This window comes from Pseudomonas sp. XWY-1 (assembly GCF_002953115.1).
GTDB classification, from domain to species: Bacteria; Pseudomonadota; Gammaproteobacteria; order Pseudomonadales; family Pseudomonadaceae; genus Aquipseudomonas; species Aquipseudomonas alloputida.
Genome location: NZ_CP026332.1, coordinates 5637425 through 5863355, shown reverse-complemented (window position 1 = coordinate 5863355; position 225931 = coordinate 5637425). Strand labels below are relative to the sequence as shown.

At 60.1% G+C, this 225931-nt stretch carries 206 protein-coding genes, 1 other RNA gene and 7 pseudogenes (1 of these 214 only partly in view); 112 read left to right on the top strand and 102 right to left on the bottom strand.

Annotation, left to right across the window (positions count from 1 at the left end):
• Both PRJ_RS27415 and PRJ_RS27410 read left to right on the top strand, forming a co-directional pair.
• On the top strand, window positions 1-324 hold the 3' portion of the coding sequence (locus PRJ_RS27415) for a DUF1826 domain-containing protein (protein WP_104962835.1). Its footprint begins 303 nt before the window's first position; only the last 324 of its 627 coding nucleotides appear in the window; its start codon lies off the left edge, out of view; the stop codon is at window positions 322-324.
• Window positions 325-364: 40 nt separating this feature from the next.
• A complete protein-coding gene (locus tag PRJ_RS27410; RefSeq protein WP_047603739.1) occupies window positions 365-1336 on the top strand; it encodes a GTP-binding protein in 972 nt (323 codons plus the stop codon).
• On the opposite strand, the gene PRJ_RS27405 is transcribed toward PRJ_RS27410, so the two are convergent.
• Window positions 1337-1729, bottom strand: coding sequence for a DUF3301 domain-containing protein (locus PRJ_RS27405; RefSeq protein ID WP_003253259.1), 393 nt, complete (start codon window positions 1727-1729; stop codon window positions 1337-1339).
• 120 nt (window positions 1730-1849) lie between these two features.
• On the opposite strand from PRJ_RS27405, the gene pdxY reads away from it, so the two are divergent.
• Entirely contained in the window at window positions 1850-2722 is an 873-nt protein-coding gene (pdxY, locus tag PRJ_RS27400; RefSeq protein WP_004575195.1) for a pyridoxal kinase PdxY, read from the top strand.
• Here pdxY and PRJ_RS27395 read toward each other — a convergent pair.
• Window positions 2719-3204: an acyl-CoA thioesterase gene (locus PRJ_RS27395; protein WP_003253263.1), complete on the bottom strand. Its 486-nt coding sequence runs from the start codon at window positions 3202-3204 to the stop codon at window positions 2719-2721. The genes pdxY and PRJ_RS27395 overlap by 4 nt on opposite strands.
• A 339-nt stretch (window positions 3205-3543) precedes the next feature.
• Here PRJ_RS27395 and PRJ_RS27390 point away from each other — a divergent pair, with 339 nt between their 5' ends.
• Entirely contained in the window at window positions 3544-5304 is a 1761-nt protein-coding gene (locus PRJ_RS27390; RefSeq protein ID WP_104962834.1) for a cation:proton antiporter, read from the top strand.
• A gap of 155 nt (window positions 5305-5459) precedes the next feature.
• On the opposite strand, the gene PRJ_RS27385 is transcribed toward PRJ_RS27390, so the two are convergent.
• From PRJ_RS27385 to zwf, 4 genes are all read right to left on the bottom strand, one after another.
• A complete protein-coding gene (locus PRJ_RS27385; protein WP_010955839.1) occupies window positions 5460-5867 on the bottom strand; it encodes an SMI1/KNR4 family protein in 408 nt (135 codons plus the stop codon).
• 113 nt (window positions 5868-5980) lie between these two features.
• Complete coding sequence (locus tag PRJ_RS27380) at window positions 5981-6835, bottom strand: Tim44 domain-containing protein (protein WP_003253268.1); 855 nt, start codon at window positions 6833-6835, stop codon at window positions 5981-5983.
• Window positions 6836-6967: 132 nt separating this feature from the next.
• Entirely contained in the window at window positions 6968-9154 is a 2187-nt protein-coding gene (gene uvrD, locus PRJ_RS27375) for a DNA helicase II (protein WP_010955837.1), read from the bottom strand.
• 214 nt (window positions 9155-9368) lie between these two features.
• Window positions 9369-10811: a glucose-6-phosphate dehydrogenase gene (zwf, locus tag PRJ_RS27370; RefSeq protein ID WP_104962833.1), complete on the bottom strand. Its 1443-nt coding sequence runs from the start codon at window positions 10809-10811 to the stop codon at window positions 9369-9371.
• A gap of 103 nt (window positions 10812-10914) precedes the next feature.
• Between zwf and hexR the strand changes: the two genes are divergently transcribed.
• Window positions 10915-11781 carry a transcriptional regulator HexR gene (gene hexR, locus PRJ_RS27365; protein ID WP_003253273.1) on the top strand — a complete coding sequence of 289 codons (867 nt, stop codon included), beginning with the start codon at window positions 10915-10917 and terminating at the stop codon, window positions 11779-11781.
• A 212-nt stretch (window positions 11782-11993) separates the two neighbouring features.
• A complete protein-coding gene (locus PRJ_RS27360; RefSeq protein ID WP_061405728.1) occupies window positions 11994-12212 on the top strand; it encodes a PA3496 family putative envelope integrity protein in 219 nt (72 codons plus the stop codon).
• Here PRJ_RS27360 and PRJ_RS27355 read toward each other — a convergent pair.
• Complete coding sequence (locus PRJ_RS27355) at window positions 12154-13116, bottom strand: LysR family transcriptional regulator (protein ID WP_104886893.1); 963 nt, start codon at window positions 13114-13116, stop codon at window positions 12154-12156. The genes PRJ_RS27360 and PRJ_RS27355 overlap by 59 nt on opposite strands.
• 189 nt (window positions 13117-13305) lie before the next feature.
• On the opposite strand from PRJ_RS27355, the gene PRJ_RS27350 reads away from it, so the two are divergent.
• Complete coding sequence (locus PRJ_RS27350) at window positions 13306-14721, top strand: acetyl-CoA carboxylase biotin carboxylase subunit (RefSeq protein ID WP_003253279.1); 1416 nt, start codon at window positions 13306-13308, stop codon at window positions 14719-14721.
• 11 nt (window positions 14722-14732) lie between these two features.
• On the top strand, window positions 14733-16541 hold the full coding sequence (gene oadA, locus PRJ_RS27345; protein ID WP_020191103.1) for a sodium-extruding oxaloacetate decarboxylase subunit alpha: 1809 nt from the start codon (window positions 14733-14735) through the stop codon (window positions 16539-16541).
• A gap of 121 nt (window positions 16542-16662) precedes the next feature.
• Here the strand turns inward: oadA and PRJ_RS27340 are convergent, their stop codons facing one another.
• Genes PRJ_RS27340 through PRJ_RS27330 form a run of 3 tightly spaced genes read right to left on the bottom strand, consistent with a single transcriptional unit; the run spans window position 16663 to window position 18429 of the window.
• Entirely contained in the window at window positions 16663-17334 is a 672-nt protein-coding gene (locus PRJ_RS27340) for a GNAT family N-acetyltransferase (RefSeq protein WP_064491873.1), read from the bottom strand.
• Window positions 17335-17341: 7 nt separating this feature from the next.
• On the bottom strand, window positions 17342-17788 hold the full coding sequence (locus tag PRJ_RS27335) for a GNAT family N-acetyltransferase (protein ID WP_003253286.1): 447 nt from the start codon (window positions 17786-17788) through the stop codon (window positions 17342-17344).
• A gap of 11 nt (window positions 17789-17799) precedes the next feature.
• Window positions 17800-18429 carry an FMN-binding negative transcriptional regulator gene (locus tag PRJ_RS27330; RefSeq protein ID WP_010955832.1) on the bottom strand — a complete coding sequence of 210 codons (630 nt, stop codon included), beginning with the start codon at window positions 18427-18429 and terminating at the stop codon, window positions 17800-17802.
• A gap of 89 nt (window positions 18430-18518) precedes the next feature.
• Between PRJ_RS27330 and PRJ_RS27325 the strand changes: the two genes are divergently transcribed.
• Window positions 18519-20048 (top strand): PLP-dependent aminotransferase family protein, encoded by a 1530-nt coding sequence (locus PRJ_RS27325; RefSeq protein WP_104962832.1) that lies wholly within the window; start codon window positions 18519-18521, stop codon window positions 20046-20048.
• 31 nt (window positions 20049-20079) lie between these two features.
• Here the strand turns inward: PRJ_RS27325 and PRJ_RS27320 are convergent, their stop codons facing one another.
• The 4 genes from PRJ_RS27320 to aspA all read right to left on the bottom strand — a co-directional run bounded on the left by PRJ_RS27320 (window position 20080) and on the right by aspA (window position 25168).
• Entirely contained in the window at window positions 20080-21183 is a 1104-nt protein-coding gene (locus tag PRJ_RS27320) for a polyamine ABC transporter substrate-binding protein (RefSeq protein ID WP_010955830.1), read from the bottom strand.
• Window positions 21183-22226, bottom strand: coding sequence for a histone deacetylase family protein (locus PRJ_RS27315; protein WP_104962831.1), 1044 nt, complete (start codon window positions 22224-22226; stop codon window positions 21183-21185). The genes PRJ_RS27320 and PRJ_RS27315 overlap by 1 nt, the downstream gene beginning before the upstream one ends.
• A gap of 295 nt (window positions 22227-22521) precedes the next feature.
• Entirely contained in the window at window positions 22522-23514 is a 993-nt protein-coding gene (locus tag PRJ_RS27310; RefSeq protein WP_003253295.1) for an AraC family transcriptional regulator, read from the bottom strand.
• A gap of 229 nt (window positions 23515-23743) precedes the next feature.
• On the bottom strand, window positions 23744-25168 hold the full coding sequence (aspA, locus tag PRJ_RS27305; protein WP_029380744.1) for an aspartate ammonia-lyase: 1425 nt from the start codon (window positions 25166-25168) through the stop codon (window positions 23744-23746).
• 181 nt (window positions 25169-25349) lie between these two features.
• Between aspA and PRJ_RS27300 the strand changes: the two genes are divergently transcribed.
• Window positions 25350-26267 carry a LysR substrate-binding domain-containing protein gene (locus PRJ_RS27300; RefSeq protein WP_010955826.1) on the top strand — a complete coding sequence of 306 codons (918 nt, stop codon included), beginning with the start codon at window positions 25350-25352 and terminating at the stop codon, window positions 26265-26267.
• Here the strand turns inward: PRJ_RS27300 and PRJ_RS27295 are convergent.
• A complete protein-coding gene (locus tag PRJ_RS27295; protein WP_104962830.1) occupies window positions 26259-26885 on the bottom strand; it encodes a zinc-dependent metalloprotease family protein in 627 nt (208 codons plus the stop codon). The two genes, PRJ_RS27300 and PRJ_RS27295, sit on opposite strands and share 9 nt — an antisense overlap.
• A gap of 269 nt (window positions 26886-27154) precedes the next feature.
• Here PRJ_RS27295 and purE point away from each other — a divergent pair, with 269 nt between their 5' ends.
• The 4 genes from purE to PRJ_RS27275 all read left to right on the top strand — a co-directional run bounded on the left by purE (window position 27155) and on the right by PRJ_RS27275 (window position 29675).
• Window positions 27155-27646: a 5-(carboxyamino)imidazole ribonucleotide mutase gene (gene purE / locus PRJ_RS27290; RefSeq protein ID WP_003253304.1), complete on the top strand. Its 492-nt coding sequence runs from the start codon at window positions 27155-27157 to the stop codon at window positions 27644-27646.
• Window positions 27647-27656: 10 nt separating this feature from the next.
• Entirely contained in the window at window positions 27657-28739 is a 1083-nt protein-coding gene (locus PRJ_RS27285; protein ID WP_104962829.1) for a 5-(carboxyamino)imidazole ribonucleotide synthase, read from the top strand.
• 108 nt (window positions 28740-28847) lie between these two features.
• Window positions 28848-29093 carry a GlsB/YeaQ/YmgE family stress response membrane protein gene (locus PRJ_RS27280; RefSeq protein ID WP_003253308.1) on the top strand — a complete coding sequence of 82 codons (246 nt, stop codon included), beginning with the start codon at window positions 28848-28850 and terminating at the stop codon, window positions 29091-29093.
• A 48-nt stretch (window positions 29094-29141) separates the two neighbouring features.
• Complete coding sequence (locus PRJ_RS27275; RefSeq protein WP_162497233.1) at window positions 29142-29675, top strand: DUF3299 domain-containing protein; 534 nt, start codon at window positions 29142-29144, stop codon at window positions 29673-29675.
• A gap of 123 nt (window positions 29676-29798) precedes the next feature.
• Here PRJ_RS27275 and PRJ_RS27265 read toward each other — a convergent pair whose 3' ends face one another.
• Window positions 29799-30695, bottom strand: coding sequence for a D-hexose-6-phosphate mutarotase (locus PRJ_RS27265; protein WP_010955822.1), 897 nt, complete (start codon window positions 30693-30695; stop codon window positions 29799-29801).
• A gap of 71 nt (window positions 30696-30766) precedes the next feature.
• The gene (locus PRJ_RS27260; protein ID WP_003253317.1) at window positions 30767-31165 is read right to left on the bottom strand and encodes an acyl-CoA thioesterase; all 399 of its coding nucleotides are present in this window, start codon (window positions 31163-31165) and stop codon (window positions 30767-30769) included.
• Window positions 31166-31526: 361 nt separating this feature from the next.
• On the opposite strand from PRJ_RS27260, the gene PRJ_RS27255 reads away from it, so the two are divergent.
• From PRJ_RS27255 to PRJ_RS27220, 8 genes are all read left to right on the top strand, one after another.
• Window positions 31527-32816, top strand: coding sequence for an MFS transporter (locus PRJ_RS27255; protein ID WP_104962828.1), 1290 nt, complete (start codon window positions 31527-31529; stop codon window positions 32814-32816).
• Window positions 32817-33052: 236 nt separating this feature from the next.
• The gene (locus PRJ_RS27250; protein ID WP_104962827.1) at window positions 33053-34051 is read left to right on the top strand and encodes a phosphate ABC transporter substrate-binding protein PstS; all 999 of its coding nucleotides are present in this window, start codon (window positions 33053-33055) and stop codon (window positions 34049-34051) included.
• A 138-nt stretch (window positions 34052-34189) separates the two neighbouring features.
• Window positions 34190-36478 (top strand): ABC transporter permease subunit, encoded by a 2289-nt coding sequence (locus PRJ_RS27245; RefSeq protein ID WP_104962826.1) that lies wholly within the window; start codon window positions 34190-34192, stop codon window positions 36476-36478.
• A gap of 71 nt (window positions 36479-36549) precedes the next feature.
• Entirely contained in the window at window positions 36550-38166 is a 1617-nt protein-coding gene (gene pstA / locus PRJ_RS27240) for a phosphate ABC transporter permease PstA (protein ID WP_172830966.1), read from the top strand.
• A gap of 72 nt (window positions 38167-38238) precedes the next feature.
• Window positions 38239-39072 (top strand): phosphate ABC transporter ATP-binding protein PstB, encoded by an 834-nt coding sequence (gene pstB / locus PRJ_RS27235; RefSeq protein WP_003253327.1) that lies wholly within the window; start codon window positions 38239-38241, stop codon window positions 39070-39072.
• A 101-nt stretch (window positions 39073-39173) separates the two neighbouring features.
• Window positions 39174-39944, top strand: a complete 771-nt coding sequence (gene phoU / locus PRJ_RS27230) for a phosphate signaling complex protein PhoU (RefSeq protein ID WP_003253329.1) — start codon at window positions 39174-39176, stop codon at window positions 39942-39944.
• Window positions 39945-40106: 162 nt separating this feature from the next.
• On the top strand, window positions 40107-40997 hold the full coding sequence (locus PRJ_RS27225) for a response regulator (RefSeq protein WP_020190120.1): 891 nt from the start codon (window positions 40107-40109) through the stop codon (window positions 40995-40997).
• A gap of 146 nt (window positions 40998-41143) precedes the next feature.
• Complete coding sequence (locus tag PRJ_RS27220) at window positions 41144-42040, top strand: peptidoglycan DD-metalloendopeptidase family protein (RefSeq protein WP_104962825.1); 897 nt, start codon at window positions 41144-41146, stop codon at window positions 42038-42040.
• A 12-nt stretch (window positions 42041-42052) separates the two neighbouring features.
• Here PRJ_RS27220 and PRJ_RS27215 read toward each other — a convergent pair whose 3' ends face one another.
• From PRJ_RS27215 to phoB, 3 genes are all read right to left on the bottom strand, one after another.
• Window positions 42053-43393 (bottom strand): hemolysin family protein, encoded by a 1341-nt coding sequence (locus PRJ_RS27215; protein ID WP_104886899.1) that lies wholly within the window; start codon window positions 43391-43393, stop codon window positions 42053-42055.
• Between the two features lie 173 nt (window positions 43394-43566).
• The gene (phoR, locus tag PRJ_RS27210; protein WP_020190122.1) at window positions 43567-44874 is read right to left on the bottom strand and encodes a phosphate regulon sensor histidine kinase PhoR; all 1308 of its coding nucleotides are present in this window, start codon (window positions 44872-44874) and stop codon (window positions 43567-43569) included.
• A 48-nt stretch (window positions 44875-44922) separates the two neighbouring features.
• Window positions 44923-45612 carry a phosphate regulon transcriptional regulator PhoB gene (gene phoB, locus PRJ_RS27205; protein WP_003253341.1) on the bottom strand — a complete coding sequence of 230 codons (690 nt, stop codon included), beginning with the start codon at window positions 45610-45612 and terminating at the stop codon, window positions 44923-44925.
• 174 nt (window positions 45613-45786) lie between these two features.
• Between phoB and PRJ_RS27200 the strand changes: the two genes are divergently transcribed.
• Window positions 45787-46158, top strand: a complete 372-nt coding sequence (locus PRJ_RS27200) for a hypothetical protein (RefSeq protein ID WP_020190123.1) — start codon at window positions 45787-45789, stop codon at window positions 46156-46158.
• 33 nt (window positions 46159-46191) lie between these two features.
• On the opposite strand, the gene ubiA is transcribed toward PRJ_RS27200, so the two are convergent.
• Together ubiA and PRJ_RS27190 are read right to left on the bottom strand one after the other, a co-directional pair.
• Window positions 46192-47082 (bottom strand): 4-hydroxybenzoate octaprenyltransferase, encoded by an 891-nt coding sequence (gene ubiA / locus PRJ_RS27195; protein WP_004575206.1) that lies wholly within the window; start codon window positions 47080-47082, stop codon window positions 46192-46194.
• Complete coding sequence (locus PRJ_RS27190) at window positions 47082-47639, bottom strand: chorismate lyase (RefSeq protein ID WP_020192143.1); 558 nt, start codon at window positions 47637-47639, stop codon at window positions 47082-47084. Before PRJ_RS27190 ends, ubiA begins: the two co-directional genes overlap by 1 nt.
• Before the next feature lie 225 nt (window positions 47640-47864).
• Here PRJ_RS27190 and PRJ_RS27185 point away from each other — a divergent pair, with 225 nt between their 5' ends.
• The 4 genes from PRJ_RS27185 to PRJ_RS27170 all read left to right on the top strand — a co-directional run bounded on the left by PRJ_RS27185 (window position 47865) and on the right by PRJ_RS27170 (window position 50207).
• The gene (locus tag PRJ_RS27185) at window positions 47865-48032 is read left to right on the top strand and encodes a rubredoxin (RefSeq protein ID WP_003253349.1); all 168 of its coding nucleotides are present in this window, start codon (window positions 47865-47867) and stop codon (window positions 48030-48032) included.
• 16 nt (window positions 48033-48048) lie between these two features.
• Complete coding sequence (locus PRJ_RS27180; protein ID WP_104962824.1) at window positions 48049-49197, top strand: NAD(P)/FAD-dependent oxidoreductase; 1149 nt, start codon at window positions 48049-48051, stop codon at window positions 49195-49197.
• Window positions 49198-49384: 187 nt separating this feature from the next.
• The gene (locus PRJ_RS27175) at window positions 49385-49684 is read left to right on the top strand and encodes an HU family DNA-binding protein (RefSeq protein WP_003253355.1); all 300 of its coding nucleotides are present in this window, start codon (window positions 49385-49387) and stop codon (window positions 49682-49684) included.
• Between the two features lie 148 nt (window positions 49685-49832).
• Window positions 49833-50207, top strand: a complete 375-nt coding sequence (locus PRJ_RS27170) for an SCP2 sterol-binding domain-containing protein (protein ID WP_010955807.1) — start codon at window positions 49833-49835, stop codon at window positions 50205-50207.
• 174 nt (window positions 50208-50381) lie between these two features.
• Here the strand turns inward: PRJ_RS27170 and PRJ_RS27160 are convergent, their stop codons facing one another.
• From PRJ_RS27160 to exbB, 6 genes are all read right to left on the bottom strand, one after another.
• A complete protein-coding gene (locus tag PRJ_RS27160) occupies window positions 50382-51785 on the bottom strand; it encodes an aminoacyl-tRNA deacylase and HDOD domain-containing protein (protein ID WP_010955806.1) in 1404 nt (467 codons plus the stop codon).
• A gap of 78 nt (window positions 51786-51863) precedes the next feature.
• A complete protein-coding gene (recG, locus tag PRJ_RS27155) occupies window positions 51864-53942 on the bottom strand; it encodes an ATP-dependent DNA helicase RecG (protein WP_064493087.1) in 2079 nt (692 codons plus the stop codon).
• Between the two features lie 3 nt (window positions 53943-53945).
• Window positions 53946-54872, bottom strand: coding sequence for a hydrogen peroxide-inducible genes activator (locus PRJ_RS27150; protein ID WP_003253362.1), 927 nt, complete (start codon window positions 54870-54872; stop codon window positions 53946-53948).
• Between the two features lie 94 nt (window positions 54873-54966).
• Window positions 54967-55698, bottom strand: a complete 732-nt coding sequence (locus PRJ_RS27145) for an energy transducer TonB (protein WP_010955804.1) — start codon at window positions 55696-55698, stop codon at window positions 54967-54969.
• Entirely contained in the window at window positions 55695-56123 is a 429-nt protein-coding gene (exbD, locus tag PRJ_RS27140; protein ID WP_003253367.1) for a TonB system transport protein ExbD, read from the bottom strand. The genes PRJ_RS27145 and exbD overlap by 4 nt, the downstream gene beginning before the upstream one ends.
• A 3-nt stretch (window positions 56124-56126) precedes the next feature.
• Window positions 56127-57089 (bottom strand): tonB-system energizer ExbB, encoded by a 963-nt coding sequence (gene exbB, locus PRJ_RS27135; protein WP_104962823.1) that lies wholly within the window; start codon window positions 57087-57089, stop codon window positions 56127-56129.
• A gap of 190 nt (window positions 57090-57279) precedes the next feature.
• On the opposite strand from exbB, the gene PRJ_RS27130 reads away from it, so the two are divergent.
• Window positions 57280-58137, top strand: a complete 858-nt coding sequence (locus tag PRJ_RS27130) for an SDR family oxidoreductase (protein ID WP_104962822.1) — start codon at window positions 57280-57282, stop codon at window positions 58135-58137.
• Window positions 58138-58306: 169 nt separating this feature from the next.
• On the opposite strand, the gene PRJ_RS27125 is transcribed toward PRJ_RS27130, so the two are convergent.
• The 5 genes from PRJ_RS27125 to PRJ_RS27105 form a co-directional block, all read right to left on the bottom strand.
• Window positions 58307-59038 carry a lipoprotein gene (locus tag PRJ_RS27125; protein ID WP_010955801.1) on the bottom strand — a complete coding sequence of 244 codons (732 nt, stop codon included), beginning with the start codon at window positions 59036-59038 and terminating at the stop codon, window positions 58307-58309.
• A gap of 56 nt (window positions 59039-59094) precedes the next feature.
• On the bottom strand, window positions 59095-59475 hold the full coding sequence (locus PRJ_RS27120) for a RidA family protein (protein WP_009684531.1): 381 nt from the start codon (window positions 59473-59475) through the stop codon (window positions 59095-59097).
• 23 nt (window positions 59476-59498) lie between these two features.
• Complete coding sequence (gene spoT / locus PRJ_RS27115; RefSeq protein ID WP_010955800.1) at window positions 59499-61607, bottom strand: bifunctional GTP diphosphokinase/guanosine-3',5'-bis pyrophosphate 3'-pyrophosphohydrolase; 2109 nt, start codon at window positions 61605-61607, stop codon at window positions 59499-59501.
• Between the two features lie 59 nt (window positions 61608-61666).
• Window positions 61667-61930, bottom strand: a complete 264-nt coding sequence (rpoZ, locus tag PRJ_RS27110) for a DNA-directed RNA polymerase subunit omega (protein ID WP_003253383.1) — start codon at window positions 61928-61930, stop codon at window positions 61667-61669.
• 240 nt (window positions 61931-62170) lie between these two features.
• Window positions 62171-63043: a LysR family transcriptional regulator gene (locus tag PRJ_RS27105; RefSeq protein WP_003253385.1), complete on the bottom strand. Its 873-nt coding sequence runs from the start codon at window positions 63041-63043 to the stop codon at window positions 62171-62173.
• Between the two features lie 205 nt (window positions 63044-63248).
• Here PRJ_RS27105 and PRJ_RS27100 point away from each other — a divergent pair, with 205 nt between their 5' ends.
• The 3 genes from PRJ_RS27100 (at window position 63249) to PRJ_RS27090 (ending at window position 67064) form a co-directional block, all read left to right on the top strand.
• Entirely contained in the window at window positions 63249-64631 is a 1383-nt protein-coding gene (locus tag PRJ_RS27100) for a glutamine synthetase family protein (RefSeq protein ID WP_104962821.1), read from the top strand.
• 4 nt (window positions 64632-64635) lie between these two features.
• Complete coding sequence (locus tag PRJ_RS27095) at window positions 64636-65403, top strand: gamma-glutamyl-gamma-aminobutyrate hydrolase family protein (protein ID WP_012054103.1); 768 nt, start codon at window positions 64636-64638, stop codon at window positions 65401-65403.
• Between the two features lie 119 nt (window positions 65404-65522).
• Entirely contained in the window at window positions 65523-67064 is a 1542-nt protein-coding gene (locus PRJ_RS27090; RefSeq protein ID WP_104962820.1) for an APC family permease, read from the top strand.
• A 131-nt stretch (window positions 67065-67195) separates the two neighbouring features.
• On the opposite strand, the gene gmk is transcribed toward PRJ_RS27090, so the two are convergent.
• Both gmk and PRJ_RS27080 read right to left on the bottom strand, forming a co-directional pair.
• The gene (gene gmk / locus PRJ_RS27085; RefSeq protein WP_010955795.1) at window positions 67196-67816 is read right to left on the bottom strand and encodes a guanylate kinase; all 621 of its coding nucleotides are present in this window, start codon (window positions 67814-67816) and stop codon (window positions 67196-67198) included.
• 13 nt (window positions 67817-67829) lie between these two features.
• Window positions 67830-68693: a YicC/YloC family endoribonuclease gene (locus tag PRJ_RS27080; RefSeq protein WP_010955794.1), complete on the bottom strand. Its 864-nt coding sequence runs from the start codon at window positions 68691-68693 to the stop codon at window positions 67830-67832.
• A gap of 227 nt (window positions 68694-68920) precedes the next feature.
• Here PRJ_RS27080 and rph point away from each other — a divergent pair, with 227 nt between their 5' ends.
• Both rph and PRJ_RS27070 read left to right on the top strand, forming a co-directional pair.
• Window positions 68921-69643, top strand: a complete 723-nt coding sequence (rph, locus tag PRJ_RS27075; RefSeq protein WP_003253397.1) for a ribonuclease PH — start codon at window positions 68921-68923, stop codon at window positions 69641-69643.
• A 23-nt stretch (window positions 69644-69666) separates the two neighbouring features.
• Entirely contained in the window at window positions 69667-70035 is a 369-nt protein-coding gene (locus PRJ_RS27070) for a DUF4870 domain-containing protein (RefSeq protein ID WP_003253399.1), read from the top strand.
• A gap of 33 nt (window positions 70036-70068) precedes the next feature.
• Here PRJ_RS27070 and PRJ_RS27065 read toward each other — a convergent pair whose 3' ends face one another.
• A complete protein-coding gene (locus PRJ_RS27065) occupies window positions 70069-70848 on the bottom strand; it encodes an exodeoxyribonuclease III (protein ID WP_003253401.1) in 780 nt (259 codons plus the stop codon).
• 80 nt (window positions 70849-70928) lie between these two features.
• Between PRJ_RS27065 and pyrE the strand changes: the two genes are divergently transcribed.
• Window positions 70929-71570, top strand: coding sequence for an orotate phosphoribosyltransferase (gene pyrE / locus PRJ_RS27060; protein ID WP_003253405.1), 642 nt, complete (start codon window positions 70929-70931; stop codon window positions 71568-71570).
• A 159-nt stretch (window positions 71571-71729) separates the two neighbouring features.
• Here the strand turns inward: pyrE and argB are convergent, their stop codons facing one another.
• The 4 genes and pseudogenes from argB to coaBC form a co-directional block, all read right to left on the bottom strand.
• The gene (gene argB, locus PRJ_RS27055) at window positions 71730-72635 is read right to left on the bottom strand and encodes an acetylglutamate kinase (protein ID WP_004575216.1); all 906 of its coding nucleotides are present in this window, start codon (window positions 72633-72635) and stop codon (window positions 71730-71732) included.
• A gap of 30 nt (window positions 72636-72665) precedes the next feature.
• Window positions 72666-74033: pseudogene (locus PRJ_RS27050) on the bottom strand (phosphomannomutase/phosphoglucomutase); the annotation flags it as partial.
• 144 nt (window positions 74034-74177) lie between these two features.
• Window positions 74178-74633, bottom strand: coding sequence for a dUTP diphosphatase (dut, locus tag PRJ_RS27045; RefSeq protein WP_021785242.1), 456 nt, complete (start codon window positions 74631-74633; stop codon window positions 74178-74180).
• A gap of 5 nt (window positions 74634-74638) precedes the next feature.
• Entirely contained in the window at window positions 74639-75850 is a 1212-nt protein-coding gene (gene coaBC / locus PRJ_RS27040; protein ID WP_003253409.1) for a bifunctional phosphopantothenoylcysteine decarboxylase/phosphopantothenate--cysteine ligase CoaBC, read from the bottom strand.
• Between the two features lie 125 nt (window positions 75851-75975).
• Here coaBC and radC point away from each other — a divergent pair.
• A pseudogene (gene radC / locus PRJ_RS27035) lies at window positions 75976-76670 on the top strand (DNA repair protein RadC).
• Between the two features lie 134 nt (window positions 76671-76804).
• Here radC and PRJ_RS27030 read toward each other — a convergent pair.
• A complete protein-coding gene (locus PRJ_RS27030) occupies window positions 76805-78394 on the bottom strand; it encodes an ABC transporter substrate-binding protein (RefSeq protein ID WP_104962818.1) in 1590 nt (529 codons plus the stop codon).
• A 361-nt stretch (window positions 78395-78755) separates the two neighbouring features.
• Here PRJ_RS27030 and rpmB point away from each other — a divergent pair, with 361 nt between their 5' ends.
• Window positions 78756-78992 (top strand): 50S ribosomal protein L28, encoded by a 237-nt coding sequence (rpmB, locus tag PRJ_RS27025; protein ID WP_003253504.1) that lies wholly within the window; start codon window positions 78756-78758, stop codon window positions 78990-78992.
• A gap of 11 nt (window positions 78993-79003) precedes the next feature.
• On the top strand, window positions 79004-79159 hold the full coding sequence (gene rpmG / locus PRJ_RS27020; RefSeq protein WP_003253507.1) for a 50S ribosomal protein L33: 156 nt from the start codon (window positions 79004-79006) through the stop codon (window positions 79157-79159).
• 67 nt (window positions 79160-79226) lie between these two features.
• On the opposite strand, the gene PRJ_RS27015 is transcribed toward rpmG, so the two are convergent.
• The gene (locus PRJ_RS27015; RefSeq protein ID WP_064493079.1) at window positions 79227-79430 is read right to left on the bottom strand and encodes a hypothetical protein; all 204 of its coding nucleotides are present in this window, start codon (window positions 79428-79430) and stop codon (window positions 79227-79229) included.
• A gap of 83 nt (window positions 79431-79513) precedes the next feature.
• Window positions 79514-79873 (bottom strand): cupin domain-containing protein, encoded by a 360-nt coding sequence (locus PRJ_RS27010; RefSeq protein WP_003258971.1) that lies wholly within the window; start codon window positions 79871-79873, stop codon window positions 79514-79516.
• Window positions 79874-80069: 196 nt separating this feature from the next.
• Here PRJ_RS27010 and PRJ_RS27005 point away from each other — a divergent pair, with 196 nt between their 5' ends.
• Window positions 80070-81563, top strand: coding sequence for an aldehyde dehydrogenase (locus tag PRJ_RS27005; RefSeq protein ID WP_010955785.1), 1494 nt, complete (start codon window positions 80070-80072; stop codon window positions 81561-81563).
• Window positions 81564-81673: 110 nt separating this feature from the next.
• On the top strand, window positions 81674-82813 hold the full coding sequence (locus PRJ_RS27000) for an MFS transporter (protein WP_003253511.1): 1140 nt from the start codon (window positions 81674-81676) through the stop codon (window positions 82811-82813).
• A gap of 34 nt (window positions 82814-82847) precedes the next feature.
• Here PRJ_RS27000 and PRJ_RS26995 read toward each other — a convergent pair whose 3' ends face one another.
• Window positions 82848-84401 carry a phospholipase D family protein gene (locus PRJ_RS26995; RefSeq protein WP_104886905.1) on the bottom strand — a complete coding sequence of 518 codons (1554 nt, stop codon included), beginning with the start codon at window positions 84399-84401 and terminating at the stop codon, window positions 82848-82850.
• Window positions 84402-84462: 61 nt separating this feature from the next.
• Window positions 84463-85893 carry a PLP-dependent aminotransferase family protein gene (locus PRJ_RS26990; RefSeq protein ID WP_162497232.1) on the bottom strand — a complete coding sequence of 477 codons (1431 nt, stop codon included), beginning with the start codon at window positions 85891-85893 and terminating at the stop codon, window positions 84463-84465.
• A gap of 178 nt (window positions 85894-86071) precedes the next feature.
• Between PRJ_RS26990 and PRJ_RS26985 the strand changes: the two genes are divergently transcribed.
• Window positions 86072-86302, top strand: coding sequence for a DUF1127 domain-containing protein (locus tag PRJ_RS26985; RefSeq protein ID WP_003253515.1), 231 nt, complete (start codon window positions 86072-86074; stop codon window positions 86300-86302).
• A 200-nt stretch (window positions 86303-86502) separates the two neighbouring features.
• On the opposite strand, the gene PRJ_RS26975 is transcribed toward PRJ_RS26985, so the two are convergent.
• Window positions 86503-87795 (bottom strand): FAD-binding oxidoreductase, encoded by a 1293-nt coding sequence (locus PRJ_RS26975; protein ID WP_104886907.1) that lies wholly within the window; start codon window positions 87793-87795, stop codon window positions 86503-86505.
• Window positions 87796-87938: 143 nt separating this feature from the next.
• Here PRJ_RS26975 and PRJ_RS26970 point away from each other — a divergent pair, with 143 nt between their 5' ends.
• Window positions 87939-88292 (top strand): YkgJ family cysteine cluster protein, encoded by a 354-nt coding sequence (locus PRJ_RS26970; protein WP_003253518.1) that lies wholly within the window; start codon window positions 87939-87941, stop codon window positions 88290-88292.
• Window positions 88293-88294: 2 nt separating this feature from the next.
• Here PRJ_RS26970 and PRJ_RS26965 read toward each other — a convergent pair whose 3' ends face one another.
• Window positions 88295-88783, bottom strand: a complete 489-nt coding sequence (locus PRJ_RS26965; protein WP_003253520.1) for an Lrp/AsnC ligand binding domain-containing protein — start codon at window positions 88781-88783, stop codon at window positions 88295-88297.
• 156 nt (window positions 88784-88939) lie between these two features.
• Here PRJ_RS26965 and dadA point away from each other — a divergent pair, with 156 nt between their 5' ends.
• The 6 genes from dadA to PRJ_RS26935 all read left to right on the top strand — a co-directional run bounded on the left by dadA (window position 88940) and on the right by PRJ_RS26935 (window position 95783).
• Window positions 88940-90244 carry a D-amino acid dehydrogenase gene (gene dadA, locus PRJ_RS26960; RefSeq protein ID WP_014592842.1) on the top strand — a complete coding sequence of 435 codons (1305 nt, stop codon included), beginning with the start codon at window positions 88940-88942 and terminating at the stop codon, window positions 90242-90244.
• 127 nt (window positions 90245-90371) lie between these two features.
• Window positions 90372-91445 (top strand): alanine racemase, encoded by a 1074-nt coding sequence (alr, locus tag PRJ_RS26955; RefSeq protein ID WP_104962817.1) that lies wholly within the window; start codon window positions 90372-90374, stop codon window positions 91443-91445.
• A gap of 107 nt (window positions 91446-91552) precedes the next feature.
• The gene (locus PRJ_RS26950; RefSeq protein WP_003253526.1) at window positions 91553-92101 is read left to right on the top strand and encodes a cupin domain-containing protein; all 549 of its coding nucleotides are present in this window, start codon (window positions 91553-91555) and stop codon (window positions 92099-92101) included.
• 154 nt (window positions 92102-92255) lie between these two features.
• The gene (locus PRJ_RS26945; protein ID WP_033723760.1) at window positions 92256-92660 is read left to right on the top strand and encodes a cytochrome c5 family protein; all 405 of its coding nucleotides are present in this window, start codon (window positions 92256-92258) and stop codon (window positions 92658-92660) included.
• Between the two features lie 264 nt (window positions 92661-92924).
• Window positions 92925-93773: an RHS repeat-associated core domain-containing protein gene (locus PRJ_RS26940; RefSeq protein WP_104962816.1), complete on the top strand. Its 849-nt coding sequence runs from the start codon at window positions 92925-92927 to the stop codon at window positions 93771-93773.
• A gap of 150 nt (window positions 93774-93923) precedes the next feature.
• Window positions 93924-95783: an acetyl-CoA hydrolase/transferase C-terminal domain-containing protein gene (locus PRJ_RS26935; RefSeq protein ID WP_104962815.1), complete on the top strand. Its 1860-nt coding sequence runs from the start codon at window positions 93924-93926 to the stop codon at window positions 95781-95783.
• Between the two features lie 110 nt (window positions 95784-95893).
• Here PRJ_RS26935 and PRJ_RS26930 read toward each other — a convergent pair whose 3' ends face one another.
• Complete coding sequence (locus PRJ_RS26930; protein ID WP_003253535.1) at window positions 95894-96466, bottom strand: xanthine phosphoribosyltransferase; 573 nt, start codon at window positions 96464-96466, stop codon at window positions 95894-95896.
• A gap of 111 nt (window positions 96467-96577) precedes the next feature.
• Complete coding sequence (gene rep / locus PRJ_RS26925) at window positions 96578-98587, bottom strand: DNA helicase Rep (RefSeq protein WP_003253537.1); 2010 nt, start codon at window positions 98585-98587, stop codon at window positions 96578-96580.
• A gap of 297 nt (window positions 98588-98884) precedes the next feature.
• On the opposite strand from rep, the gene PRJ_RS26920 reads away from it, so the two are divergent.
• Window positions 98885-100552: a bifunctional diguanylate cyclase/phosphodiesterase gene (locus tag PRJ_RS26920; RefSeq protein WP_014592838.1), complete on the top strand. Its 1668-nt coding sequence runs from the start codon at window positions 98885-98887 to the stop codon at window positions 100550-100552.
• Between the two features lie 183 nt (window positions 100553-100735).
• On the opposite strand, the gene PRJ_RS26910 is transcribed toward PRJ_RS26920, so the two are convergent.
• Complete coding sequence (locus PRJ_RS26910) at window positions 100736-102124, bottom strand: NorM family multidrug efflux MATE transporter (RefSeq protein ID WP_070096152.1); 1389 nt, start codon at window positions 102122-102124, stop codon at window positions 100736-100738.
• A gap of 157 nt (window positions 102125-102281) precedes the next feature.
• Here PRJ_RS26910 and PRJ_RS26905 point away from each other — a divergent pair, with 157 nt between their 5' ends.
• Window positions 102282-103208 (top strand): LysR substrate-binding domain-containing protein, encoded by a 927-nt coding sequence (locus tag PRJ_RS26905; protein ID WP_014592836.1) that lies wholly within the window; start codon window positions 102282-102284, stop codon window positions 103206-103208.
• A 98-nt stretch (window positions 103209-103306) separates the two neighbouring features.
• Here PRJ_RS26905 and PRJ_RS26900 read toward each other — a convergent pair whose 3' ends face one another.
• Together PRJ_RS26900 and PRJ_RS26895 are read right to left on the bottom strand one after the other, a co-directional pair.
• On the bottom strand, window positions 103307-104701 hold the full coding sequence (locus tag PRJ_RS26900) for a VOC family protein (protein WP_019436536.1): 1395 nt from the start codon (window positions 104699-104701) through the stop codon (window positions 103307-103309).
• A gap of 175 nt (window positions 104702-104876) precedes the next feature.
• Complete coding sequence (locus PRJ_RS26895; protein WP_104962813.1) at window positions 104877-105767, bottom strand: LysR family transcriptional regulator; 891 nt, start codon at window positions 105765-105767, stop codon at window positions 104877-104879.
• Window positions 105768-105902: 135 nt separating this feature from the next.
• On the opposite strand from PRJ_RS26895, the gene PRJ_RS26890 reads away from it, so the two are divergent.
• The gene (locus PRJ_RS26890) at window positions 105903-107393 is read left to right on the top strand and encodes an aldehyde dehydrogenase family protein (RefSeq protein WP_003253547.1); all 1491 of its coding nucleotides are present in this window, start codon (window positions 105903-105905) and stop codon (window positions 107391-107393) included.
• Between the two features lie 157 nt (window positions 107394-107550).
• The gene (locus PRJ_RS26885; protein ID WP_104962812.1) at window positions 107551-108837 is read left to right on the top strand and encodes an FAD-binding oxidoreductase; all 1287 of its coding nucleotides are present in this window, start codon (window positions 107551-107553) and stop codon (window positions 108835-108837) included.
• Window positions 108838-108945: 108 nt separating this feature from the next.
• On the opposite strand, the gene PRJ_RS26880 is transcribed toward PRJ_RS26885, so the two are convergent.
• The gene (locus PRJ_RS26880) at window positions 108946-110373 is read right to left on the bottom strand and encodes a mechanosensitive ion channel family protein (protein ID WP_104962811.1); all 1428 of its coding nucleotides are present in this window, start codon (window positions 110371-110373) and stop codon (window positions 108946-108948) included.
• A 312-nt stretch (window positions 110374-110685) separates the two neighbouring features.
• Between PRJ_RS26880 and ycaC (PRJ_RS26875) the strand changes: the two genes are divergently transcribed.
• The 4 genes from ycaC (PRJ_RS26875) (at window position 110686) to PRJ_RS26860 (ending at window position 114782) form a co-directional block, all read left to right on the top strand.
• Complete coding sequence (gene ycaC, locus PRJ_RS26875; RefSeq protein WP_003253552.1) at window positions 110686-111315, top strand: isochorismate family cysteine hydrolase YcaC; 630 nt, start codon at window positions 110686-110688, stop codon at window positions 111313-111315.
• Between the two features lie 117 nt (window positions 111316-111432).
• Window positions 111433-111741 carry a hypothetical protein gene (locus PRJ_RS26870; RefSeq protein WP_020193757.1) on the top strand — a complete coding sequence of 103 codons (309 nt, stop codon included), beginning with the start codon at window positions 111433-111435 and terminating at the stop codon, window positions 111739-111741.
• Window positions 111742-111781: 40 nt separating this feature from the next.
• Window positions 111782-112600: an alpha/beta fold hydrolase gene (locus PRJ_RS26865; RefSeq protein ID WP_104962810.1), complete on the top strand. Its 819-nt coding sequence runs from the start codon at window positions 111782-111784 to the stop codon at window positions 112598-112600.
• Between the two features lie 340 nt (window positions 112601-112940).
• Window positions 112941-114782, top strand: coding sequence for an amidohydrolase (locus tag PRJ_RS26860; RefSeq protein WP_162497241.1), 1842 nt, complete (start codon window positions 112941-112943; stop codon window positions 114780-114782).
• A gap of 178 nt (window positions 114783-114960) precedes the next feature.
• Here PRJ_RS26860 and PRJ_RS26855 read toward each other — a convergent pair whose 3' ends face one another.
• From PRJ_RS26855 to PRJ_RS26840, 3 genes are all read right to left on the bottom strand, one after another.
• Window positions 114961-116559 (bottom strand): MFS transporter, encoded by a 1599-nt coding sequence (locus PRJ_RS26855; RefSeq protein ID WP_104962808.1) that lies wholly within the window; start codon window positions 116557-116559, stop codon window positions 114961-114963.
• Window position 116560: 1 nt separating this feature from the next.
• Window positions 116561-117823, bottom strand: coding sequence for an OprD family porin (locus tag PRJ_RS26850; RefSeq protein WP_104962807.1), 1263 nt, complete (start codon window positions 117821-117823; stop codon window positions 116561-116563).
• 207 nt (window positions 117824-118030) lie between these two features.
• Window positions 118031-118942 carry a LysR substrate-binding domain-containing protein gene (locus PRJ_RS26840; RefSeq protein ID WP_010955764.1) on the bottom strand — a complete coding sequence of 304 codons (912 nt, stop codon included), beginning with the start codon at window positions 118940-118942 and terminating at the stop codon, window positions 118031-118033.
• A 228-nt stretch (window positions 118943-119170) separates the two neighbouring features.
• Between PRJ_RS26840 and ycaC (PRJ_RS26835) the strand changes: the two genes are divergently transcribed.
• Window positions 119171-119800 (top strand): isochorismate family cysteine hydrolase YcaC, encoded by a 630-nt coding sequence (ycaC, locus tag PRJ_RS26835; RefSeq protein WP_012274792.1) that lies wholly within the window; start codon window positions 119171-119173, stop codon window positions 119798-119800.
• A gap of 348 nt (window positions 119801-120148) precedes the next feature.
• Here the strand turns inward: ycaC (PRJ_RS26835) and PRJ_RS26830 are convergent, their stop codons facing one another.
• The 3 genes from PRJ_RS26830 to PRJ_RS26810 form a co-directional block, all read right to left on the bottom strand.
• Entirely contained in the window at window positions 120149-120442 is a 294-nt protein-coding gene (locus tag PRJ_RS26830; RefSeq protein WP_012054079.1) for a hypothetical protein, read from the bottom strand.
• 690 nt (window positions 120443-121132) lie between these two features.
• The gene (locus PRJ_RS26815) at window positions 121133-122920 is read right to left on the bottom strand and encodes a monovalent cation:proton antiporter-2 (CPA2) family protein (protein WP_104962806.1); all 1788 of its coding nucleotides are present in this window, start codon (window positions 122918-122920) and stop codon (window positions 121133-121135) included.
• A 198-nt stretch (window positions 122921-123118) separates the two neighbouring features.
• A complete protein-coding gene (locus PRJ_RS26810) occupies window positions 123119-124105 on the bottom strand; it encodes a GlxA family transcriptional regulator (protein WP_014592824.1) in 987 nt (328 codons plus the stop codon).
• A gap of 180 nt (window positions 124106-124285) precedes the next feature.
• Between PRJ_RS26810 and PRJ_RS26805 the strand changes: the two genes are divergently transcribed.
• On the top strand, window positions 124286-124648 hold the full coding sequence (locus PRJ_RS26805) for an AraC family transcriptional regulator (protein ID WP_020192890.1): 363 nt from the start codon (window positions 124286-124288) through the stop codon (window positions 124646-124648).
• 71 nt (window positions 124649-124719) lie between these two features.
• Window positions 124720-125346 carry an isochorismate family cysteine hydrolase YcaC gene (gene ycaC, locus PRJ_RS26800; RefSeq protein WP_003253573.1) on the top strand — a complete coding sequence of 209 codons (627 nt, stop codon included), beginning with the start codon at window positions 124720-124722 and terminating at the stop codon, window positions 125344-125346.
• Between the two features lie 93 nt (window positions 125347-125439).
• Here the strand turns inward: ycaC (PRJ_RS26800) and PRJ_RS26795 are convergent, their stop codons facing one another.
• Window positions 125440-130488 carry an ATP-binding sensor histidine kinase gene (locus tag PRJ_RS26795; protein ID WP_104962805.1) on the bottom strand — a complete coding sequence of 1683 codons (5049 nt, stop codon included), beginning with the start codon at window positions 130486-130488 and terminating at the stop codon, window positions 125440-125442.
• A gap of 239 nt (window positions 130489-130727) precedes the next feature.
• On the opposite strand from PRJ_RS26795, the gene PRJ_RS26790 reads away from it, so the two are divergent.
• Complete coding sequence (locus PRJ_RS26790; RefSeq protein WP_104962804.1) at window positions 130728-131720, top strand: response regulator; 993 nt, start codon at window positions 130728-130730, stop codon at window positions 131718-131720.
• The gene (locus PRJ_RS26785) at window positions 131717-132085 is read left to right on the top strand and encodes a response regulator transcription factor (RefSeq protein WP_010955756.1); all 369 of its coding nucleotides are present in this window, start codon (window positions 131717-131719) and stop codon (window positions 132083-132085) included. The genes PRJ_RS26790 and PRJ_RS26785 overlap by 4 nt, the downstream gene beginning before the upstream one ends.
• 69 nt (window positions 132086-132154) lie before the next feature.
• On the opposite strand, the pseudogene PRJ_RS26780 reads toward PRJ_RS26785, so the two are convergent.
• Window positions 132155-132697 (bottom strand): annotated as a pseudogene (locus PRJ_RS26780) (ATP-binding protein); the annotation flags it as partial.
• A gap of 397 nt (window positions 132698-133094) precedes the next feature.
• Here PRJ_RS26780 and PRJ_RS29915 point away from each other — a divergent pair.
• From PRJ_RS29915 to PRJ_RS29900, 6 genes are all read left to right on the top strand, one after another.
• Window positions 133095-133313, top strand: a complete 219-nt coding sequence (locus PRJ_RS29915) for a hypothetical protein (RefSeq protein ID WP_158682582.1) — start codon at window positions 133095-133097, stop codon at window positions 133311-133313.
• A complete protein-coding gene (locus tag PRJ_RS26775) occupies window positions 133310-133618 on the top strand; it encodes a hypothetical protein (protein ID WP_158682581.1) in 309 nt (102 codons plus the stop codon). The genes PRJ_RS29915 and PRJ_RS26775 overlap by 4 nt, the downstream gene beginning before the upstream one ends.
• A 765-nt stretch (window positions 133619-134383) precedes the next feature.
• Window positions 134384-135853 carry a replication endonuclease gene (locus PRJ_RS26770; protein ID WP_158682580.1) on the top strand — a complete coding sequence of 490 codons (1470 nt, stop codon included), beginning with the start codon at window positions 134384-134386 and terminating at the stop codon, window positions 135851-135853.
• Window positions 135854-135924: 71 nt separating this feature from the next.
• A complete protein-coding gene (locus tag PRJ_RS29910; protein ID WP_158682579.1) occupies window positions 135925-136143 on the top strand; it encodes a hypothetical protein in 219 nt (72 codons plus the stop codon).
• Window positions 136144-136254: 111 nt separating this feature from the next.
• The gene (locus tag PRJ_RS29905; protein WP_158682578.1) at window positions 136255-136464 is read left to right on the top strand and encodes a hypothetical protein; all 210 of its coding nucleotides are present in this window, start codon (window positions 136255-136257) and stop codon (window positions 136462-136464) included.
• 10 nt (window positions 136465-136474) lie between these two features.
• Window positions 136475-136975 carry a hypothetical protein gene (locus PRJ_RS29900; protein WP_158682577.1) on the top strand — a complete coding sequence of 167 codons (501 nt, stop codon included), beginning with the start codon at window positions 136475-136477 and terminating at the stop codon, window positions 136973-136975.
• Window positions 136976-136997: 22 nt separating this feature from the next.
• Here the strand turns inward: PRJ_RS29900 and PRJ_RS26765 are convergent, their stop codons facing one another.
• The 4 genes and pseudogenes from PRJ_RS26765 to PRJ_RS26750 form a co-directional block, all read right to left on the bottom strand.
• Complete coding sequence (locus PRJ_RS26765) at window positions 136998-138986, bottom strand: relaxase/mobilization nuclease domain-containing protein (RefSeq protein ID WP_104962800.1); 1989 nt, start codon at window positions 138984-138986, stop codon at window positions 136998-137000.
• A 1-nt stretch (window position 138987) separates the two neighbouring features.
• Entirely contained in the window at window positions 138988-139401 is a 414-nt protein-coding gene (gene mobC, locus PRJ_RS26760) for a plasmid mobilization relaxosome protein MobC (RefSeq protein ID WP_104962799.1), read from the bottom strand.
• Window positions 139402-139690: 289 nt separating this feature from the next.
• Window positions 139691-141445, bottom strand: a complete 1755-nt coding sequence (locus tag PRJ_RS26755; protein WP_104962798.1) for a recombinase family protein — start codon at window positions 141443-141445, stop codon at window positions 139691-139693.
• 44 nt (window positions 141446-141489) lie between these two features.
• Window positions 141490-141810, bottom strand: a pseudogene (locus tag PRJ_RS26750) (ATP-binding protein); the annotation flags it as partial.
• Between the two features lie 65 nt (window positions 141811-141875).
• Between PRJ_RS26750 and PRJ_RS26745 the strand changes: the two are divergent.
• The 4 genes from PRJ_RS26745 to PRJ_RS26730 all read left to right on the top strand — a co-directional run bounded on the left by PRJ_RS26745 (window position 141876) and on the right by PRJ_RS26730 (window position 146240).
• Window positions 141876-143654: a recombinase family protein gene (locus PRJ_RS26745; protein WP_104962797.1), complete on the top strand. Its 1779-nt coding sequence runs from the start codon at window positions 141876-141878 to the stop codon at window positions 143652-143654.
• Window positions 143655-144008: 354 nt separating this feature from the next.
• Window positions 144009-144305 (top strand): hypothetical protein, encoded by a 297-nt coding sequence (locus PRJ_RS26740; RefSeq protein ID WP_104962796.1) that lies wholly within the window; start codon window positions 144009-144011, stop codon window positions 144303-144305.
• Window positions 144306-144354: 49 nt separating this feature from the next.
• Complete coding sequence (gene mobC / locus PRJ_RS26735; RefSeq protein ID WP_104962795.1) at window positions 144355-144723, top strand: plasmid mobilization relaxosome protein MobC; 369 nt, start codon at window positions 144355-144357, stop codon at window positions 144721-144723.
• The gene (locus PRJ_RS26730) at window positions 144720-146240 is read left to right on the top strand and encodes a relaxase/mobilization nuclease domain-containing protein (RefSeq protein ID WP_256597891.1); all 1521 of its coding nucleotides are present in this window, start codon (window positions 144720-144722) and stop codon (window positions 146238-146240) included. Before mobC (PRJ_RS26735) ends, PRJ_RS26730 begins: the two co-directional genes overlap by 4 nt.
• 25 nt (window positions 146241-146265) lie before the next feature.
• Here PRJ_RS26730 and PRJ_RS29895 read toward each other — a convergent pair whose 3' ends face one another.
• The 5 genes from PRJ_RS29895 to PRJ_RS26710 all read right to left on the bottom strand — a co-directional run bounded on the left by PRJ_RS29895 (window position 146266) and on the right by PRJ_RS26710 (window position 149659).
• On the bottom strand, window positions 146266-146748 hold the full coding sequence (locus tag PRJ_RS29895; RefSeq protein ID WP_158682576.1) for a hypothetical protein: 483 nt from the start codon (window positions 146746-146748) through the stop codon (window positions 146266-146268).
• A 212-nt stretch (window positions 146749-146960) separates the two neighbouring features.
• Window positions 146961-147590, bottom strand: coding sequence for a hypothetical protein (locus tag PRJ_RS26725; RefSeq protein WP_104962794.1), 630 nt, complete (start codon window positions 147588-147590; stop codon window positions 146961-146963).
• Window positions 147591-147599: 9 nt separating this feature from the next.
• Window positions 147600-148265, bottom strand: a complete 666-nt coding sequence (locus tag PRJ_RS26720) for a hypothetical protein (RefSeq protein ID WP_104962793.1) — start codon at window positions 148263-148265, stop codon at window positions 147600-147602.
• 47 nt (window positions 148266-148312) lie between these two features.
• A complete protein-coding gene (locus PRJ_RS26715; protein ID WP_104962792.1) occupies window positions 148313-148687 on the bottom strand; it encodes a hypothetical protein in 375 nt (124 codons plus the stop codon).
• An 18-nt stretch (window positions 148688-148705) separates the two neighbouring features.
• Window positions 148706-149659 carry a RepB family plasmid replication initiator protein gene (locus PRJ_RS26710; RefSeq protein WP_158682575.1) on the bottom strand — a complete coding sequence of 318 codons (954 nt, stop codon included), beginning with the start codon at window positions 149657-149659 and terminating at the stop codon, window positions 148706-148708.
• Between the two features lie 714 nt (window positions 149660-150373).
• Between PRJ_RS26710 and PRJ_RS26705 the strand changes: the two genes are divergently transcribed.
• Window positions 150374-151120 (top strand): hypothetical protein, encoded by a 747-nt coding sequence (locus tag PRJ_RS26705; protein ID WP_104962790.1) that lies wholly within the window; start codon window positions 150374-150376, stop codon window positions 151118-151120.
• A gap of 305 nt (window positions 151121-151425) precedes the next feature.
• On the opposite strand, the gene PRJ_RS26700 is transcribed toward PRJ_RS26705, so the two are convergent.
• The 4 genes and pseudogenes from PRJ_RS26700 to PRJ_RS26685 form a co-directional block, all read right to left on the bottom strand.
• On the bottom strand, window positions 151426-152499 hold the full coding sequence (locus tag PRJ_RS26700) for a PIN domain-containing protein (RefSeq protein WP_104962789.1): 1074 nt from the start codon (window positions 152497-152499) through the stop codon (window positions 151426-151428).
• Between the two features lie 185 nt (window positions 152500-152684).
• A complete protein-coding gene (locus PRJ_RS26695; RefSeq protein WP_104962788.1) occupies window positions 152685-152972 on the bottom strand; it encodes a hypothetical protein in 288 nt (95 codons plus the stop codon).
• Window positions 152969-153340, bottom strand: coding sequence for a hypothetical protein (locus PRJ_RS26690; RefSeq protein ID WP_104962787.1), 372 nt, complete (start codon window positions 153338-153340; stop codon window positions 152969-152971). Before PRJ_RS26690 ends, PRJ_RS26695 begins: the two co-directional genes overlap by 4 nt.
• A gap of 131 nt (window positions 153341-153471) precedes the next feature.
• Window positions 153472-154119, bottom strand: a pseudogene (locus PRJ_RS26685) (magnesium chelatase domain-containing protein); the annotation flags it as partial.
• 262 nt (window positions 154120-154381) lie between these two features.
• Here PRJ_RS26685 and PRJ_RS26680 point away from each other — a divergent pair.
• On the top strand, window positions 154382-156451 hold the full coding sequence (locus PRJ_RS26680) for a DUF4034 domain-containing protein (protein WP_104962786.1): 2070 nt from the start codon (window positions 154382-154384) through the stop codon (window positions 156449-156451).
• Here PRJ_RS26680 and PRJ_RS26675 read toward each other — a convergent pair.
• Together PRJ_RS26675 and PRJ_RS26670 are read right to left on the bottom strand one after the other, a co-directional pair.
• Complete coding sequence (locus tag PRJ_RS26675) at window positions 156405-156758, bottom strand: gamma-glutamylcyclotransferase family protein (RefSeq protein WP_020190994.1); 354 nt, start codon at window positions 156756-156758, stop codon at window positions 156405-156407. The genes PRJ_RS26680 and PRJ_RS26675 overlap by 47 nt on opposite strands.
• Window positions 156759-157025, bottom strand: a complete 267-nt coding sequence (locus tag PRJ_RS26670; protein ID WP_014592818.1) for an accessory factor UbiK family protein — start codon at window positions 157023-157025, stop codon at window positions 156759-156761. It lies immediately after the preceding gene.
• Window positions 157026-157558: 533 nt separating this feature from the next.
• Between PRJ_RS26670 and glnK the strand changes: the two genes are divergently transcribed.
• The 4 genes from glnK to PRJ_RS29890 all read left to right on the top strand — a co-directional run bounded on the left by glnK (window position 157559) and on the right by PRJ_RS29890 (window position 161189).
• Window positions 157559-157897, top strand: a complete 339-nt coding sequence (gene glnK / locus PRJ_RS26665) for a P-II family nitrogen regulator (RefSeq protein ID WP_002555808.1) — start codon at window positions 157559-157561, stop codon at window positions 157895-157897.
• A 47-nt stretch (window positions 157898-157944) separates the two neighbouring features.
• Window positions 157945-159276, top strand: a complete 1332-nt coding sequence (locus PRJ_RS26660; RefSeq protein ID WP_010955751.1) for an ammonium transporter — start codon at window positions 157945-157947, stop codon at window positions 159274-159276.
• 429 nt (window positions 159277-159705) lie between these two features.
• A complete protein-coding gene (gene sutA, locus PRJ_RS26655) occupies window positions 159706-160035 on the top strand; it encodes a transcriptional regulator SutA (protein WP_003253643.1) in 330 nt (109 codons plus the stop codon).
• Window positions 160036-160184: 149 nt separating this feature from the next.
• Window positions 160185-161189 (top strand): hypothetical protein, encoded by a 1005-nt coding sequence (locus PRJ_RS29890; protein WP_158682574.1) that lies wholly within the window; start codon window positions 160185-160187, stop codon window positions 161187-161189.
• A gap of 284 nt (window positions 161190-161473) precedes the next feature.
• Here the strand turns inward: PRJ_RS29890 and PRJ_RS26635 are convergent, their stop codons facing one another.
• The 6 genes from PRJ_RS26635 to PRJ_RS26610 are packed head-to-tail and all read right to left on the bottom strand — an operon-like array spanning window position 161474 to window position 166099.
• A complete protein-coding gene (locus PRJ_RS26635) occupies window positions 161474-162169 on the bottom strand; it encodes an HAD family hydrolase (RefSeq protein WP_010955750.1) in 696 nt (231 codons plus the stop codon).
• Entirely contained in the window at window positions 162166-163065 is a 900-nt protein-coding gene (xerC, locus tag PRJ_RS26630) for a tyrosine recombinase XerC (RefSeq protein ID WP_064491273.1), read from the bottom strand. Before xerC ends, PRJ_RS26635 begins: the two co-directional genes overlap by 4 nt.
• Window positions 163065-163775: a DUF484 family protein gene (locus tag PRJ_RS26625; RefSeq protein ID WP_014592815.1), complete on the bottom strand. Its 711-nt coding sequence runs from the start codon at window positions 163773-163775 to the stop codon at window positions 163065-163067. Before PRJ_RS26625 ends, xerC begins: the two co-directional genes overlap by 1 nt.
• Before the next feature lie 13 nt (window positions 163776-163788).
• Complete coding sequence (dapF, locus tag PRJ_RS26620; RefSeq protein WP_014592814.1) at window positions 163789-164619, bottom strand: diaminopimelate epimerase; 831 nt, start codon at window positions 164617-164619, stop codon at window positions 163789-163791.
• Window positions 164620-164623: 4 nt separating this feature from the next.
• The gene (lysA, locus tag PRJ_RS26615; protein WP_104962783.1) at window positions 164624-165871 is read right to left on the bottom strand and encodes a diaminopimelate decarboxylase; all 1248 of its coding nucleotides are present in this window, start codon (window positions 165869-165871) and stop codon (window positions 164624-164626) included.
• Between the two features lie 9 nt (window positions 165872-165880).
• Window positions 165881-166099: a lipoprotein gene (locus PRJ_RS26610; protein ID WP_010955745.1), complete on the bottom strand. Its 219-nt coding sequence runs from the start codon at window positions 166097-166099 to the stop codon at window positions 165881-165883.
• A 239-nt stretch (window positions 166100-166338) separates the two neighbouring features.
• Here PRJ_RS26610 and cyaY point away from each other — a divergent pair, with 239 nt between their 5' ends.
• From cyaY to rnk, 3 genes are all read left to right on the top strand, one after another.
• Window positions 166339-166671, top strand: coding sequence for an iron donor protein CyaY (gene cyaY / locus PRJ_RS26605; protein WP_004575827.1), 333 nt, complete (start codon window positions 166339-166341; stop codon window positions 166669-166671).
• A gap of 1 nt (window position 166672) precedes the next feature.
• Complete coding sequence (locus PRJ_RS26600; RefSeq protein WP_104962782.1) at window positions 166673-166897, top strand: DUF1289 domain-containing protein; 225 nt, start codon at window positions 166673-166675, stop codon at window positions 166895-166897.
• A gap of 146 nt (window positions 166898-167043) precedes the next feature.
• Window positions 167044-167454, top strand: a complete 411-nt coding sequence (gene rnk, locus PRJ_RS26595; protein WP_003253652.1) for a nucleoside diphosphate kinase regulator — start codon at window positions 167044-167046, stop codon at window positions 167452-167454.
• Between the two features lie 68 nt (window positions 167455-167522).
• On the opposite strand, the gene PRJ_RS26590 is transcribed toward rnk, so the two are convergent.
• Window positions 167523-170378, bottom strand: coding sequence for a class I adenylate cyclase (locus PRJ_RS26590; RefSeq protein ID WP_104962781.1), 2856 nt, complete (start codon window positions 170376-170378; stop codon window positions 167523-167525).
• A 166-nt stretch (window positions 170379-170544) separates the two neighbouring features.
• Between PRJ_RS26590 and PRJ_RS26585 the strand changes: the two genes are divergently transcribed.
• On the top strand, window positions 170545-170997 hold the full coding sequence (locus PRJ_RS26585) for a YaiI/YqxD family protein (RefSeq protein ID WP_014592810.1): 453 nt from the start codon (window positions 170545-170547) through the stop codon (window positions 170995-170997).
• A 211-nt stretch (window positions 170998-171208) separates the two neighbouring features.
• On the opposite strand, the gene elbB is transcribed toward PRJ_RS26585, so the two are convergent.
• Window positions 171209-171868, bottom strand: a complete 660-nt coding sequence (gene elbB / locus PRJ_RS26580; RefSeq protein ID WP_104962780.1) for an isoprenoid biosynthesis glyoxalase ElbB — start codon at window positions 171866-171868, stop codon at window positions 171209-171211.
• A gap of 112 nt (window positions 171869-171980) precedes the next feature.
• Between elbB and PRJ_RS30475 the strand changes: the two are divergent.
• A pseudogene (locus tag PRJ_RS30475) lies at window positions 171981-172607 on the top strand (sterol desaturase family protein); the annotation flags it as partial.
• A 501-nt stretch (window positions 172608-173108) separates the two neighbouring features.
• Here PRJ_RS30475 and PRJ_RS26570 read toward each other — a convergent pair.
• Entirely contained in the window at window positions 173109-173753 is a 645-nt protein-coding gene (locus PRJ_RS26570; RefSeq protein ID WP_162497231.1) for a DedA family protein, read from the bottom strand.
• Between the two features lie 213 nt (window positions 173754-173966).
• On the opposite strand from PRJ_RS26570, the gene ppk1 reads away from it, so the two are divergent.
• Complete coding sequence (gene ppk1, locus PRJ_RS26565; protein ID WP_104962778.1) at window positions 173967-176210, top strand: polyphosphate kinase 1; 2244 nt, start codon at window positions 173967-173969, stop codon at window positions 176208-176210.
• On the opposite strand, the gene ppx is transcribed toward ppk1, so the two are convergent.
• On the bottom strand, window positions 176197-177699 hold the full coding sequence (ppx, locus tag PRJ_RS26560; RefSeq protein ID WP_104962777.1) for an exopolyphosphatase: 1503 nt from the start codon (window positions 177697-177699) through the stop codon (window positions 176197-176199). The two genes, ppk1 and ppx, sit on opposite strands and share 14 nt — an antisense overlap.
• Before the next feature lie 253 nt (window positions 177700-177952).
• Between ppx and trxA the strand changes: the two genes are divergently transcribed.
• The 5 genes from trxA to PRJ_RS26530 all read left to right on the top strand — a co-directional run bounded on the left by trxA (window position 177953) and on the right by PRJ_RS26530 (window position 183304).
• Entirely contained in the window at window positions 177953-178282 is a 330-nt protein-coding gene (trxA, locus tag PRJ_RS26555) for a thioredoxin TrxA (RefSeq protein ID WP_003253660.1), read from the top strand.
• A 227-nt stretch (window positions 178283-178509) separates the two neighbouring features.
• Window positions 178510-179769, top strand: a complete 1260-nt coding sequence (gene rho, locus PRJ_RS26550; RefSeq protein ID WP_003253661.1) for a transcription termination factor Rho — start codon at window positions 178510-178512, stop codon at window positions 179767-179769.
• Window positions 179770-179972: 203 nt separating this feature from the next.
• Window positions 179973-181439 carry a 4-hydroxy-3-polyprenylbenzoate decarboxylase gene (gene ubiD, locus PRJ_RS26540; protein WP_003253663.1) on the top strand — a complete coding sequence of 489 codons (1467 nt, stop codon included), beginning with the start codon at window positions 179973-179975 and terminating at the stop codon, window positions 181437-181439.
• Window positions 181439-182407, top strand: a complete 969-nt coding sequence (locus PRJ_RS26535; protein ID WP_010955736.1) for a CDP-6-deoxy-delta-3,4-glucoseen reductase — start codon at window positions 181439-181441, stop codon at window positions 182405-182407. Before ubiD ends, PRJ_RS26535 begins: the two co-directional genes overlap by 1 nt.
• Window positions 182408-182653: 246 nt before the next feature.
• Window positions 182654-183304, top strand: coding sequence for a gamma-glutamylcyclotransferase (locus tag PRJ_RS26530; RefSeq protein WP_020192777.1), 651 nt, complete (start codon window positions 182654-182656; stop codon window positions 183302-183304).
• Between the two features lie 210 nt (window positions 183305-183514).
• Here the strand turns inward: PRJ_RS26530 and PRJ_RS26520 are convergent, their stop codons facing one another.
• Entirely contained in the window at window positions 183515-184492 is a 978-nt protein-coding gene (locus PRJ_RS26520; RefSeq protein ID WP_104962776.1) for an NADPH:quinone oxidoreductase family protein, read from the bottom strand.
• A gap of 157 nt (window positions 184493-184649) precedes the next feature.
• Here PRJ_RS26520 and PRJ_RS26515 point away from each other — a divergent pair, with 157 nt between their 5' ends.
• Window positions 184650-185054, top strand: coding sequence for a flagellar basal body-associated protein FliL (locus PRJ_RS26515; RefSeq protein WP_003253671.1), 405 nt, complete (start codon window positions 184650-184652; stop codon window positions 185052-185054).
• 163 nt (window positions 185055-185217) lie between these two features.
• Window positions 185218-185652, top strand: coding sequence for a type II toxin-antitoxin system PemK/MazF family toxin (locus PRJ_RS26510; RefSeq protein WP_060489058.1), 435 nt, complete (start codon window positions 185218-185220; stop codon window positions 185650-185652).
• Between the two features lie 180 nt (window positions 185653-185832).
• On the opposite strand, the gene PRJ_RS26505 is transcribed toward PRJ_RS26510, so the two are convergent.
• The 4 genes from PRJ_RS26505 to PRJ_RS26490 all read right to left on the bottom strand — a co-directional run bounded on the left by PRJ_RS26505 (window position 185833) and on the right by PRJ_RS26490 (window position 191168).
• Window positions 185833-186945: an ABC transporter permease gene (locus tag PRJ_RS26505; RefSeq protein ID WP_104962775.1), complete on the bottom strand. Its 1113-nt coding sequence runs from the start codon at window positions 186943-186945 to the stop codon at window positions 185833-185835.
• Window position 186946: 1 nt separating this feature from the next.
• On the bottom strand, window positions 186947-189667 hold the full coding sequence (rbbA, locus tag PRJ_RS26500; RefSeq protein WP_104962774.1) for a ribosome-associated ATPase/putative transporter RbbA: 2721 nt from the start codon (window positions 189665-189667) through the stop codon (window positions 186947-186949).
• On the bottom strand, window positions 189664-190623 hold the full coding sequence (locus PRJ_RS26495) for an HlyD family secretion protein (protein ID WP_104962773.1): 960 nt from the start codon (window positions 190621-190623) through the stop codon (window positions 189664-189666). The genes rbbA and PRJ_RS26495 overlap by 4 nt, the downstream gene beginning before the upstream one ends.
• Before the next feature lie 95 nt (window positions 190624-190718).
• Window positions 190719-191168 (bottom strand): EVE domain-containing protein, encoded by a 450-nt coding sequence (locus tag PRJ_RS26490; RefSeq protein WP_104962772.1) that lies wholly within the window; start codon window positions 191166-191168, stop codon window positions 190719-190721.
• Window positions 191169-191346: 178 nt separating this feature from the next.
• Between PRJ_RS26490 and PRJ_RS30135 the strand changes: the two genes are divergently transcribed.
• Window positions 191347-191499: a hypothetical protein gene (locus PRJ_RS30135; protein WP_003253683.1), complete on the top strand. Its 153-nt coding sequence runs from the start codon at window positions 191347-191349 to the stop codon at window positions 191497-191499.
• A gap of 20 nt (window positions 191500-191519) precedes the next feature.
• Here PRJ_RS30135 and PRJ_RS26485 read toward each other — a convergent pair whose 3' ends face one another.
• From PRJ_RS26485 to PRJ_RS26470, 4 genes are all read right to left on the bottom strand, one after another.
• Entirely contained in the window at window positions 191520-192128 is a 609-nt protein-coding gene (locus tag PRJ_RS26485) for a 5-formyltetrahydrofolate cyclo-ligase (RefSeq protein WP_104962771.1), read from the bottom strand.
• Between the two features lie 125 nt (window positions 192129-192253).
• Window positions 192254-192433, bottom strand: a non-coding RNA gene (ssrS, locus tag PRJ_RS26480) — 6S RNA.
• Window positions 192434-192450: 17 nt separating this feature from the next.
• Entirely contained in the window at window positions 192451-192771 is a 321-nt protein-coding gene (locus PRJ_RS26475) for a cell division protein ZapA (RefSeq protein ID WP_003253687.1), read from the bottom strand.
• The gene (locus PRJ_RS26470; protein WP_029886233.1) at window positions 192768-192950 is read right to left on the bottom strand and encodes a TIGR02449 family protein; all 183 of its coding nucleotides are present in this window, start codon (window positions 192948-192950) and stop codon (window positions 192768-192770) included. The genes PRJ_RS26475 and PRJ_RS26470 overlap by 4 nt, the downstream gene beginning before the upstream one ends.
• A 181-nt stretch (window positions 192951-193131) precedes the next feature.
• Between PRJ_RS26470 and PRJ_RS26465 the strand changes: the two genes are divergently transcribed.
• The 10 genes from PRJ_RS26465 to gcvP all read left to right on the top strand — a co-directional run bounded on the left by PRJ_RS26465 (window position 193132) and on the right by gcvP (window position 205607).
• Window positions 193132-193686, top strand: a complete 555-nt coding sequence (locus PRJ_RS26465) for a YecA family protein (protein WP_010955725.1) — start codon at window positions 193132-193134, stop codon at window positions 193684-193686.
• A 21-nt stretch (window positions 193687-193707) separates the two neighbouring features.
• On the top strand, window positions 193708-195042 hold the full coding sequence (gene pepP, locus PRJ_RS26460) for a Xaa-Pro aminopeptidase (RefSeq protein ID WP_003253692.1): 1335 nt from the start codon (window positions 193708-193710) through the stop codon (window positions 195040-195042).
• Window positions 195039-196238, top strand: a complete 1200-nt coding sequence (gene ubiH, locus PRJ_RS26455; protein ID WP_104962770.1) for a 2-octaprenyl-6-methoxyphenyl hydroxylase — start codon at window positions 195039-195041, stop codon at window positions 196236-196238. The genes pepP and ubiH overlap by 4 nt, the downstream gene beginning before the upstream one ends.
• Window positions 196235-196717 (top strand): DUF4442 domain-containing protein, encoded by a 483-nt coding sequence (locus PRJ_RS26450; protein ID WP_010955722.1) that lies wholly within the window; start codon window positions 196235-196237, stop codon window positions 196715-196717. The genes ubiH and PRJ_RS26450 overlap by 4 nt, the downstream gene beginning before the upstream one ends.
• 9 nt (window positions 196718-196726) lie before the next feature.
• Window positions 196727-197944, top strand: coding sequence for a 2-octaprenyl-3-methyl-6-methoxy-1,4-benzoquinol hydroxylase (locus tag PRJ_RS26445; RefSeq protein WP_177429918.1), 1218 nt, complete (start codon window positions 196727-196729; stop codon window positions 197942-197944).
• Between the two features lie 169 nt (window positions 197945-198113).
• On the top strand, window positions 198114-199115 hold the full coding sequence (locus PRJ_RS26440; RefSeq protein WP_004575832.1) for an extracellular solute-binding protein: 1002 nt from the start codon (window positions 198114-198116) through the stop codon (window positions 199113-199115).
• 154 nt (window positions 199116-199269) lie between these two features.
• Window positions 199270-200892 carry an iron ABC transporter permease gene (locus tag PRJ_RS26430; RefSeq protein WP_104962768.1) on the top strand — a complete coding sequence of 541 codons (1623 nt, stop codon included), beginning with the start codon at window positions 199270-199272 and terminating at the stop codon, window positions 200890-200892.
• 127 nt (window positions 200893-201019) lie between these two features.
• Entirely contained in the window at window positions 201020-202102 is a 1083-nt protein-coding gene (gene gcvT, locus PRJ_RS26425) for a glycine cleavage system aminomethyltransferase GcvT (protein ID WP_003253703.1), read from the top strand.
• A gap of 51 nt (window positions 202103-202153) precedes the next feature.
• Window positions 202154-202537: a glycine cleavage system protein GcvH gene (gcvH, locus tag PRJ_RS26420; protein ID WP_020191591.1), complete on the top strand. Its 384-nt coding sequence runs from the start codon at window positions 202154-202156 to the stop codon at window positions 202535-202537.
• Between the two features lie 196 nt (window positions 202538-202733).
• Window positions 202734-205607 (top strand): aminomethyl-transferring glycine dehydrogenase, encoded by a 2874-nt coding sequence (gcvP, locus tag PRJ_RS26415; protein WP_104962767.1) that lies wholly within the window; start codon window positions 202734-202736, stop codon window positions 205605-205607.
• Between the two features lie 65 nt (window positions 205608-205672).
• Here gcvP and PRJ_RS26410 read toward each other — a convergent pair whose 3' ends face one another.
• The 3 genes from PRJ_RS26410 to PRJ_RS26400 form a co-directional block, all read right to left on the bottom strand.
• Window positions 205673-205987, bottom strand: a complete 315-nt coding sequence (locus PRJ_RS26410) for a DUF2388 domain-containing protein (RefSeq protein WP_003253711.1) — start codon at window positions 205985-205987, stop codon at window positions 205673-205675.
• Between the two features lie 88 nt (window positions 205988-206075).
• A complete protein-coding gene (locus PRJ_RS26405; protein ID WP_104962766.1) occupies window positions 206076-207749 on the bottom strand; it encodes a GspE/PulE family protein in 1674 nt (557 codons plus the stop codon).
• Between the two features lie 158 nt (window positions 207750-207907).
• Complete coding sequence (locus PRJ_RS26400) at window positions 207908-208213, bottom strand: hypothetical protein (RefSeq protein ID WP_010955715.1); 306 nt, start codon at window positions 208211-208213, stop codon at window positions 207908-207910.
• Between the two features lie 126 nt (window positions 208214-208339).
• Here PRJ_RS26400 and PRJ_RS26395 point away from each other — a divergent pair, with 126 nt between their 5' ends.
• Complete coding sequence (locus tag PRJ_RS26395; RefSeq protein WP_010955714.1) at window positions 208340-208810, top strand: Lrp/AsnC family transcriptional regulator; 471 nt, start codon at window positions 208340-208342, stop codon at window positions 208808-208810.
• A gap of 130 nt (window positions 208811-208940) precedes the next feature.
• Here the strand turns inward: PRJ_RS26395 and PRJ_RS26390 are convergent, their stop codons facing one another.
• On the bottom strand, window positions 208941-210308 hold the full coding sequence (locus PRJ_RS26390) for an inorganic triphosphatase (protein WP_003253720.1): 1368 nt from the start codon (window positions 210306-210308) through the stop codon (window positions 208941-208943).
• Between the two features lie 116 nt (window positions 210309-210424).
• Between PRJ_RS26390 and argE the strand changes: the two genes are divergently transcribed.
• Both argE and argA read left to right on the top strand, forming a co-directional pair.
• Complete coding sequence (argE, locus tag PRJ_RS26385) at window positions 210425-211567, top strand: acetylornithine deacetylase (RefSeq protein WP_020193884.1); 1143 nt, start codon at window positions 210425-210427, stop codon at window positions 211565-211567.
• 124 nt (window positions 211568-211691) lie between these two features.
• Entirely contained in the window at window positions 211692-212990 is a 1299-nt protein-coding gene (gene argA, locus PRJ_RS26380; RefSeq protein ID WP_003253723.1) for an amino-acid N-acetyltransferase, read from the top strand.
• Between the two features lie 152 nt (window positions 212991-213142).
• Here the strand turns inward: argA and PRJ_RS26375 are convergent, their stop codons facing one another.
• On the bottom strand, window positions 213143-214519 hold the full coding sequence (locus PRJ_RS26375) for a glutamine synthetase family protein (protein ID WP_010955711.1): 1377 nt from the start codon (window positions 214517-214519) through the stop codon (window positions 213143-213145).
• Window positions 214520-214791: 272 nt separating this feature from the next.
• Complete coding sequence (locus tag PRJ_RS26370) at window positions 214792-215052, bottom strand: hypothetical protein (RefSeq protein ID WP_020193883.1); 261 nt, start codon at window positions 215050-215052, stop codon at window positions 214792-214794.
• A 41-nt stretch (window positions 215053-215093) separates the two neighbouring features.
• Here PRJ_RS26370 and PRJ_RS26365 point away from each other — a divergent pair, with 41 nt between their 5' ends.
• The 7 genes from PRJ_RS26365 (at window position 215094) to PRJ_RS26335 (ending at window position 223401) form a co-directional block, all read left to right on the top strand.
• Window positions 215094-216452: a glutamine synthetase family protein gene (locus tag PRJ_RS26365; RefSeq protein ID WP_010955710.1), complete on the top strand. Its 1359-nt coding sequence runs from the start codon at window positions 215094-215096 to the stop codon at window positions 216450-216452.
• 48 nt (window positions 216453-216500) lie between these two features.
• Complete coding sequence (locus tag PRJ_RS26360) at window positions 216501-217862, top strand: aspartate aminotransferase family protein (RefSeq protein WP_010955709.1); 1362 nt, start codon at window positions 216501-216503, stop codon at window positions 217860-217862.
• Window positions 217863-218030: 168 nt separating this feature from the next.
• On the top strand, window positions 218031-219128 hold the full coding sequence (locus PRJ_RS26355; protein WP_104962765.1) for a polyamine ABC transporter substrate-binding protein: 1098 nt from the start codon (window positions 218031-218033) through the stop codon (window positions 219126-219128).
• A gap of 156 nt (window positions 219129-219284) precedes the next feature.
• The gene (locus tag PRJ_RS26350; RefSeq protein ID WP_104962764.1) at window positions 219285-220379 is read left to right on the top strand and encodes a polyamine ABC transporter substrate-binding protein; all 1095 of its coding nucleotides are present in this window, start codon (window positions 219285-219287) and stop codon (window positions 220377-220379) included.
• Between the two features lie 72 nt (window positions 220380-220451).
• Window positions 220452-221594 (top strand): polyamine ABC transporter ATP-binding protein, encoded by a 1143-nt coding sequence (gene potA / locus PRJ_RS26345; RefSeq protein WP_104962763.1) that lies wholly within the window; start codon window positions 220452-220454, stop codon window positions 221592-221594.
• Complete coding sequence (locus PRJ_RS26340) at window positions 221591-222511, top strand: ABC transporter permease subunit (protein WP_003253736.1); 921 nt, start codon at window positions 221591-221593, stop codon at window positions 222509-222511. Before potA ends, PRJ_RS26340 begins: the two co-directional genes overlap by 4 nt.
• On the top strand, window positions 222508-223401 hold the full coding sequence (locus PRJ_RS26335; RefSeq protein WP_104962762.1) for an ABC transporter permease subunit: 894 nt from the start codon (window positions 222508-222510) through the stop codon (window positions 223399-223401). The genes PRJ_RS26340 and PRJ_RS26335 overlap by 4 nt, the downstream gene beginning before the upstream one ends.
• Before the next feature lie 108 nt (window positions 223402-223509).
• Here PRJ_RS26335 and PRJ_RS26330 read toward each other — a convergent pair whose 3' ends face one another.
• A complete protein-coding gene (locus tag PRJ_RS26330) occupies window positions 223510-224412 on the bottom strand; it encodes an RHS repeat-associated core domain-containing protein (protein ID WP_104962761.1) in 903 nt (300 codons plus the stop codon).
• Window positions 224413-224662: 250 nt separating this feature from the next.
• Between PRJ_RS26330 and PRJ_RS26325 the strand changes: the two are divergent.
• Both PRJ_RS26325 and PRJ_RS26320 read left to right on the top strand, forming a co-directional pair.
• Window positions 224663-224767 (top strand): annotated as a pseudogene (locus tag PRJ_RS26325) (putrescine ABC transporter permease PotH); the annotation flags it as partial.
• Window positions 224764-225657 carry an ABC transporter permease subunit gene (locus tag PRJ_RS26320; protein ID WP_014592779.1) on the top strand — a complete coding sequence of 298 codons (894 nt, stop codon included), beginning with the start codon at window positions 224764-224766 and terminating at the stop codon, window positions 225655-225657. The pseudogene PRJ_RS26325 and the gene PRJ_RS26320, both read left to right, overlap by 4 nt.
• Window positions 225658-225931 lie beyond the last annotated feature (274 nt).

Below are 225931 nucleotides of genomic sequence, written 5' to 3'. Positions count from 1 at the left end.
CTGGTTGGCGCACGACGGGTCGGTGTGCGCTTGCGCGTGTTGAACGCTCCGATGTGCCCACGCTTCCATGTGGATAACGTACCGTTGCGCTTGCTCACCACTTACGTCGGCCCAGGTAGTGAGTGGTTGCAAGAGCAGGATAGCTGTCGTGGAGAGTTACACACAGCTCAGCCACCTGTGGATAACATCCAGCACCTTCAAGCCGCCGAGGTTGCGGTACTTAAAGGCGAACAATGGCAGGGTAACGAAGGGGCAGGCCTGGTGCATCGGTCCCCTTCTACGCAGCGGGGGCGTTTGCTGCTCAGCCTTGACTGGCTGGCCTGACGGCGCATAGTGAGGCATCACCGCCGCCTGAAGCCACCCCATGCTGCAGAACATTCCCACCCATGTAATTGCCGGCCCGCTTGGTGCTGGCAAGACCACGCTGATCCGTCACTTGCTGGCTCAGCGCCCAGCCAACGAGCGCTGGGCGGTATTGATCAACGAGTTCGGCCTTGTCGGCCTGGATGCAGCCTTACTCAGCCGTGACGAAGACGGCATCGCCATCGGCGAGGTCGCAGGCGGCTGCCTGTGCTGCGTCAACGGCATGCCGTTCCAGGTGGGCCTGGGACGACTGCTGCGCAAATCGCGGCCTGACCGGCTGTTTATCGAACCTTCCGGCCTGGGCCATCCCTTGCAGCTGCTGGCTCAGCTGCAACAAGCGCCTTGGGTTGGAGTGCTGACAATTCAGCCACTCATCATGGTTGTGGATGCCCAGGCCATGGCTCGAAACGAGCCTCTTCCAGAGGCTCAACAGCAGGCTTTCAACGCCTCTGAAAGCGTGATTTTCAATAAGTCAGAGGCTGTGGATGAAATACATAAGTTGTTGATAAGTAATAAATTTAAAGAAAAGAAGATCATGTGGACCGTGCAGGGGCAGTTGCCTTTGTCCGGCCTCCCGACGGTATCTCCACAGATTGTTGACAGCCCATTCTTGAAAAACAGGATTGTCGACAATCCTGGAATCGCTCCAGCAGCACTGTGGGCTGACCCGAGTCAACCGATTTGCCTTGCCCAGCAGGGGGAGGGTGGTTGGAGTATTGGCTGGCGGTGGCACCCTGGCCAACAGTTTTATCCACAGCGGCTAAAGGCTTTCTTGTGTGCTTGGCCATGGCGACGGGCCAAGGGAGTTATCCACAGCATGGAGGGCTGGTGGTCATTCAATGGGCTGAATGGGGATATGCCCGCTTGGCAGCCCAGCGACTGGCGGAAGGACACGCGTATCGAGCTGATTTTCGATCAGCCGCAACCGCAACCCGCATTGCAAGCCGGGTTGGATGAATGTCGCGTCAGTTGATCAGTTGCGCCAGCGGTTATGCTCCTGGCGCCATTGCTGCATCTCTATGACGTTGTCGGCGCGCGGTGGGGTCTTGATTTCGAACGGGTAGGGCGCCAGCTCGATCTGCACACTGTGGGCGCCGAACTGGGTCGCGGTGCCGGGGTGACGTTGCTCACCCGTGACGGTGAATTCGAAGGCATAGACGCGTGCCAGGCGCTTGCGGCCATTGGCATCCCGGACAAAGGCGATGCGCTTGAGCGCTACGGCATCGTCAAGCAACTCCAGGTCGAGTTTGGCGCAATGCTGTTTGACCCGTTCCAGGGCCTTTTCACGCAACCCATGGTTGTGCCACAACCAGGCGCCTGCCGTGGCTACCAGCATCAGGACGAAGAGGTTCTCCAGGGTCAACATTTGCATATGCTCCAAACAGGTAGATCCAGCTTAACTGCGTTCCTGGCCTGTCGTACAGGTAGCAATCGAGTTCATACTGCGCTGCGCACAATCCTAGAAACAGCTTTGGAAACCTCCCGCATGAAACGTACCCCGCACCTGCTCGCCATTCAGTCCCACGTGGTGTTCGGCCACGCCGGCAACAGCGCCGCGGTATTCCCCATGCAGCGTATTGGGGTCAATGCCTGGCCGCTCAATACCGTGCAGTTCTCCAATCACACACAGTATGGCCAGTGGGCGGGTGAAGTGCTTGCTCCAGCGCAAATTCCTGCGTTGGTGGAAGGCATTTCCAACATCGGCGAGCTGGGCCACTGCGATGCGGTGCTTTCCGGCTACCTGGGCAGTGCCGAACAAGGGCGAGCGATCCTGGCCGGTGTCGAGCGGATCAAGGCGGTAAACCCAAAAGCGTTATACCTGTGCGACCCGGTCATGGGGCACCCGGAAAAGGGCTGCATCGTGCCGCCCGAAGTCAGTGAGTTCCTGCTTGACGAGGCGGCAGCCACGGCGGACATCCTGTGCCCCAACCAGCTGGAGCTGGACAGCTTCTGTGGGCGCCGCGCCCAGTCGCTGGAGGACTGCGTGAACATGGCGCGCAGCCTGCTGCAGCGTGGACCACAGGTTGTACTGGTCAAGCACCTGGCGTACCCCGGGCGGGCCGAAGAGCATTTCGAAATGCTGCTGGTGACCGCCGAGCACAGCTGGCACTTGCGCCGCCCACTGCTGGCGTTTCCGCGTCAGCCGGTGGGGGTGGGTGACCTGACCTCAGGCCTGTTCCTGGCGCGTGTGCTGCTCGGCGACAGCTGGGTGCAGGCATTCGAATTCACGGCTGCGGCAGTGCATGAAGTGCTGCTGGAAACCCAGGCCTGCGCCAGCTACGAATTGCAGCTGGTACGGGCCCAGGACCGCATTGCGCACCCACGGGTGCGCTTCGAAGCGCAGTTGCTCGCGCTTTAAATGGCGTCGGTTTTCAGGTCCTGGTAGCGCTTTTCCAGCTCCTGGCGGATCTGCCGGCGCTGCTGGCCCTGCAGGAAGCGGCGCTTTTCTTCGCTGCTGTGCGGCTGGCGTGGTGGCACCGGCACCGGACGGCGGTTGTCGTCGACCGCGACCATGGTGAAGAAGCAGCTGTTGGAATGGCGCACCGAGCGTTCGCGAATGTTCTCGGTCACGACTTTGATGCCAACTTCCATCGAAGTGTTGCCGGTGTAGTTGACCGACGCCAGGAAGGTCACCAGTTCACCCACGTGCACGGGTTCACGGAAGATCACCTGGTCTACCGACAGGGTCACCACATAACTGCCGGCGTAACGGCTGGCACATGCATAAGCCACTTCGTCGAGGTACTTGAGCAGGGTGCCGCCATGTACGTTGCCAGAAAAGTTGGCCATGTCCGGGGTCATCAGGACGGTCATGCTCAGCTGGGCGTTTCCAGGTTCCATAGTGTGCTCACGGTGAGGTTGCGCTGAATCGGGCGAATGGAGGGCGTTATCTGCTGACACTTCTGTTCCCCTCTTTGAATTTGCCTTGCTGATACGGGACGTTGGCTGGCGCGCTGTCGTCACGCTGATCATGCCATCACGAGCGCTTTTCCGGCCGATCTGTTTCTGCATATTGCACCGACTTTTAGCGGCGGGGTGCGATGTTAACCTGAGTACGCCCATGCAACATGGGCGTTGCTGCATTCAATGCAGTATGTACTTGCTGCTCGCTCAGGGTTGCCTCGGCAGGAGCGGTCTGACCAGGCATCCATAAAAAGACGAGATAAGGAGTATCACGCCATGCATGCCATCAGCTTCATCCAGGACCTGGCAGTCATCATGCTGATCGCTGGCGTCGTCACCATTCTTTTTCACCGCCTGAAGCAGCCGGTGGTGCTGGGCTACATTGTCGCCGGCTTCATCATTGGCCCACATACTCCCCCGTTCGGCCTTATTCATGACGAAGAAACCATCAAGATCCTCGCTGAACTGGGCGTGATATTCCTCATGTTCTGTCTGGGGCTCGAGTTCAGCCTGCGCAAGTTGTTCAAGGTCGGCGCCACGGCGTTCATCGCAGCGTTCCTGGAAATCGTGCTGATGATCTGGATCGGCTTCGAGATTGGCCGCTGGTTTGGCTGGAGTACCATGGATTCACTGTTCCTGGGCGCCATCCTGGCCATTTCCTCCACCACCATCATCGTCAAGGCGCTCAACGACTTGAAGATGAAGAACGAGCGCTTTGCCCAGCTGATCTTCGGCGTGCTGATCGTCGAGGACATTCTGGGTATCGGTATCATTGCCCTGCTGTCGGGCATCGCGGTCAGCGGCACGGTCAGCTCGGGCGAGGTGTTCTCCACAGTCGGCAAGCTGTCGCTGTTCATGGTCGTCGCTCTGGTCATCGGTATTTTGCTGGTGCCGCGGTTATTGGCCTACGTCGCAAGGTTCGAAAGCAACGAAATGTTGCTGATCACCGTTCTGGGCCTGTGTTTCGGCTTCTGCCTGCTGGTCGTGAAGCTGGAATACAGTATGGTTCTGGGCGCTTTCCTGATTGGCGCGATCATGGCCGAATCACGCCAGTTGTTGAAGATTGAACGCTTGATTGAGCCCGTACGCGACCTGTTCAGCGCCATATTCTTCGTCGCCATCGGTATGATGATTGATCCTCAGGTGCTCATCGACTATGCCTGGCCGATCGTAGTCATCACCCTGGCGGTGGTACTGGGCAAGATGCTGTCTTGCGGCATGGGGGCGTTCATAGCCGGCAATGACGGGCGTACGTCTTTACGCGTGGGCATGGGGCTTTCGCAGATTGGCGAGTTCTCTTTCATCATCGCCGCGCTGGGCATGACCCTGCAGGTGACCAGCGACTTCCTTTACCCGGTGGCGGTTGCAGTATCGGCAATCACTACGTTGCTGACACCCTACCTGATCCGCGCGGCTGACCCGTTGTCGCAGAAACTGGGCAATGTGGTGCCCGCCCGCCTCGCGCGCGTGCTGTCGTTGTATGGCGAGTGGTTGCGCAACATCCAGCCGCAGGGCGAGAGTGCCATGCTGGCGGCGATGATCCGGCGCATCCTGTTGCAGGTGGGGGTGAACCTGGCGCTGGTGATCGCTATCTTCTTCAGTGGCGGTTATTTTGCAGGGCGTCTCGGCAATTGGCTCAGCGAGTGGGTCAGCGATGTCAGCCATCAGAAGGCCGTCATTTGGGGGGCAGCGTTGTTGCTGTCACTGCCATTCCTGATCGCCGCGTACCGCAAGCTAAAAGCACTCTCGATGCTGCTGGCAGAGATGGGCGTGAAGCCGGAAATGGCCGGGCGACATACCCAGCGCGTGCGCCGTGTGATCGCCGAAGTGATCCCGCTGTTGTCGCTGTTGGTGATTTTCCTGCTGCTGTCGGCATTGTCCGCCAGCATTCTGCCCACCAGCGAATTGCTGCTGGTGATTGCCGTGGTAGCTGCGGTGGTGGTGGCGTTGTTGTGGCGCTGGCTCATCCGCGTGCACACGCGCATGCAGATCGCGTTGCTGGAGACGCTGGAGAACAGTCGCGAGAACTCGCACTGAGGGGGTTCCGCCCTGGGCAAGGTATCTCGCCCGCCCGAGGAGGTGGGGCTATAGCGATGTCGCCAGGCGCAAAAAGCCTGGCGATTTTAACGACCTTGAGTCGCTAAGACGTCATTTTCCTGCCTCAAATCGCGCATCTATAAGGGCGTTAGCGATCAGCTCTCCAGCCAAACATCTCGCGCCCAGTGCCACACCGATTCCCAACTGTCTTCGCCGACACCTTCCTCTTCGGCATCCCACAGCACCACGGTGCCATCTTCTTCCACGCAATAGTAATTGTCGCCGTCCTGGCACAGCGGAATCAGGTCGCGCGGTACGCCGGCATCCCAAGCGTTGGAGGCCACATCTGGCAGGTAGGTGTGCGAGTGCGGATCAGTGACGGTAACTGGCTCAAGGGAGCCGTAAACCACATCACTTACGGTCAGCAGAAACTCTTTGAACACGAATGGAATATTGATGAACAGCTGCTCTTCGATTTCTACCAGCTGGTCTTCGTCGGGAAGCTCCAAGGGCACCGGTACCGGCTCATTCGCTTCACGGAGTTGTTCGATCACTTCTTCCACGGTTCACTTCCTCTGACCTAGATGACAACGCTGCGCCTTATACCCTAGTAGCCCACTTTGGCAAAAGCAAAAACCCCGGGCAAGCCCGGGGTTCTCTGTTTAGCACGCAGCGGTTAGCCGTTCTGACGGATACCGGCTACCAACCAAGGCTGGTTCTCGCCTTGGGCGCGAACCATGTGCCAGCTTTCGCTGAACACTTCGCCCTGGTCGAAGCGCGAATTCTTCGACACGCCACGGAAGGTCAGGGTAGCGTCGGTGCGGTCGGCGCGGTCATCGACACCGTCCAGCTGCACTTCCAGGTTATCGATGTAGGTAGACTGGAAGCCATCACCCAGCTCAGCACGCTCACGCTTGAGGAACTCAAGCATTTGCGGGGTAACGAACTCGCTGATCTTGTCCATTTCATTGGCATCCCAGTGCTGCTGCAGCGACTGGAAGTGGTTACGGGCTGCCGCCAGGAAGCTCTGCTCGTTGAACCAGGCCGGCGCGTTGATCACCGGTGCGGCTGCGGCAGCAGGTGCGGCCGAACCACCGAAAATCGACGGCTGCGCAGGCTGCGCGTGAGCCTCACGCTGCATCGGCGCATGGCCTGGCATAGCCATTTGCGGCTGCTGCTGGCGACGGCGCGCGGCGATGAAGCGGAACACGAGGAAGGCGATGAGCGCCACGATCAGGAAGTCCATGATCTGGAAGCCCTCGAAACCGTCGCCCATGAACATGGAAGCCAGCAGGCCACCGGCGGCGAGGCCGGCCAGTGGGCCCAACCAGCGCGAAGCACCGCTGGCGGCAGCCGGTGCACGGCCAGGTGCGGTCGGCGCGGCAGCAGGCGTGGTAGGCGTAGCCTGGCGGGTCTGGTGGATAGGCGCGGAGCCCGAGCTCTTGCCGCCGCCGAAACGCTTGGCGCTGGCGTCCAGGCTCAGCGTCAGGCCGACGCAGAGCGCCAGTGCGATGCTAAGAAAACGTTGCATAAGTGGGATATCCCCTGTTGTGGATTGCACGCGCGTCATGGTGCACAGGTTCCCGGGCACATGACCAGCGACATAGTGTTTCGAGCTTTTGCTTGAATGTTACAAAGTTGGCAGGCCCGACCCTTGCGGGCTTTAGACAGCCTCGAGCTTGGCATACCCCAGCATCAGCCATTTGCTACCTTCGGCAAAATTCACCTGCACCCGCGCCTGAGCGCCAGAACCCTCGAAGTTGAGGATCACACCTTCGCCGAATACCGCATGCTGCACACGCTGGCCAAGGTTGAACGCGGTCTGCGGAATGCTGGCATTGGCGAACAGGTTGCTGTTGGTGGCCGTCTTGGCCCCGCCGAACGGGCGGCTGACGCTGTTGGACAGGCGTACTTCCTGAACCAGGCCTGCCGGTATTTCACGTACGAAACGCGACACCTTGTTGTAAGTCTCGCTGCCATAAAGGCGGCGTGTTTCGGCGTAGGTCATGACCAGCTGGCGCATGGCGCGGGTGATGCCTACATAGGCCAGGCGTCGTTCCTCTTCCAGGCGGCCGGGTTCTTCCAGGCTCATCTTGTGCGGGAACAAGCCTTCTTCCATGCCCACCAGGAACACATATGGGAACTCAAGGCCTTTGGCGCTGTGCAGGGTCATCAGCTGGATGCTGTCTTCATGCTCGTCAGCCTGAGTATCGCCAGCTTCGAGTGAGGCGTGGCCAAGGAAGGCCGAGAGCGGGGAAAGGTCGGCGTCTTCGTCGGTGGACTCGAAGTTGCGCGCCGCACTGACCAGTTCCTCAAGGTTTTCTACCCGTGCCTGGCCCTTTTCACCCTTTTCTTCCTGGTGATAGGTGATCAGGCCGGACTGTTCGATGGTGGTCTGGGTCATGGTATGCAGCGGCATGTCCACAACCTTGGCAGCCAGCCCCTCGATCAGCTCGATAAAGGCCCCCAGGGCACTGGCAGCGCGGCCTTTGAGGGCCTTGGCAGCGATCAGCTGGCACATGGCCTCCCACATGGACAGCTGGCTGTGACGGGCGTGCTCGCGGATGGCTTCGACGGTTTTTTCGCCAATACCGCGCGGCGGCACGTTGATCACCCGCTCCAGCGCGGCATCGTTGCCACGCCCTTCGATCAGGCGCAGGTAAGCCATGGCATTCTTGATTTCGGCGCGCTCGAAGAAGCGCTGGCCGCCATAGATGCGGTAGGGGATGCGCTCGCGCAGCAGGGCCTCTTCCAGCACGCGCGACTGGGCGTTGGAACGGTACAGGATGGCGATCTCGTTGCGCGCATTGCCCTGCTTGACCAGGCTCTCGATGGTTTCCACGACATAGCGCGCTTCGTCGTGCTCGTTGTAGGCCGCGTACAGGGTCAGTGGTTCGCCTTCGCCCATGTCGGTCCACAGTTCCTTGCCCAGGCGCCCGCTGTTGTTGGCGATCAGCGCGTTGGCCGCCTTGAGGATGCCGCCGGTAGAGCGGTAGTTCTGCTCCAGGCGGATCATTTCGGCGTCAGGGAAGTCGGCGGTGTACTGGTGAATGTTCTCGATCTTGGCGCCGCGCCAGCCGTAGATCGACTGGTCGTCATCGCCTACCGCCATCAGGCTGTCGCCACCGCGTGCCAGCAGGCGCAACCAGGCGTACTGCACGGCGTTGGTATCCTGGAACTCGTCCACCAGCACGTGGCGGAAGCGTCGCTGATAGTGCTCCAGCAGGCCCGGGTGGTCACGCCACAGGTCCAGGGCGCGAAGCAGCAGCTCGGAGAAATCGATGACACCGGCGCGCTCGCAAGCCTGCTCGTAGGCCGTATAGACCTCGCGCATGGTCGCCAGGAACAGGTCGCCCCCCGCCTGGATATGCTGCGGGCGCAGGCCTTCGTCTTTCTGTCCGTTGATGAACCATTGGGCCTGGCGTGCCGGCCACTTCTGCTCGTCCAGGCCCAACTCGCGCATGACCCGCTTGATCAGGCGCTGCTGGTCGTCGCTGTCGAGGATCTGGAAGTTCTGCACCAGCCGCGCTTCCTGCCAGTGGGCCCGCAACAGGCGATGGGCCAGGCCGTGGAAGGTGCCTACCCACATGCCTGCCGGGTTGATGCCCAGCAGTTGCTCGATCCGCTGGCGCATTTCTGCTGCGGCCTTGTTGGTGAACGTCACCGACAGGATCGAGTGCGGCGACGCCTGCTCGACCTGGATCAGCCAGGCGATGCGGTGTACCAGCACGCGGGTTTTACCGGAACCGGCGCCGGCAAGCACCAGTTGACGCCCGAGCGTGGCCGCTACGGCCTGGCGTTGGGCATCGTTGAGGGAGTTCAGCAGGAGAGAGAGGTCGTCTGTGCGCATCGGGCCATTCTAGGGCGATGCCGGGTAAGGGGCAAATATCTACTGTATGAATATTCACCTGGCGGCATCCCGCTCATCGGTCCGGGGCCAGGTCACGGCCTGCGCAAGCTGGCTGAGGCATGGTCAGGCGATGGCCTTCACGTTATGGATTTCGCACCTTCGAACTTCATCTGCTGCTGTTTCAGATTAAGGATCGCGCCATCGCGCAGGTCATTCAGCCATGCCAATGCCTGCCATGCCTGGCGAGCAGGCTGTTGGCTTGTTCGGGCCCGAAACTGCCAGCCGGGTAGGGGCGGGGCGCCTGGAAGTGCTCTTCACAGCCCTTGATGATTGGATCTACCCAAGCCCAGGCTGCTTCCACTTCATCGCGGCGCATGAACAGTGTCGAATCACCTTCGAGCACATCCAGCAGCAGACGCTCGTAGGCTTCCCAGCGGCGAGTCTGGCTGAACACCTGGGCCAGATTAAGGTCCAGGTCCACGGGTTCCAGGCGCATGCCCTTGCCTGGGCTCTTGGTCATCATGCGCAGGCTGATGCGTTCGTCCGGTTGCAGCTGTATCAGCAACTGGTTGACCTGGCCGCCGCTGAACAGTTCGTGAGGCACTGGCTTGAACTGGATGACGATCTGCGAAGCGCGCCGCGCCATGCGTTTGCCGGTGCGCAGATAGAAAGGCACGCCCGCCCAGCGCCAGTTGTCGATGTGCGCCTCGATGGCCACGAAAGTTTCGGTATCGCTGTCGTTGTCGACGTCCTTTTCAAAGTAGTAGGCCGGCACTTCCTGGCCGCCGATACGCCCGGCACCATACTGGCCGCGTACCGTCTTGTCCTGCACATCCTGGCCGGTGATCGGCTTGAGGGCGCGCAGGATTTTCACCTTTTCGTCGCGTACCGCTTCGGCCTCGAACTGCGCGGGTGGCTCCATGGCCACCAGGCAAAGCAGTTGCAGCAGGTGGTTCTGCAGCATGTCGCGAATAGCCCCGGCGCGATCGTAGTAGGCACCGCGGTTTTCTACGCCCAGTGTCTCGCAAACGCTGATCTGGACATGGTCGACCTGGTTGTTGCGCCATACCGGCTCCAGCAGGGCATTGGCAAAACGCAGGGCCATCAGGTTCTGCACGGTTTCCTTGCCCAGGTAGTGGTCGATGCGGAACACCTGTCTTTCTTCGAACACCGTGCCAATCGCTTCATTGATGGCAGTGGCCGATTCCAGCGAATGGCCGATCGGTTTTTCCAGCACGATGCGCGCTTCGGTGTCGGCCAGTCCGGCAATGCGCAGGTGGTTGGCAATCGGCACGAACAGGTTGGGAGCGGTGGCCAGGTAGAAGATGCGCGTCAGCCCACCGGGTTCGCCCAGGTAGCGTGCCAGGCGGCCGAAGTCGGCGCTCTGTGAAGCATCCATCGGGAAGTAGTCGACCCGTGCGGAAAACCGCCGCCATACCTCTTCGTCGAAGTCGCTGCGGGCAATCTGTGCCCGACAATGGCGTTCGGCGAGCTTCAGATAGTCGATGCGTGGCAGGTTGCGTCTGGCCAGTGCGATGACCCGCACGGCAGGGTTCAGACGGGCCTCGCGAAACAGGTGGTAGAGCGCCGGAAGCAATTTGTGCAGGGCCAGATCACCGGTGCCGCCGAAGACCAGAATGTCGCAAGGAATAGTCAAACCACCACTCTCCACGTTCGTTTAACTGGGCGGGTTGGCGTCCATGTAGTATAACTACAAGAAAGCTACAACCCGGCAAGCCGATCATAACCGAGTCCCGCCTGTGAATCTGTTGCAACATATCGCCCAATCGCGCCACTTGCTGCGCAAATCGGAACTGAAAGTGGCCGACCACGTGCTGCTCGACCCGGCTGCCGTCATGCACAGCTCCATGGCCGATTTGGCGCACAGCGTGGGTATCAGTGAGCCGACCATCGTGCGTTTCTGCCGGGCCATTGGCTGCTCGGGCTTCCAGGACCTGAAGCTGAAGCTGGCGCAAAGCCTGGCTGCCGGGGCCAGCTTCGGTCAGTTCGCCATCCACGAAGACGATTCGGTCGCCGACTACAGCCTGAAGATCTTCGACACCACCCTGCACACCCTGATGGAAGTACGCGAGCACCTTGATCCGCAGGCGCTGCAACAAGCCGTGAGCGCCATGGCCCAGGCGCAGCGGGTAGAGTTCTACGGCTTTGGCGCGTCCGGTGCGGTTGCGGCCGATGCCCAGCACAAGTTCTTCCGCCTGCTGCTCAGCGCGGCAGCGTATTCCGACCCGCACATGCAAGCGATGTCGGCGGTTACCCTGAAGCCGGGCGATGTGGCGGTGTGTATTTCCCAGTCGGGCCGTTCCAAGGACCTGCTGATCACTGCCAACCTGGTGCGTGAGAGCGGCGCCAACCTGATTACCCTGTGCCCCAGCCAGACGCCGCTGGCCGAGCTATCGACGGTCAACCTGGCGATCGACGTGCATGAAGACACCGAGATCTACACCCCACTGACCTCGCGTATTGCCCACCTGGTGGTGATCGACGTGCTGGCGATGGGCGTTGCCATGGCGCGCGGGCCTAGCCTGGTCAACCACCTGAAGAGCGTGAAACGCAGCTTGCGCAGCTTGCGTCTGTCGCCCAAGTCGATCAAGGCTACCGACGACTGAATTCAACCTGTACTGGCGTCTTCGCGGGCTTGCCCGCTCCCACAGGTACTGTGCACTTCTATAAATCGGTGCAATTCCTGTGTGAGTGGGGCAAGCCCGCGAAGAGGCCGGTACAGGCAGTGAAAATTCACGATTCTGTCACCATTACACCGCCAAACGGTAAACCATCAAGGCCAGTCTGAAACCCCCGCATACTATCTGGGAGACAGGCAATGGCTCGTGACTTCGACGGTACGTACCAACCCAACGCCAAGGCTCGCAAGCAGCAGGAAAAGGATCAGCGCCGTATGGAATACCGCCGCGCGATCGAGAGCTATTGCGACCAACGTCAATTGCTCCGCGACCTGGCGGACTACCCCGAGCTGCAAGCACTCACTGTATGGCAGTCGTCGGCGGCAACTTCCCCGAAAAACGTTCAACAAGCGCGCTGATAAGAGCACGTTCGCCGCGTATGAATGCAAGGAACGCCAAGGCCACCGGCGACTGCCGCTTGGCCTTGGCCTGCACCACGCACCAGCTACGGTACAGCGGTAGCTCCTCGACCGGTAATTCCTTCAGCATCCCGGTAGCCAATTCCAGGTTGACTGCGTGACGGGTCAACAGGGCGATCCCCAGCCCGGCGATCACGCATTCGCGCTGGGCATCGGCCGAGGCTACTTCAAGCGTCTGGGCGAAATGCACGCGCTTGTCCTTGAAGTACTCTTCGCACGCCTTGCGTGTTCCCGAACCTTGCTCGCGGACCAGCAGGGTATGTGGCTCCAGGTCCTGCATGCGCAACTGCTCCAGCTTGCACAGCGGGTGCTGTGGCGGCGCAACCGCAACGATCGGGTTGTTGAGGAACGGCAGAAACTCCAGGCCCATGTCTTGCGGCACCATCGACATGATGATCAGGTCGTCGCGGTTATCGGAAAGGCGGCGGATGGCTTGGGCACGGTTGACTACCGTCAGGGTCAGGTTGACTTCCGGGTGACGCTGCTTGAAGGCGGCGAACAGGTGTGGCACGAAGTACTTGGCACTGGACTCGATCGCCAGTTTCAACTGACCTTGCAGTGAGCCCTGCATGTCCGACAGCTGCATGTCCAGGCTCTCCAGGCGCCCGAAGATATCGTGGCTGGCGCGCTGCAGGGCCTCGGCCGCCTCGGTCAGGTAGAGCTTCTTGCCCACGTACTCGAACAATGGCTGACCGATCAGCTCTTCAAGCTGACGGATCTGTAGACTAACGGCGGGTTGCGTCAGCGCCATCTCCTCCGCAGCACGGCTGTACGACCGCAAATCGCACACCTCATTGAAGATCTGGAGTTGACGCAATGTCATACGCATCAAGGACTTACGCATTTTAATCTGCTCTTCGGCAACACCTTGTTACCCAACTATAAGCTTTTGCTAATACAGCCTCTAACAAATATTGATTTTTGTTTATCGACCTACAGCGCTAGGGTGAATACGCGACTGGCCAGCAACGTCTGGTCACGCGCCGACCGGTAGAACCGGCTCGACTGTTCCTACGGCTTTGGGAAGACTCCAGTGATAAAAAAAATCCTGATCGCCAACCGAGGTGAAATCGCAGTTCGGATCGTGCGTGCTTGCGCCGAGATGGGCATTCGCTCGGTAGCGATCTTTTCCGACGCCGACCGGCATGCCTTGCACGTCAAGCGCGCTGACGAAGCACACAGCATCGGTGCCGAGCCGCTGGCCGGTTACCTGAACCCGCGCAAGCTGGTGAACCTGGCTGTGGAAACCGGCTGTGATGCCCTGCACCCAGGCTACGGTTTCCTTTCGGAAAACGCTGAACTGGCAGAAATTTGCGCCGAGCGCGGGATCAAGTTCATCGGCCCGGCCGCCGACGTGATTCGCCGTATGGGCGACAAGACCGAAGCGCGCCGCACCATGATCGCCGCCGGTGTGCCGGTAACCCCGGGCACCGAAGGCAACGTTGCCGATATTCATGAAGCCCTGAGCGAAGGTGATCGCATCGGTTATCCGGTGATGCTCAAGGCCACCTCCGGTGGTGGCGGCCGTGGTATTCGTCGTTGCAATAGCCGCGAAGAACTGGAACAGAACTTCCCACGGGTCATTTCCGAGGCGACCAAGGCATTCGGTTCGGCCGAAGTGTTCCTGGAGAAATGCATCGTCAACCCTAAGCACATCGAGGCGCAAATTCTCGGTGACAGCTTCGGTAACGTAGTGCACCTGTTCGAGCGCGACTGCTCTATCCAGCGCCGTAACCAGAAGCTCATCGAAATTGCCCCGAGCCCACAGCTCACTCCTGAGCAGCGCGCCTACATCGGCGACCTGGCGGTGCGTGCGGCCAAAGCGGTGAATTACGAGAACGCCGGTACCGTGGAGTTCCTGCTCGCCGATGGCGAAGTGTACTTCATGGAAATGAACACCCGGGTGCAGGTGGAACACACCATTACCGAGGAAATCACCGGTATCGACATCGTTCGTGAGCAGATCCGCATCGCCTCGGGGCTGCCACTGTCGGTCAAGCAGGAAGACATTCAGCACCGCGGCTACGCCCTGCAGTTCCGTATCAATGCTGAAGACCCGAAAAACAACTTCCTGCCCAGCTTCGGCAAGATCACCCGTTACTACGCCCCCGGCGGCCCGGGCGTGCGCACCGACACGGCGATCTACACCGGCTATACCATTCCACCGTTCTACGACTCCATGTGCCTGAAACTGGTGGTGTGGGCGTTGACCTGGGAAGAAGCCATGGACCGCGGCCTGCGGGCCCTGGACGACATGCGCGTGCAAGGTGTGAAGACCACCGCCGCGTACTACCAGGAAATCCTGCGCAATCCGGAATTCCGTAGCGGCCAGTTCAATACCAGCTTTGTCGAAAGCCACCCTGAATTGACCAACTACTCGATCAAGCGCAAACCCGAAGAGCTGGCCCTGGCCATCGCCGCCGCCATCGCCGCCCACGCAGGCCTGTGAGGAACCCTATAATGTCCAAGAAAATTCACGTAACCGACACGATCCTGCGCGACGCTCACCAGTCCCTGCTGGCTACCCGCATGCGTACCGAAGACATGCTGCCGATCTGCGACAAGCTCGACAAGGTTGGCTACTGGTCGCTGGAAGTCTGGGGTGGTGCAACCTTCGACGCCTGCGTGCGCTTCCTCAAGGAAGACCCGTGGGAGCGCCTGCGCAAGCTGCGCGCAGCGCTGCCAAACACCCGCCTGCAAATGCTGCTGCGCGGCCAGAACCTGTTGGGCTACCGTCACTACAGCGACGACGTGGTCAAGGCCTTCGTCGCCAAGGCGGCGGTCAACGGCATCGATGTGTTCCGCATTTTCGACGCCATGAACGACGTGCGTAACCTGCGCGTGGCCATCGAAGCGGTCAAGGCCGCCGGCAAGCACGCCCAGGGCACCATCGCTTACACCACCAGCCCGGTACACACCATCGAAGCCTTCGTGAACCAGGCCAAGCAGATGGAAGCCATGGGTTGCGACTCGGTGGCGATCAAGGACATGGCCGGCCTGCTGACCCCATTCGCCACTGGCGAGCTGGTCAAGGCGCTGAAGGCAGAACAGTCGCTGCCGGTGTTCATTCACTCCCACGATACCGCCGGCCTGGCAGCCATGTGCCAGCTCAAGGCCGTGGAAAATGGCGCGGACCACATCGACACCGCCATCTCCAGCTTCGCCTGGGGCACCAGCCATCCGGGTACCGAGTCGATGGTTGCTGCACTCAAGGGCAGCGAGTTCGACACCGGCCTGGACCTGGAGCTTCTGCAAGAGATCGGCTTGTACTTCTACGCCGTGCGCAAGAAGTACCACCAGTTCGAAAGCGAGTTCACCGCGGTAGACACCCGGGTGCAGGTCAACCAGGTACCGGGCGGCATGATTTCCAACCTGGCCAACCAGCTCAAGGAGCAGGGCGCTCTCAACCGCATGAACGAAGTGCTGGCCGAAATCCCGCGTGTGCGTGAAGACCTCGGCTTCCCGCCGCTGGTCACCCCGACCTCGCAGATCGTCGGCACCCAGGCGTTCTTCAACGTGCTGGCGGGTGAGCGCTACAAAACCATCACCAATGAGGTGAAGCTGTACCTGCAAGGTGGTTATGGCAAGGCCCCAGGTGTGGTCAACGAGCAACTGCGTCGCCAGGCTATCGGCAGTGAAGAAGTGATCGATGTGCGCCCGGCTGACCTGCTGAAGCCGGAAATGGCCAAGTTGCGTAGCGACATCGGTGCCCTGGCCCGTTGCGAAGAAGACGTGCTGACCTACGCCATGTTCCCGGACATTGGCCGCAAATTCCTCGAAGAACGCGAAGCTGGCACCTTGACGCCTGAAGTTCTGCTGCCGATTCCGGAAGCCGGTGCCGTGGCTGCCCCAGGCGGTGAAGGCGTGCCGACCGAGTTCGTCATCGACGTACACGGCGAAACCTACCGCGTCGACATCACCGGTGTGGGCGTTAAGGCCGAAGGCAAGCGTCACTTCTATCTGTCGATCGACGGCATGCCGGAGGAAGTGGTATTCGAGCCACTCAACGAGTTCGTCAGCGGTGGCGGCAGCAAGCGCAAGCAAGCGACCGACCCTGGCCACGTGAGCACCACCATGCCAGGGAACATCGTTGATGTGTTGGTCAAGGAAGGTGACATGGTCAAGGCCGGCCAGGCGGTCCTGATCACCGAAGCCATGAAGATGGAAACCGAAGTGCAGGCGGCCATCGCCGGTAAGGTCGTGGCCATCCATGTGGCCAAGGGTGATCGCGTGACGCCGGGTGAGATCCTCATCGAGATCGAGGGCTGATTTAAGCCCTCATCTACAAGTGGTTAACCTCTGGGGAGCGGATGCTCCCCTTTTTTTGTGCCGGACTCACCCGCACCTCACAACGCGCATCCCTTGTAGGAGAGCTGATTCAGCACACCGCTCAACCTTTGCGGCACATCTCAAGGCTTTCCACCTGGCCACCTGGCTGCTGGTTCTCTTCACTCAACCACCGCTCAAACCCGGCAGCCACCGCCGGCCATTCATCATCGGTAATCGAATACCACGCCGTATCGCGGTTATGGTCCTTCACCACCAGGTGCTTGCGGAACACCCCTTCGTAGACGAAGCCGAATCGCTCTGCCGCACGTTTGGAGCGGGCATTGGCGTTATTGCACTTCCACTCCAGCCGTCGATTACCCAGCGCGAAGCCCAGCTTGCCCAGCAGATACACCGCCTCGGTACCCTTGGGCGTACGCTGCATGGCGGCACCGAAGGCAATGTGGCCGATCTCGATCCGGCCGTGTTCAGGCACGATCGACATCAGGCTGAGGATGCCTTGGGCCTGGCCACTGGCGCGGTCGATGACGGTGTAGAAAAGCGGGTCGCGGCCAGCAGCGTTGCCTTCCAGCCAGCGGTCGAAGGCGACGCGTTCGGCGAACGGGCCGTAGGGCAGGTAGTCCCACAGCACCGGATCGGAGGCCGGCCCCTGCAGTGCCTCCCAGAGGTCTTCGCCATGGCGCCCTGGATCGAGCTTCTCCAGGCGGATGAAGCGGCCTTCAATGGGCTCGGCCTTGGGGGTTGCGGCGGGTTTCCAGTTCAATGCGTCTGTCATGTGCGGCCTACAAGCCTTTGCGGAATTGGATGAAGCCCGAGCGCTCGGCAACCTGCTGGTACAGGCTGATGGCGGTGGCGTTGGTTTCGTGGGTCAGCCAGTGCACCTTGATGCAGTTGTCGGCCTTGGCAGTGGTGTAGACGTGCTCGATCAACTGTCGACCAATGCCCAGGCCACGTTGCGTGCTGTCCACATACAGGTCCTGCAGGTAGCAGGAATTCTCGATACTCCAGTTGGAACGATGGTAGATGAAGTTGACCATCCCCACCGCCTTGCCGTCGACCCAGGCCAGTGCCGAATGGGTTGGCTCGCTGGGGTCGAGCAGGCGTTGCCAGGTGCTCAGGCTGACGGCATCGGCCAGCTCGGTCTCGTAGAAGTGCAGGTAGGCCTGCCAAAGGGCGTGCCAGGCTGCGTGATCTTGGGCCGTGACAGGGCGCAGGGTAAGGTTGGGCATGGGCTATTCCTTCAGAGTTGGCGCATGTGCGCCGCGAGTTGATTGTCCAGTTGATCGGGACTGGCGCTCAGGCCTTCGCGCACACCAGCGATGTCTTGCCCGGAGCGGTTCTGGCTGAGCTTGCGCGCACCTTGCAGGCGCGCGATGGGCAGGCGGATGCCGACGATGGCGCGGAGCATGCCCTCGATGTAGTCGGCAGGGGCGTCGGTGACTTTCCATGGTTCGCTGCGACCCTGTTCGTGGCGGTCGGTCAGGCGGCTTACGATAGCCAGTAGCGGCTCGGCCTCATGGATAACTTCGGCCGGGCCATAAGCGTGCACCGCCAGGTAGTTCCAGGTCGGCACCACCTTGGGGTTTTCGGCCTTGCTTGGGTAATAGCCGGGGCTGACATAGGCATCGGCGCCGGGGAATACCAGCAGTGCTTCGCCGCCGTGCTGCAGGTCTTGCCATTGGCGGTTGGCCCGGGCCAGGTGGGCATACACAGTGCCGAAATCGCCCTCGGCGGTATCGACCAGCACCGGCAGGTGCGTGGCCAGAAGGCCCTGTTCGCCCTGGCTGACCAGAACGGCCAAGCGGGTGTCTAGCATGTGCTGGTGCAAGCGGGTGAGGTCGTGTTCCTGATGCGGCTTACTGTTGTACATGGCAGGATCCTTGTCGAATGGTTCCATCCTAGGCAGGCTATTGGTTCTGGGTAAGATCCATTAATGCCTGTTTTCATAGGTCCAATATCATGCGCGAGTCGCCCCTCATACTGCCTTTCGACCCTGCCGGGATCGCCCTGGATCGCAGCCGCGGGCTTAGCCAGCAGCTATATCAGGCGTTGCGAGCGCGGGTACTGGATGGGCGCCTGAGCAGTGGTACTCGTCTGCCGGCTACGCGCGACTTGGCTGCCATGTTGGCGCTTTCACGCAACAGCGTGGTGCGCGCCTACGATCAACTGTATGCCGAGGGCTTCATCGAAAGCCGGGTCGGTGATGGCACCTACGTTAGCCGGCTGCCAAAACTGTCCACACAAGTATCCACAGGGTTATCCCTGGGCTTATCAACAGGTTTATCCACATTTCGTGAAGAAAATACTGAGGATTTATCCAGCGGGAGGCTTTTCAGCGCGCCTCTGCAGCGCCTGAAAAACAACCATTTGCCACCGCCCAGAAGCGGTGCGCCGCGTGCTTTTCGCGTTGGTATTCCAGCATTCGACCTGTTCCCGTTTGACGTCTGGGCCAAGCTACAGGCGGGTTTCTGGCGCAACCCATCGCCTGCACAACTGGGCTATGGTGACCCCGCTGGCGAGCCGGCTTTGCGCGATCTGATAGCGGCCTATCTACGCCGCTCGCGGGGGCTGAGCTGTACGGCTGAACAAATTGTGATCACAAGCGGTGCGCAGCAGGCCATCAGCCTTTGTGCACAGCTGCTGCTGCAACCGGGCGACGGTGTGGCTGTGGAAAACCCAGGCTATCGGGCGGCCGCTCATGCCTTCACACTTGCGGGCGGCCGGGTGTGTGGCGTGCCTGTGGATGAAGACGGGCTGGACTGCGGCCGGCTGGATCAGTTGACCGATTGCCGACTGACCTATGTCACGCCTGCACACCAATACCCGACCGGGGTGACCATGAGCCTTGCACGTCGCCTGGCATTGCTGGCCTGGGCCGAACGCAGTGACGGCTGGATCATCGAGGACGACTACGACGGCGAGTATCGCTACAGCGGTGCGCCGCTCGCCCCGCTGGCAGCGCTCGACCGGCACGGGCGGGTGCTGTATGTCGGCACCTTCGGCAAGATCGCCTTCCCGGCGTTGCGTCTGGGCTACCTGGTGCTTCCGTCGAAACTGGTGCAGGCCTTCAGCCAGGGCAGAGCTATAGCGGTGCGGCATTCGGAGGTCAGCAGCCAGTGCGTGATGGCCGAGTTCATGGCCCGTGGCCATTTTCAGCGGCATATCCGCCGTATGCGCAAGGCGGCGTTGAAGCGGCGCGATGTGCTCAAGGCCGGTTGGCCTGTGGATATTCCGGGGTTGGGTGCAATGCCGGAAGTGGCGGCTGGGCTGCATGTGAAGGTAAATGTGGATAACTTTGCTCGGGAGCAGGAGTTGGTGGCCAAGGCTGAGGCGGTGGGAGTGGAAGTGACGCCACTGAGCAATTTCTGGTTGGCGGACTGCGAGGTGCCTGTGGATAAGCGGGCGGGGCTGGTGCTGGGCTTCGCGGCGGTGCCGGAGGGCGAGATAGCCGAAGCCTTGATGAAATTACGCAAAGTCTGGAGAAAATGAAGGGGGCTGCAAAGCAGCCCCCGGTCCAACATCACGTACCGGACTTTATCCGCGTCCAGGCGCGGGTCCTGGCCCGTTCGGCATTTCGCGTCAAAGGCTTGAGGGTATACAGCTTGGCCATCGCCTCTGCCGTCGGATACAGGTTGGGGTTGTTGCGAATCGTCGGATTCACCTTGTCGGTCGCATCCTTGTTCGGGTTCGGATACCCCACGAAGTCGCTGATCGGCGCAATCACCTCCGGCCGCAGCAGGTAATTGATGAACGTATGCGCATCCTCCGGGTTTGCTGCACCCTTTGGAATCGCCAGCATGTCGAACCAGATCGGCGCGCCTTCCTTGGGCAGGCGCATGTCCACCACCACGCCGTTGTTCGCCTCACGGGCGCGGTTGGCTGCCTGCGAGAAGCTGCCGCTGTAGCCCACTGCCACACAGATGTCGCCATTGGCGATGTCTGCCATGTACTTTGAGGAGTGGAAGTAGGTGATATGCGGACGAATCTTCAGCATCAGTTCCTCGGCCTTCTTGTAGTCCGCCGGTTTGTCGCTGTTCGGCGGCAAGCCCAGGTACTGCAGGGCCAGCGGTAGAATCTCCGACGGCGAGTCGAGCAGGGCCACGCCGCACTGCTTGAGCTTGGCGATGTTCTCTTCCTTGAAGATCAGGTCCCAGCTGTCCACCGGCGCGTTGTCGCCGAGTGCAGCCTTGACCTTGGCCGGGTTGAAGCCGATCAGCACGGTGCCGTACATATACGGCACGGCAAACTTGTTGCCCGGGTCGTTAGCTTCGATCAGCTTCATCAGTGCCGGGTCCAGGTGTTGCCAGTTCGGCAGCTTGCTGCGATCCAGCGGCTGGAACACCCCGGCTTCGATCTGCTTGGCGAGGAACACGTTGGACGGTACTACCACGTCATAGCCGGAGTTGCCGGTCAGCAGCTTGGCTTCCAGCGCCTCGTTGGTGTCGAAGATGTCGTACACCAGCTTCACGCCGCTGTCCTTCTGGAAGGCAGTCAAGGTCTGCGGGGTGATGTAATCGAACCAGTTATATACACGCAGGGTGCGCTGCTCGGCTTGCGCATGCAGGGCGCCTGCGAACAGGGTGGCAGCGATGAACGGGGCGAGCAGACGTTTGAGTCGGACCATTATCGGGCTCCTGACTGGGCGCGCTGGAAGCCTTCCAGCACATTGACCGCGTTGATGCCGATTTCTTCCACAGCGTAGCCGCCTTCCATCACGAACAGGGTCGGCTTGCCGAGTTGGCCGATGCGCTTGCCCATTTCCAGGTAATCCGGGCTGTCCAGCTTGAACTGCGAGATGGGGTCGTCCTTGAAGGTGTCCACACCCAGGGAGATGACCAGCACGTCGGCGTCATAGCTGGCGATGCGCTTGCAGGCATCCTCCAGGGCTGCGCTCCAGGCGGCCCAGTCGCTACCGGCGGGCAAGGGGTAGTTGATGTTGTAGCCCTGGCCTGCGCCTTCGCCGGTTTCATCGGCATAGCCGAGGAAGAATGGGAATTCGTCCTGCGGGTCGCCGTGGATCGAGGCGAAGAACACGTCGTCGCGGTTGTAGAAGATGTCCTGGGTACCGTTGCCGTGGTGGTAGTCGACGTCAAGGATGGCGACCTTGCGTCGGCCTTGGTCGAGGAAGGCCTGGGCGGCGATGGCGGCATTATTCAGATAGCAGTAGCCGCCCATCACTTCGCCGGCAGCGTGGTGCCCTGGCGGACGGCACAGGGCGAACGCGGCATGGGCGCCTTGCTGAATTGCTGCCTGGGCGGTCAGGGCAACTTGCGCAGCACTGTAGGCCGCCTGCCAGGTACCCGCGGTGATGGGGGCGCCGGCATCGAAACTGTAGTAACCCAGTTCGCCATGCAGGCCGGTCGGCTTGACCTGGCGCAGTGTGCGGGCCGGCCAGGTGAAGGGCAGCAGGTCACCCTCGTGGCCCTGTGCAGCCCAGCGGGCCCAGGCGCCTTCGAAGAAATCCAGGTAATCGGCGCTGTGGATGCGCAGCAACGGCGCACGGCCGAAGTCGGTCGGGCCCTGGATGTCGCCGAGGTTGCGTTTTTTCACCTGGTCGAGCACATGGTCGGCGCGCGAAGGCATTTCGAAACAGGGCATCAGCTTGCCATCGATCAGCTCGCAGCGGCCGTGGTGCAGGCGGTGGTCATCGGAATAGATCGTCAGCATTGTTGTTCTCCGGTGGGACTGGCGTGGGTCCATTGTCATGGGCTGATCAGCAGGGGAGAACGACGCAAACGGCCAAAAGGGGATCGATATGGCCAAGGTCTTTGGCCGGATGGGTGGTGACCTATCCGGCCTTTTCGCGGGTAAGGCAGCGGCGGCAACCGTGAACGGCCTTTGGGCATTGGCAGGCAGGCCCGGCCCTTTCGCGGGTGAACCCGCTCCTACAATGGCCACCAGGGCGTCAGGGGTTGTGACACCCCTGTAGGAGCGGGTTTACCCGCGAAGAGGCCAGAACAGGTCAACCACGAAAATGGCTGGGCGCCACGCCACTCCAGCGCTGGAAGGCATGCCGAAAACTGGCCGTCTCACTGAACCCCAAAGTCTCCGCAATCCGGTAGATCGGCATCTGTTCATCGGCCAGCAACTGCTTGGCCCGCTCGAACCTCAGCTCGTCCAGCAGCTGTTGATAACTGCTGCCCAGCGCCTGCAAATGCCGGCGCAGGGTGCGCGAAGAGCAGTTCATCTGCCGCGCAAGCCCTTCCAGCCCGGGCGCTGCGTCCAGTTGCTGCGCCAGCAGCTGGCGAATCCGTCCCAGCCATGCCTGGCGACCGGTGAATTCAAGGTTCAGGCGCCGGCAGCGCTCGCTCATGGCTTTGTGAGTAATCGGGTCGGCCAGCGGCAGCGGCATATCCAGCCATCGCCGTTCGAAGGCAAAGGCATTGTCCTCGGCGGCGAAACCGATCGGGCATTGAAACGCTTCGGCATAGAGGGCGTGGTAACCAGGGCGAGGGTGTTCGAAGCGTGCGCCAAGCAGCGGCAACGGCCGGCCAAGCAGGTCGTCACAGATGACTTTCAGCGACACCAGGCAGAACTCGGCGTTGAAAGCGCTCAGCGCCGGGCTGTCCTGGTAATCGCTGGCGCTGAACCAGACACGTTGGCCGTCGTCGAGCAAGCGCAGCTTGAAAACTGTTCCCAGCAGTGCCGGATACTGCAGCGCCAGGCGTAGGGCGTCACCCAAAGTGGCACTGGAGAGCAGCGCGTAACCGAGCATGCCGTAGCACGACACGCGCATGCGCTGGCCCAGTTCCAGGCCAATGTCCTCGCGCCGGGCCACAGCATTGGCGCAAACCTGCAGCTCCTGCTGGGTGGTGATGCGCGCATCGGCATGCCCCAGGTCTGCCGGGCCAATGCCGCTGCCGGCCAGCAACGCCGACGCCTCGCAACCGTCTGCCTGGAAGACGTTGAGGATCAGCGAAACTGCGTTGAGGGTGGTCAGGTGGCTGTGCAGCATGCTGGGTAATCCCGTTGGACTGGGATGCATTATGGAGCAAGTTGTGTGCCGATATCCGAGGCTGCAGGCAAACCACATACCCTGCCGGCGCGCCGGGTGTCGCAAAGGCCTGCAAAGCGCCCTCTAAAACCTTCAGGCAAAAAAAAGGCCCGAAGCAAGCGCTCGGGCCTTGGAAAGGTTGAGAGGTGTCTAGTCCCTCGACCTGGTGAGACTGTTTACAGCGGCCTGATTACGCCTTCAGCGGAACCAGACGTGGAGCGATCATGTTTTCCGGACGCAGGATGTCGTCGAGCATCGCGTCGTCCAGCAGCTTCTCTTCGCGCACCAGTTCCAGTACGCCGCGGCCGCTTTCCAGGGCAACGCGGGCGATACGGGTGGCGTTCTCGTAGCCGATGTACGGGTTCAGTGCGGTAACCAGGCCGATCGAGTGCTCGACCAGTTCACGGCAGCGCTGTTCGTTGGCGGTGATGCCGACGATGCAGTGCTCGCGCAGCATATCCATGGCGCGTTGCAGCAGGCGGATCGAGTCGAAGATCTTGTAGGCGATCAGCGGCTCCATTACGTTCAGCTGCAGCTGGCCACCTTCGGCGGCGACGGTCAGGGCCAGGTCGTTGCCCATGATGGCAAAGGCCACTTGGTTCACAGCTTCTGGAATAACCGGGTTGACCTTGCCTGGCATGATCGAGCTGCCTGGCTGACGCGCTGGCAGGTTGATCTCGTTGATGCCGGTGCGCGGGCCGCTGGACAGCAGGCGCAGGTCGTTGCAGATCTTCGACAGCTTGACCGCGGTGCGCTTGAGCATGCCGGAGAACAGCACGAAGGCGCCCATGTCGGAGGTGGCTTCGATCAGGTCGGCAGCCGGTACCAGCGGGTGGCCGCTGATGGTGGCCAGGCGCTGTACGGCCAAGGCCTGGTAGCCAGGGTCGGCGTTGATGCCAGTACCGATGGCGGTACCGCCCAGGTTGATTTCGGTCAGCAGTTCCGGAGCCAGCGAGCGCAGGCGCTGCAGGTCTTCAGTCATGGTGGTGGCGAAGGCGCGGAATTCCTGGCCCAGGGTCATCGGTACGGCGTCCTGCAGCTGGGTACGGCCCATCTTCAGTACGTGGTCGAATTCTTTACCCTTGGCAGCGAAGGCCTGGATCAGGCTATCAAGGCTGGCCAGCAGCGCGTCGTGGCCCAGCAGCAGGCCCAGGCGGATTGCGGTCGGGTAGGCGTCGTTGGTCGACTGCGCCATGTTCACGTCGTTGTTAGGGTGCAGGTACTGGTACTCACCCTTCTGGTGGCCCATGGCCTCCAGCGCAACGTTGGCAATGACTTCGTTGGCGTTCATGTTGGTAGAAGTACCAGCACCGCCTTGGATCATGTCTACCACGAACTGGTCGTGGAAATCGCCTTTGATCAGGCGGGCGCAGGCTGCGGAAATGGCAGCGTGCTTGGCATCGCTCAGGTGACCCAGCTCACGGTTGGCGTCGGCAGCGGCCTGCTTGACCATGGCCAGGGCCACGACAAGCTTGGGGTAGTGCGACAGCGGAACACCGGAGAGGTGGAAGTTGTTGGCAGCGCGCAGGGTCTGGATGCCGTAGTAGGCATCTGCAGGAACTTCAAGGGTACCCAACAAGTCTTTTTCGACGCGGAACGATGCAGCAGAGGACATGATGTATATCATCTCGATTTTGACCCGGCACATGCCGGAATGGCGCCAATCCTAGGCCTGAAGGTGTTTTGCGGCCAATGCTATTGCACGCTAACCTATGCACAAACGGCATAGTGTTTCATGTGACGCCAATTGATATTCGAGCGTGTTCCATTTTGGTGCGCGCCGGGAGATGTGCTTCGTGAACCTTGAAAGCAAATGGCTGGAAGACTTCAGTGCTCTGGCCGCTACCCGCAGTTTTTCCCAGGCCGCAGAGCGGCGTTTCGTGACCCAACCGGCCTTCAGCCGGCGCATTCGCAGCCTTGAGGCGGCGTTGGGCCTGCAACTGGTGAACCGCTCTCGCACACCCATCGAGCTGACCGAGGCTGGTCAGCTGTTTCTCGTCACAGCACGTACTGTTGTCGACCAGTTGAGCGAAATTCTCCGCCATTTGCATCACCTGGAAGGCGGGCAGGGCGAAGTGGTGCAGGTGGCTGCGGCACACTCCTTGGCGTCGGGGTTCTTCCCCCGTTGGGTGGCCCAGTTGCGCAACGACGGTTTGAACATCGCCACCCGCCTGGTTGCGACTAACGTCGGAGATGCCGTACATGCACTGCGCGAAGGCGGCTGCGACCTGATGCTGGCGTTCTACGACCCGGACGCGGCCTTGCAGATGGATGCCGAGATCTTCCCGTCGCTGCACATGGGCACCACTGAAATGCTGCCGGTGTGCGCTGTGGATGCCGATGGCAAGCCGTTGTTCGACCTCGAAGGTGAGGGCAGCGTGCCATTGTTGGCCTACACCGCCGGCGCATTCCTCGGTCGCTCGGTCAACCTACTGCTGCGCCAGCGCAACCTGCGGTATACCACCGTCTATGAAACCGCCATGGCCGACAGCCTCAAGAGCATGGCCCTGGAAGGGATGGGCATCGCTTGGGTGCCGCGTCTGTCCATGCGTGGCGAGCTCGAACGCGGTGAACTGGCGATCTGCGGCGGTAGCCAATGGCATGTGCCGCTGGAAATCCGCCTGTACCGCTGCGCGCTGGTGCGTAAGGCTAACGTCCGCTTGCTATGGCGCAAGCTGGAGTCGTCTGGAGCACAAGGTGAAGCGTCACTTTGAATTGTCCTTCAGGTATTCAGTGATATTTGCACGATTCCTGTCGCTGTAGCGGTAGCAGTTGGAGCGTGCTGGTACACGGGGGTGCGTGTACGTTTCACACACCCAGCCATTGAACTTCAGTTCGGCGTCTTCATGGGTGGCGCCTAGCAGATGGCCAATTTCATGAGCTGCAGCACCGTATGCGGCCACAGAGGCAATGGCCGTTTTCTGCTTGAAATAGGCCAAGCCGGCGTTGTAGTTCAGGCCGCTATGATCGTAGCTGTTGCGGGTGAGCAGGAGATGTTTATCCATGAGAGAGTAGAGTCGGTGTCGCTTTTGTGCGTACACCTGCTGGCTGAAAGCGTCCAGGAGCTTTTCGGACGGCATTCCTGCATAAGCAATATCGGTTATGTGTTTTACATTGCGTTGAAATATCACTTCGATGGGGTGTTGGCTGAAACGGCGCATTTCGTTCAGCCAATGCTGGAAGAAGTCTTCGTTCAATTGCCCGTCGTGCATATCGGCCAGGTCGTCGTGCACATAGACGGTGACGGTGAGCGCGTGGGCTGCCGAAGCACTCGGCAATTGCACGCTGAATACCAGGCCAAACGAAAGTGCGAAGAAGCATGGAGTTTTCATGTAGACACACCAAAGTGCTCGAGGAAGGGCTGCGAGCGTGCAGCACTCGTCGACCCCGAGGCAGCAGGAAAAAGTTGTCCCACGAGACAGCTTGCCCTTTGATCCGGCATGTGCTTGTAGGGGTGGGCGGCCAGCCTTTAAATACGTTACAATCCCGCGCCTTCGGCCGACCTGGTCGATTCAGAATCCGTATGACAAGCCACGCCGGCCCACCTGCGTGGCTTGTTGCTTTTAGCGCGCCAGAAGGCGCTTGCAGGAGAGGCTCGACGATGAGTGCACTGGTTGGCGTGATCATGGGCTCCAAGTCCGATTGGTCCACCCTTAGCCACACCGCCGATATGCTGGAAAAACTCGGCATTCCCTACGAAGTGAAGGTGGTTTCCGCCCACCGCACCCCGGATCTGCTGTTCCAGTATGCCGAGGAGGCTGAGGGCCGTGGCATCGAGGTGATCATCGCCGGTGCCGGTGGCGCAGCCCACCTGCCAGGCATGTGCGCCGCCAAGACCCACCTGCCGGTGCTGGGCGTGCCGGTGCAGTCGTCGATGCTGTCGGGCGTCGATTCGCTGCTGTCGATCGTGCAGATGCCAGCCGGTGTGCCGGTTGCCACCCTGGCCATCGGCCGTGCCGGTGCGGTCAACGCTGCCCTGTTGTCGGCCAGCATTCTGGGCGCCAAGTACCCGCAGTACCACGCGGCGTTGAAGCAGTTCCGCACGGAACAGACCGACACCGTGCTGGACAACCCAGACCCGCGCCAGGCTTGAGGCTCAACCCATGAAGATCGGTGTAATCGGTGGCGGCCAGCTGGGCCGCATGCTGGCCCTGGCGGGTACCCCGCTGGGCATGAACTTCGCCTTCCTCGACCCGGCACCGGACGCCTGCGCTGCGCCCCTGGGCGAGCACCTGCGTGCCGACTATGGCGATCAGGACCACCTGCGTCAGCTGGCCGACGAAGTCGACCTGGTCACCTTCGAGTTCGAAAGCGTCCCGGCCGAGACCGTGGCCTTCCTCTCGCAGTTCGTGCCGGTATACCCCAGCGCCGAATCGCTGCGCATCGCTCGTGACCGCCTGTTCGAAAAGAGCATGTTCCGCGACCTGGGCATCCCCACCCCGGCCTTCGCCGACATCCTCTCGCAGGCCGATCTGGACGCCGCAGTGGCCAGCATCGGCCTGCCGGCCGTGCTGAAAACCCGCACCCTGGGTTACGACGGCAAGGGCCAGAAGGTGCTGCGCACGCCAGAGGACGTGGTGGGTACCTTCGCCGAGCTGGGCAGCGTGCCATGCCTGCTGGAAGGCTTCGTGCCGTTCACTGGCGAAGTGTCGCTGGTGGCTGTACGTGGCCGCGATGGCGAAACCCGCTACTACCCGCTGGTGCACAACACCCACGAGAGCGGCATCCTGCGCTTGTCGGTGGCCAGCCAGGCACACCCGCTGCAGGCTCTGGCCGAAGATTACGTCGGCCGCGTGTTGCAGAAGCTGGATTACGTTGGCGTGATGGCCTTCGAGTTCTTCGAAGTTGACGGTGGCTTGAAGGCCAACGAAATCGCCCCGCGCGTGCACAACTCCGGGCACTGGACCATCGAAGGCGCCGAGTGCAGCCAGTTCGAGAACCATCTGCGTGCCGTGGCCGGCCTGCCACTTGGCTCGACCGCCAAGGTGGGCGAGAGCGCGATGCTCAACTTCATCGGTGAAGTGCCGGCCGTAGACAAGGTTGTCGCCATCGGGGACTGCCACCTGCACCACTACGGCAAGGCCTTCAAGGTTGGCCGCAAGGTAGGACACGCCACCCTGCGCTGCCCTGACATGGCCACCCTCGAGCGCAAGATTGCCGAAGTAGAGGCGCTGATCAGCAACTGATCGGGCTTCGAATCGAACTTCTGCAAGCGGCATGCCCTCTGAATGTGGCAACAAGCCGAAGCCCGTCTAGGCTTTGGCTTGTTCCAACTTCACTGCAGAGGGATTGCCATGGGTATCATTGGAACCATCTTCATCGGCCTCATCGTCGGCCTGCTGGCCCGCTTCATCAAGCCGGGCGATGACAGCATGGGCTGGATCATGACCATCCTGCTGGGTATTGCCGGCTCCTTGTTGGCTACTTATGGCGGCCAGGCGCTGGGTATATACCAGGCTGGGCAAGCGGCGGGCTTCCTTGGCGCGCTGGTCGGTGCCGTGGTGCTGCTGGTGATCTACGGATTCATCAAGAAACGCTGATTACTGGTTAGAATGCTCGGCAATTCATTCGAGTTGCCGAGCATTTTCATGCGTGCCTTTTTCCTCGTCCCCTTGCTGTTGGCCAGTACCCTGGCCCATGCCGAACTGCCCGAAACCGACTGGCTGGAGCTGATGCCCAAGTCGGACCAGAAGGCGCTTGAACAAATGCCTGAAATCGACCACAACTCGCCGGAAGCCATGGGCACCTTTACCGCCAAGGGTGGCCTCAAGCAGAGCAAGGGCCTGCCTGCGGTGATGTACTCGACCAAGACCGTTGCGGCCATGAATGGCAAGGACATCCGCCTGGGTGGCTACCCTGTGCCGCTGGAGAGTGACGCCAAGGGCAACAGCACGTTGTTCTTCCTGGTGCCGTACCCGGGTGCGTGCATCCATGTGCCGCCACCGCCGCCGAACCAGCTGGTGCTTGTGCGCTACCCGAAAGGGTTGAAGATCGACGACATCTACACACCGCTGTGGGTCAGCGGCAAGCTGAAGGTGGAGAAGGTCAGCAATGACCTGGCCGATGCGGCCTATGCGCTGGATGCAAACAAGGTGAGGGTGGTGGAAGACGCAGACCTTTGATAATTGCCCCGGCCTCTTCGCGGGCTTGCCCGCTCCCACAGGTTCTCCACAAGCCTCGAAAATTGTGGGTTACCTGTGGGAGCGGGCAAGCCCGCGAAGAGGCCGGCAACAAAAGTGCTGGGCTCAGATATTTTCACAACCGATCTGGACGCCCAGCGAATGACTCGCCCCAGGCTTCAACTCCACCAGGTCATCCCACACATTCGCTGTCTCGATGCACAGCATTCGCTGCCATCCATCGTCAGCCATGTCCGCCAGCTCCTTGGCCCGCTCGGTCCACGGGTTCCAGATCACCGCCGAGCGCGAGCCGCTGCTGGTCAAGGTAATCCGCCGATTCCAATGCGGGTCGACGATGCTGAGGGTCTGCGGGGTGTTCAGGTAGATCCGGTCCGTCTCCCCGGCAAACGTCAGTGCCCCCTGCTGCTGGCGCTGTTCCCAGCCCGCCAGGGTTTCGATATAACCCAGCCCGTCGACGCCCTCGACCCGCGCCTGGCGCACATCGCTGACCGCGAAGTAGCTATGCAGGGCCTGGCTGATGGTCACGGGGGTATTGCCCATGTTGCGGCTGGTCAGGCTCAGTTTCAGCTCTGCGCCCATCTCCACCACCAGTTTCAGCTCGACATCATGGGGCCAACCGGGCAGGTCGCCCTGCGCTTCAGGCAGTTCGAACTCGATCCGCAGGGTTTCGCCCACTTCCTCGATACCCAGCAATTGCCAGTCACGCGTGCGCGCAAGCCCGTGGGCAGGCGCCGGTGTTCCCTGGTACATGGCCTGGACGGCCTGAGGGTTGCGCTGCAGGTTGCCAAACCATGGCCAGCACACCGGTACCCCGGCGCGTACCGACTTGCCCTGGCGGAAGATGGCCTGGTCGCTCAGCCACAGCAGCGGCGGTTCGCCTACCTGCTGGTAGCTGAGGACCTGTGCGCCCTGCTGGGCGATCAGGAGTTCGGCACGGTCACTGCTGATACGCCAGCAGTTGAGTTCGCCATGTTGCTCGGTTACGACCTGAAAGGTAGCCATTGCGTTCTTCTCATTGATTGCCAGTGGGCCTTGGACCCGGGCAGATGCAATGAGTTTACCGCCAGCGTGGCTCAGCGACGAGGCACCGAGCGGGTACGACCACTGCCGTCAATGGCGACGAAGACGAATACCGCTTCGGTGACCTTGCGCCATTCGCTGGACAGCGGGTCGTCGCTCCACACCTCGACCATCATCTGGATCGAGCTGCGGCCGATTTCCAGGGTCTGGGTATAGAAAGACAGCTGTGCGCCGACCGCGACGGGCACCAGGAAGGCCATACGGTCGATGGCGACGGTGGCTACGCGGCCGCCGGCGACACGGCTGGCCATGGCCGTGCCTGCCAGGTCCATCTGCGCAACCAGCCAACCGCCGAAAATATCGCCAAACCCGTTGGTTTCTCGCGGCAATGCGGTGATTTGCAAGGCCAGGTCGCCTTGCGGGATTGGATCTTCTTGTTCGAGCTCAATCATGCGATGGGGCCTCTGACCCGTGACGCTTTTCGTTGGTGTGGCGCAAAGGCCGGGTAAACGATTCAGCTTGAAACATACTACGCCGATGTCGTTTCACTGGGCGGCCGTAGGGAAACTCTGCGAAACCGCCTGACAATAGTGACCGGCGTTTTCGCACAACATCCCACGTTAGGAGCAACATAATCCTACGAATTGCCAGTATATAGGGCATAACGGCCAGCGACGACCGCGCATTCACGAATATCTGTGTGGATTTTGTATCGCTTTCGGCGTAGCTCGGCAATTTGCTATCTTCGCCTGTCTCCAATCCAGAAGCCGCGCGCCAAGCGGCCTGCATGCCCTACAAAGAGAACAACGAGCGATGACTTCCGTGCCCAGCAGTATCGAGCAGCCCTCGCGGCCGCTGACCCGCAGCGACTACAAGACCCTCTCACTGTCCGCCCTGGGCGGTGCGCTGGAGTTCTACGATTTCATCATCTTCGTGTTCTTCGCCACGGTGGTGGGCAAGTTGTTCTTCCCGGCCGACATGCCCGAATGGCTGCGGCTGATGCAAACGTTCGGTATCTTCGCCGCCGGCTACCTGGCGCGGCCGCTGGGCGGCATCATCATGGCCCACTTCGGCGACTTGCTCGGGCGCAAGAAGATGTTCACCCTGAGCATCTTCATGATGGCCCTGCCGACCCTGATCATGGGCCTGCTGCCGACGTATGCGCAGATCGGCATGTGGGCCCCGATCCTGCTGTTGCTGATGCGCGTGATCCAGGGCGCGGCAATCGGCGGCGAAGTACCGGGCGCATGGGTGTTCGTCTCTGAACACGTGCCGGCTCGCAACACCGGCTATGCCTGCGGCACCCTGACCGCCGGCCTGACCGCCGGCATTCTGCTGGGCTCGCTGGTAGCGACCTTGATCAACAGCGTGTACAGCGCGGAAGAAGTGGCTGACTACGCCTGGCGTATCCCGTTCCTGCTTGGCGGTGTGTTCGGCCTGTTCTCGGTGTACCTGCGCCGCTGGCTGCACGAAACCCCGGTGTTCGCCGAAATGCAGCAACGCAAGGCACTGGCCGAGGAGTTGCCACTGCGCGCCGTGCTGCGTGACCACCGTGGTCCGATCATCCTGTCGATGCTGCTGACCTGGATGCTTTCGGCCGGCATCGTAGTGGTCATCCTGATGACCCCGGCGCTGCTGCAGAGCATCTACCACATCAGCCCGACCGACTCGCTCAAGGCCAACAGCCTGGCCATCGTGTTGCTCAGCTTCGGCTGTATTGGTGCCGGCAGCCTGGCCGACCGCTATGGTGCGGGCCGGGTGTTCGTGATCGGCAGCCTGCTTTTGCTGGCCAGCTCCTGGGGCTTCTACCACAGCCTGCCGACCCGTCCCGAGTTGCTGTTCCCGCTGTATGCCGTGACCGGCCTGTGCGTGGGCGTGATTGGCGCAGTGCCTTATGTCATGGTCAAGGCGTTCCCGGCGGTGGTGCGTTTCAGCGGGTTGTCGTTCTCGTACAACGTGGCCTACGCCATCTTTGGCGGGCTGACGCCGATGGTGGTGACCGCACTGCTGAAGGTGAGCCCGATGGCGCCTGCCTACTACGTGGCAGGCCTGTGCGCCGTTGGTCTGGCCGTGGGCCTGTACCTGCTCGCCAACAAGCGCTGATCTGCGCTACGGCTACTGGCCTCTTCGCGGCTAAAGCCGCTCCTACAGGGTTTTGCACAAGCCTCAAGGCCGACACCGAACCTGTAGGAGCGGCTTTAGCCGCGAAGAGGCCAGACCTGCTTCCAGTGATGGCCTTTCATCCAATTGTCACAATGAAGTCATATCGTATTCATGCGGCCTGCCGATACTTGGGCCCGTTCCATCCAACACCCCAATATTCCTGCTAGGAGCAAGGCATGAAACTGAAGCGTTTGATGGCGGCCCTTACCTTTGCCGCCGCTGGCGTTGCAACCGCCAACGCGGTAGCCGCTGTCGATCCTGCGATCCCGACCTACACCAAGACCACTGGTGTTTCGGGCAACCTCTCCAGCGTTGGTTCCGACACCCTCGCGAACCTCATGACTCTGTGGGCTGAGGCCTACAAGAAGGAATATCCGAACGTAAACATCCAGATCCAGGCTGCCGGCTCCTCTACCGCGCCACCCGCGCTGACCGAAGGCACCGCCAACCTCGGCCCGATGAGCCGCAAGATGAAGGACGTCGAGCTGCAAGCCTTCGAGCAGAAGTACGGCTACAAGCCGACCGCCATCCCGGTCGCCGTCGACGCCCTGGCCGTGTTCGTGCACAAGGACAACCCAATCAAGGGCCTGACCATGGCTCAGGTCGACGCCATCTTCTCCTCCACTCGCCTGTGCGGTGGCAAGGCCGACATCAAGACCTGGGGCGACGTCGGTGTGACCGGCGACCTGGCCAACAAGCCAATCCAGCTGTTCGGCCGCAACTCGGTATCGGGCACCTACGGCTACTTCAAGGAAGAAGCCCTGTGCAAAGGCGACTTCAAGCCTAACGTCAACGAACAGCCTGGCTCGGCTTCGGTCGTGCAGTCGATCAGCTCCTCGCTGAACGGCATCGGCTACTCGGGTATTGGTTACAAGACCGCCAGCGTCAAGACCGTACCCCTGGCCAAGAAAGACGGCGGTGAGTTTGTTGAAGACAACGAAGCCAACGCCCTGAATGGCACCTACCCGCTGTCGCGCTTCCTGTACGTCTACGTCAACAAGGCGCCGAACAAGCCTCTGGCCCCGCTGGAAGCCGAGTTCGTCAAGCTGGTGCTGTCGCAAGCGGGCCAGCAGGTGGTGGTGAAGGATGGCTACATCCCGCTGCCGGCCAAAGTCGTCGACAAGACCTTGGCTGACCTGGGCCTGTCGCACACCGGTAACGTTGCAAAGAAGTAAGTAATTAAGAAGAGGCCGGTGCCACTGCCCGGCCTCTTCCACGAATTTCCAGTCCGAAGCCAGGTCCCCTGTGCGGCGGGCTTTCGCGCGTCACCACTTTGTAATGTTTTTGTCACACGGGACCGCTAGGGTGTGCGCATGAATGATCTGGCCAATTCCAACATGACCCAAAACTCCCAGCCCGTGCGCATTGATTTCAATACGCCCGAGTTGCAACGCAAGCGCCGCATGCGCGCGCTCAAGGACCGCCTGACCCGCTGGTATGTGCTGGTAGGCGGGCTTGCCGTATTGGCGGCAATCACGTTGATCTTCTTCTACCTGGCTTATGTGGTGCTGCCACTGTTTCAGGGCGCCGAGCTGACCAGCAAGAAAGCCCTGGAGCCGACCTGGCTGCAGCAGGATGCCGGTAAGCCACTGATGATCGCGCTTGAAGAGCAGAATCAGGTGGGGATGCGTGTTTCGGACAAGGGCCAGGCATTGTTCTTCGATACCAAGACCGGTAACGAACTCAAGCGTGTCGAGCTACCCGTGCCGGCAGACACCCAGGTCACGTCCATCAGTACTGACCAGCCGGGCAGCGCGCTGGTGGTGCTGGGCCTGTCCAATGGCCAGGCGCTGGTTTTCCAGCACACCTACAAGATCACCTACCCGGACAACAAGAAAACCATCAGCCCTGGCATCGACTACCCGTACGGCGAGCAATCGTTCGTGCTTGACGAGCAGGGGCGTGCGCTGGACCACGTCAGCGTCAACGTCAATGGCGACACCCTGCTGCTTGCCGGCTCTACCGGTGCTCATCTGCAGGTGGTCGAGCTGACCCGCACGGAAAACATGATGACCGAAGAGGTCACCACCGAGCAGAACCGCATCGAACTGCCGCAAATGACCGAGACGGTGAAGAATATCTTCATCGACCCGCGCCAGCACTGGCTGTACGTGATCAACGGCCGTGCCACGGCCGACGTGTTCAGCCTGCGCGACAAGAGCCTCAACGGCCGTTACAAGTTGTCTGATAGCGCCGACACCGACATCACTGCCACGGCCCAGCTGGTTGGCGGCATTTCGCTGATCATCGGTGACTCCAAGGGGGGGCTGGCCCAGTGGTTCATGGCCCGCGACCCGGATGGCGAATCGCGCTTCAAGCAGATCCGTACCTTCCAGATGGGCAAGGCGCCGATCGTGCAGATCGACGCCGAAGAGCGTCGCAAGGGCTTCATCGCCCTGGATGCCGAAGGCAAACTGGGCGTGTTCCACAGCACTGCACACCGAACCCTGCTGGTAGAGCCGGCTGCCGAAGGCCCTGGCACGCTGGCCCTGTCGCCACGCGCCAACCGCATCATCATCGAAGAAGGCGGCAAGTTGTTGCCGTTGAGCCTGCGCAACCCGCACCCGGAAGTTTCGTTCAGCGCGCTGTGGGGCAAGGTGTGGTACGAGAACTACGACGAGCCGAAATACGTCTGGCAATCGACCGCGTCAAACACTGACTTCGAGCCCAAACTGAGCCTGTCGCCGCTGACCTTCGGAACCCTGAAGGCCGCGTTCTACGCCATGATCCTGGCCGCCCCGCTGGCCATTGCCGCAGCCATCTACACCGCCTACTTCATGGCCCCGCGCATGCGCCGCAAGGTCAAGCCGGTGATCGAGCTGATGGAAGCGATGCCGACGGTGATCCTCGGCTTCTTCGCCGGCCTGTTCCTGGCCCCGTACCTGGAAGGCCACCTGCCCGGTGTGTTCAGCCTGTTCCTGCTGATGCCGATCGGTATCCTGCTGGCCGGCTTCTTCTGGAGCCGGTTGCCGGAGTCGATCCGCCTGCGTGTACCGGATGGTTGGGAAGCGGCGATCCTGATTCCGGTCATCCTGTTCACTGGCTGGTTCGCCCTGACCATGAGCCCGCACCTGGAAAGCTGGTTCTTCGGCGGCGACATGCGCCTGTGGATCACCAACGATTTAGGCATCACCTACGACCAGCGCAACGCCCTGGTAGTCGGTATCGCCATGGGCTTCGCGGTCATCCCGAACATCTACTCGATTGCCGAAGATGCCGTGTTCAGTGTGCCGCGCAGTCTGACCCTGGGCTCGCTGGCACTGGGGGCGACGCCTTGGCAGACCCTGACCCGCGTGGTCATCCTCACCGCCAGCCCGGGCATCTTCTCGGCGTTGATGATCGGCATGGGCCGTGCGGTAGGCGAGACCATGATCGTGCTGATGGCTACCGGCAACACGCCGGTGATGGAGATGAACCTGTTCGAGGGCATGCGCACCCTGGCCGCCAACGTGGCTGTGGAAATGCCGGAATCGGAAGTCGGTGGCAGCCACTATCGCGTGCTGTTCCTGGCCGCCCTGGTGCTGCTGATGTTCACCTTCATCATGAACACCTTGGCCGAGCTGATTCGCCAGCGTCTGCGCAAGAAATACTCGTCGCTTTGATAGAAAGGTAGCGATCCGTGAAAAAGGATTCCCTCAAAGGCTGGTTCAAGAGCGGCGCCCCAGGCGTCTGGATGAGCGGCGGCGCGGTGGCCATGGCCGTGATCATGACCGTCGGCCTGCTGGCGGTGATCGCCGTGCGCGGCCTGGGCCACTTCTGGCCAGCCGATCTTGTCCAGGCCACCTACAAGGTGCCAGGCCAGGCCGATCACGTCGTCATTGGCGAAGTGGTGCAGAAGGAGGAAGTACCCCGTGCTCGTCTGAAGGGGGCTGGCCTGCCAGTGCCTGACCAGGGCCCGGAGTTCATGACCCGCGAGCTGATCAAGGTGGGTAACCGCGACCTCAACGGCAGCGACTTTACCTGGGTGGTCGGCGACTGGCTGGTCGACGAACAGCGCCCGGCTGACCTGATGGCCCTTGAGCGCCGCGAGTGGGGCAACTTCTATGGCTACCTGGTCAGCGTCAAGGAACAAGGCCGCGTGGTTGCTGAAGGCCCGGCTGCCTGGAACGAACTGCAGGCCCGCCTCAAGCGAGCCAACCAGCTCAACAGCGAGCTGCAGCAGCTGGAGAAAAAGGACATCGGTGCCATCAACCATGGCCTTGAGCGCCTGCGCCTGCAAGCGCGCAAGCTGGAGCTGGACGGCAAGCTGGACGCCGCCGCCCAGGCCGACATGGACGCCGACCGTGCCGAACTGAACAGCCGCTACAAGGCTATCGAAGACCGCCTGACCGGCCTGCACCAGGCTTTTTCCCGCGACAGCCTGGTGGCCCGGGATGGCAACGGCCGTGAAGTGGAAATCAACCTGAGCAAAGTAGTGCATGCCGTCCAGCCGAACGGCATGTCGGCCTTCACCAAGTTGGGCACCTACTTCGGCAAGGTCTGGGAGTTCCTCAGCGACGACCCGCGTGAAGCCAACACCGAGGGCGGTATCTTCCCGGCCATCTTCGGTACCGTGATGATGACCCTGATCATGGCCGTGATCGTTACCCCGTTCGGCGTGCTGGCTGCCGTGTACCTGCGTGAATACGCCAGGCAGGGCCCGGTCACCCGGCTTATCCGCATTGCGGTGAACAACCTGGCCGGTGTTCCTGCGATCGTCTACGGTGTGTTCGGTCTGGGCTTCTTCGTCTATGTGCTGGGCGGCTCGATCGACCGCCTGTTCTTCCCCGAAGCGTTGCCGGCGCCGACCCTGGGTACCCCGGGCCTGCTGTGGGCATCGCTGACCCTGGCATTGCTGGCGGTGCCGGTGGTGATCGTGGCCACCGAAGAAGGCCTGGCGCGAATCCCGCGCACCGTGCGTGAAGGCTCGCTGGCGTTGGGCGCAACCAAGGCCGAGACCCTGTGGAAAATCGTCCTGCCCATGGCCAGCCCGGCCATGATGACCGGCATGATCCTCGCCGTGGCCCGTGCCGCCGGCGAAGTGGCGCCGCTGATGCTGGTAGGTGTGGTGAAGCTGGCGCCGTCGCTGCCGGTGGATGGAAACTACCCGTACCTGCACCTGGACCAGAAGATCATGCACCTGGGCTTCCACATCTATGACGTCGGCTTCCAGAGCCCGAACGTCGAAGCCGCGCGGCCGCTGGTTTATGCCACTGCGCTGCTGCTGGTGCTGGTGATCGCGACCCTCAACCTCTCTGCCGTGTGGATTCGCAACCACCTGCGCGAGAAGTACAAGGCGCTGGACGGCTGACCCTGATTGCAAGCGTGCCGCCCGTAAGCCGGGCGGCCCTTTGAAACGACTTGATAGCGTATGGAGTTGACCATGCAGCAAGATTCCCACACCCATGGCATCGACATGTCTGCCCTGGGCCGCAACAAGCAGAGCCTGCGAATGGCTGAAGAAACCGTGGCCATCGAAGTGCCGGGCCTGAGCCTGTTCTATGGCGACAAGCAAGCGCTGTTCGACGTGCAGATGAACATCCCGAAGCAGCGTGTGACCGCCTTCATCGGCCCATCCGGCTGCGGCAAGTCGACCCTGCTGCGCACCTTCAACCGGATGAACGACCTGGTTGACGGTTGCCGTGTGGAAGGTGCCATCAACCTGTACGGCAACAATATCTACCGCAAGGGCGAAGACGTTGCCGAACTGCGCCGGCGTGTGGGCATGGTGTTCCAGAAGCCGAACCCGTTCCCCAAGACCATCTACGAGAACGTGGTCTACGGCCTGCGCATCCAGGGCATCAACAAGAAGCGCGTGCTCGATGAAGCCGTCGAGTGGGCGTTGAAGGGCGCGGCCTTGTGGGACGAGGTCAAGGACCGCCTGCACGAGTCGGCGCTGGGCCTGTCCGGTGGCCAGCAGCAGCGTCTGGTCATCGCCCGCACCATTGCCGTTGAGCCGGAGGTGCTGCTGCTTGACGAACCCTGCTCGGCGCTGGACCCGATCTCGACCTTGAAGGTCGAAGAACTGATCTATGAATTGAAATCCAAGTACACCATCGTCATCGTGACCCACAACATGCAGCAAGCGGCGCGTGTTTCGGATTACACCGCGTTCATGTACATGGGCAAACTGGTCGAATTCGGTGATACCGATACCCTGTTCACCAACCCGGCGAAGAAGCAGACGGAAGACTACATCACCGGTCGCTACGGCTAAGCGCCGCTCGCGAAACAGGCACCTTGGTGTCTGGCACCGGCGTTGCCGGTGTTCGCGGGTGAACCCGCTCCTACAGGGCCGCGCTACCAAAGGACAAAACGATGATCAACAAAGAAAGCCTTACCCATCACATTTCCCAGCAGTTCAACGCCGAGCTCGAAGAGGTGCGCAGCCACCTGCTGGCCATGGGCGGGCTGGTGGAAAAGCAGGTCAACGACGCGGTTACCGCGCTGATCGAAGCCGACTCTGGCCTGGCCCAGCAGGTACGCGAGGTTGACGAGCAGATCAACCAGATGGAGCGCAACATCGACGAGGAGTGCTTGCGCATCCTCGCCCGCCGCCAGCCAGCGGCCTCGGACCTGCGCCTGATCATCAGCATTTCCAAGTCGGTGATCGACCTGGAACGCATCGGTGACGAGTCGACCAAGATCGCCCGCCGCGCCATCCAGCTGTGCGAAGAGGGCGAGTCGCCGCGTGGTTATGTCGAAGTTCGCCACATTGGCGACCAGGTGCGCAACATGGTCCGGGATGCGCTGGACGCCTTTGCCCGCTTCGACGCCGACCTGGCGCTGTCGGTGGCCCAGTACGACAAGACCATCGACCGCGAATACAAGACCGCGCTGCGTGAGCTGGTGACCTACATGATGGAAGACCCGCGCTCTATCTCGCGGGTGCTGAGCGTGATCTGGGTGCTGCGCTCGCTGGAGCGTATTGGCGACCATGCGCGCAACATCTCCGAACTGGTGATCTACCTGGTGCGCGGCACCGACGTGCGCCACATGGGCCTCAAGCGCATGACGGCAGAAGTGCAGGGTACTGCTGTCGCCAACGGCGAAAAGGCTAATGTTCCGGGTGAATCTGACGATAAGTAAGGTTGCTCCCGAGCATCGACGCCCGGCCTTGGCCGGGCGTTTTCGTTTGCGGTCGAGAGCCGGCAGGCACCCGCGAACGATGTGAAGAAGTCCCGGCGTGACCAGGTTGTAGCAAGTGGCCATCATTGGCAGTAGGCTAGTCGGGATTCAAAAGGAGTATCGATGAGTAAAGTGAATGTGCTGGTCGTGGATGACGCCCCGTTTATCCGTGATCTGGTCCGCAAGTGTCTGCGTAATGCCTTCCCGGGTATGGCCATCGACGACGCTATCAACGGTCGCAAGGCCATGGCCATGCTCGGCAAGGAAGCGTTCGACCTGGTCCTGTGCGACTGGGAAATGCCGGAAATGTCTGGCTTGGAATTGCTGACCTGGTGCCGTCAGCAGCCTGCACTGAAGAACCTGCAGTTCATCATGGTGACCAGCCGTGGCGACAAGGAGAACGTCATTCAGGCGATCCAGGCGGGTGTTTCCGATTTTGTAGGCAAGCCGTTCACCAACGAGCAACTGCTGACCAAGGTAAAGAAAGCCCTGACCAAGATCGGTAAGCTCGACAGCCTGATGGCCATCGGCCCGGCGCGAGCCAACCCGGCGTTTGCCAACGACTCGTTGAACGCGCTGACTGCGGGCAAGCCCGAAGCGGTCAAGGTGGCGGCGCCGACACCGGCACCGGCCAAGCCTTTGGTCGCGGCGCCCGCACCTGCCGCCCCCGCGCCGAGCGGCCGTGGCCAGGGCCAGCTGCGCCTGGCCAGTGGCATGCAGCCATGCGTGATCAAGGCTTTGAGCCTGAAAGAGGCACTGCTGGTGGTACGCCGCAACGAAGCGCTGCCACAGGTGCTGGAAGGTGCGGTGCTGGACCTGGAGCAGGGCGAAAGTGCCGAAGTCGCTCGCCTGAACGGCTACCTGCATGCGGTGGCGGCGCTGGAGCCAAAACCTGACAGCGACTGGTTGCAGTTGACGTTCAAGTTTGTCGACCAGGATGCCCAGAAGCTCGACTACCTGTCTCGGTTGATTGCCCGCGGCACTGCGCAGAAGCACTTCACCCCCGGTGCCTGAACCCGGCCCCGCGTCATGCTTTGGGCAGGAGCAGCACACGGGTGCTCCTGCCCAAGCCCGAGTTGCCCCATCCGACCAACTGCAATACCTACCGTAAAACCCGCTGCTAGGCTTCGACAGATCATAACTGTCAAAAAGCCACTATCATGCCCGCGCGCCTGCTGCTGTTCTGTGCATTGCTCATGGCCTCGGCGTCGAGCCAGGGCGTGACGCTCTACAAGATCACTGACGATTCCGGTGTCGTCTCCTATTCCGACCGCCCTGGCCCCGGCGCCAAGCCCTTGGTGTTGCTCGAACCCATGGTCGAAACGCTCGAAGGCCAGGTACTGCTGAACGCGAAAACCTTCGACGGTGGCGTGAGCTTTTCGGCACGAAACGAGCTGCATGTGCCGGTAGAGGTAGAGTTGCGGCTGGACAACCTGGTCAACGCACAAGGCGGTGATGCCCCGCGTATCGTGCGCCGGCTGCTGCCACCGCGCACCACGCAGATGCTCAGTGTGCTCAGGGGGCGGCCCGGGCTGCTGCTGAACTACCGTTCGACCCTGCTGCAGGCCATGGGTGATCCGGGCAAACGGCCGCTAGGCTTCCGCTATGCGTTCCCGTGGATTGGCGGGCCGTTCCGCGTCACTCAGGGCCCCAATGGCCGTGTCAGTCATTTTGGGCCCCGAGGGCGCTACGCCATGGATATCGCCATGCCCGAAGGCACACCCATCATCGCGGCGCGGGAAGGGGTGGTGGTGAAGACGCAGAACAGCCAGAGCGGGCGCGGCCCCAACCCCTCGGGTAACTTTGTCAGGATTTTGCACCCGGACGGCACCATGGGCGTCTACCTTCACCTGATGCGTGGTTCGGTGGTGGTGGCGGAGGGGCAACGGGTACGGCAGGGCCAGATGCTGGCCAAGTCGGGCAATACCGGCAACAGCACTGGGCCGCACCTGCATTTTGTGGTGCAGCGCAATGTGGGGTTGGCGCTGGAGTCGATACCTTACCGCTTCGACAGGCCGATCAGCGGGCTGCCGGATTTCACTGCCGGCAACCCCTGACCGATTGGGCCATCAATCCAGCTTCAGCACCTTGGCCAGGACGATCTTGGGCCCTTTCATCTTCTTGATGATGATGCGCAGCCCTTCGACCTCCAGCACTTCCTCTTCTTCAGGCACGCGCTTGAGCGTCTCGTAGATCAACCCGGCCAGGGTTTCGGCCTCGATGTGGTCAAGGTCGATACCCAGCAGGCGCTCGACCTTGAACAGTGGGGTGTCGCCACGCACCAGCAGCTTGCCCGGCTGGTAGGCGAGAATGCCGCGCTCGGTCTTGCGGTGCTCGTCCTGGATGTCGCCTACCAGCACTTCCAGCACGTCTTCCATGGTCAGGTAGCCGATCACCTTGCCATCGGCTTCCTCGACCAGCACGAAGTGCGCGCCGCCCTTACGGAACTGCTCCAGCAACTGTGCCAGCGGCATGTGCCGCGACACGCGTTCGAGTGGCCGGGCAAGGTCCTCCAGGTCGATGGTCTCTGGCAAGTGCTCCAGCTCAGCCAGCTCCAGCAGCAGGTCCTTGATGTGCAGCAGGCCGGTGAATTCTTCGCGCTCGGCGTCGTACACCGGGTAGCGGCTGAACTTGTGGCGGCGCACCAGGCCCAGGATCTGCTTCAGAGGCGCATGGGCGTCGATGCTGATCATGTCCTCACGCGAGTTGGCCCAGTCGACCACTTCCAGCTCGCCCATTTCCACGGCCGAGGCCAGCACGCGCATGCCTTGGTCGCTTGGGTCCTGGCCACGGCTGGAGTGCAGGATCAGCTTGAGCTCTTCGCGGCTGTAGTGGTGCTCATGGTGCGGGCCAGGCTCGCCCTGGCCGGCAATGCGCAGGATGGTGTTGGCGCTGGCATTGAGCAGGTAGATGGCCGGGTACATCGCCCAGTAGAACAGGTAAAGCGGCACGGCGGTCCACAGCGACAGCAGCTCTGGCTTGCGGATAGCCCAGGACTTGGGGGCCAGCTCGCCGACCACGATGTGCAGGTACGAGATGACGAAGAAGGCGACGAAGAACGAGATCGCCTTGACCAGCTCGGCGCTGTCCACGCCGAAATAGGCCAGCAATGGTTCCAGCAGGTGGGCGAAGGCGGGCTCACCCACCCAGCCCAGGCCCAGCGAGGCGAGGGTGATGCCCAATTGGCAGGCCGACAGGTAGGCGTCGAGCTGGTTGTGAACCTTGCGCAGGATGTTGCCACGCCAGCCGTGCTTTTCGGCGATGGCCTCTACGCGTGTGGCGCGCAGTTTGACCATGGCGAACTCTGCAGCAACGAAGAAGCCGTTGAGCAGCACCAGCAGTAAGGCAAAGATGATCATGCCGAAGTCGGCGAATAGCGAGGTGAGGCTAATACCAGAGGAAGGGTCCATGATGGAGTTTTTTCGGGGTCCGTCTTTGAGATAGAGAGAAAAAAAGTGCCAGCTTTTGCTGGCACAGGGGATCCAATGTAGCGGCTGGGGCTGTAAAAGCAAAGAGCAGCGGACTCATTGCGGGCCCAGTGGCAGCCGGCATGCCCGCGAAGGGCTGCGCCGCAGCCCCAATCTCAAGCCTTTTCGTTGGCCAATTGTGCTGGCGGAAAGTGACAGGTAAAGGTGCTGCCATGCCCCGGTACACTGCTGATTTCCAGCTTGCCGCGGTGGCGCATCAGCACATGCTTGACGATTGCCAGCCCCAGCCCGGTACCGCCGGTATTCGATGCACGGCTGGAGTCTACCCGGTAGAAGCGCTCGGTCAGGCGTGGCAAGTGCTTGGCATCGATGCCCACCCCCGAGTCCTGCACCGACAGGTGTGCGCCCTGGGCATCGACCCACCAGCGGATGCGGATGTTGCCTTCGTCCTGGGTGTACTTGACCGCATTGAACACCAGATTGGAAAAGGCACTGCGCAGTTCCGACTCGCTGCCCTTCAGCTTGACGCCAGGCGCCGCTTCCAGGCTGATGCGCTGGTTGCGCGGCCCGGACAAGGCTTGGGCGTCGTTCTTGATGGCGGCGAGCAGGGCATCGACTGCCACCGGCTGGTTGTCCGATGGGTAATCGGTGGCTTCCAGTTTGGCCAGCAGCAACAAATCGTTGAGCAGGGTTTGCATGCGCGAGCCTTGCTGGCTCATCTGCTGCAGGGCGCGGCTCCACCGCGGGTTCACGTCCTCGACGTTGTCCAGCAGGGTTTCCAGGTAGCCGGTGATTACCGTCAGCGGCGTGCGCAGCTCGTGGGACACGTTGGCGACGAAGTCCTTGCGCATCTGTTCCAGCTGGTGAATGCGGGTGACATCGCGCACCAGCATCAGGTGTTCATTGTTGCCGTAGCGGGTGATGTGCAACTGCACTCGCATGCGGTCATTGATCGGCGAAGGGATTTCCAGCGGTTCGAGGTAGTTTTCTGCCTCGAAGTACTCTTTGAAGAGCGGGTGGCGCACCAGATTGGTCACTTGCTGGCCGCCGTCCTGTGGGGTCTTGAAGCCCAGCAGAGTCTCGGCGGCGCGGTTCCACCATTCCAGGTTGCCGTCGCTGTCGAGCATGATCACCGCGTCACGCAGCGCAGCGGTGGATTCCTGCACTCGGTCGATCACTGCCTGCAGGCGGCCCCGTACGCGCTGGTCGCGGCGTTGCAGGTGGTAGATGCTATCGAATACCTCGCCCCACAGGCCGTAGCCATCGGGCGGTGCTTCGTCGGGTTGGTGATTGCGCAGCCAGTCGTGCAAGCGCAGCAGTTGCTTGAGGGTCCAGCCCAGATAGAGCGCCAGGCCAATGGCCAGGCTCCAGCCGTAGTAGCCGCTGACCAGCCCGCCGATCAGGCAGACGGTAATCAGCAACAGCAGATGGCGAATCAGGGTTGCGTGCCAGTTCTGGTTCAATTGACGGTCCTTGTACAACGACGTGCAGCTTGGCGCTCGGGAACTCGATCAGCTCTTGGTCGAGAAACGGTAGCCAGTGCCCCGGACGGTTTGTACCAGATTCTCGTAAGCTTCACCCAGCGCCTTGCGCAGGCGACGGATGTGCACGTCGACGGTACGTTCCTCGACATAGACGTTGCCGCCCCACACCTGGTCCAGCAGTTGGCCGCGGGTATAGGCGCGCTCCTGGTGGGTCATGAAAAACTGCAGCAGGCGGTATTCGGTAGGGCCCATCTCGGCCGGCTTGCCGTCGATGGTCACACGGTGGCTGATCGGGTCGAGCAGCAGGCCGCCGACCTCGATCGGCGCCTCGCTGTCGCTCGGGCCGGTGCGGCGCAGCACGGCTTTCAGTCGCGCTACCAGTTCACGCGGCGAGAACGGCTTGGTGATGTAGTCGTCGGCGCCCACTTCCAGGCCCTGGATCTTGTTGTCTTCTTCACCCTTGGCGGTGAGCATGATGATCGGAATATCACCGGTCAGCTCGTCGCGCTTCAGGCGGCGGGCCAGCTCGATGCCGGAGGTGCCCGGCAGCATCCAGTCGAGCAGGATCAGGTCCGGTTTGCGGTCGACGATGATCGCGTGGGCCTGTTGGGAGTTTTCCGCTTCCAGGCAGTCATAGCCGGCCATTTCCAGGGCAACGGCGATCATCTCGCGAATGGGCGCTTCGTCGTCGACGATCAGAATGTTCCTGCCTACCATGCTCAAAACCTCTCCTGGATTCGGTGTCTTGGCCCGCATTAGATAACGGAATTATTGCAGCTGTGTGACAGGGTGTTGGCCGTTCTGGCGACATTCCGTGACTGAACTAGGCTACAGAGGGCCGCTTTGATGGCAACCCGAACTCATTTCCCCCCCGAAACAATGGTGAATCCAATGACACGACATACGCTGAGCTGGATGGCCCTTTTCACTGCGTTGGCGCTGCCGGGGGTGGCGTTGGCCCACCATGCCATGGAGAAGGATGGCATGTGGGTCGATCATGCCGGCATGACCCTGTACACCTTTGACAAGGATGCGGGTGGCAAGTCGATGTGCAATGGCGAGTGCGCCAAGAACTGGCCACCGTTGATGGTCAAGAAAGAAGACGAAGCACCGAAGGATAAATGGACCCATGTAACGCGTGACGACGGCTCGATGCAGTGGGCTTACGACGGCAAGCCGCTGTATACCTTCATCAAGGACAAGAAGGCCGGTGACATGACCGGCGACGGCATGAAAGACGTCTGGCACGTTGCCAAGCCATGAGATAGCCGGGGCCGCTCTGCGGCCCCAAACTACTCAGCGCAACGCGTAATCCAGCACAACTCCGATAAACACCAGCATCCCCGCCCAGTGGTTGTGCAGAAATGCCTTGAAGCACGATTCCCGGTCCAGCTTGCGCGTTGACCAGTATTCCCAGGCAAAGCAAGCCGCCGCACCCAGCAACCCAAGGTGGAACCAGCCACCCAGGTCGAAGCGGCTACCGGCCAGCAACAGGCAGCCCAGCGACAGCAACTGCAGGGTCAGGATGATGCTGCGATCAGCGTCGCCGAACAGGATCGCTGTGGATTTCACGCCAATCTTCAGGTCGTCATCGCGGTCGACCATGGCGTAGTAGGTGTCGTAGCCTACCGTCCACAGCAGGTTGGCGATATACAGCAGCCAGGCGCCGGCCGGCAGTTCACCGCCAGCGGCTGTGAAAGCCATGGGAATGCCCCACGAATACGCCGCCCCCAGCACCACCTGCGGGTAGTAGGTGTAGCGCTTCATGAACGGGTAGCAGAACGCCAAGGCCACCGCCCCGAACGATAGCCAGACAGTGCGGCTATTGGTGCACAGCACCAGCAGGAAACTCACCCCGACCAGAATCGCGAACAGTGTCAGCGCCTCGCGTGGCCTCACCCGGCCGCTGGCCAAGGGGCGGTCTGCTGTGCGCTTGACGTGGCCGTCAACCTTGCGGTCGGCAAAGTCGTTGATGCAGCAGCCGGCCGCGCGCATCAGCACCACACCAAGGCCGAAGATGAGCACATTGGCCAGGGTGGGTGACCCATTGCCGGCAATCCACACTGCCGACAGGGTCGGCCACAACAGCAGGTAGATGCCTATCGGCCGGTCCATGCGGCTGAGCTGGACGAAGTCCCAGGCCCGTGGGTGCAGGCGGTTGAGCGACTTGAGCAGTTGCAGGTACATCAGCGGTTTTCCTCCTTGGCCGCTTGCCACAATGCCGGCAGGAACACTTCTGCCACCAGCAGGTCCAGGCCGTTGCGCTCGAAGCGCGAGCGGCGGCCCCAAAGCGCCGCATGTGCAGCTTCGGGCGGCAGCCAGGCCTGTGGATAAGTGCACACTTCGAGTGGATGACGGATGAACGCCTGGTCGCAGAACAGCAGCTCGCCCAGCGAGCGGCTGCCCAAGGTTTCCAGGTCCAGTCCTCCGCGTTCCAGGGCGCTGCGGCTGGCCACGCTGCGGGCGAATACCCAAGGTTGGCCATGGCCGCGCAGATACACTTCGCGCACCCAGCCTTCGGCGCCGGCAGCGATGCCCAGCGCCTGGCATTCGTCATCGCGCAGCGGCTGCCAGCCCTCGAACAACGGGGTGACGGAAAAGTGATCGATGGACAGACGGGTCAGGCGGCGGGTCAGCGAGCCCTCGTCGAACAGCCAGTCAAGGGTGGGCTGGTCGATGTCGGTCGCCAGCTGTGAATACGGCAGCCACGCGACAGCGGCTGCTTGCGGGGATTCGTACGACACGTCGGTATGCTTTGTTACAGCCAGAGAGGCGGCGAGCTTAGCATGATTGCCCCAACTGCTTGCATACTGCCGGCAGGGCCGCTACAAAGCCCCCACGCATTGCGCGCTGGCCCTGTTCGCGGGCAAGCCCGCCAGGCCTGCGCGGTCACTGTAGGAGCGGGCTTGCCCGCGAAGAGGCCATCAGCAGCAACACAAGCCCCAGCCTGAACCGAGGAAATAGACCTGATGAAAAAGTGGCAATGTATTGTCTGTGGCCTGATCTACGACGAAGCCGAAGGCTGGCCCGACGACGGCATCGCCCCCGGCACCCGTTGGGAGGATGTGCCTGAAGACTGGCTGTGCCCCGACTGCGGTGTCGGCAAAAGCGACTTTGAAATGATCTCCATCGGTTAATCGAGGAAAGCACGACATGACGTCCCCTGTGGTAATCATCGGTACCGGCCTTGCGGGCTACAACCTGGCCCGTGAATTTCGCAAGCTCGATGCGCAGACGCCGCTGTTGCTGATCACCGCCGACGATGGTCGTTCGTACTCCAAGCCGATGCTTTCCATGGGCTTTGCCAAGCAGAAGGACGCCGACGGCCTGTGCATGGCCGAGGCGGGCGCCATGGCCGAGCAATTGAACGCCGAGATCCGTACCCATACCCGCATCAGCGGCATCGACCCGGGCCACAAGCGGCTGTGGATCGGCGAAGAGGCCGTGGAATACCGCGACCTGGTGCTGGCCTGGGGGGCGCAGACCGTGCAGGTGCCGATCGAGGGTGACGGCGGCAATCTGGTATTCCCGATCAACGACCTGGAAGACTACGCACGCTTCCGTGCTGCCGCCGCTGGCAAGCAGCGAGTCCTGATCCTCGGCGCCGGCCTGATCGGCTGCGAATTCGCAAACGACATGAGCCTGGGCGGCTTCAAGGTCGACGTTGTGGCACCGTGTGAACAGATCATGCCGACCCTGCTGCACCCGGCCGCTGCGGCGGCTGTGCAGGGTGGGCTGGAGGGCTTGGGTGTACGCTTCCACCTGGGGCCGGTGCTGACCCGTCTTCAGCAGGTGACTCAAGGCCTGGAGGCGCACCTGTCGGACGGCAGCGTGATCGCCTGCGACCTGGTGGTTTCGGCCATCGGCCTGCGCCCACGTACCGACCTGGCTGCCGCGGCCGGCCTGCAGACCAACCGTGGCGTAAGCGTAGACCGCGAGCTGCGTACTTCACACGCCAACATCTTTGCCCTTGGCGACTGTGCCGAAGTCGATGGCATCAACCTGCTGTACGTGATGCCGCTGATGAGCTGTGCCCGGGCGCTGGCGCAAACCCTGGCCGGCAAGCCGACGGCAGTTTCCTACGGGCCGATGCCTATCACCGTGAAAACCCCGGCCTGTCCGCTGGTGGTCTCGCCAGCGCCACAGGGCTGCGAAGGCATCTGGCAGGTAGAGGGGCAGGGCACTGACCTCAAGGTGCTCTGCCTTGATGCCGACGGCAAGCTGCTGGGCTACGCCCTGACCGGAGCGGCGGTGATGGAGAAACTGGCGCTGAATCGTCAGTTGCCACCGGTTATGGCGTAAATAGCGCGCGTTCTGTCGGATTTATCCTGTTGTTGCCTGCACAATGGCCGCCCAGATACTGGCGCGGCCCCAGAGCTCGTGCCATTCTCACTCCCGTCTGCCGCAGATTAGAGCCTGCGGTGCCTTGAGCGCTGCTCCCAGAGGCAGCACGGCATAACAACAAGAATTCCGTCAAAGAGGCTTCACTATGCGCAAACCAGAACTCGCCGCCGTCATCGCCGATAAGGCTGATCTGACCAAGGAAAAGGCCAATCAGGTTTTGAACGCGATTCTCGACAGCATCACCGGTGCCCTGGACAAGGACACCGTGACCCTGGTCGGTTTCGGCACCTTCGAAAAACGTCATCGCGGTGCGCGTACCGGCAAGAACCCGCAAACTGGGGAACCGGTCAAGATCAAGGCCAGCAATACCGTGGCCTTCAAGCCTGGCAAGAACCTGCGTGACAGCGTTAACGCCCCCGCCAAGCCAGCCAAGAAAGGCAAGTGATCGCTCTCTGACAACCCCAGTGTCGGCCAAGCGGGCGCCCCAAGGCGCCCGTTGTGCTTTCTGCAGGCAAAATGTTTCGAACTTGCATAAATAGTTCTGGAAAAGGATAAACTGCGCGCCTTAGTCACTTTTCATTCGAGGCGCGTTGATGAAGTTCCGCTTTCTTCTCTGGGCCATGGGGCTGTTGATGGCCAGGGCCAGTCGTAATAACCCCGCATTCCAGCAGCAGCTCAAGGGCAAGGACCTGGTGTTCCAGATGCAGACCCTGGACGGCAAGGTCGCCCGGCACTTCATCGTCAACAACGAACGCATCAGCAGCAAGGGCGGCGCGCACCCACAGCCGGCATTCGCCATTGCCTTCAAGGACGCCGCCTATGGCTTCGCCACCATGCAGGCGGGTAACAAGCAGCTGGCGTTCATGCAGGGGATTCAGGACAAGCACATCCAGATCAAGGGCAACCCGGCGCTGGTGATGTGGTTCCAGGGGTTGATGAAATACCTGAAACCGAAGAAGAAAGGCTGAAACCCAACGGGGATGCCGATGCTTTACCTGTGGGAGCGGGCGTGCCCGCGAAACAAGCGACGCGGTGCATGGCACCGGCTTCCGGTGTTCGCGGGCAAGCCCGCTCCCACAGGGATCGCGCCAGCTGTTAGAAATTGAGCAAGACAGTTGCTCCCGCAGGCTATGTGTTAATGCTTAATGCGGTGCATGGAACTGCGAAGCCAGCTCACGCAACAGGTTCTCTGCTTCGAGCACCTTGTTCACCACATCCTCGGCCTTGTCCCGGGTAATGCTCAGGCGTTCCAGCAGTTCGTCAGGTATCTCTTCCTGCGGCCCTGAGCCTATACCTCGCGAGCGCAGCAGGCGGGTGGCCAGGCACACCAAGTTGGGGAACGCGAAATATTCGCCGTCGTAGGCCGGATCGTGCTGAAAGCGCAAGGCAGTCGACAGCTCTTCTGGCATGTCCCACAGCTTCATCAGCCAGGCACCGATCTGTTCGCGGCTGATGCCCAGCAAGTGTTGCTCCACATAGGTGTGGTTCAAATGCGGGTTGACCTCAAGGTGGCGGCAAATCAGCGAGAAGTGCGGCGGGAACACGTGCGCCAGCAGCAGGTAGCCGAAGTTGTGCAGTAGCCCGGCCAGGTAGGTCAGCCCGGCCTCGGGGCGTTCTGCACGAGGCATGGCGCGGGTCAGGCCTTCGATGATCGCGGCGGTGTAGATCGATTGTTGCCAGTAGGGCGTGGCCTGCTGCGGTTGGTCTTTGGGTAGGCTCAAGGTCTTGCCCAGCGCCAGGCCCAGGGCCAGGTTGATCACCAGGTCGAAACCCAGCACACGCACGATGGCGTCTTCCACCGAGCGGATCTTGCCCGGCGAACCATAGTAGGGCGATGCAGCCCAACTCACCACCTGTGCCGCCAGCGCCGGGTCGGTTTCGACCACGCCGGTGATGTCGTCGATGCTGGCGTTGGGATCTACCCGCAGCTTGATGATCTTCTGCGCCGTGTCGGCGAGCGGTGGAATTTCGATGGTTTCTTCCAGGCGTTTCTGAATGCGCCGGGCAGTGAAGGCCTGGACCGCATCGGTGATTTCCCGGGTGTCGTCATCGGGGCGGTCGAGATTGGGGCTGATCGCTTCGACTTGCTGGCCGAAGCTGCTGGCGCTGGCCTTGGCCAGCATGCGCTTGAAGTGTGCGCGTTCGATTTCCAGCAACAGGCCGGCTTCGCCTGACTGGATAAAGACAGTTTCAGCGTCGAGCAGGCTCTTTTCGTACTGACATGGCGAGCTGGTCAGCGCCGGGATGCCCGGCAGGGCCTTGAGGTGGTGCTTGTCGAGCATCTGCTTCAGGCGCGGCACCGACACGGCGGTCAGCTTGCGCCCGGTCAGCTCGGCCAGCCGGTTGAGGTCCAGCAGGTGGCTCTGCGGGAACAGCACCATGAGGGCGCCGACCTCGTCGTCGAGAAGGACAGCCTGCACCCGCGAAGCCGCAGGCAGGTGCGAGTGTTCGACCACCTGGCGGTAGGGCACGCCGAGTTTGTCGAGCAGCAGCCTGATGACGGAGGGGGCGTGTGGGGTTGCGGTGTCCAGGGCAACTTCAGTCATGGTCCGTATCCACTGTATCTTTTAAACGCGAAGTATAACCAGCCTGCGAGCAAATCTGGATCCATTCTGGGACTAGCGTCACACTTGGCCATATTGTTGGCCGTGGCGCAGCCAGCGGTCCAGCAGCGGGCTGACGTGTTCCGGCCAGCGTGATACCAGAGCCTGGGCCGCGTCGCGCACGGCCGGCAGCAGGTCAGCGTCGCGCATCAGGTCGGCGACCTTGAACTGCAGTAGACCGGTCTGGCGGGTGCCGAGCATCTCGCCCGGGCCACGCAGTTCAAGGTCTTTTTCGGCGATGATGAAGCCGTCGTTGGTCTCTCGCATGATCCCCAAGCGCTCGCGGCCGATCTGCGACAGCGGCGGGTGGTACAGCAGCACGCAATGGCTCACGGCGCTGCCCCGGCCAACCCTGCCACGCAGCTGGTGCAACTGCGCAAGGCCCAGGCGCTCGGGGTTCTCGATGATCATCAGGCTGGCGTTGGGCACGTCCACGCCCACCTCGATGACCGTGGTGGCGACCAGAAGCTGCAGGTTGCCAGCCTTGAACTCGGCCATGATCTCGGCTTTTTCTGCCGGTTTCATGCGCCCATGGATCAACCCCACCTTCAGTTCACCCAGCGCACTGCCAAGCTCCTCATAGGTGCTTTCGGCGGCCTGGCAGGTGAGTTCTTCGGACTCTTCGATCAGCGTGCATACCCAATAAGCCTGGCGCCCCTCGGCGCAGGCGGCGCGTACCCGCTCGACCACTTCGAAGCGGCGGCTGTCGGCCACCAGCACGGTGTTCACCGGCGTACGCCCTGGCGGCAATTCGTCGAGCACCGAGGTGTCCAGGTCGGCGTAGGCGCTCATGGCCAGGGTGCGCGGAATAGGCGTGGCGGTCATGATCAGTTGGTGCGGGCAAAGCTCGCCGGCCACGCCCTTCTTGCGCAGGGCCAGGCGTTGCTGTACGCCGAACCTGTGCTGTTCGTCGATGATCGCAAGGGCCAAGTGCTTGAACCTTACCTCTTCCTGGAACAGTGCGTGGGTGCCGACCACCATGGGTGCGCCGTTGGCGATCTGCTCCAGGGAGGCGGCCCGGGCCTTGCCCTTGAGTTTTCCGGCTAGCCAGGCGACTTCGATGCCCAGCGGTTCCAGCCAGCGCTTGAAGGTAATGTAGTGCTGCTCGGCGAGGATCTCGGTGGGTGCCATCAATGCCACCTGGTAGCCCGCCTCCAGCGCCTGCAACGCCGCCAGTGCAGCGACCACGGTCTTGCCGGCACCCACGTCGCCCTGCACCAGACGCATCATCGGTTCGTGCTGGCTAAGGTCGTAGGCAATTTCGTTGGCTACCCGCTGCTGCGCGCCGGTCGGCTGGAAGCCCAGGTTAGCCAGGTATTGCGCCTGCAGGCGCGTGGCCCTGGGCAGTACCGGCGCACGCAGGCTGCGCAGGCTTTCGCGCAGGCGTTGCTGCGACAGCTGATGGGTCAGCAATTCTTCGAAAGCCAGGCGATGCTGGGCCCAGTGCTGGCCTTCGGCAAGCTCTTCGAGGTCGGCGTCGGCCGGCGGGTTGTGCAGGTAGCGGATGGCTTCGTCCAGGGGGGCCAGCTGGTAGTCCCGGGCAAGTTCATCAGGCAGCCAGTCGGGCAGGCTACGCGGGCCAAGCAGCGCAAGGCTCTGCTGGCACAACAGGCGCAGGCGTTGCTGGGTAAGGCCTTCGGTGGACGGGTAAATTGGCGTCAGGGTCTGCTCCACCGGTGGTGGTGGCTCGTTGCCGTTCAGCGCACGGTACTCCGGGTGGTAGATTTCCAGGCCCGAAGCGCCGGGGCGGGCTTCTCCGTAGCAGCGCAGGTGGGTGCCCCGCTTCAGGCCCTCTTTCTGCGCGTTGCTGAAGTGGTAGAAGCGCAATGTCAGCACACCGCTGCCGTCGCCCAGGCGCACCACCAGGCTGCGGCGCTTGCCCATGGTCACATCGGCACCACTGACCACACCCTCGATAACCGCATCCTGGCCGGGACGCAGCTGGCCGATTGGCACCACGCGCGTGCGGTCCTGGTAGCGCAGGGGCAGGTGGAACAACACGTCCTGCAGGTTTTCCAGGCCGACCTTGGCGAGTTTCTCCGCCATCGCCTCGCCCACACCTTTCAGTACTGTGACCGGGACCTTCGACAGCTCACTCATGACTCAGGCCGGTTGTTCCGCAGGGTTTTTGGCGACCGAGCACAGGCGGATCGAATCGGCGAGGATCTCGATGGCCTTTGGCCGCGGGAAGCTGGCGCGCCAGGCGATGGCTACCGTGCGGAACGGTGCCGGTGCCGTCAGCGGGCGCACTTCGATGACGCCGGGGGCATAGTGATGGCTGTGCACTGCCGACAGCGGCAGGATCGATACGCCAAGGCCGGAAGCCACCATGTGACGGATGGTTTCCAGCGAGCTGGACTCGACCGTGGTGTGCCTTGAGCCTTCACCCCCCTTGTTCAGGGTAGGGCAGGCTTCCAGTACCTGGTCACGGAAGCAGTGGCCCTCACCAAGCAGCAACAGGCTCTTGTCATTGAGCATGGCGGTGTCGATGGTCTTTTTCGCCGTCCATGGGTGGTCGGCAGGCATCAGGGCGCAGAACGGTTCGTCGTATAGCGGTAGCGTCAGCACGTCGGCTTCGTTGAACGGCAGGGCGATGATCACCGCGTCCAGTTCGCCGTTGCGCAGCTTTTCACGCAGTACGTGGGTGAAGTTTTCTTCGATGTACAGCGGCATTTGCGGCGCCACGCGGTGCAGCTGCGGGATCAGGTGCGGGAACAGGTAGGGGCCGACGGTGTAGATGGCGCCGACCTTGAGCGGAGCGGTCAGCTGATTCTTGCCGGCCTGGGCCAGCTCGCGAATGCCCTGGGCCTGCTCCAGTACCTTCTGCGCTTGGGCGACGATGTTTTCGCCGACCGGGGTCAGGCGTACTGCGCTTTTGCTGCGCTCGAAGATCAGAACGCCAAGCTCGTCCTCGAGCTTCTTCACACCGACCGACAGGGTGGGTTGGCTCACGTGACAGCGCTCGGCGGCATGGCCGAAGTGCTGTTCCTGGGCGAGTGTGACGATGTAGCGTAATTCTGTAAGGGTCATAACGTGCGTCCATGAAGTTGCGGGCCCAGCATAGCGGCTGCAATCGATAGACGCACGTTATCAGACTTGCCGAATTGTGACAGAAGCAAAAGTCTTAGCGGCGGTCCAGTGAGTAGACGAACGGTGCCACGACTTCAATCGTGCCATTGTTCAGCAACTCGGGTGGCGGCTTGGGTACCGTGCCGGCCCGACGGATCATTTCCAGGGTCGCCCGGTCCAGTGCGGCACTGCCTGAGCCACCGGCCATGGAGTACGACACGACCTTGCCTTCGGCGTCGACCACGAAGCGCAGGCGGTTCATGCCTTGCAGGCCGCGACGGCGCGCGTCTTCCGGATAACGCTTGTACTTGGCAAGGTGGCGCAGCAGGTCGCTCTGCCAGGTTGGCAAGGCGTTGCTGTTGGACGCAATGCTCGGTGCCGGTGCCGCGGACTTCTGCGGTGGCGAGTTGCTGGGCGGTGCATCCACCGTTTGCTCGGTGGGCGGTGCTTCCTTCGGCGGCTCAGGCTTTTTCTCGGGCTTGGGCGGCTGGGGCTTGGCCTTCGGCTTGGGCGGCTTGGGGATGGCGATCTTGGGCTTGGGCGCTTCTGCCAGCTTCGGCAACGGTGGTTCCTCGACCGGGGCCGGTGGCTGCGGAGCTGCCTTTGGGGGTGGTGGTGGCGCAGGCTCCGGCAACGGTGCCAGTTCGACCATCATCGCTGCCGGGGGCAGCTCGATGGCCTGTGGCACCGACCAGTTGAGCGTCAGCAGCACGGCGACCACGTGCACACCCAGCACGATCGCCAGGCTGCCACCGTAGCGCGCCATGTTAGAGCGCGTTTTCATCATTTCTTGGCTGCCGTCTCGAGACCTACCAGACCGACTTTCAGGTAGCCGGCCGCGCGCATGTTGTTCATCACTTCCATCAGGTCGCCGTAATCCACGCCTTTGTCAGCCTGGAAGAAGATGGTGGTTTCCTTGTCACCCTTGGTCTTGGCGTCGAGCATCGGGCCAAGCTGGTCGGGTGCAGCAACCTGATCGTCGCCGACATACAGCTTCTGGTCGGCCTTGACGCTGACGAACACCGGTTTCTCCGGCCTTGGCGCCGGTTTGGCGGTTGAGGCCGGCAGGTCGACCTTGATGTCGACCGTAGCCAAGGGGGCGGCGACCATGAAGATGATCAGCAGCACCAGCATCACGTCGATGAACGGCGTAACGTTGATTTCGTGGTTTTCGGCGAGGTCGTCGCCACCTTCGTTGAGATGCAGGCCCATGGCTTACCCCACTTTCACCATGTGCGGGGCGGCGCGCTCGCTACCCTGGTGGTCCAGATCACGGCTGACCAGCAGCAGTACCTGGGCGGAGGCATCGGACACCTGCGCCTTGTAACCGGCAATGGAGCGGGCGAAGACGTTGTAGATGACCACGGCCGGGATTGCCGCGACCAGGCCCAGAGCAGTGGCCAGCAGCGCTTCGGCGATACCTGGGGCAACGACGGCCAGGTTGGTGGTCTGGGTCTTGGCGATGCCGATGAAGCTGTTCATGATGCCCCATACGGTACCGAACAGGCCGACGAACGGCGCGGTGGAGCCGATGGTTGCGAGGACGCCGGTGCCGCTGCTCATGGTGCGGCCGCTGGCATGCACCAGGCGCTCCAGACGGAAGCTGACGCGCTCCTTGATGCCTTCTTTTTCGCGAGCGTTAGCCGAAAGACGCATCTCTTCGAGGGCGTCGTGGACCAGGGTGTGGGCCAGGGTGCCTTCCTTGTTGGTGACCTCGCTGGCTTCTTTCAGAGTGGTGGACTTCTTCAGCTGGGCGATTTCACCACGCAGGCGACGCTTGGCGCCCATCAGCTCGAAGCCTTTGGCAATCCAGATGGTCCAGGTGATGATGGAGGCGATGGCCAGGCCGATCATGACGATCTTCACCACGATGTCGGCGTTCTTGTACATGCCCCATGGGGACAGGTCATGGGCCATGCCCAGCGAGGTATCTTCGACCAGGGCTTGAACGCTTGGGTCTGCTGCGGCTGGGTTGCTGGCATTGGCATCAGGCGCCGGTGCATCCGCCGGGGCAGCAGCAGGTGCGGCCGGGGCAGTAGCAGCCGCAGGTGTGGCGGCGTTGGTGGTTGGCTCATCGGCCATGGCCACCGGGGCCAGCACCAGGCTGAGTGTCAGCGCGGCGATGGCGCGCCAGGCGCGCGACGGGGTTGGCGAAGCGGAAGGTTGAGTACGTGTCATGCTGGCCGGACCTGATGAAGAAAAAAGTGAGCGTTCTCCAAGGCCTCGATGTAGGCCGAGAACAATTTGGCGGCCATTATTGCAAGTAATTCTTGTTAACAAAAGTAATATTGTAGCTTTTTTCGCCTATGGTCTAGCCGCCCATCGTGTAGCGTGGCCAGGCTGATCAATTGGTCTAGGGAGTTTAGAGATGTCAGACCTTTCCGTGATGGTGGTGGGTTGTGGTGATGTGGGTGGGCGTCTGGCCAGGCAGATGTTGACTAAAGGCTGGCAGGTGAGCGGCCTGCGCCGTTCTGTTGGTCAGCTGCCCGCTGGGGTTCAGCCGGTTGCCGCAGACTTGGCCGAACCGTTGATACCGCAGGCCTGGCCACAGGGCGCGCTGGACTACCTGGTGTACTGCGTGGCAGCCAGCCAGCACGATGAGGCGGGTTACCAGGCAGCCTATGTCGATGGTTTGCGCCATGTGTTGGCCTGGTTGGCCGAGCGTGGCCAGCGCCCGCGTCGCCTGCTGTTCATCTCAAGCAGCAGTGTGTATGCGCAGAAAGGCGGCGAGTGGATAGAGGAGGGCGCTGCCACCGAGCCTGAGGGCTATTCCGGGCGTGTGATGCTGGAGGCTGAACGGTTGGCACTGGCCAGCGGCATCCCGGCGAGCGTGGTCCGCCTGACCGGTATCTATGGCCCAGGGCGCGAGTGGTTGCTGAGCCAGGTGCGTCAGGGTTACCGCGTTGCCGAGGAGCCGCCGCTGTATGGCAACCGCATTCATGCCGAAGATGCCGCCAGCCTGCTGGCGTTTCTGCTGCAGGCCGATGCTGATGGCAAGGCTCTGGACGACTGCTACATTGGCGTCGATGACGACCCGGCGCCGCTGGCCGATGTGGTGGCCTGGCTACGGGCGTACATGGGGGTTACCGAATGGTCCGATGAGCAGCGGGTGCGGCGTACTGGCAGCAAGCGCTGCAGCAATGCCCGGGCGAGGGCGCTGGGCTGGGCGCCTGAGTATCCGAGCTACAAGGAAGGCTACGCCGCGATCCTGGCAGGAAAAGCCTAGCTGGCAACTGGCGCGATTCCTTGTGGGAGCAACGGTCTTGCTCAATTTCTAAAAGCTGGCGCGATCCCTGTGGGAGCGGGCTTGCCCGCGAACACGGGCGAAGCCCGTGCCATCCACCGCGGTGTCTTCTTCGCGGGTAAACCCGATCCTACAGGGACCGCGCATCATCTCAGCTGCGCTCCAGCGTCCACTGACGCTTGCCCGCTGCCAGCTCTGGCATTTCATCCGGCTGTGCACGGTTCACTGCCTGGAAAATCTCCAGCTTGTCACCATCGCGCTTGATGATGAACGGTGCACCACGCTGGTTGCGCTCCAGCCACAGGCTGTCATTGTTGCCACCCATGGTCGCGCAATCACCCGCCAGGCACAGGGCGAAGCGGTCCGGCCCCGGTAGGCCGGTGACGTTGCCGGTGTCGCTGAAGCGCACGCTGGCACCCTTGCCTTGGCCTTCGACGATCTTCCAGTTACCACCCAGGTAGGCTTGGTAAAGCGCTTTCTCGAAGCTGCTGCCCAGTGGTGCATTGGCTGCAGCCTGTGCCTTGGCGCGCACGAAGGTTTGCTTGGTGCCGTTTTGGTCGACGGCCAGCAGCTCGTCGCCATCGAGCGAAAGCTGCTCGGTCTGGCCGCCTTGGAAACGGGCCTGCCATTGCTTTTCATTGGCGCTCAGCTGGCCGTCGGCGGCCTCGAAACCATTGCTATAGCTAGCTTGCTGATTGGCCACGTCGAGCTTCCACTCGAACACTGGGCCGTGCTCATTCAGCGCCTGGCGCAGGCTGCCGGCTTTGACCGCCGCAGTGATGGCTTCCTGGTTGATCCAGATGCCGTTGAAATCTTCGGGTTTGTGGCTGGTGCAGCCGCCCAGTAGCAGGGCTGCCAGCGCGAAGGGCAGTGCTTGACGCATGACGGGGTAACCTTGCAGAGGAAGGAGGGTGACGGGCAGGGCCCGTCACCAGGGCATCATTCGATGACCAGGATGGCGTCCATTTCGACCTGGGCGCCTTTCGGCAGTGCGGCAACGCCGATGGCGGCGCGGGCCGGGTAGGGCTGTTCGAAGTAGCGGCCCATCACCTCGTTTACCTTGGCGAAGTGGCTCAGGTCGGTGAGGAAGATGTTCAGTTTCACGATGTCCTTGAACGAACCGCCAGCAGCTTCAGCCACGGCCTTGAGGTTCTCGAACACCTGCACGGTCTGGGCTTCGAAGCCTTCGACCAGCTCCATGGTCTTCGGGTCCAGAGGGATCTGGCCCGACATGTACACGGTGTTGCCGGCCTTGATCGCCTGCGAGTAGGTGCCGATGGCGGCAGGGGCCTTGTCGCTGTTGATGACGGTTTTGCTCATGATGACTCCTTGCGGTTGGCGGACTACGTACGCATGCGGGTGATGCGGACCACACCGGTCAGGGTACGCAGCTTCTTGATCACACGCGCCAGGTGCACGCGGTCGTGCACGCTGACCACCAGTTGGACCACGCTGATACGGCCGTCGCGTTCGTCCATGCTGATCTTCTCAATGTTGCCGTCGGCGGCGTTGACGCTGCTGGCCAGCAGGGCGATCAGCCCGCGCTGGTGTTCCAGTTCGACACGCAGTTCGACATTGAACTCGCCAGTGATGTCCTTGGCCCAGGAGAGTTGCACGCACTTTTCGGGGTTGTGGCGGATTTCACTGATGTTGCGGCAGTTCTCCAGGTGCACGACCATGCCCTTGCCGGCCGACAGGTGGCCGACAATCGGGTCGCCCGGGATCGGTGTGCAGCACTTGGCGTAGCTGAGCACCAGGCCTTCGGTGCCGCGGATCGCCAGTGGGCCTTCTGGCGCCGGCAGCTGTTCGCCTTCGGCCGACAGCAGGCGGCGCGCGACCACGTAGGCCATGCGGTTGCCCAGGCCGATGTCTTCGAGCAGGTCTTCTATCAGCTCCAGGCGGTACTCGGCGAGAATAGACTGGATGCGTTCCTGGGGGATTTTCTCCAGGCTGCTGTCGAAGCCAGTGAGTACCTTGTTCAGCAGGCGCTCGCCCAGGCTGATGGACTCCGAGCGGCGCTGTTGCTTGAGCGCGTGGCGGATATTCGTGCGTGCCTTGCCCGAGACCACAAAGTTGAGCCAGGCCGGGTTTGGCCGAGCGCCCGGGGCACTGACGATTTCCACTGTCGAGCCGCTTTGTAGCGGTTCGGACAGCGGCGCCAGGCGGCGGTTGATGCGGCACGCGATGCAACTGTTGCCGACGTCGGTGTGCACCGCGTAGGCGAAGTCGACGGCCGTGGAGCCTTTGGGCAACTCCATGATCCGGCCTTTGGGCGTGAACACGTAGACCTCGTCCGGGAACAGGTCGATCTTCACGCTCTCGATGAATTCCAGGGAGTTGCCGGCACGTTGCTGCAGTTCAAGGATACCCTTGACCCACTGGCGGGCGCGCGCGTGGCTGCCCTTGGGCTGCTCGTCGTCGTTTGATTTGTACAGCCAGTGCGCGGCGATGCCGTTGTTGGCCATCTCTTCCATTTCGCGGGTGCGGATCTGGATTTCGATGGGCACGCCGTGCATGCCGAACAGGGTGGTGTGCAACGACTGGTAGCCGTTGGCCTTGGGGATCGCGATGTAATCCTTGAAGCGTCCGGGCAGCGGCTTGTACAGGTTGTGTACGGCGCCGAGCACGCGGTAACAGGTGTCAACCTTGTCGACGATGATGCGGAAGGCATACACGTCCATGATCTCGTTGAAGGCACGGCGCTTGCCGCGCATCTTCTTGTAGATGCCATAGAGGTGTTTCTGTCGACCGCTGACCTCGCCCTCGATGCCGTCGGCGGCCAGGCAGTTGGCCAGCGAGTGTTCGATCTTGGCGACGATCTCTTTGCGGTTGCCGCGTGCGCTCTTCACTGCACGGTGAATCAGCGACGAGCGCATCGGGTGCATGGCCTTGAAGCCAAGGTCTTCGAACTCTACGCGCACGGTGTGCATCCCCAGGCGGTTGGCGATGGGGGCGTAGATCTCGAGGGTTTCCTTGGCGATGCGCCGGCGTTTTTCGCCAGACAGCACTTCCAGGGTGCGCATGTTGTGCAGGCGGTCGGCCAGCTTGACCAGGATCACGCGGATATCGCGGGCCATGGCCATGGCCATCTTCTGGAAGTTTTCCGCCTGCGCCTCGGCCTTGGTCTCGAAATTCATCTGGGTCAGCTTGCTGACCCCATCGACCAGTTCGGCCACGGTCTCGCCAAACTGCTGGCTGAGGGCTTCCTTGGCGATGCCGGTGTCTTCGATCACATCGTGCAGCATGGCCGCCATCAGGCTTTGATGGTCCATGTGCATGTCGGCGAGGATGCTGGCTACGGCCAGCGGGTGGGTCACGTAGGGCTCGCCGCTGCGGCGGCGTTGCCCATCGTGGGCCTGTTCGGCGTAGAAATAGGCGCGCCGGACCAGGTTGACCTGTTCGGGGCCAAGATAGGTCGAAAGCCGTTCGGCCAAGGCTTCTATACCCGGCATGGGTTCACCTCCTGCCGAGGAAGAGGGCCTTGCGCCGTACGACGTCGACCTGGCATCAATCAGACAGCCTCGTTGTTCTCGTCCTCGAACGCGGCGAACACCGGATCCTCGGTGACGATCTCTTCAGCGGCGATGAACTCGTTGGTGACGATGCCTTCGGCAATTTCACGCAGGGCAACAACGGTTGGCTTGTCGTTTTCCCACGCAACGCGTGGCTCTTTGCCGCCGGTCGCCAGCTGGCGAGCGCGCTTGGTCGAGAGCATGACCAGCTCAAAGCGGTTATCCACGTGTTCCAGGCAGTCTTCAACAGTTACGCGGGCCATGGTCTTCCTCAGTAGCAATTGCGGTGGGCGTGCAGCCCATTAATGGGCAGGCGGACTCGATAGTATAAAAATTCACCAGCCAATAGGGAAGCGCTGTTTTGCCGGGCGGTAGCTGCAAACCCTGCGCTGCCTTCTTCGCGGGTGAACCCGCTCCTACAGGGGCCGCGTAGCTTGTAGCGGCGGGTTTACCCGCGAAAGGGCCGGAACAGACACCCTCAGTGCATGAGCCTGACGATAACCTCAGAGCATCGCGTCACGCAACCGCGGGGTCAGCTCTTCGAACAAGGTCTGCACCGAGCGCAACGCCCGGCAATCCGGCCGGGTCAGCAACCACAGCTGAGTGTCGCAGCCGGGCAGGGGGCCGCTGAGTGCATCCACCCCGGGCAGCGCATGCACCATGTAGTCCGGCAGTGCTGCCACGCCCAGGCCGGCCATTACCAACTGGGCGATGGTCGACATGCTGCTGCACTGGTAGCGCGGGCTCAGGCCCGGGTGTTGCTGGTTGCGCCAGACCACCGTAGGGTGGTCCTGCATCGAGTCGTCTGGTGCGATCCACGGCACGCTGGCGGGGGACTCGCTCAGGCGCTCGCGCCACTGTGGCTGGCCGCAGACCACATAGGAGGTCGATCCCAGGTTGCGGCCCACCAGGTGCTCCGGTGGTGTATTGGTCAGGCGCAGGGCGATGTCGGCGTCGCGCCGGCTGAGGTTGGCGAAGGTGTTGGAGGTGCCCATCTCTAGCGACAAGGCCGGGTAGTTGGACATGAACTCGGCCAGTGCGGGCAGCAGCAGGCTGTGCATCACCGCCTCCGTGCAGGTCAGGCGCACCGTGCCGCTGACCACTTGCTCGCCACTGGTCATGGCAATGCGCGCCGCTTCCAGCGCCTGCTCGGCACGTTCGGCCTGCTCGGCCAAGGCCTGGGCGGTGTCAGTCGGCAGATAGCCCTTTCGGCTCTTGACGAACAAGGCGGTGCCCAGCGCCGACTCCAATCGGCGGATCGAGCGGAACACGGTCGAAACGTCGACTTTGAGCAGTTCGGCGGCTTTGGCCAGCGAGCGGCCACGTTCCAGTGCCAGGACCAGAGAGAGGTCTGCGTGGGTTATCTGATATTGCATTGATGCACGCTCTGCTTGCCAAATTGCCAATGTCTGTTGCGTCTGGGCCATTTTATAGTGAAACGGCCCCCCGGAATCAATGCGCCCGGTCGGGTAACCAGTCCCCACGATGGGAAAGTGAAAACAACAACAGCTGCAACCATCGTCGCCCGTGAGGCGCCAGCCGTATCCCCACATCGCCGCAGCACATCAAAGGATGTACACCATGACGTCGGTAACCCCGTGCGCCAGTTCTTCCAGCGAGATGAATGACTTCCTCCAGGCCCATCCGGACACGCAGTACGTAGACCTGCTGATCTCCGACATGAATGGCGTGGTACGTGGCAAGCGCATCGAGCGGGCCAGCCTGCACAAGGTGTACGAGAAGGGCATCAACCTGCCCGCATCGCTGTTCGCCCTTGATATCAACGGTTCCACTGTCGAAAGCACCGGCCTTGGCCTGGACATCGGCGACGCCGACCGCATCTGTTTCCCGATCCCCGGCACGCTGTCGGACGAGCCGTGGCAAAAGCGCCCCACCGCCCAGCTGCTGATGACCATGCACGAGCTGGATGGCCAGCCGTTCTTCGCCGACCCGCGTGAAGTGCTGCGCCAGGTGGTGAGCAAGTTCGACGACCTGGGCCTGGATATTTGCGCCGCGTTCGAACTGGAGTTCTACCTGATCGACCAGGACAACCTCAACGGCCGCCCGCAGCCGCCGCGCTCGCCGATCTCCGGCAAGCGCCCGCAGTCGACCCAGGTGTACCTGATCGACGACCTCGACGAGTACGCTGACTGCTTGCAGGACATGCTCGAAGCTGCCAAGGAACAGGGCCTGCCCGCCGACGCCATCGTCAAGGAAAGCGCCCCGGCGCAGTTCGAGGTCAACTTGCACCACGTGGCGGATCCGCTGAAGGCCTGCGATTACGCGATCCTGCTCAAGCGCCTGATCAAGAACATCGCCTACGACCATGAAATGGACACCACCTTCATGGCCAAGCCCTACCCGGGCCAGGCAGGCAATGGCCTGCATGTACACATTTCATTGCTGGACAAGAAAACCGGCAAGAACATCTTCGCCAGTGACGATCCGCTGCAAAGCGATACGCTGCGCCACGCCATTGGTGGCGTGCTGGAAACCATGCCGGCGTCGATGGCCTTCCTGTGCCCCAACATCAACTCCTACCGCCGCTTCGGTGCGCAGTTCTACGTGCCCAATGCGCCGAGCTGGGGCCTGGACAACCGCACCGTGGCCGTACGCGTGCCCACCGACAGCAGCGACAATGTGCGCCTTGAGCACCGTGTAGCCGGCGCCGATGCCAACCCGTACCTGATGCTCGCGGCGATACTTGCCGGCGTTCACCATGGCCTGACCAACAAGGTCGAGCCCGAGGCGCCGATCGAAGGCAACTCCTACGAGCAGCTGGAGCAAAGCCTGCCGAACAACCTGCGCGATGCCCTGCGCGCGCTGGATGACAGCGAAGTCCTCAACCAATACATCAGCCCGGACTACATCGATATCTTCGTGGCCTGCAAGGAAAGCGAACTGGCCGAGTTCGAAGTGTCGATTTCCGATCTCGAGTACAACTGGTACCTGCACACGGTGTAAGCCCATGAGCGCAAATGCGGTCCCTTTGATCGGTGTCAGCGCCTGCCGTCAGCAGGTAGGGAAGAACTCCTCGCACACGGTCGGCGACAAGTATGTCGAGGCGGCCGGCTTTGCCGGCTTGCCACTGATCTTGCCGGCCCGTGATGGCGGCAGCGACACGCAAGCGCTGCTGGCTCGCCTGCACGGCATTGTTTTTACCGGCTCGCCTTCAAATATCGAGCCGCATCATTACAATGGCGCCCCCAGTGTGGCGGGTACCCGGCATGATCTGGCGCGTGATCGCCTGACCCTGCCGCTGCTGCAGGCAGCCATTGCCGTCGGTGTGCCCGTATTCTGCATCTGCCGAGGCTATCAGGAGCTGAACGTGGCCCTTGGCGGCAGCCTGCACCAGCGTGTGCAGGAGCTGCCTGGCTACCTTGACCACCGCGAACCTGAGGATGCCCCCCTGGAGGTGCAATACAGCCCTCGCCACTCGGTCAGTATCGAGCCTGGCGGGTTGTTCGAGCGCCTGGGCCTGGCGGCGCAGTTCGAGGTCAATTCGCTGCACAGCCAGGGCATCGACCGTCTGGCCCCGGGCCTGCGCGTCGAGGCACGGGCCCCGGATGGCCTGATCGAGGCGGTGTCCATGCCTGCGGCGCCGGGCTTTGTGCTTGGGGTGCAGTGGCACCCGGAGTGGCGCTTCAACGAAAACCCGGTCTCGCTGCGTCTGTTTCAGGCGTTTCGCGAGGCCTGCAATGCCTACGCAGCACGGGAGGGCTCACGGCAGGAATGATTCTGACGTCAGCCGAAGGTCTCGGATGACTCGTCCCCGATAGCAAGCTTTCAATGAGTGAAAGCGAGCCTTGTATCCAAGGCTTGTTAAAACAATTCCAAAATTTACGGCAAATACTCATGAGCAATTACACAGAAGCCGGCCGCCCACCCGATGTGGCGGCCGACGCGGGCAACACTCAGCGCAGCAAAGGCCTGGCCAAGGGCCGGTTGGGGCTGCTGGCCAGCGTGGTGCTGGGCATTTCCACCATCGCCCCGGTCTATACCCTGACCGGCGCCCTTGGCCCTACCGTGCGAGAGGTGGGTGCCCACCTGCCTGCCGTGTTCATCGTGGGCTTCCTGCCGATGCTGCTGGTGGCGCTGGGCTATCGCGAGCTGAACTCGGCGGAGCCTGACAGCGGTACTTCGTTTACCTGGTCGGCGCGTGCATTCGGCCCGATGATCGGCTGGATCGGCGGCTGGGGACTGGTGGTTGCCACCACGATCGTGCTGTCGAACCTGGCAGGTGTGGCGGTGGATTTCTTCTACCTGTTCCTTGGCCAGATCACCGGCAAGCATGAGCTGGCAGCGTTGGCCGACAACCTGTTGATCAATATCGTTACCTGCTGCATGTTCATTGGCCTGGCAGTGTGGATTTGCTGTCGGGGTATCGCCACCACAATGACCGTGCAGTACGGCTTGGTGGCCCTGCAGCTGCTGGTGTTGATCGGCTTTGCGTTCGCCGCTTTCGGCGGCACTACCGCGCCGCCACCGCTGGCCTTCGATTTCGCCTGGTTCAACCCGTTCGGTGTCGAGTCGTTCTCGGCCTTTGCCGCTGGCCTGTCACTGTCGATCTTCATCTTCTGGGGCTGGGACACTTGCCTGACCGTCAGTGAAGAATCGGTGGGCAGCGAAGAGGTGCCGGGCAAGGCCGCTACCTGGACCGTGATGTTGATCCTGGGCCTGTACCTGTTCACCGCCATCGCCACCCTGCAGTTTGCCGGTATCAGTGAAACGGGTCTGGGCCTGAACAACCCGCGCATCCAGGAGAACGTTTTTGCCCACCTGGCCGGCCCGGTCATGGGGCCGCTGGCGATCCTGATGTCCATCGCCGTGCTGGCCAGTACGGCGGCGTCGCTGCAGTCCACCTTCGTGGCGCCGGCGCGCACCCTGTTGGCCATGGGTTATTACGGTGCGGTACCGCAGAAGTTCGCCAGCGTCTGCCCGCGCTCGCAAACGCCGCGCTATGCCACCATCTGCGCCGGCGTGGCCGCAGGCCTGTTCTACGTGACCATGCGTACGCTGAGCGAGAACGTACTGGCAGATACCATCACTGCACTGGGCATGATGATCTGCTTCTACTATTCGCTGACCGCGTTTGCCTGCGTCTGGTATTTCCGCGACAGCCTGTTTGACAGCCTGCGCCACTTCATCATGCGCGGCCTGTGCCCGCTGGTGGGTGGGGTGATCTTGTCGGTGATCTTCGTGCGTACCGCCATCGACAGTGCTTCGCCGGACTTTGGCAGCGGCTCGCATGTGGGCGGGCTGGGGCTGGTGTTCGTGATTGCCGCGATCATCTCGGTGCTTGGCATCGGCCTGATGATGCTGTCGCGCATGCGTGCGCCGGCGTACTTCCTCGGGGCTACCCTGCGTCAGCAGGCTACCTTGCCGCTGCAGGACTAAACCATTGGGGCCGCTCAGCGGCCCTTCGCGGGCACGCCCGCTCCCACAGGTGCGGCACAAGCCTCAAGGCAGTGATCAATCCGTGGGAGCGGGCGTGCCCGCGAAGGGCTGCAATGCAGCCCCATCGATCTTCAGCCGATCATTTGCTTGAGCAATGCCGCATGACGCTGCTGCTGCTTCTTTAGCAGCAGCCGATTCGAGCGGAACACTGCTTTCAAGTCTGCCAGCGCCGTGTCGAAATCATCATTGATGATGACGTAGTCATACTCGTCGTAGTGCACCATCTCGCTGACCGCTTCCTTCATGCGCCCGGCAATGATCTCTTCGCTGTCCTGCCCGCGTCCGTCCAGGCGGTGGCGAAGCGCCTCCTGGCTTGGAGGCAGGATGAACACCGACAGCGCCTGTGGCATCAGCTTGCGCACTTGCTGTGCACCTTGCCAGTCGATTTCCAGAATAAGGTCGTAGCCCTGGTCCAGGGTCTGCTGCAGCGCGCTGCGTGAAGTGCCGTAGAAGTTGCCGAACACTTCGGCATGCTCCAGAAAGTCACCTTGCGCGATCAGCGCCTTGAATTCCTCGTGGACGACGAAGTGATAGTTCACCCCGTGCTGCTCGCCCGGGCGCATGGCGCGGGTGGTGTGCGAGACCGAGACGCGGATCTGCTGGTCGTCTTTGGTCAGGGCGGTGACCAGGCTGGTCTTGCCGGCACCCGAGGGGGCCGAAACGATGTAGAGGGTGCCGCTGCTGTGGTTCATGGTCGGGGTGGCCTTACTCGATGTTCTGTACTTGTTCACGCATCTGTTCGATCAATACCTTCAGGTTGACCGCCGCTTGCGTGCTGCGTGGGTCGAAGGCCTTGGAGCCGAGGGTGTTGGCTTCGCGGTTGAGTTCCTGCATCAGGAAGTCCAGGCGTCGGCCTGCGGCGCCGCCACCCTTGAGCACGCGGCGCACTTCGGTGACGTGGGTGCTGAGGCGGTCGAGTTCCTCTGCCACGTCGCTTTTCTGGGCCAGCAGTACCATCTCCTGCTCCAGGCGCTGTGGGTCCAGTTCGGCTTGCATGTCGCCGAAGCGGTCGAGAATCTTCTGCCGCTGCGCCGCCAGCATCTGCGGCACCAGGGCGCGCAGGGTAGTGACTTCGCTGGCCATGTTGTCCAGGCGTTCGTTGATCAGCCGGGCCAGTTCCTGGCCTTCGCGCTGGCGCCCGGCCTTGAGTTCGGCCAGCGCTTCGTCGAACAGCGCCATGGCTTCGGCGTTCAGTGCCTGGGGGTCGCTGGTGTCGGCCACCAGCACGCCTGGCCATGACAGCACTTCCAGCGGGTTCAGGGGGGCCGGCTGCTTGATCAGGCCAGCCACTTCCTCGGCGGCGGCAACCAGTTGCGCGGCGCGCTCATGGTCCACTTTCAGCGGTTTGCCATTGCTGTCTTCGTTGAGGCGCAAGGTGCATTCCACCTTGCCGCGTGACAGGCCCTGGCGCAGGCCTTCACGTACGCCGCCTTCGAGGTCGCGCAGGGCCTCGGGCAGGCGCAGGTGCGGCTCCAGGTAACGGTGGTTGACCGAACGCAGCTCCCAGACCAGGGTGCCTTGGCTGCCGGCGCGCTCGACACGAGCAAAAGCGGTCATGCTGTGCACCATGGGAAGTACCTCGCGTAATGAATGAACGGTGGGAGCCTCTCGGCTGCAAGGCGCAGGATTGTAGCGCAGTGTCGCCGTGGCGCCCAATCCGCCTATGTTACTGACGGGTGGCTACTGCGGTAGGAAAAGGCGACGGGCTGTGCCGGGCGCGACAATAGGCATGTCTTCCCCGGGCTGCGGGCTCTATAATGCTCGGCAGATTCAAAGTCCCAGTACAGGTATCCCAGATGAAACGTCCAAGTGGTCGCGTTGCCGATCAGCTCCGCTCGATCCGCATCACCCGCAACTACACCAAGCACGCCGAAGGGTCGGTACTGGTCGAGTTCGGTGACACCAAAGTCATCTGCACGGTCAGCGTTGAAAACGGTGTACCGCGCTTCCTCAAAGGCCAGGGCCAAGGCTGGCTGACCGCCGAGTATGGCATGCTGCCGCGCTCCACCGGCGAACGTAACCAGCGCGAAGCCAGCCGTGGCAAGCAGGGTGGCCGCACCCTGGAAATCCAGCGCCTGATCGGCCGTTCGCTGCGCGCCGCGCTGGACATGAGCAAGCTCGGTGACATCACCCTGTACGTCGATTGCGACGTGATCCAGGCCGATGGCGGTACCCGTACCGCGTCCATCACCGGCGCCATGGTTGCCTTGTGCGACGCTTTGGCAGTGATCAAGAAGCGCGGCGGCCTCAAGGGCGGCAACCCGCTCAAGCACATGATCGCTGCCGTGTCGGTAGGCATGTACCAGGGCGAAGCGGTGCTCGACCTGGACTACCTGGAAGACTCCGCAGCCGAAACCGACCTGAATGTGGTCATGACCAGCGCTGGTGGTTTCATCGAAGTGCAGGGTACTGCCGAAGGCGCACCGTTCCAGCCGGAAGATTTCAACGCCATGCTCGCTTTGGCGCAGAAGGGCATGAACGAGATTTTCGAACTGCAGCAGGCAGCACTGGCTGACTGAAACCAGCCAAGGAGGTGCGGGGCATGAGCGATTCGAACCTGTCGATCACCCCGCCCAATGCCGAAATCCGGCAATGGGCGATGTTCTGCCACCTCTCCGCGCTGTTGGGCCTGGTAGTGCCGCTTGGGCACCTGCTGGGCCCGCTGGTGCTATGGCACCTCAAGCGCGAGCAAGACCCTTTTATCGACGCCCAGGGCAAAGAGGCGCTGAACTTTCAGATCAGCGTGACCATTGCCGGGTTCATCTGCTTCCTGCTGATGTTCGTGTTTATCGGGCTGGTGCTGTTTGCCATGCTCACGGTGGCAGTGATGATATTGATCATCATTGCGGCGGTGCGGGCGAATGAGGGCAAGCCTTATCGCTACCCGATGATCTGGCGGCCGATCAAATAACCATTGGGGCTGCAACGCAGCCCCAATGGCCTTTTAGATGGTCAGCGTCCAGTCATAGTCGACGATCAGCGGCGCATGCTGGGAGAAGCGTGGCTGACGCGGCAGGCGAGCGTTGCGTACGAAGCGGCGCAGGCCCGGGGTCAGGATCTGGTAGTCGAACCGATACCCCAGGTTGAGCATCTCGGCCTGCTCGTTGTCCGGCCACCAGCTGTACTGGTCGCCTTCACGGCTGACTTCGCGCAAGGCATCGACATACCCCATCTCGCCAGTGATGGCATCCATCCAGGCGCGTTCTGGCGCCAGGAAGCCCGGCGACTGCTGGCTGTCACGCCAATTCTTGATGTCGAGCTTCTGCTGCGCCACGTAGAACGAGCCGCAATAGATGTATTCGCGACGCTTGCGACGCTGCTTGTCCAGGTACTTGGCGAAGTCGTCCATCAACTTGAACTTCTGGTTCAAGTCTTCGTCGCCGTTCATGCCCGAAGGCAGCAGCAGGCTGGCAATACTGACTTTGTCGAAATCTGCTTGCAGGTAACGCCCGTAGCGGTCGGCTGTCTCGAAGCCCAGGCCGGTGATGACTGCCTTGGGCTGCATGCGCGAGTAAAGGGCCACACCACCTTGGGCAGGCACCTCCGCGTCGCAGGCATAAAGGAAATAGCCATCGAGCTGGAAAGCTGGGTCGTCGAGTTCAAAGGCCGAGGCGCGGGTATCCTGAAGGCAGATGACGTCGGCATTCTGGGCTTGCAGCCAGCTGAGCAAACCACGCTCGGCCGCAGCCTGAATGCCATTTACGTTCACACTGATGATCCGCATAAATGGCCCCAAAAATCTCGTGCGTGTATGATACCCGAGCTCAACCCATTTAGCTAAATCCGTGGTGTCCGGGACTATTCATGCAGCCGTATCAGCGCGACTTTATCCGTTTTGCCATCGATCGCGGGGTACTGCGTTTCGGTGAATTCACCCTGAAATCGGGGCGTACCAGCCCGTATTTCTTCAATGCCGGCTTGTTCAACACCGGCTCCGCACTGGCTGAGCTGGGGCGTTGCTACGCCGCCGCCATCGTCGACAGCAAGATCCCGTTCGATGTGCTGTTCGGCCCGGCCTACAAGGGTATCCCTTTGGCGGCGACTACCGCCGTGGCCCTTGCCGACCAGCATCAGCTGGACGTGCCATGGTGCTTCAACCGCAAGGAAGCCAAGGACCATGGCGAAGGTGGCAGCCTGGTCGGCGCGCCGCTGGCCGGTGACGTGCTGATCATCGACGACGTGATTACTGCCGGTACCGCCATTCGTGAGGTCATGCAGATCATCAACGCCCAGCAGGCCAAGGCCGCTGGTGTACTGATCGCGCTGAACCGTGAAGAGCGCGGCAATGGCGAACTGTCGGCGATCCAGGAAGTGGAACGCGACTTCGGTATCCCGGTGGTCAGCATTGTTTCGCTGACCCAGGTGCTGGAGTTCCTGGCTGACGATCCACAGCTGAAACAGCATCTGCCGGCTGTCGAGGCCTACCGGGCGCAGTACGGGATCTGATCCTGGCCCAGGAATGAAAAAGGCGACCTTCTTCAGAGGGTCGCCTTTTTTTGTGCCGCCTGATCTGGCCCTTTCGCGGGTAAACCCGCTCCTACACGGGGATTTCCTTTGTAGGAGCGGGTTTACCCGCGAAGAGGCCAGTGCAGGCTAACCGATCAATCAGCGCGGCTTGCGGTTGGTAATCAGGGTGCCCACGCCGCTGTCGGTGAAGATCTCCAGCAGCACTGCATTCGGCACGCGGCCATCGATGATGTGCGAGCTGTTCACGCCGCCCTGCACCGCATCCAGCGCGCACTTGATCTTCGGCAGCATGCCGCCATAAATGGTGCCGTCAGCGATCAGTTCGTTGACCTGCTCGGTGGTCAGGCCAGTCAGCACCTGGCCCTGCTTGTCCATCAGGCCGGCGATGTTGGTCAGCAGCATCAGCTTCTCGGCCTTCAGCGCTTCGGCCACCTTGCCCGCCACCAGGTCGGCGTTGATGTTGTACGACTCGCCGTTGGCACCCACGCCGATTGGCGCGATGACCGGGATGAAGTCGCCCTTCACCAGCATGTTCAACAGGTCGGTGTTCACGCTCACCACTTCGCCCACGTGGCCGATGTCGATGATTTCCGGAGTGGTCATCTCAGGCGTCTGGCGGCTGACAGTCAGCTTGCGGGCGCGAATCAGCTCCGCGTCCTTGCCGGTCAGGCCGATGGCGCTGCCGCCGTGGCGGTTGATCAGGTTGACGATGTCCTTGTTGACCTGGCCGCCCAGCACCATCTCCACAACGTCCATGGTCGCCGAATCGGTGACGCGCATGCCGTCGATGAAGTGGCTTTCGATCGACAGGCGCTTGAGCAGGTCACCGATCTGCGGGCCACCGCCGTGGACTACCACCGGGTTGATGCCCACAGCCTTCATCAGCACGATGTCACGGGCGAAGCCCGTCTTGAGCTCCTCGCTCTCCATCGCGTTGCCGCCGTACTTGATCACCAGGGTCTTGCCGACAAAGCGGCGGATGTAAGGCAGTGCTTCGGACAAAACCTCGGCTACATGGGAAGCGGCATCGCGATCGAGGGTCATGCAGGGCTCCTGTAAGGAACAGATAGTCGGTCAGAACGGCAGTTGCAGCTCAGGCTCTACCCGCAGCAACTGGGTGCGGAAAACATCCTTGATACGTTGCAATTCGGCGTCGCTGTCGGCCTCGAAACGCAGCACCAGCACCGGGGTGGTGTTGGAGGCGCGAACCAGGCCCCAGCCGTTGGCGTAGTCGACCCGCACACCGTCGATGGTGGTCAGGTTGGCTTCGCCCCAGTCGGCGTCGCGTTGCAGTGCATCAATGATGCTGAATTTACCCTCGTCGGTCACATCAATATTGATTTCCGGCGTGGAAATGTCGTTCGGGAAGGCGGCAAACAGGTTTTCGGCGCTCTGCTCGGTCTTGCTGAGGATCTCCAGCAGGCGCGCGGCGCTATAGATGCCGTCGTCAAAACCGTACCAGCGTTCCTTGATGAAGATGTGACCGCTCATCTCGCCTGCCAGCAGCGAACCGGTCTGCTTCATCTTCTTCTTGATCAGCGAATGGCCGGTTTTCCACATCAAGGCGCGGCCACCGTGCTGTTCGATCAACGGGGTCAGGCGGCGGGTGCATTTGACGTCGAAGATGATCTCGGCGCCCGGGTTGCGCGACAGCACGTCCTGGGCAAACAGCATCAGCAGGCGGTCGGGGTAGACGATGCTGCCGGTGTTGGTCACCACGCCGACGCGGTCGCCGTCACCGTCGAAGGCCAGGCCGATATCGGCACCGGTTTCCTTGACCTTGGCGATCAGGTCCTCGAGGTTTTCGGGCTTGCCCGGGTCCGGGTGGTGATTGGGGAAGTTGCCGTCGACCTCGCAGAACAGCGGGATCACTTCGCAGCCCAGGGCTTCGATCAGTTGCGGTGCAACCACGCCAGCGGCGCCGTTGCCGCAGTCCACCACCACCTTGAGCTTTTTCGCCAGCTTCACGTCGCCGACAATCTGCTTGAAGTAGCGGTCGAGGATCTCGACCTTTTCCACGCGGCCTTGGGCCAGGGTCAGGTCGTTGGTTTTCAGGCGGGTCAGCAGGGCCTGGATCTGTTCGTTGGCCAGGGTGTCACCGGCGATGACGATCTTGAAACCGTTGTAGTCCGACGGGTTGTGGCTGCCGGTCAGCATCACACCAGACTTGCCGGCCAGCACGTTGGCTGCGTAGTACAGCGCCGGGGTGGGCACCAGGCCGATGTCGCTGACGTGGCAGCCCGCATCGACCAGGCCTTTGATCAGCTGTTCCACCAGCATCGGGCCCGACAGGCGGCCATCGCGCCCTACCGAAACCTGCGGTTCGCCCTGGGCCAGGCTTTGCGCGCCGATGGCGCGGCCGATCCAGTAGGCGGTTTCGGCGTGAAGGGTCTTGCCGACCACGCCGCGGATGTCATATGCGCGGAAAATGCTGTCGGGCAATGCGGCGGGGACCAGGTGGGCCATGTCGTTCATCTCTGGAAGCTCCATTAGTCAAAGGCTTTCTGGGCAGGCGCAAACTGAACGCTTGGACGGTGGTTTCGCCAGAGAGTTCGCCATCCTTGGCCTGAACGGTCATTTGCCGGCTCAGTGGCTGCCGGAGTGACCGAAGCCGCCAGCGCCACGCTGGCTTTCGTCGAACGCTTCGACGATGTCGAAGTGAGCCTGCACCACCGGCACCAGCACCAGCTGGGCGATACGCTCGCCAACCGCGATGGTGAACGGCGTGTTGCCGCGGTTCCAGCACGACACCATCAGTTCGCCCTGGTAGTCCGAATCGATCAGGCCGACCAGGTTGCCCAGCACGATGCCGTGCTTATGGCCCAGGCCCGAGCGCGGCAGGATGACTGCCGCCAGGCCCGGGTCGCCGATGTAGATCGACAGGCCGGTAGGAATCAGAATGGTCTGGCCCGGTTCGAGGATGGTGTCTTCCTTGAGCAGGGCGCGCAGGTCGAGGCCAGCGGAGCCGGGGGTGGCGTATGCGGGTAGCGGGAATTCGCTGCCCAGGCGTGGGTCGAGGATCTTGGCTTGAAGAGCGTGCATGTAACTTATTGAACCTGGTTGAGCCGTTCGGCGATGAAGGCGACCAGTTGCCGGGCGATCTTGCCCTTGCTGGTCTGCGCGAAGAGGGTCTGGTGCTGCTGGCGGTCGATCACGGTCAAGGCGTTTTCTTCGCTGTTGAAGCCGATGCTGGGGTTGGCCACATCATTGGCGACGATCAGGTCGAGGTTCTTGTCCTTGAGCTTGCGCGTGGCGTAATCGAGCAGGTGCTCGGTTTCGGCGGCAAAGCCGACGCTGAACGGGCGGTCGGCGCGGCCAGCAATGGTGGCAAGGATATCGGGATTACGCACCATCTGCAGCAGCATGCCGTCGCCGGTCGTAGGATCTTTCTTCAGTTTTTGTGTGGCAACCACTTCGGGGCGGTAGTCCGCAACCGCTGCCGAGGCGATGAACAGGTCGCACGGCATGGCCGCTTCACAGGCCGCGAGCATGTCCCGCGCGCTGACGACGTCGATGCGGCTGACCCGGTCAGGGGTTGGCAAGTGCACAGGGCCCGTGACGAGGGTCACCCGAGCCCCTGCTTCGGCGGCCGCTTCGGCCAGGGCGAAGCCCATCTTGCCGGAGCTATGATTGGTGATGTAGCGCACCGGGTCGATGTTTTCCTGGGTCGGCCCGGCGGTGATCAGCACGTGCTTGCCGGTCAGTGCCTGGCGCTTGAAGCTTTCCGCGGCGCACCAGGCCAGGTCGGTGGCTTCGAGCATGCGCCCCAGGCCGACGTCGCCACAGGCCTGGCTGCCGGATGCCGGGCCGAACACCTGAATGCCACGGCTCTTGAGCAGCTCGAGGTTGGCTTGGGTGGCCGGGTCACGCCACATGGCCTGGTTCATCGCCGGCGCCACGGCGACGGTGGCGTCAGTGGCCAGCACCAGGGTGGTCAGCAGGTCGTCTGCCATGCCCTGGGCCATGCGTGCCATGAGGTCGGCGGTGGCTGGGGCGATCAGCACCAGGTCCGCCCACTTGGCCAGTTCGATATGGCCCATGGCAGCTTCGGCGGCCGGGTCGAGCAGGTCCATGTGTACGGGGTGGCCCGACAGCGCCTGCAGGGTCAGCGGGGTGATGAATTCTGCACCACCCCGGGTCATGACGACGCGCACCTGCGCGCCGTGCTCCAGGAGACGGCGAATCAGCTCGGCGCTTTTGTAGGCGGCAATGCCGCCACCCACGCCGAGAACGATGCGCTTGCGATACAGCCGCTGCATAGGCTTGCCTTTTTCCAGTGAGAGCGGGCGACGACGTTTGAAATGCCTGCGGCGGAACGTCGCATGTACGAGGCGAAATAGATTAACACAGGGCCGAAATGGGCCGCAGCAAAGGCAGGGGTGGAATGAACATCAGGGAGTGGCCGGCGCAAGAACGGCCTAGGGAGAAGTTGTTGCAGCGAGGGGCAGGGAGCCTGACAGATACGGAGCTGCTGGCCGTTTTTCTCGGCTCAGGCGTACGTGGGCGTAATGTCGTGGAGCTTTCGCGAGGCTTGTTGGTGAAGTTCGGCAGCTTGCGCCGGTTGCTGGAGGCTGACCGCGAGGCCTTCGTCGGCGAGCTTGGGTTGGGCCCGGTGAGGTACAGCCAGCTGCAGGCACTGCTTGAGATCGGCCGCAGGCACCTTGCAACGTCGATTGAGCGGGAGTCTGCCATGGACAGCCCGGCAGCGGTGCGACGCTACTTGAAAGCCATGCTCAGGCATGAGGCCAGCGAGGTGTTCGGGTGTCTGTTTCTCGATACCAAGCACCGGCCACTGGCATTTGAGATCCTGTTCAGGGGCACGATAGATCGGGCGAGTGTCTATCCGCGAGAGGTGGTGCGGCGGGCATCGGAAGCTCCACGTCTGCAACGTTTCCAAACATATACCATAAGTGCCACAACCATCCTTCAGGGATCAGTGAACCGAGTCAGGACGATGTGCATTTGACCCTGACGTTGAAGCGGGGGTTGGCGTTGATCGACGTGCGGGTGCTGGATCACATCATCATCGGTGACGGGGAGCCATTGTCGATGGTCGAGCATGGGTGGATTGTGGCCTGAGGGAGTACTGAGAGCCTTATAGGGTCAGTACGGGCCCTTTCGCGGGTAAACCCGCTCCTACAGGGGTAGCGCCAACTGCCAGGCTGGCGCTGTCCTGTAGGAGCGGGTTTACCCGCGAAGAGGCCGGTACAGGCTTACTTGGTCACCGTCACCTTGCTGAAATCCAGCCGCCCGAACGGGCTCACCTGGTACCCCTCGACGCCTTGGCGCAGCAAGGTCGCTGCCGTCGGGTGCGCCAGTGGCACCCACAGCGCCTGCTGCTGGATCAGTGTCTGCGCCTGCTGGTACAGCCGGCTGCGTACGCTCTGGTCGTTGGTGGTGCGCCCGGCGCTGATCAGCTGGTCGAGGCGGCTGTCGCAGAAGCGTGCGAAGTTGGTTCCTGACTCGACCGCCGCACAGGAAAACTGCGGGCTGAGGAAGTTGTCCGGGTCGCCGTTGTCGCCCGCCCAGCCCATGAACAGCAAGTCATGCTCGCCGGCCTTGGCGCGGCGGATAAGCTCGCCCCATTCGATCACGCGGATCTCCGCTTTAACGCCAATCTTCGCCAGGTCGGCTTGCAGCATCTGCGCGCCAAGGCTGGGGTTGGGGTTGAGCAGGCTACCCGAGGGCCGGGTCCAGATGGTGGTACTGAAGCCTTCGGCCAGGCCGGCCTTGGCCAGCAGGGCCTTGGCTTTCTTCAGGTCCAGCGGGTAGCCGGGCAGGTCCTTGGCGTAGCTCCAGGTATTGGGCGGGTAGGGGCCATTGGCAGCCACCGCAGAGTCTTCGAACACGGCCTTGAGGTAGGCTTGCCTGTCGAAGGCCAGGTTGATCGCCTGACGCACTTCCGGCTTGTCCAGCGGCGGGTGCTGGCTGTTGATGGCGACGAAGGCAGTCATGAATGCCGGGGTGGTAGCCACCTTGAGGTTACCGTCCTGGCCCGCTTCGGCAATGTCCAATGGCTTGGGCGACAGGGCAACCTGGCACTCGCCACGCTTGAGCTTCTGCAGGCGCACATTGGCATCGGTGGTGATGGCGAAGATCAGCGGGTCGACCGCCGGCTTGCCGGCGAAGTAGTCCGGGTTGGCGCGGTAGCGCACCACGGCGTCTTTCTGGAAACGCTGGAACACGAACGGCCCGGTGCCGATCGGTTGGTTGTTGAGCTTCTCCGGCGTACCGGCCTTGAGCAGCTTGTCGGCGTATTCGGCGGAGTAGATCGAGGCGAAGCCCATGCTCAGGGTGGCCAGGAAGGTGGCGTCCGGGTGGCTGAGGGTGAAGCGCACGGTGTTCGGCGACGGTGCCTCGATCGCCTTGATCAGGCTGCCCAGCTGCAGCGATTGGGCATGCGGGTAGCCGCCCGGCGCAGTCTTGTGCCAGGCATGGGCCGGGTAGAGCATGCGCTGGAAGCTGAACAGCACGTCGTCGGCATTCAGCTTGCGGCTTGGCTTGAAGTAGGGGGTGCTGTGAAACTTGACGTCATCGCGCAGGGTGAAGTCATACACCAGGCCGTCGGCCGATACCGTCCAGCTGGTCGCCAGGCTCGGCACCACCTTGCCTTGCGCCGCATCGAACTCCACCAGGCGGTTCATCAGCACGTCGGCGGTGGCGTTGGTGGTGGTGAGCGAATTGTACTGCACCACGTCGAAGCCTTCGGGGCTGGCCTCGCTGCAAACGCTCAGCGGAGCGGCCTGGGCAACGCCGGCGGCGAACAGGGAGGTGAACAATAAGGAAAGTGCGGCGACACGCATGGTGGCTCCTTGGCTGTCAGTGGCCCATCTGCCAGTGCAGTCTGGAAAAGGCTTACCCTAGTGCGCCCGCCGGCAAATGACCACACCCTTTTTTGCAAATCTTGCGACGAGCGGTCGACGACTGGCGGGGCCTGCCGCTATGCTGGCCCGGCGCGTTCTGGCTAGCGGTAATGTGCATCTACTGTTGTTGCAGCCAAGTCTTTCTGGTATAAAGCAGCGCTCTTTTCTAGGGGCTCGGCCTGTCGCATAAGCGGATCCGGTCGATAAGGCCTCCAGAATCACGGCGCCCAGGCGCCAAAGACTGAGAGATTAAGCGGCCAACCCATGCCGGGTTGGGCATGTGGTTTTAGAGGGCTGAGTCATGTCGAGAGTCTGTCAAGTTACTGGTAAGGGTCCAGTAACCGGGAACAACATTTCCCACGCAAACAACAAAACCCGTCGTCGTTTCCTGCCGAACCTGCAGCACCACCGTTTCTGGGTTGAATCCGAGAAGCGTTTCGTGCGTCTGCGCGTTTCCGCCAAAGGCATGCGTATCATCGACAAGCGCGGCATCGACGCCGTTCTGGTTGACATCCGTAAAGCTGGCGCCAAGGTTTAAGGGAGAGCATCATGCGTGAATTGATCCGTCTGGTTTCGAGTGCCGGTACCGGCCACTTCTACACCACCGACAAGAACAAGCGCACCACCCCGGACAAAATCGAGATCAAGAAATATGATCCGGTTGTTCGCAAGCACGTGGTGTACAAGGAAGCCAAGATCAAGTAATTGATCGGCGACCTGAAAAAAACCCGCATCCGAAAGGAAGCGGGTTTTTTTTTAGCTGCTGTCAGGGTCAGTTGAAGCTGAAGCTCTGGATCATCAGGTCGGCGTCGGCCTTGATCTGGATGCGCGCGGCGTCGTAGTCGCGGGTGGATATCTCGTTGGGGCCAACAACGCGAGCGCGCCCGGTGAGGGCGCGGATGGTTTCTTTCAGCTCCGGCACGTAGCGGGTGCCGACCAGGTGGGCGAGGGTTTGCAGAACTTCTTCGTTGGTCATGCTGATTTTCCTTGTGAGGCTGAATGGCCCGAAACGGGCAGGGTCATCCTCACGCATGCCTGCAAACTCCCTGCGCTACATAGTTATTTCTGCTCGAACATCACATAGATCTTGCGGCACGGCTCCAGCACCTCCCAAGTGCCTTTGAAGCCGGCGGGGATGACGAACCGATCGCCGGCACGCAGGGTTTTCGCCCCACCGTCCTGGTCGCGCAGCACCGAAACGCCCTGAACGATCTCGCAGTATTCGTGCTCGGTGTAGTTCACTGTCCACTGGCCCACCTCACCTTCCCATACGCCAGCGGCAAACTGCCCGCACGGGCTGGAATAATGGTTGTAGACCGCCTGGTCCGGCTCGCCCTTGAGGATTTTCTCTGCAGCCGGGCGGTAGCGTTCGGCCTCGGTGATGACCTGCGCGAAGTCGATGATGCTATCAATACTCATGGTTCGGCTCCTGTTGTTGTTTAATAAAATGAACATCAGTAGGCTTTTGAGCCTCTCGTGTCAAATATATTGATAGTTTACACCGGCTGGTTTAGGGTATCGCTTGCCAGTGTGCGCTTGGCGCCCGGCCAGAATTCTGACAACGCCTGTGAGTCCTCAGTGCGGCGTTGCACCTAAACAAGAGGAGGAGTTTCGTATGACCACCCTGACCCGTGCGGACTGGGAACAACGTGCCCAGCAACTGAAGATCGAAGGCCGTGCCTTCATCAACGGCGAATACACCGATGCCGTATCCGGTGAAACCTTCGAGTGCCTGAGCCCGGTCGACGGACGCTTCCTGGCCAAGGTTGCCAGCTGCGACCTGGCCGATGCCAACCGCGCTGTTGAAAACGCCCGTGCCACCTTCAACTCCGGCGTGTGGTCGCAGCTGGCCCCCGCCAAGCGCAAGGCCAAGCTGATCCGCTTCGCCGACCTGCTGCGCAAGAACGTCGAAGAGCTGGCGCTGTTGGAAACGCTGGACATGGGCAAGCCGATCGGCGACTCCTCCAGCATCGACATCCCAGGTGCGGCCCAGGCCATTCACTGGACTGCCGAAGCCATCGACAAGGTCTACGACGAAGTTGCCCCGACCCCGCATGACCAGCTTGGCCTGGTTACCCGCGAACCCGTGGGTGTGGTTGGTGCCATCGTGCCGTGGAACTTCCCGCTGCTGATGGCCTGCTGGAAACTCGGCCCTGCACTGGCCACCGGTAACTCGGTCGTGCTCAAGCCGTCCGAAAAATCGCCGCTGACTGCCATCCGCATCGCCCAACTGGCGATCGAAGCCGGTATCCCGGCTGGCGTGCTGAACGTGCTGCCAGGCTATGGCCACACCGTGGGCAAGGCACTGGCCCTGCACATGGACGTGGACACCCTGGTGTTCACCGGTTCGACCAAGATCGCCAAGCAGCTGATGGTTTACGCGGGCGAATCGAACATGAAACGCATCTGGCTGGAAGCCGGTGGCAAGAGCCCGAACATCGTCTTTGCCGACGCCCCGGACCTGCAAGCAGCCGCCGAGGCCGCCGCCAGCGCCATCGCCTTCAACCAGGGCGAAGTGTGCACTGCAGGTTCCCGCCTGCTGGTCGAGCGTTCGATCAAGGACAAGTTCCTGCCGATGGTGGTAGAGGCCCTGAAGGGCTGGAAGCCAGGCAACCCGCTGGACCCGCAGACCACTGTCGGTGCCTTGGTCGATACCCAGCAGATGAACACCGTGCTGTCGTACATCGAGGCTGGCCACAAGGACGGCGCCAAGCTGCTGGCCGGCGGCAAGCGCACCCTGGAAGAGACCGGCGGCACCTACGTCGAGCCGACCATCTTCGACGGCGTGACTAACGCCATGCGCATTGCCCAGGAAGAAATCTTCGGCCCGGTGCTGTCGGTGATTGCCTTCGACACCGCCGAAGAAGCCGTGGCCATTGCCAACGACACCCCGTATGGCCTGGCCGCTGGTATCTGGACTTCGGACATTTCCAAGGCCCACAAGACCGCCCGTGCCGTGCGTGCAGGCAGCGTCTGGGTCAACCAGTACGATGGTGGCGACATGACCGCGCCGTTCGGTGGCTTCAAACAGTCGGGCAACGGCCGTGACAAGTCGCTGCACGCACTGGAGAAGTACACCGAGCTGAAGGCGACCTGGATCAAGCTGTAACCCGGTAGGTCCTTTTCGCGGGCAAGCCCGCTCCTGCAGGTCTTCGCGACCGTTGCAGGAGCGGGCTTGCCCGCAAATGGGCCCCTGGAAATATTGGCTGGGAGGCTGTAATGCGTTGGGGTACCTACTTCGCCGTACTGGCATCGGTGCTCAGTGTCGGGCTGGCGCTTGGCGTGAGCATGCCGCTGGTGTCCCTGCGCCTGGAGGCCTGGGGCTACGGCAGCTTCGCCATCGGCGTGATGGCGGCAATGCCGGCGTTGGGCGTACTGGCCGGCGCCAGCCTGGCCAGCCGCCTGGCAGGTTGGGTTGGCGTACCTTCGGCGATGCGCCTATGCCTGTGGGGCGGGGCGCTGTCGATTGGCCTACTCGCGCTGCTGCCTAGTTACCCGTTATGGCTGCTGCTGCGGCTGATGATCGGCATGTCTCTGACCGTGGTGTTCATCCTCGGCGAAAGCTGGATCAACCAACTGGTGGTCGAACAGTGGCGTGGCCGGTTGGTGGCGCTGTATGGCAGCAGCTACGCCCTGAGCCAGTTGGCCGGGCCGTTGGTGCTGGGTTTCCTCGGCTCTGATGACGACTTCGGCTTCTGGGCGGCGACCGGCCTGCTGCTGGCCGCGCCGCTGGTTCTGCTGGGGCGTGGTGGAGCGCCGAGCACGGAAGCCTGCAGTGTCACCTTTGGCGACCTGTTCGCCTTCTGCCGACGCTTACCGGTAATTGCCTGGGCCATTGCCCTGTTCGCCTCGTTCGAGGCGATGATCCTCACCTTGCTGCCGGTGTATTGCCTGCAGCAGGGTTTCAGCACCGAAATCGCCTTGTTCATGGTGAGTACCGTGGTGGTGGGTGATGCAGTGCTGCAATTGCCCATCGGCGCGCTGGCCGACCATATGTCGCGACGTACCCTGTTCACTGGCTGTGCGGTGACCCTGCTGGTGTCCAGCCTGGCGATCCCGCTGCTGTTGCACACGCCGGTTATCTGGCCGTTGTGGGTGTTGTTCGGCGCCAGTGCCGGCGGCTTGTTCACCTTGTCGCTGGTGCTGATCGGTGAGCGCTACCGCGATGATGAGTTGGTACGGGCCAATGCCCACGTGGCCCAGCTGTGGGGTATTGGCTGTTTGCTCGGGCCGTTGTTGGCGGGGGCGGGGAGCCAGTGGATCAGCGGGCATGCGTTGCTGTTCCTGATGGCGGCCGGGGCTGCGGGGTTGGTGGTATTGACCCGGCGGCGCGGAGCCTTTGAGCCGGTTTCTGCCTGATGATTTTGGGGGCCGCAAGGCCCCGGAATCGCCGCTATAGCATCTTCTCCAAGCCAACCGCCTTGCTGATCCAGGCATTGAACCGCCGCCAGACCCCACCCGGCTCAGACGTCAGCACGTGCCGTTGGCCATTGTCCTCGGTCGCCCACACCAGCTTGTTGCCTATCAGTTTCACCTGATAGCTCAGCGCAGGCGCCATACCCTGCTGGGCTAGCTCGCGGGTGTATTCGGCAAGCTCCGGGCTGTCCACCAGTACCCCGACCTCGGTGTTCCACAATACTGAGCGCGGGTCGAAGTTGAACGAGCCGATGAAGGTCTTGCGCCGGTCGAACACGATCGCCTTGGTGTGCAGGCTCGAATCCGAGCTGCCACGAAAACTCAATCGCCCCGCGCTGGGGTCGCCTGGCTGGCGGCGAAGCTCGTAAAGCTGCACCCCGTGCTCAAGCAAGGCACGACGATAGGGGGCATAGCCTCCATGCACTGCCGGCACGTCGGTGGCTTCAAGCGAGTTGGTCAGCAGCTTCACCGAAACGCCAGCGTCGGCGCGGCCGGTCAGGTACAGCAGCCCCGGTTCGCCTGGTACAAAGTAGGCCGATGCCAGGACCAACTCGCGGTGCACGTTAGCCAGGTCCGGAGCCAGTTGCTGGCTCAGCAGTAATTGCGGGTCCGGTTCGTCTTCGGCCAACACCTTGCTGGGCGCATCCCATAGGGCCTGTGCGTGAGCCCAGATCAGCTCGTTGCGCCACACATCCAGGCGCGGCTGCGACTGATAGGCCATCAAGCGGTCGTACAGGGCCTTGCGCTGGGTCCTGGCTTTGGCCAGCGACACTTCCAGGCGCTGGCGGCTGGCCCGCAGGTCGTTGGCATCCGGGTCATGCCAGAGGAAATCGGTGATCGGCCGGCTGAGGGCGCTGTTCCAGTACTGGTCGAAGCTGTGCCCCAGCTGCTCGGCCACCGGGCCCACGCCCAGCAGGTCGATGTCGGTGAAGTTGAGGTTGGGCTCGGCATCGAAATACTCGTCGCCCAGGTTGCGACCGCCGACGATGGCCATGCTGTTGTCCACCAGGAACAGCTTGTTGTGCATGCGTCGGTGCTGGCGCGACAAGTTGAACAGCCGGCCCACGGCGCGCGTAACGCCGGTACTGCGCCCCAGATGCAGTGGGTTGAACACGCGAATGTGGATGTTCGGGTGGGCATCGAGGGTGCCCATGACGGTGTCCAGGCCGTCGCTGGTGGTGTCGTCGAGCAGGATGCGCACGCGCACGCCACGGTCGGCGGCGCGCAGCAGTTCATGCACAAGGGCGCGGGTACTGAGGCCGTCGTGGACGATGTAGTACTGCAGGTCGATGCTCGCCTGGGCGTTGCGTATCAGTTCGGCGCGGGCGCGAAATGCCTCGTTGCTGTTGGGCAGCAGGCGAAAGCCCGAGCGGCCGCCATAGGGCGCGGCCTGGCGCAGCACCGAGCGGCCAAAGGCCGATTCGTGGGCAGGCAACGCCTGGCTGGTTTCCCGGGGCGCGCTGATGCTTGTGCAACCGGCAAGGCCGAGCAACAACACCAGCAGCAGAGGCAAGGCTCGCTGGAGTCTCAAGGGTGGACCGTCCTGTTACAGCAAGGGCTTTAGGGGTTTGACCGTGACGGGCGGCGTAAAGTTACGCGTCGGCGCTTTCGTCATCCAGTAGACGAAGGGCGGTTTCACCAACCTTGCGCACGGAGGCTTCGATCTGCGGCGTTGGCCTGGCGGCGAAATTCATGCGCAGGCAGTGGCGAAACTTGCCCGAGGCCGAAAAGATGCTGCCCACGGCAACCTGCACGCCCTGCTCCAGTAAAGCGCGGTTCAGCCGAAGCGTATCGAGATGTTCGGGTAATTCCACCCACAGCATGAAGCCGCCCTGGGGCCGGCTGACCCGGGTGCCCGCCGGGAAGTAGCGGGTCACCCAGTCGCCCATCAGGTCGCGGCCACGCTGGTACTGGCTGCGCATGCGCCGTACATGGGGCTGGTAGTGCCCGGCGGCGATGAAGTCAGCGATGGCCAGCTGAGGCTGGCTGGCGGTGCTGCCGGTGCTGATGTATTTCATGTGCAGCACGCGCTCCAGGTAGCGCCCGGGCGCCACCCAGCCGATCCGCAGGCCAGGCGCGAGGGTTTTGGAGAACGAGCTGCAGAGCAGCACGCGGCCATCGTCGTCGAACGACTTCAGGGTGCGTGGGCGTGGGTAGGTATAGGCCAGGTCGCCGTACACATCGTCTTCCAGAATCGCCACGTCATAGCGTTGGGCGAGGCTCAGCAGGGCCTTCTTGCGTGCCTCAGGCATGATGTAGCCCAGCGGGTTGTTGCAGCTGGGGGTGATCTGGATGAGCTTGATCGGCCACTGCTCCAGGGCCAGCTCCAGCGCCTCCAGGCTGATGCCGGTGACCGGGTCGGTGGGGATTTCCAGCGCTTTCATGCCCAAGCCCTTGAGGGTTTGCATGGCGCCGTGGAAGCTGGGCGAGTCGACCGCGACGATGTCGCCTGGCTCGCAGACTGCGCGGATGCTGCATGACAGCGCCTCATGGCAGCCGGTGGTGATCACCAGGTCGGCCGGCCCCAGGCGGCAGCCGGAGTCGAGCATCAGCCGGGCCACCTGTTCGCGCAGGGCCAGGTTACCGTGGATGTTGTCGTAGTACAGGCCAGGCATGTCCTGGCGCCGGCTCAACTGGGCAAGGCTGCGCAGCAGCGGCTTCAGGGTAGGGCTGTCGATGTCGGGCATGCCGCGGCCGAGTTGCACCACATCATGGCGCGGCGTACTGCGCACCAGCTCCAGCACCTGTTCCCACTGCGAGATGTCCACCGGGCGCTGGGCCGGGCGGCTGACTGCGGGCAGTGCCGGCAACTGCCGTTGGTCGCTGACGAAGTAGCCGGACTTGGGCCGCGGCGAGACCATGCCGCTGTCTTCGAGCATGCGATAGGCCTGCTGCACGGTGCTCAGGCTGACCCCGTGCTCCTCACTCAGTGCGCGTACAGACGGCAGGCGCTGGCCAGGGCGATAGAGGCCCTGCTCGATGCGGGCGCCGAGTATTTCGGCGAGATTCAGGTAGAGGGTCAAGGCATACTCCTGCGCTGCATTGGCATAGCGACCGGTACAGTTGGGCTGAAAATACAGCATTCAGTCGGCCAGCGGCCAATTCTGTATGGGAATAATAAGGCTGTATTGGATCTGTATTGTCGAGGGTGCCGACGCGCATGCTTTCTCCACGGTAACAACTGAACGGGAGGATGCGGTGATGGGTGGCATGAGCGATGTGCGCTTGCAACTGTTGGCCAAGGAACTGGAAGCCGGGCAGCAGGCCAAGGTGTTCAACGCGCCAGAGGGTTTGGGGCGTTGGGGGCTGATGCTGCATCGCTGGCATACCCGCAGGGCGTTGCTGCAGCTGACCGATGACGAGTTGCGCGATGTCGGGCTGAGCTGGGAGCAGGCCCGGATCGAAGGGCGGAAACCCTTCTGGAAGGACTGACACGATGGTCGCAGGAGGGCCTGTTGTGCCCCAGACTTAAAACCTGCACCGACCCTGTGGGAGCGGGCATGCCCGCGAAGCAGAAGTCGCGGAGGATGGCACGGGCTTCGCCCGTGTTCGCGGGCACGCCCGCTCCCACAGGGGGCGCGTCAGCTTTTAGATTTTAAGCAAGACAGTTGCTGCCACAAGGATGGGGACTTTCAGGCCAGCTCTTTCAGGCGATGCCACAGCATCCCCAGCGCCAGCAGTGGCGAGCGCAGGTGCTTGCCGCCAGGGAAGGTGATGTGCGGCACCTTGTTGAAAAGGTCGAAGCGCCCGCTTTCCTGGCCACTGATGGCTTCACCCAGCAGGCGCGCGGCCAGGTGGGTGGCGTTGAGCCCATGGCCCGAGTAGGCCTGGGCGTAATACACGTTCGGCTGGCTGGCCAGGCGGCCAACCTGCGGCAGGCGATTGGCACCAATGCCGATCATGCCGCCCCACTGGTAGTCGATGCGCACGTCGGCAAGCTGCGGGAACACCTTGAGCATCTTCGGCCGCATATAGGCGGCGATGTCCTTCGGGTCGCGGCCTGAATAGTGGCAGGCACCGCCAAACAGCAGGCGGTGGTCGGCGGACAGGCGGTAGTAGTCCAGCGCCACGCGCTGGTCACACACCGCCATATTCTGCGGCAGCAATGCGCGTGCGCGTTCTTCGCCCAGCGGCTCGGTGGCGATGATGTAGCTGCCGGCCGGCAGCACCTTGCCGCCCAGCTCGCGATTGAGGTCGTTGTGGTAGGCGTTGCAGCACAGTACCAGGGTCTTGGCGCGTACCCGGCCTTGGGCGGTATGCACCTGCACTTCAGTGCCATAGTCGATGCGGGTGACTTCGGATTGCTCGAACAACTTCACGCCCAGGCGGGCGGCTGCGGCGGCTTCACCCAGTGCCAGATTGAGCGGATGCAGATGCCCGGAGCCCATGTCGACCAGCCCCCCCACATAGCAGTCGGCACCCACCACGCTGTGGATATCGTCCTTGCCGACCAGCCGCAGCTCATGTGCATAGCCCAGACTGCGCAGCTCCTCAGCGTCTTCGGCAAAGCCCAGCAGCTCGGCGGGTTTGTTGGCCAGGTCGCAGTAGCCCCAGGCCAGGTCGCAGGCGATAGCATGCTTTTCTACCCGCTCGCGCACGATCTGTACGGCCTCCAGGCCCATCAGCTTCATGGTGCGCACGCCTTCTTCGCCGATGACCGGGAGGAACTGCTCCAGACCATGGCCGACCCCTCGGATCAATTGCCCGCCATTGCGCCCACTGGCGCCCCAGCCAAGTTTGCGCGCTTCCAGCAGGATGACCGAGAAACCACGCTCTGCCAGCTCGATGGCGGTGTTCAGGCCCGAGTAGCCGCCGCCGATGATGCACACGTCGGCGTTGTGTTCGCCTTGCAGGTAGGCGTGGTCGGGGTGTGGCGCGCTGCTGGCGGCGTAATAGGAGGCGGCGTGCTGCGCGCTGTGGATCATTGGGGCGGCCCTGAAAAATGGAGGGGGGACGAGGATAAGCTGTGCCATCGCGGCCGGGCAACCAGCGAGGGCTTCATACTCGTTCGCGGGTGAACCCGCGAATAAGCCTATAATCCAATCACTTTGTCAGCTTGTATCCCGTCATGTCCTGCAACCGCCACAAGATCCACTTCCTGCGCGAACTCATCCCCTCTTTCGAGTGCGAGCCCGGCTGCCACGACTGCTGCGGCCCGGTCACCACCTCGGCGGAGGAAATGGCCCGCCTGCCGCGCAAGTCCCAGGCCGAGCAGGACGCTGCTCTGGAGCGTCTGGACTGCGTGCACCTGGGCCCCAACGGCTGCACGGTGTATGAAGAGCGGCCGATGATCTGCCGGCTGTTCGGCACCACCCCGCGCATGGCCTGCCCGCGTGGTCGTGGCCCTGAACCGATGATCGACCCCGCCGCTGAACAGTTGGTCCACCAGTTCATTGCCACCACCCGCCAGGTGCTGGTCTAGCCTCAGTCCGGGATCGGCAGGCAGAGGCTCTCCTTCACCTCTTCCATCACGATGTAGCTCTTCGATTCGCGCACGTGCGGCAGTTTCAGCAGGATGTCGCCGAGCAGCTTGCGGTATGAGGCCATTTCCGAAATACGCGCTTTAACCAGGTAGTCGAAATCACCCGACACCAGGTGGCATTCCAGCACGTGGGGCAGCTTCAAGACCGCGCGGCGGAACTCCTCGAAGGTGTCGCCCGACTTGTAGTCCAGGCTGATTTCCACGAACACCAGCAGGCTGCCCTTGAGGTGCTGCGGGTTCAGGCGGGCGTTGTAGCCCATGATGATGCCCTCGCGCTCCAGGCGGCGAACCCGCTCGGTGCAAGGGGTGGTGGACAGCCCAACTTTCTCGCCCAGTTCGGTGAAGGAGATACGCCCGTCATTCTGCAGGATACGCAGGATGTTGCGGTCGATCTTGTCCAGTTCACGCTTGGTCTGGTGCTGGGTTCTCATAGGGGATGCCCCTCCGTGAAAGGCGATTTTGCCGAGAATTCTCGCCAATAATAGGCTTTTATATAGTGAATTGCACTGGTCTCAAATTCCTATACTGCGCCCATTCATGCCATTTCAATAAAAGTGTGCGGCGCGCCGCGTGTGAGGGATAAAACGATGCGAGTTCTGGTACTTGGTAGCGGTGTAATCGGAACCGCCAGTGCCTATTACCTGGCCCGGCAAGGTTTCGAAGTCACGGTGGTCGACCGCCAGCCGGCGGTGGCCATGGAAACCAGCTTTGCCAACGCCGGCCAGATCTCGCCCGGCTATGCCTCGCCCTGGGCTGCCCCTGGTGTACCGCTCAAAGCCATCAAGTGGCTGCTGGAACGTCACGCTCCCCTGGCCATCAAGCTCACGGGCGATGTCGACCAGTACCTGTGGATGGCACAGATGCTGCGCAACTGCACTGCCAGCCGCTACGCGGTGAACAAGGAGCGCATGGTGCGCCTGTCCGAGTACAGCCGTGACTGCCTCGACGAACTGCGCGCCGAAACCGGCATCAACTACGAAAACCGCAGCCTGGGCACCACCCAGCTGTTCCGCACCCAGGCCCAGGTCGATGCTGCGGCCAAGGACATTGCCGTACTCGAACAGTCCGGTGTGCCCTACGAGCTGCTCGACCGCGACGGCATTGCCCGCGTCGAACCCGCCCTGGCCGGCGTGAAAGATATCCTGGCCGGCGCCCTGCGCCTGCCGAACGACCAGACTGGCGACTGCCAGCTGTTTACCACCAAGCTTGCCGACATGGCGTTGAAGCTGGGCGTGGAGTTCCGCTTCGGCCAGGACATCCAGCGCCTGGACTTCGCGGGTGACCGCATCAATGGCGTGTGGATCGACGGCAAGCTGGAAACGGCAGACCGCTACGTGCTGGCGCTGGGCAGCTACTCGCCACAGATGCTCAAGCCGCTGGGCATCAAGGCTCCGGTGTATCCGCTGAAAGGCTATTCGCTGACCGTGCCGATCACCAACAGCGACATGGCCCCGACTTCGACCATTCTCGACGAGACCTACAAGGTTGCCATCACCCGTTTCGACAACCGCATCCGCGTTGGGGGCATGGCTGAAATCGCTGGTTTTGACCTGTCGCTGAACCCGCGTCGGCGCGAAACGCTGGAGATGATCGTCAACGACCTTTATCCTCGCGGCGGTGACCTGAGCCAGGCCAGCTTCTGGACCGGCTTGCGCCCGGCGACCCCGGACGGCACACCGATCGTGGGTGCCACGGCGTTCCGCAACCTGTTCCTGAACACCGGTCACGGTACCTTGGGCTGGACCATGGCGTGCGGTTCCGGTCGCCTGCTGGCCGACCTGATTGCGCGCAAGAAGCCGCAGATCAGTGCCGAAGGCCTGGATATCTCCCGTTATGGCAACAGCCGGGAAGTGGCCAAGCACGGGCAAAGCGCGCCGGTTCACCAGCAGTAATAGCCTGTGCCGGTCCATTCCACAGGTACACCACAGCTTTTGAACGCTGTGCACTACCTGTGGGAGCGGGCAAGCCCGCGAAGAATCCACCACCGATTTCAACCCGAACCACCATAAGGCAGCCGCCATGCGTCCCGCCCGCGCCCTGATCGACCTCCAGGCCCTGCGCCACAACTACCGTCTGGCCCGTGAACTGACGGGTGCCAAAGCCCTCGCCGTGATCAAGGCCGATGCCTACGGCCACGGCGCCGTGCGCTGCGCCCTGGCCCTGGAGGCCGAAGCCGACGGCTTTGCCGTGGCCTGCATCGAAGAGGCGCTGGAACTGCGCGCCGCCGGTATCAAAGCCCCGGTACTGCTGCTGGAAGGTTTTTTCGAAGCCAGCGAACTGGCGCTGATCGCCGAGCACGACCTGTGGTGCGTGGTGCACTCGCTGTGGCAACTGGACGCCATCGATAAAACCCCGCTGCACAAACCGCTCAACGTCTGGCTGAAGCTGGACAGTGGCATGCACCGCGTTGGCCTGCACCCCAAGGACTACCACGATGCCTACCAGCGACTGCTGGCCAGCGGCAAGGTTTCGCGCATCGTGTTGATGAGCCACTTCGCTCGCGCCGACGAACTGGACGCTGACGCCACCTCCCAGCAGATCGCTGTGTTCGAAGCTGCCCGACAGGGCCTGGCCGCCGAATGCAGCCTGCGTAACTCGCCCGGCGTGCTGGGCTGGCCGCAAGCGCCCAGCGACTGGGTGCGCCCAGGCCTGATGCTGTACGGCGCCACGCCGTTCGAAGTGGCGCAGGCCGAGGCCGCCCGCCTGCAACCGGTGATGACCCTGCAATCGCGGGTGATCAGCGTGCGCGAGCTGCCTGCCGGCGAGCCGGTTGGCTATGGTGCCAAGTTCGTCAGCCCTCGGCCGACCCGCGTGGGTGTGGTCGCCATGGGCTATGCCGATGGCTACCCGCGCCAGGCGCCCAACGGCACCCCGGTGCTGGTCGCTGGCAAGCGCACCCAGCTGATCGGCCGGGTGTCGATGGACATGCTCAGCATCGACCTCACCGACGTACCGCAAGCCACTGTCGGCAGCCCGGTCGAATTCTGGGGCAAGCAGGTGCTGGCCAGTGAAGTGGCCGCGCATGCGGGCACTATTCCCTATCAGATCTTCTGTAACCTGAAGCGGGTACCACGGGACTACATCGGCGAATGAGACGCTGAAGCGGACAGGTTGGGGGCGGTGTGTTGTAAATACTGAACGGCATTGCCATGATATCGTTCACATCCACCCCCCTTTTACCGTTTCAGGAGGCTCCAGCTTTGGACGTCGGCGAACGACTGCAAGCCATCCGCAAGCTCAAGGGCCTGTCGCAGCGCGAACTCGCCAAGCGTGCTGGCGTGACCAACAGCACCATCTCGATGATCGAGAAGAACAGCGTAAGCCCCTCTATCAGCTCGCTGCGCAAAGTGCTGAGCGGCATTCCCATGTCCATGGTCGAATTCTTTTCGGTCGAGCTGGAGCCCCAAAGCCCCACTCAGATCGTCTACAAGGCCCATGAGCTGATTGATATCTCGGACGGTGCGGTGACCATGAAGCTGGTGGGCAAGTCGCACCCCAACCGTGCCATCGCTTTTCTGACCGAGGTGTACCCGCCAGGTGCGGACACCGGTGCCGAGATGCTCACCCACGACGGCGAGGAGACCGGTATCCTGCTTGAAGGCCGCCTGGAGCTGGTGGTCGGCAACGAGATTTTCGTTCTCGAAGAAGGCGACAGCTACTACTTCGAAAGCACCCGCCCGCATCGCTTCCGCAACCCATTCGACCAGCCGGCGCGGCTGATCAGTGCGGCGACGCCTTCAAACTTTTGATCCAGCGCAGTGCATTGAGTCGGCAATACCCCTTTCCTGTGTGGGGTCGTTTCACGGCCTCTGGGTTCCCGCTATACTTTTCAACGCTCGCCGATCCGTGGCCGCGAGCGTGATTAGCCACCATGAGGGTGTTCGCGTGAATCAAATCAAGAAGATGCTGGCCGTACCAGCAGCCGTATTCGCCCTCTGGGCAATGAGCGCAACCGCTGCGACCAATGACGACATCGCCAAGCGCCTGGAGCCGGTTGGCCAGGTGTGCGTCCAGGGCCAGGAGTGCAAAGGCATGGAAGTGGCCGCTGCAGCGGGTGGCGGGGGAGCCAAAACGCCGGATGAAATCATCGCCAAGCACTGCAATGCCTGCCATGGCAGCGGCTTGCTCGGCGCGCCTAAAATTGGTGACACCGCGGCGTGGAAAGAACGCGCCGACCACCAGGGCGGCCTGGACGGCATCCTGGCCAAGGCCATTACTGGCATCAACGCCATGCCGCCAAAGGGCACCTGTGCAGACTGCTCGGATGAAGACCTGAAAGGGGCGATCAAGAAAATGTCCGGGCTGTGATTTACAGCTGAATTGCATGAGGCCCGCCGTTGATGGCGGGCTTTGTTTTTGGGGCGTCTTTACCGGCCCGTTCGCGGCAAAGCCGCTCCTATCGGGCAACGCGATCCCCGTAGGAGTGGCTTTGCCGCGAACGGGCCTGCACAGGCAACCAATCAACGCCGTGACGACATTGAGAGAGATTCTGTACAACTAGCTTTTCTACCAGTTGTATCTACGGATTTTCCGCCGAATACTGGAGCATCTTAAGGTGGTGGGTATGGAACAATGGATTCGGTTCCAGCGGGCGGAAACTGTTCGGAACAAAACGCCGTCAGTCTAAGGCAATCGGCAAGGCTGATTACCGGCAGCTCTCATCAAGGTCTGGGGTATACACCATACGGCTACCAAGCGACCACCCCGAGTCTGCTCGGCTTCAATGGTGACCGCCTGGATCCTGCTTCCGGTTACTATCCACTGGGCAATGGCCATCGATCATTCAGCACATCATTGATGCGGTTCATTAGCCCGGACAGGATGAGTCCCTTCGCAACTGGCGGATTGAATTCGTACGCGTACTGCCTTGGAGATCCCATAAACCGACATGATCCCAGTGGTGAAAATTCGGTTGGTAGGTCCTTCGTTAAACTCTACAGACGTCTCATCCCCAAAAAACTGAACTTGCCTCCCATTGTAAACCAGCTCGCATCAGCGGAGACCGAAACGCATTTCGTTAGTTACCGCAATATCCCAGATGAATACAGAATCAACGTTGTCAAGAAAACTGACAGAGTGTCAGATGATTATGTTTTGATTGGCTTTCATGGTAGCCAGAATAAGCATACGCAGTCGTTGGAGGCTGGAGTGAATGCAAGCCTTTTGAAGCGCGATCTTTTAGGCAAAGGGTTCTATGTATCGACAAATTATAGGCACGCTAACAAGTATGCTGGAAAGGATGGACGGATTTTTGCGGTGTACGGAAGAGGAGTTGAGCGGTGGAGAGTGGGCGTGCAATTTGATCGTCCGAGTCCTGACATTCTGCTGATTAGGCCGCCTACGTTCAGCAATATTATTGTGCGGTCAGAAGTTAGAATGCCGCTTAGGCTTCTCCATCAACTCAACGGCGACACATTCTGACTAGCAAGTTTGGCCAATCGGACCCTGAGACCTCTGTGCTGCATGGAAATGCAACGTTTGCGAGGTGGTGCCTAGCCGATAGAGGCCCGGCAACCAACCTTTAGAATCCATGTCCAACTCCTGAACCCATGGATGTTTCAGGAGGCCCAGATGCACCTCTGCTCCATCGACCAGGCTGTCGAGCAGGTCTTGTCCCGGCTGCCAGCCCATATCCACATGGGCCTGCCTTTGGGCCTGGGCAAACCCAATGCCTTCGTCAACGCGCTTTACGCCCGCGTACGCGAGCTGCCCGAACGGCGCCTGACCATCTACACCGCACTTTCCCTCGGCCGCCCGCCACTGGGCGATGGCCTGCAGCGGCGTTTTCTCGAACCCTTCGTCGAGCGTGTCTTCGCTGACTACGAAGAGCTCAGTTACCTCGCAGACCTGCGCAACGACACGTTGCCACCCAATATTCGGGTCGAACAGTTCTTCATGCAGCCCGGTAGCCTGCTGCACAGCGAATCGGCGCAGCAGAACTACGTCAGCAGCAACTACAGCCACGCCGCACGGGATATCAACGCCAAGGGCCTGAACCTGATCGCCCAGTTGGTGGCCGCCACCCCTGAAAAGCCCGTGCACCTGAGCCTGGCCTGCAACCCAGACATCACCCTCGACCTGCTGCCGATGATCGCCAAGCGCCGCGCTGCTGGCGAAACCATCCTCATGCTGGGCCAGGTGCATGCCGAACTGCCCTACATGCCAGGCGATGCCGAGCTGCCCATCGATGCCTTCGACCTGCTGCTCGACGAAGCCGAGCAACGTCGGCTGTTTTCCACGCCAAACATGCCGGTCGGCATCCAGGACCACTGCATCGGCCTGCACGCCAGCAGCCTGGTACGCGATGGCGGTACGCTGCAGATCGGCATTGGTGCCATGGGCGATGCGGTTGCCGCGGCATTGCTGGCACGTCAGGGCGACAACGCCGGTTACCGTGCGGTGCTCAAGGCGCTGGATGTCGGACCGTGGCAGGCATTGATCGAGCGAGAAGGGGGCCTGGACACCTTTGCCCACGGCCTGTACGGCTGCAGCGAGATGTTCGTCAACGGCCTGCTGGTGCTGGCTGAAGCAGGGCTGCTACGACGCCCGGCGGACGAGCAGGGCGCAATACTGCATGGCGGCTTTTTCCTCGGCCCGCAGGCGTTCTACCAGCGCTTGCGCGAGATGCCGCTGGAGCAGCGCGCGCAGTTTGCCATGACTCGTATCAGCTTCATCAACGAGCTATATGGGCAGGAGGCACTCAAGCGCCGACAACGTCGTGATGCGCGCTTCATCAACACCGCGTTCGGCATGACCCTGCTCGGCGCCGGGGTGGCTGACCAGCTTGAAGACGGCCGCGTGCTCAGTGGCGTGGGCGGGCAGTACAACTTCGTTGCCCAGGGCCATGCGCTGGAGGGCGGGCGTTCGATCTTGCTATTGCGCAGTTGGCGCGAGGCAGGCGGGGAGGTGACCTCGAACCTGTTCTGGACCTATGGCCACTGCACCATTCCCCGGCACCTGCGCGATATCGTGGTGACCGAGTACGGCATTGCGGACTTGCGTGGGCAGACTGACAGCGAGGTGATTGCGCGGTTGTTGGCGGTGAGCGATTCGCGGTTCCAGCCGGGCCTGATCAAGCAGGCAAAAGAAGCTGGCAAGCTTGCCGACGACTTTCAGCTGGAGGCGCACTTTACCGACAATACCCCGCAACGCCTGGAGGCGATCAGGGCACAGCATGCGCGGCTGTTCCCGGAGTATCCGATGGGCACCGACTTTACGGCCGAGGAGCGGGATCTGTTGCGGGCGCTGAACTGGTTGAAGAGTAAGTTCAAGCTGAGCGAGGTGCTGGAGCTGGGCAAGGCCGCGCTGGATGCGCCGGGGCCGGAGGGGTATGAGCGGCATCTGGCGCGGATGGGGCTGGAGGTTCCGCAAGGGTTGAAAGAGGAGCTTTATCAGCGGCTACTGCTGGCAGGCTTACAGGCTACAAGTTAATCGCCTGCGCACACTGGCCCCGTGTAGGAGCGGGTTTACCCGCGAATGCGATATTGAATCTGCCATCGCATTCGCGGGTAAACCCGCTCCTACGCCGGGGCGGTGAGGCCTTATTCGATGAAGCTGACCACACCACCTTCCAGCGACTTCACCCGGGCCAGCGATTCAACGCGGTAGCCCTGGCTGTCCAGTTCGGCACGGCCGCCCTGGAACGACTTCTCGATCACGATACCCAGGCCCGCCACGGTGGCACCTGCCTGCTTGATGATCGAGATCAGCGCCTGCGAGGCTTTGCCGTTGGCCAGGAAGTCGTCGATCACCAGCACGCGGTCGCTGCTGTTGAGGTGACGCGGCGAGATGGCCACGGTGTTCTCGGTCTGCTTGGTGAAGGAATACACCGAGGCGGTCAGCAGGTTCTCGGTCAGGGTCAGCGACTGGTGCTTGCGAGCGAAGATGACCGGCACACCCAGTTTCAGACCGGTCATCACCGCCGGGGCAATGCCCGAGGCTTCGATGGTGACGATCTTGGTCACGCCGGCGTCGGCGAACAGGCGAGCGAACTCGTCACCGATCAGCTGCATCAGCGCGGGATCGATCTGGTGGTTGAGAAACGCGTCGACTTTGAGAACCTGATCGGAAAGCACGATGCCTTCTTCGCGAATCTTCTGATGCAGTGCTTCCACTGTGATTTCCTCGATGTAGATAGTGGTCTGTATGGGCGATCTGTGAGCTCAAATCGGCCATACAAACCACCGTGGCCGCTAAAAGCGGCAAAGTTAAAGAGTAATGGTTGATCAGCGTTTGAGCATTGCCCGGATATCGGCCAGGGCGTTGTTGCCGCGAGCGGCCTTCACCTCGACCGGCGCATCGTCCAGGCCCTCCCAGGCCAGGTCGTCCGGCGGCAGTTCGTCGAGGAACCGGCTGGGCGTGCAGTCGATGATTTCACCGTACTGCTTGCGCTTGGCGGCGAAGGTGAAGGCCAGGGTCTGGCGCGCGCGGGTGATGCCCACGTAGGCCAGGCGGCGTTCCTCTTCGATGGTGTCGGCCTCGATGCTGGAGCGGTGCGGGAGGATTTCCTCTTCCATGCCCATGATGAACACGTAGGGGAATTCCAGGCCCTTGGAGGCATGCAGGGTCATCATCTGAACACCTTCGGCGTTCTCTTCTTCTTCCTGCTGGCGCTCGAGCATGTCGCGCAGCACCAACTTGCCGATGGCGTCTTCGATGGTCATGTCACCCTCTTCGTCCTTCTCGAGGGTGTTTTTCAGCGCTTCCACCAGGAACCAGACGTTGCTGATCCGGAACTCTGCAGCCTTGTCGCTGGCGGTCTGCTGGCGGATCCAGTTTTCGTAGTCGATGTCGCGGATCATTTCGTGCAACGCGGCAATCGGGTCTTCCAGGGCAACCTTGTGGCGCACCCCATCCAGCCAGTGCTTGAAGCGCTGCAAACGCTCGGTGTAGCGGGCGTCCAGGTGCTCACCCAGGCCCAGTTCCTCGCTGGCGGCGTACATCGAAATGCCGCGCTCGGTGGCGTAGTTGCCGAGCTTTTCCAGGGTGGTGGAGCCGATTTCCCGGCGCGGTACGTTGATTACCCGCAAATAGGCGTTGTCGTCGTCCGGGTTCACCAGCAAGCGCAGGTAGGCCATCAGGTCCTTGACCTCCTGGCGGCCGAAGAAACTGTTGCCACCCGACAGGCGATACGGCACCTGGTGATGCTGCAGCTTCAGCTCGATCAGCTTGGCCTGGTAGTTGCCGCGGTAGAGGATGGCGAAGTCGCTGTACGGGCGGTTGGTGCGCAGGTGCAAGGTGAGGATTTCCATGGCCACGCGTTCGGCCTCGGCTTCCTCGTTCTTGCAGCGGATCACGCGGATCTCGTCGCCCACGCCCATTTCGCTCCACAGCTGCTTTTCGAACGCATGCGGATTGTTGGCGATCAACACGTTGGCGCAGCGCAGGATGCGGCTGGTGGAGCGGTAGTTCTGCTCGAGCATGACGATCTTCAGGGAGGGGTAGTCCTCCTTGAGCAGCATCAGGTTCTCAGGGCGTGCGCCGCGCCAGGCGTAGATCGACTGGTCGTCGTCGCCCACCACGGTGAACTGGTTGCGCATGCCGATCAGCATCTTCACCAGCAGGTACTGGCTGGCGTTGGTGTCCTGGTATTCGTCCACCAGCAGGTAGCGCACGCGGTTCTGCCAGCGCTCCAGCACCTCGGGGTGTTCCTGGAACAGCTTGACCGGCTGCAGGATCAGGTCGTCGAAGTCCACCGCGTTGAACGCCTTGAGCGTGCGCTGATAGTGGGTGTAGACGATGGCGGCGGTCTGCTCGCGCGGGTTGCGCGCCTTTTCCAGGGCTTCTGGCGGCAGGACCAGGTCGTTCTTCCAGGCACCGATCATGTTCTTGATCTCGTCGATGCCGTCGTCGCCGGAGTATTCCTTCTGCATGATGTCCGACAGCAACGCCTTGATGTCGGACTCGTCGAAGATCGAGAAACCCGGTTTGTAGCCCAGGCGCTCGTGTTCCTTGCGGATGATGTTCAGGCCCAGGTTGTGGAACGTACACACGGTCAGGCCACGGCCTTCCCCCGGGCGCAGCAAGGTGGCGACCCGCTCCTTCATCTCGCGCGCAGCCTTGTTGGTGAAGGTCATCGCCACGATGTACTGGGCGCGGATGCCGCAGTTCTGGATGAGGTGGGCAATCTTGCGCGTGATCACGCTGGTCTTGCCCGAACCTGCACCGGCGAGCACCAAAAGAGGGCCGCCGACATAGTCACGGGCTTCCTGCTGCCGGGGATTGAGTCGGGACATGCTAGAAACCGGGGGTCGCCAGAAAATAGCCGCGCATTCTAACAGGCATGGGGCCGTTGTGGCGCGACCGTCTGACGTCTGAGTCAGACTTTTGTCCGCCTAATTATTAGTGTCACTAATGCTAGTAGCTGAAAAAATCATATTTGCCGGTTTGACTCGTTTCGCGCAGGATGCACGACAAAATACGTCGGAATGCTACGCTCGAAAAAACCATGTATAAAAGTGAAAATCATTTTCATTGAATGCAGTAGCATCCCCTCCAGATCTCGTTGCACCGTCAAGCCCTAAGGAGCCCGCTTGTCCACGCCTGTCGAACCTTTGCGTTTGCTGCTGTTGGCCGATGAGCCGGAATGGGCTGCCTCGTTGCACGCGTGCATGCCCGCACTGGGTGGCAGCGCCGTGCTATTGACTGCGCCAAACTGGGAGGCGGTCGACAGCCTGTTCAGCCATGATCGCCAGGCCGTCGTGCTGGCAACGCCAGGCTTGCAGCCTGCCCCCGGGCGTTGCGAGCTGCCGACCATCCTGCTGCTTGACCACGAGCCTGAGGCCGCGCCCAGCGCTGTCAGCGACTGGCTGGTGCGCGACCAGCTCAACGCCGATACTCTGCGCCGCTCACTGCGTCATGTGCGAGAGCGCGGGGTGCTGGTCGCCACCTTGCAGCGCCTTGCCGAGCAGGACCCGCTGACCGGCATCGCCAACCGCCAGGGCTTCCAGGCTTTGCTCAATGCACGCCTGGCCGAAAACGAAGGCCGTGGTGTTGCGCTTGGCCACCTGGACCTGGACAACTTCCGCCACGTCAACGACGCCCTGGGCCACCAGAGCGGTGACCGGTTGATCCTGCAGGTGGTGGCACGGCTGAAGCATCAGCTGGAGGCGGGTGACCAGCTGGCACGTCTGGGTAGCGACGAGTTCGCCCTGCTGATCGACACCCGTCGTGATGCCAACCGCGCCGAATGGATTGCCGAACGCATCGTCGAGGCCTTGGCCGAGCCCTACTGGATCGACGGCGAGAGCCTGCTGCTGGGCTGCAGCCTGGGCCTTGCACATGCTCGCGCGCAGAGCGGCGCCGATCCGTTGATGTGGCACGCGCACATCGCCATGCGTCAGGCCAAGGGCAGCCAGGGCTGCACCTTCCATGTGTTCAACGAACGCATCAACCGCAACGCACGCAGCCTTGCCGACCTGGAAAGCGAGTTGCGCCGCGCCCTGCGCCGCGACGAACTGGAGCTGCACTATCAGCCCCGGCTGAACCTGGCTGACGGGCGCATTGTTGGCCTGGAGGCGCTGGTGCGCTGGCGCCATGCCGAACGCGGGCTGCTGCCGCCTAGCGAGTTCGTGCCACTGGCCGAGCAGAGCGGCCTGATCGTGCCCTTGGGTTATTGGGTTATTTCCCGTGCCCTGCGTGACATGCAGGCATTGTGCGAGCGTGGCCTGGAACCGCTGCACATGGCGGTCAACCTGAGTTTCCGTCAGTTCCAGGACAGCCAGCTACTGGCCACGTTGAGTCGCCTGATCCTTGAGCACGGTGTGGATGCCCGCTGGCTTGAGTTCGAGCTGACCGAGACGGCGGTGATGCGCCGCAACGAGGTGGTGCGCCAGACCATGGACGCGCTGGGCCGCCTGGGCGTGCGCTTCTCGCTCGATGATTTCGGCACCGGGTTTTCTTCGTTCGTGCACCTCAACAGCCTGCCGATCACCTTGCTCAAGGTGGACCGCAGCTTTGTTGCGGAAATGGAAATGCGCGAAGAGAATCGCAAGCTGGTACACGCCATGATCAACCTGGCGCACAACCTCAACCTCGAGGTGGTGGCCGAGGGTGTGGAGAGTGAAGAGCAACTGGCGTTGCTGCGTGGGTTTGGTTGCGACCAGGTGCAAGGCTTCCTGGTCAGCAAACCGCTACCGATAGGGGAATTGATGGCGTATTTGCTGCAGGCGCCCGGACGCCAGTTGGAGGCCGTCCTGTAGGAGCGGGTTTACCCGCGAATACGGTGGTGGCGGCAACGGTGAACGTCTGGTGGAGATTGGCCAGCAGGCCCGGCCCATTCGCGGGTAAACCCGCTCCTACACACTGATCTGCGGTGGACACACACACCGGGGTTGGACACAGGCCGTTGTAGGAGCGGGTTTACCCGCGAAGAGGCCCCCACGTCAGGCCGAAGCCGTCGCCTTCCCGGTAGCCCAAGCCTTCCCCAACAACCGCTTCATCCGCCACTCAAAGCCAAACGTCAGCGCCACCGCCGCACATGCCAGCCCCAGCGCCAGCCCCCACCAGATCCCTACTGCACCACCGCCTAGGGTAAAGGTGAACAACCAGGCGCTCGGCGCCCCCACCAGCCAGTAGCACACCAGCCCGATCAGGAAGGTGGTCTTGGCGTCTTTCAGGCCACGGATCGAGCCCATGGCAATCGTCTGCATGCCGTCGAACAGTTCGAACCACGCCGCCACCATCAACAACTGCACGGCCACCTGGAAGATCGCGGCAAAGGCCGGGTCATTACGGTCGATGAACAGCCCTACCAGTGCTTCGGGCAGCAGCAGGAACAGCGCGGCGAAGGCAAACATGATCATGGCCCCAAACCCTATGCCCACCCGCCCGGCGCTGCGCGCCGCCAGCAGGTTGCCAGCGCCGTAGTACAGGCCGACGCGCATGGTCACCGCATAGGACAAGCCAGTCGGCACCATGAATGCCGTGGACACGATCTGCAGGGCAATCTGGTGCGCCGCCAGCTCGGTGCTGCCCAGCACGCCCATGCACAGCGCGGCGAATGCGAACAGGCCCACTTCCACCATGTAGGTACCGCCAATCGGCAGGCCCAGCCGCCACAGCTCGCGCAGGGCCGCCAGTGATGGGCGTGACAGGCCCTTGCGCAGCGGGTAGGCGGTATAGGCCGGGTGCCAGCGGATATACAACGCCAAGGCAGCGGCCATGCCCATCGACACCACTGCAGTGACCAGACCGATACCCATCAGGCCCAGCTTGGGCAGGCCGAACATGCCTTCGATCAGTGCCACGTTGAACAGGTAGTTGAGCACCGTGCCGAACAAACTGATGACCATCACCGGGGTCGAGCGACCCAGCGCGCTGGTGAAGCCACGCAAGGCCATGAAGGTCAGATAACCGGGCAGGGCCAGTGGCAGCAGGGTGAGAAATTCGGCGGCCGAGGCCACGTTCTCGGGCTTCTGCCCGAAAAGCAGCAGCACAGGTTCAAGATTCCACAACACCAGCGCGGCGAACAGCGCCAAGGCCCAGGCCAGCCACAGGCCGTTCTGCGCCAGTCGGGTGGCGCCTTCGATGTCGTTGGCACCCTTGCGAATGGCCACCAGCGTGCCGACGGCGGCGATCACGCCCAGGCAGAAGATCGACACGAACGAATAGCTGGCTGCCCCCAGGCCACCCCCCGCCAAAGCCTGAGGGCTGATGCGGGCCATCATCAGGGTGTCGGTCAGCACCATCAGCATGTGCGCCAACTGCGAGGCAATCAGCGGCCCGGCCAGGCGCAGCAAAGCCTTGAGTTCTGTGGTGGGCGCGACGTGCATGGGGGCAGTCCTTCATTCTGGGGTGATCAACGAAGGGCGATTCTGAGGCTTCGGTCAACTTTGCACAAAAGGATAAATGCGATAGTTGGCATGAGTTGAACTCATGTATATAGGTTTCTCGGGGATTTGCCTCACACGCCCATATTGCAGGTGCCTCATGCCACGCCAGCTACCACCGCTGTATGCCCTGCGCGCATTCGAAGCTGCCGCGCGGCTAAGCTCCTTCACCCGTGCGGGCGAAGAGCTGTCCATCACCCAAAGCGCCATCAGCCGGCATATCCGTACGCTGGAGGAGCATTTTGCCTGCCGCCTGTTCGTGCGCAGTGGCCGCAGCCTGCAACTTACCGAAGCGGGGCGGGTACTGCTGCCGGGCGTGCGCGAGGGCTTCGCGGCGTTTGAGCGGGCCTGTGAAACCTTGTGCGGTGAAGACGACATATTGCGCATGAAAGCCCCCTCGACCCTGACCATGCGCTGGTTGCTGGCGTGCCTTAGCCGCTTTCGGCATCTGCAGCCGGGCAATGAAGTGCAGCTGACCAGCGCCTGGATGGATGTCGACCATGTGGATTTCAACCAGGAGCCGTTCGATTGCGCGGTGTTGCTCAGCGACGGGGTATTCCCGCCGGAGTGGGAGGTGCGCAAGCTGTTCCCTGAGCTACTGATCCCGGTCGGCGCGCCGGACCTGCTCGACGAGGAGCCCTGGGATGTTTGCAGGCTGGCCTCTGTCGAACTGCTGCACCCCACGGTGGACAAGCGTGACTGGCGGGAATGGCTGGAGCGGATGGGGCTTGGCGACCAGGTGTCGCTCAAGGGCGGCCAGGTGTTCGATACCCTGGAGCTGGGCATGATTGCCGCGGCGCGTGGCTACGGGATATCCATGGGCGACCTGCTGATGGTGGCCGAAGATGTGGCGCAGAAGCGCTTGAGCCTGCCATGGCCGACGGCGGTGCCCAGCGGCATGGATTACTACCTGGTGTGGCCGCGCACCCGGCGAGGCGGCGAGCGGTTGCGGCGGTTGAGTGCGTTCCTGGAAGGCGAGGTGGCGGCAATGGATTTGCCGGATGTGGAAATCCTGCCGCCTCTTTGATCACCTGCACCGGCCTCTTCGCGGGCTCGCCCGCTTCCACAGGTCGTATGCCCTGTACCTGTGGGAGCGGGCAAGCCCGCGAAGAGGCCGGTACAGATTTACATCGAGCCCAGGTTCAACGCCTGTGCACAGGCCTGCAGCGACCGGCGCTCGCTTTGCGCATACAGCGCCAGCTCATCCTGTACCTGCAACCCCAGCGCCGCTTCGAACGCTTCGCGGTTGGCGTTGCTGCCGTATTCGGCCTGCGCATCGTCACCCAGGTTGGACTGGAAGATCCCCGCCGCACTCACCGGCAGGAAGTCCTCGTACACCAGCGCCTCGAAGTGCACGTGGCCCGCGTCGATCAAGCCTTGCAGGGTGGTCGGGCGGCCTTCCTGGTCGCGTGCGGCCAGGCCTTTCTCGGTGGCGAAGTAGCGGAAGTACGCCAAGCCCTGTTCACGCATCTGCGCCAGGTCATCCGGGAACTCGGCAAAGTTTGCCTGTAGCAGCGCCATGTAACGCTCGGCATTGGCTTCGGCTGGAGCGCCACCCAGCGCAGCGCGGGTAGCGTCGAGCAACTTGTCGTAAAGCTGGCGACCTTTCGGCGTCAGTGCCGCGCCGCGTTGCTCGATTTCGCCAAAGCGCGCGGTGTGGCTGCCTTCGCGGCCTTGCTGGTCGCGGAAGGCGACCGTTTCCTGCAGGGCCTTGAAGCTGGTCTGGCGCAGCAGGATCGGGTGGCGGCGGGTGGGTGGGCCTTCAACCACGGCCTTCGGCGGGATGCCCTTGGCAGGCATGCCGAGCTGGATTGCATCGATATCCAGGGTACGCGGGGTCAGGTGGTTGATGTGCGGGCCCTTGAAGGCCACCACATCGGCGATCAGGCGGTGTTGGTCGTGCAGCTGCTGGTATTGCTCGGCAGTGACGGTAGCGTCCTGGTGCCAGCGGAAGGTGTGCAGCGCTTCCTGCACGAACGTCTCTGCATCCGCGGCGTCAAGGCCACCTTCGCGCTCACACTGGGCGATCAGTTCGAGGGCGCGGGAGGTGAAGATCTGGCGCTTGGCCAGGATGCCCTGTGCCAGCTCGCGCAACTGCGGGTTGTCGATCAACTCCAGGCGCAGCAGCGAGGTGAACACACGGAACGGGCTGACATGCAGAGATTGCTCGTGCACCGCGCGGAAGGCAGTGGAATGCACCGGTACGCCAGCGGAGCTGAGGTCATAGTAGCCGACCGGCTGCATGCCCATGACGGCGAACAGGCGGGCGATGGTGGCCAGTTCTTCGGCGGTGCCGACGCGGATGGCGCCGTGACGTTCCTGGTCCAGGCGCTCGATCTCGCCGGTCCAGCGCAGGGCCTCTGCTACTTCGGGTTGCTGGGCCATGACCTGCTGGTTGATTTCGCTCACCAGCTCCAGCAGCGTGCCGTACAGCGGCACTTCCTGTTTGTACATGAGCGACATGGCGGCAGAGAACTGCGCGCGGATGCTGTCTGGGCTGACGAAATCGTTGGCGGGCATCGCTAGCTTCCTGGTTGGGTTCGGACGCTTACATGAAAGCTGGGAATGCACTTTGCTCACAAGCGAAAAAAAGTGAGTGTGTCATTCCTTTTTTGATCGACCTCGACGGCCCTTTCGCGGCTAAAACCGCGCCTACGCGGTCCCCGTAGGAGCGGCTTTAGCCGCGAAGAGGCCGTCAAACCTGCAACTGCTCGCCAATCCATTCCACCAGCGCCCGCACCTTTGGCACCTCTGCCGCATGTTCGGCGTACGCCAGGTAATGCGCCCCGGCACTGCGCATCGCATGGTTCCACGGCACCACCAGGCTACCGTCGGCCAGTTCCTTCGCCGCCAGGTAGCGCGGCACCAGCGCTACCCCGCACCCGGCCTGTGCTGCGCTCAACGCCATATAGAACGTATCGAAGCGCGGCCCGTGGTAGGCGCTGACGCTCTGCAGGTCCTGCTCCAGGAACCACTCATGCCAGGCCTCCGGCCGAGAGGTGCTTTGCAGCAGCACCAGCTCGGCCAGCTCCTCGGCACCGGCCAGCTTGCGCCCGGCCAGCAGCTCTGGCGCGCACACCGGCACCACCTCTTCGCGGAACAACTCCACGCAAGTGGCCCCCGGCCAGGTGCCCTGGCCATAGAAGAACACCACGTCAGCCGAGCCTTGCAGCAGGGCGAACGGCTCCATTTCGTTGCGAATGTCCAGGTGGATATTGCTGTGCCGTTTGCCAAACCCCTTCAGGTGCGGGATCAACCAGCGCACGCCAAAACTCGGTTGAGTGGCTACCTTCAATATCTCGGTCTGCTCGCCGTAGGTGAGTACGTAGCGGCTGGACATGTCCACCTGGGTCAGGATTTTGTTGACCTCGGCCAGGTACAGGCTGCCGGCTGGCGTAAGCTGCAAGCGCCGGCGAATGCGCAGGAACAGGTGGTGGCGCAGCATGTCTTCCAGCTGTGCCACCTGCTTGCTGACCGCGCTCTGGGTCAGGTGCAGTTCTTCAGCGGCACGGGTAAAACTCAGATGGCGGGCTGCAGCTTCAAAGCACTGCAGGGCGGTCATGGAGGGTACCAGGCGTTTTGACATAGCGGTCTCTGCGGCTCAAATCATTACCTGACGGAATGATATGCGGAATAAAGGTCGTTTGTTGTACCTATGTGATCGGATTAATACTGATCCACATCATTTTTCCACCCCATCACCGATGTAGGAGATGCACAAATGGTTGCTGGATTGCTCGAGCGCCTTGGCGTTGCCGCCGAGGCTTACACCCAGGGCGACTACCCTGTTCACACGCCGATCGACGGCAGCCAGATCGCCTCGGTGAAACTGCTCGGCAAGGCCGAGACCATCGCCCGCATCGATCAGGCCCAGAGCGCCTTCGAAGCCTGGCGCAGTGTGCCTGCTCCGCGCCGTGGCGAACTGGTGCGCCTGTTCGGCGAAGTGCTGCGTGAGCACAAGGCCGACCTCGGCGAGCTGGTCTCGATCGAAGCCGGCAAGATCACCCAGGAAGGCCTGGGCGAAGTGCAGGAAATGATCGACATCTGCGACTTCGCCGTTGGCCTGTCGCGCCAGCTGTACGGCCTGACCATCGCTTCCGAGCGCCCGGGCCACCACATGCGTGAAACCTGGCACCCGCTGGGTGTGGTCGGCGTGATCAGCGCCTTCAACTTCCCGGTTGCCGTGTGGGCCTGGAACACCGCCCTGGCCCTGGTGGCCGGCAACTCGGTGGTATGGAAACCGTCCGAGAAGACTCCGCTGACCGCCCTGGCCTGCCAGGCGCTGTTCGAAAAAGCCCTGAAAGCCTTCGGCGATGCTCCGGCTGGCTTGGCACAACTGGTGATCGGCGGTCGTGAAGCTGGCGAAGCCATGGTCGACGACCCGCGCGTACCGCTGGTCAGCGCCACTGGCAGCACCCGCATGGGTCGCGAAGTCGGCCCACGCGTTGCTGCCCGCTTCGGCCGCAGCATCCTGGAACTGGGCGGCAACAACGCCATGATCCTGGCCCCGAGCGCCGACCTGGACCTGGCCGTGCGCGGCATCCTGTTCTCGGCTGTCGGCACTGCCGGCCAGCGTTGCACCACCCTGCGCCGCCTGATCGTGCACCGTTCGATCAAGGACGAAGTGGTTGCCCGCGTCAAAGCCGCCTACGGCAAAGTGCGCATCGGCGACCCACGTAAAGACAACCTGGTCGGCCCGCTGATCGACAAGCAGTCGTTCGATGCCATGCAGGGCGCACTGGCCAAGGCCCGCGACGAAGGTGGCCAGGTATTCGGTGGTGAGCGTCAGCTGGCCGACCAGTACCCGAACGCCTACTACGTTTCGCCAGCCATTGCTGAAATGCCGGCGCAAAGTGACGTGGTGCGCCACGAAACCTTCGCACCGATCCTGTACGTGCTGGCCTACGACGACTTCGAGGAGGCCCTGCGCCTGAACAACGAAGTGCCACAAGGCCTGTCGTCGTGCATTTTCACCACCGACATCCGTGAAGCCGAGCGCTTCCAGAGTGCTTCGGGCAGCGACTGCGGCATCGCCAACGTCAACATCGGTACCAGCGGCGCCGAGATTGGCGGTGCGTTTGGTGGCGAGAAGGAAACCGGCGGTGGCCGTGAGTCTGGCTCGGATGCCTGGAAAGGCTACATGCGTCGCCAGACCAACACCGTGAACTACTCGCGCGAGCTGCCACTGGCGCAGGGTATCGTGTTCGACTGATGGATTGATGCTGCATGGCCGGGGGCCTGGCCCCCGGTTCGCGGGTAGACCCGCTCCTACAGGGTTCGTCCAAGCGACACCGACCCCTGTAGGAGCGGGTTTACCCGCGAAAGGGCCGCCCTGCGGCCCCAACAAGAACAAATTGCTGGAGCCGGCCATGTCCGAACTGCGTCAACAATGCTTGTGGGAACACGTCAGCAAACCGACCGTCGCCGCCCAGGCCCTGGCCGGTGAGCACAAGGCCGATGTCTGTGTGATCGGCGGCGGCATTACCGGCCTGTCGGCGGCCATCCACCTGCTCGAACAGGGCAAGTCGGTGATCGTGCTGGAGGCCTGGAAGATCGGCCACGGTGGCTCCGGGCGCAACGTCGGCCTGGTCAACGCCGGCACGTGGATCCGACCCGACGACGTCGAGGCCACCCTTGGCCAGAAGCAGGGCAGCCGCCTGAACAAGGTGCTTGGCGAAGCCCCGGCTGAAGTGTTCGCCATGATCGAACGCCTCGGCATCGACTGCCAGGCCCAGCACAAAGGCACACTGCACATGGCGCACAACGCCACCGGTATCGCCGACCTCGAAGCGCGTCACGAACAATGGCGCCGCCGAGGTGCCGACGTCGAGCTGCTGACCGGTGCCCAGTGCCAGGAATACTGCGGTACCGACAAGATTTCCGCTGCGCTGCTTGATCGCCGTGCCGGCACTATCAACCCCATGGGCTACACCCAGGGCCTGGCGGCTGCCGTGGCGCGCCTGGGCGGCAAAATTTTCCAGCAGTCTTCGGTCGAAGGCCTGGAGCGTGAAGGTGATGGCTGGCGGGTGAAGACCGCGCGTGGCGCTGTGCGCGCCGATAAAGTGGTGATTTCCACCGGCGCCTACACCGAAGGCGACTGGAGCAACCTGCAGAAGCAGTTCTTCCGCGGCTATTACTATCAGGTAGCCTCCAAACCGCTGCAGGGCACTGCAGCCGACAAGGTGCTGCCACATGGCCAAGGTTCGTGGGACACCCGCACCGTGCTCAGCAGCATCCGCCGCGACGATCAGGGCCGACTGCTGCTCGGCAGCCTGGGCCGGGTCGACAACAAGCCAGCCTGGTTCGTGCGCAGCTGGGCCGATCGCATCCAGAGCCACTATTACCCGGAGCTGGGCAAGGTCGAGTGGGAAATGCACTGGACTGGCTGCATCGACTTCACCCCTGACCACCTGATGCGCCTGTTCGAGCCGGCGCCTGGGTTGGTGGCGGTGACTGGGTACAACGGGCGCGGTAACACAACCGGCACAGTGATTGGCCGGGCGTTTGCCGAGTTCCTGCTCAAGGGCGAGGCGGACAGCCTGCCGATTCCGTTTTCGCCGATGAGCGGTGTGAGCGCGCCTTCGCTGCGCACGGCGTTCTATGAGTCCGGTTTTTCGCTGTACCACGCGGGGCAGTGCCTGAGGGTTGTGTTGTAAGTACTGGCCTCTTCGCGGGTAAACCCGCTCCTACAGGTTCACCACAGCCCTCTCAGGCGGTGCACAACTTGTAGGAGCGGGTTTACCCGCGAAGAGGCCAGCACAGGCTCACTTGTGCAACCAACTCAGGAAGCCACCTTTCTTGATCAGGGCCGGCTTCTGCAACAACAACGATTCCCGGCTCTGCCGCCGGAACCGCTGCAATTTGCTCAACGCCGTCTGCACTTCGCCACGCTGCTGCAAACAGCTCTTCACTTGTTCCTTGTCGATCCGGTACAGCACGCAACTGGTCAGCGTGCGGAATTCGGCCAGCGAATCTTCTTCGTCGATGATCCCCTCGATCCCCAGCACCTCACCCGGCCCCATGCGCCCGGCTTCCAACAGTTTGTCTCCGTCGCGCACCGAGGCCGACACCACACCGCTGCCAATCACCAGCAGATGATCGGAATGCTCGCCCACCTCCAGGATCACCTGGTCCGCCAGGTACTCGACTGCAGTCATGCGCTGGCTCAACGCATCGCGCTCTTCATCACTTAGCGAGCGGAACACTCGCACCTCATCCAGCACCTCGCGCTGGCGGCTGCGCGGCGGCACGGCCAGGTCGACGTTCCACATCACCCCGCTGGCCTCCAGGTGCCGGTGCGCCAGGTCGAACAGCTGGTTACGTGCATCGCCCTTGGCGCCCGCATCGGCCACGAAGCCGCTGGCCTCGTACTCCACCGACTCCAGTGTCGAGGCCTTTACCGTCACCTTCGGCTTCGGGGTCGCAAGGATGGCACTGACGCCCTGCAAGGCTTTTTCCAGCGCATCGAACACACGCTTTGGCCGCACCTTGGCCGGGACCACCACGCTGATCGATACCCCGTGCACATCGGCCGGGCGACTGTGGTTGAGCAGCCGCGCCTTGGCCGCTACCGAGTTGGGGATCACCGCCAGGCTGCCGGTACCGGTCAGCAGGCGCGTGGCGCGCCAGTCGATATCCAGGACCTTGCCTTCGGTGCCGTCGATGGAGATTGAGTCGCCAATCTGATAGGGCCGCGTGGTGTTCAGCACGATGCCGCTGAAGACGTCAGCCAGTGTGCTCTGCAGCGCCAGGCCGATGACGATGGCCATTACCCCGGAGGTGGCCAGCAGGCCCTTCACCGGCAGTTGCAGCACATAGCCTGCGGCCGCGACCACGGCGGCGAGGAAGATCAACGCCCCCAGCACATCCTGCAGCAAGCGCCCACCATGGCTGCCACGGGCCACCAGCAACAGGCCGAATACCACGGTTACCGTGCGCGCACCGAACAGCCACCAGCCGATGGCCAATACCGTGGCCATCAGGTTGCGCGAGACATCGTCGGGCCACGGCGGTGGTTGCAGCGGGCTCATGCCAGCGGCCATCAGCACTGAGCTGAACAGCAGGAAGATCACCAGGCGCGCGCTGATGCGCCAGGCATGGCGCTGAATGGGGATCAGTTGCCAAAGCACGAGGTCGAGCAGGATCAGGGCGCAACCGAGCAACAACGGGGACGACTGGATGAACGCCAGCATGGTGATCTCGGGGGTGAGGGGAGGGCTGTGGGTAGTAATAGAGCAGGTTTTCCGGGCAGGCAATGCAAGCCTGTGCTGGCCCCTTCGCGACTTGCCCGTTCCCACAGTTAAAGCGCTGGTTTTGAATCTTGTGCGATCCCTGTGGGAGCCCGCGAAGAGGCCAGCAAAACCAACGCCAATCTATCGTTCCTAAAACAGAACGCTAAAGGCAAAAACCGCTATCTACCGCTCCAAAGGTGGTGGTTTTAATCTTCTCCCATCAACGCGAAACACCCAACTTACTGAACATCAAAACCCTTAGGAGCTACCCCCATGACCCACTTCAAATACAACCGCCTGAACAAAGACGACGCCGCTGTACTGCTGGTCGACCACCAGGCGGGCCTGCTGTCCCTGGTGCGCGACATCGAGCCGGACGCGTTCAAGAACAACGTGCTGGCCCTGGCCGACCTGGCCAAGTTCTTCAACCTGCCGACCATTCTTACCACCAGCTTCGAGCAAGGCCCCAACGGCCCACTGGTGCCAGAACTGAAAGCCCTGTTCCCGGACGCCCCGTACATTGCCCGCCCTGGCCAGATCAACGCCTGGGACAACGAAGACTTCGTCAAGGCGGTGAAGGCCACTGGCAAGAAGCAACTGATCATCGCCGGCGTTGTGACTGAAGTGTGCGTAGCTTTCCCGGCCCTGTCGGCCCTGGAAGAAGAGTTCGACGTGTTCGTGGTCACTGATGCCTCCGGTACCTTCAACGCCATGACCCGCGACGCCGCCCACGACCGCATGAGCCAGGCAGGTGCGCAACTGATGACCTGGTTCGGCGTGGCCTGTGAGCTGCACCGCGACTGGCGCAACGACATTGAAGGCCTGGCCGCGCTGTGCTCCAACCACATCCCCGACTACCGCAACCTGATGACCAGCTACAACGCCTTCAACGCCAACAAGTAAGCGCAAACGCCGCGGGCACCGCCAATCGGTGCCCGCCCAGGGCAGCACACCTATCCAATCCAGCGCCCGTCCGCCGTTGCACAGTGGATGCGGGCAAGCTCATCCCAAGGAACGCCGATGAACACCGCACTCCATGACAACCGCGAAGTGGTGACCGTATGCCTGCAACACAAGGTGCTTGATGGCTCGCCGGGCACCCCGGCAGCGCAACCGCCGCGCTGGAAGCAGGCACTGCTGACCTACCTGGTGATCTGCCCGATGACCATGGTCATCCCGCAACTGCTGGCGCCGCTGTTTGCGCGCTTCCCGCAGCTGGGCGGCGTGATTACCGGCAACCTGATCGTCAACCTGTTCGTCATCCTGCCCGTGGTGTTCTACATCATGCCTTGGGTAACCCGCCGCTGCGCCAACTGGCTGCGCGGCTGAGCCGACGCCTTCATCTCGACACTTTCAAGGAGATACCGCTATGAGCACGTTCGTTACCCGCGATGGCACTTCGATCTATTTCAAGGACTGGGGCAGCGGCAAGCCCGTGCTGTTCAGCCACGGCTGGCCGCTGGATGCCGACATGTGGGATTCGCAGATGGAGTTCCTGGCCAGCCGCGGTTACCGCGCCATCGCCTTCGACCGCCGGGGTTTCGGCCGCTCGAGCCAGCCGTGGAACGGTTACGACTACGACACCTTCGCCGATGACATTGCCCAGCTGATCGGGCACCTCGACCTGCGCGATGTCACCCTGGTGGGCTTCTCGATGGGGGGCGGTGATGTCAGCCGCTATATCGCCTGCCACGGCAGCGAGCGGGTGGCCGGGCTGGTGTTGCTGGGCGCGGTGACGCCAGTGTTCGGCAAGCGTGACGATAATCCTGACGGTGTCGACCTGTCGGTGTTCGAGGGCATCCGGGCCGGCCTGCGTGCTGACCGCGCGCAGTTCCTCGCCGATTTCGCCACGCCGTTCTACGGCCTGAACCATGGGCAGCAGGTGTCCCAGGGTGTGCAGACGCAGACCCTGAACATTGCGCTGATGGCGTCAATCAAAGGCACCCTGGACTGTGTGACGGCCTTCTCGGAGACCGATTTCCGTCCCGACATGGCCAAGGTCGATGTGCCGACGTTGGTGATCCATGGCGATGACGACCAGATCGTGCCGTTCGAGACCACTGGCAAGCAGGCGGCGGAGCTGATTCGCGGTGCCGAGCTGAAGGTGTATGCCGGGGCGCCGCACGGGTTTGCGGTGACCCATGCGCAGCAGCTGAATGAGGACTTGCTGGCGTTCCTTCAGCGGTAATTGTGGGAAACACTCGCGGGTAAACCCGCCCCTACAGACGTTGTAGGAGCGGGTTTACCCGCGAAGAGGCCGGCCCAGGCAGCAAAAAGCTTGACCAGGGCTAACCTTCTTCAACCCACCGCACATCCATTCAAGCCCAGGCCTTGCATCAACCGGCATGCTTCGCAGTCCCCCTGCCGGCCCCTAGTCGGAGAAGCCCATGTCCCAGGATCGCAACGACAAGACCCGTCGCCAGTTCCTCGCCACCAGCACTGTGCTCGGTGCCGCTGGCGCGCTCTGGTCCGCATTGCCTTTTACCGGCCAAGCCGGTTCCGCTCACGCATCCACGCAAGGAGGTTCCATGACCGCCGACCTGATTCTGTTCAACGGCAAACTGCACACCGTTGACCGCGAAAAGCCCACCGCGACCGCCGTCGCCATCAAGGACGGCCGCTTCATCGCCGTGGGCAGCGACGCCGAGGCCATGGCCCACAAGGGTGCTGCCTCGCAGATCATCGACCTCAAGCAGCGCACGGTGATCCCGGGCCTCAATGACTCGCACCTGCACCTGATCCGTGGCGGTCTGAACTACAACCTCGAGCTGCGTTGGGAAGGGGTGCCGTCAGTCGCCGATGCCCTGCGCATGCTCAAGGACCAGGCTGCGCGCACGCCTACCCCGCAGTGGGTGCGCGTGGTCGGTGGCTGGAACGAGTTCCAGTTCGCCGAAAAGCGCATGCCCACCCTTGAAGAAATCAACCAGGCCGCACCCGACACCCCGGTGTTCCTGCTGCACCTGTACGACCGCGCGTTGCTCAACCGCGCCGCGCTCAAGGCCGTCGGCTACACCAAGGAAACGCCGAACCCGCCGGGTGGCGAGATCCAGCGCGACAAGTTTGGTAACCCCACCGGCATGCTGATCGCCCGCCCTAACGCGATGATCCTCTACGCCACGCTGGCCAAGGGGCCTAAGCTGCCGCTGGAGTATCAGGTCAACTCCACTCGCCAGTTCATGCGTGAACTCAACCGGCTGGGCCTGACCAGCGCCATCGACGCCGGCGGCGGCTACCAGAACTTCCCCGACGACTACTCCGTGATCCAGGAGCTGGCCGACAACGATCAGCTGACCGTACGCATCGCCTACAACCTGTTCACCCAGAAACCCAAGGAAGAACTGGACGACTTCAAGAAGTGGACCTCCAGCGTCAAGCTGCACAGCGGTACCGACTTCCTGCGCCACAATGGCGCTGGCGAAATGCTGGTGTTCTCTGCCGCCGACTTCGAGGACTTCCTCGAGCCGCGCCCGGACTTGCCGCAGACCATGGAAGAGGAACTGGAGCCGGTGGTGCGCCACCTGGTCGAGCAGCGCTGGCCATTCCGCCTGCACGCCACCTACAACGAATCGATCACGCGCATGCTCGACGTGTTCGAGAAGGTCAACCGCGACATTCCATTCAACGGCCTGCCCTGGTTCTTCGACCACGCCGAAACCATCACCCCGCAGAACATCGAGCGTGTGCGTGCGCTGGGCGGTGGTATTGCCATCCAGGACCGCATGGCCTTCCAGGGTGAGTACTTCGTCGACCGCTACGGCGCCAAGGCCGCCGAGCAGACCCCGCCGATCAAACGCATGCTCGAGATGGGCGTGCCGGTGGGCGCGGGTACCGATGCCACTCGGGTGTCCAGCTACAACCCATGGACCTCACTGTACTGGCTGGTCAGCGGCAAGACGGTCGGTGGCATGGAGCTGTACCCGGAAGGCCTGAGCCGTGACACCGCGCTGCAACTGTTCACCCAGGGCAGCGCCTGGTTCTCCAGCGAGCAAGGCAAGAAGGGCCAGATCAAGGTGGGCCAGCTGGCTGACCTGGCCGCGTTGTCGCTGGACTTCTTCAGTGTCGATGAAGAGGCGATCAAGGGCATCGAGTCGGTGCTGACCATCGTTGATGGCAAGGTGGTGTACGGTGCTGGCGAGTTCGACAAGCTTGGCCCGCCGCAGGTGCCGGTGCTGCCCGAGTGGTCGCCGGTGACCAAGGTGCCGGGGCACTGGCGCGTCGGTACGCCATCGTTGGCAGCCACCGTGCACCAGTGCAGCGGGCCTTGTGGTGTGCATGCGCACAGCCACGAAAAGGCGCGGCATTCGAGCGTGCCGGTAAATGACTTCCAGGGCTTCTGGGGGGCGCTGGGCTGTTCGTGCTTCGCTTTCTAAGGTGAGCTGATGTGAAGAACGGGGGGCCAATAACTGGCCCCTTTTTTGTGTTTTCAGTGCCGGCCCTTTCGCGGGTAAACCCGCTCCTACAACGGCCTGTTTCCAACGTCCGGTGTGTGTCTACCGCAGATCATGTGTAGGAGCGGGTTCACCCGCGATTGGGCCGTAAGGGCCGGCATCAATGGTGTGCCTTATGCTCCCCACCAGCCAATAGATGCCGAATCCGCACCTCAACCCCATCGGTCTGCAGCATCCTGACCCGCGCCTCGATCTTCAGTTCGCCACGGGTCACCCGATGGTGATGCCGCAGATGCTCCAGCCATGATTCCTCGAAGAAGAACTCCAGCCACAACGCCGGATCAGCACTGTCCCGCATCAACCCCCACGACAATGCGCCATTGCGCTTGCGCATCGCTTCCAGCTCCTGCGCCGCCTGCTGGAAGGCCTCGGCCTTGGTGGGGGCGATGTGGTACTCGACGGTGACCATCACCGGTCCGGCTTCCTTGTCCATGTCATCGCTCAACACCGGCACCGGCCAATGCAGCGACGGCGTCAGCTCCTCTGCTTCGGTTTCCGGCAGCGCCACCTTGCAGGTCAGCAAGGTACCCAGCGCCAGGCCGCCTGCGGCCACCAGCAGGCTGAAGGTGAGCGTTGCATGGCTGGCCAGCGTGCCCCACAGCAGGCCACCACAGGCCATGGCGCCGAAGAAAATCAGAATGTATACCGACAAAGCCCGCGCCCGTACCCAGGCTGGCACCGAAGTCTGTGCAGCCACTTGCAGATTGGACAGCACCGCGATCCACGCCGCGCCGCTGAGCAGCATCGCTGGCAACAGCACATAGAAATTGCGCACCAACGCCAGGGCCAGCAGGAACAGGGCATACAGCAGGCTGGCCAGTAACACCAGGCGGTCACGGCTGATGCGCTCACGCAGGCGCGGCAGCAAGGTGGCGCCCGCCACTGCGCCAATACCGATGGCCGCCAGCAGCAGGCCGAAGTCCGCTGCAGTGCCGTGCATCTCGCCACGCACGATCAGTGGCAGCAGCGAAGTGCCGGCGCTGGCGCAGAAAAAGAACGCCAACGCGCGTAGCATCACGGCCTGCAAAGGCTTGGCACTGCGGGCAAAGCGCAACCCGGTGCGCATGGCGCCAACGAAGCGTTCGGCCGGCAGCAGTGGTTCCTTCACCTCGCGCTTCCACAGGAACAACACCAGAATCACACCCGCGAACGAGATGGCATTCAGGGCAAAGGTCAGCCACGGGCCGACCATGCTCACCACCACCCCCGCCAGTGCCGGGCCGATGGCCCGTGACACGTTGATGCCGACACTGGAGAGCGCCACCGCGTTGGCCAGGTCCTCCTTGCCCACCAGTTCTGGTGTCAGTGCGCTCCACGCCGGCATCATCAGCGCTGTACCAATGCCCAGTGCCAGGGTCAGCACCAGCAGCAAGGTGACGTTCATCATCCCGAGCAACGTCAGGGCCGCCAGCACAACCGCTACACAAGACATCCACAGTTGCACCAGCAACAGGTAGCGGCGTTTGTCGACGATGTCCGCCGCTGCGCCGGCCGGCAGGGCCAGGAAGAACATCGGCAGCGAGCCGGCTACCTGGATCAACGCCACGTGCAGCGGGCTGGCTGACAGCGTGGTCATCAGCCAGCCGGCGCCCACCTCGTGCATCCAGGTGCCGATGTTGGAGGCGATGGTGGCGATCCACAGCATGCGGAAGGTGGTGTTACGCAACGGGCTCCAGGCACCTGAAGGTGATGTGCTCATGTCAGAAGCTGCCTTTGAGTGGGTATTCGATGATCAGGTAGATGCGGTCGATATCATCGCCCGCCTGGGCCTGGTTGGCGCGGTGGCTGACGTGGGAGAGCGACAGGCTCAGGTCCCTGGCAGCCCCCGACTGCACCACGTATTTCAGGTCGATGTCGCGCTCCCAGTGCTTGCCGCCGTCGCCGTACTGGTTCACATAGGCGCCGCCCGCAGGCGCATGGCTGCCGTCGATGCCGCGGCCGCTGACATAGCGGCCCATCAGGCTCAGGCCAGGTGCACCGAGGGTGGCGAAGTTCAGGTCGTAGCGCAGTTGCCACGAGTGCTCGCCAGGGCCGTTGAAGTCGGCGTACTTGATCGCGTTGGCCAGGTAGATGGAGTCGCCGCCGACGAAGTCGAACGGGGTGTCGCCCTCGACCTTCTGGTAGGCCACGCTCAGCGCCTGGGCGCCGAAGCTGTACTTGGCCAGCAGGCTATAGGCGAGGGTGTCGATCGCCCCGGCGCTGGCGTTGCCGGTGTCGCGGGTTTTGTACAGGTTGCCGTCCAGGCGCCAGTTGCCTTGGGCCAGGTTCAGGTTGAGGTAGGCCTGGCGCCAGGTGTTTTCCAGTTGCCCGGCATACAGTGCGGCGCCGAACGGCCCGTTGGGTGCGAAGGTGGCACCGGCCAGGCTGATGGCCCGGTTGTGGGTGGTCGCGCCGTAGCCACTGAAGTCGTCGTGGGTGGAGCTGTTGTCCTGGTTGTTGAAGGCAGTGAAACGCCCGGCCTGCACGCGCCAGTCGGGCTGGTCGGTGTTTTCCACCCACCAGCCGGTGGCGTATTCCGGGTGCAGGCGTTTGTCACCGGTGTCGAACACCGGGGTTTCCACCATCATCTCGCCATAGCGCAGTTGGGTGTTGCCTAACTGCATTTTGAGCGCGGCACCGGCACTGGAGTACTCGGACTCGGCGCGGCTGTCGCTGTCGCGTGGCAGCAGGCCGGTGCCGCTATGGCCGCGGCCGCCGTCGAGCTTGAGACCAAGAAAGCCATGGGCATCGATGCCGACGCCGACAGTGCCTTCGGTGAAACCGGAACGCACCTCGCCGATGAAGCCTTGGGCCCATTCCTGGCGGTAGTTCTGGCCGCTGCCGGAGGGCGAGCGGAAGTCACTGTGCAGGAAATAGTTGCGGCTGAGCAGCGACCAGCCGGGTTCATCGGCCTGGCTGAGCGCCGGCCAGAGGGCGAGGGTGGCGAGCAGGGCGCGGCTTGGTCCGTGAGTGGCGCGGATCATGAGGGGCTCCGGGGGATGATCCGGGAGTGTGGAAGAAGAGTAGACCCAAGGTCTTGTAAGGGTGTGCTGGGTGGGGATTTGCATTGCCTGTACCGGCCCTTTCGCGGCTAAAGCCGCTCCTACAGGGCCACCACTGGCCCCGAGCCTTGTGCAATACCTGTGGGAGCGGGCATGCCCGCGAAGAGGCCGGCTCAGCCAGCCAGGCACTCAAGCCATGTCGCTGATGGCGAACTCCTCAGCCAGATGATCGATCAGCGCTCGCACCGAAGGCAGCAACCCACGTCGCGATGGGAAGATCGCATGCACGATACCGCAACGCGGGTGCCAGTCCGGAATCAGCTCAACCAGACGTCCCGCCGCCAGATCCTCACGCACCGCCACCCGCGGCAAGTGGGCGATCCCCACTCCGGCCACCACGAAATGGCGCAGGGCAAACAGGTCGTCAGTCACCATGCGTGGTGTATGCGGGATGACGATGCTGCGGCTGTTGTCCTCACCCTGGAACAGTTCCCACTGGTACTCGCGCTGTGCACTGCCCCAATGCACGCTGGGTAGTGTGCCCAGCAGCTGTGGGTCAAACCCTTTGGGCAGTTGCGCCAGGTATTGAGGCTGGCCGACCAGGCACTGGGTGCTGTTGCTCAGCACCTTCATCACCATGTCAGTGTTCTCCAGCGGCGGAAAGCGCACCCGCAGAGCAATATCGAAGCCCTCGTGCAACAGGTCGACACGGCGGTTGGTACTTTCGATGAACAGCTCCACCTGCGGGTACTTGAGCATGTAGCGGGTCAGCATCGGCCCGACCCAGGAGTTGAGCAGGGTGGTCGGGCAACTGATGCGCACCAGGCCGCGCGGTTCGCTGCGGTTGCGCTCGATGATTTCCGCCGCGCCCTCGGCCTCCACGCGCATGGCCAGGCAGCGGTTGTAATAGGCCTGGCCGATTTCGGTCAGCGAGCAGTGACGGCTGGTGCGGTTCAACAGCCGCACACCCAGGCGGTCTTCAAGGTCGGCGATTCGCCGGCTGAGCTTCGACTTGGGCATGTCCAGCGCCCGCCCGGCCGGGGCGAAGCCGCCATGTTCGACGACCTGGGTGAAGTAGTAGAGGGAGTTGAGGTCTTCCAATGATCGGTCTCCGGGTATTTGGTTGCCTGTGCCGGCCTCTTCGCTAGTAGGAGCGGCTTTAGCCGCGAAGAGGCCGGCACAGCCCCTACAAATCCATCGTTCATAAATCAGAACGCTAAAGCCAGATTCTGCTAACTACCGCCGCAAAGGTGATGATTTTAATCTGTGCCCATCAACGCGAAACACCCCGGATTGCTGAAAAATTCATAACCCTTGGGAGCACAGACCATGAGCAAATTCACCTACAACCGCCTGAACAAAGACGACGCTGCCGTACTGCTGGTCGACCACCAGGCTGGCCTGCTGTCGCTGGTGCGCGATATCGAGCCAGACAAGTTCAAGAACAACGTGCTGGCGCTGGCTGACCTGGCCAAGTTCTTCAACCTGCCGACCATCCTCACCACCAGCTTCGAGCAAGGCCCCAACGGCCCGCTGGTGCCGGAACTGAAAGCCCTGTTCCCGGATGCGCCGTACATTGCCCGCCCTGGCCAGATCAACGCCTGGGACAACGAGGATTTCGTCAAGGCGGTGAAGGCGACCGGCAAGAAGCAGCTGATCATTGCAGGTGTTGTGACTGAAGTGTGCGTAGCTTTCCCGGCCCTGTCTGCGCTGGAAGAAGAGTTTGACGTGTTCGTGGTGACTGATGCTTCCGGCACCTTCAATGAAATGACCCGTGATGCCGCGCATGACCGCATGAGCCAGGCGGGTGCCCAACTGATGACCTGGTTCGGCGTGGCCTGCGAGCTGCACCGCGACTGGCGCAACGATGTCGAAGGGCTGGCTGCACTTTGCTCCAACCACATTCCGGATTATCGCAACCTGATGACCAGCTATAACGCGCTGACTGCGGGTAAGTAATCAACCACCAGCAACGCGCACAAAGGCCGGCTCTCTCTATAGGGAGCCGGTTTTTTTGTTGCGCTTTGTTCCAGTCGTTGACCTGTATTGGCGGCATTGTTAGCGTTTCACCCGAGCGCGAAGCCAGTTGTCATTCAGCGGCAGTAACTGGATCAGGAACCCCATCGATGGCTGAATCATCAGTGTAGGGTGAGACCTCCACACCCCGGCTTGAGGTGTGCATATGAATATCGAGCATCTGATGGGCCACTGGAAACAGTGGCCCTTTTCTGTGGTTGGTACTGACACCCGTGTCGACGAGGACTCTGTGGGAGCGGGTTCACCCGCGAAGAGGCCGATACAGGCGACTCAGTTCATGGGCTGTGACTCAATCCCATCCAGCAACGCCTCAACCAACCCTTCTGCCATTTCGAGTGCGTTCAGGTTGCTCCAGAATAGGCTCTTGCCTGTGTCATCCAGATGCTCCAAGGCTTTGTAGCCACAGTCGTAGGCGCCGCGCAGGTACTGGGCGACATGCACCAGGGCATCGTGGGCGGAAACGCCTGGGTTTACGGTGAACAATGGGGGATGGCCGGCATCGCAGCGGCTGAAAGAGCGTTGTGTGGTGTTGGGGAGGGGTGGATCGGGGACGATTCTTTTCATGGCAATTCCTTCTCCAGGATTGAACTGCAACCACCCGTTTCCACGCAGAAGGCGGCAGTTGTGCGCGGGGTGGAAAACCGGTGAGAAGGCAAGCCGGTAGGCCAAACGGCCTCACGCGCACAACTGCCATAACGGCAGCCCTTCATCACATCCGGGTTTCCACACCCGATCGCTGAACCGACAGCGACCCGGTTAGCCTAGAGAGCAGGCCTTCCCTGGACAATCAGACGGGCGTCGACACGGTGTGTAGGATAATTCCTTGGGATTGGCGTGAACGTAGGAAATGGTTCGCGGGGAAGTAGGACCCAGCTGAGAATTAGACGATTTTTTGATGGTTTTTGTGTGTTCGCGTAATGGCGGCGAGGTGATCGTCAGGAAATTGCAGGATGGCTTCCAGGTGCCTGGCGATAGTTTTTGGGCGCCCATGAGATCGAGCGCCGCCCGCGCGGCGCTTCGCGGGTAAACCCGCTCCTACGTTTGTTTCTGGCCAATCCCTCCTGTGCCAGGCGCGCGCGACCGCCTTGTTTGTACGACGCGATATCGAGGCGTGCGCCAGGGGGGCTCGCGTGCGCGTCCCACAGGAATAATTGGCCCGAAACAAATGTAGGAGCGGGTTTACCCGCGAAGCGCCGCGCGGGCGGCGCTCGATCTCACAGGCACTACAACCCTCAAGGCATGCGCCAAAAGACCTCAGTCCGCATCCGAATCAAACAACCGCTCCAGCTCCACCCGCGCCTCCTTGCCCGTCTGCATCACCTTGGCCCGGTCATCACGCACTTGCCCCTGGGCCTCCAGCACCTCTTCGTCATGCTGGGTAAACCGTGCAATGCGGTCCGCCGCCTGTTCATCGCTCAGGCCCAACCCCACCAGTGCCCGGCGGGCCATTTCCAGGCTGGAGTGGTATGTCTCGCGAATCGGCTCGGCGCCCACATCCGCCAGTTTGTGCACGTGCTGGCGGTTACGCGCGCGGGCCAGCACTTTCAGGTGCGGGTACAGGCGTTTCACCCGTTCAGCGCTACGAATGGCGGCTTCCGGGTCATCGATGGTGATGATGAAGTACTCCGCCTCACCCACCTTGGCCGCATGCAGTACTTCGGGGCGCAGCGGGTTACCGTAGAACACCGGCACCTGTTCGAACATACGGGTCATCTCGATGGCATCCACCGAGGTTTCCAGGGCAACGAACGGGATCTTCTGTGCCCGCAGGATACGCGCGACGATCTGGCCCATGCGGCCCATGCCGGCGATTACCACCCGCGGCGTGCCGGCGTCGATGGCCTTGTAATGGTCGGGCACTTCACGCACTGGCTGCGCGCGTTTGAGGGCACGGGCGCAGCCAATCATGAGCAGCGGGGTGATGGCCATCGAAAGAGTAATGGTCATCAGCAGCAGGTCGTAGGTCTGGGTATCGAACAGACCCTGGTCCTTGCCCAGCTTGAACACCACAAAGGCAAACTCGCCGCCGGCGGCCAGCACCATGCCCAGTTGCAGCGCGCTGGCGCCGCTCAGGCCGCCGACCAGGCGTCCGGTGCCGACCAGCAGCACCAGCTTCACGGCCACCAGCAACAGGGTCAGCCCCAGCACCACCAGCGGCATCTCCAGCAGCAGGTGCAGGTTTGCACCCATCCCGACGCTGATGAAGAACAGCCCCAGCAGCAGGCCCTTGAAGGGTTCAATCTGTGATTCCAGCTCGTGGCGGTATTCCGAGTCTGCCAGCAGCAGGCCGGCGAGGAAGGCGCCCAGGGCCATGGAAATACCGGCTTGTTCCATGAGCCAGGCGGTGCCGATCACCACCAGCAGGGCGGTGGCAGTGGACACTTCCGGCAGGCCGGTGCGAGCCACGGTGCGGAACACCGGGCGCAACAGGTAGCGGCCACCGATGATGACCACGGCGATGCTGGCGAATACCTTCAGCCCATTCTCCAGGCTGTCGCCACTGCTGGTTTCCGGGCCAGTGGCGGCCAGCAGTGGTACCAAGGCGATCAGCGGGATCGCGGCGATGTCCTGGAACAACAGGATGGCGAACGCCAGACGGCCGTGCGGGGCATTGAGCTGTTTGTTCTCTGCCAGGCTCTGCAGGCCAAGGGCGGTTGACGAAAGCGCCAGGCCCAGACCGAGCACGATGGCCGCGGGCAGCGTCTGGCTGAAGCCGAACAGGGCGATGGCGCCGATAACCGCGCCGGTCAGCAACACTTGGGCAGTGCCAACACCGAACACCGACTTGCGCATCAGCCACAAGCGTTTGGGCGACAGCTCCAGGCCGATGATGAACAGCAGCAAGACCACGCCCAGTTCGGAAATGTGCGCCACCCTTTCTGTGTCGTGGACCAGGCCAAGTGCTTGCGGGCCGATGACCACACCGGCGAGCAGGTAGCCGAGCATGGCACCCAGTTGCAAGCGCTTGGCCAGGGGGACGGCGAGGACGGCGGCAAGCAGGAAGATCACCGCGGTTTGCAGAAGGCTGCCTTCGTGTGGCATTGGCTCTTACTCCATGAGCTGCCGGGGCAGCGTTCGAACAGTTTGACGGACAATTCTGAGGGGTAGGGTGGCGTCAGACAATCATCTAACGGGAAGAAACATTGTCCTGTTCAGGGTGACAATCGGTGCCGGCGCTTATCTGGGCTCAAGGCCTGTGCTATCTCTGTGGGAGCGGGCGCGCCCGCGAAGAAGGCAGCGCTAATCCGACTGTTCACCGCCACCAAACTGTGCCCGATACTGCGCCGGCGTCATGCCAATTCGCTCAAAGAATACCTTGCGCATGTGTCGGTCACTGCCAAACCCGCACTGCGCCGCCACCACCTTCATCGGCAGGTCACCGCATTCGAGCAGCTTGCGCGCACGGTCGATGCGCGCATTCTGCAGGTACTGCAGCGGCGTAATGCCCACCTCGCGCAGAAACGTCCGGGCAAAGTTACGCCCGCTCATGGCCACCAGTTCGGCCATTTTCTGCACGGTGAACGCCTGCTCGATGTGGTCGACGATATAGGCCTGCACCCGGGCAATCGGCGAGTCATCGCGTGGTACCGCAGCCAGCAATGGCCCGTAGGGTGTCTGCCCACCCTGACGGTGGCGGGCTACCAGCAGTACCTTGGCTACTTCCAGGGCCAGCGCCTTGCCATGGTCCTCGGCGACCACCGCCAGTGCCAGGTCGATCCCTGCAGTGATACCGCCCGAGGTGATCAGGCAGCGGTCCATCACGTAAATCTGCTCGGTCTCCACCTTGGCTTCGGGAAACGCCTGTGCCAGGCGCTCCACGTAATTCCAGTGGGTGGTGCAGCGATAGCCATTGAGTAACCCGGCCCGCCCCAGCAGGAACACCCCGGTGCAGATGGCACCGAAGCGCTTCGCCTGGCGTACGGCCTTGGGCAGCCAGCGCTCGATCCCTGGCAGGGCGATGTCATAGGCCCCAGGGCCGCCCGGCACCAGCAACAGGTCGACGGCCTCCGGCAAGTCTTCCAGGCGCCGGTCGGCCACTACCTTCAGGCCGCATGAGCCGCGTACCACCGCCTGCCCCTCGGCCAAGGTCAGCAGCCGATATTGCCGTGCTGCAGGCAAGAACCGGTTGGCGATGGCAAATGCATCCATGGGACCGGTGACATCCAGCAGTAGCACATCATTGAACAGCACCATGGCCACGGTGCGGTGGGCGGGTTTTTCCTGCATACCTCTTTCGCCTTGAATGCCGGCCGCGGTTAGCGGCCAGAAGCTGAATACGAAACGCATCTTAAGGTATCGGCAAAACGCCCAGGGCCAGCAGCGCACAATTAACAACAATTCAGGTTTGGCTCAGGACTTCGTCATGTGCCGGGGGCGAGACTTTCCGTATTGAACAGGAGAGTCGCCATGTACCCTGGGACGCCCGAAGCGCCGCTGCAAACCCCCGGCGCACTCACGCCCGCGCGGCTGCGCCGGGCCAAGGAGCTGATGTTGCATAGCCCGTTGTCGATCATCGAGATCGCCGCGGTATGCAACCTTACCCGCAGCCATTTTTCCCGCGCGTTCAAAGTCAACACCGGCCTTTCGCCGCAGGCCTGGCGCCTGCTGGCGCGCATGGAAAAGGCCAAGCGCTTGCTTGCCACCGAGGCGCCTATCACCCACGTGAGCCTGGAATGCGGCTTTTGTGACCAGGCCCATTTCACCCGTGCTTTCAGCCGCCTGGTCGGCCAGCCACCCAAGGCCTGGCGGCAGGCGCAGACACTTTCTTAAGCCAATGCTATCCACCGGTATAACCCCTGCGGACAGTGCCGGCCCGTTATCCCAACCCAAGGAGTCACCCCATGAGCCAACCCGATTACAAGCGCCTGAACAAAGACGACGCCGTGGTGCTGCTGGTCGACCACCAGACCGGTCTGATCTCGCTGGTGCAGGATTTTTCGCCCAACGAATTCAAGAACAACGTGCTGGCCTTGGGCGACCTGGCCAAGTTCTTTGGCCTGCCGACCATCCTCACCACCAGCTTCGAGCAAGGCCCGAATGGCCCGCTGGTGCCCGAGCTGAAAGAGATGTTCCCGGATGCGCCGTACATTGCCCGTCCCGGCCAGATCAACGCCTGGGACAACGAAGACTTCGTCAAGGCAATCAAGGCCACGGGCCGCAAGCAACTGATCATCGCCGGTGTGGTGACCGATGTGTGCGTGGCATTCCCGACCCTGTCGGCGCTGGCGGAAGGTTTTGAAGTGTTCGTGGTGACCGATGCCTCGGGCACCTTCAACGAAACCGTGCAGCAAGCGGCTTGGGTACGCATGACCCAGGCGGGTGCGCAGATGATGAACTGGTTCTCGGTGGCCTGCGAACTGCACCGCGACTGGCGCAACGACATCGAAGGGCTGGGTAACCTGCTTTCGCAGCGTATCCCCAACTACCGCAACCTGATGAACAGCTACGCGGCGCTGGCCTCGCGTTGATGTAAACCTGTACTGGCCTCTTCGCGGGTAAACCCGCTCCTACAGCCGCGCCGACCGTAGGAGCGGGTTTACCCGCGAAGAGGCCGGCACAGGCTATGCGTGACTCACAGGCAGACTGAAACGAATCCGGCATCCACCCAACTGCGACACCAGCGCCTGCAGCTGCCCGCCGTGGGCCTGAGCGACCGAACTGCAGATCGCCAAGCCCATCCCCATGCCACCGGTCTTGGTGGTATGAAACGCATCGAATACGCGCTCACGCTCGTCCGCCGCGATCCCCGGCCCGTTGTCGTCCACGCAGATCTCCACCTCGTCCTCGACTACCGCCGACGTAATCTTCAGCACCCCGTCACAGCGATATCCCGCCAACGCTTCCAGGGCATTGGTAATCAGGTTGAACACCAGCTGCTGCAACTGCACCGGGTCGGCTGTCACGCACACCCCGGCCTTCAACCGTGTCTGCACATCCACCTTGCCCTTGGCGGCGTCGGCCGAGGTCAGGCGCACCACCTCGCGGATCAATTCGTCCAGCTTCACCGCCTTGAGTTGCATCGGTGACTGCTTGGCCAGGGACCGCAGCGCCCGCACGATGTTGCCGGCCCGTTCGCTGTCGTTGCGGATGTCTTCCAGGCCGGCAATCGCTTCTTCCAGGTCGGGTTTGGCGCGTTTCAGCCAGCGCAGGCTGGCCGCGGCATTGGAGGCGATGCCCAGGAGCGGCTGGCTGATTTCGTGGGCGATGGACGCTGACAGCTCATTCATCGCCTGCAAGTGCGCACTGCGCGCCAGTTCCGCACGCGAGCGGCGCAACTCAGCCTCCATCTGGGTGCGGATCTGGTTTTCCTCGGCCAGGCGCGTGTAGAACTTGGCCGTTTGTAGCGACACCGCTGCCTGCGAGGCGAGGATTTCCAGCATGGCCAGGCGCTGACTGCCGAACAGGTTGGGCACGAGGCGGTTTTCCAGGTACACCAGGCCGATCAGCACGCCCTGGATCACCAGCGGCAGGCACAGCACCGAGCGGGCGTTGCGCGCCTGCAGCTGTTGGCGGAAGGCCTCCGGGCACTCACTGAGGGCATCGTTGAGCACCAGCGGTTTGCGGGTGCGCATGGTGGTGTTGATGACCGACAACGGTGCCTGGGTCATGAACTTCTGGCAGTTGTCCATGCTCACGTGCAGCCCGGCATCGTCGATATAGGCCAGGGCGGCCATCTGGAACTCGGCGCCGCTTACAATCAGCAGCGCGCCATGGTCGGCACCGGAGTGCTGGGTCAGATGGCCCATCAGGGTTTCGATCAGGCCTTCGAGCAGCACTTCCTCAGACAGCGCCCGCGCGGCTTCGATGCCGGCTTCGAGGTCCAGCCTGGCCTGGTGGGTGGCGCGATAGGTCTCCTGAATCGGCTGGGTACGCAAAAACGGATGCAACGTCTCCAGCTGGTGCACCTTGCCGGTCGCGCCCCAGATGTGGAAGCAGTCGCGGGCAATGCGCAGGTGCAGGTTGGCGCCCGAGATCAGGCCGCTGGGGATGCACACCTCGGCCAGCTGTTCATGGGCCAGCGCCTGCTCGTGGATGAAGCCGGCAGCGGTGGCGGCGATTTGCGCCTGGTCGAAGCAGCGGATCGCGGCCAGGCCGTCGCCTTCGAGCTTGGCGATGACGCCCTCGATCAGCAACTGCTTGCTGCGGAAGGTGGCCGGGTTGAAGCCGGCCCAGCGGCTGAAGCGCTCGCGCAGGGCCTGCAGCTCGCGCAGCTTGTCGGCAAGGCTGCCGTGGGCCTCGGGGCTGCCCAGGGCCAGGCCGCGGAACAGGTGATAGTCGGCCAGGTTGATGTGCGCCGGTGCGGCCCAGGTGTTGTCGCCGGCCAATGCCAGGTCGCGCATGGCCTTCGGGATATTGCCCATGTAGAAGGCGCACATGGCGGCGAACAGGTGTTGGAAGAACCGCGTGGTGGGCGACCTCGAGGCGGTGGCCGGGGCGGGGCAGGGCATGCCGCTCAGGTTGGCGACGAACGCTTGCTGGGCCAGCAGGATCTGCTCGATATCGCCGTAGCCGTGGCGACGCACAGTGGCCAGGCCTTGCGTCACTTCCTCGACCACGTCCGGCAGGTAGCGGCCCATGAACAGCGAATCTGAAACCAGATGGTTGCAGGCATAGCAGCTCATTGCCAGGTCACCGCTCAGGCGCGCCGAGTCGACCGCGTCCAGCGCGGTACGTCGGGCGAATTCCATGGGCGAGGTCCAGGCGCTGACCTGGTCCAGGGCCAGCAGCGCGCTGGTCAGATCAGCGTCGAAACCGTGCCGTTCGATCAGCTTGAGCGCGGCCAGGCAACAGGCATGGCCATCATGGTAAGCGCCAAAACGCTCGGCAATCATCACGCCGTACCAGGCCATGCCGTAGGTGCTGCCAGGGGCAACGCCGTGCAGTAGCGACATCTCCATGAGCTTGGCCAGGTGCAGGAAGCAGATGTCGTCCTTCACGAAGAAGGATGATGACAGAGTGGCCAGCAGGCTGATGGCAACCGTCACTTCCTCCGAATCGGTGCGCGGCAGTGACTCCAGGCAATGCCGGTCCTTCTGTTCGATCAACGCCTGCACATGGGCATGACTGGCCTCGACCTGTTGCCAGTCGAGGCCCCGCACCGGGCTGATACCCAGCAAGTCCAGGCCGGCCAGGGCGCTGTCGATAGCCGCCTGATAGTCACCGCGCGAGGTGTACAGCAGTGCCTGCAGCCGGCACGCCCGCGCCTGGTCCAACACCGAGCGGGCACGCTGGCGGCATTCAGTGAGACGGGCCTCGGCCGCGATCGTGCGTGACAGTTGCATGTCGCACTCCGTCGCCATGCAGGCGATGGCAAAGCCATGCGTGGCGCGGCTTTCCAGCGTGGCGCTGTGCTGCAGCAACTGCTCGGCGGTGTGCAGGTAACCAGCGGCCTGCTCGAAGGTGCCCGCGTCGCGTGCGCATGATGCGGCTTCGCGTAAAAGCTGCAGGAACGCTTCGCAGTCATCCGCTGCAAACCCGCATGGGGTGGCGCGTTGTAGCTGGCTGGCGAGCTCGAACAACACCTCGTGCGTTCGCCCTGGCCAAGCCTGGCGCATGGCCAGGGCGATACGTGCATGCAGCGAGGCGCGCTGGTGCACGGGCGTGAGTGCATAAGCGGCCTCCATCACCCGGTCATGAGTGAAGCCCAAGCCGTTCTGGCCCGGTTGCAGGAAGCCAGCGCCAATCAAGGCTTTCAGGGGTTCGCCTGGCGGTTGGGCGAGCACTTGCCGAAGCAGGTGTTCATCGCAGTGGCTGCCCGCTGCGCTGACGACCCGCAACAGGTCGCGTTGCGGTGCCGGCAGGCGCTCCAGGCGGTGGACCATCAGGTCGGCGACATTGTCGGAGTAGCAGTGCCGGGCCACGGCCTGCAGGCACCAAGACCAGCGCATGGCCTGGGTGTCGAAGATGAACAGCTGGTCTTCGACCATGGCCCTGAGGATCTGGTTGATGAAAAACGGGTTGCCCGCCGTCTTGCCATGCACCCGTTCGGCCAGTTGAAATGCGGCCTCGGGGGCAACATGGAAGCGCTCGCCAATCAGCTCGGCCACCGCCCCAACGGCCAGCGGCCGCAGGTTCAGCGTGGTGCTGCGCACCGCTGCGGGTATGGCCAGCGTTGCGCTGGTGGTGGGCGTATCGTTGCACCGGGTAAAAATCAGCAGCAGGTTGGCCGGCGCTTCAGCCAGCAGTTGGGCCAACAGGTGCCGAGTGGCGTCGTCGGCCCATTGCAGGTCGTCGAAGAACAGCACCAGCGGTTGGCCAGGCCGGCTGAAAACCTGCAGGAATTCAATGATCGCGTGCAGTTCCTTCTGCAACGCAAGGCGCGTGGGCTTGGCGGGTAATTGGGGCAGGGGGCCGAGAATCAGTTGCAGGTCCGGGGCCAGTTTGCCGAGCAGACGACCATGACTTTTGATGCGGCGCTGGATTTCGCGGCGCAGGGTGACGAGGTCCTGACTGTTCTTGGCCAGCAACTGGGTAGTCAGGGCACCGAGTATTTCGATCCAGGGCGTGTAGGGCACTGCTTGGGTGTGGCTGTTGCATTTGCCGACGGCCCAGTAACCTTCGGCGTTGGCCTTGAGAGCGGCTTCGACCAGGCTCGATTTGCCCATGCCAGCAGCGCCGTTGATGACCAGGGCTTGTGGTTTGCTATCGCGATGCAAGGCCTTGAGCAGCAGGGTGATAGCCTTTTGCTCGGCGCCGCGGCCAAACAGGCGCGCGTGGCCGGGCGCTACCGGGTCGGCGCAGCCTGGGGTGAAGGGCGCCATGGATTTGTGGGCGGCCCACTGCCGCTGGCAGTGAGCCAAGTCCACTGCAAGGGCGCGCGCGCTCTGGTAGCGGGCGTCCGGCTCTTTGGCCAAGGCCTTTGCCAGGACCAGGCTGAGGGGGGGCGGCACCTTGCTGTCCACTTCGCTGGCCGCCCGCGGCTGCACACCAGCATGCAGCTGTCGCCAGTGCTGAGTGTCGCGCCCGGCCAGCGGCAGCTCGCCTACCAACAACTGGTAGAGGATTGCCCCCAGGGCATAGATGTCACTGCGTCGGTCGCTGCTGCTACCGTGCGGGCAAACCTGCTCCGGCGCCAGGTAGGCCCAGTTGCCGAGCGGGGTGCCCTGTTCGCTGATCCGCTCTGCTGGGTCGGCACGAAAGAAGCCCAGGCGCACCCGCTGGTGGGCGCGCAGGTACACATGTTCAGGCTGCAATGTACCGTGCAGCACATTGCGTTCGTGCGCTTGCGCCAACGCATGGGCAGCGTTCACCGCGATGTCGAGAAACGGCTCCAGCGCCGCAGGGCCTTCAGCGATCAGGTCGGCGACTGAGCGCCCGGCCGGGTACACCAGCAACGGGCCTTCGGCCGAGCGCACGAACGCCGAGGGGATCACCGCCCACTGCGGGTCCAGTTGCAGGCGGTAGTCACGTTCCAGGCGCTGACAGGCGGAAGGAGCCTCGAGCGGCGCGCGCACGGCGATCCAGGCCTGATTTGTGGCTGGGTCGCGCAGGCGGAAATAGCTGAGTTCACCTTCCTGGCCCAGCGCGCTGATCTCGCACCGCTTCAGCCAGCCCTCGTCGATTGACTGGTCGTAATCGATGGGCCTGTGGGCAAGGCGTTCATCGAGCATAAAGCACCCCCGCTAGCGACATCCTGAGGCGCGAGTATACGCAGCGGGCCCAGCATGGATGCGGGTTACAGCCTGCTTGGCAGGAACGGGCACGCTGTTGTCCGTTATCGTCCCCTTGGGGCAGGCGGGCTTTTGTATAGTCCTTGGGCCAACCTATCCCTCGGGATAATTGTCTGAACGCCAACGCTGGCCTAGGCTGCCCAGGGCAGCGAAAACGCCCGTGCCCGCGCGAGGAAGCCATGATCCGAATAGGCAATGCCCAGGTGTCGCTGGAGCGGCGCGAAGTCTTTGTCGATGGCAAGCCGATCCTGTTGGGTGGGCGTGCTTTCGACGTGCTGGCCACGCTGATCAGGGCCAAGGGCCGCGTGGTCGGCAAGGACGAGTTGTTCAGCCAGGTGTGGTCCGGCACGGTGGTCGAGGACAATAACTTGCAGGTTCAGGTGTCCTTGCTGCGCAAGGCCTTTGGCGACCGTGGCCTGATCCAGACCGTGCCGCGCCGGGGCTATCGCCTGGCCGCGCAGATCAGCCTCGAGGAGCCTGGTGAGGCATTGGGCAGGTCGTTGCTGCGCAGCCTGGTCGAGACTGTCGAGCCGCTCGATGAGCGCGTGAATGTGCCGGTGTTGGTGGTGGATGACGACTCGTCGGTGCGCACCGCGTTGGGCCGGCTGTTGCGCTCGCAGGACATCCCGCACCACTTGTTTGCCAGTGCCGAGGCGCTGTTCGAGGCCCGCCTGGAAACCCCCTGTGCCTGCCTGCTGCTGGACATGCACTTGCCTGGCACAAGTGGCCTGGAGGTACAGGATGCACTGTGCCGGCTGGCGCTGCCCTGGCCGATCGTGTTCATGACTGGTTTCGGCACCATCCCGATGACCGTCCAGGCCATGCGCGCCGGGGCGGTGGAGTTTCTGACCAAGCCGTTCGATGAAGACCAGTTGCTGACCCTGTTGCAGACAGTGCGCGCCCGGGCCGTGGCCGAAGGCCGCAAGTGGCTGCAGGCGCGGCAGGTCGAGGAAAAGTACCAGCGCCTGACTCAGCGTGAGCGCCAGGTCTTCTCGCTGGTGGTAGGCGGCTTGTCGCACAAGCAGATCGCCAGGCAGATCGGCACCAGCGAGGTGACGACCAAGGTGCACAAGAAGAACATCATGAACAAGATGCAGTCCCGCTCGCTGCTGGAGCTTGCGGCCATGCACAACCTCCTCGGAGCGCGGTCTGCGAGCCTGGGCGGCGCATGAGCAGAGGGGTGTGCATCGTCGACGACGATGCCTCGGTGCGCAAAAGCCTGGCCAACCTGCTGCGCTCGGCGGGGTTCGAGACCTTGTCGTTTTCCGCCGGGCACGCATTCCTGGCTTCGCCACTGGCGGGCGAGGCGGGTTGTGTGTTGCTGGACCTGAAGATGCCGGGAATGAGCGGGCTGGAGGTACAGCGTGAGCTGGCACAGCGGGGGTGGCGCTTGCCGGTGATCTGCATGTCGGCACATTGGGACGATGGCTCGGTACGGGCAGCGATGGGCCTTGGGGCACTGGCCTGCCTGGGCAAGCCGTTTTCTGAAGAGGTGCTGCTGAAGGTGGTTGAAGAGGCTTTGGCTGGCGGTCAGTGAGGTATGGCTGTGCCGGCCTCTTCGCGGGTGAACCCGCTCCTAACAGGGGGGCATCACAACCCTGGCAATCTAACTGCTCCCCGGTCGGTACTGCAGGGCCTCGGCCAGGTGCGCCCGGCCAATCGTCTCGCATCCCTCCAGGTCCGCCAGTGTCCGCGCCACCTTCAACAACCGGTGCGCCGCCCGTAGCGACAAGGTCAGCCGCTCGCAGGCCCCTTCCAGCCAGACCTGATCCGCCGCTACCAACCCACAGTGGTGCCTTAAACCTTCAAGGTCGAGAAATGCATTCGCACACCCTTGTCGCCTGTGCTGCAGCTCCCGCGCTTCAGCCACCCTGACGGCGACATCGGCACTGGTTTCACCGCAAGGCTGGTTGTTCAATGTAGTGCTCTCGCGAGCCACGGTCAGGTGCAGGTCGATGCGGTCCAGCAGTGGCCCGGACAGCTTGTTGCGATAGCGCGCGATCTGCTCGGTGCTGCAGCGGCAGCGGCCAGTGGGGTCGCCCAGGTAGCCGCAAGGGCAGGGGTTCATCGCCGCCACCAGCTGGAAGCGCGCGGGGAAACGCACTTTGTCGCGGGCACGGGCAATCACGATTTCACCTGACTCCAATGGTAGGGGTAAATATCACACATTACGCTTGTAAGCACTTTCAAGTCCATAAACACGTAGCTACCCCATCAGCAGCTATGCTGGAGCAAGGCAAAATGCTATCTTTTCTCATCAAAAAGGAGATCTGCTTTGCGGAAATGGATTTATGAGAAATCGTTAGTCATATGCCTAGGGGCGTTAGCACTCTATATTTTAATATGGTGTACTGTCTCATATATTGGCGTTCAAGTGACTTATGTTTTAGGGCCAATCATTCTAGTCTCCGGGCTTACGGCATATTTTAGTTCGCCTTCTGAACAAAAAAACAATCTGGAGTGAATATAAATGCATTGAAGCTGAGCCAGCGATTGTCGGGTGCCAAAGACTTTTGTATTGTGCTGATTTATTAAGGATTATACTTATGAAAACGCTTCGTTTTTTAACGCTTGGTTCGCTTGTTGTAATTGTTATAAATGTTGTTCTGGCAGTTAATGCGTCCATGAATGGGACATATGATGCAAGTCAAGTGAAACGCATGGTTCCATTTATTTTTATTTTCATGTTTGCTGCGGTCGCATGGCTTTTGGCATTCGCATATAAAAAACTATCGAAAAAATCGGCTGTATCCGACAAAGTATGAGCTTTGAAAGTATATTTACTGAAGCTGGTGTAATGGTCATGTATGCCGTTGGCGGTTTCATATTATCCATTACACCTATTCCGTTTCTACCGATGCTATTTTTTCAAGGCCTAATGAAGTACAAAGATGATGGTCTTGGTTACTTGATTCTTTTTATTGTCTTCAACGGTTTGTTCGCGTTGTTACCAATGGTTTTCATAGCGTTGGCGTATGAGCGTTCCAGCACTGGCGGCGTAATTTTTGCGTTTGCCATGTATTGGAGTGTCATCTACGGTCTATGTTTCGATAGAAATAAAGATAGTTAATTCATCTGGGTCGTTTTTTATGGTTGAACTTGTTCAATTATAAAAAATGAGCAGATATAAATTTTTGTATAAAACACCAGATTAAGGGTCAACCCTAAATAACCATTATTGTTCGACCTTAAAAATATTTTCGTTTTGCTATTGACAAGAATTTTCATTGAATTTAAGCCATAAAACGAATGTCTCGAAAATTGAAATATCAAAAAAATGAGATAAAAACATATAAAAAATAGTATGCACTTTTTTGGTGCATTCACGGAAATAGGTCAAAAACAGCCGATTATTTTTCTTGTGAACTATAGTAAAGGAAAAATATTACCCCCTCTAAAAACGGCCTTTTTGTGAGTTGCCATTTTTTCACCTATCTCAAAAACATCAAAAAATAGCTCAAAAGTTTTGGACAAAAAACGCCTTTATGCTTCATGCTCTTTTAAAGGCGAAGCCACCAGATGCTTTTGATTTTAATGCTTTTATATATTTCTTTGTAATTCCCCTTGGATAACTCTTAAATAAGTGTCGCAACCTGATTTCAAGGGAAAACTTACCTGTTTTGCTTTTTTGAAAAATACACCATAGAAATTAAGTATATACTTTAATTGACAAAGAATTATTGTATGGTAATTGTATAGGTATGAAACCATATTTTACTCCATGCTATTTATTCCATACTCAATAAGAAACGAAAAATCACATATCGACCTATTTTTTAAGGAGTGTGAAAATCAATATTTTTATGAACAAGCCATTGAAAAGAAGATGCGTTCAATGGATTCACTTGAGAATAAGAAAAAGAATTCTTTAAAAAGGAAGGGCAGCCGAATAGCTAAAGAAATTGCTCACTTAAAAAGAAATCTCAACTGGGTCGCTCGCTCATCAGAATACAAATGCTGGAAAATACAAAACAAATATACACTTAATGCAGATGCTGACGAAGTAGTTAACAATATTAGTTTTGTGTTTGAAACAATCCAAGATGTAGTTGCGACAAAAAATAGAAACTCAAAATTTGATGAGGATTTTAAAGGTAGCGTCTTCTCATTCGTTGACCCCTCATGGAATATAGGATACGGCATAAAAATCAAGGATATTAAGGGTTCAAATATAAAAGACAAGACACTTAACATTATTGATAAGAGAAGGCTTAAACTCCAAATAAAAAGAATACAAAAGCAAAGAAGCGAGATGCATAAGCTTGAAATTGGCTTGATTGGCTCCGGCAGCAATTATGAGATTTGTAGTGATGAAGTAGTAAAAAATAGAGCAATGGATGAAGCCAAGCAAATTGAATATATAATGAAAAACTTCATTGTTTATGAAAATAATAAGAAAGTCCCACTATCAAAGGTTGCAAGCACTGAAAATCAAAGGTTTGCAGAGCTTTTTGTTCAAGTAACATCATTGGACTTGTACGCTCAAAAACGTAACTATAAGCCGTTGTTTATTACTTTTACCGCACCTGCGAGATTTCACCCTAAGCCATCAAAAGGTGTAAGTTCTTGGGATGGCTCTACTCCAAAAGAAAGCAATGATTATCTTAAAGGCTTATGGAATGCTTTTAGGAAGGATATTCATAGACATCAAGTTGAGCTATCTGGCTTTTGGGCTGTCGAGCCTCATAAGGACCAATGCTTTCACAAGCATGCCTTAATGTATGTAAAAAAAGAGCATTATGAGAGTTTAGTGAGTTTGATTAACAAGCACTTTAAGCACTCTGAAAATGCAGTGAGAATTGAAGAAATAGATACCAAAAAAAGCAAAGCAACATCTTATGTGATGAAATACTTAACCAAGTCATTTGACATGGATTTTAAGCTTAAAGATGGTGTATTAAACATTGATGCTCTCAACATCTCAAATCATAAGAGAGTTAGAGCCGTGCAAGCATTGTGGTCTGTTCGCAGATATGCAATGTTTGGAGTTAAAAATACGCTATCTTTGTGGAGAGAATTAAAGCGAAAGTCCTTCCTTAAAGGAAGAAATGAGAATATTGATAAGGCGTTTTCATTCGTTGAAAACAACGATTTTGTTGGATTTTCAATGTTCGTCAACGGAAAGTTGAAGATCAAGAGAATGTTTACCCAAATAGAAATTATGAAAAATAACTTGTTCGGAAGTATTTATGGGCGAAGCCTTGTAGGTAAGTATATATATGATGTTGAAACAGATGAGGTTATTGACATAAAAAGCAGGTGCAAGATAGTCAATGCGGAAGCATTGGGGTTAAGTGCAGTGTAAATAAATATATACTTATCTATTGAATTATAATTATACCATGTTATATTGTTAAAATAACAAGGGGATAAATTATGCAATTGATAAGAGTAGCAAGCGGAAAGAAAAAAGTTCTAAAATTTATAAAGAGACTTGGTTATGTGGATATGTATGAAACAATCAACAACTTACCAAGTGGGAGCGAATGCGACTTGTTCTTTGATACGGAAGATGAACGATTTAAAGCGATAGTAGACCAAAGTAAACTTAAATATGAAGATTTAGATGAGTGTTTGAAAACGCAGTTTCATTAAGGCCAGCAATAGCTGGTTTTTTTACGGCTGCTAAAAATAAAGTATATACCTTTGTTGACATATCGAAAATACATGGTCTAATAATTGTATATACAATAATAATGGTGATTAATGAAAAGGAATGTAAAGGTTTATCTATTAAAAGCAGAGCAAGAACTGATTAATGAAGTATTAGAAATTACAAAGAAAAATGACTTCTCATTAGCAAGTTTTTTAAACGCTTGCATTGAGCAATATGTGAGAAATTATAAAGCGAATGGTTTTGAAGCAAAGCTTTGTCTTGATGTTGAAATAAAAAAATACAAGAGAACAAATAAGTAATGAGGAAAGCATGAATGAGATTAAATATTTAGTAGCAGCAATAGCGATGACAACAGCATTTAACGCGAATGCTGAATTTATGGTTAAAATGCCGCTTGAAATATCCAATGGCGGTGGTTTAGAAAATGGGTCATTAAAATTTGTCGGAGAAAATACTAATGCTGGTAGTGGCTCTGGTAATGATGATAATGATGGTGAAGTGACTACACCAATTGAAAGCATGGAGCTTGATGCTCAATGTGATGCTTTTGCGAGCGAAGCAAATATCTTTTTACAGTCACAATACTCTGATGTTCACATGTTAGGTTATGAGTATAAAACTATTGTTTTACCTCCTTTTGGAGCAAAACAAAGTTGCGTGCTGACGTTAAATGTACCTGCGAACAAAGGTGCTACCTGTACAGGAAACTCAACATATACAGGTCAATTAGGTAATAATTTGAGTGTATTGGGAGCTAAATATACAGTTCCAAGAACATACGGCTATTCTTACTATGGTAGTTGTGAATAATAAAAAGCCCTGATGGGCTTCTTTATTTCCTATCGTATTGAATATCTGGCTTGAAAGCGGATTTATATTTCATTGACTTTTTGAATTCATTATTGATTTCATGGGCGAGCGATGAATCTCTATGTTCAATCTCATCAAATACCTCGTATAGGTCTTGTCTTAAATGATACTGCTTTCGCTCATTGGCTGGTTTCTGATTAACATAGTCCTTGTGTGTGCTATCCCAATATCTATGCCCATCAATGTCATTGCTACTATTCCCAATAAAGCAACGTCTATCAAGACTATTGATAATATCCTCTATTTCATCACATAACTCATCAAGCTCATAAGTAGAATAGTCGCCTTCAACTTTTTGAGTTGCTGGTTCTGGCTGTAAATCTTCATAATTTTCATGCGTTGGTAGATTATTATCTTCTGGATTTATCACTTTTAATGGTTCGTTGCTGAATTCATCTTGGAGTGAATCAATCAAGTCGTCATGTGATTCATGCGGTTTTTCGCTTTCAAACTCATGGTCATTATTTGAATAGATTGGTTCAGCATAATCCATCTCAAATTCATGGTCGTTGTTTTGCCAAACGTCCTCTTGTTCAACCTGCTTTTGCTTGATAGGTTCGTGAGGATCTTCTTTTTCTGGCTTCGCAGGAGCCGATTCAAGCGGTGTTGGTGCTGGTGGTGTGAAATCCATAGGAGCAACTGCTTTAGGTGGCTCTACGGCCACGGTAGGAGCTTCTGGTTTAGGTTCTGGCTTCTTGTTCATGGAAGCATATTGTTCTTGGGTTTTCTTCACTAATTCCAAATCTGCTGGGGTTGGTGTGTAACCTTCCAGCTTGATACCTTTGGCTTCCAAACCCATTAGTTGAGCCTCAATCCAAGCATTACGTCTGAACTCTTTTGCACCAAATACAGTTAGGGTTGATGGTGCTTTTGTGTCAGCTACAAGACGTTGCAAGCCAGCTTTTGCTGATTTTCTTGATATGTCATTAAAGAGAACCTTTGCAGGGTCTTTATGATATTCAAAAGCTTTCTTGTCTTTTGCTGAATTATAGAAATACTCAACCTTGTCATTAAAAGGCGTGCAGGTGAAATGCTTGGCAAGTGTTGATTGCGGGTGAATTCTTTTCATGAATTCTGGCTTGTCATCATTTGAAGATATGCCGCATTGCTCATATTCTTTTTTCCCATGTCTCAAAGCAAGAGTCTTTTCAAATTCTAAATCTTCTCCAAGTTTTGCTTTCAATGTTTTGTAGGAAAGGTTTAGCTCTGATGCTTTGAATGTCTGGTCATCATGTTGAATTGAAAAGGCTGATTTCCCATTATGAATGATATTAAAGCCATTCTGTGATATTTGATTTATGAAATCTGATGGGCTTTTTGCGTTATCAAGAAAAGACTTTAAAACGTCTTTCATTTGTTTCTTATTAGAAGTAATTCCACGAACATCAAGCATTCTTTCATTTGTGGAAGGAAGCTTTTCAAGGTCGTTTTTCTTCGGAGATGTAGCTTTTCGATTTTGTGGTTTAATCAATTTGTGTTTATCTTCTAACTTATCGCATTCAATTTCTATGATGCGATAGTCATCTTTTTGCTTGTAGGTTTTTCCATTATTATCTCGAACAGACCAGATGATGTGGACGTGCATTTCATCTGTATCATTATGAACGGCCATTAAATATTTGCGATTGCTGAGATTATGAGTTTTCTCATAAAGTTCTTTTGCAATCTGTAATGCTTTCTGTGGGTTCATATCATCATTCGTGTGAAAGCTCACAACGTCGTGATAAGTTCTTACTTGTTGGGTTGAGCCTATTGTTCTATTTTTGTTGTGATAGTTCACATCATCATCAATTTCTTTAGATAACCTTTCTGCCAAATCACCTTTTATGGTTTTCGGGTTGTGAATGAAGCTGGCTTCATAAAGACAGCAGCCTTTATCTTTAAGAATGTAGTTGGCTGTTTTCTTAATTCCTTTTTTGGTTTTCTGACTGCTGGCTTTTTTTCTTATCATGTTACTCCTTGTCGTTGTTTTTCTTTTCTATCTTCACATATCTCTTTTGGTCACGAAGGTATCCATTTAACATGTTGAATATTTTGTCTATTGACTCAATCGATTTCCAGAGGCTATCTGGAACATCCTCACTGGAATTGAGATGTTTGGCTATTTGATTAAGATTGTTGTACGGCTCTGCTATTTTCTTCTCAAAATTCTCGTAAGTCTCTTTTAGGGATTTACTATTGATTTCGATAATCAAGCCGAAACCATCTGCAATAATCTTCTCAATCAACTGGTCGTAATTTAGTCCGGTCTTTAGTTTTAATTCTTCGAAAGCTTTCTTGGTTTCTGGTGTGGTTCTAATTGTAACGGTTGATTGCTTACTTCTGTTTACTGGTTTGTTTTGTTTAGGTGGAAATAATTCACTCATGTTAACCTCATAAATTGTTATCTTAATTGTGGCAGTCTTACTGCTTTTTCATTTTCTAAACGAAGTGCAGAAAATCGAGCAACAATGGAAATCCACGAAGTGGAAATCCATTGTTATTGCTCGCATGTTGTTAGACTTCCATATTAATAAGTTAACATATATTTTAATGCTTTCAAGTATTTCAAGATTGCCACAATATGGATAACTGAAAATATGAAAGCAAGAATGAATAGTAAGCATAAGAAAGCCACCTAAAAAGGTGGCTTGGGAATCTGGAAATAAATAGTTGTCAGTTGAAGTATTCGTTTAGATTTTTGATGCCAAATTCACTCAATGGATTATGAAGGGTGAACTGCTTGGCAATTTTATCAATCATGATTCCCTGATAGTGAATCTTGCAATATAGTGTTCTGGTTTCTTTTTCAAAATTGAATTTGAACACAATATCATTTGTGATGAAGAACTGATTTATTTTTAATCTGCCTTCTTCTGTATTGTAAAGCTCAATAATGTCGTTTTCGGAATATATGTTGATTGATGTCTTGCGGGTGTTTATTTCTGCTTGAAGCTTTGAAAGCTCACCTTCAATATCATTGATTTTTAATTCTGTGCTGCTGACTACTGCTAAAAATTCTTGCGGGATAACACCATTTGTAAAACCTGCAAATGACTTCAATAGATTATCTTTGTAGCTTTTCTGTTCAAGCAATACATTTCGAAGTTCAACAAGCTTCTTGTTATCTGATGCTTGACGTTTTTTATTCGATAACAAGCTGATTAGCAACTCACGGAAGCTTTCGATCTTTTCTTCGATCTCAACATCATGTTGAGTTGCGAATGAATAGCGAACTCCATTTTTAATGTAGTGTTCGCGGTCTTGTTTCTCTTCTTCAAGTTCCAAGATTTGCCAAGGGTGAACGTCAAAATCTTCTTTTGTCGTTGCCTGATAGACCAATTCTAAAAATAGACCATACGCTAAATCAAAACGAAATCGTGGCTGGTTGCAATTCGTCTTTAACTCTTTTCTGGTGAAGCAATGGAAATATCCATAGCAAACACCTTTTGGGTTCGTTTGTTTTTCAAACAGCATTGAAGCATTGCAGCAATCACATTTTATAGAATGTCGAAAGATGTTCAAACTGCCGACCGTTTGATTACCATAATGTTTTCTATGTGCTCGTAATTTCATCGCTTCAAGAGCTTCATTGAATAGCTCGTATGAAACAATTTGCGGGTAGTAACCTTCAATAAAACGCTCGAAAACCTTGTTTTTATTTTCGTCCCTGCGTTGAGCCATATAAGAGCCAAGAACATATTTTGTTTGAAAGAGCAGGTGGATGTTCTTGTTGGTCCATTTTCTTTTAGCGTAAGCATTAATTTTGCGAATGGTCAAAGATACGCCAACATATTTCAGGCTTTCGAAAATATCTCTAATTTCTTGAGCTTCTTCTTCAACAATATCAAAGCGGTTTTCTTCTTTGTTGTATGAAATGCCATATGGTGGGTTGTGACCATTAAATATAGCTTTTTCATCATCTGCTAATTTTTTTGCTCTATTCCATGCAGATTTTCGACGAACTGATTTTGTTTTGCTTTCTTCATGAGCACGTTTTGCAATGACGCTCAATAGAATATCTTGTTGAAGATCATCAATTCGATTCGTCTCGTTAGGTTTTTCATATCGCTGACCATCAATGGTAGTGATAAGAATGACACCTTTTTCAAGAATGCTATTCACAAGCTCTTTCGCTTGTAGCAACCTCTGACGACTTAAACGGTCGATGCTCTCAACAAAAATGTAATCACCCGGTTTGATATGAACGTCATTTATCATATCAATTAGGTCTTTGAGTTTTCCTTTCTTTTTGTTGCTTCCATCATGAGCCGATACGCCCGTATCTGAAAAGATATTTTCTGGCAGTAGCTCAACGTCATGATGCTTCGTAATGGCCTGAATCGACGCCATCTGACGATCTACCGAGTCCTTACCGGCTTCACCTTGGGCCTTGGATGAATAACGTATGTATGCGTATGCGGTGGGCATTTCGGGCGTCCTGCGATGGGTCTAAAAGTGTGAGAATACTATATCCCTGTCTCCAGTGGCTCGCGAAGCACTTCCAGTACGCGCCGCTCAAACTCCGGAAGTTCGTCGAGAAACAACACGCCGTGATGGGCGAGCGTGATTTCACCTGGTTGCGGTCGGCTACCGCCACCGACCAGCGCCGGGCCGGACGCAGAGTGATGGGGGTGGCGAAAGGGTCGCTGTGGCCAGCTGTTCAGCGGCGCTTTCCCGCTGACCGACTGGATTGCCGCCACTTCCAGCGCTTCGTGCTCGTCCAGCGGTGGCAGCAGCCCGGGAAGGCGGCTGGCGAGCAAGGTCTTGCCGGTGCCGGGCGGCCCGGTGAATAGGAATTGAGACACCATTAGACCCCAATGCGAAAAATACGGCAGAATGCCATCAAAGGGGGGACGATATGCCTAAGATCTGGCCGTATATCCGGTTTAGTAGTGAAGAACAGAAGAAGGGTGACAGCCTGCGTCGTCAGCAAGATCTGATCGACAAATTTGCCGCTCGGCCCGAGATCGTGGCCGAGGGTGCCACCATCGACACCAGCCTAGACCTCAATGATCTTGGCGTTTCGGGGTACACAGGTAAAAACCTACTCCAAGGTCGCTTCAAGACGTTTCTTGATGCTGTGGACAGCGGCATCGTCAAACCGGGTGATTACCTTGCAGTAGAGGCCCTAAACCGTGTCACGCGACTGAACCCTCGGGCGAGCCTACCGATCCTCCTAGGGTTGCTCGAAAAGGGCGTAAAAATCGCGATAACTGATAGCTCGCTGATCTACACCAACACGGGTGACATTACGCAGCTCTACATCGCTATTGGTGAGTTGCAACGTGGTTATAGTGAAAGCCAGGAAAAAGGTCGTCGCGTTCGTGAGGCATGGGATGACAAGAAAAAGCGGGCATTTGCCACTGGTGAGATCGCTACGTCACGCCTCCCTTTATGGTTGCGAGCGGTCAAAACCACAGAGAGAGGTATGGTGATCAGAACCGTCGAAAAGATTCCAGAGCGTGTGGCGGTCGTAAAGGAGATCTATCGACTGTCCGACACAAACGTTGGAGCTATCGCCACAGCCCGCATTCTGACTGAAAAAGGTATACCCACGTTTACCCGTGAAAATGGTCGTAAAAATCCTAACTATGGTGATTTTTGGCAACCGTCATACGTAAAGAAGATCCTTGATAATCGGGCAGTGATGGGACATTACCAACCGATGACCTGGGAGAAATTGCCCGATAATCGCCGTCGTCGAATCAATCACGGCCCTGAAATCGAAAATTACTTTCCCGAAGTCATTGAACCTGAATTGTTCCGTCGCGTTCAAGAGAAACGCAAAGGTCGTGCAATTGAAGGTCAAGGAAATAAGGGGAAGAAATTTAGCAACTTGTTCACAAAAATAGCTCATTGCTCAAAATGCGGTGCGACCGCTTCGCATGTGAACAAAGGTTCTAATCCAAGGAAGGGCGGGCGTTATCTTGTTTGCTATCGTGCTCGACATGGTGAGTGCTCATATAACGCATGGCGTTATGATGAAGTCGAAACGGCGATTCTCAAATTTCTTGCGGAAGCTGACATTAAAAGCATCATTCAAGATGACAGCCGTGCAGACGACCTAATCAACAAAAAATATGAAGTTGATGCTCAAATCAGCGATATTCAAGAAATGCTTGATGCCTTCAAAGCTGATTTTAAGAGATTGAAAGGTCGAGTTACTGATGTTGAGCGAGAGCTTGCTATAGAGAATGAGCAATTGATTGAAGTATTGAAATCAAAAGCCGAAAAATTGGAGCAAGAGATATTTAATGCTTTCGAACAGCAAAAAGCAGATATTGAGAAAGATATTCAAGTGCTCCGAAATCTTTCTCATACAGAAGACGAAACCACCGTTTTTGAGATTCGTTCGAAAATTAATGAGCGACTAAAGCTTATTGTCAAAGATATTGTTATCGACTTCCAAGAAAAAATTGTCGAGATACAGTTTAGAAATGGAAATGTCCGTTATTTGAGTGAAAAGGCATCGATCACTTATTCCGAGCCAACACAGAAAGACCTTGAAGATCGTGAAATGATGGACGAGGTGTGGGCATCGATGAGTGAAAATGAACGGCAGCAGATTATTGATCACAGTATACCGGTTGAAATCGCTAACGATCCCCACCTACTGGTCAAATTTTTCGAATCCTAAAAGTCTAGTCATCAAACGTTTAAGAGGCCGTCATTTATGTGATGGCCTTTTTATTTGTCTGACATTTTGTCTGACGCTTTCCATATTGGTCTGACACTTATTTTGTCTGACATAGTTGTCTGACACTTGAAAGCATTAAAATATATGATACAACTTTCTATATGAGGACTTTCTTTTTTAGGCAAGGAATAGAAATGTCAGACCAACTTTACTAACGTAAATTGTTCTGGCGTAGAAAAACCTACGGTCTTTTCCACTCCATTTCTTCCTTGATTTTCTGCACTGACGTTTGAAAATGAAAGAGCACAATCAAAAGCGAGGCTTCATGAATAATAAATAATTACGGAGAATGTTATGGATATAAACGAATTGAGTATGAGCAAAATTACTGACGCAATAGACTTTATTGAGTTTTTAGTAGAAGAGCATGATATAGATGTTGATGAGGACATTGCCGCCAGCATCTTAACATCAAATGATGATGCGGAAAAAATAAAGCTCCTTCTGCATGTGCAGCGATTGCTTGTCGTCTCGGATTTAAAAATCAAAACTAAGTTTGCACTTACTGCTGGACTGACTTTATTTATGAGCATGGTAGTTTATGGTGATATCGATGAAGTGAGCGACCAACCAATAAACAAGTTTCACTAATGGCAACGGGCGAAAGCCCCTGCTTACCATATAACTACACAGGAGTAACATGAAGAACAGAAACGCTCGTATCACAATAAGAGCCAGTGCAGAACATATTGCAAAGCTCAATCAACTTTCAGCAGATTTGCAAATCAGTAAAACAGCCCTTCTCAAAAAGATTATTGACGATGGTTTTGGTCAAACAGTCGAAATCATAAACCCTGAACTTCTTGCAGCCTTTGTCAAAATAGACAAAATGCTCGACAGCATCGGTAATAACATCAACCAGATGGCGAGGAAAGTGAACTCTGGCAGTGAGTTCACAGAGCAAGATAGAAAAACGCTTGAAGCGGTATCATCTCGCTTTGAAACCTTATCTGACCTGATTGCTAACAAGACACGAAAAACAGTAATCAAAAAGAGAGGTTCGAGATGATAAGGAAAAAGCTCAGCAATCTGCCAGATATAGCGTCTGCTGGTCGTACTATGAATTATGCTTTGAAAAAAGCTGCCCTTGTTGGCGGTAGTGAAGCAAAGTTCGAAAATACTAGCATCGAAGACTACAACAAGTTGGGCATGAAAAAATTCAACCAGATAAACAACAAGTATGAAAACAAGAAAGGTCGCAAACAAGAAGTCACAGCAATTCACGAAATGATTAGCTTTGATACAACCGACAATATCACACCTGAGCAAGCCCTTGAATATGCTATGTCTGTATGGCGTGAAACCATAGACATTGATAATCGTAAATATCGATATGCTGTACACACAGACACGGATGAAATGCACGTCCATCTAATATGGAACAAAAGAAATAATAAAGGCGAAATCTACAACAAAAAAGATGATTACCGCCTGTTTGAAAAGTGCTGCTATGAAATAGAGTTGAAGCACGGTTTGAAGGTCGTTGAAAATCGTAAATTCTTAAAGCCTGAAATGCCGACCAACCCACAGTCATCGAACGAGTATCGCCATGAGAAAAAGGGCTTCAAATCGGAAAAATCCAAGTTCAAGGATGACGTATTGCAAGCTACTGACGCTGCATTGACTGCCAGCGAGTTCTTGCAGCTTCTCGATCTGGGCGGCTACTCAATCCTTGTAAACTCCGCTCTGGCCTATTCCCTTGAAAAAGACGGTCAGATCTTCAAGGCTTCTGATGTAGGTGCGTCCTACAAGTCATTAAAACAGCGTTTTGGCGATGATTTAGACTTTCCTGATACCCTTGCACGCCTGGGCAAGAAGACCGCCCCTATACGTCAAATGGGAAGCCTTGCAGGCCCACAGTTCGCTCCCATCGACGACGAAGTGACGAAAGAAGAGAAAGTCAAGAAATCTAAAAAGACTCTTTACACTCGTTTTGATAGTGACGATGGGAAATTCTTCTTTTTCAAAGACAGTACGCGTAAAGCATTCACCTACGAAAGAGGTTCAGTGACTTTCAATAGCATGAGTCCTACTGCTATCAAGGCTGGCTTGCAGAAAATGGTCGAAGAATGTGAGAAAGATAATCACAAAGAAATTTTCGTTACGAGCGATAGCAAAGACTTTAAACGTGAGACTTGGATTCAGTTTCAGATGATGGGCTTGGCCCAAAAAGGTTATGAATTGAAAGGTTTTGAACCTAACCAGTTTGACATGATAGAGCTTCGAAAAAGAAGGTCTGAACTTGAAGGTAAATTTTCTACTGGTAATTCTTCTATTGCAAGTGTGTCTACGGTCAAAAACCCATTTGATAAGCTCAATGAATCGGTAAATCGCAAAGAAAATAAAAATGATACGGTAGATGAAACGCTAAATCTAATGTGTGCATCAAGCCATTGGAATCTGCTAAACGTAAAAATGGCTGAAATTGAATCAACAAAAAGTCTTGCTGAAACTAACAAGCGAGATTTTGATGGAAAAAAAGACGCAGAGGCAAGGCAAAAGAAAAACAAATTAAGACCGCAATAAAAAACGCCTATCAAGGCGTTTATTTTCAAAACATTCTGTCGTATACATATTGCGACCATATCTTGTTTACACCATCATTATAACTCGTAGCATCTGATATTAGCGTATCGTTAATTTTATTTGTAGTTTCTACCTTGTAGTATCTAGTGACGCTGACGACGTAATTTTCAAATTTAGCTGCATCTATTTTTTGTGCAAATGTAGTTAGATTTTTTTTATCGCCAAATTTTTCAACAGACTTTATTAAAATCAAGCATTTATCACCTTCTGCATATTTAATATCTAAAAGCAACGCAGTATTAACAGCAAAGTCGTCAATTTTTTCTCTTATGTCGCTGCAACTTAATTTAGAGTCGTCAGGAGTTGTTGGTTTTTCTTCACTACCACTGTCAACCTGATTATTCACAAACACAATATTTGCTTCCGGGTAGATTTTGACAGAGTAAGCAGCATTAGCTGACACTGCGAATATAGCTGACAAAGCGATTATCATTTTTGAGATTTTCATTTTTCACCTTCCTTTGTTATTGTTGATTTGATAAAAACTTTGTCATATACGAGATATGCAAAAAGCGTGAGCATCACGCAAGTTGACAGTAAATTAGGGAAAATAAATGCAAGTGCAGCAATCAAGCTGCTAAATGCAAAGATAAAAACATGATGATTCATAAGAGATAAAAAAGTTACTTAATATTATTATTAGCATAATAATATTAAAAATCAATAGCACTTGAAGCGAACCCTATGTTCTTCTGTAAATTTTATACCTTCTTTTGCAAACATATCCTGATGTTTTTTGCACTCCCATTTGTATTCAGGGTTTGATTTATCAAGCTCTAATCTCTTTTGTGCATGCTCATCATCAGCAGCTTGAAATCTTTTGTTTCGTTCATTTCGCATGCTGTCAGTGAAGTCGTTCGTATATACAACATCTTCATACTCCCTTGATATGTTCAGTTTTTTTAGATTCCACCTGCAATCTTCACGCTGATAATGTTCGAGCTGTCCAAGCCCAGCAATTGCGTTGATGTTTTCGCATCCACCTTGCACAGTAGGAATCACGATTTGGCAGTGAGCACCGACAATATCGACATTTGAACCTATGATAGTGGCAGAATTTTCATACCCCGTGATGGCTTCGACTTCTTCTTTGAACTCTTTATAATTCTCTGACCTACAGAGACAGCTTTGATAATTCTTGTCGATGTAGTCTTTCATTTGTTCGTAAGTGCCAGCCTTACGAGTCACGTTCTCACTCTGTTGACGAACGTCTTTGCATTCACCAGCAAGAGCAAAATCAAAAGCACCTGATGATAAAAGAGCGATTAAAGCCAATCCTGATATTTTCATTTTTTCTCCTTAAAAGTTAATTCCAATCTTGTGTAGCGTGTCGATAAACATCGTCGCAGTGTGCGGAATATCAACAATTAACGCAGAAGCTGTCATTGTGATTATTGGCTTTGCGTAGCCATTTTGGGCTGATCCATTGGCTACTTGTACGAGGCCATAGGCTCCGGTTAAAAAGTAGATAAATCCGATGACTTGGAAAATCCCGATAATGACTTCAATGTTTTCCATGAACACTTGAGCAGTCGAGTCACTTGATAATCTGGTAATACGCTCTTTGAGCGGCCCTGTAAGGCCTGAAATTTCGTCTTTAAAGCAGCTTGATGATACAGATTGATTCTCATCAATCATCGTGCAGAAATCGACCTTGAAATACGTATTAGTGATGACGCTCAATGAAGGTGAAACGTTCATCATGATTACGCCAACAAGTATATATATTGCTGGAGCACCCCACCCAAATTTTGAGCCTTGGTTGCCCACCTGAATCATTTTGTAACCGCCTGCGATAGTCACAGCCAGTCCAATCATGAAACCAACGATGATAATCAATTTATTAAATGCTGCGATAAGCTCAACACGATTAGACGTTGCGTCTTCAACGGAAGCCCCAAAAGCGAACGCTGGGACTAAAAGCAAGGCCACTGTTATCAGTTTGGCAAGGTTCTTAACATTCATTTTTTCCTTGTGTGGTTATTTGGCAAGCAAGGGCAGTTGCCCATTGCTCATTGGTCGAGCTTGTTATCTATCTTTTTAATTTTCTTCTTCAATTGAGCTTGAATATCATCAAACGTAGCAGTCAAATCTTTAATTGCTTTTGTCGGGTCGAACTCGCTCAAATACTCTCTTGATAGTGGGTCAAAAATAAGCCCTTCTTTGTCTATTTTGGTTGACACCAGTTCTTCATCGCATTGAGCAACTAATGCGATTATGAGTAAGGATTTCAGAGCACTGATGTTGTTTTCATCAAGTGCTTTTGAAGCGGCAGCTTTGAGTTTTTGAGCCAGACCCTGATTTTTTAGTTTGAGTAAAATTTCTGATATTTTCTGCATCATGTCTTGTGCAGTCATCAAGCTTATTGGTTGTTTCTTCTTCGTCATTCTATTTTTCTCCTATATTTAGATTGAACTATCGTCAAAGTATTCGTCTTCAACGAATGTTGCTTGTGTAGGCTCTTCTTCAAAGACAGGTTCTACATCAAACTTTTTAGCATCATCAAACGCTGTAATATCTTTCTTCTTCTTATTGCCCTTCTTAATTCTGTAAAGCGATACATACGAATAACTGACATTAAATGCAGTTGTCTTGGCGTTGTACTTGTCACTTTCTTTTGCTTCTGAAAAACCTTCGATGAGTTCCATGCCTTTCAGCTCTCTGTTTGCTTCACGAATCTTATAGATAAATTTTTTATCGTCCATTTTTAAATGACTTAACTGAAAACGTTCTTTCAGAAAATCGACGGAAAATTTATTTACTTTGTTCATTCTGTTACAGATGTAAAGCAGATAAAGAATTCTCTGATACTCTCCTTTAAGCTCTTTGAGCACTTCAATGTTGATGTCATAAAGCTCTTTTAGGTCGTTGAAAAACTCAATGAATAACGCTGAAATTTCAACGCTACACTTATTCTTTCCCAGTTTTCCGTTTATGAAGCTAAAGACTACGTTTTTCCATTCGCCATCTTCTTTTAACTCATACGCAATATTGAGTTTGCTGAGATTCTTCATCGACAAGCAAAATATCTTAAAGTAAGTAGGACGTTGATTAGCATCAATTCCTAATTCATCCATCATTTCAGAGGTTGAAAAATCGAATCGATTACTACCGCATTTAACTGCCTTGCGAAGTAAGAATAAAAATAATTCGAGGTCACTAAAGACAGTGAGCTTGGCGATATTTATCTCTACATTGCGTATTGACTTGCTATAGCTCTTTATCTGTATTTCTTTTAATACTGATTCTGTTTTTGTAGTATTGAATATAGGAAGACTTAAAAAGGCTTTTGGTACAGAGGTATAATGCGGCAGCGTGTGTGTTTTTCTTTCTTTTGCTATTATTTTTATATCCTTCATGGTTCTAATTTCTCTTGTTATAGTAATATCCTCTCATATAAATTTGATATTTCAAGAGCAAATAAGGAAAATATTTATAATTCGAAAGAACCATCAAGGCTCATTTAATCTATAGCACGTTAATATTGCCATTATTTAAAGGGAAAAACCGACCAACTTATAAAGAGCGTGAACCATCCCCCCCCTATTTTTATAAAGAGCGTGAACCATCTGCTCTTAAAAAACCTTGGATTCAAGCCAAGAATCTACCGCCCCTTAATGACAAAAGGTATTTATTACATAAATATATATATATAAAAGATACTTACAGCGAAAAGCCATTCTGGTTTAAGTTTTATTTATCCGCCCCATATGTGGTGGAATTATTAAAATAGCCATTTGACATGCTCAAAAAACCACATATCTCATCGTATGGTTTGAATTACACCAAGTATCTTTCAAATGAAAATATTTCGGCTCGTAAAAAAATTCTTACAAAAACAGTGTTTTGTTTTTTGAAAATTTTTATTGAATTTTTGAGTTTTGCTTTTTTTCGACACTCATATTATGGCTTGTTCATGCCATAAATTCTTGTCAATAGTCGAGCGAAAATATATTTAAGGTTACACCTTAATCAATAAATAAGGTTGACCGTTGATAATATATTTCCGCCCCACCTGTTGACTATATTTATTTATATGGTGTAATGATATTAACAAACAAATAAGGAGCAACATGCTTTTATTTTACATAGATAAACACAGCAAATTAAAAGTGGTAGAAGATTTAAAAAAACACATTGACGAAATATATAGCGAGAATTCTTTTTATGCTTACGCATACGAGAAGTCTTATATTTACTCAAGCGATAAGAAAAACAGACACTTGCTCGTAACAAGCGACTTAAATATGTTTGAGCGAAACAAAGCTTTTTATGAAAAATTTGATAAGGATACAAGGCCGCACTTCGTAAAGTTTATCGACCTTCGCGAATATGAAACGTTCTCTTACGCAAACGTAAAGGTAACTAAAACAAAGAAATTTAAAGCCGTGAAGCCGTTGTCACTAATGACAAAGCTTTCAAGACTTGTTGCTTCACGAGCAGCACCTGTTAATCATGTGAGATTTGACGATTCGATATTTGAAGCTTTCGAAGAGTTTTATAATAATGTTGATTTCTTTAAGTTTTCAGAGCAGTGTGATGAATATCGCTTTAAATTGTCAATGGTCGGTCACAGCGGCAGAGTAACAAAGCTCTTAAACTTAAATGTAGGTGAGCTATCAGTTGTTTATTGCCCTAATTTCTTACATGTTGAACAAGATGACGAAAGCAAAGAAAGACACCCACAGCGAGCTACTTTGCGTCTTCCTGTATATGAGTTGAATAGTAAAAAATACGTTGCTGAATTCAATGACAAAAACAAGAACTATAAGCAGCTTGTTGACGATTTAAGGCTTTTGAAAGAAATGGAAGAAATATGAAAAACAGGAAAATGTAGAAAAGGCTTATTTAAGCCTTTTTTGTTGTTTTTTGTGAAAAGTCCCAAAAGTAATTTTGTTATTTACAAGCGAAAATTTAGCCGGTCAATGTAAAAAATCCGTCTTAACGAAACTCGGTTTTTCTTTCCGCCCCATTTGTTGCCTGTTCTGCTTCTAACATGCGAAGCATACCCCCAGATTGGCGAGCCACTGCACGCCCGCTTTTCCGGTTTACAAGCCATTTTCCGGCGGTTGTCCGTACCGATGCAGAGCCTCGGCACGATCAACCACCTCGATCTCAATCGCCTTTATCGATAGTCTTCATAAGGTGTTTCTTCAACCGAAAACTCGATTCCGCGAGATAGACCTTGAACGTTTATTTCCATATCTTGAATCGTAAACTCACCATCGTCCACCTCATAGGAAAGGTCGATTTCGACGGTGAACTCCAACTCGCCTTCTTCCACCTGAGTCGTATCTTCAAACGTGTAAATCACATCATCTTCGCGATCATACCTGCCATTCGCGTAATCAGGCCCTGTAACTGTAACGCTGTACCGAACCTCCACATCACAAACGATTTGGCAGTTTTCATCATCAATATGAATGATTGAAGGCTCGAAGTCACAGACCTCGGAAATTGAGAACTCGTCTACCTCTGCATCTTCCCAGGTAGAAGAGTTGTATGCGTCCGCACCCTCAATCTGGGCTTTTATGGTTTCTTTGATTTCTTCTTCATGATCTCCAATATAGCTCTTTATAAAGGCCGATCTCTCTACGTCATGCGTGTTATACAAGTCTAGAAGCTTGCTGAGGCTTTCGATATGGAGGAATCGTGGGTTCTCTTCGCAGAACGCAATCAGATCTTTATCTTCGGATACCACATAAATCTCTTCACGTCCTCTCAATGCTCCCCGGACAGCAAGCATTGTGAACGCATCGGGAAACTCACTTTTCTTCTTGCCTTCTTGAAATGGGGCGACCTGATCGAAGTACATATCTACGACTTCGTTACCATTTACATTGGTCAAGTCAACCACTCTGGTGTTCGAGTCATCCAAGAAATTATCGAAAACTTGTATAGCGTGATTTTCAATTTCGGTGTTATCGAACGGCTTGAAAAGGTTTTGAATTACTTCATTGTCGGAGTTTGTCAGTATCCGAGCTTTACGTCTAAAAGCCTTTACACCATTGATTGCTTCATTGATGTGCTCGGATATTTTTCGCTTAACTTCACGAACCACAATAGTGCTGGTGATATGGTTCAATTCGCCTTCGCCGCATACATCTCTAAAAGCATCGATTGTCTTGGATGAGAAATCTAAACCAGCTTTTACGAAAAACTCTGTATCGATAAATACGTTCCGTGTTTGAAGCGGCATCGCAGTCCCCTTGGTGATGGCCTTTTGAGATTGGAATGATCCACCGCTGTGAGATCAATATCAACCTTTATTTGCACCGGCCAATCGGCATTTTACGCACCGTTGGCCGGGAGAGTTCGACCGGGGCAACCCTCACGCTGTCAGGCGTAATCTCTATAAAGGTATACTCAAGGGCGAAGGTCTTATCAATCCTTCTCGCCGGGAAGATTTTTTTTATTCATTATGTTCCAACTGTCTTTTGCTAGCCAACCTTGTTTGTTGCTTGTGGTTTCCGAAACGATAAACTTTCCGTCTTTACTGAACTCTTTTATCTTCTCGTAGATTTCCCGTGCAGACAAATCCGATACCAAAAAGAAGCTGTTCGGCAGTTCATAACGCCAGTTTAAAATTTCTGGAATCTTGTCTATGTAGTTTTTAACTTCATCACGAGTACCGCATTTATCTTCGTAGACGAATATGTAAGAACGTCTCATCCTTCAATCCCCCGGTTCGATCCGCTATGCGTGAGTTCGGGGTTCTCCACAATTTCGTTATAGAGGGTAGGCACTGGGCTGCTTAGTCCCTTTTGATAGATCTCAAGTGACTGTTTTTTGATCTGGTATTCTTCGGATTGCAATTTGTCCCTGTCGAACACAAGTAGAAACAGGAAGCCAATAGCTGCCAATATTACAGGGATGAAAATCAGTATAACCAACCAAGTTGGTTGCGTCTCGGTACGGATGGCAAAGGCTGTGCCGGGTACGCTAATAATTAAACACAGCCAAAGAATCGGGTTAAGTGCACTTTTGACGCGGAGCTTGCCGCCCGCTTCCATGGCTTTCCCGAACTTCTCTTCGATCATTTTCAACCCCTAAATGGCGTCATGCCTGCAAGGCTACCACACGACCCATTCAGCACTCGATCCTTTCTAACGAGGTGGCCTACCCGCCGCACACCAAAAATTTTCTTTTTTGGGGTCTAATGGTTGCTAAAAAGAAGCAGGTTGTGCGCCCCGGCCGCAGCCAGCAGCAAGGCGCGCTTGGCTGCCAGTTGGCCCTGCACTTCGCTCAGGTCCGGGTAGGGCCGTTGCTGCAGGATCAAACCGTTGGCGGCGTAGGGCGGTAGCGGCACCTGGCCGTTCAGGTGGGCGACCAACTCCAGCAGGTGGCCCACCGCATACACCACCAACCCGCCGGCCAGGCTGGCTTCCTCGGCATTTTCCCGCGGTACCACCAGCGCCCGGCCTGCTTCGCGTGCCGCCAGTGCCGCAGGTAGCACGCCCTGCACCGGGCGCAGTTTCCCCGACAGCGCCAGTTCGCCCAGGCATTCCATATCGGTCAGGGTGGCAATCGGCACCTGGCCGTCGGCGGCGAGGATGCCCAGGGCGATGGCCAGGTCATATCGGCCGCCATCCTTGGGCAGGTCGGCGGGGGCGAGGTTCTGGGTAATGCGCCGCTGCGGGTACTTCAGCCCGGAGTTGACGATGGCGCTGCGCACCCGGTCCTTGCTTTCCTTGACCGTGGTTTCCGGCAGGCCGACCAGGGTGAGATGAGGCAGGCCGTTGGCCAGGTGGGTTTCGACGCTGACCGCCGGTGCCTGCACGCCAACCTGGGCGCGGCTGTGGACGAGGGCTAGGGACATGAACACTCCGTTGTTGCTGGAAAATGCCGCTTCCTGCGGCTGGGCAAAGAATAGCCAGTGCTGCCAACGCCGGCGCAACAAGTGTGCGTCGTGGTTTTTCAGGGCAGGGGTTTTCCCTGCGTTTTCATGCGGTTCGGCAAAAATGGATCCAATAGGCTTTGCGCAGGCGTCAGGTATGACTTAGTGTTGTTGGGCAACCGCAGTTGCCATGGGATGGCACTGCGTCTTCTTTCAAATGGACTTGAGGTATTGCACCGTGCAAATGCTCACCCGCACGCACCAGGTAATGCGCGAACTGGTGCAGGCCAGTGCATTCGTTGAACTCAACCGCTTTTTCGACAGGCTTGAGGCTCAGTGGCGTCAGGCCCCGCCCGGCGAGTTCCCGGCCTACTTGGCGGCCATTGAAGGGCACATGCTGCTCGACCAGGAAAACCAGAGTGACAGGGCCCTGAGCCAAGTGCTCAGAGCCTGGATCGACGCGTGCCCCAGGGCTTACCACCCACAGGTGGTAATGGGTATGCACTGCTTCCACCGGGCCTGCCAGGTGCAGGTTGATGGCCAGCGCAACGCTGCACGCTTGCTGGCTGTCGCGCAAATTTGTGAATCCGCCACCGCGCACCTGTTGCGTGCAATGGACCGCTCTGCGCACCCCGTGGCAGCGGCCATTGGCATGCTGCGCATCAGTGCGCAGTTCCATGAGCCTGGTTGGTTGCTGCAACTGTTTCAGGGGGAGCCTGCACGCTTCAGGCCCAGTGCCCATGCCGATGTAGAGGTACAGGAAGCTGCAGCGCCGTTGCTGGTGAGGCATGGGCTGTTGCCCTTGGCCGAGCTGCCACAGGCGCTGCCGCGCTACCTGGGCAAGCGGGTCGACCATGAAAACGAGGACCCTCGCTATTACTGGCTGCGCCATGCGCTGATCGCCCGCCCCGGCTGCTTCGAAGCGATCCAGGCCCTTGCTGTGTACCTGCTGCCCCGCTGGGGCGGCAGCCTCGATGCGTTCGAGCTGTTGATCAGTGGCCCGTTGTGCGCAACCTGGGACGAGCGTTTGCGTAATGCGCTGCACTGGATGGCCGTCGAAGGCCGGCTGATGCTGCCACAGGCTGATCCGTTGCAGGCCGTCGCCGACTGGCAGCACGTGTTCGAAGACTGGTCACAACGCCCGTTGAGGCCCAGGGAACGTGCTGTCGTTCTGGCATGGCGGGGGGCACTGCGCAGCAGGGTATCGGGCGACCATGCTGGCGCTATGCGCGACTTTGCCGCGAGCTTGGCGTGCAATGCCGATCTCGGCGCCATCCGCGCCATGGGCGTGCCGTTTCGCTGTTTGGCCGAGCTGATACTGCGCAATGGCATGGCAGATGAGAGGCAACTGTTACACAGCGCCATTGAGCGCCTGTGTGACGGCCGTTCACATGCTGCTGCCTGTGCATTACGCGCTGTCGGGCACCGTTTCGGGCTGTGGGCGCTGCCACGCTCGGCCGAGCAGGCAAGGCTATGGTTGCAACGGGCGGTGAGTCGCCAGTTCGCGGGCCAGGCACCGGGGTTCGAAGTGCTTGAAGTGGCGCGATTGCTGTGGGCAGCCAACCGGCATGAAGTGGCCTGCTATCTGTATGAACGCTGCGCCGAACTGAACCTGCCGGGTGCTGCCCTGGCCTTGTATGAGCTGCACCATGGCGGCATGGCCAACACCCCGGCGCATTACCTGGATGACGAGGCAGCCGGCTACTGGCTGCAGCGTGCGGTGGAGGCGGGCAGCAGGCAGGCCAAGTACAACCTGGCCTGCCTGCGCATGGACGGCGATGAGGATCTGAACGAGCGCAGTGCCATGCTGGCGGTCAGGCGCCTGCTTGTCGACGCGCTGGGCAACGGGCAGACCAACGCGTGTGCGCGGTTGCACCTGGGGATTTTGTTACGCCGGTTTGGTGAGGCGCAGGAGCGAAGTGAGGCCGTTGCTTACCTGCTGAGCCTGGTCGAGCACCCGGACCCGTGGCTTGCAGGGCGTGCCAGCGCCGAACTGGGGCTGGCCTGGATGCAGGGGCGTGGCACCCGCAAGCAAAGCCGCTTTGCCGCCATCCAATGGGTCAACCGAGCGGCCAGCTTGCAACCAAGGGATTCGGCCATTGGTGATATCCAGGCCCAGATCCTCAATTCGCACAGCCGGGTGAAGACGTTGTTTACTCAGTGCGGGGCGGCATTGTTCCGCGGCACACTGCATGCAAGTGAACTACCACCGAAACAGGCCTTTACCCATGCCGAGTCGTTGCGGGTTCAACCTGCATCGGACGGGCTCAGGCGCGCACATAAACCCAGGCTGTCAGGCCCGATGCAAGGGTGACTGCGACGCGCTTGTAGTCGGCAACTTCATAGCGGTCCGCCGCTGCCAGTTCGTCTTCGCTGATCTGGAAGACCATGCCGGCCACGCTGTCGTTGGCCTGGCTGCTGGGGGAAACGATGGGGTGATGAGACTTGCCGCTGGTCGCCAGTACGCCTGGGTCGGTGATCTCGACCCAGTCCAGGCGGTAGCCCGGCATACGGTCGGCCTGGCCGTTCAGCTCACGGCCAAAGTTGGCCAGTTGCACGGCTTTATCCTGCAAGGTGCCGTAGGAAAACAACAGTACCGGGTATGCGCTGGAGGGCTGCATTCATTCATCCTGTGAAGTTGGGTTCAGCCGGGCTTCCAGCTCGGCTACCTGTTTTTCCAAGGCCTCGAGGCGTGCGCGGGTGCGCGCCAGTACGACCATCTGGCTGTCGAATTCATCGCGGCTGACCAGGTCCAGCTTGCTGAAGGCGCCTTGCATCAACACTTTGAACTGGCTTTCCAGTTCCGCACGGGGCTGGGCGGCATCGCTGCTGAACAGGCGCGAGGCCTGTTCGCTCAGGGCATCGAGAAGGGCTTTGGGCGGGAGCATGGGGCTGTCCACTGAAACGGAGAAATGGCCGCCAGTGTAGCACGCACAAACCTGGCGCCTGAGTGCACATTGGCCTTCGTAGGAGCGGGTTTACCCGCGAAGAAGACACCGCGGTGGATGGCACGGGCTTCGCCCGTGTTCGCGGGCAAGCCCGCTCCCAGCGATCGCGCCAACTTTTAGAAATTGAGCAAGACAGTTGCTCCCACAAAGAATTATCTGCGGTTTCTAATCCGTTGCACATTTTTCGCGCAGCTTGCCCCGCTGCTGCGCACCGAAATTGTGCATGTTTCCCATGCTGGCGACTGGCCAATCCCGACCAAATCACATAACGCGCTGTTTTTCGGCGCTTTGTCGGAACTGGCAAGGTTTCTGCAAAGACCTGTACGAGCCATGCACTGAAGCAGTTCCTTGTGACCAGGCAGTGCGCACGCGGAGCCGGATGCCGACGACGCGTTACAAAGCCAACCGCTGCGCTTAGACTTGAGACGGGTTTGTTTTCCTGGGGCAAGTCCACCAAATCGGGAGAGAGTTTCATGAAGCTAGTCACAGCCATCATCAAGCCGTTCAAGCTGGACGACGTGCGCGAGTCGCTGTCGGAAATCGGCGTGCAGGGCATCACCGTCACCGAAGTCAAAGGTTTCGGTCGGCAGAAGGGCCACACCGAGCTGTATCGCGGTGCTGAATATGTGGTCGATTTCCTGCCCAAGGTGAAGATCGATGTCGCCATCGATGACAAAGACCTTGATCGGGTAATCGAAGCCATCACCAAGGCAGCCAACACCGGCAAGATCGGTGACGGCAAGATTTTCGTGGTGAATCTGGAGCAGGCGATCCGCATCCGTACCGGCGAAACCGATACCGACGCGATCTAAGCAGCAAAAAAAGCCTCACCAAACCCAACGCCCCAGGAGAAAACAACATGACTCTGCGTAAGATCGCAGGGCTAGGAGCCCTATTGTCCCTCGTAATGCCCGGGCTTGCCCTGGCAGAGGAAGCTGCCCCAGCGCTTAATTCCGGCGACACCGCCTGGATGCTGACCGCAACGGCGCTGGTGCTGTTCATGACCATTCCGGGCCTGGCCCTGTTCTATGGCGGCATGGTGCGATCCAAGAACGTGCTGTCGGTGATGATGCAATGCTTTGCAATCACCGGCTTGATGAGCATTCTCTGGGTCGTCTACGGCTACAGCATGGCCTTCGATACCGCCGGTATGGAAAAGGGCGTGCTCAACTTCAACTCCTTCGTTGGCGGCTTCTCCAAGGCCTTCCTCAGCGGCGTCACGCCCGACAGCCTGACCTCGGCCACCGCGCTGTTCCCTGAAGCGGTGTTCATCACCTTCCAGATGACGTTCGCCATCATCACCCCGGCGTTGATCGTCGGTGCCTTTGCCGAGCGCATGAAGTTCTCGGCGATGCTCGTATTCATGGGTATCTGGTTCACCCTGGTGTATGCGCCGATCGCCCACATGGTGTGGAGCGGTGACGGTGCCCTGATGTGGGACTGGGGCGTACTGGACTTCGCCGGCGGCACCGTGGTGCACATCAACGCCGGTATCGCAGGCCTGGTCTGCTGCCTGGTACTGGGCAAGCGCAAGGGCTACCCGACCACGCCGATGGCCCCGCACAACCTCGGCTATACCCTGATGGGTGCAGCGATGCTGTGGATCGGCTGGTTCGGTTTCAACGCAGGCTCTGCTGCCGCCGCCAACGGTACTGCCGGCATGGCCATGCTGGTCACTCAGATCGCTACCGCCGCCGCCGCCCTGGGCTGGATGTTCGCCGAGTGGGTCGGTCACGGTAAGCCAAGTGCTCTGGGCATCGCTTCGGGCGTGGTTGCTGGCCTGGTCGCCATCACCCCGGCTGCGGGCACCGTCGGGCCGATTGGCGCGCTGATCATCGGCCTGGTTTCGGGTGTGCTCTGCTACTTCTGCGCCACCACGCTCAAGCGCAAGCTCGGCTATGACGATTCGCTGGATGCCTTCGGCGTGCACGGTGTTGGCGGCATCATCGGCGCCATCCTCACGGGTGTATTCGCGGCTCCGGCGCTGGGCGGCTTCGGTACCGTCACCGACATCGGCATGCAAGTCTGGATCCAGGCCAAAGGTGTGATTTTCACCGTGGTCTACACCGCCATCGTCACCTACGTGATTCTCAAGGTGCTGGATGTGGTGATGGGCCTGCGGGTCAACGAAGAAGAAGAGTCGGTCGGCCTCGACCTGGCTCAGCACAACGAGCGCGGCTACAACCTGTAACTGCGACGCGGTAAAAACTTGCCCGGCTTGCCGGGCATTTTTTTGCCAGTTTTTCAGCATTTCCCGCACGGCAAACGGTTTATTCGACACGTTCGTGACGTAGGTAAAAAACTTACAAGCCGCAGGGCGTTTATGGTGCTTTGCTTTTTCCACGGGCGCGCTAGAATGCGCGCCGAAGGGTGTTTGACGAGTAGTCCACACACTTCGCCAGCCTTTGCTAGGCTTGCCAATAGCGTGTGGCCAGCAGGGGCTAATGGATTTGTCAGGTCCTGCCAGGAGCAGGGCCTGCTGGGTGCCGCCTCCCATCAGGAGTGCCGACCCAAGGGCAGTGGCCTAACCCACGGCCAGTTGAATTTTCACTGGTGGCTGCCGGTCTACGGCTGCACTGGTCTATAACCAACCTGCTTTTCGCAAGTCATGAGGTAGAACATGAGCGACGACGATCTGGAAAATGATGACCTCGAAGTAGGCGACGAAGACGAGGGTGATGAGGTCCTTGAAGGGGCGGCTGACGACGGCGTGGAAGACGCTGGCGATGACGACAGCAGCCCGGCACCCGTTGCCAAGGGCAAATCCAAGGCAGCAGTCTCGGTAGACGAGATGCCGAGCATGGAAGCCAAGCAGAAAGAGCGTGATGCACTGGCCAAGGCGATGGAAGAATTCCTTTCTCGCGGTGGCAAGGTGCAGGAAGTCGAGGCCAACGTGGTCGCTGACCCGCCCAAGAAGCCAGACAACAAGTACGGCAGCCGCCCTATCTGAGTGGCTGATCGCAAAAAAGCCCGCCGTCGCTGCGGGCTTTTTTGTGGGCGTCAGGAAATAAGAGAAATTTCCCACAAGTATAAAGGATGTATCTGATAGATCTTCTTTGCGATGCCAGGCAAGCATCACGCTTCAAGCCTGGAGGACTTATGGACAAATTGGTTCGTCGTCGCGAGCTTCGCAAGGAAGACTTGCCTAAGGTGGAAGACCCTTTCTTTGCTGAGGGGAGAGTAAAGCGTGCGCTCAGAGGCTGGGAGTGCTTGCACGGTAAGACAGAGTTCCTGAGAGATTGCGGCTTCACGCTCGGGCAAGTGCTCTCTGAGCCAGATCTGGAAAGGGCAGTAAAAGAGATCAGAGACGGCAGGTGGCTGTTTTTGACCAACGATCCAACTAGGCCTATGAGGCTCGATGATCACTTCGGCGCGGCGCAATGCTTCCCTATGCCTGCGCAGAGTAATAGGCTGGCTGAAAACGAAAAAGGTCCCGGTAAGTGGCGCACCATCGACATCGATTATGACGGATTGAAAAATACATTTTCCATGCTGCAGAACCGCCTTGGCTCGCTAGGTGACGAGGGTCGTATTTTCGGTTCGGAAGGCAAGGATTATGACAACACTTCGCGCGTCGTGACCCAGCAGTGGGTTCCCCTTGATAGTCACGAAGATCACTTGGTATCGCGATCTGTCATTCATCGCTATGGTGAGCTACGGGCTATCACCCAGCGGTACTTAGAGGGAGAGGACAAGTGGCAGATCAGTGGAAAGTCTTGGCACTGGCAACCGGTCCTTCCTTTTGAAACCTATGAACACCGAGAAAAAAATGATGCCCGCCGGACGAAAAGTAGAGGGGTGGGTAATGCGGTTTTGGGGAGGGCTGGATGCCCTTTATCTATTGCTCTACGTCGTAGGAAGTATTCGGCGTGGGCATTTCCCGGTAGTTACGGACCTGCAGAACACGCTGAGCATTTGGAGCGAGCAAGGCTTGCTCACTGTGGTACTTATGGTGATCAACCTCGTTATGCAGGCGTCGATCATTTTCAGCGCGGCGCTTTTGCTGGGCGCTCGAAAGGCGGGTATTTATGTTGGGTTAGTGCAAATACCTTGGCGGCTGCTGTTCGCTGTTCCGTCGTTTTCGGTGCTGTTGGTATGGGCTAGCTTGGTACCTGACTACAATCCGTGGCTGATGCTCGGTTTGATTGTTATTTCAGAGTTCATCAAAGGCGGCATATTGATGTGGTTGCTGCGTCGTCAAAACATGCAGCGCAGGTTTGCTGGCGGCTAAGCAAAGTAGCACGCCGTCGCTGCGGGCTTGGTTTGGGTTGCCTGTGCCGGCCTCTTCGCGGGCATGCCCGCTCCCACAGGTTCACCACAGGGTTCAGGACCTGCGCGGTCCCTGTGGGAGCGGGCGTGCCCGCGAATGGGCCGCAAAGCGGCCTCCGTCAGCGCCAGCGCGCGAGCACGTCGGGCAGCTGCGACAGGCGCTGGATTTCGGCATCCGGCGCCTGATCGCCAGTCCAGGCCTTGCCCTGCGGGTTGAACCACACCGCGCGCAAACCGGCGCGCTGGGCACCGGCAATATCATCGCCAGGGTGATCGCCAATATGAACCGCCGCACCCGCGTCCACCTCGCCGCGGCGCAACGCTTCAAGGAATGGTGCGGGGTCTGGCTTGCCAATGCCCAGGTCCTCGGCGCACAGGGCAAAGCGGAAGTAATCGGCCAGCCCCAGCCGGCTGACGTCGGCATTGCCGTTGGTGACCACCCCCAGGATGTATTGATGGCGCAAGATCTCAAGCACCGGTTGTACCTCTGGGAAGATCTCCACCTGGTGGCGCGCATGCAGGAACACTTCGAAGCCTTCGTTGGCCAGCGCCTGTGCGTGCTGCTCGCTGTAGCCGACCTCTTCCAGGGCATGAAACAGCACGCGCCTGCGCAGGGCGCTGATGCGGTGCTTGAGGCCGGGCTCTGCTTGCACCAGGCGCTCGCGGATGGCGAACAGGTGTTCCACCGGCACGCTACCGAGGGTTGGTGCGTTGGCTTCGAGCCAGTCGCGCAGCACGACTTCCGCGGTGGCAATCACCGGCGCGGTGTCCCACAGGGTATCGTCGAGGTCGAAGGTGATCAGCTTGATGCTCATGAGTCTGTGCCTTTGCTGCGTTTGGCCCGAGGGTGGGCGCTGTCGTACACCGCGGCCAGGTGCTGGAAGTCCAGGTGGGTGTAGATTTGCGTCGTGCTGATGTCGGCGTGGCCGAGCATCTCCTGCACCGCGCGCAGGTCCTGGGATGATTCCAGCACATGGCTGGCGAAGGAATGGCGAAGCATGTGCGGGTGCAGGTGTTGGCCCAGCTCACGCTCACCGGCAACCTTTACCCGCAGCCTCACTGCCCGGGGGCTGATGCGATTGCCCTGGCGGGTAATGAACACTGCACGGTCGCGTGGGTTGCCGATGCCGCGCAAACGGTACCAGGCCTGCAACGCCTCGCGAGCCTTGCGACCCACCGGCAGTACGCGGGCTTTTCCACCCTTGCCCAGTACCTGCACCAGGCCGGCGGCGAGGTCGAGGTGATCAAGATCGAGGTTGGTCAGTTCCGATAGGCGTAGGCCCGAGGAATAGAACAGTTCGAGGATCGCCTGGTCCCGCCGGGCGATGAAGTCGTCGTCGACGCCACCATCGAGCAGCTGCAGTGCGCGGTCGGTATCCAGTACCTTGGGCAGCCGCCGCTCACCTTTGGGCGCGCTCAGGCCGTTGGCCGGGTCGTGCTGGCACAGGCCTTCGCGGTTGAGGTAGCGGTACAGGCCGCGCACTGCCGACAGTAGGCGTGCCAGGCTGCGCGGAGATTGGCCATGGTGGTGCAAGCGGGCGATCAGCTGGCGCAGCTGCTGGATTTGCAGCGCCTGCCAATCGGCAATGCCGTGTTCTGCGCAGTAGGCGATGACTTTTTCCAGGTCGCGACGGTAGCCCTGCGAGGTGTGCTCCGACACCTGGCGCTCGTTGCGCAGGTGTGCGCAATAAGCCTCCAGCTGGCGTTTCATCAGCGTACCGGGCGCAGGGTCTGGGTAACGCGTGGCACAACGCGGCCGAGCACCTCGGCGATATAGCCGAGGAAAAGGGTACCGACGCTGCTTTTGTAGTGTTGCGGGTCGCGGCTGCCGATGGCCAGAACCCCATGCAGCCCTTGGTACTCAAGAGCTGCCACGGCGCTGGAGCCTACTTCCCGGCGCTGTTCTTCACCGAACAGGAACGCCAGCTCGTGCTCGCGCAGGTTGCCACTGACGGTCTTGCCACCGCCCAGCAGGGCACCGATGGCTTGCTGCGCCTCGGCATTGCTGACCCAGCGCCCGACCGGCGCGACGTTGTCGCCGAACAGGATCAGGCTGACGAAGGGCACCTGGAATTCCTGGCGCAGGCTGTCTTCGACCGCCATTACCACTTCTTCCAGGCTGCCGGCATCGAGCAGGTCAAGGATCAGCCGGCGGGTCTTGTCGAACAGCCGGTCGTTGTCGCGGGCCACGTCCATCAGTTGCGACAGGCGATGGCGCATTTCGATGTTGCGGTCACGCAGCAGCTTGAGCTGGCGTTCCACCAGCGACACGCTGTCTCCTCGCTGATGCGGGATGTGCTGTTCGATCAGCAGCTCGTCGTGCTCGGCGAAGAAGGTGGGGTGGGCGCGCAGGTAGGCGACCACCGCTTCGGCATCGAGCTCGGCGGACTGCTTGGGTACAACCTTGGGCTGATCGGTCATGGCGGTTACTCGTTTAGAGACGAACCTGTCCTTCATAGACGCGTACGGCCGGGCCAGTCATCATCACGGGCTTGCCGGGGCCGGCCCATTCGATGTGCAGGCGGCCACCGGGCAGGTCGAGGGACACCGGGGAGTCCATCCAGCCCTGGCTGATCGCCGCCACGGCCGCGGCGCAGGCGCCGGTGCCGCAAGCCTGGGTTTCGCCGGCGCCGCGTTCCCACACGCGCAGGTTGGCGCGGTGGCGGTCGATGACTTGAATGAAGCCGGCATTCACCCGCTGTGGGAAGCGTGGGTGGTTTTCGATCTTCGGGCCCAGCTCGTGCACGGGGGCAGTATGCACGTCGTCGACACGCAGCACGGCGTGCGGGTTACCCATGGACACGGCGGCTATGGAATGCAGCTGGCCGTCGACCTCCAGTGGGTAGCTCAGCGCCTGCGCGTCAGCAACGAAGGGGATTTCGGCAGGGATGAAGCGGGGTGGGCCCATGTCGACACTCACCTGGCCGTCGTTCTGCACGTCCAGCACGATGATGCCGCTCTTGGTTTCCACGCGGATGCGCTTTTTCGCGGTCAGGCGCTTGTCCAGCACGAAGCGGGCAAAGCAGCGCGCACCGTTGCCGCATTGCTCGACCTCGGAGCCGTCGGCGTTGAAGATGCGGTAGCGGAAGTCCACTTCCGGGTTGTTCGGCGCCTCGACGATCAGCAACTGGTCGAAGCCGACACCGGTATGGCGGTCACCCCATTGCTTGGCGTGCTTGGGCTGGATGTGCGCGTGCTGGCTGACCAGGTCCAGGACCATGAAGTCGTTGCCCAGCCCATGCATCTTGGTAAAACGCAGCAGCATGGGCTTACTCCGGCAGCAGGCTTTCGCCAGCATACAGTTCGGCGACGGTCTCGCGGCGGCGTACTTCGAACGCCTGGTCGCCGTCGACCAGGATTTCAGCGCAACGGCCGCGGGTGTTGTAGTTGGAGCTCATGACAAAACCATAGGCGCCCGCGGACTCTACGGTCAGCAGGTCACCTTCGGCCAGGTTGAGGACGCGGTCCTTGCCGAGGAAGTCGCCAGTCTCGCAGATAGGGCCGACCAGGTCGTAGGCACGGCCTTCGCCTGCACGTGGCTTGACCGCGCTGACACCCATCCAGGCCTGGTACAAGGCCGGGCGGATCAGGTCGTTCATCGCTGCATCGATGATGGCGAAGTCCTTGTGTTCGGTGTGCTTGAGGTATTCCACGCGGGTCAGCAGCACGCCAGCGTTGGCGACGATGTAGCGGCCTGGTTCGAACACCAGAGCCAGGTCGCGCTCGCCCACGCGCTCGCGGATGGCCTTGATGTAGTCGGCCACCCGTGGTGGCTGTTCGTCGCGGTAGCGCACGCCGACACCGCCACCCAGGTCCAGGTGGCGCAGGTGTATGCCGCACTCGGCCAGGCGGTCGACCAGCACCAGCAGGCGGTCGAGGGCGTCGAGGAATGGCTCGACGGTGGTCAGCTGCGAGCCGATGTGGCAGTCGACACCGACCACTTCCAGGTTCGGTAGCTGTGCGGCGCGTACGTAGATGGCCTCGGCATCGGCAATGGCGATGCCGAACTTGTTTTCTTTAAGGCCGGTGGAGATGTACGGGTGGGTACCGGCATCGACGTCCGGGTTGACCCGCAGCGACACCGGGGCAACCTTGCCCATTTCGGCGGCGACTACTTGCAGGCGCTCCAGCTCGTCGGTGGATTCGACGTTGAAGCAGTGCACGCCAACTTCCAGGGCGCGGCGCATGTCTTCACGGGTTTTGCCGACACCGGAGAACACCACGCGGTCGGCACGCCCGCCAGCGGCCAGCACACGCTCCAGTTCACCACCGGAGACGATGTCGAAGCCTGCGCCCAGGCGCGCCAGCACGTTCAGCACGCCAAGGTTGGAGTTGGCCTTGACCGCGAAGCACACCAGGTGCTCGGTGCCTTGCAGGGCGTCTGCGTAGCTACGGTACTGGGCCTCGATGTGGGCGCGCGAGTACACGTAGGTGGGGGTGCCGTAACGTTCAGCAATGGCCGACAGGGCCACGCCTTCCGCGAACAGCTCACCGTCGCGGTAGTTGAAAGCGTTCATCTGGTTTCCTTACTGCGCTGGCGACTGCTCGGGCTCGGACTCGGACTGCAGCTCGGGCTGCTGTTCTTGTGCCGGGGCCGGCTTGGCTTTTGGCTGGTGCTGGTGCGACGTGTGCGCTTTGCCGTTATCGCCATCTTCAGGCAGATACAGCGGGCCTTTCTGGCCACAGGCCGAAACGAGGCAGGCAACAGCGACCAGCGCCGCGAAGGAGGAAATCAGGCGCTTCATGGGTGAAATCCTTAGAAAAATGCAGTATTGCGCCCGAGTATACCGAGCGACCGGCGGCTTGCCTATGCAAGGACCGGTCCGCCGGGCGGGCTATGCTTAGCCTCTGCGCAGCCCCCTGTAGGAGCGGGCTTGCCCGCGAAGAGGCCGGTGAAGGCAACGGCTAAACCTTTGCATTCGGCGGCAAGCGCCCGTATCTTGCCCGGCTTGCCTGTAACGCAGCCAATTTCGAGGTTCCTGCAATGAGTTTGAGTGAAGCGCGTTTCCATGATCTGGTCGACGCGACCCAACAGGCCCTGGAAGATCTGTTCGACGAGAGCGGTCTGGACCTGGACATGGAGAACTCCGCCGGTGTCCTGACCGTCAAGTTCGAGGGCGGTGCCCAGCTGATCTTCAGCCGTCAGGAGCCACTGCGCCAGCTGTGGCTTGCCGATCGCTCCGGTGGTTTCCACTTCGATTACGACGAAGACAGTGGCAAGTGGGTGTGCGAAAAGAGCGAAGAGTTGCTGGGGGAAATGCTCGAGCGTATCGTCTGGGAGCGGGCCGGCGAGAAGCTGGACTTCGACGAAATCTGACATGAGTAGCGCCCAGGCCCGGCCGCCCAAGCCGCTTTACAGCAACGTCAGCCCTGCAGTGCCGTCACCGTGCATCAGCGTATGCCGGCTGGACGAACAGCGGGTGTGCACCGGTTGCCATCGGCATGTCGAGCACATTCGCGAATGGCGCTCGGCCGATGACGAACGGCGCCGGCAGATCTGCCGCGAGGCCCAGGTCTTGCGCGATCAGGCTAAGGCACACTGAGCGCAGGGGCTTGAGTATTTGCCCGGCTGTGGTAGTGTCGGGTTCTGCGTCGGTGACGCCAAAGCCTTCTCAAACCCCGCCCTTGGGCGGGGTTTTGCTTTATTTGCACATTGAAAACTGCCTGTTCAAAGGAGTCTGACTGGATCATGAGCACCAAGCCTTCCCTCATCCTCACCCGATTGGACGTACAGCGTCTGGAGCGTCTGATCGACAGCCTCGACGAGAGTACGCCGGGTGTGCTCGCCCTGCAGGACGAGCTTGACCGCGCCGAGCAGGTGGTCGGTCACGAGGAAGTGCCGGCGGGCGTGGTGACCATGAACTCGCGGGTGCACTGCCGTGAGGAAGCCAGCGGCAAGGACTACCACCTGACACTGGTGTACCCCAAGGATGCCGGGCCGGAAGGCAAGGTCTCGATCCTGGCGCCGATTGGCTGCGCCTTGCTCGGGCTGTCGGTGGGCGAGCAGATCGATTGGCCGGCACCGGGGGGCAAGACCCTCAAGCTGAAGCTGCTGGAAGTGGAGTACCAGCCGGAAGCAGCGGGCGATTACGACCTGTAAGGGCCAGGGGCCGCTTCGCGACCCATTTGCAGCACAAGGCTGTTCCACAGCGGTCTTGTGCTGCGAGTTCAGGCGCCTTGCGCCAAAACCTGTTCCAGCCCCTCATTCAAAGCCTGCTCCAGCACCCGCTTGTAGCTCAGGTAGACCTGCGTTGCCCCCAGCCGGTCATCCAGCAGCTCGGACAAATCCAGGTCGGTGATATAGCACCGGTACCGCTCTGCGCCACGGCGCTGACCGATGATCTGCCGGGCCACCACCGCGTACAGCTGCTCACCATGTTCCAGTTCGGAAAACTCCTGCTGGTCGCAGTACAACGTCACATGCGCCACACCCGCTACACCGGCCTGGATAATCGCCTGTACCTCATAGTAAGGCTGGTCGCTGCCCTCGGCCGGGGCCAGGCGCGGCTCGATGCTGCGTGCCTTGCCTGGGCCGGTGGGCAACAGCTGCGCGAAGTGGATATCCAGCGAGGCGGGCCGCAGGCTATCGAGGGGCAGGCGTGCATCGCGGCGCATCACCACCGAGCGCAGAAAGCGTTGCAGTGGCAACAGCAGATGCGCTTCGTCATGCAGCGGCAGGCGTTGTTGCCACAATGCGTTGTATTCATCCAGCACATACACGTCGGCCCAGCCGCCCTGCAGGCGGTAGAACACCTGAATACAGGCTGGCCGGCCTTGCTCCAGCACCAGGCGCAGGTCGTGATCCTGCAGGGCATTGGCATCCAGGTACAGCGGGCTGTAGGCACTGCGTTCTTCGCCCAGGTAGGCCAGCAGCGCCTCATGCTCGGCCAGGGTCGTCAGGCTGACATGCTCGGGCAAAAGCTCCAGCACATGGGTGTGTTGGGCCACTTGTAGCAGGTAGCGGTGGTGGAGCCCTTGGTCCCGCAGCAGCTGCACAGTGTCGAAAATTTCCTCTACGCGCTGGCCGATAGGCTGGGCGCGGCTTTGGCAGAAGCAGCGTACCCGCACCCGTGGCCGGTGGCCGCGTTGCGCCGGGCTGTTGAGGAAGTCGCGCAGGCAGCGCACCAGCGCGTGTTCGCCGTCATAGCGCTGGACCAGCACCTCGTTCCAGCTGTTGACGGTGACCTGGTCCAGGGTCAGCACCAGGTTTTCGCGCACGCCAGCGTAGCTCAACGCATCGGTGCGCTCTGTGGTCATCAGCACGTTCAGGTCGCGGTGGTGGCGCAGCGGGTCGACGCCGACGTTGACCAGCAACAACACCTCATCGGCAACGCTGGGCTGCAAAAGGCGCACTTCGCTGACGGTCGGCAAGGGCAGGGGGATACTTTGCCGCAGACAGCCCAGCAGGTTGAACAGCTCGAACTCCCCGAGGTCGCTGGCCCCTGGATGCAGCGCCATGCGGGTGCTGCTGTCGATCACCCCGTTGCGATGGGCCCAGGTCAGCAGTTCGAGTAGCTCGCGGCAGCGCTTCATCGGGCTGAAGTGCTGTACTTCATGGGTGCTCAGGTTGCCGCTGTACAGCTCCCAGTGGTAGCTGCCCGGCTCCTTGCGGTTGGGTGCCTGGACCAGCGTCAGGGTGTCTTCGGCGAGGTCAGGGGCGATGCCGGGATTAATCACTTCGACCTTGCCGGCGCGGCGCTCGAAGGCGGCGTACAGGCGCCGGCCCAGCACATTGAGGTCGCGCTGGTCGGCGCGGCTGCTGGCGTTCTGGGTGCGGGCGAACTGGCTGAGGAAGCGATAACTGAGGTTAAGCTCGGCCACCAGCTCACGCCGCTCGACGGCGACCTGCTGCACTTTCCATTGGCTGCGGCTGTCCAGCAGGGCCAACTGGCGCTGGTCCCAGCCCCATTCGTCGGCCAGGCGCTGCAGCAGCCGACGTTGCCAGCCATGGCTGCGGCCCTGGTCGCTGAGCTTCTTGTTCACCTTCAGGTACAGGCTGCGTCTTACCAGCTCCAGGCGCGCGGTTTCGCCGCGTTGCAGCAGGTAACGTTCGATGCGCCGGTAGACCATCACGTAGGGGTCCAGCTCGTCGAGGTCGAGCTGGTTGGCAAACACTGCCTGCTTGTAGTCCAGGCTCAGGCAGCGCACCGCAGGGTGTTCGCTGGCGTAGGCTTCGGTCAGCAGCAGTTTGAGCAGCGATTTGTAGGGCGAGTCGATGCCTTTGAACAATTGCCACAGGCCAGCGCCGACGAACTCACCGGGCGGAATGTGCGCCAGGTTGCCGAGGTCAAGGGCTTCCTGGCTGCGGATGAAGCGCTTGGACAGCAACGTCTGGGTGTAGCTGTAATAGTTGTGCTCCTCGTACACCGGTACCAGCCACCACAGTGGCGTGCGCCCGGCCAGCCACAGGGTGGTGCGGTAGAACTCGTCCAGCAGCAGATAATGCTGGGTGGTGCCGCAGTCGTCGGAGCCGAGCTGGCCATCGCGCTGACCCTGGGCGAAGCCCTGTGTGTCGATCAGGAAAAAGTGTGCTTCGGCGCCCAGGCTTGCCGCCCAGGCCTCCAGCAGCTGGCACTTGCGGCGCAGCTCACCCAGCAGCTGTTCGGGCAAGCCGGGTGCATGGCACACCCACAGGTCCATGTCGCTGTGCTCGGCCTGCGCCAGCGAGCCCAGGCTGCCCATCAGGAACAGGCCGTGGATCGGGCGTGGCGGGTTGCCATGCTGGGCCTTGTAGGTGAACGAGCGGGCCAGGCGTTGGGCATCTGCCACCAGCTCGGCGCTTGGCTCGTACGCCGATACGCCCGCGGGGGTGCTGCCGGAAACGTAACCCGGCAATAGCGGGTGGTTCACGTGAAACAGCAGCGGCAGCAATGACAGTACCTGTTGCTGGCGCGTTGACAGGCCTTCCTTAGCCCGCTGCAGTCGGCCCTGGTTCAGATGCAGGAAGCGCGCACGCAATGTCGCCAGGACCTTGCGGTCGATGCCTTCGTCCAGGTCAGGGCGGATTTCGTGAGGGTGGTTCATTGCGCGCTCGGGCAGGCCATTGAAGCTGTGGCGAGTTTAGCCTGAGTGGCGGGGTCGGATAAGCGGTAATTGAAATTTTGGCGCCATTTTTCCAGCGCTGGCCTGCTCCAGCTTTCGCTGCGCTTCAGGCATGATGGGCGCATTGAGTTCATGTAGAGAGTGTCCAATGCGTGTATGGATCGATGCCGACGCCTGCCCCAAGGCGGCCAAGGATCTGATCGTCAAGTTCGCCCTCAAGCGCAAGTTCGAGGTGGTGATGGTGGCGGGGCAGGCGGTGGCCAAGCCGGCGTTCGCGATCGTGCGCCTGATCGTGGTGCCCAGCGGCATGGATGCGGCCGACGATTACATTGTGGAGCACGCCGTGCCGGGCGAGCTGGTGATCTGCAGTGACGTGCCGCTGGCCGACCGCCTGGTGAAAAAGGGCGTGGCCGCGCTGGACCCGCGTGGGCGCGAGTTCGACGAGCGCAACATGGGCGACCGCCTGGCGGCGCGCAACCTGTTCACCGAGCTGCGTGAGCAGGGCCAGGTGGGGGGCGGGCAGGCGGCTTATGGCGAACGTGAGAAACAGGCGTTTGCCAATGCACTGGACCGGATCATTGCCCGGCTCTCGAAAGGCTGAGCGCTGACACCGGTTCCTGTAGCGACAGCCCAGTTTGGCGCGGTGGATGGCACCGGCTCTGCCGGTGTTCGCGGGTAAACCCGCTCCTACAAGCGATCGCGCAGTTGCCCCACAGGCTATCGCGAAGTTGCCCCACAGGTACCGCGTGGCCTTGAAGCCTGCGCTGGACCTGTGGGAGCGGGCATGCCCGCGAAGAAGCTAACGCAGTAATTTACTCGTGCGTCAGTTCCAGCACTCGGTCCACCAGCTTGTAGATCCCGCCCGCCGCCTCGCTGATCGACTTGGCCTCCATGTACGCCGGGGTAGTCACGAGCTTGCGCTGGGTGTCTTCGACAATGTCGTGTACATCGCATTCTTCATGGGTGCCGCCCATCTTTTCGACAGCCGCCGCAGTGCCGGCATCGCGCCCGATGGTGCAGACCACGCCCGGCCCGTAGATCTTCGCCGCCAGCGCCGGCGAGATGCAGATCAGGCCTACGGGTTTGCAGGCGTCGGCAAAGGCTTCGGCCAAGGCCAGCACGTCTGGGTTCACGCTGCAGTTGGCGCCTTCCACGGCAAAGTTGGACAGGTTTTTAGCGACCCCGAAACCGCCCGGCACGATCAGCGCATCGAAGTCTTCGGCCTTGGCCTCACGGATATCCTTGACCTCGCCGCGGGCGATGCGCGCCGACTCCACCAGTACATTGCGCGATTCGGGCATTTCTTCGCCGGTCAGATGGTTGATTACATGCATCTGTGCGATGTTCGGCGCGAAGCACTGCACCTGCGCACCGCGCTGGTCGAGGCGCAGCAGCGTGATCACGCTTTCGTGGATTTCGGCGCCGTCATACACGCCACAGCCGGAAAGAATCACCGCTACTTTTTTTGTCATGCTCATTACTCCAGTGTCGAGGCGCTAAATGTCCTCTAGTTTGGCAGATGTCGCCATAGGGATTCCTGCGGGGGCGGCCTAATCTTGGTGGATAACACCTGAGGTCGCGCCCATGGACCTGATACTGTTGGCCGTACCGTTCTTTTTTGTGCTGATAGCCGTCGAGCTGGTCGCTGACCGCGTGCGCGGCCAGCACAATTTCACCCTGGCCGACTCGATCAACAGCCTGAGTACCGGCGCACTGTCGACCAGTACCGGCCTGCTGACCAAAGGCGTAGGGCTGGTCACCTATGCCCTGGCCTTCGAGCACCTGGCGCTGCTGCAATTGCCGGCGCAGGCAGGGTGGGTCTGGTTGCTGGCCTTTGTCCTGTACGACTTCTGTTACTACTGGCTGCACCGCCTGGGGCATGAGCGCAACGTGCTGTGGGCTGCGCACTCTGTGCATCACCAGAGCGAGGAGTACAACCTCACCACGGCGCTGCGCCAGACCAGTAGCGGGTTCATCTTCTCGTGGCTGTTCTACCTGCCGCTGGCGCTGCTGGGCGTGCCGCCACTGGTGTTCATTACCGTGGCCTCGCTCAACCTGCTGTATCAGTTCTGGGTACATACCCGGCATATTCCCAAGCTTGGCTGGCTGGAGTGGGTGTTGATCACGCCGTCCAATCATCGCGTCCACCATGCGCAAAACCCTGCTTACTTGGATCGCAATTACGGTGGTGTGTTCATTCTCTGGGACCGTCTGTTCGGCACTTTCAAGGAGGAGGACCCGGCCGAGCCCGTGGTGTTCGGGGTGACCACGCCGCTGGCCAGCTGGAACCCGCTATGGGCCAACCTGCAGTTCTATGCCCAGCTCTGGCATGACGCCCGGCGCACCACCAGCCTGTGGGACAAGCTGCGTATCTGGTTCATGCCTACCGGCTGGCGCCCGGCCGATGTGGCCGCACGCTACCCACAGGCCAAACAGGACCTGGCGCTGTTTCACAAGTTCGAGATTGCCCTGGGGCGCGGGCAACAAGCCTATGTGGCGGCGCAGTTCGTGGTTTATGTGGCCTTGGGCAGCTACCTGATGGACGTGGCTGACCGCGTGTCGGCCGCCGCGCTGGTGCTCGGCTGGTCACTGATGGCGTTCGGTTTGTTCGTGCTGGGCGCGTTGCTGGAGAACCGGCCCTGGTCTGCACGCCTGGAGTTGGCGCGGTTGTGTCTGAATGCGCCGGCATTGTACCTGGCCGGCGCCTTGGGCTTAGCGGTGGTCGCGCCGCTGGCCTGGTTTCTGCTCGTGGCCTACAGCCTGCTCAGCCTCTGGGGGCTGGGCCTGGCTCGCCGCCCTGCGCTCCGCGCGCAGAGTACGGAAGCGCCGGCGCAGCCACAGCAGGCCGCCCAGCGCCACCAGGCCGCCAAGCACCCATAGCTCGTAACGCTTGACGTTGCCCAGCAAGCCTTCGAGGATGGCGCCGAAGTGGTAGGCGGCGGCGCCCAGGGCCACTGCCCAGACGCCCGCGCCAATCCCGTTCAACAGCAGGTAACGGCGTGGCGGGTAACCCGACAGGCCGATGGCCACCGGCATGACCGTGCGCAAACCATAGACAAAGCGGAAGCTCAGCACCCAGATATCGGGGTGGCGGCGGATGTGGTTCAGCGCCCGGTCACCCATTGCCTGCCAGCGCGGCTTGCGCGCCAGGATCCTGCGCCCGTGGCGTCGGCCCATGAAGTACCACAACTGGTCGCCCGCGTAGCTGCCGAAAAAGGCCACCAGGCATACCAGATTGATATCCATGTAACCGCGGAACGCAAGGAATCCCGCAAGCACCAGAATGGTCTCGCCTTCGAAGAAGGTGCCTAGAAAAAGGGCGAAGTAGCCGAAATCCTGCAGGAATTGTTGAAGCATTTTCTGAGGTGCTGGCGAAATGAACGCGCAGCCTACCCCTTCGCGCGCGTTCGTGAAAGTGTCCAAATGTGTCTCGACGTGAACATTTCCAGCGCAGACAATGCCACAAGCCACTTGCCACGGCTTGCCCATGTGTGTAACACGGGCGTCATAATGAGCGCTTATCTTGCCGCTCAATAGATGATAGGGCGTTAACGTCCTCAGGAACGCCAGATGAATAATGAAGTGCTAAGCCCTGTCGCGATCAAGGATGCTCAGGAGCTCCCAGAAGAGATGCTGCAGACCCCGCCAGACCTGCCTCCGGTGGCCGAGCCTGTAGCGGAACAGGTGGTCGAGCCTGTGGCTCCGGTGCCCGCGCCGTCCCCGGCCATCGCCGTCCCTGGTCTGGACGACAGCAGCCTGTACATTCATCGCGAACTCTCGCAACTGCAGTTCAATATCCGGGTGCTGGAGCAGGCACTGGACGAGAACTACCCGCTGCTGGAACGCCTCAAGTTCCTGTTGATCTTCTCCAGCAACCTTGACGAGTTCTTTGAGATTCGAGTCGCCGGCCTGAAGAAGCAGATCAACTTCGCCCGTGAACAGGCCGGCGCCGATGGCCTGCAGCCGCACCAGGCGCTGGCGCGTATCAGCGAACTGGTGCACTTCGAGGTGGAGCGCCAGTACGCGATCCTCAACGACGTGCTGCTGCCTGAGCTGGAAAAGCACCAGATCCGCTTCATCCGCCGCCGCTACTGGACACCCAAGCTCAAGACCTGGGTACGCCGCTACTTCCGCGACGAAATTGCCCCGATCATTACTCCGATTGGCCTCGACCCGACTCACCCGTTCCCGCTGCTGGTGAACAAGAGCCTCAACTTCATAGTCGAGCTCGAGGGGGTGGACGCCTTCGGTCGCGACTCGGGGCTGGCGATCATTCCGGCACCACGCCTGCTGCCGCGGGTTATTCGCGTGCCGGAAGAGGTGGGCGGCCCGGGCGCAAACTACGTGTTCCTGTCGTCGATGATCCACGCGCACGCCGACGACCTGTTCCAGGGCATGAAGGTGAAGGGCTGCTATCAGTTCCGTCTGACGCGCAACGCCGACCTGGCGCTTGACTCTGAAGAGGTCGACGACCTGGCCCGCGCGCTGCGCGGCGAGCTGTTCTCGCGCCGCTACGGTGACGCCGTGCGCCTGGAAGTGGCCGACACCTGCCCGAAACACCTGTCGGACTACCTGTTGAAGCAGTTCAGCCTCAGCGAAAGTGAGCTGTACCAGGTCAATGGCCCGGTCAACCTCACCCGCCTGTTCAGCATCACCGGCCTGGACAGCCACCCGGAGCTGCAATACACACCGTTCACCCCGGCGATCCCCAAGCTGCTGGCGAACGCTGACAACATTTTCAGTGTGATCAGCAAGCAGGACATCCTGCTGATGCACCCGTTCGAGTCCTTCACGCCAGTGGTCGACCTGTTGCGCCAGGCCGCCAAGGACCCGCACGTGCTCGCTGTGCGCCAGACTCTGTACCGCTCGGGGGCTAACTCGGAAATCGTCGACGCCCTGGTGGACGCGGCGCGTAACGGCAAGGAGGTCACTGCGGTGATCGAGTTGCGTGCGCGTTTTGACGAAGAGTCCAACCTGCAGATGGCCAGCCGCCTGCAAGCGGCTGGTGCGGTAGTGATCTACGGTGTGGTTGGCTTCAAGACCCACGCCAAGATGATGCTGATTCTGCGCCGCGAGCAGGGCGAGATCGTGCGTTACGCGCACCTGGGCACCGGCAACTACCACGCCGGCAACGCCCGCCTGTACACCGACTACAGCCTGCTGACTTCTGACGATGCGCTCACCGAAGACGTCGGCAAGCTGTTCAGCCAGCTGATCGGCATGGGCAAGACCCTGCGCATGAAGAAGCTGCTGCATGCGCCGTTCACCCTGAAAAAGGGCATGCTCGACATGATTGCGCGGGAAACCCAGTTTGCCCTCGAAGGCAAACCGGCGCACATCATCGCCAAGTTCAACTCGCTGACCGACGCCAAAGTCATCAAGGCGCTGTACAAGGCCAGCCAGTCGGGCGTGAAAATCGACTTGGTGGTGCGTGGCATGTGCTGCCTGCGCCCGGGCATTCCGGGGGTTTCGCACAACATCCAGGTGCGCTCGATCATTGGCCGCTTCCTCGAGCACACGCGGGTGTTCTACTTCCTCAATGGCGGCGAAGAGCAGATCTACCTGTCCAGCGCCGACTGGATGGAGCGCAACCTCGACAAGCGTGTCGAGACCTGCTTCCCGGTGGAAGGCAAGAAACTGTTGCTGCGGGTGAAGAAGGAGCTGGAAGGCTACCTGACCGACAATACCCACGCCTGGACCTTGCAGCCAGACGGGCGCTACGTGCGCAGCACCCCGACCGGCAACCAGAACCCGCGCAGCGTTCAGGCGACCCTGCTGGAGCGCCTGAGCAACCCGGTCCTCAACGTACGCTGAGGACGAAGCCGACCCGGGCCAGCCACTCCGCCTCGTTGGCGAAGTCGGCCTGGGTCAGCTGGTTCTGCTGCAGCCAACCTTCAGGGAAGGCTACATCCAGGCTGTTGTCCCCGCCGTGCAGTTCTACCGTTGGCATCTGCTGGGTGCCGCGGATGTGGTGGAACAGGATGGCAAAGCGCAGCAATACGCACAGGCGCAGCAGCTTGACCCCTTCATCACCCAGTTCGGCGTAACGGTCCTTGGGAATGTTTCGGCGGTGGCCGCGCACCAGCAGGGCCATCATCTGCTGATCTTCCCGCGAAAAGCCTGCCAGGTCCGAGTGCTCGATCAGATAGGCGCCGTGCTTGTGGTAGTGATAATGGGCAATGTCCAACCCGATTTCGTGCACTTTCGCAGCCCAGCCCAGTAGATCGCGCCAGTTTCCGTCTTTCAGGTCCCAGGCATCGGCCACTTGGTCGAATGCGTGCAACGCCTTGCGCTCGACGCGCGCAGCCTGGCCCTGGTCCACGTGATAGCGCTCCATCAGCGAGTTCAGGGTGCGTTCGCGCACGTCTTCGTGGTGGTGGCGGCCGAGCAGATCGAACAGCACACCTTCGCGCAGGGCGCCGTCGCAGTGGTCCATGCGGTGCAGTTCAAGGGCATCGAAGATGGCTTCGAGAATCGCCAAGCCCGCCGGGAAGATAGCGCGGCGGTCTGGTTTGACGCCGTCGAAGTCGATCTTGTCGACTTCGCCCAGCTTGAACAGCTTGCGTTTGACCCAGGCCAGGCCTTCGGCGTTGACCTCGCCATTGCCCAGGCCGCCGGCCTTGATGGCCGCGCCGATGGCGCGAATGGTGCCGGATGAGCCGATGGCCTCATCCCAGGTCAGGCGGTGCAGGGCATTTTCGATGCTCATCAGTTCCAGGCGCGCGGCAGTGTAGGCCTGGGCATAGCGGGCCGGGGTGATCTTGCCGTCGCGGAAATAGCGCTGGGTAAAGCTCACGCAACCCATCTGCAGGCTTTCGCGCAGCAGCGGCTCGAAGCGCTGGCCAATGATGAATTCGGTACTGCCGCCGCCGATGTCGGCCACCAGGCGCTTGCCGGGTGTGTCGGCCAGGGTGTGCGACACGCCCAGGTAGATCAGGCGCGCCTCTTCACGGCCGGAGATGACTTCCACCGGGTGGCCGAGGATGGCTTCGGCGCGCTGGATGAATTCGTTACGGTTGCGCGCTTCGCGCAAGGCGTTGGTGCCGACGATACGCACGGAGCCTGCCGGCATGCCGTTGATCAGCTGGGAAAAGCGCTTGAGGCAATCCAGGCCTCGTTCCATTGCCTCTTCACTGAGCATGCGCTCTTCGTCGATGCCTGCGGCCAGTTGAACCTTCTCGCCGAGCCGCTCAAGGATGCGGATTTCGGTATGGTGGGCCTTGGCCACGACCATGTGAAAACTGTTGGAGCCAAGGTCGATGGCGGCGATCAGGGACAGGTTCTTCGCGATGGTATGCGGCATGATCTGGTTGTTCTCGGTCGTTAACCTGGCAATCGTGCCACGATAGCAGGCTATCGCCAACGCGTGACACTCAGCCGTTGTACTGGCCTTGATGCAAGGCAATGTGCCATTCGATTCTATGACGGCCATATGACAGTTTCGATTCGCGGCGTCTTGCGCAACTATAGTTACACTCAATCGTCCGTGGCTTCCTGTCCGGCGTAGGTGCGGCTATCATGGGCCACGTTTTTTGCTTACGACCCTGGAGATATCCATGAGCAGCGATCTGATCAAACATGTCACCGACGCCTCCTTCGAAGCCGATGTCCTGAAGGCCGAAGGCGCGGTACTGGTCGACTACTGGGCTGAATGGTGCGGTCCATGCAAGATGATCGCTCCGGTTCTGGACGACATCGCTTCCACCTACGAGGGCAAACTGACCGTCGCCAAGCTGAACATCGACGAGAACCAGGAAACCCCGGCCAAGCACGGTGTGCGTGGTATCCCGACGCTGATGCTGTTCAAGAACGGCAACGTCGAAGCCACCAAGGTTGGTGCACTGTCCAAATCGCAGCTGGCCGCATTCCTCGACGCCCACCTGTGATGTGAAAAGGCCCCGCAAATGCGGGGCTTTTCTTTTTCAGAGCACTAGACGCAGAAAAAAGCAAGTGTTACATTCGGCCTCGCACTGCTTTTCCAGTGCCCTCTACATGCCGTCGCCGAAGCATCCCTAATTCGAATCAGTACGCGATCCTGTCGCCATCCAGCGGCGCGGCCTCATTAAGCCAGAAGCTTAATTCTCCCTTCTTACATGATTACGTCATTCCCCTTATGAACCTGACTGAACTCAAGCAAAAGCCGATTACCGATCTTTTGGAAATGGCCGAACAGATGGGCATCGAAAACATGGCCCGTTCGCGCAAACAGGACGTGATTTTCGCCCTGCTGAAGAAGCATGCGAAAAGCGGCGAAGAGATCTCGGGTGACGGCGTGCTGGAGATTCTCCAGGATGGTTTCGGTTTCCTGCGTTCGGCTGATGCGTCCTACCTGGCCGGCCCAGACGACATCTATGTCTCGCCCAGCCAGATCCGCCGTTTCAACCTGCGTACCGGCGACACCATCGTCGGCAAGATCCGCCCACCGAAGGAAGGGGAGCGTTACTTCGCCCTGCTGAAGGTCGATACCATCAACTTCGACCGTCCGGAAAACGCGAAGAACAAGATCCTGTTCGAAAACCTGACGCCGCTGTTCCCGAACAAGCGCCTGAAGATGGAGGCCGGTAACGGCTCCACCGAAGACTTGACCGGTCGCGTCATCGACCTGTGCGCCCCTATCGGCAAAGGCCAGCGCGGCCTGATCGTTGCCCCGCCGAAAGCCGGTAAGACGATCATGCTGCAGAACATTGCGGCCAACATCACCCGCAACAACCCTGAGTGCCACCTGATCGTCCTGCTGATCGACGAGCGCCCGGAAGAAGTGACCGAAATGCAGCGCACCGTGCGTGGCGAAGTGGTTGCTTCCACCTTCGACGAGCCGCCAACCCGCCACGTGCAGGTTGCCGAGATGGTGATCGAGAAGGCTAAGCGCCTGGTCGAGCACAAGAAAGATGTGGTTATCCTGCTGGACTCGATCACTCGACTGGCACGTGCCTACAACACCGTGATCCCGAGCTCCGGCAAGGTGCTGACCGGTGGTGTCGACGCCCACGCCCTCGAGAAGCCCAAGCGCTTCTTCGGTGCTGCGCGTAACATCGAGGAAGGCGGTTCGCTGACCATTATCGCCACTGCGCTGGTTGAAACCGGCTCGAAGATGGACGAAGTGATCTACGAAGAGTTCAAGGGTACCGGCAACATGGAGCTGCCGCTGGACCGCCGCATCGCTGAGAAGCGTGTGTTCCCGGCCATCAACATCAACCGCTCCGGCACCCGCCGCGAAGAGTTGCTGACCGCTGACGACGAGCTGCAGCGTATGTGGATTCTGCGCAAGCTGCTGCACCCGATGGACGAAATCGCTGCCATCGAGTTCCTGGTCGACAAGCTCAAGCAGACCAAGACCAACGATGAGTTCTTCCTGTCGATGAAGCGCAAGTAAGCTTCCCGATCAGGCAGTAATTGGGGCCGCCTTGCGGCCCTTCGCGGGCACGCCCGCTCCCACAGGTTAAATACAATCCTTGTGGGGGCGGGCGTGCCTGCGAAGGGGCGCAAGGCGGCCCCAGTGCATTTTTGCCCCCAAACAGGCCTCGAACGGCGCTACACTCTGCACCCCGACCGATACGGCCAACACGAGGCTCCTGCATGCAGTATCGCGACTTGCGCGACTTCATCCGTGGCCTGGAACAGCGCGGCGAACTCAAGCGCATCCAGGTACCGATCTCCCCCGTCCTGGAAATGACCGAGGTCTGCGACCGCACCCTGCGCGCCAAGGGCCCGGCATTGTTGTTCGAAAAGCCCACCGGCTTCGACATCCCAGTGCTGGGCAACCTGTTCGGTACTCCGGAGCGGGTGGCCATGGGCATGGGCGCCGAGTCGGTCAGCGAACTGCGGGAAATCGGCAAGCTGCTGGCCTTCCTCAAGGAGCCCGAGCCGCCCAAGGGCCTGAAGGACGCCTGGTCGAAGTTGCCGATCTTCAAGAAGGTCGTGTCGATGGCGCCAAAAGTGGTCAAGGACGCGGTGTGCCAGGAAGTGGTGGTCGAGGGTGACGATGTCGACCTTGGCACGCTGCCGATTCAGCACTGCTGGCCTGGCGACGTGGCGCCGCTGATTACCTGGGGCCTCACCGTGACCCGTGGCCCGAACAAGGACCGCCAGAACCTGGGCATCTACCGCCAGCAGGTGATCGGCCGCAACAAGGTGATCATGCGCTGGCTCAGCCACCGTGGCGGCGCCCTCGACTACCGAGAGTGGTGCGAGAAGAACCCCGGCCAGCCGTTTCCGGTCGCCGTGGCCCTGGGCGCTGACCCGGCGACCATTCTCGGTGCGGTGACCCCGGTCCCGGACACCCTCTCCGAGTACGCCTTCGCCGGCCTGCTGCGAGGCAATCGCACCGAGCTGGTCAAGTGCCGTGGCAGCAACCTGCAGGTACCGGCAACCGCCGAGATCATCCTGGAGGGGGTGATCCACCCGGGCGAAATGGCCCCGGAAGGCCCGTACGGCGATCACACGGGCTACTACAACGAAGTGGACAGTTTCCCGGTGTTCACCGTCGAGCGCATCACCCACCGGCAAAAACCGATCTACCACAGCACCTACACCGGCCGGCCGCCAGATGAGCCGGCCATTCTCGGCGTGGCATTGAACGAAGTTTTCGTGCCGATCCTGCAGAAGCAGTTCCCGGAAATCACCGACTTCTACCTGCCGCCGGAAGGCTGCTCGTACCGCATGGCGGTGGTGACCATGAAGAAACAGTACCCCGGCCACGCCAAGCGCGTAATGCTGGGTGTGTGGTCGTTCCTGCGACAGTTCATGTACACCAAGTTCGTTATTGTCACCGATGACGATATCAACGCTCGTGACTGGAACGATGTGATCTGGGCCATTACCACGCGCATGGACCCCAAGCGTGATACGGTAATGATTGACAATACCCCGATCGACTACCTGGACTTTGCGTCACCGGTGTCGGGGCTGGGTTCGAAGATGGGCCTGGACGCTACTCACAAGTGGCCGGGCGAGACTACACGCGAATGGGGCCGGGTCATCGTCAAGGATGAGGCCGTCACCCGCCGTATCGATGAGCTGTGGGATCAGTTGGGAATAGATTGATGCAGGTAACGTTGCAGCCGTCCGGGGCGGTGCTGGCGCTTGAACCCGGGGAAAGGATCCTGGATGGAGCACGGCGGCTGGGCTATGACTGCCCAAACAGCTGCCGCAATGGCAATTGCCATGTTTGCGCCGCGTTGTTGGTTGAAGGGCGGGTTCGCCAGGATGGCGAAGTCCGCGACCATGGCGAGTTGTTCACCTGCATTGCCGAACCGCTGGAGGACTGCGTGTTGCTCTGGGACGGTGTGCTTGCCTTGGGCGAACTGCCAGTGCGCAAGCTGGCGTGCAGCGTCAGTGAGTGCGTCGACGTCGGCGGCGACGTCTGGCGGGTGCGCCTGCGTGCGCCTGCCGGCAAGCCTCTGCGCTACCACGCGGGGCAATACCTGATGATCGAACGTGAGGGCGGCAAGCAGGCAGCCTTCTCCCTGGCGTCCGCGCCACATGCCGGGCGTGAACTGGAACTGCATGTGCTGGCGCGTGAGCCCAGTGCGGTGCAACTGATCGACCAGCTCAGGCGAGATGGCCTGGCGCGCATCGAAATGCCGTTTGGCGACACCCACCTGGCCGAGCTGCCTGACGGGCCGCTGGTGCTGATTGCCGCTGGCACCGGCATGGGCCAGATGCACAGCCTGGTCGAGCACTGCCGGGCTCAGGGCTTCAAGCACCCGGTACACCTGTACTGGGGGGTACGCCGGCCGGAGGATTTCTATCAGATCGAACACTGGGACGAATGGCAGCGCCTGCCTAACCTGTTCCTGCATCAAGTGGTCAGCGACCTGTGCGGCTGGGAAGGCCGCTGCGGCATGCTGCATGAAGCGGTCTGCGAAGACATTGCCGACCTCAATAGCGTGCATGTGTATGCCAGCGGCTCACCGAACATGATCTATGCCACGCTCGACGCCCTGGTCGAAGCCGGTATGGATGCGCACCGCATGCGTGCCGATGTGTTTGCCTACGCGCCGCGCGGTTAATAACCGAAGTTTGAAAGTATCGGTATAAGGCGGTAATTGTTACCGCCTTGGCCAATAACTTTCACCGCTGCTGAAACAGTACTTCCCAGTCGTCGGAGCCGTGCATGAAACGCGTGCTCAAAGGCTTGAGTATTCCTGCAATTCTGGCCTATGGTTACTGCAAGCGCCCTTGGTAAAGCGGCCTCGGGCCGCAGCGTAATCGAATCTCGCTACCTCCGTAGTTCACAGGAATAATGGCGGCAGCTTATGTCGGCTCTTGAAAGTATGTCTTGGGAAGTTTCATACCCTCCAGCACTCGATTTCGGTCAGCAACATACTCGCGAACAGTTGTTCAGCTCCATGAAGACAACCATGTCCAGGCATCAGGGTGGGCCGGTGTGGCTGTTTGCCTATGGTTCGTTGATCTGGCGCCCAGAGTGCAATTCGGTGGAGCGCCAGCGCGCGCGGGTACATGGCTATCACCGTGGCTTGTACCTGTGGTCGCATGAACATCGCGGTACCCCGGAAACGCCCGGCCTGGTGTTTGGCCTGGACCGCGGTGGTTCCTGCAGCGGCTTTGCCTACCGGCTGGATGAACGCAACCTGGACGACTCACTGATGGCCCTGTGGCAACGCGAGATGCCCTATCCGGCATACCGGCCGCACTGGCTCAACTGCCGCCTGGGCGATGGTAGCAAGGTGCAGGCCTTGGGCTTTGTACTGGAGCGGCATCTGCCGTGCTATGCCGGCAACTTGCCGGATACCTTGCTCAGCCAGATCCTGGCCAGTGCCAAGGGGCGTTATGGCACCACGCGGGAGTATGTCGAGCAGACCTTGAATGCACTGCGCAGTCACCAGATGCCCGATCGCAACCTGGAAGCGCGATTCAGGCGTTGCCACAATCTGCGCGAAGTGTGAACAACCAGTTCCGGCCTCTTCGCGGGTAAACCCTGCACGGTCGCCTGTAGGAGCGGGTTTACCCGCGAAAGGGCCGGGCCTGCAGGCCAATCCCCAGCCGCCGTTCACCGTTGCCGCCACCACCGTATTCGCGGGTAAACCCGCTCCTACAGGAACTGCATATTCCCTACCTGTAGGAGCGGGTTTACCCGCGAAGAGGCCGCTACTGCCTTACCTGGCCAGCACCACCAACTTACCTACAGCCTGCCGTTGCCCCAGCTTCTCGATAGCAGCCCCGGCTTCTGCCAGTGGATAAGTCTGCGACACCAGCGGCTTCAACTTGCCCTCGGCATGCCAGGCAAACAGCTGGCGGAAGTTGGCGGCATTGTCCTCCGGCTGGCGCTGAGCAAATGCCCCCCAGAACACGCCCAGTACCGCCGCGCCCTTGAGCAGCACCAGGTTGGCCGCCAGCTGTGGAATGCTGCCACTGGCAAAACCCACCACCAGCAGCCTGCCATTCCAGGCCAACCCGCGCACCGCTTGTTCGAACAGCTCGCCACCGACCGGGTCATAGATCACGTCCACGCCCTGGCCACCGGTCAGGCGTTTGATTTCTTCGCGCAGGTTGGCCTGGCTGTAGTCGATCAGCTCATCCGCCCCGGCAGCCTTGGCCACGGCCAGTTTCTCGGCACTGCTGGCCGCCGCGATCACCCGCGCGCCCATGGCCTTGCCGATCTCCACCGCCGCCAGGCCCACCCCGCCGGAAGCGCCCAGTACCAGCAGGGTCTCGCCGGCTTGCAACTGGCCACGCTGGCGCAGGGCATGCATCGAGGTGCCGTAGGTCATGCCGAAGGCCGCTGCGGTGGTGAAGTCCATGCTCGCCGGGATCGGCAGAACGTTATAGAACGGCACCGCCACTTGCTCGGCGAACGCACCCCAGCCGGTGAGCGCCATGACCCGGTCGCCTACCTTGAACGCGCCGGCCTTTTCGCCGACGGCGGCCACCACGCCCGCTGCCTCGCCACCTGGAGAGAACGGCAGCGGTGGCTGGAACTGGTACTTGCCTTCGATGATCAAGGTGTCGGGGAAGTTGACCCCGGCAGCCTGCACGTCCAGCAGGATCTCGTTCTTTTTCGGCAGTGGGCAGGCCACCTCTTCCAGCACCAGGTTGCGCGCCGGACCCAGGGTTTTGCACAACACAGCTTTCATCGGGGCTATTCCTTTGCGGGTAGTGGCCGATAAGTGTAGGAGGGCCGCTTGGCAGGTCAACGAGCATGGCCCGCCCTGATGGGCCGGCATAAGCCCGGGCTTGGGTTTGAGCGGTGTGCTGGGTAAGCTGGCGCCAACTGTATTGAGGAGCGAATTCGTGAAAGCGTGGATCTTGATGGTGCTGGCGCTGCTGCTGCCGGCTGCGGCCATGGCCGAGGAAGCCAAGGAAGGGGTGCCCAAGGTCGCCTACATCAGTCTGAGCCCGCCCTTCGTTGGCAACTATGCGCTCGACGGCAGCCCGCGGCTGCGCGTGTACAAGGCTGACGTGGCCCTGCGCGTGACGGGTGACGAAGCGGCCAAGACGGTGAAACACCACGAACCGCTGATCCGTAACCAGCTGGTGGCATTGTTCACCCAGCAGACGGTGGACAGCATGAGCAACGTCGAGGCCAAGGAGCACCTACGCCAAGAGGCGCTGAAACAGGTGCAGCAGGTGCTGGAGGCGGAAGAGGGCAAGCCGATCGTTGAGGACCTGCTGTTCAACAACCTGATTGTGCAGTGACCTGAAACAGTGTGAGGTCCATCACTGGTAAGTTGGATTGAATTCAGGCTTACCCCGTGTGTAGGACCCTTCTGTCTTTCCTGTAAGCCCGCCAGTTTTCAGTTTTTGGGGCCATGGCCAAGCTAGATTGTGCCTTGTCTTCAGTTGCTCGAGAGTGTTGGCAATGGCTTTGAAGTACCAGCCGAAAGAGGCGACTGTACTGATGTGCGACTTTTCAGGCTTTCAAGTGCCTGAAATGATCAAGGTGCGTCCCGTGGTCGTTCTTCGCAAGCACAGTCAAAATCGCCAGTTAGTGACGATAGTCCCGTTGAGTACCACTGCACCGGATCACATGGCAGGGCATCACGTTGTGCTGCCGAGTTATCTGCCTGGTTCGGCCCTGACATGCTGGGCCAAGTGCGACATGATCTACACGGTGGCTACCTCCAGATTGGACAGATGTCGGGTCAAATCGCGGCAAGGAAGTGGTCGGGAATACATGACCTTTACAATGCGGCCAGAGCATTTCGCCGCCGTGAGGGCTGCAGTTGGCTTTACGCTGGGTTTCACACATCCAGCAACAGAGCGGTCTGTTGTCAATGTTACGCTCGATGCGTGATAATCAGCCTGTTCCCGCAAGGGGCTTGTAAGACTCTGAGGATCCTGGTTCAACCAGCAATTACAGAGCCGGGCAGGTATATGGCGATGACAAGTCGACCTGTCTGTGAGTAGGGCGCCGAAAGGCGCCCTTTGTCTTTGTGCCAGTTTTCCAATTTTCGGCGGACGCTCGCGCATGCCTTCAGGACGCCAGGGTACGGCGGAATCGCGCGAGGGCCACGCTGAAGAACACCAGGCCGATCAGCGTCAGCGCCAGGATATCCGGCCATACCACCGCCCACCCGGCATCCCGGAACAGGATTGCGGCACTCAGGCTGACAAAGTGCGTTGAGGGTGACCCTTGCATCACCCACTGCAGCCACTGCGGCATGCTGTCCAGTGGTGTGCTGCCGCCGGACAGCAACAGCATCGGGATGATCACCGGGATCGCCAGCAGGCCGAACTGCGGCGTCGAGCGCGCCAGGGTGGCGAGGAAAATGCCCAGCGATGTACTGGCGAACAGGTACAGCGCGGTCACGGCCAGGAACAGCCCCATCGAGCCAGACAGCGGCACGCCCAGTGCACCTTTGACGACTACCACCAACGAAATCCAGGTGCAGATCACCACCACCAGCGCGTTGCTGCCGATCTTGGCCAGCATGATCTCCAGCGCGGTCAGCGGCAGCACCAGCAGGTGGTCGAGGGTGCCATGCTCACGCTCGCGCAGCAGCGCGGTGCCAGTGAGGATGATCGCCAGGATGGTGATGTTGTTGACGATCTGGATCACGGCCAGAAACCAGCCCCCCTCCAGGTTGGGGTTGAACAGCGCCTTGGGGTTGATCAGCACCGGGCTTTGCTCGTTACCACGCTGGCTGTAGTCGAGCAGCTCGCGCTCGAAGATGCGGCCGATGTAGCCGGCGCCCATGAACGCTTGGCTCATGGCTGTAGCATCGACGTTGATCTGCAGCTCCGGCGAGCGCCCGGCCAGCAGGTCGCTCTGGAAGTTCACCGGTACGTTGATGACGAAGGTGTACTGGCCGCTGTCCATGGCCTGGTCCAGGCGCTGCGGAGGCAGTGGCACGGCTGGCTGGAACTCGGGCGGTTGCAGGGCTTCGCTGAGCTTGCGCGAGACCAGGCTATGGTCTTCATCCACCACCGCCACGCTGGCGTTGTGTACGCCGATCACCGAGCCGGCTGCCGGCATGTAGATTGCCACGCTGAAGGCATATAGCAGGAACAGCAGCAGTACGCTGTCATGACGCAGGCTGGTCAGTTCTTTCAGGCCCAGGCGCAGGGTGTGGTTCAGGCGCGACATGTCAGGCCTCCTGCTTTTTCAGCATTGCCAGGCTCAGGCCGGTGAATGCGGCAAAGAAGCTCAGCAGGATCAGGCACTGCGGCCACAACTCGCGCAGGCCCAAGGCCTTGGTGAAGGTGCCGACTGCGATGTCGAGGAAGTAGCCCGCCGGGAACAACTGGCCCATCACCGCTGCCGCGCCGTCCAGCGACGAGCGTGGCACGATCAGCCCGGAAAACTGGATGGTCGGCAGGCTGGTAATGATCATGGTGCCGAGAATGGCGGCGATCTGGGTGCGGGTGAATGCCGAAATCAGCAGGCCCAGGCTGGTGGTTGCCAGCAGGTAGGCCACGCCGCCACATGCCAAAGCCAGTACGCTGCCCTTGAGCGGTACGGCGAACAGCCAGCGGTTCATCGCCACCAGCAGCGCCAGGTTGACCAGGCTCACAGCCAGGTAGGGCATCTGCTTGCCAAGCAGGAATTCCAGGCGGGTGAGGGGTGTGGCGTAGAAGTTGGTGATGGAGCCGAGCTCCTTCTCGCGCACGATGCCCAGTGCCGTGAGCATGGCCGGAATGAAGGCCAGTATCAGTGCCATCACGCCCGGGCCGATGGCGTTCACGCTGACCACATCCTGGTTGTAGCGGAAACGCGTTTCCAGGCGCACCGGGTCCTGGCGCGGCTGCGGTTGTGGGCTGGCCTTTGCCAGTTGCTCCAGGTTGGCCTGGTGCACGGCTTCCACGTAGTTGCGGCTGGTTTCTGCGCGGAACGGCATGCCGCCGTCGAGCCAGGCAGCCACCACCGGCTGGCGCCCTGCGTACAGGTCGCGGCCAAAGCCGGGCGGAATCTCCAGTGCCAGTTTGATTTCCGAGCGTTGCAGGCGCTGGTGCAGCTCGCTGCTGTCGCGGATCGGTGCCTGTTCGGCAAAGTAGCGTGAGCCACGGAAGGCTTCGAGGTAGGCACGACTTTGCGGGCTCTGGTCCTGATCGTGCACGGCAAAGGCGAGGTTTTCCACATCCAGTGAAATGCCGTAGCCGAAGATCACCATCATGAACACTGCACCTAGTAAGGCGAAGGCCAGGCGCACCTTGTCGCGCAGCAGCTCCTTGCCCTCACGGCCGGCCACTGCCATCAGGCGGCGCAGGCTGAAACCCTGGCGTAGCGGTAGGGTGGGGGTGGACGCCTGTTCCAGCACGCTGCTGTCGGTGGCGGCTGGGGCCAGTTCCTGGGCCTGTTCCAGGCAGCGGACGAACGCGTCCTCCAGCGTGTCGCCCTGGTACTGGTGCTGCAGGGAATCGGGTGTGTCGCAGGCCAGCACCTGCCCGGCGTGCATCAGCGAAATACGATCGCAGCGCTGGGCTTCGTTCATGAAGTGGGTGGAGAGGAAAATGGTCACGCCCTGCTCGCGGGACAGTTCTACCAGCAGGCGCCAGAAGTCGTCGCGGGCGGCGGGGTCGACGCCGGAGGTCGGTTCGTCGAGGATCAAGACTTCCGGGCGATGCAGAACCGCCACTGCCAGCGACAGGCGCTGGCGCAAACCAAGGGGCAGGGCGCCAGACGGTTGGTCGGCGATAGCGGCGAGGTCGAAGCGCTCGATCAGCTCATCGATGCGCTGGGCGCTCTCGGCTTTGGGCAAGTCGAACAGGCGGGCATGCAGGGCCAGGTTCTGCCGGGTGCTGAGCTCGCCATACAGAGAGAAACTCTGCGACATGAAGCCGACCCGCTTGCGTGTGGCCAGGTCGCTGGCGTCCACCGGGCGACCCAGCAGGCTGGCGCTGCCCTCGCTGGCCGGCATCAGGCCGGTAAGCACTTTCATGGTGGTGGTCTTGCCGCAACCGTTGGAACCCAGGAAGCCGAAGATCTCCCCGCGGCCAATGGCGAAACTGACCTTGTTCACCGCTGTGAAGTCGCCAAAGCGCAGGGTCAGGTCGTGTGCCTCGATGGCGACCGGGCCGTCCGTGGCTTGGCGCGGCGGGATTGCCAGCGGTTGATGCTGCGCCTTGCCCGCGCCCTGGTAATGGGTAAAGGCGTCATCCAGCTTGCCGCTCGGGGTGACTGCAGCCAGTTCGTGGCTAGGGCCGGCGGCCAGCAGCCGGCCGCCATCGAGCATCAGGCAATGCTCGAACTGTTCGGCTTCTTCCATGTAGGCGGTAGCCACCAGCAGGGTCAGTTGCGGGCGTTGTGCGCGAACCTGTTCAACCAGCTCCCAGAAGCGCCGCCGCGACAGTGGGTCGACGCCGGTGGTCGGCTCGTCCAGGATAAGCAGGTCTGGCTCGTGGATCAGCGCGCAGCAAAGGCCCAGCTTCTGCTTCATGCCTCCCGACAGCTTGCCGGCCGGGCGCTGGGCAAAGCGCTGCAGGTCGGTGGCCTGCAACAGATTGGCCATGCGCTTTTCACACTCACGGCGGCCCAGCCCGAACAGGGTGGCAAAAAAACGGATGTTCTCGCTGATCGACAGTTCCGGGTACAGGTTGTTGCCCAGCCCCTGCGGCATGAACGCCACTTTGGGGTAGAGCGCCGTGCGATGGCGGCGTTGGCGGATCGAGCCGCCCAGCACCTGCAGCTCTCCCTGCTGTAGGCGTTTCACGCCGGCGATCAGCCCCAGCAGGGTCGATTTGCCAGCCCCGTCAGGGCCGATCAGCGCGCAGCGGGTACCCACAGGGAGGCTGAAGCCTAGTGGGTGGAGGGCTATCAGGTCGCCGTAACGGTGGCTGATGCCTTCGGCCAGCAGTGCCGGGGCGTTCATTGCAGGTTGGCCGGCCAGTCCACCTCAGCCGTGCGTACATAGCCGGCGCCTGGCATGCCTGGTTTGGCTTGCGGCACGGCGCCCGGGTCGCTCAGGCGCAGTTTGACCCGGAACACCAGCTTTTGCCGTTCGTCGCGGGTTTCCACCTGTTTGGGGGTGAACTGGGCCTTGGCTGCGACAAAGGCCACCTTGGCCGGCAGCGCGCGCTCGGGCAGGGCGTCGAGCACGATGCGCGCCTGGTCGCCTACGGTCAGTCGGCCGCTGATGGATGCCGGCAGGTACAGGTTCATGTACTGGTCGCTGGGGTCGATCAGCATCAGCACACGGCCGCCGGCACCCAGCACTTCACCGGGTTCGGCCAGGCGCAGCTGGATGATGCCGTTGATGGGCGCACGCAAGCTGCTGTCGTCGATTTCACTGGTGAGCTGCGCCACTTGGGCTTCGGCGGCGCCAATGGCGGCCTTGATCGCTGCCAGTTGGGCGCGGGCAGCGACTACTGCTGCGTTGGCCGTGTCAAAGCGCGCCTGCTGTTGGTCGAGCAACTGCTGGCTGGCGAACTTGCGCTGGAAGATTTCGCGTACGCGCTTGAGCTCCTGGCTGGCCAACAGCAGTTCACTCTGGCGCAGTTGCACGCTGGCCTGGGCGGCGGCGTAGTTTTCCCGGGCGCGCAGCACTTCGGCTTCGGCCTGGCTGCGCTGGGCTTCCATGGTGCGTGTGTCGATGCGTGCCAGTAGCTGGCCACGGGTCACGTTGTCGCCTTCATCGACCAGTACTTCGGCCAGGCGACCGGGGATCTTGCTGGCGATCTGCACTTCGGTGGCTTCAAGGCGGCCGTTGCCCATGCTCAGGCCTTCGGGCAACTGGTCGTGGAGCGACTTCCAGTACCCCAGCCCGCCGGCTGCAGCGAGCAGTGCGATCAGTGCAGTGGCGAAGATTCTAGGGGCATATCGGTTCATCGTTCTGCATCCTTGCGGTCATGCACGGTACATCATGCCTGGCGGCCATGTGTGGCGTGTTGATATCGGTCAAGCCCTTGACCTTAGCTGCGCATTCAGCGCAACGCGACAATCACCGCCCATTGCTCGGGCGTTACCGGCATGACCGACAGGCGGCTGCCTTTCTGCACCAGCGGCAACTCGACCAGACCGGCCTGCTGTTTCAGCCGCCCCAGTTCCAGTACCCTTGGGAAGGTTTGTACGTGGGCCACATCCACTGCGCTCCACGGATTCCTGTCGGTCGTGGCCTTGGCATCGTGATAATGGCTTTCCGGGTCCAGCGCGGTCGGGTCGGGGTAGGCCGCGCGGGTGATTCTGGCAATGCCGGCGATGCCGGGTTGCGGGCAGCTGGAGTGGTAGAAGAAGAATTCGTCACCCACGCTCATGGCCCGCAGAAAATTACGTGCCTGATAGTTGCGCACGCCGTCCCAGCGCGCTTCACCCAAGCGTGCGAGGGCTTCGATGGAGAGCTCGTCGGGCTCGGATTTCATCAGCCAGTAAGCCATGAATGCTGCTCCTGAAAAGGTTTGAAATAACCTGTTGCACGAAACCGACAGCCGGTTGGCGTCAAGGTTTGCGTGCGGACGCATGTTGTCGGAAAATGCGCCCCGTTTAAAGCGCGTGCGCCGGCGGTACCCAGAATATCGCCGAGTACTGAACAGTTTGCCTGGGGGGCAATCTTCGATGAATCAACGTAAAAAGCCGGATCTGCTGTGGATCCTGGTGTTCATTTTTGGCCTGGGTGTGGTCACTACCGGTTATGCGCAAGGGTTCTGGGAGCGCAAGCTGGACAACGCCTATCAGATGCCGGTCGACGCCAGCCAGCCACAACGTTGATACCCCCCCGCTGGCGCCGCTCAACGTGGCGCCAGGTACCAGCCACGGTCCGAGACCGTGCCCTGCAGCGGAACATCCCAACTGGCCTGCGCCAGCCGCTCGACCTTCTGGCATTCATGCGCCAGCCCCAGCAGCAACGGTTTTTTCCAGGTTTGCCGACGCGCCTGGTAGGCCAGGCTGCGATCATAGAAGCCACCGCCCATACCCAAGCGGCCGCCCACTTCGTCAAAACCGACCAGCGGTAGCAGAATCAGATCCAGCGCCCAGATCGGCCGCTGGCGTTTGCGATCGATGATCGGCTCTGGAATACGGAAGCGGTTGGGCTTGAGCTTCTCACCCTGCTCAAAACGCTGGAACACCATGCGCGTGCGCGGCCAGGCGTGCAGCACCGGCAGGTAGGTGCACTTGCCGCGACGCTGGGCTTCGCGCATCAGCAGGCGAGGGTCGATTTCACCGTCGTTGGGCAGGTACAGGGCAATGTGGCGGGCGCGGCGGAACAAGGGGTGTTGCGCCAGCTGGCGGTACAGGCCGAGGGTGGCCTGGCGTTGCTGGGCAGGGGTAAGGGCGCGGCGGGCATTGCGAAGCAGGCGACGTAGCTGGGGGCGGGTGAGCGGCACGTTTTCGGTCATGGCACGGGCGATCCCAGATGTGCTGGCTTTAGTACGAACAGTGCCTGCGCGGTGAATCGTCGTACAAAGCTTGAAAAAAGTCGGCCAAAACGAATTGCCCGCCTTGGGGGCGGGCAAGAAAATTCAGGCTCCCCGATAAGACCGCTATCGGTGTAGCCCTTGAACCCGAAAGTTCAAGGTGGAGATTGCAGGGGGCGTTAAGGCTTTCCGTCGGGCGGACATGCACACCGGCCCCAGCGTGCAACCCCCGTGGTTGTGCGTATCGGCTCAGGGACATAACCGACTGGCGCATCCCCCAGGGAGTGGCGCCAGTATACCAATCTCAGCCGATTTTGGTATCCGTGTCGTCGGACAAAGCCTTATCTACCCGATCCAGCAGGTCGCGCACCTGTTCGCGGTTTGTGCCGCTGACCGGCGCATCGTTGCGGTCTTCCTGGCGGTGCAGCATTTCGTGGGTAATGTTCAACGCCGCCATCACCGCGATGCGGTCGGCACCGATCACCTTGCCGCTGCTGCGAATCTCGCGCATCTTGCCGTCCAGGTAGCGCGCAGCGCTGACCAGGTTGTTGCGCTCTTCGGGCGGGCAGATGATCGAGTATTCCTTGTCGAGGATCTGCACGGTGACGCTATTGCTTGAACTCATGAGTCTTGCTCCAGAGCCTTGAGGCGTAAAATCATCGACTCGACTTTGCGCTTGGCGATCTCGTTCTTTTCGATGAGGTGGGCGCGCTCTTCGCGCCAGGATTTTTCCTGAGCTACTAGGAGTGCATTTTGCCGTTTTAGTTGCTCGACGCGTTCGATCAGCAACTCGAATCGGCTCATCAGTGCCTGCAGGTCGTTCTCTTGCGTGGGTTGCACTCGATTCGCTCCGTCGTTGACTCACCTGGCGATGATGCCTCTCCCTGGGCGGCAACGGCCAGTGCCGATGGTCTTGGCGCGCCTGCCGGTGCTAGGATACAAGGTCTTCATTCTAGACATTGCGCCGTCTGGCGCCTAGCTGCCCATGCCCAATACTCAATCGCCCTACAACGCTTTCGCCATGCTGCTCTCGAGCAATGGCCATCCTGTCACCCCGGCCGAACTGCACGGCCTGCTGATTGGCCGCAGCTGCGCCGGCGCCGGCTTCGATGCCGATGCCTGGTTGGCCGATGCCGCCCAACTGCTGGAAATCGAGCCTGGTGACAGTGTCCGCAATGCCTTGGTCGGCTTGCAGGAAATGGTCAAGGGCGAGCTGACCAGCGACGACATGGCAATCGTCCTGCTGCTGCCTACCGATGATGCTGCACTGAGCGACCGCGCCACCGCGCTGGGCCAGTGGTGCCAAGGCTTCGTGACCGGTTTCGGCCTGAACGCTGGCGGGAAGGACTTGTCCGACGAGGCCAAGGAAGTGCTGCAGGACCTGGTGGCCATTTCGCAGGTCCAGGAAGCGCTCGAAGAGTCCGAGGACGGTGAGAGCGACTACATGGAAGTCATGGAATACCTGCGCGTGGCGCCCCTGCTGCTGTTCTCCGAACTGGCCAAGCCGGCCGCACCCGCGCCCAAGCCCTCGCTGCACTGATCAACCAAGGGTAGTCTGCCCATGAGCCACATTCCCAAGGCCGAGTATGCCCGTCGGCGCAAGGCGCTGATGGCGCAGATGGTCCCCAACAGCATCGCCATTCTGCCCGCCGCTGCGGTTGCCATCCGCAACCGCGACGTCGAGCACGTGTACCGCCAGGACAGCGATTTCCAGTACCTCAGCGGCTTCCCGGAGCCCGAGGCGGTGATTGCGTTGATTCCAGGGCGCGAGCATGGCGAGTACGTGCTGTTCTGCCGTGAACGCAACCCTGAGCGCGAGCTGTGGGACGGCCTGCGGGCCGGCCAGGAAGGGGCGGTGCGTGATTTCGGCGCCGACGATGCCTTCCCCATCACGGATATCGACGAGATCCTGCCTGGCCTGATCGAAGGCCGCGAGCGGGTCTACAGCGCCATGGGCAGCAACCCGGAGTTCGACCGCCGGCTGATGGACTGGATCAATGTGATCCGCTCCAAGGCACGCCTGGGCGCCCAGCCACCAAACGAGTTCGTTGCGCTGGATCATCTGCTGCACGATATGCGCCTGTATAAATCGGCGGCGGAAGTGAAGGTGATGCGTGCTGCCGCGGACATTTCTGCGCGGGCCCATGTGCGGGCCATGCAGGCCTGCCGCGCCGGGCTGCACGAGTACAGCCTGGAAGCCGAGCTGGACTACGAATTCCGCAAGGGTGGGGCGAAGATGCCGGCCTACGGCTCGATCGTTGCGGCCGGGCGCAATGGCTGCATCCTGCACTATCAACAGAACGACGCGCCGCTCAAGGATGGCGACCTGGTGCTGATCGACGCTGGCTGCGAAATCGACTGCTATGCCAGCGACATCACCCGCACCTTCCCGGTCAGTGGGCGGTTTTCGCCCGAGCAGAAGGCCATCTACGAGCTGGTGCTCAAGGCTCAGGCGGCGGCGTTTGCCGAAATAGCCCCCGGCAAGCACTGGAACCACGCCCATGAGGCGACCGTGCGGGTCATCACCGCAGGCCTGGTGGAGCTGGGCTTGCTCGAAGGTGATGTGCAGGCGCTGATCGACAGCGAAGCCTATCGCGCCTTCTACATGCACCGCGCCGGGCACTGGCTGGGCATGGATGTGCACGACGTGGGCGAGTACAAGGTAGGCGGCGAGTGGCGGGTACTGGAACCCGGCATGGCGCTGACCGTGGAGCCGGGCATCTACATTGGCGCCGACAATCAGGCCGTGGCCAAAAAGTGGCGCGGCATTGGGGTAAGGATCGAGGACGACGTGGTAGTGACCAGGCAAGGTTGTGAAATCCTGACTTCGGGCGTGCCGCGTACGGTCGCCGAGATCGAGGCGCTGATGCAGGCTGCCCGCAAGGCCGTGGCATGAGCCGGGTAAACCTGGCGATCATCGGCGGTGGCCTGGTTGGCGCAAGCCTGGCGTTGGCCCTGCAGGCCGGCGCCAAGGCGCGCGGCTGGAAGATCCTGCTGATCGAGCCGTTCGCCCCCGGCGACAGCTACCAACCCAGCTACGATGCGCGCTCTTCGGCATTGTCATTCGGCACCCAGCAGATTTATCAGCAACTGGGCCTGTGGCAGGCCATCGGCCGCCGCGCCGAGCCTATTCGCCAGATTCACGTGTCCGACCGTGGTCGTTTTGGCGCCACCCGCCTGGATGCCCTGGAAGAGGGCGTGCCGGCGCTGGGTTACGTGGTGGAAAACGCCTGGCTCGGCCAGTGCCTCTGGCAAGGGCTGGACAGCGAGGTGGTGAGCTGGCGCTGCCCGGCCGAAGTGACCTCGATGCAGGCCATCGAGCGCGGTTATCGCCTGCGGCTGAACGATGACACCCAGCTGGAATGTGACCTGGCGGTACTGGCCGATGGTGGCCGCTCTGGCCTGCGCGAGCAGTTGGGCATCCATGTGCGCCACACGCCTTACCAGCAGAGCGCGTTGATCGCCAACATTACCCCGGGTGAGGCCCACGGCGGCCAGGCTTTCGAGCGCTTCACCGAAGAGGGCCCCATGGCCTTGCTGCCGTTGCCGGAAAACCGCTGCGCACTGGTGTGGACCCGTCAGGGCATGGATGCGCGGCGCCTGGCCGACATCGACGAGCGCAGCTTCCTGCGCGAACTGCAGGGTGTGTTTGGCTACCGCTTGGGCGCGCTGCGCCAGGTAGGCGCACGGCACCTCTACCCGCTGTCCTTGATCGAGGCCCAGGAGCAGGTGCGGCCGCACCTGGTGGTGCTGGGCAACGCAGCACACAGCCTGCACCCCATCGCGGGCCAGGGTTTCAATCTGTCGTTGCGTGACGTGCAAACCCTGGCCGAAGCGCTGTTGGCGGGTCCACAGCAGCCTGGCGATCTGACCACGTTGCAGGCCTATCACCAGCGCCAGCGCCTGGACCAGGCGATGACCATCGGCTTCTCCGACCAGGTCACCCGCCTGTTCGGCAGCAATCAGCCGTTGCTGGCTGCCGGGCGCAACCTTGGCCTGCTTGGGCTCGACTTGTTGCCACCGGCAAAAAGCTGGTTCGCCCGCCAGGCCATGGGCCTGGGCACCCGCCCTGATCCGCGGGGCCAGGCATGAGCAACCCGCGTAAACTGGCGCGCCGGGCGCGCATGCTGCGCTGGATGCTGAACCTCTACCCACCGTACCTGGGTGCCGGTATCCGTGTGCAGCACATCAGCCCGGACCTGCGTAGCGTCAAGGTGGCGATGAAACTGACTCGCTGGAACCGCAATTACGTCGGTACCCAGTTCGGTGGCAGCCTGTATGCCATGGTCGACCCGTTCTACATGCTGCTGCTGATCGAGCAGCTGGGGCGCGACTACATCGTCTGGGACAAGGCCGCCAGCATCGATTTCATCTCGCCGGGCAAAGGCCCGGTTTATGCCGAATTCCACGTCGATGATGCGCTGCTGGACGAAATCCGCCAGCAGGCCGCCACCGGCAAGAAATGCCTGCCGCGTTTGCAGGTCGATATCCGCGATGGCGCCGGCGAGTTGGTGGCGCGGGTCGATAAAACCCTATACGTGCGGCTCAAGCCGCAAGCGAGGCAGGCGTAAGGCATGGAAATGCGCGCAGATCTGTTGATTGTCGGTGCCGGTATGGTGGGCAGCGCCCTGGCCTTGGCGTTGCGCCACAGTGGCCTGCAAATTTTGTTGCTCGATGGTGGCCCGCTGACGGTCGTACCCTTCGATGCCCAGGCCCCGTTCGAGCCGCGTGTCAGCGCGCTATCGGCGGCCAGCCAGCGCATCCTCGAGCGCCTTGGCGCCTGGGACGGCATTGCCAAGCGGCGCGCCACGCCGTACTCCGACATGCATGTGTGGGATGGCAGCGGCACCGGGCAGATTCACTTTTCGGCGGCCAGTGTGCATGCCCAGGTGCTCGGCCATATCGTCGAGAACCGGGTGGTGCAGGACGGCCTGCTGGAGCGCCTGCACGACAGCGACATCGGCCTGCTGGCCAATGCGCGGCTGGAGCAATTACGCCGCTCTGGCGATGAGTGGCTGCTGACGCTGGCGGATGGCCGGCAACTGCGGGCACCGTTGGTGATCGCTGCCGACGGTGCCAATTCGGCGGTGCGGCGTCTGGCCGGCTGCGAAACCCGCGAGTGGGATTACCTGCACCATGCCATTGTCACCAGCGTGCGTTGCAGCGCCGGGCACCAGGCCACGGCCTGGCAGCGCTTCACTGACGAAGGTCCGCTGGCGTTCCTGCCGTTGACCCGCGATGGTCAGCAGGACTGGTGCTCGATCGTCTGGTCGACCACCCCGGAGCATGCCGAGCAGCTGATGGCGATGGATGAAGCTGCCTTCCTGCAGGCTCTGGAACGTGCCTTCGAGGGCCGCCTGGGCCAAGTGTTGCAGGCCGACCCAAGGGTATGCGTGCCGCTACGCCAGCGCCACGCCAAGCGCTATGTGGGTGAAGGCCTGGCGTTGATCGGCGATGCCGCGCACACCATCCACCCGCTGGCCGGGCAGGGTGTGAACCTCGGCTTCCTCGACGCTGCGGTGTTGGCGGAGGTACTGGTCAATGCTTGCGAGCGTGGTGAGCGGTTGGCGGATGTGAAGGTGCTGAGCCGTTACGAGCGGCGGCGTATGCCGCACAACCTGGCGCTAATGGCGGCAATGGAAGGGTTTGAACGGTTGTTCCAGGCCGATCCGCTGCCGTTGCGCTGGTTGCGCAACAATGGGTTGAAACTGGTGGAGCAGATGCCGGAGGCCAAGGCGCTGTTTGTGCGCCAGGCGTTGGGTTTGAGTGGTGACCTGCCGGATCTGGCCAAGGCTTGAGAGTGGCGGGGCCGCTCTGCGGCCCTTTCGCGACACAAGGCCGCTCCCACAGCGTGGCGCAATGCACCTGTGGCAGTCCTTTGCAACATCCGGTAACGCCTAGGTAGGTGAGCCAGAAAATGGGATTCACTACCATTCGCACCTCTCATACGATCGAGGAGTGCTTCAAATGTTGCCACGCAAGCCCCTACTGGCCGCCTTGGCCCTGACCCTGTTCGGCGGCACTGCCCAGGCAGCGGACGAAGTGGTGGTGTACTCCTCGCGCATCGACGAGCTGATCAAGCCGGTGTTCGATGCCTATACCGCCAAGACCGGGGTCAAGATCAAGTTCATCACCGACAAGGAAGCCCCGCTGATGCAGCGCATCAAGGCCGAGGGCGACAACGGCGTGGCCGACCTGCTGCTGACCGTCGATGCAGGCAACCTGTGGCAGGCCGAGCAGATGGGCATCCTGCAGCCGATCGAGTCCGACGTCATCGACCAGAACATCCCGGCGCAGTACCGCGCCTCGTCCCATGACTGGACCGGCCTGAGCCTGCGCGCGCGCACCATCATCTACTCCACCGAGCGGGTCAAACCCGAGGAGTTGAGCACCTACGAAGCCCTGGCTGACAAACAGTGGGAAGGCCGTCTGTGCCTGCGCACGGCCAAGAAGGTGTACAACCAGTCGCTGACCGCCACCCTGATCGAAACCCACGGTGAGGCCAAGACCGAGCAAATCGTCAAAGGGTGGGTCAACAACCTGTCCACCGATGTGTTCTCCGACGACAATGCGGTGATCCAGGCCATCGAGGCCGGGCAGTGTGATGTGGGCGTGGTCAACACCTACTACTACGGCCGTCTGCATAAGCAGAACCCGAACCTGCCGGTGAAGATCTTCTGGCCCAACCAGGGTGACCGTGGCGTGCACGTGAACCTCTCGGGCATCGGCCTGACCAAGCATGCGCCACACCCGGAAGCCGCGAAGAAACTGGTTGAATGGATGACCGGCGAAGAAGCGCAAAAGCTGTTTGCTGATATCAACCAGGAGTTCCCGGCCAACCCGAAGGTGAAACCATCTGAGGAAGTGGCGGCGTGGGGTAGCTTCAAGGCCGACAGCATTCCGGTGGAAATTGCCGGCAAGCGCCAGGCTGAAGCCATTCGCCTGATGGATCGGGCTGGCTACAACTAAGCGCCAGGCTTTATCCTCTTTGGGCCCGTTAGGGCCCTTTCGCGGGTAAACCCGCTCCTACAGGATCGGCACTGCCTTGCGCGGTCCCCGTAGGAGCGGGTTTACCCGCGAACGACCGCAAAGCGGTCGCAAATCAGCCACAGAGACATTCAATTTGCCCCACACCCCCCAACGCCGCTGGTACCTCCCGGTCTCCCTGATCGCCGCCTTGGTGCTGCTGCCCCTGAGCGTGCTGCTGTTGTCCTGGCAATCCATCGACCTGCAGATCTGGTCCCACCTGCTCGACACCCAGATGGGGCGCCTGCTCGGCAATACCCTGACCCTGGTGGTGGGCGTGGGCATTGGTGTCACCGTGCTGGGCGTCAGCCTGGCCTGGCTTACCAGCCTCTGCGACTTCCCTGGTCGACGCTGGCTGGACTGGGCGCTGATGTTACCGTTCGCCATCCCGGCCTACGTGCTGGCGTTCGTCTTCGTCGGCCTGCTGGACTTTTCCGGCCCGGTGCAAAGTGCCCTGCGCGAGGTGTTCGGGCCAATGCGCCTGCCTCGGGTGCGTTCCACCGGTGGGGTAATCACCGTCCTGGTGCTGGTCTTCTATCCCTATGTCTACTTGTTGGCGCGCACGGCTTTCCTGGCTCAGGGCAAGGGCCTGATGGAGGCGGCGCGGGTACTTGGGTTAACGCCCCTGCAGGCTTTCTGGCGGGTGGCCTTACCCATGGCACGGCCGGCGATCGGCGCCGGTATCGCCCTGGCGCTGATGGAAACCCTGGCCGACTTCGGTGCAGTGGCCGTATTCAACTTCGACACCTTCACCACGGCCATCTACAAGACCTGGTACGGCTTTTTCAGCTTGTCCAGTGCGGCCCAGTTGGCCAGCCTGCTGTTGCTGGCGGTGATGCTGGTGCTGTACGGCGAGCGCCGCGCCCGCGGTGCCAGCCGGAGCGGCAACGAACGGCCGCGCGCGCAGGCGCTGTATCACCTGCGCGGCCTCAAGGCGCTGTTGGCCAGTGGCTGGTGCCTGCTGGTGTTTGCCTGCGCTTTCGTCATCCCGCTGGCGCAGTTGCTGGTGTGGTTCTGGCAACGCGGTCGGCATGACCTGGATGAGCGTTACGTCGGCCTGGTGCTGCACACCCTGTACCTGGGCAGCATGGCGGCGCTGGTCACGGTATGCGTGGCGCTGCTGCTGGCCTTCGCCCGGCGCCAGGCACCGACGGGCGGTATCCGCGCCGGGGTTGGCCTGGCCAATCTGGGGTATGCCCTGCCCGGTTCGGTGTTGGCGGTATCGATCATGCTGGCCTTCAGTTACCTCGACAACCACCTGGTCATCCCGTTGTCCAGCTGGCTGGGCGGCGCCGGCAAGCCGCTGCTGCTAGGCAGCCTCTCGGCGTTGCTGCTGGCCTACCTGGTGCGCTTCATCGCGGTGGCCTACGGGCCGCTGGAGAGCAGCCTGGAGCGCATCCGCCCGTCACTCCCTGAAGCCTCGCGCAGCCTGGGTGTTGGCGGCGCAAGATTGTTTTTCAAGGTGTATCTGCCGCTGCTGGTGCCGGGGGCACTTGGCGCCGCGCTGCTGGTGTTCGTCGATGTGCTCAAGGAAATGCCCGCCACCTTGCTGATGCGGCCGTTCGGCTGGGACACCCTCGCCGTGCGGGTGTTTGAGATGACCAGCGAAGGCGAGTGGGCGCGCGCCTCGCTGCCGGCACTGACCTTGGTATTAGTGGGGCTGCTGCCGGTCATCGGCCTGATTCGCCGTTCGGCACGTCGACCCGGTCACAGTCACTGAGGATGTCAGTTTGCGACCTTGCGGCTACAATGCGCGGCATTCGCGCGGCGGGTGTGAGTAACAAGAAAAGCTGACGACCCAACGTCATCGACCGCCGCCGCTTCGCCACGCCCGGAAGGAGAAACCCATGGGACAGCGCACGCTTTTGTATGACCTGCACCTGGCGCTAGGCGCCAAGACGGTCGATTTCGGTGGCTGGGACATGCCCCTGCACTATGGCTCGCAGGTCGAGGAGCACCACCAGGTGCGCAGCGATTGCGGCGTCTTCGATGTCTCCCATATGACCGTGATCGATGTCGACGGCACTGATGCCACTGTTTGGCTGCAGCGCTTGCTGGCCAACGATGTGGCCCGCCTCGACGACACCGGCAAGGCGCTGTATAGCCCACTGCTGAACGAACAGGGCGGTGTAATCGATGATCTGATCGTCTACCGCACGGAAACCGGCTATCGCCTGGTCAACAACGCCGCCACCCGTGCCAAGGTGCTCGATTGGCTGCAATCGCAGCGTGCCGGGTTTTCCGTGGACTTCCAGGTCCGCCCTGATCTGGCCATCCTTGCCATCCAGGGGCCGCGGGCCCGCGAAAAGGTCGCGGCCCTGCTCAGCCCCGCGCGCGCTGCACTCATCCGCGAACTGCGCCCGTTCGAGGGCGTTGCTGATGGCGACTGGTTCATTGCCCGCACCGGCTATACCGGTGAGGACGGCTTGGAGATCATCTTCCCGGGCGATCAGGCGGTGGCCTTCTTCAACGACCTGGTCGGCGCCGGTATCGCCCCAAGCGGCCTGGGCGCCCGCGATACCCTGCGCCTGGAAGCCGGCATGAACCTGTACGGCCAGGACATCGACGAAAACCACACCCCGCTCACCTCCAACCTGGGCTGGAGCATCGCCTGGGAACCGGCCGAGCGCGACTTCATCGGCCGTGTCGGCCTGCTTGCGGAAATCGAGCACGGCGTGCAGGAAAAACTGGTGGGTCTGGTGCTGGAAGAGCGCGGTGTACTGCGCGCCCATCAGGTCGTGCGTGTAGCCGGCATTGGCGAAGGGGAGATCACCAGTGGTAGTTTCTCGCCTACGCTGAGCAAGTCCATTGCGTTGGCGCGCGTGCCTATGGCTACCGGTGATCGGGCCGAGGTGGAAATTCGCGGCAAGTGGTACCCGGTGCGGGTGGTCAAACCAACCTTCGTGCGCCACGGCAAGATCCTGATCTGAACAATTTATAACCGGCGGGCGTACCGCTGAGCCAATCGAGGAATTCAAGACATGAGCAATATCCCCGCCGAACTGCGTTTTGCCGAAAGCCATGAGTGGGCTCGCCTGGAAGCCGACGGCAGTGTGACCGTGGGTATCAGCGATCACGCCCAGCAAGCCTTGGGTGATGTGGTGTTCGTCGAGCTGGCTGAAGTCGGCAAAGTGTTTGGCGCTGGCGACGCTGCGGGTGTGGTGGAGTCGGTCAAGGCCGCTTCGGACATCTATGCCCCGGTCGGTGGCGAAGTGATTGCGGTCAACGAAGAGCTGGCCGATAGCCCGGAACTGCTCAACGAAGAGCCTTACGGTTCGTGGATCTTCAAATTGAAGCCAAGCAACCCGGCCGAGCTGGACAAGTTGCTGGATGCGGCTGGCTACCAGGCGCTGATTGGCGAGTAAGACCGCGTCGCTTGCTTCGCGGCTAAAGCCGCTCCTACACAGGTACAGCGCTGCATTCGAGACGGGTGCAGCCCCTGTAGGAGCGGCTTTAGCCGTGAAGAGGCCGGGCCTGCAGACAAGTTTCCCCGCACAATCGGCAATCCCTTCCTAGACTTGTAAGTCTCCATGAGGCCTGGTCTAGGAAGAGAGCGTCGTCATGTCCCAGTCGCCATCCCTGCATCAACTGCAAGAGCTCAACCCATTTCTGCGCCGCCACCTGGGCCCCGATGCCACAGAGCAGCAGGCCATGCTCAACGCGCTGGGTATCGCCAGCCGCAACGAGCTGATCGAGCAGACCGTTCCCCCAGACATCCGCCTCAATCGCCCCCTCGACCTCCCAGCGGCACTGGACGAGCAAGCCGCCCTGGCCAAGCTCGCCGGTTACGCCGAACAGAACCAGGTCTGGACCAGCCTCATCGGCATGGGCTACCACGGCACCATCACCCCCACGGTCATCCTGCGCAACGTACTGGAAAACCCCGGTTGGTACACCGCCTACACGCCCTACCAACCCGAAATTGCCCAAGGCCGGCTGGAGGCGCTGCTGAACTTCCAGCAAATGGTCATCGACCTCACCGGCCTGCCTCTGGCCAATGCCTCGCTGCTCGATGAAGCCACCGCTGCCGCCGAAGCCATGGCCCTGGCCAAGCGGGTGGCACGCAACAAGAGCAACGCCTTCTTCGCCGACGAGCACTGCCATCCGCAGACCCTATCGGTACTCAAGACCCGCGCCGAAGGCTTCGGCTTCGAGCTGATCGTCGATTCTGTGGATAACCTTGCCAAACACTCGGTGTTCGGCGCTTTGCTGCAGTACCCGGACACCCACGGCGAAGTGCGCGATTTGCGCCCGCTGATCGACCAGTTGCACAGCCAGCAGGCCCTGGCCTGCGTAGCCGCTGACCTGCTGAGCCTGGTGGTGCTGGCACCGCCCGGAGAGCTGGGCGCCGATGTGGTGCTGGGCTCGACCCAGCGCTTTGGTGTGCCGATGGGCTACGGCGGGCCTCATGCGGCCTATTTCGCCTGTCGCGACGACTACAAGCGAGCCATGCCGGGGCGCATCATCGGCGTGTCGCGCGATGCCCGTGGCAACACCGCATTACGGATGGCCCTGCAGACCCGCGAGCAGCATATTCGCCGCGAAAAGGCCAACTCCAACATCTGCACGGCCCAGGTGCTGCTGGCCAACATCGCCGGCTTCTACGCGGTGTACCACGGCCCGGAAGGCCTGCAACGCATCGCTCAGCGTGTGCACCGGCTGACCTTCATCCTGGCTGCCGGCCTTGAGGCCAAAGGCATCAAACGCCTCAATCAGCACTTCTTCGACACCCTTACCCTGAATGTTGGTGGTGCCCAGGCGGCCATCATTGAAAGCGCCGAGGCCGCGCACATCAATTTGCGCATTCTCGGTCGCGGGCACCTGGGCGTGAGCCTGGACGAAACCTGCAACGAACAGACGGTGCTGCGCCTGCTCGACATCTTCCTGGGGGTGGATCATGGCCTGGAAATCACCGCCCTCGACCAGTTGGCCCTGCCTGAAGGCATCCCCGCCAGCCTGGTGCGACGCACGCCATTCCTCGCCCATCCGGTGTTCAACCTGCATCACAGCGAAACAGAGATGCTGCGCTACCTCAAGCAGCTAGAGAACAAGGACCTGGCGCTGAACCAGTCGATGATTCCGCTGGGCTCGTGCACCATGAAGCTCAACGCCACCAGTGAGATGATCCCCATCACCTGGCCCGGTTTTGCCCAGCTGCACCCGTTCGCCCCGGCGGCTCAGGCGGCAGGCTACAAGGCGATGATCGACGAACTGGAAAGCTGGCTGTGCGCGATCACCGGCTTCGATGCGATCTGCATGCAGCCCAACTCAGGTGCTCAGGGTGAATACGCCGGCCTGATGGCCATTACCCGCTATCACTGCAGCCGCCACCAGCCGATGCGCACGTTGTGCCTGATCCCGTCGTCGGCCCACGGCACCAACCCGGCGTCGGCACAGATGGCCGGCATGGAAGTGGTGATCGTCGATTGCGACAACGATGGCAACGTCGACCTGGCTGACCTCAAAGCCAAGGCGCATGCGGCCGGGGAGCGTCTGTCGTGCCTGATGATTACCTACCCCTCGACCCACGGCGTGTACGAAGAGGGGATACGCGAAATCTGCGATGTGGTGCACCAGCACGGCGGCCAGGTTTACATGGACGGTGCCAACCTCAACGCCCAGGTGGGCCTGGCGCGCCCCGCAGACATTGGGGCCGATGTTTCACACATGAACCTGCACAAGACGTTCTGCATTCCCCACGGTGGCGGCGGCCCGGGTATGGGGCCGATCGGTATCCGCGCGCACCTCAAGCCGTTCGTCGCCAGCCACCCGGTAGTGCCGGTGCCTGGATTGGACCCGAACAATAGCGCGGTCAGCGCCGCGCCCTGGGGCAGCGCAAGCATCTTGCCGATCAGCTGGATGTACATCGCCATGATGGGCCCGCAGCTGGCCGACGCCAGCGAGGTGGCTATCCTTTCGGCCAACTACCTGGCCAGCCAGTTGGGCGCGGCGTTCCCGGTGCTCTACCGTGGGCGCAACCAGCGCGTGGCGCATGAATGCATCCTCGACCTGCGGCCGTTGAAGGCACTGACAGGCATCAGCGAAGAGGACGTGGCCAAGCGCCTGATGGACTATGGCTTCCACGCACCGACCATGTCGTTCCCGGTGCCGGGCACGTTGATGGTGGAGCCGACCGAGAGTGAATCGAAGGCCGAGCTGGATCGGTTCGTCGAGGCGATGCTGGCAATTCGGGCGGAAATTGACGAAGTACAGCAGGGCAACTGGCCAGCGGAGAACAACCCGCTGAAACATGCACCGCATACCTTGGCTGATGTCTTGGGGGTATGGGACAGACCGTATAGCCTGGAGCAGGCGGTGGCCCCCAGTACTCACGTGCGCCAGCACAAATACTGGCCGGCGGTGAACCGGGTAGACAACGTGTATGGGGACAGGAACCTGTTCTGTGCGTGTGTGCCGGTGGAGGCTTATCGCTGAGGTTGGTGTTGGATGCTTCGCGGGTGCCTGTAGGAGCGGGTTCACCCGCGAAGCAGGCGACGCAGTTACTCGGCTACCGCATTCTTGGCCAGGATGGCATTGGCCAACTCCATGTCGGAAGCCTGCATCCCTGGGTTCTCTGCCCGTGCCTCGCGCATGGCCGCTTCCAGGAACGGCCCGCGGATCGCGCCTTCGCTGGCGACGAAGCTGCTGGCGTCATCCTGCGCGGCCACTACCAGCTTGTGATCCCGCGAGGTCAGGTAGCTCGACGCCGTGGTAGCACCGGAAGTCATCACGTTACGCCAGAAGGTATCGGCCATGGCCGAGCCAAGAGGCAGCGAAAGCAAGGTTGCGGCGGCAATGGCGGTTTTGAGACGCATGTTGAAACACCTCGAAGGGTGATGGTTGAAGATGCGCGCTTGGATCTTTTCGGGCAAGGCAAGTTCCTTGAATACAAAGGACTTTTCGTCAGTGGCAGACGCGCAGCACTTCCTCGGCACGGGTCTGCCCAGCGGCCACCTTGGCCTCGCCGCAACGGCGCAGGTCAACCAGGCCATCGGCCAGCGCCTGGCTCCGCAAACGGGTCAGGTCGGCATCAGGGCCGATCAATGCGCGCAAGGTGTCGCTGGGCTCGAGCAGTTCGAATAATCCCGTGCGCCCCTGAAAACCGGTGCCGCGGCAGGCTCGGCAGGTGGCTGATGAACCTGCCTGGCAGTCGGTGCAGACGGTTCGCACCAGGCGCTGGGCCATCACCCCGATAAGCGTCGCCTTGATCAGGTAGTCGGCCACACCCAGCTCTTGCAAGCGGGTAATCGCTGCACAAGCGTCGTTGGTATGCAGGGTGGACAGTACCAGGTGCCCGGTCAGCGCTGCCTGAACTGCCACCAGGGCGGTTTCGCGGTCGCGAATTTCGCCGATCATGATGATATCGGGATCTTGGCGCAGCATGGCCCTGACCGCGTTGGCAAACCCCAGGTCCAGCGCGGGCTGCACCTGCAGCTGGTTGAAGGCAGGCTCCAGGCGCTCGATCGGGTCTTCGATGGTGCACAGGTTGACCTGTGGGGTGGCCAGCAGTTTGAGGCTGGTGTACAGCGTGCTGGTTTTGCCGGAGCCGGTGGGGCCGGTGACCAGGATGATGCCTTGGCGCTGACGTAGCAGGCGCTGCCATTGGGCCAGTTGCTGGCCGTGCAGGCCAAGGCGGTCGAAGCCCTCTTGCAACTGGTGCGGGTCGAACAGGCGCAGCACCAGTTTCTCGCCAAACGGGGTGGGCAGGGTTGAAAGCCGCAGCTCCACTTCGCCACCACCGGGTAGGCGGCTTTGCAGCCGGCCGTCCTGCGGCCGTCGCTTCTCTGCAACGTCCATGCGGCCCAGGTGTTTCAGGCGGCTGACGAGGGCCAGGGTGACCCCGGCGGGGAAGGCATAGACGGTGTGCAGCAGGCCATCGATGCGGTAGCGCAGCTGGCCCTGTTCGCGGCGTGGTTCCAGGTGGATATCGCTGGCGCGTTGCTCGATGGCGTACTGCAACAGCCAGTCGACGATATGCACGATATGCGCGTCGTCTGCGCTGGCCTCGGCCTGGCGTTTGCCCAGCTCAAGCAATTGCTCAAGTTCCCCCAGGCTGGCCGACTGCTGATATTGCGCGCCTTTTACCGACTGGGCCAGGCGGTGGAACGACTGCGCTGACTGACGGATCTGCTGCGGGCTGGCCAGTACGCGACGGATCGATCGGCCGAGGCTACGGGCCAGGTCGGCCTGCCAGTCATCCTGGAAAGGCTGGGCGCTGGCGACGGTGACGCTGGAGGCATCGGCCGCGACGATGAGGATGCCGTGGCGCTGGGCGAAGGCTGGGGAGATCAGGCCGGTGACCTGGGGCAGGTCGAGTTGCATGGGGTCGATGCGCAGGTAGGGTTGGCCGACCTTGTCGGCCAGCCACTGGCAAAGGTGCTCCAAGTCCAGGGGCTGGCCGGGGTGCTGGCGGCTTTCCAGGCTGCAGGCGGCGATGTGCTCCAGCGGGTGGCTAGCGGGGTGGGCAGCGGCGTGCTCGAGTACTTGCAGGGTATCGCTGGCGTGCAGGTGCTGGTCAGCGAGCAGGGCCTGGAGCACGCGCTTGAGGTCGAGTGCGGGGTTGTCGGGGGTGTGCATGGTTGGCGTCCGTGCCTGATCGGGTAGTGCTGATCAAGGCTAGCCTGGCGGCGGGAGGCTATCGGAGGTGAAAGGTTTCGGGATTTTGCTGCGCCTGTACCGGACGCTTCGCGGGTGAACCCGCTCCTACAGGGATCGCACGGGCCTTGAAGGGTGGTTCAGACCACTGCCAACGCCACTCGCTGCAAGTTGGTCAGGCTCACCTCACCCACACACACCAGGTTACGCAGTTTCTGTGCAATGACTTCGGCCCGGTGCCAGCTCAACCCGCCAATGCCGATTTCGATATCCAGCCAGTCATCCTGCTGGCTGACCTGCACGCTATGCGGGGTCAGGAACTGCAAGGCGAACAGGTTGAGCACCCGGCACAGGCTATCGGGCTCGGCCTCGGCCTGCAGGCGATAGTGCACGGTGCTGTGGGCGTTGTTGGCGGCCCAGGCGTCGGTACGGGGCTGTGCGTTCATACTGGTCTCCGCAAATGAGGGAGAAATTCTTGCACGTTGCTGGCGGTATTTTTTCGCTATGATTGGGTGATTTCGCCCTGTTGGCGAATTTTTTTATTCAAGAAAATATGGTGTGGAGAATAAATAATGCACAGCGAGCTGGACGCCTACGACCGTCGCATCCTCGAGCTGCTGCAGGAGGACGCTTCGCTGTCCAGTGCACAGATCGCCGAGCGCGTCGGGCTGTCGCAATCGCCGTGTTGGCGGCGCATTCAGCGCTTGAAGGAAGAGGGGGTGATTCGTGGGCAGGTGACCTTGCTGGACCGCAAGAAGGTCGGCCTGAACACGCAGATTTTCGCCGAAGTGAAACTGAACGCCCATGGGCGCTCCAACTTTACCGAGTTCACCGAGGCGATCCGCGGGTTCCCTGAGGTGCTGGAGTGTTATGTGCTGATGGGGGCCGTGGACTTTCTGCTGCGAATCGTCACGTCGGACATCGAGGCCTACGAGCGGTTCTTCTTCGAAAAACTGTCGAACGTGCCGGGGATTCAGGAGGTGAACTCGATTGTGGCGCTTTCCGAGATCAAGTCCACCACTAGCCTGCCGCTACCGCGGTGAGGCCATTCGCGGGTAAACCCGCTCCTACACCGGTGAGGCCATTCGCGGGTAAACCCGCGCCTACACCGGCCTCACGCCTGGCGCGAACCTTTGTAGGAGCGGGTTTACCCGCGAAGCAGGCGACGCGGTATCACGCCTTGAGCAGGTGCTTCCAGCCGCGGCTCTGGTCCACCGCTCGAGCCTGTTCGATACGCGCTTCCAGCACTTCATCGCTGATGGGCTGCTCGGCCAGCTCGTGCAGCTTTTTCAGGTCGCCGTACAAGCGGTCCATTTGCGGCGCTTCCAGCACCTGGCGGGCGTGGTGCAGCCAGGCCAGAAGCTGCTCGATACGTGGCAGCTGCTCGGCCAGGTCTTCCGGGCGCTGGGTGTACAGCGGCAGCTTCAGTGCGCGGCCTTCCTCGCCCAGCAGGTGCCCCAGCCAGCTGGCCAGTTGCGCCTTGCCCTGGCGTTCGCCGCGGCCCTTGCGCTCTGCGGTCCAGGTCCGGGCCATCAGCCAGCGTGAGGTTTCCAGCGAGAACTGGCCCCAGCGTACGTCTTCCAGCTCTTCGGCAAACTGCTCGGGCGCGGCGCGACGGATGTCTTCGTCATCGTTGCCGGCCTGAACCAGCGGGCGCCAGTCTTCAAGCAAGGCATCAAGACTGGCGCGCAGGTCGCGGGTGGTGGCGCGCGGTGCTGCCTGGCCCAGGCTGGCGGTGAGTGCGCGCAGCTCGCTCAGGCACTCGACCCAGTCCTGGAGCAGGCGCCAGTGACCGTTGTGGCGGTACTGCTCGGCCAGGCGCTGGCTGCTGCCCAGCAGTTGCCAGGCGAGGGCGGCATAGGCGTCGTCCAAGGCCATTTCGGCTTCCAGCGCGGTGTGCGGCAGGTCCAGCTCGTAGCTGTCCGGTTCCAGCAGGCGGTAACCGCGCTCAGCCTTGCTGATGTCGCACGGCATCAGTGGCAGGCTGGCGGCCAGTTCTGCAGCCAGTTCCAGCAGTGCTTGCGGTTCACCTTCACGCAGCTCCAGCTCCAGCTCGCAGATCTCTTCCTTGCGCTTGCCGGCGATCACGAAGCCTTGGTCCAGCGCGGCCTCGATCACCACCTTGCTCTTGCCGCGGCCCCAGGCGATTTCAGCGTATTCACGGCTGAAGTCGGTGGTGAACAGCGGCTTGATGGTTTTCTTGTCCAGGTTGGCCAGTTGCTCGGGCCAGCAGGTGGCGTCCAGCTTCTTCAGGTCGAGCTTGACCTTGTCCAGGTTCCATTCGTACTCGTTGCGCTCTGACAGGCCAGCCACGCTCTGGCCGCGGCACTTGAGGGTTTGAATGACAGCGTCGCCATCGCGGCGCAGGCGCAGGGCGACACGGGCGGCGGACAGCTCACGCTCGGGGGTGTCGAAGTACTGGTTGAGCAGTTCACGGGTCTGCCAGCCGGACTTGTTGCGCTTTTTCAGCAGAGGGTGCTCGCGCAGGGCGGCAAGGGTCTCGCGGCTGGCGCGGAGCTTCAGTTCGGTTTCTTTGTGCATCACAGACTCGAAAGAGGGGGCGTGGTTGGCAGAGAGTCTACAGCAGTCAGCCCTCAACGGTTTATTCCAGACAGCGGATAGTCCTATGATGGGCAACGTTTCCGAGGAGTACGCGCATGCCGTTGCCGACGCTGAAAGACCAGTTTGCCGCCTTGATCGCCGCGCCTTCGGTCAGCTGTACCCAACCTGCGCTGGACCAGTCCAACCGCCAGGTTATCGACCTGCTGGCCGGTTGGCTGGGCGACCTGGGTTTCAAGTGCGATATCCAGCAGGTCAGCCCCGGCAAGTTCAACCTGCTGGCCAGCCGTGGCACGGGCCCGGGAGGGCTGGTGCTGGCCGGGCACAGCGATACCGTGCCCTATGACGAACAGCTGTGGGCCAGCGACCCGCTGAAACTGACCGAGACCGATGGCCGTTGGGTCGGCCTGGGCAGCTGCGACATGAAGGGCTTCTTCGCCCTGGTCATCGAAGCGGTCATCCCGCTGCTGGAGCACGACTTCAAGGAGCCGCTGCTGATCCTTGCCACCTGCGATGAAGAAAGCTCCATGTCCGGCGCCCGTGCCCTGGCCGAGGCCGGCCAGCCACTGGGCCGTGCAGCGATCATTGGTGAGCCTACCGGGCTGCGGCCGATCCGCATGCACAAGGGCATCCTCATGGACCGCATCGACATCCTCGGTCGCAGCGGCCATTCGTCGGACCCAAGCCTGGGCCGCAGCGCCATGGAGGCCATGCATGCGGTCATGGGCGAGCTGATGGGCCTGCGCCAGCAGTGGCAACAAACCTATAGCAACCCGCAATTCACCGTGCCGACCCCGACCATGAACTTCGGCTGCATCCACGGCGGCGACAACCCCAACCGTATCTGCGGCCAGTGCGCCCTGGAGTTCGACCTGCGGCCGCTGCCGGGCATGGACGTGGACCAGCTGCGCGCGGCCATTCGCGAAAAGCTGGTACCCGTGGCCGAGCGCCATGAGGTGCGCATCGACTATGCGCCGCTGTTCCCGGAGGTGCCGCCGTTCGAGCAGGCTGCCGATGTCGAGCTGGTACAGGTCGCGGAGCGCCTGACCGGCCATCGCGCTGAAGCGGTGGCGTTCGGCACCGAAGCACCTTATCTTCAGCAACTGGGCTGCCAGACCATCGTGCTGGGCCCTGGCGACATTGCCTGTGCCCACCAGCCCGGCGAATACCTTGAAATGTCACGAATCGAGCCTACCGTGCGTCTATTGCGTGACCTGATCCGGCACTATTGCCTGCACTAAACGTCAATCGAACTGATTCGTTCCTGCCTAGAGGAGACCGCGCGTGACCGCAAGCCTGTTCCGACGATGATCCTGAACGCCCCCTGCATCGCCGTTCTCCGTCCACTTATCCACAGGCCCTGTCATGCCCGATTACGTCAACTGGCTGCGTCATGCATCCCCCTATATCAATGCCCATCGCGACTGCACCTTCGTGGTCATGCTCCCTGGCGATGGGGTGGAACATCCTAATTTCGGCAATATCGTCCACGACCTGGTGCTGCTGCACAGCCTCGGCGTGCGGCTGGTGCTGGTGCATGGCTCGCGCCCGCAGATCGAAAGCCGGCTGGCCGATCGCGGCCTGACCCCGCACTACCACCGGGGCATGCGTATTACTGATGCGGCCACCCTGGACTGCGTGATCGATGCCGTCGGCGCCCTGCGCCTGGCTATTGAAGCGCGGCTGTCGATGGACATCGCCGCTTCGCCGATGCAGGGCTCGCGCCTGCGCGTGGCCTCCGGCAACCTGGTCACCGCGCGGCCGATCGGCGTGCTCGAAGGCGTGGACTACCACCACACTGGCGAAGTGCGCCGGGTCGACCGCAAGGGCATCAGCCGCCTGCTCGACGAGCGTTCCATCGTGCTGTTGTCGCCCTTGGGCTACTCGCCTACCGGGGAAATTTTCAACCTGGCCTGCGAAGACGTGGCTACCCGCGCGGCCATCGAACTGGGCGCCGACAAGTTGCTGCTGTTCGGCGCCGAGCCAGGCCTGTTGGACGCTGACGGTAGGTTGGTGCGCGAACTGCGCCCGCAGCAGGTTGCTCCGCATCTGCAGCGTCTAGGCAGCGACTACCAGGGCGAACTGCTGGATGCTGCGGCCGAGGCTTGCAAAGGCGGTGTGGCGCGCAGCCATATCGTCAGCTATGCCGAGGACGGCGCGCTGCTCACCGAGCTGTTCACACGGGGCGGTGGCGGTACGCTGGTGTCGCAGGAGCAGTTCGAAGTGGTGCGCGAGGCGACCATCGAGGACGTCGGTGGCCTGCTGGAGTTGATCAGCCCGCTGGAAGAGCAGGGCATCCTGGTGCGCCGTTCGCGCGAAGTGCTGGAGCGAGAGATCGAGCAGTTCAGTGTGGTCGAGCGCGAGGGCATGATCATCGCCTGTGCGGCGCTGTACCCGATTGCCGATTCCGAAGCCGGGGAGCTGGCTTGCCTGGCGGTGAACCCGGAGTACCGCCATGGCGGGCGTGGCGATGAGCTGCTGGAACGCATCGAGAGCCGGGCACGGCAGATGGGCTTGAGTACTTTGTTCGTGCTGACTACGCGCACTGCGCACTGGTTCCGCGAGCGCGGCTTTGCGCCGAGTGGCGTGGAGCGGCTGCCGGCGGCGCGGGCTTCGCTGTACAACTACCAGCGCAATTCGAAGATTTTCGAGAAGCCCCTGTAAGCCTGGGCCGCCCTCTTCGCGGGCACGCCCGCTCCCACAGGTAAGTTACAGGCTTCAGCCCTCGAAATAACCCTGTGGGAGCGGGCGAGCCCGCGAAGAGGGCGACACCGGTCTCAAACAAAAACGCCGCCCTTGAGGGGCGGCGTTTTCGTTTACACGGTATGCAGGTACCAGTTGTACTCGAGGTCGGAGATCGAGTGCTCGAACTCTTCCAGCTCGCTTTCCTTGCACGCGACAAAGATGTCGATGTACTTCGGATCGATGTACTTGTTCAGGATCTCGCTGTCGTCCAGCTCGCGCAGGGCATCGCGCAGGTTGTTCGGCAGGCTCTGCTCCAGCTGCTCGTACGAGTTGCCTTCGATCGGCGCGCCTGGCTCGATCTTGTTGGTCAGGCCATGGTGCACGCCAGCCAGTACGGCAGCCATCATCAGGTACGGGTTGGCGTCGGCCCCGGCGACGCGGTGCTCGATGCGCACGGCATCGGCCGAGCCGGTCGGTACGCGCAGCGCTACGGTGCGGTTGTCCAGGCCCCAGCTTGGCGCGTTCGGCACGTAGAACTGCGCGCCAAAGCGGCGGTACGAGTTGACGTTCGGGCAAAGGAAGGCCATGGACGCGGGCAGGGTCTCGAGCACACCGCCGACAGCGTGACGTAGCGCGGCGTTCTGCTCGGGATCCTCGCTGGTGAAGATGTTGTTGCCATCTTTGTCCAGCACGGAAATGTGCACGTGCAGGCCGTTGCCTGCCTGGCCCGGGTAGGGCTTGGCCATGAAGGTGGTGTCCATTTCATGGTCGTAGGCGATGTTCTTGATCAACCGCTTGAGCAGTACCGCGTAGTCGCAGGCCTTGAGCGGGTCGGCCACGTGGTGCAGGTTGACTTCGAACTGCGCCGGGGCGCTTTCCTTGACGATGGCGTCGGCCGGGATGCCTTGTTCTTTCGCGCCTTCGAGGATGTCCTGCAGGCAGTCGGCATATTCGTCGAGGTCGTCGATCAGGTACACCTGGGTCGACTGCGGGCGTTTGCCCGAAATTGGCGAGCGTGGTGGCTGCGGGCGGCCGTTCACGTTCTCCTGGTCGATCAGGTAGAACTCCAGCTCGAATGCGGCGCAGATAGTCAGGCCCAGTTCGTCGAACTTGGTCACCACCTGACGCAGCACTTCGCGCGGGTCGGCGAAGAACGGCTCGCCTTCCAGCTCGTGCATGGTCATCAGCAGCTGGGCGGTGGGGCGCTTTTGCCATGGCTCGTTACAGAGCGTGTCGGGGATTGGATAGCAGATGCGGTCAGCATCGCCGATGTCCAGGCCCAGCCCGGTGCTTTCGACGGTGGAACCGTTGATGTCCAGGGCAAAGAGGGAGGCCGGCAGATTTATGCCTTTCTCGTAAACCTTGTGGAGGCTGGTGCGCTCTATGCGCTTGCCACGCACCACACCATTCATATCTGCAATCAGAAGGTCAACGTAGAGAACCTCAGGATGTTCCTTAAGGAACGCGTTCGCTTCGTTAAGCTGAACGGCACGCGGGGGTACCGACATGATGCAACACCTTTGTTGTTAAAAATATCAATCAAGGGGGGCTTGCAAGACCAGTCAATCGAAAAGAGATACTGATGTCAAGCCGACCCCATGATGCCCTGAAATGGCACATCTACGGCAGATTTGCTGCATATCGGGGCAATCCATTATCCGCTATTTCCCGGGTAAAGGGCTATCTCCGGTGCGCCGTGTTTTATTTTTTACGGAGGTGTTGTGTAAAAAAATGAACAAGGCTAAGCTCGGTTTCAACCCAAAACACAATAATACGAGGGTCACATGGTCCGCTTGCCGCGACCTGAAAGCATTGCCTGCGCAGTGCCATCGGGTACATCCGTCGTTTTTGCAAGCTTCGTCAATGGCGTGGTCGCCCTGGCCGCAATAATTGACGTTTCGCGTTCCCGGACCGGTCCTCGCAGCGGCTTGCCGCCTTTCGCTTCACCTTCCTGCCTTTTGAACTCATTACGGACACAGCTGATTTCAGTGTATCCACTGTGGCTCTGCGCGTGGGTTTTTGCTTTAGCAATCGACTCCATCCAGAATCAAGTCGCGGACCACCTTACCTCCTGAGGTATTTATGAGTAACAACCTCGACCAGCTCACCGATTGGTTGAAAGAGCACAAGATCACCGAAGTCGAATGCATGATCAGCGACCTGACCGGCATCACGCGCGGCAAGATTTCGCCAACCAACAAATTCATCGCTGAAAAAGGCATGCGGCTGCCCGAGAGCGTGCTGCTGCAGACCGTGACCGGCGACTACGTCGACGACGACATCTATTACGAACTGCTCGACCCGGCAGACATCGACATGATCTGCCGCCCTGACGAGAACGCTGTGTTCCTCGTCCCGTGGGCCATCGAGCCGACCGCACAGGTCATCCACGACACCTACGACAAGAAGGGCAACCCGGTCGAACTGTCGCCGCGCAACGTGCTGAAGAAAGTGCTCAAGCTATACGCCGACAAGGGCTGGCAGCCGATCGTCGCACCGGAGATGGAGTTCTACCTGACCAAGCGCAGCGAAGACCCGGACTTTCCGCTGCAGCCCCCGGTAGGCCGTTCCGGTCGCCCGGAAACCGGCCGTCAGTCGTTCTCGATCGAAGCTGCCAACGAATTCGACCCGCTGTTCGAAGACGTCTACGACTGGTGCGAGCTGCAGCAGCTGGACCTCGACACGCTGATCCACGAAGACGGCACGGCGCAGATGGAAATCAACTTCCGTCACGGCGACGCCCTGCACCTGGCCGACCAGATCCTGGTGTTCAAGCGCACCATGCGCGAGGCGGCGCTCAAGCACAACGTGGCTGCCACCTTCATGGCCAAACCGATGACCGGCGAGCCGGGCAGTGCCATGCACCTGCACCAGAGTGTGGTCGACGTGGCCACCGGCAAGAACATCTTCAGCAATGAAGACGGCAGCATGAGCGCGCTGTTCCTCAACCATATTGGCGGCCTGCAGAAGTTCATCCCCGAGGCGCTGCCGCTGTTCGCGCCCAACGTCAACTCGTTCCGCCGCTTCCTGCCCGACACTTCGGCGCCGGTGAACGTGGAGTGGGGCGAAGAAAACCGCACCGTCGGCCTGCGCGTACCGGATGCCGGCCCGCAAAGCCGGCGCGTCGAAAACCGCCTGCCGGGCGCCGACGCCAACCCGTACCTGGCCATCGCCGCCAGCCTGCTGTGTGGCTACATCGGCATGGTCGAAGGTATCGAGGCCAGCGCGCCAGTGCAGGGCCGTGGTTACGAACGCCGCAACCTGCGCCTGCCCCTGACCATCGAAGACGCCTTGGAACGCATGGAAAACAGCCGTGCGCTGGTGCAATACCTGGGCAAGAAATTCATTACCGGGTATGTCGCTACCAAGCGCGCCGAGCATGAAAACTTCAAGCGCGTCATCAGTTCGTGGGAGCGTGAGTTCCTGCTGTTCGCTGTCTGATCAACCCTGGTGCCGCAGGAGCGCGGCGGTCCAATAACGGAGAAGCACATGAGCGTCAACAACCCGCAAACCCGTGAATGGCAAACCCTGAGCGGGGAGCATCACCTCGCACCTTTCAGTGACTACAAGCAGCTGAAGGAGAAGGGGCCGCGCATCATCACCAAGGCCCAGGGTGTGCATTTGTGGGATAGCGAGGGGCACAAGATCCTCGACGGTATGGCCGGTCTATGGTGCGTGGCGGTCGGCTACGGACGTGAAGAGCTGGTGCAGGCGGCGGAAAAACAGATGCGCGAGCTGCCGTACTACAACCTGTTCTTCCAGACCGCTCACCCGCCTGCGCTCGAGCTGGCCAAGGCGATCACCGACGTGGCGCCGAAAGGTATGACCCATGTGTTCTTCACCGGCTCCGGCTCCGAAGGCAACGACACTGTGCTGCGCATGGTGCGTCACTACTGGGCGCTGAAGGGCAAACCGCACAAGCAGACCATCATCGGCCGCATCAACGGTTACCACGGCTCCACCTTCGCCGGTGCATGCCTGGGCGGCATGAGCGGCATGCACGAGCAGGGTGGCCTGCCGATCCCGGGCATCGTGCACATCCCTCAGCCGTACTGGTTCGGCGAGGGAGGCGACATGACCCCTGACGAATTCGGTGTCTGGGCCGCCGAGCAGTTGGAGAAGAAGATCCTCGAAGTCGGCGAAGACAACGTCGCTGCCTTCATCGCCGAGCCGATCCAGGGCGCTGGCGGCGTGATCATCCCGCCGGAAACCTACTGGCCGAAGGTGAAGGAGATCCTCGCCAGGTACGACATCCTGTTCGTCGCCGACGAGGTGATCTGCGGCTTCGGCCGTACCGGCGAGTGGTTCGGCTCGGACTACTACGACCTCAAGCCCGACCTGATGACCATCGCGAAAGGCCTGACCTCCGGTTACATCCCCATGGGCGGTGTGATCGTGCGTGACACCGTGGCCAAGGTGATCAGCGAAGGCGGCGACTTCAACCACGGTTTCACCTACTCCGGCCACCCGGTGGCGGCCGCGGTGGGCCTGGAAAACCTGCGCATTCTGCGTGACGAGAAAATTGTCGAGAAGGCGCGCACGGAAGCGGCACCGTATTTGCAAAAGCGTTTGCGCGAGCTGCAAGACCATCCACTGGTGGGTGAAGTGCGCGGCCTGGGCATGCTGGGTGCGATCGAGCTGGTCAAGGACAAGGCCACCCGCAGCCGTTACGAGGGCAAGGGCGTTGGCATGATCTGTCGCACCTTCTGCTTCGAGAACGGCCTGATCATGCGTGCGGTGGGTGACACCATGATCATCGCGCCGCCGCTGGTAATCAGCCATGCGGAGATCGACGAACTGGTGGAAAAGGCGCGCAAGTGCCTGGACCTGACCCTTGAGGCGATTCAATAAGCGTTTGCTAGGCTAGCGTTGTGACATTAAGTCGTTACATGGCCCTGCTTTCCTTGATACAGGGCCTTGTAACTTGCCAGACTAGCGACTGTTTCAGTCGCCGCGCGCTCTGCACCGTGGGTTCTGGCTGCTGGACAGTTGCTAAATAAAAATTCTGGAGCATTACGCATGAATAAAATGGGCAAGACGTTGCTGGCCGCCGCCCTGATGGGTGCCATGGCCTCCGCTGTTCAGGCTGAAGACAAAGTGTTGAACGTCTATAACTGGTCGGACTACATCGCTCCGGACACCATCGCCAAGTTCGAGAAGCAGACGGGGATCAAGGTCAAGTACGACGTCTTCGACAGCAACGAAACCCTGGAAGCCAAGCTGCTGGCAGGCAAGTCGGGCTATGACATCGTCGTGCCTTCGAACAATTTCCTGGCCAAGCAGATCAAGGCGGGCGTGTACGAGGAGCTGGACCGTTCCAAGCTGCCGAACTGGAAGAACCTCGATCCTGACCTGCTCAAGGCCGTTGGCGATGCCAGCGACAAGGACAACAAGCATGCCTTCCCTTATATGTGGGGCTCGATCGGCATTGGCTACAACCCGGAGAAGGTCAAGGCTGCGCTGGGCGTGGACAAGATCGATTCGTGGGACGTGGTGTTCAAGCCTGAGAACATCGCCAAGCTCAAGAGCTGCGGCGTGAGCTTCCTCGACGCCCCGACCGAAATGCTCCCGGCTGCGCTGCACTACCTCGGCAAGCCGACCGACAGCACCAAGAAAGAAGACCTGAAGGCCGCCGAGGACCTGTTCCTCAAGATCCGTCCTTCGATCACCTACTTCCACTCGTCCAAGTACATCGGCGACATGGCCAACGGCAACATCTGTGTAGCCGTCGGTTACTCGGGTGACCTGGAGCAGTCCAAGGCCCGTGCCCATGAAGCGGGCGACAAGGTCAAAGTGGACTACGTCATTCCGAAGGAAGGTGCCGGTACTTTCTACGACATGGTCGCCATCCCGAAAGATGCCGAACATAAAGACGCTGCCTATCAGTTCATGAACTTCCTGATGCAGCCGGAAATCATGGCTGAAATCACCAACGCCGTGCGCTTCCCGAACGGTAACGCTGCTGCTACCCAGTTCGTGGACAAAGACATCACCAGCGACCCGAGCATCTACCCGCCTGCCGAAGTGAAGAAGCAGCTGTACGCGATCGCTGCGCCTGACGCTTCTGTGCAGCGAGTGATCACCCGCAGCTGGACGAAGATCAAGTCGGGCAAGTAAGCCCGATGCGACAGCTCTGGGCCGGGTTTTTCGGCCCAGAGCCATTGAAAGGTAATTGATGATTGCGGCATCGAAGCTGCGAAGTTAAGTTGCGCGCCGGTTTTGCGTGTGCGGCAGCATTGTCGCTACCCAGGCACTGATTGTGAGGACCCCCACTTGTCTATTTCTGTATTCCGCAAGGCCTTGATGGCTGGCGCGGGCCTGACGCTGGCATGCAGCGTCCAAGCGGCGCCGACGGTGCACTTCTATAACTGGTCCGACTACATCGGCCCCACCACACTCGCGGACTTCGAGAAAGCCACGGGCATCAAGCCTGTGCAAGATGTGTTCGACTCCAACGAAACCCTGGAAGGCAAGCTGCTGGCCGGTAACACCGGCTATGACGTGGTGGTGCCGTCCAACCATTTCCTCGGCAAGCAGATCAAGGCGGGCGCCTTTCAGAAGCTCGACAAGAACCTGCTGCCCAACTATTCCAATCTCGACCCGGCGTTGATGAAGCGCCTGGAAAAGAACGACCCGGGCAACCAGTACGCGGTGCCTTACCTGTGGGGTACCAACGGCATCGGTTACAACGTCGACAAGGTCAAGGCCGCGCTGGGCGTGGACACCATCGACTCCTGGGCCGTGCTGTTCGAACCCGAAAACATGAAGAAGCTCTCCAAGTGCGGTGTGGCCTTCCTCGACTCGGCGGACGAAATGCTGCCAGCGGTGCTCAACTACATGGGCCTCAACCCGAACAGCACCGACCCCAAGGATTACGCCAAGGCCGAGCAGAAGCTGCTGGCCGTGCGCCCGTACGTGACCTACTTCCACTCGTCCAAGTACATCACCGACCTGGCCAACGGCGACATCTGCGTCGCGGCAGGTTTCTCGGGTGATGTGTTCCAGGCCAAGGCCCGCGCAGAAGAAGCGAAGAAGGGCGTAAACCTGGCCTACGCCATTCCCAAGGAAGGCGGCAACCTCTGGTTCGACGTGCTGGCGATCCCCAAGGACGCCAAGAACGTCAAAGAGGCGCATGCCTTCATCAACTATTTGCTGAAACCTGAGGTTATCGCCCAGGTCAGTGATTACGTCGGTTACGCCAACCCGAACCCCAAGGCTGGCGACCTGATGGACCAGGCCGTGAGGACTGACGCTGCGGTTTACCCATCGCAGGAAGTGCTGAACAAGATGTTCGTGAACTCAGAGTTGCCACCCAAGGTGCAACGGCTGATGACCCGTAGCTGGACCAAGGTCAAGTCGGGCAAGTAAAAAATCCAGACCCGCGGCGGCCTCTGCAGGTCTGGCCGTGCGGGCACAAAAATCTTGTTGGGAGTTTCACTCATGGCAGTTGCCTCCGGTGCCTATAAAAAAGCCCTCGAGGGTGACCAGCAACCCAAGCAGGTGCTGGTCAAGATCGACCGGGTCACGAAAAAGTTCGACGAAACGGTAGCCGTGGACGATGTGTCCCTGGAAATTCGCAAGGGTGAGATATTCGCCTTGCTGGGTGGCTCCGGTTCCGGCAAGTCTACCTTGCTGCGCATGCTGGCCGGCTTCGAGCGCCCATCCGAAGGTCGGATCTTCCTCGATGGCGTCGACATTACCGACATGCCGCCCTACGAGCGGCCGATCAATATGATGTTCCAGTCCTACGCGCTGTTCCCGCACATGACCGTGGCGCAGAACATCGCCTTCGGCCTGCAGCAGGACAAGCTGCCCAAGGCCGAGATCGATGCCCGCGTGGCCGAGATGCTCAAGCTGGTGCACATGACCCAGTACGCCAAGCGCAAGCCGCACCAGTTGTCGGGCGGCCAGCGTCAGCGTGTGGCGTTGGCCCGCTCGTTGGCCAAGCGGCCCAAACTGCTGCTGCTCGACGAGCCGATGGGGGCACTGGACAAGAAACTGCGTTCGCAGATGCAGCTGGAGCTGGTCGAGATCATCGAGCGCGTGGGGGTAACCTGCGTGATGGTGACCCACGACCAGGAAGAGGCCATGACCATGGCCCAGCGCATCGCCATCATGCACCTGGGCTGGATCGCCCAGATCGGTTCGCCAGTGGACATCTACGAGACACCTACCAGCCGCCTGGTGTGCGAGTTCATCGGTAACGTCAACCTGTTCGAAGGTGACGTGGTCGACGACGCCGAAGGCTACGCGATCATTGCCAGCCCGGAGCTGGAGCGCAAGATCTACGTGGGCCACGGCATCACCACCTCGGTGGAAGACAAGCACATCACCTACGCCCTGCGTCCGGAAAAGATGCTGGTCACCACCCAGCAGCCAACCTGCGAGCACAACTGGTCGCGCGGCAAGATCCACGACATCGCCTACCTGGGCGGCCACTCGGTGTTCTATGTGGAGCTGCCGAGCGGCAAGGTCGTCCAGTCGTTCGTTGCCAACGCCGAGCGCCAAGGTACCCGTCCTACCTGGGGCGATGAAGTGTACGTATGGTGGGAAGACGACAGCGGCGTGGTACTGCGGTCATGAAACTGCGCAAGCTCAAGCGAGCCTTCCAGCGTCTGGTCCCGGAGGGGCGGCACTTGGTGATCGGCGTGCCGTTCATCTGGCTGTTCCTGTTCTTCATGCTGCCGTTCTTCATCGTCCTGAAGATCAGTTTTGCCGAAGCTGACGTGGCAATTCCGCCGTATACCGAGATCTACACCTACGTCGAAGACAAGATCCAGCTGGTCCTCAACCTGGCCAACTACGGGCTGTTGACCGAGGATGAGCTGTACCTCTCGGCCTATCTGGGTTCGTTGAAGATGGCGTTCTTCAGCACCCTGCTGTGCCTGCTGATCGGCTTCCCGATGGCCTACGCCATTGCCAACGCCAAGAAGGAGACCCAGACGGTCCTGCTGTTGCTGATCATGATGCCAACCTGGACCGCGATCCTGATCCGCGTCTATGCCTGGATGGGTATTCTCAGCAACAACGGCCTGCTCAACGGTTTCCTCCTGTGGACCGGGTTGATCGACCAGCCGTTGCAGATCCTCAACACCAACCTGGCGGTATACATCGGCGTTGTCTATTCGTACCTGCCATTCATGATCCTGCCGCTGTTCGCCAACCTGGTGAAGCATGATCCGAGCCTGCTCGAAGCTGCCTCCGACCTGGGTTCGAGCACCTTCAACAGCTTCTGGAAGATCACGGTACCGTTGTCGAAAAACGGCATCATCGCCGGCTGCATGCTGGTGTTCATCCCGGTGGTGGGCGAGTTCGTGATCCCGGAACTGCTCGGCGGCCCGGAAACCCTGATGATCGGTAAAGTGCTGTGGCAGGAGTTCTTCAACAACCGTGACTGGCCGGTGGCATCCGCCCTGGCGGTGGTGATGCTGGCGATCCTGATCGTGCCGATCCTGCTGTTCAACCGTAGCCAGGCCAAAGAGATGGAGGGCCGCGCATGAAACGCTTCAGTTTCTCCAAGCTGATGCTGGTGCTCGGCTTGCTGTTCATCTACTTGCCGATGCTGATCCTTGTGATCTACTCGTTCAACGCCTCCAAGCTGGTGACGGTGTGGGGCGGCTGGTCGATCAAATGGTACGTCGGCCTGCTCGACAACTCCCAGCTGATGGGTTCGGTGATGCGCTCGCTGGAAATCGCTTGCTACACGGCGGTGGCAGCGGTGGCGCTGGGTACCCTGGCGGCCTTCGTGCTGACCCGCGTCACCCGCTTCAAGGGCCGCACGCTGTTCGGTGGCCTGGTCACTGCGCCGCTGGTAATGCCCGAAGTGATCACCGGTCTGTCGCTGTTGCTGCTGTTCGTGGCCATGGCGCAGATGATCGGCTGGCCGCAGGAGCGTGGTGTCGTCACCATCTGGATCGCCCATACAACGTTCTGTGCGGCGTATGTGGCGGTGGTGGTGTCGGCTCGCCTGCGTGAGCTGGACCTGTCGATCGAGGAAGCGGCGATGGACCTGGGTGCCAAGCCGTGGAAGGTGTTCTTCCTGATCACCATCCCGATGATCGCGCCATCGCTGGCGGCGGGCGGCATGATGTCGTTTGCCTTGTCGCTGGACGACCTGGTCTTGGCAAGCTTCGTCTCCGGGCCTGGCTCGACCACCTTGCCGATGGAAGTGTTCTCGGCGGTTCGTCTGGGCGTGAAGCCTGAGATCAACGCCGTGGCCAGCCTGATCTTGCTGTCGGTATCGCTGGTGACCTTCTTCGTCTGGTACTTCAGCCGCCAGGCCGAAGAGCGTCGTCGCAAGGCGATTCAGCAGGCGATCGAAGAGGGTGCTGCAGCCAACGCTTCGCAGCCGCAGGTCAAGCGCCCGAGCCAGCTCACGGCTTCAGCCTGATATAGAGCCTGTTCGCGGCGAGCCAGTGCCGCGAACAGGCTCGTACAGGCTCCGAAATTGCCTGGCTGGTACTCACCAGAAACTCTTAGCTCAGTCGGCATATCATAATTATTGGCGTACATTGCCCATGCTGATCTGGGTGGCAAATGCGCTTGTCCTGCCGTTATTGTTAACAGGCACGCTGGACGTACCTGCATTAGAGTTAAGGGCTTGAGCGGCTGCTGCGTGATTAGCTGCTGAGTTTCCTGTGGCTTTACTGTAAGTTGGTGGTGGGGTCTCTGTAGAGACACTAGGCCTTGAGAAATCTAGCGCTCGCTCATAAGAAGGTGGTAAATCGCCAGGGAGAGGCGCCGACCGAGCAGCGTTAATGGTGCGCATTCTTAGCATAGCAAGTTGCCCAGCACCTATAACCAGTACGGTTACTAAGGAAAGTAATCCTCCAGCCAGTTCTAGTTTTTTGGAATTTTTAATCATTCCAGCGATCGCCAGCCCGGTTCCCACAAGCCCGGTGGCGAATGCAGTATATCGAAGCCCCACCCCAATGATGCCGAAACTTAAGTGCCCTGTGGGATCAACGCGATTTACCGGGTCACCCGCACAATACATATAAGCGTTCAACCCACCTTTCCCGAATGGGCTAAGATTATCTGGGCTGCAGAACCTCTCGAGGGTGGGATTATACATACGATACCCATTCCCGAGCGCATAGCAGCCTGTTGCTGAGTCCAGCGGCTCGCCGTTGAATGCCAAGAGGGTATTCGATTCGCTACGGGCGGGGCAGTGGCCATAAGGGCTGTAGGGATACGCCTTCAGCGCGGCATGCCCTAACTCGGTCATGACGGTGTCAGTATTGCTAACGCCCATGAGTAAGTGACCTTCGTCAGCAACTGAGGCGCGTTGCGCTAAAAGACCACCCGCATGCCGGAAGACCGAATGTGTCAGAGCGTCTTTGACTTCGGTAGCAATACGGCTGTTCTGATAAAAGCGCAGTGTTTTTTTTGCAGCGGCCACGGGACCTCCTGGGATTCGACATTGCGCAGAGAGCTGTCTGGTTATTGCTCGCACAGGTGAAAACATCAGCTTGAACACAGTGTGCTGTGGCGGGGAGTGCCCGGCTACTGGTAGAAATGTCAGGTCATCAAGCGAGCTGAGCCTGCCGCGTATCGCATGCCTTGGCATTGTTTTATCTGCCAGGCGGCTGCTTCGACCTGCGCCACCCGCTTTCGCGGGTACCCTCAGTGGATTCTTTGATTATTCAACTTGGCCGGAGGCATCCGCCCTGGCGGTGGTGATGCTGGCGATCCTGATCGTGCCGATCCTGCTGTTCAACCGTAGCCAGGCCAAAGAGATGGAGGGCCGCGCATGAAACGCTTCAGTTTCTCCAAGCTGATGCTGGTGCTCGGCTTGCTGTTCATCTACCTGCCGATGCTGATCCTGGTGATCTACTCGTTCAACGCCTCCAAGCTGGTGACGGTGTGGGGCGGCTGGTCGATCAAATGGTACGTCGGCCTGCTCGACAACTCCCAGCTGATGGGGTCGGTGATGCGCTCGCTGGAAATCGCTTGCTACACGGCGGTGGCAGCGGTGGCGCTGGGTACCCTGGCGGCCTTCGTGCTGACCCGCGTCACCCGCTTCAAGGGCCGCACGCTGTTCGGTGGCCTGGTCACAGCGCCGCTGGTGATGCCCGAAGTAATCACCGGTCTGTCGCTGTTGCTGCTGTTCGTGGCCATGGCGCAGATGATCGGCTGGCCGCAGGAGCGGGGTATCGTCACTATCTGGATCGCCCATACAACGTTCTGTGCGGCGTATGTGGCGGTGGTGGTGTCGGCTCGCCTGCGTGAGCTGGACCTGTCGATCGAGGAAGCGGCGATGGACCTGGGTGCCAAGCCGTGGAAGGTGTTCTTCCTGATCACCATCCCGATGATCGCGCCATCGCTGGCGGCGGGCGGCATGATGTCGTTCGCCCTGTCGCTGGACGACCTGGTATTGGCCAGCTTCGTCTCCGGGCCTGGCTCGACCACCTTGCCGATGGAAGTGTTCTCGGCGGTTCGTCTGGGCGTGAAGCCTGAGATCAACGCCGTGGCCAGCCTGATCTTGCTGTCGGTATCGCTGGTGACCTTCTTCGTCTGGTACTTCAGCCGCCAGGCCGAAGAGCGTCGTCGCAAGGCGATTCAGCAGGCGATCGAAGAGGGTGCTGCAGCCAACGCTTCGCAGCCGCAGGTCAAGCGCCCGTCGCAGGTGGCTGCGTCGGCCTGACCGGGCCCTTTCGCGGGCACGCCCGCTCCCACAGGGACCTCACAGCCTTCAGGGTTGTGCTGAGCCCTGTGGGGCAGGGGCATCACGATCTTCAGGGTTGTGGTGAGCCCTGTGGGGTAGGGGTGTCATAGCTTTCAGGATTGTGGTGAGCCGTGTGGGGTAGGGGTGTCATAGCTTTCAGGGTTGTGGTGAGCCCTGTGGGGCAGGGGTATCACAGCCTTCAGGGTTGTGCTGAGCCCTGTGGGGTAGGGGTATCACAGCCTTCAGGGTTGTG

Bases quoted from the DNA above. Each gene is read 5' to 3' on its own strand.
- rbbA (WP_104962774.1), bottom strand. From the start codon at position 189,667: ATGAACGCCCCGGCACTGCTGGCCGAAGGCATCAGCCACCGTTACGGC.
- mobC (WP_104962799.1), bottom strand. From the start codon at position 139,401: ATGAGTGAATTATTTCCACCTAAACAAAACAAACCAGTAAACAGAAGT.
- PRJ_RS27105 (WP_003253385.1), bottom strand. From the start codon at position 63,043: ATGCAATATCAGATAACCCACGCAGACCTCTCTCTGGTCCTGGCACTG.
- PRJ_RS26465 (WP_010955725.1), top strand. From the start codon at position 193,132: ATGCCCAATACTCAATCGCCCTACAACGCTTTCGCCATGCTGCTCTCG.
- trxA (WP_003253660.1), top strand. From the start codon at position 177,953: ATGAGCAGCGATCTGATCAAACATGTCACCGACGCCTCCTTCGAAGCC.
- PRJ_RS27260 (WP_003253317.1), bottom strand. From the start codon at position 31,165: ATGATTGAGCTCGAACAAGAAGATCCAATCCCGCAAGGCGACCTGGCC.
- PRJ_RS30135 (WP_003253683.1), top strand. From the start codon at position 191,347: ATGAATCAACGTAAAAAGCCGGATCTGCTGTGGATCCTGGTGTTCATT.
- PRJ_RS27325 (WP_104962832.1), top strand. From the start codon at position 18,519: ATGCGCGAGTCGCCCCTCATACTGCCTTTCGACCCTGCCGGGATCGCC.
- PRJ_RS26365 (WP_010955710.1), top strand. From the start codon at position 215,094: ATGAGTAACAACCTCGACCAGCTCACCGATTGGTTGAAAGAGCACAAG.
- PRJ_RS26965 (WP_003253520.1), bottom strand. From the start codon at position 88,783: ATGAGAACCCAGCACCAGACCAAGCGTGAACTGGACAAGATCGACCGC.
- PRJ_RS27000 (WP_003253511.1), top strand. From the start codon at position 81,674: ATGCGTTGGGGTACCTACTTCGCCGTACTGGCATCGGTGCTCAGTGTC.
- PRJ_RS26715 (WP_104962792.1), bottom strand. From the start codon at position 148,687: ATGACGAAGAAGAAACAACCAATAAGCTTGATGACTGCACAAGACATG.
- uvrD (WP_010955837.1), bottom strand. From the start codon at position 9,154: ATGCGCACAGACGACCTCTCTCTCCTGCTGAACTCCCTCAACGATGCC.
- PRJ_RS27150 (WP_003253362.1), bottom strand. From the start codon at position 54,872: ATGACCCTTACAGAATTACGCTACATCGTCACACTCGCCCAGGAACAG.
- PRJ_RS26815 (WP_104962806.1), bottom strand. From the start codon at position 122,920: ATGCCACACGAAGGCAGCCTTCTGCAAACCGCGGTGATCTTCCTGCTT.
- PRJ_RS26610 (WP_010955745.1), bottom strand. From the start codon at position 166,099: ATGAAGCGCCTGATTTCCTCCTTCGCGGCGCTGGTCGCTGTTGCCTGC.
- PRJ_RS26320 (WP_014592779.1), top strand. From the start codon at position 224,764: ATGAAACGCTTCAGTTTCTCCAAGCTGATGCTGGTGCTCGGCTTGCTG.
- ycaC (WP_012274792.1), top strand. From the start codon at position 119,171: ATGAGCAAATTCACCTACAACCGCCTGAACAAAGACGACGCTGCCGTA.
- pstA (WP_172830966.1), top strand. From the start codon at position 36,550: ATGAGCGGCGGCGCGGTGGCCATGGCCGTGATCATGACCGTCGGCCTG.
- PRJ_RS26625 (WP_014592815.1), bottom strand. From the start codon at position 163,775: ATGACCGATCAGCCCAAGGTTGTACCCAAGCAGTCCGCCGAGCTCGAT.
- gcvP (WP_104962767.1), top strand. From the start codon at position 202,734: ATGTCCCAGTCGCCATCCCTGCATCAACTGCAAGAGCTCAACCCATTT.
- aspA (WP_029380744.1), bottom strand. From the start codon at position 25,168: ATGTCCTCTGCTGCATCGTTCCGCGTCGAAAAAGACTTGTTGGGTACC.
- PRJ_RS27280 (WP_003253308.1), top strand. From the start codon at position 28,848: ATGGGTATCATTGGAACCATCTTCATCGGCCTCATCGTCGGCCTGCTG.
- PRJ_RS26850 (WP_104962807.1), bottom strand. From the start codon at position 117,823: ATGATCCGCGCCACTCACGGACCAAGCCGCGCCCTGCTCGCCACCCTC.
- PRJ_RS26970 (WP_003253518.1), top strand. From the start codon at position 87,939: ATGTCCTGCAACCGCCACAAGATCCACTTCCTGCGCGAACTCATCCCC.
- PRJ_RS27070 (WP_003253399.1), top strand. From the start codon at position 69,667: ATGAGCGATTCGAACCTGTCGATCACCCCGCCCAATGCCGAAATCCGG.
- argA (WP_003253723.1), top strand. From the start codon at position 211,692: ATGCCCGATTACGTCAACTGGCTGCGTCATGCATCCCCCTATATCAAT.
- PRJ_RS26765 (WP_104962800.1), bottom strand. From the start codon at position 138,986: ATGATAAGAAAAAAAGCCAGCAGTCAGAAAACCAAAAAAGGAATTAAG.
- PRJ_RS26680 (WP_104962786.1), top strand. From the start codon at position 154,382: ATGCTCACCCGCACGCACCAGGTAATGCGCGAACTGGTGCAGGCCAGT.
- PRJ_RS26745 (WP_104962797.1), top strand. From the start codon at position 141,876: ATGCCTAAGATCTGGCCGTATATCCGGTTTAGTAGTGAAGAACAGAAG.
- pepP (WP_003253692.1), top strand. From the start codon at position 193,708: ATGAGCCACATTCCCAAGGCCGAGTATGCCCGTCGGCGCAAGGCGCTG.
- pstB (WP_003253327.1), top strand. From the start codon at position 38,239: ATGCAGCAAGATTCCCACACCCATGGCATCGACATGTCTGCCCTGGGC.
- PRJ_RS27180 (WP_104962824.1), top strand. From the start codon at position 48,049: ATGACGTCCCCTGTGGTAATCATCGGTACCGGCCTTGCGGGCTACAAC.
- PRJ_RS27030 (WP_104962818.1), bottom strand. From the start codon at position 78,394: ATGCGTGTCGCCGCACTTTCCTTATTGTTCACCTCCCTGTTCGCCGCC.
- PRJ_RS27245 (WP_104962826.1), top strand. From the start codon at position 34,190: ATGAATGATCTGGCCAATTCCAACATGACCCAAAACTCCCAGCCCGTG.
- PRJ_RS27405 (WP_003253259.1), bottom strand. From the start codon at position 1,729: ATGTTGACCCTGGAGAACCTCTTCGTCCTGATGCTGGTAGCCACGGCA.
- PRJ_RS26700 (WP_104962789.1), bottom strand. From the start codon at position 152,499: ATGCCGCTTCAAACACGGAACGTATTTATCGATACAGAGTTTTTCGTA.
- PRJ_RS27170 (WP_010955807.1), top strand. From the start codon at position 49,833: ATGAAGTTCCGCTTTCTTCTCTGGGCCATGGGGCTGTTGATGGCCAGG.
- PRJ_RS26880 (WP_104962811.1), bottom strand. From the start codon at position 110,373: ATGCTGGCGTTCATCCAGTCGTCCCCGTTGTTGCTCGGTTGCGCCCTG.
- argB (WP_004575216.1), bottom strand. From the start codon at position 72,635: ATGACCCTCGATCGCGATGCCGCTTCCCATGTAGCCGAGGTTTTGTCC.
- PRJ_RS26635 (WP_010955750.1), bottom strand. From the start codon at position 162,169: ATGAGCATCAAGCTGATCACCTTCGACCTCGACGATACCCTGTGGGAC.
- PRJ_RS26495 (WP_104962773.1), bottom strand. From the start codon at position 190,623: ATGAACCGATATGCCCCTAGAATCTTCGCCACTGCACTGATCGCACTG.
- PRJ_RS26790 (WP_104962804.1), top strand. From the start codon at position 130,728: ATGATCCGAATAGGCAATGCCCAGGTGTCGCTGGAGCGGCGCGAAGTC.
- ycaC (WP_003253552.1), top strand. From the start codon at position 110,686: ATGACCCACTTCAAATACAACCGCCTGAACAAAGACGACGCCGCTGTA.
- ppk1 (WP_104962778.1), top strand. From the start codon at position 173,967: ATGAATAATGAAGTGCTAAGCCCTGTCGCGATCAAGGATGCTCAGGAG.
- argE (WP_020193884.1), top strand. From the start codon at position 210,425: ATGCCGTTGCCGACGCTGAAAGACCAGTTTGCCGCCTTGATCGCCGCG.
- PRJ_RS27250 (WP_104962827.1), top strand. From the start codon at position 33,053: ATGAAACTGAAGCGTTTGATGGCGGCCCTTACCTTTGCCGCCGCTGGC.
- PRJ_RS27395 (WP_003253263.1), bottom strand. From the start codon at position 3,204: ATGGAACCTGGAAACGCCCAGCTGAGCATGACCGTCCTGATGACCCCG.
- glnK (WP_002555808.1), top strand. From the start codon at position 157,559: ATGAAGCTAGTCACAGCCATCATCAAGCCGTTCAAGCTGGACGACGTG.
- PRJ_RS27145 (WP_010955804.1), bottom strand. From the start codon at position 55,698: ATGATGAAAACGCGCTCTAACATGGCGCGCTACGGTGGCAGCCTGGCG.
- PRJ_RS29895 (WP_158682576.1), bottom strand. From the start codon at position 146,748: ATGAAAATCTCAAAAATGATAATCGCTTTGTCAGCTATATTCGCAGTG.
- PRJ_RS26785 (WP_010955756.1), top strand. From the start codon at position 131,717: ATGAGCAGAGGGGTGTGCATCGTCGACGACGATGCCTCGGTGCGCAAA.
- PRJ_RS26810 (WP_014592824.1), bottom strand. From the start codon at position 124,105: ATGCAGGAAAAACCCGCCCACCGCACCGTGGCCATGGTGCTGTTCAAT.
- PRJ_RS26770 (WP_158682580.1), top strand. From the start codon at position 134,384: ATGGATTCACTTGAGAATAAGAAAAAGAATTCTTTAAAAAGGAAGGGC.
- PRJ_RS26335 (WP_104962762.1), top strand. From the start codon at position 222,508: ATGAAACGCTTCAGTTTCTCCAAGCTGATGCTGGTGCTCGGCTTGCTG.
- PRJ_RS27220 (WP_104962825.1), top strand. From the start codon at position 41,144: ATGCCCGCGCGCCTGCTGCTGTTCTGTGCATTGCTCATGGCCTCGGCG.
- PRJ_RS26370 (WP_020193883.1), bottom strand. From the start codon at position 215,052: ATGGAGTCGATTGCTAAAGCAAAAACCCACGCGCAGAGCCACAGTGGA.
- PRJ_RS27330 (WP_010955832.1), bottom strand. From the start codon at position 18,429: ATGTACAACAGTAAGCCGCATCAGGAACACGACCTCACCCGCTTGCAC.
- exbD (WP_003253367.1), bottom strand. From the start codon at position 56,123: ATGGGCCTGCATCTCAACGAAGGTGGCGACGACCTCGCCGAAAACCAC.
- rpmG (WP_003253507.1), top strand. From the start codon at position 79,004: ATGCGTGAATTGATCCGTCTGGTTTCGAGTGCCGGTACCGGCCACTTC.
- gmk (WP_010955795.1), bottom strand. From the start codon at position 67,816: ATGAACCACAGCAGCGGCACCCTCTACATCGTTTCGGCCCCCTCGGGT.
- PRJ_RS26585 (WP_014592810.1), top strand. From the start codon at position 170,545: ATGCGTGTATGGATCGATGCCGACGCCTGCCCCAAGGCGGCCAAGGAT.
- PRJ_RS27120 (WP_009684531.1), bottom strand. From the start codon at position 59,475: ATGAGCAAAACCGTCATCAACAGCGACAAGGCCCCTGCCGCCATCGGC.
- coaBC (WP_003253409.1), bottom strand. From the start codon at position 75,850: ATGCAGCGGCTGTATCGCAAGCGCATCGTTCTCGGCGTGGGTGGCGGC.
- PRJ_RS26505 (WP_104962775.1), bottom strand. From the start codon at position 186,945: ATGTCGCGCCTGAACCACACCCTGCGCCTGGGCCTGAAAGAACTGACC.
- rpmB (WP_003253504.1), top strand. From the start codon at position 78,756: ATGTCGAGAGTCTGTCAAGTTACTGGTAAGGGTCCAGTAACCGGGAAC.
- PRJ_RS26890 (WP_003253547.1), top strand. From the start codon at position 105,903: ATGGTTGCTGGATTGCTCGAGCGCCTTGGCGTTGCCGCCGAGGCTTAC.
- PRJ_RS26725 (WP_104962794.1), bottom strand. From the start codon at position 147,590: ATGAAAATATCAGGATTGGCTTTAATCGCTCTTTTATCATCAGGTGCT.
- rep (WP_003253537.1), bottom strand. From the start codon at position 98,587: ATGTCCCGACTCAATCCCCGGCAGCAGGAAGCCCGTGACTATGTCGGC.
- PRJ_RS26485 (WP_104962771.1), bottom strand. From the start codon at position 192,128: ATGACCGAAAACGTGCCGCTCACCCGCCCCCAGCTACGTCGCCTGCTT.
- PRJ_RS26690 (WP_104962787.1), bottom strand. From the start codon at position 153,340: ATGATCGAAGAGAAGTTCGGGAAAGCCATGGAAGCGGGCGGCAAGCTC.
- PRJ_RS26340 (WP_003253736.1), top strand. From the start codon at position 221,591: ATGAAACTGCGCAAGCTCAAGCGAGCCTTCCAGCGTCTGGTCCCGGAG.
- PRJ_RS26905 (WP_014592836.1), top strand. From the start codon at position 102,282: ATGCCACGCCAGCTACCACCGCTGTATGCCCTGCGCGCATTCGAAGCT.
- PRJ_RS26860 (WP_162497241.1), top strand. From the start codon at position 112,941: ATGACCGCCGACCTGATTCTGTTCAACGGCAAACTGCACACCGTTGAC.
- elbB (WP_104962780.1), bottom strand. From the start codon at position 171,868: ATGACAAAAAAAGTAGCGGTGATTCTTTCCGGCTGTGGCGTGTATGAC.
- PRJ_RS27310 (WP_003253295.1), bottom strand. From the start codon at position 23,514: ATGCTGCACAGCCACCTGACCACCCTCAACGCAGTTTCGCTGATCCTC.
- PRJ_RS26945 (WP_033723760.1), top strand. From the start codon at position 92,256: ATGCTGGCCGTACCAGCAGCCGTATTCGCCCTCTGGGCAATGAGCGCA.
- PRJ_RS26940 (WP_104962816.1), top strand. From the start codon at position 92,925: ATGGATTCGGTTCCAGCGGGCGGAAACTGTTCGGAACAAAACGCCGTC.
- spoT (WP_010955800.1), bottom strand. From the start codon at position 61,607: ATGCCGGGTATAGAAGCCTTGGCCGAACGGCTTTCGACCTATCTTGGC.
- ubiA (WP_004575206.1), bottom strand. From the start codon at position 47,082: ATGTACCTGCAACTGCTCAAGTCGCTCAACCGCCTGCACCCACGGGCC.
- PRJ_RS26855 (WP_104962808.1), bottom strand. From the start codon at position 116,559: ATGAGCACATCACCTTCAGGTGCCTGGAGCCCGTTGCGTAACACCACC.
- PRJ_RS26795 (WP_104962805.1), bottom strand. From the start codon at position 130,488: ATGCTCGATGAACGCCTTGCCCACAGGCCCATCGATTACGACCAGTCA.
- PRJ_RS26910 (WP_070096152.1), bottom strand. From the start codon at position 102,124: ATGCACGTCGCGCCCACCACAGAACTCAAGGCTTTGCTGCGCCTGGCC.
- phoU (WP_003253329.1), top strand. From the start codon at position 39,174: ATGATCAACAAAGAAAGCCTTACCCATCACATTTCCCAGCAGTTCAAC.
- rph (WP_003253397.1), top strand. From the start codon at position 68,921: ATGAAACGTCCAAGTGGTCGCGTTGCCGATCAGCTCCGCTCGATCCGC.
- PRJ_RS26590 (WP_104962781.1), bottom strand. From the start codon at position 170,378: ATGAACCACCCTCACGAAATCCGCCCTGACCTGGACGAAGGCATCGAC.
- PRJ_RS26985 (WP_003253515.1), top strand. From the start codon at position 86,072: ATGGGTGGCATGAGCGATGTGCGCTTGCAACTGTTGGCCAAGGAACTG.
- PRJ_RS26660 (WP_010955751.1), top strand. From the start codon at position 157,945: ATGACTCTGCGTAAGATCGCAGGGCTAGGAGCCCTATTGTCCCTCGTA.
- sutA (WP_003253643.1), top strand. From the start codon at position 159,706: ATGAGCGACGACGATCTGGAAAATGATGACCTCGAAGTAGGCGACGAA.
- PRJ_RS26885 (WP_104962812.1), top strand. From the start codon at position 107,551: ATGTCCGAACTGCGTCAACAATGCTTGTGGGAACACGTCAGCAAACCG.
- PRJ_RS26670 (WP_014592818.1), bottom strand. From the start codon at position 157,025: ATGCTCCCGCCCAAAGCCCTTCTCGATGCCCTGAGCGAACAGGCCTCG.
- PRJ_RS26445 (WP_177429918.1), top strand. From the start codon at position 196,727: ATGCGCGCAGATCTGTTGATTGTCGGTGCCGGTATGGTGGGCAGCGCC.
- exbB (WP_104962823.1), bottom strand. From the start codon at position 57,089: ATGACACGTACTCAACCTTCCGCTTCGCCAACCCCGTCGCGCGCCTGG.
- PRJ_RS29910 (WP_158682579.1), top strand. From the start codon at position 135,925: ATGCAATTGATAAGAGTAGCAAGCGGAAAGAAAAAAGTTCTAAAATTT.
- PRJ_RS29900 (WP_158682577.1), top strand. From the start codon at position 136,475: ATGAATGAGATTAAATATTTAGTAGCAGCAATAGCGATGACAACAGCA.
- gcvT (WP_003253703.1), top strand. From the start codon at position 201,020: ATGGGACAGCGCACGCTTTTGTATGACCTGCACCTGGCGCTAGGCGCC.
- PRJ_RS26470 (WP_029886233.1), bottom strand. From the start codon at position 192,950: ATGAGCCGATTCGAGTTGCTGATCGAACGCGTCGAGCAACTAAAACGG.
- mobC (WP_104962795.1), top strand. From the start codon at position 144,355: ATGAAGAACAGAAACGCTCGTATCACAATAAGAGCCAGTGCAGAACAT.
- PRJ_RS27355 (WP_104886893.1), bottom strand. From the start codon at position 13,116: ATGCGTAAGTCCTTGATGCGTATGACATTGCGTCAACTCCAGATCTTC.
- PRJ_RS26410 (WP_003253711.1), bottom strand. From the start codon at position 205,987: ATGCGTCTCAAAACCGCCATTGCCGCCGCAACCTTGCTTTCGCTGCCT.
- PRJ_RS26865 (WP_104962810.1), top strand. From the start codon at position 111,782: ATGAGCACGTTCGTTACCCGCGATGGCACTTCGATCTATTTCAAGGAC.
- PRJ_RS26535 (WP_010955736.1), top strand. From the start codon at position 181,439: ATGCAGGTAACGTTGCAGCCGTCCGGGGCGGTGCTGGCGCTTGAACCC.
- PRJ_RS26935 (WP_104962815.1), top strand. From the start codon at position 93,924: ATGCACCTCTGCTCCATCGACCAGGCTGTCGAGCAGGTCTTGTCCCGG.
- rho (WP_003253661.1), top strand. From the start codon at position 178,510: ATGAACCTGACTGAACTCAAGCAAAAGCCGATTACCGATCTTTTGGAA.
- PRJ_RS27255 (WP_104962828.1), top strand. From the start codon at position 31,527: ATGACTTCCGTGCCCAGCAGTATCGAGCAGCCCTCGCGGCCGCTGACC.
- PRJ_RS27265 (WP_010955822.1), bottom strand. From the start codon at position 30,695: ATGGCTACCTTTCAGGTCGTAACCGAGCAACATGGCGAACTCAACTGC.
- ycaC (WP_003253573.1), top strand. From the start codon at position 124,720: ATGAGCCAACCCGATTACAAGCGCCTGAACAAAGACGACGCCGTGGTG.
- PRJ_RS26375 (WP_010955711.1), bottom strand. From the start codon at position 214,519: ATGTCGGTACCCCCGCGTGCCGTTCAGCTTAACGAAGCGAACGCGTTC.
- lysA (WP_104962783.1), bottom strand. From the start codon at position 165,871: ATGAACGCTTTCAACTACCGCGACGGTGAGCTGTTCGCGGAAGGCGTG.
- recG (WP_064493087.1), bottom strand. From the start codon at position 53,942: ATGAGTGAGCTGTCGAAGGTCCCGGTCACAGTACTGAAAGGTGTGGGC.
- PRJ_RS27015 (WP_064493079.1), bottom strand. From the start codon at position 79,430: ATGACCAACGAAGAAGTTCTGCAAACCCTCGCCCACCTGGTCGGCACC.
- phoB (WP_003253341.1), bottom strand. From the start codon at position 45,612: ATGGTAGGCAGGAACATTCTGATCGTCGACGACGAAGCGCCCATTCGC.
- PRJ_RS26710 (WP_158682575.1), bottom strand. From the start codon at position 149,659: ATGAAGGATATAAAAATAATAGCAAAAGAAAGAAAAACACACACGCTG.
- PRJ_RS27080 (WP_010955794.1), bottom strand. From the start codon at position 68,693: ATGGTGCACAGCATGACCGCTTTTGCTCGTGTCGAGCGCGCCGGCAGC.
- PRJ_RS27360 (WP_061405728.1), top strand. From the start codon at position 11,994: ATGGCTCGTGACTTCGACGGTACGTACCAACCCAACGCCAAGGCTCGC.
- PRJ_RS26775 (WP_158682581.1), top strand. From the start codon at position 133,310: ATGAGCTTTGAAAGTATATTTACTGAAGCTGGTGTAATGGTCATGTAT.
- PRJ_RS26530 (WP_020192777.1), top strand. From the start codon at position 182,654: ATGTCGGCTCTTGAAAGTATGTCTTGGGAAGTTTCATACCCTCCAGCA.
- PRJ_RS27340 (WP_064491873.1), bottom strand. From the start codon at position 17,334: ATGACAGACGCATTGAACTGGAAACCCGCCGCAACCCCCAAGGCCGAG.
- PRJ_RS26730 (WP_256597891.1), top strand. From the start codon at position 144,720: ATGATAAGGAAAAAGCTCAGCAATCTGCCAGATATAGCGTCTGCTGGT.
- PRJ_RS26490 (WP_104962772.1), bottom strand. From the start codon at position 191,168: ATGGCTTACTGGCTGATGAAATCCGAGCCCGACGAGCTCTCCATCGAA.
- potA (WP_104962763.1), top strand. From the start codon at position 220,452: ATGGCAGTTGCCTCCGGTGCCTATAAAAAAGCCCTCGAGGGTGACCAG.
- PRJ_RS27125 (WP_010955801.1), bottom strand. From the start codon at position 59,038: ATGCGTCAAGCACTGCCCTTCGCGCTGGCAGCCCTGCTACTGGGCGGC.
- PRJ_RS26900 (WP_019436536.1), bottom strand. From the start codon at position 104,701: ATGCCCGCCAACGATTTCGTCAGCCCAGACAGCATCCGCGCGCAGTTC.
- PRJ_RS27160 (WP_010955806.1), bottom strand. From the start codon at position 51,785: ATGACTGAAGTTGCCCTGGACACCGCAACCCCACACGCCCCCTCCGTC.
- PRJ_RS27010 (WP_003258971.1), bottom strand. From the start codon at position 79,873: ATGAGTATTGATAGCATCATCGACTTCGCGCAGGTCATCACCGAGGCC.
- PRJ_RS26520 (WP_104962776.1), bottom strand. From the start codon at position 184,492: ATGAAAGCTGTGTTGTGCAAAACCCTGGGTCCGGCGCGCAACCTGGTG.
- PRJ_RS27315 (WP_104962831.1), bottom strand. From the start codon at position 22,226: ATGCTGACGATCTATTCCGATGACCACCGCCTGCACCACGGCCGCTGC.
- PRJ_RS27175 (WP_003253355.1), top strand. From the start codon at position 49,385: ATGCGCAAACCAGAACTCGCCGCCGTCATCGCCGATAAGGCTGATCTG.
- PRJ_RS27295 (WP_104962830.1), bottom strand. From the start codon at position 26,885: ATGAAAACTCCATGCTTCTTCGCACTTTCGTTTGGCCTGGTATTCAGC.
- PRJ_RS26510 (WP_060489058.1), top strand. From the start codon at position 185,218: ATGGCTTTGAAGTACCAGCCGAAAGAGGCGACTGTACTGATGTGCGAC.
- oadA (WP_020191103.1), top strand. From the start codon at position 14,733: ATGTCCAAGAAAATTCACGTAACCGACACGATCCTGCGCGACGCTCAC.
- PRJ_RS26390 (WP_003253720.1), bottom strand. From the start codon at position 210,308: ATGCACAAAGAAACCGAACTGAAGCTCCGCGCCAGCCGCGAGACCCTT.
- PRJ_RS27130 (WP_104962822.1), top strand. From the start codon at position 57,280: ATGTCAGACCTTTCCGTGATGGTGGTGGGTTGTGGTGATGTGGGTGGG.
- PRJ_RS26755 (WP_104962798.1), bottom strand. From the start codon at position 141,445: ATGCCCACCGCATACGCATACATACGTTATTCATCCAAGGCCCAAGGT.
- PRJ_RS26440 (WP_004575832.1), top strand. From the start codon at position 198,114: ATGTTGCCACGCAAGCCCCTACTGGCCGCCTTGGCCCTGACCCTGTTC.
- dadA (WP_014592842.1), top strand. From the start codon at position 88,940: ATGCGAGTTCTGGTACTTGGTAGCGGTGTAATCGGAACCGCCAGTGCC.
- PRJ_RS26830 (WP_012054079.1), bottom strand. From the start codon at position 120,442: ATGAAAAGAATCGTCCCCGATCCACCCCTCCCCAACACCACACAACGC.
- PRJ_RS26805 (WP_020192890.1), top strand. From the start codon at position 124,286: ATGTACCCTGGGACGCCCGAAGCGCCGCTGCAAACCCCCGGCGCACTC.
- PRJ_RS26395 (WP_010955714.1), top strand. From the start codon at position 208,340: ATGCACAGCGAGCTGGACGCCTACGACCGTCGCATCCTCGAGCTGCTG.
- PRJ_RS27200 (WP_020190123.1), top strand. From the start codon at position 45,787: ATGACACGACATACGCTGAGCTGGATGGCCCTTTTCACTGCGTTGGCG.
- PRJ_RS26400 (WP_010955715.1), bottom strand. From the start codon at position 208,213: ATGAACGCACAGCCCCGTACCGACGCCTGGGCCGCCAACAACGCCCAC.
- purE (WP_003253304.1), top strand. From the start codon at position 27,155: ATGAGTGCACTGGTTGGCGTGATCATGGGCTCCAAGTCCGATTGGTCC.
- PRJ_RS26705 (WP_104962790.1), top strand. From the start codon at position 150,374: ATGCTTTTATTTTACATAGATAAACACAGCAAATTAAAAGTGGTAGAA.
- PRJ_RS27335 (WP_003253286.1), bottom strand. From the start codon at position 17,788: ATGCCCAACCTTACCCTGCGCCCTGTCACGGCCCAAGATCACGCAGCC.
- PRJ_RS26720 (WP_104962793.1), bottom strand. From the start codon at position 148,265: ATGAATGTTAAGAACCTTGCCAAACTGATAACAGTGGCCTTGCTTTTA.
- PRJ_RS27095 (WP_012054103.1), top strand. From the start codon at position 64,636: ATGAGCGCAAATGCGGTCCCTTTGATCGGTGTCAGCGCCTGCCGTCAG.
- PRJ_RS26895 (WP_104962813.1), bottom strand. From the start codon at position 105,767: ATGTCAAAACGCCTGGTACCCTCCATGACCGCCCTGCAGTGCTTTGAA.
- PRJ_RS27185 (WP_003253349.1), top strand. From the start codon at position 47,865: ATGAAAAAGTGGCAATGTATTGTCTGTGGCCTGATCTACGACGAAGCC.
- PRJ_RS27380 (WP_003253268.1), bottom strand. From the start codon at position 6,835: ATGCAACGTTTTCTTAGCATCGCACTGGCGCTCTGCGTCGGCCTGACG.
- PRJ_RS26450 (WP_010955722.1), top strand. From the start codon at position 196,235: ATGAGCAACCCGCGTAAACTGGCGCGCCGGGCGCGCATGCTGCGCTGG.
- PRJ_RS27225 (WP_020190120.1), top strand. From the start codon at position 40,107: ATGAGTAAAGTGAATGTGCTGGTCGTGGATGACGCCCCGTTTATCCGT.
- PRJ_RS27100 (WP_104962821.1), top strand. From the start codon at position 63,249: ATGACGTCGGTAACCCCGTGCGCCAGTTCTTCCAGCGAGATGAATGAC.
- PRJ_RS27285 (WP_104962829.1), top strand. From the start codon at position 27,657: ATGAAGATCGGTGTAATCGGTGGCGGCCAGCTGGGCCGCATGCTGGCC.
- PRJ_RS26975 (WP_104886907.1), bottom strand. From the start codon at position 87,795: ATGATCCACAGCGCGCAGCACGCCGCCTCCTATTACGCCGCCAGCAGC.
- dapF (WP_014592814.1), bottom strand. From the start codon at position 164,619: ATGCTGCTGCGTTTTACCAAGATGCATGGGCTGGGCAACGACTTCATG.
- PRJ_RS26570 (WP_162497231.1), bottom strand. From the start codon at position 173,753: ATGCTTCAACAATTCCTGCAGGATTTCGGCTACTTCGCCCTTTTTCTA.
- ppx (WP_104962777.1), bottom strand. From the start codon at position 177,699: ATGCCGCATACCATCGCGAAGAACCTGTCCCTGATCGCCGCCATCGAC.
- xerC (WP_064491273.1), bottom strand. From the start codon at position 163,065: ATGAAACGCCAGCTGGAGGCTTATTGCGCACACCTGCGCAACGAGCGC.
- PRJ_RS26355 (WP_104962765.1), top strand. From the start codon at position 218,031: ATGAATAAAATGGGCAAGACGTTGCTGGCCGCCGCCCTGATGGGTGCC.
- rnk (WP_003253652.1), top strand. From the start codon at position 167,044: ATGAGCACCAAGCCTTCCCTCATCCTCACCCGATTGGACGTACAGCGT.
- PRJ_RS27275 (WP_162497233.1), top strand. From the start codon at position 29,142: ATGCGTGCCTTTTTCCTCGTCCCCTTGCTGTTGGCCAGTACCCTGGCC.
- PRJ_RS26600 (WP_104962782.1), top strand. From the start codon at position 166,673: ATGAGTAGCGCCCAGGCCCGGCCGCCCAAGCCGCTTTACAGCAACGTC.
- rpoZ (WP_003253383.1), bottom strand. From the start codon at position 61,930: ATGGCCCGCGTAACTGTTGAAGACTGCCTGGAACACGTGGATAACCGC.
- PRJ_RS27005 (WP_010955785.1), top strand. From the start codon at position 80,070: ATGACCACCCTGACCCGTGCGGACTGGGAACAACGTGCCCAGCAACTG.
- PRJ_RS26675 (WP_020190994.1), bottom strand. From the start codon at position 156,758: ATGCAGCCCTCCAGCGCATACCCGGTACTGTTGTTTTCCTACGGCACC.
- PRJ_RS26695 (WP_104962788.1), bottom strand. From the start codon at position 152,972: ATGAGACGTTCTTACATATTCGTCTACGAAGATAAATGCGGTACTCGT.
- PRJ_RS27410 (WP_047603739.1), top strand. From the start codon at position 365: ATGCTGCAGAACATTCCCACCCATGTAATTGCCGGCCCGCTTGGTGCT.
- pyrE (WP_003253405.1), top strand. From the start codon at position 70,929: ATGCAGCCGTATCAGCGCGACTTTATCCGTTTTGCCATCGATCGCGGG.
- PRJ_RS29905 (WP_158682578.1), top strand. From the start codon at position 136,255: ATGAAAAGGAATGTAAAGGTTTATCTATTAAAAGCAGAGCAAGAACTG.
- ubiD (WP_003253663.1), top strand. From the start codon at position 179,973: ATGCAGTATCGCGACTTGCGCGACTTCATCCGTGGCCTGGAACAGCGC.
- PRJ_RS27090 (WP_104962820.1), top strand. From the start codon at position 65,523: ATGAGCAATTACACAGAAGCCGGCCGCCCACCCGATGTGGCGGCCGAC.
- PRJ_RS27320 (WP_010955830.1), bottom strand. From the start codon at position 21,183: ATGGTCCGACTCAAACGTCTGCTCGCCCCGTTCATCGCTGCCACCCTG.
- PRJ_RS27065 (WP_003253401.1), bottom strand. From the start codon at position 70,848: ATGCGGATCATCAGTGTGAACGTAAATGGCATTCAGGCTGCGGCCGAG.
- PRJ_RS26405 (WP_104962766.1), bottom strand. From the start codon at position 207,749: ATGCACACCCCCGACAACCCCGCACTCGACCTCAAGCGCGTGCTCCAG.
- PRJ_RS27390 (WP_104962834.1), top strand. From the start codon at position 3,544: ATGCATGCCATCAGCTTCATCCAGGACCTGGCAGTCATCATGCTGATC.
- alr (WP_104962817.1), top strand. From the start codon at position 90,372: ATGCGTCCCGCCCGCGCCCTGATCGACCTCCAGGCCCTGCGCCACAAC.
- PRJ_RS26360 (WP_010955709.1), top strand. From the start codon at position 216,501: ATGAGCGTCAACAACCCGCAAACCCGTGAATGGCAAACCCTGAGCGGG.
- PRJ_RS29890 (WP_158682574.1), top strand. From the start codon at position 160,185: ATGGACAAATTGGTTCGTCGTCGCGAGCTTCGCAAGGAAGACTTGCCT.
- PRJ_RS26475 (WP_003253687.1), bottom strand. From the start codon at position 192,771: ATGAGTTCAAGCAATAGCGTCACCGTGCAGATCCTCGACAAGGAATAC.
- PRJ_RS26870 (WP_020193757.1), top strand. From the start codon at position 111,433: ATGAACACCGCACTCCATGACAACCGCGAAGTGGTGACCGTATGCCTG.
- dut (WP_021785242.1), bottom strand. From the start codon at position 74,633: ATGCACGCTCTTCAAGCCAAGATCCTCGACCCACGCCTGGGCAGCGAA.
- ubiH (WP_104962770.1), top strand. From the start codon at position 195,039: ATGAGCCGGGTAAACCTGGCGATCATCGGCGGTGGCCTGGTTGGCGCA.
- gcvH (WP_020191591.1), top strand. From the start codon at position 202,154: ATGAGCAATATCCCCGCCGAACTGCGTTTTGCCGAAAGCCATGAGTGG.
- PRJ_RS29915 (WP_158682582.1), top strand. From the start codon at position 133,095: ATGAAAACGCTTCGTTTTTTAACGCTTGGTTCGCTTGTTGTAATTGTT.
- PRJ_RS27215 (WP_104886899.1), bottom strand. From the start codon at position 43,393: ATGGACCCTTCCTCTGGTATTAGCCTCACCTCGCTATTCGCCGACTTC.
- PRJ_RS26740 (WP_104962796.1), top strand. From the start codon at position 144,009: ATGGATATAAACGAATTGAGTATGAGCAAAATTACTGACGCAATAGAC.
- pdxY (WP_004575195.1), top strand. From the start codon at position 1,850: ATGAAACGTACCCCGCACCTGCTCGCCATTCAGTCCCACGTGGTGTTC.
- cyaY (WP_004575827.1), top strand. From the start codon at position 166,339: ATGAGTTTGAGTGAAGCGCGTTTCCATGATCTGGTCGACGCGACCCAA.